Raw genomic sequence first — 230,686 nt, 5'->3', positions numbered from 1 at the left:
CCGACGACATCTGCGCGCTCGGCACTGCGCGGCTTGCCATCATCGATCCGGCGGCCGGCGCCCAGCCGATGTCGGACGCGAGCGGCCGCTACTGGCTCACCTACAATGGCGAAATCTATAACTATCGCGAGCTCCGCGACGAACTCGAAGCGCACGGCCGCGTCTTCCGCACACGCTCCGACACCGAGGTGCTGCTCGAAGCCTGGATCGCCTGGGGCCCCGAATGCCTGCCCAAGCTGAACGGCGGCTTCGCATTCGCGATCTATGACAGGGACTTGCAATCGCTCGTGCTGGCTCGGGACCGCTTCGGCAAACGCCCTCTCTATTTTACGCGGCATAAAGACGATGTTCTGTTCGCCTCGGAGATGAAGGCCTTCGTGGCTTATCCGGGATTTCATTTCGAGCAGAACGCCGGACAGATCGCGTCGATCCTGGGTCAATGGACGCCGCTTCCCCACCAAACCGGCTTCACCGGCATCGAAAGCCTCGGCCTCGCGGAATGGCTCGAAATCCGCGACGGAACGCTGACGCGCCGCTGCTATGAGCACCTGACCTTCGATCGCGGCCCGGCCATTGCCACCGAAGCCGACGCCATCGCCCGGATCCGCGCCACGCTGATCGACAGCGTACGCCTGAGGTTGCGCAGCGACGTCGAAGTTGGCGTCTACCTGAGCGGCGGCCTCGACTCGTCCGTCATCGCGCTCCTGACGAGCAGCGAGACCGAGCGCCCCGTCCGGACGTTCTCACTCGCGTTCGAAAGTGCCGACCTCGATGAATCGGACGCCCAGCGCGAGATCTCGGGGTTCCTCAAGACCGATCACACGACGCTCACCATCGGCCATTCCGACATCGTGGCGAACTTCGAGGCCGCGCTCTATCACGCTGAAGTGCCGACATTCCGCAGCGCCTTCGTGCCAATGTATCTGCTCTCGAAGCGCACGCGCGAAGCCGGCATCAAGGTCGTGCTTTCCGGCGAAGGCGCGGACGAAGCTTTCCTCGGCTACGACCTCTTCAAGGAAACGCAGCTTCGCGCGGCCTGGGACGGCATGGACGGCGCCACGCGCCTCCAACGCATCGCCTCGCTCTATCCGCACCTCGATCACTACGGCCCGCAGGATCTCGCCGCCGTGACGAGCCTCTATCACCAGTTCTCGCGCGAGCGCATGCCGGGGCTGTTCTCGCACGAGCTGCGCTTCCAGAACGGCCGTTTCTCGACGCGCCTACTGCGCGAGCCGGGGGACGCTTTCGCCGCCATCACCGGACACGCCGCTCACGATCCGGGTTTCGGCGCGATGACCGCGGTGCAAAAGGCGCAATGGCTGGAGTTCCAGACGCTGCTTCCGGGCTACTTGCTCTCGACGCAGGGGGACCGCATGGCCCTTGCCCACGGCGTGGAAAATCGCTGCCCGTTTCTCGACAAGGCGGTCGTCGATCTCGCCGGATCGGTCAACCTCCGCTTCGATGACGGCTTCGAGGAAAAGCGGCTTCTTCGCAAGGCCTTTGCAGACAGCCTTCCGCCCGCGATCAGCGCCAAGCGAAAGTTCCCCTATCGCGCGCCCGACAGCGCCGCGTTCGCGGCCATCCGCCCCGACATGCTCGATGCGGTGTGCTCGGACCAGGAGCTGGCCAAGCTGCCGTACCTCGACGTGCGGTTTGCGCGCGCGCTGGTGGCCAAGATCCTGTCACGCCCGGCCGCCGAGATCAGCACCAAGGAAAATCAGACGTTCATGTTCCTGATGTCTCTGGCGCTGCTGCATCGCCAGTTCGTCTCGGGTGAACGGCTGACACCTGCTGCCCCCGCGCGCATGACCTTTGCCGACTACCGGGCCGGCGCACGAGCCGGTCACGCCTCCCAGGGCAGCTTCATCTCTGTCACATAGCGGCTGATGTTGCGCCTCACGGCCGGATCTTCGAACATCTCACGATTGGCCGCCAACGCCATCGGCCTGGCGCGTTCGACGATCTCCGCCAGATCGCCCATGAACGACTTGTAGCGCGCAATCGCCGGCCGGGTGAGACGGCCGAGGCGCGGAAGGTGGCTCGCGAGAAGCGCCTCCGCGTCGTCGCCCACCGCATCGGCAAGCCCGCACGCCAACGCATCTGCGGCCCCGAGCGGGCGCGTCATCAGCGCCAGATAGTGCGCTTTCTGCAAGCCGATGCGCCGGACGAGGAACGGCATGACGCACGCCGGAAACAGCTCAAACAGCAACTCCGAGAGCGCAAACGTCGCCGACCGATCGCACAGCACGAGATCGCAGGAGCACGCGAGGCCCACGCCTCCCGCATTGGCGCGCCCTCGCACCAGAGCGATGGAAATAAACGGCCCCGCGGCCAGCCGCGTCCAGAGATCGTAGAGCTGTGCGGGATCGAGCCCCGCACCCGCCGCCGTCGCCTCGAAGTCGCCACCGGTGCAGAAAACATCCGCTGCCCCTTCCAGCACCACCATCGTGACGGGCCGATCGTCAGGCTCACTCTGGCAGCGCGCGAGCACCTCCGTAAGCTCGTCCACCATGCGCGCGTTGAGCGCATTGCCTGCAGAGGCGCGATCCAGCCGCACGCGGCAGAGGCCATCCTTGAAGCGCACATCGAGTGTTTCGTAGCCCATGACCGATCCTATGCCGTCTCCGGGGCGGACAACACGATGGCCGTATTCACGCCGCCGAACCCGAACGACAGACTGAGAGCATTGCGTACGGTTGCGTCCAACGGATCACGCTGCACCCAGCGCAGCCCCGCGTCGATTGGATTTTCAAGTCCATGCGTCGGATGAAGACGCCCGACGCGCATCTGAAGCAGCGCCGCCGCCACCTCGACCGCGCCCGCCGACGCAAGACCGTGCCCGATGATCGACTTGGTGGCGTTGACCGGCGCATGCGTCAGCCCCGCCGCGCAACAGGCCGCCGCTTCCGTATCGTCGCCAAGCGGCGTCCCAGTTCCGTGTGCATTGATGTAGTCGATCTCGCCCGGCTGAAGGCCCGCCGCCTGGAGCGCCGACTGGATCGCGCGCAACTCGCCCTCCAACGAGGGCTCGGGCCCGCGCCGCCCGTCCGAAATGTGCGACCATCCCGTGAGGCATCCATAGGCGTCTCCCGGAAGCACCGCATCGCCGCGCCGGATCACGAGTGCCGCCGCGCTCTCTCCGAACATGAACCCGTCGTGTGCGCGATCGAACGGACGGCAGCGATCCCCTGGACTGAGCGCGCCCATCAGCGACAACGCCTCGAACTCGAAGGCGCTGAGATCCTGTAGCGCGCCGACGGCAATGCAGGCATCGACGTGACCGGACGCAACCAGCTCCGCCGCCTGGATGACGGCCGCCGCGCCGCTGGCCGATGCCCCCCCGATGGACAGTGTGCGGCCCCGAATGCCGAACCGCTCCGCGCACAGCCCCGCGATGTCCGTATCGAAAAATGCGTACCCCATATGCGGCGAAACGATCCGTCCCCGCGTCTCTGCGTCCTTCTGCGCCAGCATCAGCTCGCGGCTCTGAAGGTTCGATCCGCCAAGCACGAGCCCGATACGTGTGGGATCGACCTCATCGAGCCCCGCCTCGGCCCAGGCGTCCGCAACCACCGCGACCGACACACGCGCCGAAAGCCCCGCCGTGCGCGCGATCCGGCGCGTCAACACCTCGGGCGGCTCGGGCACCTCGATGCCGATGAAGCGCTTCTCTCCGGGGGCGGGCTGACGACCGGACCGCAAAAGAGGCGCAAACAGATTGCGCCCGCCGAACAGCCCTTCGACGAAGCAGTCCTTGCCGTAGCCGAACCCGGTCGCAATGCCGATGCCGGTGACGGCCGGAGCCGTGCGATCAAGCGGCGAGCTTGGCATGGATCAGATCGGACAATTCACCGATATTTCGCGCGCCATGAAACGCAATCGGCGACACCTTGAGGCCCAGCGCATCGAGCGTCAGCAGCAGCACTTCACTGCGCTCGATGGAGTTCACGCCAAGATCGGCCATCGAATCCGAGCGCGCGAACGCGTGAGCGCCGAGCTCCGGAACCACATCCCGGATCTGGGCCAGCAACGTCGCGAAAACGGTATCCGGCTCCATCGCGCAAGCTCCCAAAGTGGCCATCCCCCTAGATCCAGCGATACTTGCGATGATAGCCCGCGATCGCCTCGAGAACCAACCGCGGCGTTCCGCCTACGCCGTTGCCGATGCCCGGCATCGTTTCCGGCAAGAGCTGTGTATCGCGCGTCCCGAAGCGGACCGTCTCCGTGCTGCCGAGGATCGCGTCGTACTCTCCCATCGAGAGCCGGTAGCGCCGGTCGAGCCCCGCCGCAATCCCGGCATCCTTGAGCCGCCCCGGCGCATCCACTGGCACCACGCCGGAAAAGAACTCCGAGCAGCACCCAGAGCCGTACGAGAAGAGGCCGACGCGCTGCGGCCCGCCGATGTCCGCCGTGTCGATGATGCCTGCGAGCGCAAGAAACACCGACGCGCCGGCCGTGTTTCCAACGCGCTGCCCATAGACGAGGCTTGCCGCCATTCGGCGCGTGAAATCGGCTTCGATGTCGCTTGAGGCGGCCTTGCAGAGACGCCGCATGAGATGACGGTGCGCGCCCTTCACCATGCCACCGAATGGCGTATGAAACGCGAGGTAGTGGAACGTGTCGCGAAAGTCCGCGCCCTCCACGCGGCGCGCATAGTCGCGGAAGGCATGCTCGCAGCATTCGAGATAGGCCATGAGCGAGAGATCGGCATCTCCCGCTTCCGTATCCGGGCCGGGACGGCAGGTGTCCATGACCTCGAACGCATGATTGCCATGCGCGCCCACGTCGATGCGGAACAGATGCGGCGCATCGCTGACCAGCATCGCGACCGCACCCGCGCCCGAGCTCGGCTCCGAATAGGCCCACTCCTCAATGGCGCCTTTGTCGGCAAGCGCAAAGCGCGAAATGTCCGTCGCGATCACCAGCGCCTTCGCACCGGGCGCCGTGCCCGACAGGATGAAATTGACCGCCATCTGCAGCCCCGCCGTACCCGAGTAGCAGGCCTGCTTCACCTCGAACAAGCGGCACGCTTTCTGAAGCCCCAGGTGCGCGTGCACGTAGGTACTGAGCGACTTTCCGAAATCGATGCCCGATTCCGTACACGTCACGATCATCTCGATCCGATCGCGCTCGCTCTCGGAAAGCCGGTCCACCAGCGGGCGCGCAGCATTGACCGCAAAGCTCACCGGATCTTCGCAGGGAAGCGCCACCGACTTTTCGCGCATCATCAGGTTTTCGAAGCGTTGGATATCGAGCCCGCGATGCGCGCACAGCTCCTGCACATCGACGTAAGCCGCCCCGCCGTAGACGCCCAGCGCTTCGATCCCGACGGAAGACATCACGCCGCCCCAACCTGCACCGGCAGGCTCCCGAGGCCGCGCGCGTTGATGCGGTCAAGCCGCCATTCGGCCCGCCCCGCAACAGACATATGCGAAAACCTGTCGAGGAGCGCGTCGAACGCGATCTGCGTCTCGAGCCGCGCCAGCGGTGCGCCGACGCAGAAATGGATGCCGCCGCCGAAGGTCGCATGCGCATTCGCCGTGCGTCCGATGTCGAGCACGTCCGGATTCCTGAAACGCAACGGATCGCGATTGACCGCGCCGATCAGCCCGACCACCGGCGCGCCCGCCGGGATGCGCCAGCCGCCGATCTCCATGTCCTCGCGCGCGATGCGCAGGATCATGTTGCCGCCCGGCTCGACCCGAAGAAACTCCTCGATCGCCGTGCGCATCAGCCCGCGATCGGCACGCAGCCGCGCCATCTCGCGCGGGTTCTGCAGCAGCAGAAGCAGCCCGTTTCCGATCAGCGTCACCGTCGTCTCGTGTCCGGCTACGAGCATGGACACGAGATTGGTCAGCGTCTCCTCTTCGTCGAGAACGCGCGTCTCCTCAGCCACAAGCACGCGGCCAATGAGCCCCGAATGCGGACACCCGCGCCGTTCCGCGAGATGGCGGCGCAGCACCGCCTTGAAGGTATCGAGCGCATCCAGCGCGTCGTGCTTCTGCTCCGGCGTCATCATGATGTCGCCGATCTTGATGAGCGCCGCACTCCACCGCGCGATGTCGTCGTCCATCGCTTCCGGCATGTCGAACAGATTGCGCAGCACCCGAAGCGGAAGAGGCCCGGCGAAGGCGTCGATCATCTCGATGACGCCGCTGTCCGGCATCGCCGCGATCAGCCGGTCCGCCTCGGCCCGGATCATGGGCTCCAGCGCCGCCACGGCCTGCGGATGAAACGCCGGCTCGTAGACGCCGCGCATGCGCCCGTGGTCCGGCGGATCGCTGTTGATCATCTGCGGTTGGAACTGGCTGTAGAGCCGGAAGCCGACCGGGTCTTCCGCCGCATACTCCGGCGACGACCAGCCGCCCGTCCAAAGCCGCGTATCGCGCCCCATCGCGGACGACTTCGAGACGCGCGCAAACTCGCGGTGCCCAAGAATGAAATACACGCCCGAGACGGGATCATGATGAACCGGCGCGAGCGCCCGCAGCCTGGCCAGTTCCGGATAGGGACTTTCGAGAAATACCGGATCGGCCAGCATCGTCCACCAGTCGATGGCGGGCAGGTCACGCACAGCCGGGGATTGGCCGACGTCCGCCGTGCGCTCCGCCTGGCAGACCATCGTCATGCGCTCCGCGCGGCATAAACGTGGAACACCGGTGCACCGCCCTCAGCGAGCGGGTGATTTCCAATCGACGTCTTGTATCCGCGCGCACCGAGATCGGCGGCAATCGCGTCGGTCTCGTCGCGGCCGAGATGAACCTCCACCAGCATTTGCCGGATCCGCGGCCAGAGCCCATCAGAGATGCCGGCCAGCACATCCTTCTCGGCCCCTTCCGTGTCGATCTTCACGAGGTCGATCGGGCCGAGCCCGTGCAGATCGGCCTGGTTCGAGAGCGTGTCCACGGCCGCGCGCACCCGCTCCACGCGGAAAAGCTGGGCGATGAACTCTTCGTCGCCCATCCGTTCGCTCGCCCCGCTACGGTCAAGGATTGCGCGCACGTCCGCGCTCGCGCCATTACTGAACAGCAGGTTCTTGAGGCCGCCGGACAGCACATCGCCTGCCGCGGAATTCGCGGTCGAAAGCGCGCTGATGCCTGGATAATAGTCGAACTCCAGCTCGCCCGCAGCCGCGCCCAAAGCCATCTGGAAAGCATGCGCCCGCCCGCCCATTTTCTCGATGTTGCGTTCGAGGGCGGCAAAGGAGGCCGGCATCGGCTCGTAAGCAACCAGCCGGGCATTCGGACACAGGTCATTGAGATAGAGCGCGAAGAGCCCAATATTGGCTCCGACGTCGACATAGACACCGTCCTGCGGCAGGGAGAGTCCGTGCGCCGTCAGATCATCCGCGAAGATTTCGTGCCACGAAAAGTCGACTTCATAGGCGTTGACGCAATGCACGCTGCGGCCATCCGGCAAGGTCGCTGTCGAGAGGACCATATGGCATCACCATTTCGTTGCAGACGGCCAATCGGAGCGACTTTGCAAGCGCAACCGCATAGCGCTTTGACGCCAAGCGCTTTCTTGGTTACGTCGATTCCATTGCATACGGAAGACAGCGACCCTGTCGTATCCCGGGGCCATCGGGTCTTCCGACGCAAGACGCGCTCAATTCATTGGGGTAGCCCCGCTTGAAACTGCTGGCGATCAGCGACCTGCATCTCAGCAGCTCCCCGAACATGCAGGCGCTCCTGGAAATGCCTGCATTCCCAGACGACTGGCTCATCGTTGCCGGCGACGTGGCCGAAAGCCTCGAACGGTTTTGCGAGGGGCTTGTGCTGCTCAGCGAGCGCTTCGCAAAGGTGATCTGGGCGCCCGGCAATCATGACTTGTGGACAGTCCCCGGCCCTGCCGGCAGGGGACTGCTCAAGTACGAGGCGATGGTCGCGATCGCCCGCGACGTGGGCGTTGTCACACCCGAGGACCCGTACCTGGTCTGGCCGGGCGACGGCGAGCCATTCGTCATCGTGCCGACGCTGCTGCTCTATGACTACAGCTTCCGTCCGCCGGAGATCCCGCTCGCCTCCGTCGTCGCCTGGGCGCGCGAGGAGCGCTCGGTCTGCGGCGACGAGATGCTGCTCGACCCTGCTCCGTTCGCATCCATTTCCGACTGGTGCCACCAGAGGTGCCGGGAAACGGAACGTCGCCTCATCGAGCTTGGCCCCGACGTTCCGAAGATCATCGCCAATCACTATCCGTTACGGCGCGACCTCGTGTACATCCCGCGCGTGCCGCGTTTCTCACCCTGGTGCGGCACGGTGCTGACCGAAGACTGGCACACGCGCTTCAACGTGCGCGTAGCCGTAAGCGGGCATCTTCACGTGCGCCGCACCGACTGGCGCGACGGCACGCGCTTCGAAGAGGTGTCGTTCGGATATCCCCAGCAGTGGGACCCTCAGCGCGGCATGGCCGCTTACCTCCGGCCCATCTGGCCCGCGTCGGACGCCACCTAGATCAGAGGTTCGCACCAGCCTGCGCGGCCAGGGCCAGAATGTCCTGTGGCCTGATGCCGGTCGCATCGAGTGTAACAGCCGCGGGCTCTGGATGACGCAGGGCGAGCGCCAGCGCATGGGCGGGCGTCGGCGTCGCCCGGAAAAGACGCCAGTGCGCGCCATCCTCGCCCAGCGTATCGGAGAACTGAACCGAGAGCGGGTCCCACGACACCGCGAATGCATCGAGCGGCACGGAAAGCCCACCGCCCAGCGCCTTGATACAGGCCTCCTTGAGCGTCCAGATCGCATAGAACGTCTCGGCGAACGCCTCGGGCGGAACCGCGCGCAACGCCGCGATCTCGGCCGGCGCAAACACCCGCTCGGCGAAGTCGAGACCGGCGCGTCCGGCATCGATGGATTCGACGTCGATGCCGAGATCGTGCGCGTGGGTCATCGCCACCGCGACGAGCCCATGGGTGTGGGAGAGGTTGAACCGCAGCGGCGGCATCCCCGGCTCCCGCACGATCTCGGGTTTGCCTTGCACACCCTCGACAAAGCGCCAGTCGCTGGTCGGGCGAGGCGCTTCGACCGAGAGCAACGTGCGCGCCAGAGCATGTGCCGCGACATACGCCTGGCGATCCCGCTCGAAGTGGAAACGCGCGGCCCGCGCGCGCTCCGCGTCGTCGAGAAGGGCCGCGAACGCCGCCCAATGCTCTGCTGCAACGGATTCGAGCACCAGCCACCGCACGCGGACGGCCGTTGTGGAAATGGGCGGGATGGGGTCAAGAAGGTTTGGTACGGTCACGCCCCAAGTCTACTATGCCGAACGGGGACCGCAAACGACGTGAGCGCGTTGCCCCCGCCTCGCTATAAAAAACACGGAAAGCAGATGGCCTCTCCTTGGTTTGTCGTCCAACAGCGGCCATCCGCCCGGCTCACCCTGTATTGCGTGCCGCACGCCGGCCGGGGCGCATCCCTCTATTTCCCATGGCGCGCCGTGATGCCCGATTGGATCGAGCTCCGCGCCATCCAGCTTCCCGGCCGCGAAGGACGCCGGGCCGAGCCACCGATGACGCGCATCGCCGCCATCGCCGACGGTCTCACCCAGGCCATGTTGCCGCTGGCGGACCGTCCGTACGCGTTTTTCGGCCACAGCATGGGCGCTCTCATCGCGTTCGAAACGGCCCGCAACCTCCGTCGTCTCGGCGCCCCTCCGCCGCGGGCGTTGGTGCTGTCCGGCCGGCGCGCGCCCCACATCGTCGACCACGACACGCCGATCCATGTCCTCTCCGACGACGACTTCGTGGCGGCGATTTGCGCGCGCTATAACGGCATTCCGCAGATCATCCTCGAACAGCCCGACATGATGCGCATGCTCCTGCCCGTCATGCGTGCTGACATCGAGGCAATCGAAACCTACGCGTACCGGGATGAACCGCCGCTTGCCGAGCCGTTTTTCATCTATGGCGGCCGGGACGATGCGCAGATGGCGCCTGGTCACATCGCAGGCTGGCAGTCCCTCACGCGCCAGCCCCGAGCCCCGCGGCTGTTCGACGGCGGCCACTTCTATCTGCAGGACGCGCGCGACGCACTGGTTGCAGCGCTCGCCGCCGACCTCTCGGCCATCGTCACGTCGCCTGACGGCGCACTCACAGCAAATTAGCGCGGCTGCTCGCCGGGACCCACGATCTCGGCCGAGGCGGATGCGGGTGGAGCGATCGGCTTCAGGCGATAGCCGAACGCATCAGCGAACGAGCGGAGAATATACGGCGGCGCATCGGCACCGGGCTCCTCGCTCGACGTGGCGCCGGGCGTTGTCGCGCTCGTCTTGACCGCCGCATTCGCTGCGTTTTCAGCAGCCATTGCCTCTGCCTCGATGGCAGCGTCCTCGGCCGTGCCACGCGGGTGCGCCAGGGTTTCGAAGGGCGAATTGGACTGCGGCGGAGACATGTCGATAGAGCCTGCGATCCGCCCCGCGTTCTCCGCGTCGGCCTTCTGCACCTTCGCCGGATGCGACGAGGCTGCGGCCGCAGGCGGAGGGGCCGGTATCTGCGGGGTGTCGCCGGTGTTGAGGATCAACGGCAACCCTTGCGAACCGCCGCCCACGATGACGACCTTGGAATTCGGCGAGGTCGCAAGCTGCAGCGTAGCTTCGATACCGCGCCATTTCAGATAGGCTTCCGAAATTCCGGCCTGAACCGTCTGCTGGAAGGCCTGGATGCCCTGCGCCTCGATCTGCTTGCGTTCGCTTTCGAGCCGCTCCCGCTGGATGCGGAAACCGTACTCCTGCGAAATCTGCGCCTGTTCGAGCTTCCGCTCAATGGCGCTGCGCAGCCGGAACGGCAGCGTCACATCCTTGAGCAGGATGTCAGTCATGAACACGAAGTCTTCGCCGCCGTGATCTTCGCCGTTGATGCCAATTCTGTTGACGGCCTCGCCGGGCATTTCCCGGGCGACGGCCCGCAGAATTTCACCCTGGATCTGCGTCCTGCGCGACGAGAACAGCTCCTCGATTTCATACTGAGAAATCCGCTCTCGCAAAACCGACCCGACTTCCGGCACCAGCAAAACGTCGACGTAGTTCGGTCCGATCAACTTGTGCAGCCGCGGCAGCGTGGCGGGGTTGAGCTGCCAGCGGAACGAGCTGCGCACCGTCACCTGCAGGCCTTCGCGCGCGATCACCTCGTAGGCTTGATCGTGCTCCTGAATGCGCATGTCGTAGATGAAGATGTGATCCCACGGCGGAATGACATGCAGCCCCTCGCCGAGCGCCGAGCTCTGATCCTGCGTGCCGCCGAAGAACCGCAGCCAGAGAATGCCGCCATGCCCCGACGGAATGGTGATGAATATTCTCGGCGCAAGCGCTGTGATGATGAACATCGCCACCAGCAGCGCAAGCATCAGCCCGCGCCGGTTGCGCAGAAACCATTTGCGCCCGGACGACAGCGCCGCTTCGTGAAGCGGTTGGGAAACGAGGACATCAGACATGGGAGAGCGGGCGTTTCCGCCAGGATTTCTTCACCGGCGCGCCGCGCGTATCGACCACGACCGGCGTGGCCATGATCAGGATGATCAGCGCCACGATGGGCGTCAACACGATGGACAGCATGAAATAGAGGAAGAAGCCTCCGCTGCGTCCAATCGCAAACAGGCCCACCAGGATCGCGAACAGGATGTAGAAACCGACGACCATACCACCCCCCGTGGCTGGCGCTTGCTGCGCGCTCCACAGCGCCGAAGGTTTCTGATTCGGCAGCGGGCCACCAGCGCCGCCCGGCACAAAGCCGAGGATAAGCCGCTGGCACAAAGCTGAAATCTACGGAGGGACGCGTGTGCGTGCCAGCATCGACCGTTCGAGGTTGGTCGCGCCGCGCGTGCACATCGGCATGACTACGACGGCTTGGAAACGACGGCTCAGGCAGCCGTCTGCGTCGTCTCACCAGCGGAAGCGTTGGCCGGCGCATCGGCGCTGGTTCCGTCTTTCGCCTTCTGGAACTCGGCTTCGAAGTAAGCCTTCATCTTTGCGGGATCGAAATCCAGTAGCGTCCCGCCAGCCTCGAAGTGGTGCACGAACACGCGGCCGACGGCCACGGTCGCGGCCATGGCGAGCGCCGGCAGCGCGAGCGTACCGGCGATCTGGCCCAGCACGGGAACCGTTTTCAGCGCCGAAACCGTGCTGGCCCCGACTGCGATCGGCACCGCGGCGCCCGCCAGCGCGCCGATGGCGGCGCGGACGCGATCCTCGGAGAATTCGCGGTCATAGAGACCCGAGAGCGCGTGCACCATCTTGATCTGCGTTCCGGTGATGGCGGCGAGATCGACCACCGGCACCGGGATGAGCCCGAACCCGGCGGACCAGTAGGAATAGCGGCGGATCAAGGCGTTCGCCTTTTCGATGCGCTCCGACATGCGGACCTCCAAGTAGCTTTGAGATTGCTCAAGGGAACGCCAGCGGCGACGCCATCGAGAGCCCCGCCTCTCGAATCGCTAGAAAAAACATCTCATACTGAAAATTTCCTGTCTACGCCGGGTGCGCGCGGATCGGAAACGGCCCCCTCACACGAACCGCAGCGGCAACGATTGCAGCCCCCGCTGGTTGGTCCGATCCGACCACCAGACCGGCTCACCAGCCAACTCGATGCGCTCGAACCGTCGCAGAAGAGCCCCGAACGCCGTTTGCGCTTCGAGACGGGCGAGCGCCGCCCCGATGCAGACGTGCGGACCGCCGCCGAAGATGGACTGCGCGTTGGGCTGGCGCGCGATATCGAAGGTGTCGGGGTGCTCGAAGCGCGCCGGATCGCGGTTGATGGCGCCCACCAGCCCGATGGCCAGCGACCCGGCTGGAACAGAAACGCCGCCGCAGGTGTAATCCCTGATCGCCACCCGGAGAATGAAGTTGATGCTGGGCTCGTAGCGCAGCATCTCCTCGATGGCCGGCCGCATCAGCTCCGGGTTCGACCGCAGCTTTTGGAACTCCGCCGGATTGCGCAGCAGCGACAGCATTCCGTTGCCGAGAAGCGTGACCGTCGTCTCGTTGCCGGAGACGAGGCCCAGGAGATTGTTGAGCGTCTCGTCCTCGTTCATGGTGCCGTCCGCGAGCGCGGCGGCCGCCAACCCGATGAAGCTGTCGCCCGATTGCCCCTGGCAGGCCTCGAGATGGCCCTTCAAATAGGCCTTGTAGGCACGCAGGGCCGCCAACGCGTCGCGCTTCTGGTCGGCCGGCATCAGAATGTCGCCGATCTTGATCAGGGCCGCGTTCCAGACCGCGAGTTGCGCGTCCATGTCCGCGGGTATCCCGAACAGGTTCCGCGACACGCGCAGCGGCAGGTGATTGGCGAACGCGGCCATGAAATCGACCGGGGTACCCACCGGCAGCGCGTCCACGAGCTCTTGGCACTCGGCCTCGATCATGGGGACCAGAAGCGCCATTTGTCCGGGGCGAAACGCCTTCTCGTACACGTCCCGCATGCGCCGATGATCCGGCGGATCGGCATTGACCATCTGGTGATGGAATTCGCTGTACAGGCTGTAGCTGACCGGGTCGCTCTCCTGGCTTCCCGGCCGGCTCCAGCCGTTGGTCCAGAGCCGCGTATCGCGCCCCATCTCGGGCGCCATGGCCATCTGGCGGAACTCGCTGTGACCGAGCACGAAGTAAATGCCCGTATAATCGTCGCGATGCACCGCGCCGAGCTCGCGGATGCGCTTCAGCTCAGCATGCGGGTTGGCGAGATAGGCCGGATCGGTGAGCATCCCCCACCAGTCGATCGCAGCAACCTCGGGCATGGCGTCTTGCGCCATCATGCCCGCCCAAATCGCAGCGGCAGCCGCTCGAGACCGCGTTGATCGCTCCGGTCCGTCCACCAGACGGGCTCCCCGGCCAGCTCGATCCGCGCAAACCGGTCCATCAGCGCGTTGAACGCGATCTGCGTGGTCATGCGGGCGAGCGCTTTGCCGATGCAGATGTGCGCACCTCCCCCAAATGCAGAGTGGTGGTTCGGATTGCGCGTGATGTCGAACTCGTCGGGATTGTCGAAGCGTTCGGGGTCGCGGTTGATCGCCCCGACGAGGCCGATCGCCAGCGCGCCGGCGGGAATACGGACTTCGCCGCACTGGAAGTCGTTGATCGCCGCACGCGGAATGATGCTGCTGCCTGGCTCGTAGCGCAGCATCTCCTCGATTGCCGTTCGCATCAGGCCCCGGTCGGCGCGCAGCAACTCGAACTGCGCCGGATTTCGGATCAGCGTCAAGAGCCCGTTGCCGAGCAGCGTCAGCGTCGTCCGACTTCCCGAGATGAGCATCGCCACGTTGTTGAGCGTCTCTTCCTCGCTCATCGTGCCGGTCGCCGCCGCGGCAAGCGAAATGCCGATCAGCCCATTGCCCGGGTCCGCGCTCCGGCTGGCGAGATGGCCGCGCACGTACTCCTTGAATTCGCGCTGAGCCGTCTGCGCCTCCCGCTTCTGCTCCGGCGACATGACGATGTTGCCGAGCCAGCTCAGGGCGGCGATCCACTTGGCGACCGTCTCATCCATTTCGGCCGGGATATCGAAAAGCCTGAGCGAAATGCGATGTGGCAACGGATTGGCGAACGCATCCATGAAGTCGACCGGACCGTCGTCAGGCAGCGCGTCGAGCAGCTTGCGGCATTCTTCTTCCATCATCGGCAGGTAGCGCGTCATGTCGCCGGGACGGAACGCCTTGTCGTAGACCGATCTCGTGCGCCGGTGGTCCGGCGCATTGGCGTTGATCATCTGCGGCTGGAATTCGCGGAACAGCTCGTACGTCTCGGGATCGCGCGCCCGGTTCTCGGGGCTGTTCCAGCCGTTCGCCCAGAAGCGCGTGTCGCGGCCCATGTCCAGCGTCTTGGCCATGGCGCCGAATTCGCGCGACCGCGTGACGAAGTAGAGCCCCGTCACCGGATCGAAATGGACGGCTCCCCGCTCGCGAACGCGCTTGAGGTCCGGATAGGGATTGCTCAGAAACTTGGGGTCGGTGAGCATGCCCCACCAATCGATAGCGTCGCCTTCTGTCGCGACATCGGGCGGCACGGCTGCATCGAGAACATCATCGGATGCATCGATGCGATCGAGTGTTTCGGACATGCCGGCGCTCCTGGATCCTGGGCTCCCGAACCATGGCCGAGCGAGCGCGGGATAGGGGCGTCGCCACGATTCTTGTCCATGCGATACTACCGGGCAGGACGAGGCTGTCCCGCCGCAGAACCGCCGTATCCACAGCCAACCCCCAAAGCGTCAGCCAGGGAAATCCGCGGAAAGAGATGCGCTGGCCAAGACGATTTCGCCGCCAACCTCTTTGCAGGGAATCGGATGCCGGAGGAGCGCCCGAAAAGGGCCGTGCGCGAACCAATCGCCCTTATCCCCAAGTTTCTGTCGGCACGCGCCCCCCTTACGCCTCTCTCGTTTGACACTCCGCGTGATTCCACTTGAGGGTACAATAGATTGGCTGCGCTTGATCGTTCCGCCGACGGCGGCTCCATTGCGGCGAGCGCCATCCCGGGTGCGAGGCGATGACATCTATTTTTTCCGGCCTTTCGGCATCGCTCATCGCGAGACTGTCGCAGTCCGCTTTCCGTGACGCGCAGACCTCCGACATGGAGGCGCTGACGACGTCGCAGGCCGCCGCAATCAGCGCAACGCAGCTTAACGCGCTCAGCACCACCAACATCGAGGCCATGACCGCGACGACGGTGTCCTCGCTGTCGACGGTCAGCCTCAGCAAGCTCAGCCTCGCCCTGTTCGAAGCCCTCGCGGCTGACGACCTCGATGCCTTCACTGCGCGCCAGACGGCGGCCCTGACCCTGACGCAGCTCAACTCCCTGTCCGAAGCCGACATCCAGAAACTGTCGCCGGAACAGCTTCGCGCACTGACCGCAACGCAGATCGCGGGCCTTTCCAGCCAGACGATCGAAAAGTTCACGCCAACCCAGCTTTCGCATCTCACGCCGACCCAGGTGCGGAGCTTCCCCGCCACCCGCCTCAACACAATGTCACCCGAGCGGCTTCAGGCGCTGGATTTTTCCGGGTTGTCTTCGTCTCAGATCAGCCGGTTCAGCGCGACGGCGTTCGACAATTTCTCCGCCTCGCAGATCGCGGCCTTGTCGTCGAGCCAGATTTCCGGCTTGTCCGCGACCGCGCTGAGCGTGCTCTCCGCAGACGAGATCCAGAGCCTTTCGGCGACCCAGATCAGCGGCCTGTCGGCGCGCGCGCTCTCCACGTCCACGTCAGGCCTGCTCAACACGCTGACGGCCACGCAGATCGGCGCGCTCACCGCGACGCAGGTTCGCGGCCTGACTGCCGCACAGATCAATGCGCTCCCGGCAAGCTCGCTCGGCGCACTCCAAGCCGAGAATTTCACGACGGCTCAGCTCGCTAAGCTCACCGCCACCGCCATCGACAATCTTACGGAAACGCAGTTCGCCGCCCTGCGCGGGACGCAGATCGCGTCTCTGTCGACAACCACGATCAACAACCTGCCGCCGTCCGTGCTGCGCGCCTTGACGACGACGCAGATCGCAGGCCTGACCGCGCGCCAGATCGGCGGGGCGACGGCAACGACGCTCGACAATTTCGCAACGACGCAGCTCGCCCAGCTCACAGCGGCGCAGGTCTCCGGAATTTCTGCGTCCCAGCTCGGAGCCTTGTCGGAGACTGCCCTCAACGCAATCCCGCCATCCAGCTTCTCGGCCACGCAATTGTCGGGCCTTTCGACCACCACGTTCGACAGGCTCAGCACGGCGCAGATCTTGGGCCTGAGCGCCACTCAGTTCGGCGCGCTCTCGACGGGCTCAATCAATCGCCTGTCGCCGGCCGAGTTCACGGCGCTGTCCACCGCGCAGCTCCGCGGCCTGAAGCCGTCTCAGATTGCCGCCGCATCGACGAACCTGATCCTCGCGCTCGCGCCCACCCAGCTCGAAAGCCTCACCTCGCAACAGGTGAAGTCGCTCTCGGCGACACAGATCGAAGCCCTCGCCGTGACCGGCAACATCCGCTTCGACGTGCGCGACTTGGCGCCCACACAAATGGGGCGCATGACGGCGACGACCTTCCGCAATCTCACGCCGACCCAGATTGCGGCCCTTTCGCCGAGCCAGATCACCAGCCTGAGCGCCACGCTCATCGCCGATCTCTCGCCCGCTGAAATTGCCGCCTTGAGCCCGGCCCAGATCGGTGGCTTCACCGCCGAGAAGATGGCGCTGCTGTCGACGACCCAGATCGCGGCCCTGACGACCACGCAGATCGGCGCGCTTGGCGCCAAGGCGATTTCAGGTCTGCGCGACACACAGCTCGCGGCACTCTCCGCAAGCCAGCTCAGCGCATTGTCCAACGCTCAGTTGGCCAACCTCACGAGCACGGCCATCGCGGGCCTGGATGCCGACGACATCGCCGCGTTGTCTGTCGACCAGATCAACGGTCTCAAGGCCGCCCAGCTTCGCGGCCTCAACGAAACTCAGATCGCGACGCTGTCTGCAACGCAGGTTGCGGGCCTTTCTACGACCGGGTTGGCGAGCCTCAACTCCACGCAAGTCTCGGGGCTCACGCCGTCGCAGCTCGCCAGTCTGTCGCCGAGCCAGGTCGCAGCGCTCTCTGCCGCAGGTATCGCCGGACTGTCGCCCGACGTCATCGCCTCGCTCTCGACAGACCAGGTCCGCGCCCTCACATCCACACAAATTCGCGCGCTGAACGAGGAGCAGGCGGGAGCGCTGACGGGCACGCAAGTCGGCGTCCTGACGTCGACGCAAATCGGCGCCCTGTCGAAAAACGCCATCGGCGGCCTGACGGCGCAGACCATCTCACAGCTGACCACCGAGCAGATCGCCGGGCTCAACGCCGGCCAGGCATCGGCGCTCAGCGATAACCAGGTCGCGGCGCTATCCGAAACGCAGATCGCTGCCCTGTCGACGCGCGCGATTTCGGGTCTTGGCAACGCGCAGATCTCGGCCTTGACGTCGACCCAGCTCGCCGCCTTGTCGACCACGCAGATCGCCGCCCTCACCGCGGACGGGATCACCGGACTTTCCGTCGAAGAAATGATGCAGCTCTCACAGAGCTTCTTCTCCGGCCTGACCACGACGCAGGTGCGCGCGCTCTCCGAATATCAGGTCGTATCATTGAGCGCCGGACAGCTCGCGTCCCTCTCGGCGACGCAGATTTCCGCGCTCTCGACGGTTGCGATTGCGGGACTGTCCATCACGGCACTCCAGTCGCTCAGCGCCACCCAGCTCGCCGGCCTGACCGCAACGCAGATCGGCGCGCTCGATTCCGCCCAGATCGAAAGTTTCTCGCCAGCGCAGATGTCACGCTGGACCACGTCGCAGATCGCTGGCATCGCACCGGAAGTCATCGGCTCGCTCGGAACCGAGCAGATCGCGTCTCTCAGCCCGACCCAGCTCCTGGCGTTACGCGCCGCGCAGGTGTCCGCGCTCTCGACCGAGCAGATCGGCGCCCTCTCGGCGGCTCAGTTCTCGAGCCTGACCGCCACGCAGATGCGCGGGCTCACCGCCACGCAGATCGAAAGCCTCCCCGCCGGGCATTTCTCCGCGCTGTCGTCGAACCAGATCGGCTCGCTGCTGCCCTCCACCCTGTCCGCCCTGACCGACGACCAGCTCCAGTTGCTTACGACGCTGCAGGCCGATGGACTGAGCGCGGCACAGATCGCCGCCCTCGACGGCACGCGGATCGCCGGCCTGTCGACCACGCTGCTCGCGAGCTTGAGCTCGACCCAGCTCGGCGGCATTGCGCCAGCAGCCCTTGCGGCGTTGGATGCAACGACCCTGTCCGGGCTCGACGACCGGCTGCTGCGCGGCCTCACCGCGACGCAGCTCGGAACACTGACCCCGGCGCAGCTCGGCGCATTCGGGCCGGAGCGGCTCGCAATGTTCCTGTCCGAGCAGATTGCCGGACTGACGGCGTCTCAGATTTCCGGCCTCAGCTCGGAACAGCTCGGAGCATTGACCTCGCGGCAGATCTCGGGGCTCTCGACATCGGCTTTGGCCGGACTTTCGACGACCGCGATTGCCGCGCTCACCACCACCCAGCTGCGCGGCCTCACCGCAACCCAGTTGGGCGCCCTGGGCGAGGTCCAGGTTGCTGCGATCAACATCGGCCAGTTGGAATCGCTCTCTTCAACGCAGCTCGCCGGCCTCTCTACGGCCGCGATTTCGTCGCTCACCACAGATCAGCTTTCGGCGTTGACGACCCAACAACTGCGTGGCCTGACCGGCCAGCAGGTCGCGGCGCTCACCACGGCGCAGCTCCAGAGCCAGTCGCCCGCGCGCCTTGCCGCCCTGTCGACCGCCGCGCTCGGCGGCCTGACCGACGCGCAATCCGCGGCGCTGACCACCTCACAGCTTGCGGCCCTGACACCGACCCAGCTCGCAGCCCTCGCGCCGAGCGCGATCGGCGCGCTTTCGACCGAACAGTTGGCCGGCCTGAGCACCGCTCAGTTCGGCGCCCTCACCATGACGCAAATTCGCGGCCTCACGACCGCGCAGATCGCCAGCCTCACGACAACCCAGATCGCGCGCCTGTCGGCCACGCAGCTCGCTGGGCTCACCTCGGAGCACACCGCGGCGCTGACGACGCAGCAGCTCGCCGGCCTTTCGACGACAAGCCTCAGGGCCCTCTCGGGAACGGCCATCAGCGGCTTCAGCGCCACCCAGATCGGCGCGCTCTCGACGAGCCAGCTCACGAGCCTCACGCCCACGCAGATCGCGGCCCTTTCGCCGACCGCGCTCTCCGGGCTCTCCGAGTCCGAGCTTGCCGCGCTCACCACCACCCAGTTCAGCGCGCTCTCGACGACGGGCATCGCCGCGCTCTCCGTCACCCAGCTCGGCAGCCTGACGCCGGATCAGATCCGCGTGTTGAGCACGACCGCGCTCTACGGCCTGACCTCGTCGCAGGTCGCAAGCTTGACGACCACGCAACTCGGCGCATTGGCCGCAAGCCAGTTCAAGGCGCTCTCGCCCTCGGGGCTCTCGGGCCTGACCGTCACGCAGATCGAGTCTCTCACGCCGTCGAAGTTCGCAGCCCTCGACCCGCAGCAGATCGCCGGCCTCTCTACCACCGCGATCAACAGCCTTTCGAGCACGCGCCTCGCCTCGCTCACGACCACGCAGCTCGCTGGCCTGAGCGCCACCCAGATCGGCGCGCTGAGCACAACCCAGATCGACTCTCTCTCGACGCGGCAACTCCAAGCGCTCGCGCCCGACTCGCTGGCCGGCCTGAAGGCGACCACGCTTGCGTCCCTCAGCACGTCGCAACTGCGCGCGCTGACCGTGACGCAGATCGGCGCGCTCTCGACAAGCGCAATCTCCGGCCTCACGAACACGCAGATCTCGGCGCTCACCAGCGAGCAGATGTCGTCCGTCCGCGCGACCCAGATCGCCGCACTGTCGAGCACCGCCATCGCCGGCCTGACCACCACGCAACTCAAGGCGCTGACGAGCACGCAACTGGCCGGGCTGTCCGCCACGGGCATCGGCGCGTTGACGCCAAGCCAGATCGAAAGCCTGACGACCACGCAGGTTGGATTGCTGTCGCGAACCGGCATCGGCGGCCTGACCTCGACGCAACTGGCAAGCCTCACCGAAACCCAGCTCGGCGCGCTCTCCTCGACGCAGATCGGCGCAATCTCGGCTGGTGCTCTCCCCGGCCTGAGCGAGGCGCAGATCGCCGCCCTGACCGAGACGCAGTTCTCCGGCCTCAGGGCAACGCAGATTGCTGCGATGGACTCGACCCAGATCCGCGCCATGTCAGAAACGGACATCGCGGGCCTCAGCCCCACACAGCTTTCGGGCCTCCTGCGCGTCCAGATCCGCGCCCTGACCACACCGCAGATCGCAGCCCTCACGCAAACGCAGATCGCAGCCTTCGACGCGTCTCAGATCGTCAACATGACCACGTCGATGCTGGCCGCGCTCAGCGCGTCTCAGCTGGGCGCGCTCTCACCCACTCAGATCGGCGCACTTTCGACGCAGCAGCTCAACAGCATGTCGCCCAGCGTCATCGCATCGTTCTCGACCAACCAGGTGGCTGGCCTCACCACCACCCAGATCGGCTCTCTGACTCCCACGGCCATCAGCGGGTTGACCACCACCACGATCGGCGCCCTCAACGGCGTGCAGATTTCCGCCTTCACCGAGACGCAGCTCGCCAGCATGACCAGCGAGCAGATCGCAGCGCTCGAAGCCGCAGTTTCCTGATTGAAGTCGAATTGATCGCGTGAGCTTCAAGGACCGATACGCATGACCATTGTTCCGTCGTTCCCTGCCAATCCGCCCGAAACGCCGCCTATCCGCCTCGACACCCTGAGTGTCGGCGACCTCTTCACGCTCGCCGATGCCCAGGAGCAGCAGGGCGATATCGCGGGCGCGGCAAACAGCTATCGCGATTGGATCGCGCGCAATCCCACGAACCCGCTGCTCCACGCGGTCTACTTCAACTACGGCGTCGCCCTGAACAAAGCGGGCGACCGCTACGGCGCCATGAACGCTTTGCGGGCCAGCCTCAGCATCAAGTCGGATTTTCTGCCCTCCCACATCAATCTCGGGCGGCTGCTGGAAGACGACGGACAGGCCGGCGGCGCCGTCACGCAGTGGCTTCAGCTCGTCGCCCAGACGGCTTCGATCGACGGCAACTCGGTGAAGCACAAGCTCATCGCGTTGCAGCAGCTCGGCCGCGTGCTCGAAGCATTCCAGCAGGACGAGCCCGCCGAAGACGCGCTGAGGCAGTCTCTCGACATCAATGCGCATCAGCCCGAGGTCGTGCAGCACTGGGTCGCCGCGCGCCAGCGCCAATGCAAATGGCCAGTCATGGCCGGCAGCGAGCATGTCGACGTGGCCAAGCTCTATGCAGCGATCTCGCCGCTCTCTCTCGCCGCCCTGAGCCACGATCCGATGTTCGCGCTGGCGCGCGCACACAAATACAGCCGCGAGCTGACCGGCGCGCCGCGCACGCCGCTCTGCCCCGACGGCTCGGCCCGGAAGCGGTCCGGACGTGGCGGCAAGCTGCGCATCGGTTACATTTCATCCGACCTGCGCGAGCACGCGGTGGGCTTCGCGATGGCCGACGTTCTCGAATGCCACGACAAGACCGCGTTCGAGATCACGGCCTACTACTGCGGCATCGATCGCATGGATCCGACGCGCCGCCGCGCCGAGCAGGCCGTCGACCACTGGGTCGACATCACGCGGCTCTCCGATGCCGATGCCGCCCAGCGCATTCACGCCGATGGCATCGACATCCTGATCGACCTCAACGGCTACACCAAGGACGCGCGCTCCCGCATCTTTGCCTATCGCCCTGCTCCCGTTGCCGTGAATTGGTTCGGCTATCCTGGCACGATGGGCAGCACGCATCATCACTACATCATCGCGGACCCCATCGTGCTGCCGGAAGAGGACGAGATCTACGTCTCGGAAAAGGTGCTGCGCCTTCCCTGCTATCAACCCAACGACCGCAAGCGCGTCGTCGCAGAGGCCACGCCGAGCCGGGAAGACGCCGGATTGCCGGCCCATGGATACGTTTACTGCTGCTTCAACGGCTCGCAGAAACTCACGCCGGATGTTCTCGACGCCTGGCTCACCATTCTGCGTGAGGTCCCGGACAGCGTGCTGTGGCTGCTGAGCGGCGGCACCGCAACCGACGAGCGCCTCCGCGCGGCCGCGGCTGAGGCAGGTGTCGCGCCCGAACGTCTGGTGTTTGCCGGCCGCCAGCCCAACCCCGAGCATCTGGCGCGGTACCGCCTCGCGGATCTCTTCTTGGACAACAGCCCCTATGGGGCGCACACCACCGCATCCGATGCCATGTGGATCGGCGTTCCCGTGCTGACCTACACCGGCACGACGTTCCCCGCGCGCGTATGTGCAAGCGTGGTGCAGGCAGCGGGCCTCGGCGATCTCGTCTGCAACGACATCGAGAGCTTCACCCAGCGCGCCATCGCACTGGGCCGCAACCAGGCCGAAACGGATAGCCTCAAGGCGCGTCTCGAAGCCAACCGGCCGTCATCGACCCTGTTCGATACGCCGCGCCTTGTACGCGAGCTGGAAGCCCTGTTCCATCACATGTGGACCGAGGCCGTCGAAGACCGGCTGCCAAAGCCCAACTTCACGAACATGAACGCCTACTTTGAGATCGGCCTCGACTTCGCCGTCTCCGGCACGCACCACGCCACCACGGAGCACCTCCGCGAGGCCTATCGCCAACGGCTCGCGGTGTGGGCTGAATCTGAGCACATCGCGTCCGACAACCGCCTCTGGCAGCCCTAGGCGCGAGAAAACAAGCGTGTTAGCGGGCCAGCGCTTGCGCGGCGCGGCGCTGCCCCGACGCTTTGACCGAAAGCACCTCCGCGAGCCGCGCGATGCCTTTCGAGATCTCGCGTTCCGTCAAGGACGAGAAGCCGAGCACGAGATAGCGGTCGCTGTCAGCCGAGGTTTCGAAGTTGACGGCCGCACCCGTCGCCAGCGTGTAGACGCCGACGCCCGCTTCGATGGCCAGCTTCTCGATCTCGCTTGCCGGCGGCAAGTCGTGGGGAAGCCGCCAGGCGAGATGCATTCCCGCTTCCGCGCCGATGATCTCGCCCCCGCCAAAATGCTTGTCGAGCGCTGCCAGAAGCGCATTGCGGCGCGAGTAATAGAGCTTGCGGATGCGCCGGACGTGCCGTTCGTAGCCGCCGCTCTCCATGAAGTCCGCAAGCGTTGCCTGCTCCAGCCAAGGCTGCCCATTGTTCATGAGCGTCTTCATGTGACGCGCGCGCTCGAGCAGCTCGGTCGGGAAAATGACATAGCCGAGACGCAACCCGGCGCCGAGGCTCTTGGAGAATGTGCCGAGGTAGATGACACGCCCCATCAGGTCTAATCCCTTGAGCGCTGCGAGGGGAGCACCGTGGAATCGGAAGTCGCTGTCGTAGTCATCCTCGAGAATGTAGGAATCGGTTTCCGCCGCCCAGGCCAGCAGCTCCAGGCGGCGCTCGAGAGAAAGCGTCACCCCGAGCGGATACTGGTGAGAGGGCGTGACATAAGCGATCGCGTTCCTCACGTCCGGCAGGCGCCCGCAAATGAGCCCGCGCTCGTCGACGGGAACGGGCACGATCTTGGCCCCGAAGTTTTCGAAGAGAAACGCGGCCCCCTGGTAGCAGGGCGTCTCGACAACCGCCGTCGAGCCGGCTGCGAGCATCATCCGGCTCACAAGGTTGAGGCCGTCCTGGCAGCCGCCGACAATGATGATCTCGTCGGCGCTCGTCACGATATTGCGCGTCGGCCGCACGCGCTCGGCAATCGCCTCGCGAAGCTCAAGCAGACCCGACGGATCGCGGTATTCCGTCAGCGCCGATCCCGAGCCGAGCAGTCGCCGATGGATCAACTGCGCCCAGATCTTGCGCGGAAACGAGTCCGGATCGGGCCGTCCGACCCAGAAATCCGCAACGAGCCGCTTCCGGTTCGGATTGACGAGCGCCTGCGATCGCGCAGGAGGATCAGAGCTTTTGACCGCCGAACGCTTCGTGCTGCGCGCGGGCGAAGCGGGCCGATGCGTGGCGGTATAGAGAACGCCTTCCGGGATCTGCATCGAGATGAACGTGCCCACGGACCGCCGCGTCTCGATGTATCCCTCCGCCGCCAGGCGGTCGTACGCGAGCGCCGTCGTATTGCGCGCAATCCCGAACTGCTCGCTCAGCGTCCGCGTCGACGGCAGAGCCTCGCCCGGCCTCAGCCGCCCTTCGAGGATCATGCTGCGCACCTGTTCGAAGATCTGCGTTTGCAGACTTATCGGGCTGGCCGCATGAAGTTTAAGCGGTAAGGGCACGGCATTTTCTCCAGCGAGCACCACCGGTCAGGCGCGACGTGGCACCATCATATAGCGCTCGCGTGGCCAATCTATAGGGCCACGCCGCCGCCAGATCATGGGACCACGCGTCCCCATTGACTGTGAAACGTGCGTTTCCGCGCCAGATGTCTCGCCCGCATCGGCTCGGTTGCGAAGCCAGGATGGGCCCAAAACAAAGGTCCGACAGCCCACACCGCGGCACCGCCCTGGCACCACGTGATCGTCCAGGAGCGGTCCTAGGGCCGAGCGACGACCGGCCCCTATCTTTGCCGCGCAGAGGTAATCGGCACAGGAACACTTGGCACACACCACGTCGAACCCAGCGCCGCGCACTCCGCCGAAAGCGCAAGCTTTCGAAGCCAAAAAACCATCTCAAGGAGGAACACATATGCGCAGATCAGGATGTGCGGTCGCACTACTGATGACGTCGGCATTGGCGATGCCGGCCTTCGCTAACGACGACGTCATTAAGAACACGAGCGACTCGAAGCAGTGGGCGATCCCCACCGGTGACTACGCAAATCACCGGTACTCGAAGCTCGATCAGATCAACGCATCGAACGTCGGCGATCTCAAGGTCGCATGGACGTTCTCGACCGGTGTTCTCCGCGGCCACGAAGGCTCGCCGCTGGTCATCGGCAACATCATGTATATTCACACGCCGTTCCCGAACAACATCTTCGCGCTCGATCTCGACAACGAGAACCAGATCCTCTGGAAGTACCAGCCCAAGCAGGATCCGTCGGTTATCGGCGTCATGTGCTGCGATACCGTCAACCGCGGCATCGCCTATGCAGACGGCAAGCTGTTCCTGCACCAGGCCGATACGACGGTCGTCGCGATCGACGCCAAGACCGGCAAGGAAGTCTGGAAGGCCGTCAACGGCGATCCCAAGAAGGGCGAGACGGGCACGATGGCGCCCATCGTCGTCAAGGACAAGGTGATCATCGGTATCTCGGGCGCCGAGTTCGGCATCCAGGGCCACGTCACCGCCTACGACATCGCCACCGGCAAGCGCGCATGGCGGGGCTACAACGTAGGAACGGATGACCAGATCCTCTTCGATCCCGAAAAGACGCTGTCGCTCGGCAAGCCCGTCGGCAAGAACTCCTCGATCAAGACCTGGAACGGCGACCAGTGGAAGATCGGCGGCGGCTCGGTCTGGGGTTGGTTCTCCTACGATCCTGAGCTCAACCTCGTCTACTACGGCAGCGCCAACCCTTCGACGTGGAACCCCGCGCAGCGCGCAGGACCCGACGGCAAGCAGATCGACCAGAAGTGGACGATGTCGATCATCGCCCGCAACGTCGACAGCGGCGTAGCCGCGTGGGCCTACCAGATGACCCCGTTCGACGAGTGGGACTACGACGGTGTCAACGAGAACATCCTTGCCGAGCACGAAATCAACGGCAAGACGCACAAGACCCTGGTGCACTTCGATCGCAACGGCTTCGCCTATACGCTCGACCGCACCAACGGCGAACTCCTTGTCGCCAAGCCCTACGATCCCGACCTCAACTGGTCGTCCGGCGTGGAAATGGACAAGTCGAAGCCGAACTACGGCCGCCCCACCGTTGTCGCGTCGAAGTCGACGTTCCTGAACGGACCCGACGTCAACTCGAAGAACATCTGCCCTGCGGCTCTCGGCTTCAAGGATATGCAGCCGGCCGCGTACTCGCCGCAGACGAACCTCTACTACGTGCCGATCAACAACGTCTGCATGGACTATGAGCCCTTCAAGGTTTCATACAGCCCGGGCCAGCCGTACGTCGGCGCGACGCTCTCGATGTTTCCGCCGGAAGGAAAAACCAACACGGGCCACGTCATCGCCTGGGATGCAGCCAAGGGTGAGATCGTCTTCAGCCACGACGAGCGCTTCTCGGTCTGGTCTGGCGTTCTGACGACAGCCGGCGGCATCTTCTGCCATGGCACGCTCGAGGGTTACCTCAAGTGCCGCGATCAGAAGGACGGCAAGGAACTGTTCAAGCACCGCGTTCCCTCCGGCGTCATCGGCAACGTGTTCACCTACGAGCACAAGGACAAGCAGTACATCGGCGTCTACTCGGGCGTCGGCGGCTGGGCCGGTATCGGACTGGCTGCGGGCCTCGACAAGCCAACCGACGGCCTCGGCGCCGTGGGCAACTACGCCGGCCTGAAGAAGTTCACCGACCTCGGTGGATCCCTCTCCATCTACTCGCTGCCGTAGCGCTTCCTCCGAAGAGACACGCTTGCGAGCACCTTGGGCCGGCACTCCGTGTGCCGGTCCTTCTTTCGTTGAGGAGCAGCGTCAAGAACGCGGCTGGCGCGCCTGGCCCGATCGTGGTGCTCTCTCACGCGCAGGAGAGTTGACGCATGCCTACTGCCGTTTCGCCCGTGGTCCTCAGTGGTCGCATTCAGCCGCTCGGCCCCAAAGGCCACGTGAGCGGCATCGCAAAGACGCCGACCGAAGGTCCATGGCAGATCACGCGCGTGGGCCTCGCCGGCGATGCGCAGGGCGATCTCAAACATCATGGCGGCCCGGAGAAGGCCGTGCACCACTATCCCCGAGAGCACTACGGCACGTGGCGCGACGAGATCGGCGCGCACCCGTTACTCGACGCGCCGGGCGCTTTCGGCGAGAACCTGTCCACCACCGGCTGGACGGAACAGTCGGTTCACATTGGCGATGTCGTCCGTTTTGGCACGGCCGTGCTTCAGGTCAGCCAAGGGCGCCAGCCGTGCTGGAAACTGAATGTGCGCTTCGGGCGCGACGACATCGCCTACCGCACGCAGACCAGCGGCAGGACGGGCTGGTACTACCGCGTGCTCGAGGAAGGAACCGCTGCGCGGGGCGACGACCTCGTCCTGATTGCGCGCCCGCAACCCGCCTGGCCGCTAACCCGGCTCATCACGCTTCTCTACCGTGAGAAGGACAATTATAGCGGCCTTCGCGAGATGGCCGCGATTGCGGAGCTGGCGGACGGCTGGCGAACGCTCGCCGCGCGCCGCGTGCAGGCCGCAGCCACCGAAGACTGGAGCTCCCGCCTCAACGAGCCGCAATGACGTCCCGCCATGAATGCGATGTATAGTGCAGGACGGAAGGGGTCATGCGAGACAGCGTGCCTTCCTCGGCGAAGCACTTGTAGAGAGCGGACATGGGCGCGGGACACGATCACGGCGCGGGAAGCGCGAACGCCTCGGCACTGACGAAAGCCCTCGCCCTCACCGGCATCTTTTTGATTGCAGAGGTCGTCGGCGCGCTGCTGACCGGGAGCCTGGCGCTCCTATCGGATGCCGCGCACATGATGACCGATACGGCCGGCCTCGCCATTGCGTTGGCCGCCGTGCGCATCGGCGCACGCCCAGCGGATAGCAAGCGCACGTTCGGCTACAAGCGCTTCGAAATTCTGGCGGCTGCGGTCAACGCCCTGCTGCTCTTCGTCGTCGCCGGATACATTCTCTACGAGGGCATCCAGCGCTTCGTCGAGCCCGCCGAGATCCAATCTCTGCCCATGCTGGCGATCGCGGTGCTGGGCCTTGTCGTCAATCTGATCTCGATGCGCATCCTCGATGCCGGCCGCTCGTCGAGCCTCAACGTCAAAGGCGCCTACCTCGAGGTCTGGAGCGACATGCTGGGGTCGGTCGGCGTGATCATCGCTGCACTGATCATATGGGCCACCGGCTGGACGTGGGTCGACCCGCTCGTCGCCATCGCCATCGGCGTATGGGTGCTACCGCGCACTTGGGTGCTCTTCAAGGAAACCACCAACATCCTTCTCGAGGGCGTGCCCGAGGGGATCGATCTGGACAGCGTCACGGCGCGGATTTCATCGACTCCGGGCGTCGCGTCCATTCACGACCTGCATGTCTGGGCCCTCACCAGCGGCATGCCGTCAATGTCCGCCCACATCGTCCTCGCGGAGGGGGCGGACCAGGACGCAACCCGCGTCGCCGTAACCGACGCCATGCATGATACCTTCGAGATCACCCACGTGACGCTCCAGGTCGAACGTGCCGACTGCCGGTCCGGCCGCGAGCACCACGGCCTGCACTGACGGCCGTTTCATCCGCTTACTGATCGTCAGCCGCGCGGAGTTCCCCCCACCGCGCTGAAACAGCGCGGGCCACGCGACGCCACCAGCCTCTCTCCGCGGATCATTGCGCCACAATTTGTACGCAGAGTACCATTCTTTACCATCGCGCGCAGATCCCCTTCGGAACGCAAGCCTACGCAGCTAAGCATATGGATACGCTTGGCTGTTTGCGGCCGGCCGCAACAGTTAGAGAACGAAACGCAATGACGTCTGCGAGTGCTGATGTGGACGGATGGCGCGTCAATATGGCGAACGAGGACATGTCGATTTCCTCGATCCTCGCCTCCATTGCCCGCGGCGAGGGCAGCACCTTCTTCACCTTGAATCTCGACCACCTGGTCAAGCTGCGCAGCGACAGCAAGTTCCGCGAAGCCTACCGGCAGGCGACCTTCGTGAGCGCGGACGGCGCACCGATCGTCTACATCGGCCGGCGGACCTGGAAAGACCTGCAGCTCACGGCCGGCTCGGATCTCATGCTGCCGTTAACCAAAGCGGCGGCCGATGCCGGCCATTCCATTTTCCTGTTCGGGAGTTCCACCGAAGTCCTGACTGCGACGGAGAAGGTGCTGTCCGACGCAAGCGGCGGACGTCTCGTGATCGCCGGCAGCATCGCCCCCCCGCGCAATTTCGACGTCGAGAGCGCGCTGGCCGACCAGTATATCGAGGACATTCGCAAGTCCGGCGCAAAGATCTGCTTTGTGCTCCTCGGCGCACCAAAACAGGAACTTTTTGCCGCCCGCGCCCAGCGCCAGGGGCTCAAATGCTGCTTCGTCTGCGTCGGAGCCGCCGCCGATTTCCTGTCCGGCCGGGCAACACGCGCCCCTAAGGGGTTTCGGCGCTTTGGCGTGGAATGGCTATGGCGCTTAATGAGCGAACCGCGCCGCCTCGCCCCGCGCTACGCAAAGTGCGCCAAGCTGCTCGCTGAAATCGAATGGGAAAGCTGGCGAAACAGGCGCCGCAGCGCAGCAAATGAAGAGGCGGGAACTTGAATATCGTCAACGTCGAAACCATTAACTTTGAGCATCGGCCTGACAGAAACTGAGATGTTTTTTAGTGATTTAACTGCCGGCCGATCAAGGCGGTCGCTCTTTAACCAAACCCAGAACTATGGCACCTCGGCCAATGAAAAATGGGTACGGTATTTGCAGAGAAATTCGCGGTGCTTGAGTGGTCTTGCTGTGAAAGCAAGGGCGCGCAGTAACCATTTGCCAGCCCGCGTAGAGGTTTACTAGCGACATGACCCGGACAAAATTGTTCATCTTACTTGTCCTCCTGGCCGCTGCTTTCAGCACTACTTCTCGCGTTCAGGCAGAAGAACACGCGCCCTATCACCTTGGCTCGCAAGACCGCGTGCGCGTCTATGTGCACGAATGGCCAATTCTTACGGGCGAATTCACGGTCGGCGCGAACGGATCGCTGAACCTTCCGTTTGTCGGCGCCGTTCCCGCGCAAGGCAAAGACATCACGCAGCTCGCCCTCGACATCGCCCAGCGGTTGTTGGAGAAGGCCCGGCTCGACAATCCGCCCGAGACGACCGTCGACATCGTGACGTTTCGGCCCTTCTACATCCTGGGCAGCGTCGAGCGTCCGGGCGCATATGAATACCGCCCCAACATGCTCGTTCTGAATGCCGTGGCCATCGCCGGCGGGCTCTATCGCTTGGGCTGGAACACCGAGCGCGACGCCATCGCCGCGCGCGGTCAGGTGCGGATCGGCGCCAGCCAGTTGCTCGCGCTTCAGGCCAAGGAAATGCGGCTGAAGGCCGAGCTGGAGGGGGCGGAAACGTTCGATCCCAAACCGCAGGATTCCGCGCTCGCGGCTTCCGGATTTCTCGACCAGGAGCGTACACTCTTCACTGCGCGCTTCGAGCACTTCCGCCACCAGTACAACGCGTACGGCGATACCATGGCGCTGCTGGACGGCGAGATCGCCTCTCTGGAAGACCAGATCACGGCCTCTCGCAAGCAGGAAGTGTCCATCAAGAAGGAGCTCGACGACGTGCGCGGCCTGATCGCGCGCTCACTCGCGCTTCCGCCGCGCCTGCTTCCGATTGAGCGCGCACTCGCGCAGATCGAACGCGAGCAGAAGGAAATCGCGACCGCGATCATGCGCTCTCGCCAGCAGAAGAATAACACCAAGATGCAGCGTGAAGCGCTCAAGGACGAGCGCCGCAGCACGGCCTTGTCGGAGTTGCAGACCACCGAGGGCCAGCGCAAGGAATTGGAGCAACAGATTTCGACCGCAGACGACGTTCTGGGATCGTCGAGCTCCCTGGGTTCGGAAAGCGTCGACGGCGAACCGACGTACGAGATCATTCGCCAGCAGAACGGCCAAGCCCGCGAAGTAAAAGCGGCGGAGACCACACCACTCGAACCCGGCGACATTCTCAAGGTTCTTCGCCCTCAAGAAATTAAAATTATTCAACGAAATCAAGAAAAGAAGCAGACGGACAATTCGCCTGCCGCCACCGTCAAAACCCGTTAATCTGTATGAGTGTGTCACGGAGGCACATGGCGATGCTGCAAAGGGGCAATGAACAAGTTGCCAGCGTCAACGACGACAGCGGAGCGGGAGCCGGCGAGATCGACATTCGCTGGATGATCGACGCTGTGCTTCAGCGCCGCTGGTTCATCATCGCCGTCCCAACAATTCTGATGGCGCTCGCTGCCATTTTCGTCGTCATGCGGCCCGCGACCTATCTCGCGTCGACGCAGTTGCAGCTCACAAACCTGCGCCTGACGTTCAGCCGCGAAGATGCGTTCTTCGTCGAGACGCAGCCTGATCCCGCATTCTTGGAAACACAGCTCCAGGTCATTCGGTCGGACCGGGTCGCGCTCAGCGCGCTGACCACTTTGGGGCTGCTCAACCCGCAGTCGACTGTCCAGAAACGGGTCGAAGCCCTGGAAGCGCTGCGCCGCGTATACGGCGTCGATCGCGCAGGCCAGAGCAACGTCGTCCAGATTTACTATGAGGCGAAAGACCCCGCCTTGGCAGCGCGCGTCGCCAACGGGATCGCGACCGCCTACATGGCCGAACTGCAGGCCTCACGCTCGGACTCCGCTCAATCCGGAAGCAGCTGGCTGCGCGAGAAGCTGCGCGAGGTGGGACCGAAGGCGCGCGTCATCGCGGAAGCCCTGCCGCCTCCGCACAAGAGCAACGTGCGCGGCATCCTGATCATCGCGGCCGCCGGACTGGTGGGCGCGTGTCTCGCCGCGTTCGTAGCGTTGATGTGGCGCCTCCTGGACGGCCGGGTGAGATCGCCCGAGGATGCCGCCGCCATCACCGGCGTGAGATGCCTTGGGCAGTTTCCGCAACTGCCTACCGCACCCGCGCGCCCGAAAAGTGGGCCCATCGGCAACACGTTCCGCGCTGACTGCCCCGTGCAGACGTTCGTCATCGATGCGCCGGGCTCGAACGCGTGGCACACGATCCGCACGGCGATTGGCGCCTGTCAGGCCGGCTTCGGCGGCCAGGGGGTCCGGTTCATCGGCGTCACGTCGACGTTCGCGGGCGAAGGGCGCTCGACGATCGCGACCAATCTGGCCCTCGCCCTCGCTGTCGCCAACCACCGCGTGCTTCTCGTCGATGCCGACGCCTTCGACCCGGCGCTCTCGGCCTTTTACGGCGGCGAGCGCGCCGGCCTCACCAACTACCTGGCCGAGGACAAGTCGCTCGATCGGTTCACGATGGTCGAGCGGCGAACGGGGCTTCATTTCCTCCCCCTCGGCGCAGACCGCGGCGCGCACCCCGCCAACATCTGGACGGACGGCATCCGCCGCTTCCTGGATGAGGCCGCGACGGCCTACGACTACGTCATCTTCGATCTTCCGACCCTGGGCATGAATGCCGATCTCAGGTCTGCGGCACGGTACATCGACGGCTTCTTCCTCGTGGTGGGCTGGGAGCAGGTCTCGTCCCAGGACATCCAGGTGGGCCTGAAGTCGCTTGCGCCCGTCCAGGAGCGCCTCCTCGGCACTGTCCTGAACAAGGTCGATGCGGCCGAGGCGAAGTGGACGCTGTCAGCACAGACGGCGTTCGCCTCGCGCCAGAACGGCACGAAGACGTCGTCGCCGACGCGCACCATCGCCATCGCGCCTGCTGCAAAAGCGACAAAGCAGGGAAAGAAATGGACGAATAAAGTGCTTCAGCTCGCGTTTCCTCGGCCCACGCCCGTGCCTCCGATCAGGGTTCTGCTCGAGGCGCACGGCGGCAAACGCGCCGATGAAACGCCACCACCGAAGACCGCAGAAAAGTCCGGCCGCTAACCAATTGAAGCAGTCGCGTCCATCGTGATCCTGACGCGACCGCCGACACCAACGTAACTGTCAATTTCAACCTGTATTTGTGGGATCGAGCGCGGCGATAGCATTTCAAACTGCTGCAGGCGACGATCGAAGTGGGACAAGTGTCGAACACCAGCGACATCGCGATTATCGGACTGGCACTGCGCGTGCCCGGCGCCAAGAACGCCGAAGAGTTCTGGAACAACTTGCGTGCGGGCAAGGAGTCGATCGAGGATTGCTCGCCCGAGGAGCTCGCGGCTGCCGGCGAATCTCTGGATCGTTCGCGGCGCAAGAACTACGTGCCTCGAACCGCCCGGTTGCCCGGCATGGCGGACTTCGATGCGGAGTTTTTCGGCTTCAGCCCGAAAGACGCCGCCATCATGGACCCGCAGCATCGCCAGTTCCTGGAGTGCGCATGGGAAGCGATGGAGGACGCAACCCGTCCCCCCGAGCGCAACACCGGCCCTGTCGGCGTCTTCGCCGGCTGCGGCATGGGCAGCTACTTCTATTTCAACGTCTGCAGCAACCGGCAGCTTGTCGATCAGGTCGGCATGTTCCTGCTGCGCCACACGGGCAACGACAAGGACTTCCTCGCGACGCGCGCGTCGTACATTTTTGATCTGCATGGGCCCAGCGTCAACGTCCAGACGGCGTGCTCGACGTCGCTCGTCGCGGTCCACTACGCGGCCCAGAGCCTTCTCAACGGCGAGTGCGACATGGCGCTTGCCGGTGGCGTCACGATCGAACTGCCGCATGGCCGTGGTTATCTGTTCCAGGAAGGCGAGATCCTGTCTCCGGACGGGCACTGCCGCGCGTTCGATCATCGCGCAGCCGGCACCGTGTTCGGCAGCGGCGTCGGTGTCGTCGTGCTGCGGCGCCTGGAGGATGCACTCGCCGATGGCGATCCGATCCGCGGCGTGATCAGGGCGACAGCCATAAACAACGACGGCGCCGGCAAGGTCAGCTACCTCGCCCCCAGCGTGACGGGACAGGCCGAAGCGGTCGTCGAGGCGCAGGCGCTCGCGGGCGTGACCGCAGACACGATCCAATACGTCGAATGCCACGGCACCGGCACCAGCATCGGCGATCCGATCGAGGTCGCCGCGCTGACGCAGGCCTTCCAGCTCTCGACCAAAAAGCGTGGCTACTGCCGGATCGGCTCCGTAAAATCCAATATCGGCCATCTCGACACGGCTGCCGGCGTCGTCAGCCTGATCAAAGCGGTGCTGTCGCTCGAGAACGACGAAATCCCCCCGAGCCTCGGTTACGAGGCGCCCAATCCGGCAATCGATTTCGACACAAGCCCGTTCGCCGTCGCCGACAAGCTGCTGCCCTGGCCGCGCACGGCCACGCCGCGGCGCGCCGGCATCAATTCGCTGGGCGTTGGCGGCACGAACGCGCACGCCATCGTAGAAGAGGCGCCCACGCGCGCCGAGACGCGAAAGGCCTCCTCCGGTCCTCAGATTCTCGTCACGAGCGCGCGCTCGCGCAAGGCGCTCGACGAGAGCTGCGAGCGGCTTGCCAAGCATCTCGCAGCAAAGCCGGACCTGCGCATTGAAGACGTCGCGCACACACTCGTAAACGGACGGCGCGTCTTCAAGCATCGCCGCGTCGTGGCCGTCGCCGACCGCGACGACGCCATCGCGGCGTTGGGCCAGCCCGACCTGCGCCGTGGCGCGACTCACACGCCGATCGAAGGCCTGAGCGGCGCCGTGCTGATGTTCCCCGGCGGCGGCGCCCAATACCCCGGCATGGGGCGCAGCCTTTACGCGCACGAGCCCATCTTCGCCAAGACCGTCGACGAGGGACTGTCCTATCTCCCCGAAGCGCTCGGCAAACGCATCCGCGAGCTTTGGCTCGGCTCCTCCGTCCCCAAGGACGAAGCGGCAAAGGAACTCCTCAAGCCATCGCTGCAGTTGCCGGCCATCCTCATCATCGAGGTCGCCCTCGCACGCCTGCTGCAGAGCTGGAACATCAAGCCCGTAGCGCTCATCGGCCACTCGATGGGCGAATACGCCGCCGCCTGCATCGCGCAGGTCATGACGTTCCAATCGGCAGTCCGCCTGGTTCAGCTCCGCGGCGAGCTTTTCGACGAGATCACCGGCGGCGGCATGCTGAGCGTGCAAATCGACGTCGAGAGCTTGCGCGCGCGCCTCCCCGATACCCTCGATCTGGCAGTGATCAACGCGCCCGAGTTGTGTGTCGCCTCAGGCCCGGAAAAAGAGCTCGCGGCATTCCACGAGTCGCTGGCCGCCGACGGCATCGAAGCCACCCGCGTGCCCATCAATATCGCCGCGCACTCGCGCATGCTGGAGCCGATCCTCGGCCGCTTCGAAGCGTTCCTGAGGCAGACCGCGCTCTCAGCCCCGCAGATCCCCATCATCTCCAACTTCACCGGCGACCAGATGACGGCCGCCGAGGCGTGCGACCCGCTGTATTGGGTCCGCCAGTTGCGGTCGACGGTACGCTTCTCCGAGGGCATGAGCAAACTCGCCGCGTCCCAGACGTTGCTCTACATCGAGGCTGGTCCCGGAAAAACGCTCTCCTCGCTCGCAAAGGCGCAGGGCATCGACGCCAACGCGACCCTCAGCACGCTCCCGCATGCCGAGCAGCATGAGGACGACCATCTGTATTTCCTCACCGCACTGGGGCGGGCATGGGCGACGGGGCTGCCGCTGCCGATCGAGCGCCTGTCGCAGGCCGCCGAACCGCGCCGCGTGCGCTTGCCGTCCTATCCCTTCCAGCACCAGCACTACTTTATCGAACGCGTTGCCGACACCGCGCCGGAAGAGGTCACGCCCTCCAAGCTGGAAGACATGGCGAACTGGGGCTGGGCGCCTGTCTGGAAGCCCGCCTATCCGGAAGCGCCTGCAACGGCGGAAGCCGGGCCAATGTCCTATCTCATCTTCCTCGACGACACCGGCTTCGGCGAGCGCATCGTCACCGCCCTGCGTGCGAAGGGTAGTCTCGTCACGACGGTCACGCACGGCGATGCCTACTCCGCACGGACGGACGGCAGTTACACTCTATGTGCCGAGCTCGGCCGCCAAGGATACGATGCGCTGTTCAAGGATCTCGCCGCCACCGGCAGGTTCCCCACCCGCATCATTCACGCCTGGCTGCTGACCGCCGAAGAGAGCTTCCGCCCCGGCTCCAGCTTCTTCCATCGCAATCAGGAGAGAGGCCTCTACAGCCTGGTCTGTCTCGCCCAGGCGCTTGGCGAAGTGGAAGGCAACGTTGCGATCACGGTTCTGACCAACGGCGCCCAGCGCCTCGGCGATGAAGGACTCCCCTATCCCGAGAAGGCGACCGTGCTCGGTCCGGTGCAGGTCCTGCCGCGGGAAATGCCCAACGTAAAGGTCTGCACGATCGACATTCCGTCGGCCGCGCTGCGCCGCACATCCGCGCTCGTTGCGCGCGCGGAGCAGGCGATCAAAGAGATCGCGCACGTGCAATCTCGCGACTGGTCGAAAGACTGGGTCGCGGACCTTCTGCTCGAGGATATCTTCGCCAATCCCTCGAACGACATCATCATCTATCGCAACGGACGCCGTCTGGTTCGCGCTTACCGCGAAGTCCGGCTCGACCCCGCGAGCCCGCGCGACAGCCACTTCCGCGAGCATGGCGTTTATCTCATTACCGGCGGCCTCGGTGATCTGGCTCTCCGCTGCGCTCTCGATCTCGCGCAGAACTTCTCGGCACGCATCGCCCTCATCGGCCGCCTTGAGCTTCCCGATCGGGCGACGTGGAACGACGAGCTCATTGCGCGCGAGAAGAAATCCCCGGTCGGACGCGCGATCTCCGCAATACGCGACATTGAGAACGCCGGCGGCGACGTTCTTTATGTGCGCGCGGACATCACCAATCCTGAAATGATGCGCGAAGCCGTCGCGACGATCAAATCGAAGTTCGGCACGGTGAACGGCGTGCTGCATGCTGCCGGCATCGTCAACGACGACCTCATTCAGCTCAAGACGGCGGCCGGCATTGAAGACGTGCTTGCGCCGAAAGTCCTAGGCACGATCGTACTGGACGAAGCCTTGAAGGACGAAAACCTCGACGTCTTCGTTCTGTTCTCGTCCACGAGCACCGACATCGCGCCGGCCGGCCAGGTCGACTACGTGGCCGCGAACGCCTATCTCAACGCCTTTGCCGAAAGCCGCACGGACAACAAGACGTCGGTGGTGGCCATTCATTGGGGCTTGTGGAGTGACGTCGGCATTGCCGCCCGCGCGGTGCACAGCGCCGAAAGCGGCGCCCCGCAGGCAACCGTTACGGCCGTATCCCAACCCCTCTTCGAAAACCGCACGCGCCAGGGCGCGAGCGACTGGCTGGAGCTGCACGCCGACCCGTCGCGGGACTGGCTGCTGAACGAGCACCGGCTGCGCACGGGCGAGGCCGTCTGGCCCGGCACCGGCTATCTCGAGCTGATCGTCGAAGCCGCACGCGAGTACGGCATCCAGGGCCCCGTGCACGTCAGCGACTTGACGTTCCTGCGGCCGCTGCATGTCCCGGACGGCGACGTGCGCAAAATCCGCGTGCTCGCCAATCCCGACGCCAAGCAAATTCGGTTTGCCGTCGAAAGCCTCGTCAACACGCCGAAGGGTCCCGCCTGGCTCCGTCACGCGGAGGCCAATGCGTCGAGGGAACGCGAACAACGCCCTCGACCGGTCGACATCAAGATGGTTGTCGCGAGCACCAAGAGCGAGATGAAGAGCGACGGCGGACGGGCGATGCCGGCCGCCCAGGATCGCCACCTGCGCTTCGGACCGCGCTGGCAAGTCCTGCGCGAAACGTCCGTCGGACAGGACGTGGCCGTCGCGCGCCTGGCGCTCGATGACGCTTTCCGGCGTGATATCGCGCGCGGCCTGGCCGTCCATCCGGCCCTGCTCGACATCGCGACCGGATATGCAATGGAGCTGATCCCCGGCTACGACCCTGCCGCAGGGCTCTGGGTTCCGGCCCAGTATCGATCCGTCCGCCTCTACGGCGATCTGCCGGCAACGGTCTGGAGCGTGGCGACCCTCGCCAAGGACGCAAATTTCGGCCAGGGCTTTGCGACATTCGATGTCACGCTCACCGACGAGACCGGCCACGTCGTGGCGGTCATCGAAGGCTTCACGATCAAGCACCTCAAGGCCGACGGCGAGAGCGCGATCTCGTTGACCGACACGCACGGCGCAGTCCTCGTCGAAGGCAGCGACCATACCGAGCGCGAGGTTTCGTCTGCAATGGCGCGGCTTGCGACCCTGGTCGAGCAAGGCATCGACCCCGAGAAGGGCGGCGAAGCGCTTCGCCGCGCCGTGGCCACCGGCCTGCCGCAGATCGTCGTGAGCTCCATGGATCTGCACCTTCTGCAGAAGAACGCCGCACAATCGGGCGAGCGCGCCACGAGCAACATGTCCGGGCTCGACCGTCCCAACATCACGGCGGAGTTTATCGCGCCGACGACCGAAATCGAAAAGACGCTTGCCGGCTTCTGGTCGGAGCTGCTCGGCATCGACAAGATCGGCATCAACGACTCGTTCTTCGATCTTGGCGGCCATTCGCTGGTCGCCGTGCGGCTGTTCCGCATGATCAAGAAGACGTACTCCGTCGATTTTCCGATCTCCGTGCTGTTCGACGCGCAGACCATCGCGCAATGCGCCCAGTTGCTCGAACGCAGCGGCGCCCGCCAGGCCGAGCCGGATGCCGCAACCGCATCCGAAGCGCCAAGCGTCGAAACGACGAGCCATCCCACGCACCTCGTCCAAATGCACACGGGGCGTAATCCCCACGCGACGCCGCTGTTCGTCTGCGCGGGCATGTTCGGCAACATCCTCAACTTGCGGCACCTGGCGCTGCAGGTCGGCCGCGAGCGCCCGGTCTACGGGTTGCAGGCTCAGGGCCTCTACGGAGACCAGGAACCGCACGAGACATTCGAGGAGATGGCCGCGAGCTATCTCAAGGACGTGCGCGCCGTCCAACCGCACGGCCCCTACCTCCTCAGCGGCTTTTCGGGCGGCGGATTGGTGGCCTACGAAATGGCGCAGATTCTGAAGAGCATGGGAGAGCGCGTCGACCTGCTCGTCTTGCTCGACACGCCGTATCCGGAAGACACGCCGATCACCTTCGAAGACAAAGTCACGATCAAGCTGCAGGACATGCGCCGCGACAAGGGCGCCTTCGTCGGGCGGTGGGTGCGCAGGCGTATCGAATGGGAACTGGCGAGGTTCAGAAAGTCTCGCACCCAGGCGGAGCACGCGCCGGAAGAATTTCATAACGAGAAGATTGAAGCGGCCTTCCGGCGCGCGCTCGGACGCTACCGTGCGCGCCCCTACGATGGCCCGGTGCTGTTGCTGCGGCCCAAGCTCGAAGTCACCTACAAACTGCGCGACGGCCGCCTGCTGCACGCCACGCGCAACCTTTTGAAAGCCGACAACGGGTGGTCTCCTTACGTCACGTCTCTGACGATCAAGGAGGTCTCCGGCGACCACGACGCCATGGTTCTCGAACCCAACGTCCGCCTGCTCGCGGCCCATCTGAACGAAGCACTGCGCAAGCGCCGCACCGACAAGAGCGTCAAGATTCCCGAGGACATGCTGGTTTGAGTGGACCGCACGCGGAGCCTGCATCCCGCGCAACAACGAATGGATTCGAGACGTGTGTGGCATCGCCGGCCTGATTGGCCGCATAACCGAGGGTAATCGGCAGGCCGTCAGGCTGATGTCGGCAGCGCTCGCCCATCGTGGCCCGAACGGCGAAGGGTTCTTCGAGACGTCACCGGAAGGCGACGGCAACGGAGTGCTTCTCGCGCATCGGCGGTTGTCCGTGCTTGACCTCTCGAACGCGGCAGCACAGCCGATGACCGACGGCGCCCGGCCGGAGCACACTCTCGTTTTCAATGGCGAGATCTACAATTACGTCGACCTCAGAAGCAGGTTGCAGGACCAAGGGCAGACATTCTCCAGCAGCGGCGACACCGAAGTTCTTCTCCGCGCACTGGCCGTCCACGGCACCGATGCACTTAGCTCTCTGAGGGGCATGTTTGCCGTGGCGCACTGGGACGGCTCACGCAAGACGCTGAACCTGTCGCGCGATCCTCTCGGGATCAAGCCGCTCTACATTTGCCGCAACCCGGATCCAAATCCCGACCGCGAATGGTCGATCCTGTTCGCATCCGAAGTGCGGGCCGTTCTCGCCGCGCGCCTGTTGAATGCGCCGCGCCTGAGCCGCACGGCAACCCGCAATTTCATATGGAATGGCTTCGTCCCCGGCCCCGAAACGATCGTCGAAGGCGTAGAGCTGCTGCCAGCTGGCAACCTCATCACGTTCGACCTCAAGGGGAACAGCGGGCCGTTGCACGCCTTCTCGAAGGCGCCCTCCCGCGATGCTCCGAAAACAGCCACCGTCCAGGATGTCCGACGCACTCTCCAAGAGAGCGTCTCCCTGCACCTCGCCAGCGATGTGCCGCTGGGTGTCTTCCTGTCCGGCGGCATCGACAGTTCGTCGGTCGCGAACATGGCCGCGCGCGCATCCACCACCCGGGTGGAAACCTTCACGCTGACCTTTGCCGAACGCGAGTACGACGAGGGGCCGTTCGCAAGGGAAATCGCGCGCGCCATCGGAACGCACCACAGCGAAGTCATGCTCACCGAGCAAAGCTTCATCTCCACGCTCGACGAAGCGATGGAGAGCATGGACCAGCCGACGTTCGACGGCCTGAACTCTTTCTACATTTCCCGCGCCGTGCGCTCGGCCGGCATCACCGTGGCCCTGCTCGGCGCGGGCGGCGACGAGCTGTTCGGCGGCTATACGACCTTTCGGGATCTGCCGCGCCTGCAAGCGATCGCGTCCATGTTGCGCGCCGTGCCCAAGAGCGCGCGCCTCGCCCTTGCCCGCGGAATCGCCCGCGTTGCGCAACGAAAGTCGGACGCCGTAGGCTCGCAGGCACGGTGGGCCAAGCTGCCGTCGATGATGGCCTGCTCCGACGACACGGTGCAGCTCTATCAGCTCGCGTATGCGCTCTTTCTCCCTGAATACCAAAGCGCGCTCCTCGGCGAGAGCGGCGAGCAGCCAAGCGGCGCGATCGGTTTGCCGAATGAGCTGCGCAAAGAGCTGGAAAAGGAGTCTGAAGGCCGGTCGGCGCTTGCCGCCATCGCCAATCTGGAGCAGCGGCTCTTTCTCGGGCAGCGCATCCTGCGTGACACCGATGCGGCCAGCATGGCCGTCTCGCTGGAAACGCGCCTGCCGCTGGTCGACACCGAAGTCGTCGACGTCATATCCCGCCTGCCGGACGACATTCGGTTTTTCCCGCTGCGCCGAAAGCAGGTCCTTCGCGACATCGGACTGGAGGGCCTGGACCCAGCGCTCTTCGAACGGAAGAAAAGCGGCTTCCAGATGCCGTTCGATCGATGGATCCGCAGCAACCTTGGCGCCGAGATGGACGGCACGATGCGCAACCGGCAACTCTGCCGGGACATCGGCCTCGACGGCGAGACCGTCGAGCATCTCTGGCAGTCGTTTCAATCCGGTCGCAGCAAGGTGTTCTGGTCCCGCGTGTGGGCCCTTTACGTTCTTCTGAGATGGTGCGACCGCCACGCCATCAAACTGCACTAGCCGAGAACAGAGCGCACGAGCCCAACATGCAAGCCACCGCGAAAATCAAAGAACCGTCCTCAGGATCTCAGCCAATGCAAACCGAGCATGTCGGCGATAAGGCGCCCGTTGCGATGCGCCCTGGAAGCTATTGCCTCATCACGCCCTGCCGCGACGAAGCCGACTACGCACGCCGCACGCTCGAGTCCATCAAGTCGCAGACAGTAAAGCCCGCGCTTTGGGTGATCGTAGACGACGGCTCGACGGACGCGACGCCGCAAATCCTGCAGGAATACGCCAGCCAGCTCCCATACCTGCGCATCGTCCGGCGGGACGACCGTGGCGTCCGCAGCGTCGGCCCCGGCGTCATGGAAGCGTTCTACGCGGGTGTGGACTCGATCCCGCAGGACGAATGGGAAAGCTTCGAGTTCATCTGCAAACTCGATCTCGATCTCGATATTCCGCCGGGCTACTTCGAGGAAATCATCCGGCGCATGCATGCCGATCCCCGGATCGCAACGTGCAGCGGCTCTCCGTACTTTCTTTCCCCAGGCGGCGCCAAGGTGAGCGAAGCATGCGGCGAAGAAACCTCCGTCGGCATGATCAAGTTCTATCGCCGCTCCGCCTGGGAAGAGACCGGCCGCTTCATCCGCGCACTCACGTGGGACGCAATCGATTGCCACATCTGCCGCTACCACGGATGGATCGCCCGGAGCTGGACCGACGAGGCCATTCAGTTCCATCACCTGCGGCCCATGGGCTCCAGCCACAAGAGCTGGTGGACAGGGCGCGTGCGCCACGGCGCAGGGCAGTGGTTCATGGGCACGACGCCCGTGTACATGGTCGCAAGCAGCCTCTTCCGCATGACCCGTCCGCCCTATGTTGTCGGCGGCGCCGGCATGCTGTGGGGCTACTTCGGCTCCATGTTCAAGGGCAAGCCGCGCTATCCGGATGCCGACCTGCGCCGCTTCCTGAGGCGCTATCAGATTTCGTGTCTCCTGATGGGCAAGAAGCGCGCAACCGAACGGCTGAACAGCGAGCAGCGCGAAGTCTGGCTGCGCCGCGAGCACGCCGAGCCGCAGCAGAACAGCGCGACGCAGGTGTCATGACGCAGCCGGGCCTCGCTTCAACCGCGAGTAAGGTGACATGATCGAAGATCGCCTCCTTCTCGTAACACACGTTCCGATTTTGACGATCGATGGCGAGCCGTGCATCGACGATCAGACCTGCGAAGGCCTGATCCGATGGAGCGAGAATTTCGAGCGAACGGCCTACGCCGGCATTGAGCTCAAGGATGCCAACGAACCGGCCCTGTCGACGGTGCGGTGGCGCCCGATATCCGATCTGCCATGCGCATCCCGCCTGGATCTCATCACCCTGCCCCGCGCCTACGACATTCCGGGCTTCATCTCGGAGTACAAGCGCACGCGCGCGCTTCTCGCAGCCGAAATCGCGCGCAGCCGCTACCTCTGCTTCACGCTCGGATGCCTCGTCGGCGACTGGGCATCGCTGGCAGCGGTCGAGGCCATCAAGCAGCGTCGCGCCTATGGCGTCTGGCTCGACCGCGTCGAGCACGAGGTCATTCGCTCCGAGCTCGACACCATGCCCTTCAAGCGGCGGGCGAAGGAGACGCTGTCGCTGCCGATCATGCAGCGATACCACCAGACCCTGATACGCCGCAGCCGCCTCGGCTTGTTCCAGGGCATGGACTGCTACCAGCACTACAAGCCCTATTCCGACCGCGCGTTCTGCGTTTACGACACGCACACGAGCAAGGCGGATTTCATTGACGCCGACCAACGCGACGCCAAGATCGCGCGCGTTCGTGCCGGCGATCCCTTGCGGATCTCCTACGTCGGCCGCGCGGCCGAGATGAAGGGGCCGTTCGACTGGCTCGGCGTCCTGGCGAAAATCCGCGACGCCGGCGTGAAGTTCACGGCCACCTGGCTCGGCGACGGCCCCCTGCTCGAGGGCATGAAAAAGGCCGCCGCGGACCTGAACCTGACGGACTGCGTACAGATGCCCGGCTTCATGTCGGACCGCACTCAGATCCTCAACCACATGAAGCAGTCCGATGTCTTTCTGTTCTGCCACAAGACACCGGAGTCGCCGCGCTGCCTCATCGAGGCACTGGTGTGCGGCACGCCCATCGTTGGCTATGGAAGCGGCTATCCGCGAGACCTAGTATCCCAGGACGGAGGCGGAGACTTCGTGCCCGTCGGAGAGACGGACGCGCTCGCCGAAAAGCTCATTGCACTCGACCGGGATCGCCCCGCGCTGGCGCGCCTCATCGGCTCCGCCGCGCAATCCGGACTGCGCTTCGATGAGCAAACCGTCTACAGTCACCGCGCCGGCCTGATCCGTCAAAACCTGTGAGCAAGTGAATGCTGAACATCGCGCCCCGCTCGCCTTTCTCCGGCCGGCACGCGCAGCGTAAGCCCGCTGAAGCGAAGTGCGCGCGCCCGAGCATTCGCTTCCTGGCCGCAACATTGCTCTGCGTCGCGTCGGGCGGCTCGCTCGCCGAGGCCAATACTGACGACACCGTTGCGGGAGCTCAGAAGCCGGTGCAAAAGCCCCAATCCATTTTCATTTCCGGACATAGCCTGACCAACGAGCCGCTGCCGAGCGACCTTGCGGCCATCGCCGCAGGCTTCGGGATCCCACTATCCTGGAACCGCCAGTACCTGGAAGGCTCCACGATCCAGGCACGCAGCGGGACCGGCAAGAAGGGCGTCGATCGCACCAACCAGCCCATCGATGCAACGGCCGAAATCGAACGGCCCGCGCAGCATCCCACACAGCCCTACGACGTTCTGCTGATCACCGAGCAGCACAGCATTCTCGGCACCCTCGTATGGAACGACACCGCGCAGAACCTGCGCGATTTCCACGATCGCTTCATCCGTAGCAATCCGAATGGCGTGACGTTCTTCTTCGAGCCGTGGCTGTCGCTGGATGACAAGTCCAATCCGGCGAACTGGATTGCCTATGAGCGGGCGGCCGCGCCCGTCTGGAGTTGCGTGGTCGAAGGGATCAACGAGGCAACCGCCGCGAAAGGCAGACACGACCGCATGCGGTCGCTGCCCGCATCTCTGGCGCTCGCCTACCTCATCGAACGCGCAACGCAAGGAGAAGGCATTCCCGGCATCAGTCAGAGCGACGTGCGCGCAACGCTCGACACCTTGCTTGCCGACGACGTCCATCTCACGCGGCTGGGCAGCTACTACATGGCTCTCGTCGTGTTCGCTTACACCTTCAATCAGTCGCCGCAAGGCGCCTGGCACCCCGCCGACGTCTCGCCCGAGCAGGCCAAAGCTCTGCAGCAGACGGCCGCTGACTTTGCAGCTCAGCCGCCCAGCCCGGTCCTGTCACTTGCCGATTGCCGGGCCTATGTCCGCCGCTCTTTCATGTGGACGTACCTGAACTATGCCGGCGCGGTGCAATGGCGCCCTGAACGCGGCTACTTTGGCGCGCTCTACACGAAGCTGAAAATCGCGCCCCAGTGGATGGCCCTGTTCGCGAGCGACAGCCCCAAAAATCCGTTCTCCGCGTCGGCCTACCGGCGCGAATAGGCCGCCTCCCCTGCCGCGCGAGGCTGTGCGGCGGGCCTGCCTGCCGAAACCATACCGTGCCCGCGCCGCATCACCCTTTGCTTGGCCAAGCCGAACGTCATGCCCACGACGATCGCCATCACGTACTGCACCTCTTTGATGACGACGATGTATTCAAAGAGCGAATGGAAGCACACCGTCGTCATCGCGACGCCCAGGCCAAGCAGCAGATCGCCTGATGGATTTCCACGCACACCCCACGCGTATCTGAAGGCAACCGCGATGGGGAAGATCATGAGCAACGTGAAGGAGAAGCAGCCGAAGTAACCTGTCTCGGCCGCGGCGAGCAGATAGGCGTTATGGACGATGTTGTTGAGGCTGCCTTCGATCGGCGCCACGCCCGAGCGAACCGAATAGCCGTAGTTCTTGCCCACATAGGAATAGTGGTTCGCGCCTATCCCCAAGGGATTGGCCTCGAGAATGGCAATCGCGGTACGGTTGAACGCCGCGCGCTCGTCATACTCCTCATCGAGCAGCGGCACCGCATCGAACCTGGTCGCCAGGGACGACATCGCAATCGGCACGAGCCCCGCAACCGCGAACACGCCGGCCAGCCCGAGAAGCGCTTTGCGCTTAGACCACTTGCGGACGAACGACAGCAGGTAAGTCGCCGAAAACCCAAAGCCCGTGAAGCCGAGCGCACCGCGAGACGCGATCAACGCGGCGATCACAAGACCCATCGCCACGGACGCACCGCTTTGGATCTGACGCTGCCCCGCCAGCAGCAATGCGAAATTCGGAAACACCACGAGATGCGTGATGAGCCCAAGCGTGTTCTGGTGCACGAATGTGCCCGTCGGCTGAACCATGCCCTGGCCGAATTTCTGCCAGATAACGGCAATGAACTGGATCGCCAAGCCCAGCGAAAGCCCCTTGAGCAGCTGGTACGCGACGGCGTCATCCGTACAGGCCTTCGCAACCAACACCGCGAGGAAGTACACGCGCACGAACTGCCAGACCGCAAATCCGGTGGCCAGCGGCTCGTCGGCCTGCAGCATGGACAGCGTCAATGCTGCGAGGTTGAGCCCGAAGAGCACGTGAAGCGACTTGAAGGTGGGGTTCTTCCGAACGGAAAAGAAGAGAAACACCGCGATGATGTCGATCGCGGTGACCTGAAGCCCAGGCACGTAGCCGGTCCAGAAGTCACCCCAGGAAATCAGTGCGACATCGAGAAAGGGCAGCACAATCGAGAGGAACGGCAAAACGCCGAGAGCCACCCAGACATACTTGCGCATGGAAGGGTAGGATCTGAAAACGACGTAGATCGGCCAGAGCGCAAGCACGCCGATACAGAGAGCGAGATACTTCATCGCATCCTACTCACGGGTTCTTTCTGCCGGCGGCCGCATGCAGATAAAGCCACATCGCCGCGGTCGTGCCGATGGATTGTTGTACCGTGTACTCCTGCTGGATAACCAGCAAGGGATGCTCGATCAGATAGTCAAAGAGGGGCATCGCAAACGGATCCGGCGAGACGCGCCGTTGCTCGGCGTGCTCCTTCGTACCCGACAGCGGCAAAGGCGACCAGTAAGGGCCGAAGATCCAGTCGTGCGCCGTTGTGAACTGCGACGCCCATCCGTAGACGGTTATGCCATCAGGGACGGTGACGCCCATTGCGCGGTGATCTTCATGCAACGGGTGCTTGATCGTCCGCAGGCCAAGCCCCGTGGTGAAGCTAAGCCCAACCTGATTGGCGCCCAGGATCTGAGCGGACGCGTTCTGCATCGTCCCCAACAGGTCCTTGTCGCCGGTGATCTGATGGGCGCGAATGAACATCTGCGTCTGGTTATAGTCTGGCGCCAGCCCCTGACCCCACCCAAGCGGCGCAAACGGATGCTTCATGCCCGGATAGGCCATCTCAGCCTGAGCCTGAGCAACGGTCTGCGCGGCGGCCACGATGGCGTCGCCGATGCGCTTTTTCAGCGCGCCGTCCGCGGATGGGAAATCCGCCTTGTAGTACTCCCAGGCGCCGTCCCCATTGTGCTGGTAAAGCTCGACGTCGCCCGCCCACGCCTTTTCGAAGATGATGCGATACTGGTCTTCGCCCGTGAGGCGATAGAGGGCACCCGAAGCTGCAACGCGATGCTCATCGGTCGCTTTCTGGATGCGCTTCTCGAGCTGATCCAAGCCCGCCTTGTCGAGAGCGTTATTGGCGGTGGCAAGCTTCCGCGCCTGCGCTTCGACCACCGGCGTCGTGCGCATGGCCGCGCCCGCGTTCCAGGCACGCAACGCGCTCGCGCGGTAGACATCGGCAAGATGCGTCTTTCCGAGACCTTGCAGCACGTGCGCGAATTTCGCGGCAACCGCCGCGTAGCGATAGGTCGAGATCGGATCGGGTGCGTAGGCATAAACGGTGTAGTGCTCGAGAAAGCTCGGCTCTCCCAGCAGCGGGTGCGATCCGCTTTCGATGCCGCCCCGCACGCTACCGTCGGGCAACTGAAGCCGGCGGAAGAAGTCGATCGACCACACGGCCTCGTGCAGGACATCCGGCAGATCGTCGATCTCGGCATAAAGATTTGGATCGAGCACCTCGCTCGATTTCGGGATCTTGAGCGGCACGGCCATGGCCGCGGGCGCACTTTCATACACGTCCAGCATCAGAGAGCTGACGTCGAGATGATCGATACGGCGATCCCAGTCACCCGCATCCATATAGCCGCCCCAGTAACTATCCGGAGCCGTCTCGTCCGTAATCCAGGGCGCCTGCGCGCCGACATCCGCGGCGAGGCGCCCAAGGCTGGAGTTCGTTGTCCAGGGAAGTGGCAAGGCGGAGATCTTCACGGCAAAGTCCGGCCCGGGCCGAAACCCGGCCGGCCGCGAAAACCCGAAGCGCCCGTCCAGCGCTACGCCACTGCGATGATTGTAGAGCCCGCCGATCGATGTCTGGGCCGCGGCGAGCCAGATATCGTCGCGCACATGAAAGGGGTCCGAAACGCCCAGGCCCGGAACATGCAGGCGGTAGGCGCCACTCGGCGCGTCGACCCAAGCGCTGTAATCGAGCTCAAACACGTAAGTCCCGGCACGGTTTGCGGTATGGGCCGGAAAGGCGGTTGGCCGCGGCGAGTTGCGGCTCGGACCACCACCCGCCAGATCAGTAAGCTCGAACGTATCGGCAGTCGTGGCGCCGACCGTCGCAAAGCCGTTGAATTTCTTGTTCCGCGCGACGAAGCCGTCCAGCCAGATGCGCTGGCCCTTGGAAAACTTGTGCCCAGGCGCGGTCGCCGTGTTCGCGTGTAGCGTATCGAGGCTCGTGATCTCGACGGACGGCCCCGAAGCGCTCAAATAGTCGAGCAGCGGCTTGCCAAGTCCGTTTCCGGGCTCGGGGTCGGTCGGTGCCATGCGAAGCGTGATCTTGGAAGAGAACCGGACTTTGCCCGCGTCATCCAAGACTTCGAACGTGTCGAGCCCGAACTTGCGGAAATCGACGGCGCCCTCGTCTGCCCCTCCCGGAACCCAAAGCGACAAGAACGCAACTTTGCGCGCGTCGGATGCCCTGTGCCCATGCTGGTTGGCGCGAAGGGCAATCGCGCGCGTCGTACGCTGCGAATACTGAAACGCCGTATCCGGAAGCACGCCGCCGGGCCACTTGATCGCATGCGATCCCTCGGAGAGAGGCTGCGACAGCTCGAGGTAGATGTAGTGCTTCAGGCTCGCGCCCGTCATCGTCTCGCCCTGGGCGCCACGATAGATTCCGGAATCGTACGGCGTCGACTTCCGGTAGACCGCTTTCACCGCCGCGCCGTCAATCGGCCCATAGCCGCTCGCGTCATCGACGAGCGCCCGGTCGAGGTACTGCGACGGCGGCGTATCGGAAATGCGCATGTGGTTTTTGCCGGGACCGATGACGCGCCCCCAGCGCCCGCCGACATCGATCCACGTTCCCTGCTCCTGCGAGCTGGCAACCGGCAGCGGCTCAATTCCCCCGGCAACGAACGGCGCGTCACGCACCTCGATCGCAATCATGTTGGGAGTCGCGATCGTGACTTCGTGCACGGTCTGCGCGGTCGCGGCCGAAGCCCAACCGACAGATGCCATTGCACACAGCGCGGAGCAAAGCCCAACAAATCTACCGATGGCGCTCCGCCGCACTGAACCTCTCCAACTGTGCACGCAATCTGTCGATCCTGACGCGCGCGTCCGCAACCCGGTCTAGGACCGATATGAAACGTATGATTTCACGATACCGAAGTGACGCTCGGGCCAGATCACCGCATCAGGGAAAAGGCGCTCGAGTTCATCGCGTTTCACCAGGGTGGTGCCTTCGATCATTTCCGTCCAGGGCGGCAACTGCGTGCGCCAGCTCTTGATGAAGCCCTGCCGCCAGCTCTCCGGATAGTACCACCAGAACGGCATGCCCGTGTGCGCTTCGATCGGGAAGTACTTCGCGGGTGTCTGCACCCAGTGCTTCCTGGCGAGGCGACGCACGTTCGCTGCAAACGCCGCGCGCTTCGTTTCATCTCCAACGTGCTCGATAACGCTGTTGCTGAAGACCACATCGAAGCTATTCGACGGCAAATCGAGGTTGCACGCATCGCCGCTCACGAACGTAAACTTGTGCCGCGGGATGCTATCGGCCTCGGCCTGAGAGGTCGGGGAATGCACGAGGTTTAGAAGCGTAATGTCCAGCGGAATGTCGATGAAACCCCACATCTGGGGAGTTCCGCCTAGGTCCATGATCTTCATGTGCGGCTTGAGACCGATCGCAGTCTTGAACCACTCCGAGCGGAGCTTTCGAGCGCGGACCTGATACGGCCCCAGATAGTGCTGGTAGAGCTTCAGTCGTGCGTGCCGGAACATCCTTAATCCTCGTCGTACATTCTACTGGTGGCAAACGATCGCCCGCGCTTTCGCGCGAGCGCCAACAGAACTCACTTACGTCACGCGTCTGACGGCGCGATCCCACGGCGACCAGCAAGCGCGTTCCGCCGGCTGGATGCGCGGGACGCAATCTTGGCAAGGTGATTGCTCGCGCCATCGGCGTCGCTGAGATGGTTGACCAACCCGGCGACAGTCGGGAAGCGATAGAGATCGACGATCGTCAGCTTGTCCGTGATCTCGGTCTTGATCTCGCGGTGGGCCTGAACTGCGAGCAGAGAATGCCCGCCAAGGCTGAAGAAATTGTCATTGAGGCCAACCCGGGGAACGCCGAGAACGCGCAAGAACACCTCTGCGATGCGCTTCTCGAAATCGCTCGTAGGGGCCTCGTAGACGGCCGCGCTGATCGCCGCCCCGCTCTGCCCGGGTTTGGGCAGGGCCTTGCGATCGATCTTCAGGTTCGGCGTCAACGGGAACGTCTCGACCGCGATGAACTGCGCCGGCATCATGAAGTCCGGCAGAGAGCTGCGAACCCATGCGCGCATATCTTCGTTCGAAACCGGCTCTGCCTTGAAGCGCACGTAGGCGTAGATGCGAACGTCGCCCGCGACATCCTCCCGCACAACGACCACGGCCTGATGGACGCCCGGATGGCTGCCGACGCGATCCTCGATCTCGCCAAGCTCGATGCGGTGGCCGCGAACCTTCACCTGCTCGTCGCCACGGCCGATGAACTGCAAGGCCCCGTCCGCATCGATGCGAACGACGTCGCCCGTGCGATAGAGGCGGCCACCCTCAACGAAGGGATTGCCGATAAAGCGCTCCGCCGTGAGCTCCGGACGATCATGATAGCCGCGCACGACGCCGTCGCCCCCGATGAAGAGTTCCGCCTCGAACCCGGCGGGTACAGGCTGCAAATTCCGGTCGAGAACGTAGAGCTGCGTGTTGGCGATCGCTGTCCCGAGCGGAACTTTCCCGGCCGAAACCGCGGCAGGGCCGGTAGCGGACCAGATCGTCGTTTCCGTCGGCCCGTACATGTTTTCGATACTGGCGCCGGTCGCCGATTGAAGACTTTTGACAAGCGCACCCGGCAAGGCTTCGCCGCCGATATAGAGGTGGGCCAGATTGCGCAGAGCCGCGCGATCGTCGTCGTTCTCGGTCAGCATCAACGCCATCGACGGCGTGCACTGCATGTGGCTGACACCGTGAATGCGGATCAGGTCACCAACGCTGTCGGGCGCTGGAGCCGACGCGGCATCGTTGGCGAGCACTGCGGGGGCGCGCGCCTTGGTGGCCGCGACAACCTCCGACAATGGCAACAAGGCCTCCAGCGCCAGCTCGGCCGGCACGCCGAAATCGATAAGGCATGCAATTTCATCGACACCGATGGCGCTCAACTGCACAACGCGGGCCTGAACATCCTCGACCGTTCCGAAAAGTCCGCTGTCGTCGAAGTAGCGCATGAATGCGAATTCGAGGATCGCATCCATCTCGTCATCCTGCAGGCTGCGCAGGTCGATATCGGCCGCGCGTTCCAGATTGGCCGGACGCTTGAACGCCGGGAAGCTCCACGCATACTGCTTGATCAGCGCAGCTGCGCTCCGCAGGTAGCGGATCATCGGCCCGCGCGCCTGCTCCCGCACCGCCTCGCGGTCGCGGCCGACGAGGCTATGCAGCATCATCGTGACTTTGAAGCGCGAGGGATCGAACCCGTTCACGCGAAGCTCGTCGCGATAAGCGGCGATCTTCTCGGCCACCTCCTCGATCGATTGACCGAGCAGATGCGTGAGGACATTCGCGCCGAGCCGCGCCGCTTCCCGGAACGTTTCCGGGTTTCCGGCCGTCGTAATCCAGACCGGCAGTTCGGATTGGACCGGCCGCGGCAGCGTCGTGACGTTCACGGTCTTGCCGCCCGGCGCATCGAAACCAACCGCTTCGCCCCGCCAGAGCTTGCGCACGACTTCCACATCGCGGAACAGCGCCGCCTTGTTCGCCGGCGGCGCATTCTCCGGCCGCAGGATGAAATCTTCCGGCATCCAGCCCGAGGCAAACGCGAGCGCCACGCGTCCATCGCTGAGGTTGTCGATAATCGACCAGTCTTCCGCAACGCGCGCGGGATGATGGAGCGGCAGCACGCAGCTGCCCGCGCGGATCGAGACGTTCTTCGTGACGGCAGCCACCGCCGCGCCGGTCACCGCCGGGTTCGGATAGGGACCGCCGAAGGCGTGGAAATGCCGCTCCGGCGTCCAGACGGAGGTAAACCCGTGATCGTCGGCGAACCGCGCGCCATCGAGGAGAAGCTGGTACTTCTTCGAACCGGGGCGATCGTCGTCGCCCCAATAGAAGAGCCCGAACTCCATGTTCGTCGCGAGCCCGGAAAGGCCCGCGCCGTTGCCTTGCGTCTGATGCCGGTCCTTCGACTGCACGACGACCTTGAAACCGCGCGCAAGCGTCCAGAACAGCTCAAGAACCGAAATGTCGAAGGACAGGCTGGTGACCGCCAGCCACACGCCCTGCTGGCCCGGCTGGCGCTGGATCCGCTCATCCATGCCCGAGAAGAAGTTCACGACGTTGCGGTGCTCGACCATCACGCCCTTCGGCTTTCCGGTCGAGCCCGAGGTGTAGATGACGTAGGCCAGATTGTGCGGCTCAGCGCGCGGCACCGAAGCACGTGCAGCCGGCGCAGCGGAAAGGGCCTGTTCGATCGTGACCTGACGCACCCCGGGAAGCGCCTCACGAGCCACGGACCCATCAACGATCAGCGTCGCCAGGCGGCTGTCCTGGATCATGTAGGCGATGCGCTCGGCGGGATAGGCGGGATCGAGAGGGACGTAAGCTCCGCCCGCCTTGAGAATGGCGAGAGCGCCCACGACGAGATCGCAAGACCGCTGCAGGTGGAGCCCGACCAGAACGTCCGGTCCGACACCAAGCGTCACGAGATAGTCGGCGACCCGATTGGCCCGGGCGTCGAGCTCCCGATAGGTGAGGCTCTCGGTGCCGCAAACCAGCGCCACGGCATCCGGCGTGGCCGCAGCCTGCGCCTCGATCAAGGTATGGATGAGCGCGATGCGGTCATACTCCCGCGCCGTCGTATTGCGCGCGTGGATCAGCTCGTCGAACTCTTCACGCGTGAGCAATGGAAGCTGCATAACCGGCGTCGCATCGTCGAGGAAACCATGCGCCACGAGAGCAAGCCGCCGGACCATCTCCTGGGCCGCCGCGCCACTCATTCGAGATGCGTCAAAGAACACACGAACGCCAGGGCCAGACGTTGCAACGGCAAACGTCACGCCGGACGATGCAAGCGGCTGGGCCGACGCGAGATCGGACGCCAGCCGGATCGCAACCGAGGACCGGAGAACGCCGAGTCCTGGGGACCGGTTCGCGAGGTCCGCCGCGTATCCCACACGACGCCGCAACGCTTCGATTTCGGTGGCGACCGCAGCAGCACTGTCCGCGACTGTCTCGTCGGACCCAATGGACACACTGAGAGGCGCGCTCTCCGCCACATAGCCCGCCGGAACGCGCCGCTCCGCATCGTTTGCAAAGAAGACATCGACACGGTTGCGCTGGCTGATGCGCGACAGCCCGGCCACGAGCGCCGCCACGGCGCGCGTTCCCGTGACGGAACCAGGCAACGCGAGATCCAGCTCCTGCCAGGCAGGCGCGGAGTTCGGCTCGGCGTCCGCCAGCCCCGGCAAACTGACGTCGGCGAAATTCTGAAGGCTCTTGAGAAAATACGGCTCATGCCCGGCGACATCTCGGAGCACCGCGTTGAGCTGCTCGGCATCGAGGCTCGCCAGCGACGGTAAAACGTCTCCGGAACGCAGCACGTCCCGGATGTCGACCGGCGCTCCCGATGCGCCGCTGAGCGCGCTAATGCGCACGACTCCGTCGGCCGCTGCGATCGACGCAGTGGATCCATCCAGCGAAATCACAGTTCCAGGCGCAACCGAGCTCACGCGCTCCGGCTCGGCCGTGACGTCGAGCGACACGACGTTGAAGGCGCCAGCGGCCGTGAGGAGCTTCGGCAGGCTCAGCGGATTGGCGTAGCCGTCGCCAAAGGTCAGCGCGCGCGCCAGCCGTCCGATCTCCTCAACGGGCGCGGAAAAATCGATCGTGCCTCCGGCGGAAGGGCGGTCGCGCCGGGCGTGATACGTGCGCCCCGTCAAATCCTGCCGCGCGCCGGAAAGCGTTCCGGCCGAGATGCCCGCGATCAGCGTTGCGAAGGACGCAAGCCCCGCTTCAAAGCACTTGAGATTGATCGTGAGCGACGTCTCGTCGGCATCGATCGAGAAGAACTCCTGGGCATAGATGTCGCCCTCGTCGATGCGCTCCGACAGAGCATGCCACGTCACGCCGAAGTCGGTGTCGCCCGCCATGATCGCCCACGCGGGCGCATTGAGACCGGCATGCTTCGGCAGCGGGCCGTCATGAAAGTTGGCAGCCCCAGCCTTCGCCGCCTGCCAAACACGGTTCGGCACGACCTGCAGATTGGCGATGCTGAAAAACCAGTCGAACGAGAGGCCGGCCAGACCGTCGCGGATCGCCACCGCACTCGCGATCACCGGAAGGCCACGCTGCGCGGCCCATTCGGAGACGTCTCTGTTCTCCGTCACGACGGCCCCGATGGCGAAGGAACCGCTGTTGAGCAGCAGGTTGCCACACTGCGTCAGCAGCGAGCCGTCCCCCATCAGCACGCAAGAAATTTGGCCACTCTGCATCTTCAAGCCCCTCGCTTGTGGCTAGACAGCGGGTCTTCCGCCATGTGAAATTACTAAAGCAATATCTGCACCATGGCCGATTTGGTCCAGGCACCCTGGGATCACGCCGTGAATTTTGCCTAGGTATGGCTAAGATGACTGGAAAGGCCTAGTACAGAATTGTCCGAAGAGAGCAGTCGCCGACATTAACGTTATTGCGCGGTGATGCGTCCAGGGGCTTCGCCGCCAGACCCGCCACACAGAAGCATGGCCCGTGACATGCATGGGCGACCTGATCCTAAAGGCGCAAATCGCGCCGAAGGGCGACGCGATCGCCCGATCCAGCACGCCTGATCCAGCACGGATAAAACATGCGACTTGTTCAACTCGGAAACGGCGCCCTCACAACGTCTCGCCTGGGGTTCGGTACCTCTCGCCTGCACTATATTGGGCGCAACGAGCGCCAAGCCCTCCTGGCCACCGCGCGCGACCTTGGCATTGTTCATTTCGATACAGCGCCCTCCTACGGCGACGGCCTGGCCGAGTCCGAGCTTGGCCTGATGCTAAAAGGCCGTCGCGACGGCATCGTGATCGCGACGAAGTACGGGTTGCCGATAGACCCGCTGTTCGCTGCTCTGCCAGCCCTTGCGACGCCACTGCGCGCCGCGCGATCCATCGCCCGCCGGGCCGGAGTTTGGTCGCAGCAGATGCCGCCGCTCACCGCGAACGGACTGCGGTCGTCCGTCGAGGCTTCGTTGCGGCGTCTGGGCACGGACCGGATCGACTTGCTGCTCCTACATGAGCCCTCTGCCCAACGGATGAGCACAGCCGACGCGTTGCTGGCGGAACTGATCGACCTGCGCGCGCGCGGTCTCATCCGAAGCTTCGGCCTCGCCGGCAAATGGGCGGGCGTCCGTTCTGCCCTCGATGCCAGCCCCGGGATCGGCGAGATCGTGCAGGCCGGTGAATCGGAATGGGACGCAACCCGCACACCCGACATCACCTACGGCGCCCTCAGCGGCGGCGACCAGACGTACTGGTCGGCCGGGCAAGCCGGTTCGAATGCAGGCCAGCGCCTGAGCCAGGCGCTAAGCCGGCGGCCGAACGGAACTGTCCTCGTTTCGACAACGAAACCTGACAACCTGCGCGCACTTGTGTCCTCGGAAGGCGTCTAGCAGCAGCAAGCCGGGCCGCCCAGCGCAAGCGACGGCGCAATTAACCGCAAACCCCGAACGCATAGTTACGCAGTCACATCGCTGCGGTAGGTTATAAGCAGTACTGAGCAAATGAGCGCGAGAATGAGCATCGGAATACTCGGGGCTGGCAAGATTGGCCGAGCCTTCGCACATGCTCTCTTCAGCGCCGGCATCAGGGCAAAAATCGCAAACAGCCGCGATCCCCTGTCGCTCACGTCCGCGCTCGGCGAGCTACAGCCGCTCATCACCCCGGTCGACCGCGACGAAGCGGCGTCCGCCGATATCGTGCTGGTGGCCGTGCCCTGGTCAAAGCTGCCCACCGCGTTCGCCGGCCTGCCCGCTTGGAAGAACCGGATTGTCATCGACGCCAACAATCCGGTCGAAACCCCGCTCATCCATTCGGTTCATCCACTGTTCTCGAGTGAGGTCGTCGCCCAGCTCGCGCCGGATGCGCGCATTGTGAAGGCCTTCAACTATCTTCAGCCCCACCAGATGGTGGCCCATACGCAGCTCGACGGACACAAGCGCGTTCAGTTTTATGCGGGCGACGACAAGCACGCAAAAGCAGACGTGGCCGCGCTGATCGACGAACTCGGATTCCTCGGCGTCGATCTCGGATCTCTGCGTGAGGGAAGCCGGCTGATCCAGTATCCGGGCGGCGTCCTCGCGGGGCTGGACCTGATCAAAGCGGATCATATTCGCAGGCCGAAGCTTCATAACGTGCTTCGCTGAAGATCATCGACCGCACGTCTTCGCAATCTCGCATCTCGTGAAGTGTCGCACACGCGTCATACGCGTCTTGAATGCGTCGCGCACTCACCGGCAGGCCCGCGCCGCGACTGACTGCGATCGCATACACCGCTTCCGCTATGACGAATGCATCAGGATCCGCGCGTGTCAGCGTCGCGCGCGACGAGTCGCGAAAGCGGCTTCATGAGTCCGTACACGGCGAAATTGTGACGATCGCCGATTAAGCATCAGGGCACGATGTCTCACTCTTGATCACAATTAACGCTTTCCTAACGCATGGCGTTTGCCGTATAGTAAGCAACTGTTAATTTACTCGTAATTTTGAGTGCACTATGTGGCGAAGTGCGGTTTCCGACTCACCTGAAATTTTTGGGTTAGAAGTCGGCAGGGGGCGTTTGCTCTCTTCAGCTATAGAGCGACGTTGCCTACAGCTCCTCGCGATATCGAACTCGGCGGCAATCATCCTTGCCGCTGGAGCAGCAAAGATTCTGTACATCGATTTCGGCCTGGGCGTATCCCAGGCCCACGTCATGTATTTGGTCCCATCGTGCATTCTCGCACTGATTGTCCATTACGCGTTCAAGCAGTTCGGCCTGCACAGCATCAGCTCGCTCACCGGGCCGACTCTCTCTCTTGACCGCGTTGCGACCGCACTCTCGCTGTCGTTTCTGACCCTCCTCGGTGGCATGTACCTATCGAAGGTCGCGGAAGACTATTCTCGCGGCTGGTTTCTGATCTGGTTCGTGTTCAGCGCCACCGCGCTCGTTCTGATCCGCTGGTGCTGCAAGCGAAGCCTCCGGGCTCTCACGATGGCCGGGCGCCTAAGGCGTAACGTAGCGCTCATCGGCACCGCCGAGTTCACCGATACGATCAAGGCCGAGCTGGAAAAAGAGTCCCCCAGCCTCGCCATTACGGTCGCGTGCCTGCCGACGCGAGAAGCAGGCGACCCCGAAACCGACATGGCCGCCATTCTTGCTCTGAAAAACCAGATGCGGACGCGCGGGATCGAGCAGGTCGTCATCGCGATGCCGGCCACCGATCAATTGCGAATCCGGGCAGCGCTCCGGCAGCTCGCGCCGTATTCGCAGGAAATCCTTCTCTGCACCGAGCCGCGCTCCTATCCCGTGCCCGTGCATGGCTCGAAGGCGATTGGCCGCTTCCGTGCGGAAGTCGCGAGCCCCGTGCCAGCGGCCGAAACGGACCGACTCGAAAAGCGCATTTTCGACGTCGTCCTGGCCACCTTCGGCCTCGTGACGATCCTGCCGCTCATGCTCATTGTCGCGCTTCTGATCAAGCTCGACAGCCCCGGCCCCGTGTTCTTCCTGCAGCGTCGATATGGCCGCAACAATCAGGTGTTCCGGATCTTCAAGTTCCGGACCATGCACGTGGCGGAAGACGGCGACCGTGTCGACCAGGCCGTTCGCCACGACGCCCGCGTCACGCGCGTTGGACGCTTCCTGCGCGCCAGCAGCATCGACGAGTTGCCGCAGCTCATTAACGTGCTGATCGGCGACATGTCGCTGGTCGGCCCGCGGCCGCATGCGCTCGTTCACGAGGAAAGCTTCGAGGCCCGCCTCGACCTCTTCTCTCTGCGCCGCCGCGTGCTTCCGGGCATAACCGGATGGGCACAGGTTAACGGTTGCCGCGGCGAGACGACGACGCTTCAGAGCGTCGAGAAGCGAATGGAGTACGACCTCTACTACATCGACAACTGGTCGATCTGGCTCGACATCGAGATCCTGGCGCGAACCGTCACGACCACTCTGCGCGGCGCGTATTAGCCAACTCCGGCGACGGCGGCACAGACTTGATGTGCTCCGTCGCCAGATCCAGTAGCATGTCCTGGCGGCGATGTGCCGACCCCAGAACAGCGAGTATCGACACGTGCTCCTCGACATGGCCGGACTTGAGGATGGGCAGCGTCTCGAAGCGGACCTGTGCATCATCGGCGCGGGCGCCGCAGGCATTTCGCTCGCGCTTCAGTTCATCGATCAAGGTCTGGACGTTCTGCTCGTCGAGTCCGGCGGCCAGCGCTACGAAGAAGACGTGCAGCGCATGTACGCCGGCAGCGTTGCAAACCCGAAGCTGCATGCTCCCGTCGACCGCTTTCGCCGGCGCCAGTTCGGCGGCAGCACGGTGTTGTGGGGCGGCCGCTGTATGCCCTTCGACCCGATCGATTTCGAGCAGAGAAGCTATGTGCCCCACAGCGGCTGGCCGCTGACCTACGACGATCTTCTCCCGTTCTACCGCGAGGCAAACCGGATCTGCGAAGCGGGCGCCTTCGCCTACACGATCGGCGAAGCGTTCGATCGCCCCATGAAGCCGATGATCGAAGGCTTCGAGAGCACGACGTTCTCGACCGATCATCTCGAACGCTTCAGCAAGCCGACCAACTTTGCCGCGTGCTACGGCGACGCGCTGGCTGCCGCCAACGTGCGCGTGCTGCTGCACGCCACGGCCACCCAGTTTTGCTTTGATGATACGGGCAACACCATCACCGAGGTCCGCCTGCGCAACCTCGAAGGCAAAACCGCAACCGTAAAGGCCCGCGCTTTCGCGCTCTCAACTGGCGGCCTCGAAGTGCCGAGGCTGCTTCTGGCGAACCGCGATGTGCACGCCAACGGAATCGGCAACCAAAACGGCCTCGTTGGAAAATACTACATGTGCCACATCGGAGGCACGCTCGGCCGCATCAAGATCAATCGCAACTCGGCCGTCTGGCACGACTACGATGTCGCCGACGACGCCACCTATTGCCGGCGGCGGTTCGCCCTTGAGCCCAAACCGCAGCGACAGCATGAGATCGGCAACTTCGTCGCGCGCCTGCATCATCCGGACATTGCCGACCCGGAGCATCAGGCGGCCATCCTGTCGCTCGTCTATCTCGGTAGCCTGCTGCTTCCCTGGGAGTACCGCACGCGCGCGGCCGGGTCCGTGACGCTTCGCCAGTACGGACACCACGTCCTAAATGTCGTCTCGGAGCCCATTGCCGCGACGCGATTTGCGTTCAAGATGCTCACTGGCCGCTTCCTTGCCAGCCGCAAGATCCCGTCGCTCGTGGTGCCGTTGAAATCGAACCTGTTCAGCCTCGATTTCCTCGCCGAGCAGATGCCGAATCCGGACAGCCGCATAACGCTCGGCAACGACACTGACGCTCTCGGCCTGCCGCAGATCTCACTCGATTGGCGCTACACGCGCCAAGACGTCGAAACCGTCAAAACCGCCGTCCGCCTTCTTGCCGACGACATCCAGCGTTGCGGGCTCGGCACCTTTGCCTACGATCCTGACGCCGTCGAAGACGACATGACCCGCTACGGCGCATACGGAGGCCACCACATCGGCACCGCGCGCATGGGGCACGACCCGCGAACGAGCGTCGTCGACCCGAACTGCCGCGTTCATGGCCTGAGCAATCTCTACATCGCAGGAGCCGCGGTGTTCCCCACCTCGAGCCAGGCGAACCCGACCCTGACGATCGTCGCCCTGGCGCTGCGACTCGCCGGGCATCTCAAGGAACAGCTCCGCCCGGCGGCAGCCGTCGTCCACGCCTCGCCGTCGGCCGGTTGAGCCAAGGTCAATTGAGTTGATCCGCTGACACGTGCAGCGGGCTTTCTATTGCCCGCCGCACGCCTCCGCGAGCCGTTCGCGAAGAACGCCCGCGTTCTTAAAGGCATCGTAGCTCGCCTCGACCCGGCCGCGTCCCACCTTGCCCATCTCCGTAAGCTGAGACGGCGTGGCATCGAGCGCTGCGGTCATCGCCTGGACGATGTCGGGAACCGATCCGGCCGGAATGATCCAACCGCACTCGCGGTCGACGAGTTCGGGAATCCCCGCGATGTACGTCGTGATGACGGGCCGTCCGAGCGCCAGCGCTTCCATGAGCACGATCGGCAATCCCTCGGCGAAACTCGGCAGCAGAACGGCGCGCGCCTGGCTCATCGCCTCCCGAACCGAAACGTTGTCCTGCCAACCGGCAAGCATGACGTGGTTCTGCATCCCCCGTTTCGCGATTTCCGCTTCGACGTCGCCGCGGCTTTCCCCGTCGCCGATCAAGACGACCTTGACCCGCGGATGCGTGCGCGCAACCTCGCTCACAGCCTCGACGATCAAGGTCTGCGCCTTGTGGAGACAGAGCCGGCCGACGCACACGAACACGTCGTTGCCCTCGAATGGCGCGCTGGCCACGTCGTAGTCTTTCAGACGAACGCCGCAGCGCACCACATGCAGCTTGTTCCAAGCCGACATGCCGGACGCGCGAGCCAGCTGGACGCGGCAGAAATCGGAGATCGCGGCCACAAACCGCGCTCCGCCGATCTTCTCGGCCAAGGACGACGCGCGCCAGTCTTCGAACTCATCGGGCCCATGCGCCGTAAAGCTGTAGGTGGCACCGCCAAGCCGCTTCGCCAGAAGCGCGACGGCTGCCGCATTCGTCGAAAAATGCGTGTGTAGATGCACGATACCGTCGTCCGCGCACCAGCGCTTCAACGATACGGCCTCGAGAAGATAGGCCGAGTGCCGCACGACCTGCCCGCCGGCGTTGCGCATCAGACGCAGCCAGGTTCCGGCCGCCCGCGCCATGCCGAGCGGGTTCGCGACGCACTCTTTGAGAAAGTCACCGATCAAAGCCGACGTCCGCCCCTTGAGAAGGTAGCGCACACGCGCGCGCTCGCTGCGATCGGCCTCGTCGACCAGATCTCCATCCCACGGGCGGATGCCATAGCGCACGACTTCGACATCCTGCGCCTCGAGAGCTTGCATCTCCCGACGGATGAACGTCGTAGTGATCATCGGATAGGTGTTGAGGAGGTAGCCGACTTTCATGATCGAATTCGCTTCATAGCCTTATGGACGGGTGTGCGGCTGGAAGCGGTTTTGCCTCCGCCGGCCGAGGCCCGTGTGCAAGAGTTAAATTACGGATTGATGGCGCGAGCGCGAGCCCGCCTCGATAACCCCTCCGGACATGACCGGCAGCTAACGGCTTGGGGTGCCCGGCGCGACGAAACGAACCCAATTGCGTCCTATGAAGTCGCAGGTTCATTTGCTATCGAGAAGGTCCCAAGACCGGTTGCGGTGCCGGCCAATTGCCCCAGCTTTCATTTCAGACCACGACGCCGGACAAACGCATTTTCCGTCGAAATCTCCACGCCAGTCTCGAACGTTCGCATCATTAGTCATACTTCGGATAATCGCTCGAAGTACGACCCTGATAGCGCCATACCCGAGCCGGCATGGATCAAACATGACTATTGGTAAATAACAGCGAGGGCGTGACGTTGAACTCCACCCGGCAGGCCCTCCACGGTGTCGTGTGGACGACGGGAACATACGCCCTTTCGGTCATCGTACGCTTCGGCTCGAACGTCATTCTCTCGCGACTGCTTAACCCGCAACTGCTTGGAATGCTGCTCATCGTCAATACCATTCGGCAAGGTATTGAGCTCAGCTCCGACGTCGGTTTTGCGCAAAACGTTATCAACAACAAGAAGGGCGGCGAGCCTCTTTTCTACAACACTGTTTGGGTCATGCAGATGTTGCGCGGCGTGGCGCTCGGCGTGATCCTCTTCCTCTGCGCAGCGCCTCTAGGGCGGCTCTATGATCTCCCCGCCTCGGCAATCGAGATCAGCGCCGCCACGCTGCTGGTCACAGGGTTTGCCTCGACATCCATTTTTCTGCTCCACCGCAATCTCGCCCTCGCGCGCCTGAACCTCTTCGATCTTGCCAACGACGTCATCGGCGCCATCATCGTCGTCGCGGCCGCTTTCATCAGCCCCACAATCGAATCCCTGCTGATTTCGCTGCTCATCGCGCAGGTTATTCGCGCAGCCCTGAGCTACATCATCACCGACTACAAGAACCAGTTCATGTTCTCGAAGGCGATCGCCATCGAGGTCGTGACGTTCGGGCGATGGATTTTCCTGTCGTCGATGCTCGCGTTCCTGTGCGCAAGCTTCGACCGTCTCTATCTCGGCAAGGTAGCTCCTTTGGCGATCGTGGGTGTCTATGGCCTCGCGCGCGCCCTCGCGGACCTGCCCACGTTCCTGGCTGCCCGCATCGGCTATTCGGTCATCTTCCCCATCGTCTCGTCGGCGCGACACCGCGAAGGCGAGGAGATCACCGAACGCCTCTCGCCGATGCGCTACAAGCTCCTGATCGCCATTGCCGCAGCCATGGCGTTCGGCATCACGATTTCCGACATCGCTTTCACATTCATCTATGACGCGCGCTACCACGAGGCGTCGTGGATGCTGACGTTGCTGTTGCTCGGCGGCTGGGTCAGCATCCTCTGCTCCACGAACGAGTACACGCTGCTCGGATTTGGCAAGCCGTTCTACAATGTCATCGGCAACGGACTTAAGCTCGCGTTCTACCTCGCAGTGCTTCCGCTTGCGTTCAACACCGCGGGCCTCATCGGCGCGATTCTCGTCATCGCCTTCAGCGACCTCACCCGCTACACTACGCTTGCCGTCGGGCAACGGCGCGAGCACGTGTCGTTCCTGAGGCAGGACGCAGCCGCCACAGTGATCTTCATTGCGTTGATCGTCGTCATGTCTGCAATCCGCTACGAAATGGGCGGCGGCACCGCATTTGATGCCATCCCCATCGAGAAGCTCTGGACGATCCTCGGGAGCGCCGGGTGAGCACGGGTTCGCAAGCAGGCAGCACATCGCAAGCCTTCATTGTCGTCATTGGCCGCAATGAGGGCGCGCGCCTCGTCAGCGCTCTGAACTCGGTGCACCCGGACGCCAATACAGTCGTCTATGTCGACTCGGGCTCGACCGACAACAGCGTGCAGGCTGCCGAACGGGCCGGCGCGATTGTCGCCGCGCTGGATATGGACAAACCGTTCTCGGCCGCCCGCGCACGCAATCTCGGCGTCTCGGTTGCCTTGCAGCGCGGCACGACCGCCGACTTCGTCCAGTTCATGGACGGCGACTGCGATCTCGATGAGCGCTGGCTTGCAACCGCCACCGCGTTTCTCGTTGCCCATCCCGAGGTCGCGATCGTTTGCGGGCGCCGTCGCGAGAAGTTCCCGGAGCGCTCCATCTACAATGCGCTCTGCGACATGGAGTGGGACACGCCCATTGGCGAAGCGCGCGAATGCGGTGGGGACTTTCTGGCCCGCATCTCAGCTTTCCAGCAAGTGGGCGGCTTCGCGGAGCACATGATCGCCGGAGAGGAACCGGAGCTGTGCGCGCGCCTGCGCGGCGCAGGTTGGAAAATCTGGCGGCTCGACGCCCCAATGACGCGCCACGACGCAAACATCCTGCACTGGACGCAATGGTGGCGCCGGTCCAAGCGCTGCGGCTACGCGTATGCCGCCCTCGCTGAGCTGCACGGCAACGGCCCGGACAAACTGAAACGACGCGAGCTGTCGAGCGCGATCCTTTGGGGCGGCATGCTGCCGGCGCTCATCGTCCTCGGCGCTATGATCTATCCGCCGATCGCCGCCGTTGCGCTGGTTTATCCCGCGCAGATCGCCCGAATTGCCTATCGGCGCGCAAAAATGGGCAAAGGCGCTATTCCGTTTGCCGTCTCGGTCGTGGCCGGCAAATTCGCGGAATTTGCGGGCATCACCAAGTTTGCGCTCACTCGGCTCATGGGTCGCAAAGGCCGGCTTATCGAATACAAGTGAGACCGGGTAGCGCCATTGGCATAGAACGACGCTTATTCTCACGACATGAGCGGAGGTTGCATTTACCGCGCGGCGCCGCGAGAAAAACAGCGATTTCACCGCTGCGACAGAAATTCAGACAATGCGAAATGGGCGAGACCGAAGCCCGCCTGCACCGCCCGATTGCTAAACGCGAAACCGCTCGATGTCACCGCCGGCTTCGCTCAGCCAATTCGGCTTCCGTCCACGCCCCGTCCACGTCTGCGTAGGATCTTTCGGATTGCGGAACTTAACCGGCGACGCACCGCGTTTCCCACCGCGAGCGGTGCCAAAAAGCTCTCCCACGCTGAAACCGGCCTTCGAAGCCAGGTCTGCGAGTTTCGCCTTAACTTCGGCCCTGTCCTGCTGCTCACGCGCGGCAATTGCGTCGTCCAGCCTCTCTCTCAGAGAGCGCAAGTCCTTGAGGCTCATTTGGGCTAGTTCGCTGGCTTTCATTTCGCATTCTTTCCTGCAAGGTCCGCTTTGCCGTGCGAGATTTACAGACATTCTTGCGCGTTGAATACCAGTGAATTTCGTTAGCGATAAAAGAAAGTGACCTCCACTAGAAGTAGAATCCGCAAGAGCGCGCTTGCAGCCCGAAATGTTGCTCTAAAAGCCATGGCCAGTCCCCGCCGGGCGTCCGGCGGGGGAGGCGTGGCGCAAGCGCCGAAGGGCAAATCGAGAAACAGAAAGGCGCCGGCATGCCGTTTTTGACAGAGCCGCCGCTGTAGTCTTTCCGTTCAAACCGCGTCCGCCTCGAAGCGCTCCTCCGGCAGCCCCTTGAGACAGGGCGACACGAAGAGCGTCGTTCGCCATGCTCCGAGAAGCGTCCGCGTCACGACAACCATCCAGAAGATGGCCAGACAGACCGTCAGTACCGCCCCCACCACCGCGAAGAGCTCAAGCCGCGTGACACGAGCGAGTGCGAGCGTCGCCAGCGTGTAGACGGCAAGCGGGAACGTAAACCCCCACCAGCCGAGATTGAACGGAAGCCCCTGGCGCATGTACCGGAGCGTCTTCAGAACCGCGAGCGCGAGCCACCAGGCGCCATAACCCCAGAACACGATGCCGCCGATCACGCCGAGGCCGAGAGCCACATCGCCAACGCTCGCAAGATTGTTCGCGGCGAAAATGCCGGGCGCATCGTTCCCGAGCAGAAGCAGCGCGAGCGCACCGGTCCCGATCGGCCCCAACGCGAGCCAGGCGGAAGCGCCCATGTCTCGATCCGGCAGCTTGTGAACCGTGAGGCGGAGAAACAGAAGCACGAGAATGCTCATCGCAAGCGGAACGGAGCACGCCCAAAGCACGTAGCCGAGGACGAGAACCAGAAATCCTTCCGAGGCCGACAGATGCGGCGCCAGCAGACCCGCGCTCGCGGCCGCAACCTCGCAGGCAACGATTGGCAGCAGCCACACTGCCGTGAGCTTGTCGATCGAGTGCTCCTGGCGCGTGAACATGAAGTACGGGATGGCAACCCCGCAGACCACCGCCATCGCAGCGTCCACCCACCAAAGGCCGTGCGCGATCGCAATCGCCGTGTCGCCGATCATGTCCGGACCGAAGACGAGAAAACCATTGACGATCGTGGCGAGGCCCATCGGGATCGCACCGAAGAACATCGACATGACGGGATGCTGAAAAATTCTCTTCGCCTCGTGGAAGAAAAAGATCCAGCGCGCGATGTAGAGCAGGCTGAACAGCGCGAAGAACGCGATATTCAGCAGCCAAAGGCCGGCCGCGACGTCACGAAGATGCGGAACCGAAACCGGGTACTGGTTCAGCACGAGCGCCAGCGCGCCGGTGCCCATGGTCACGGTGAACCAGTTCGGCGTAAAGTTTCGCACGATCCTCCGAAGAACACTGGTCTGAATTTCAAACATCGGCGCCGTCTGCATCGGAACGTCGCTCATTGCACAATCTCCTTCAGGCATCGCATCACGTCGTGACGGCGATGAACGCAATCGCGGTCGCTCCCAGCGCGAGCACAACGGGCATCAATGAAATTTGCAGGAGAGCCTGCTTGCCGCTCAAACACCCCGTCGCGATCTCGGCATCCCTTTCGAGAAAGGCGCGAAAACCTTGGCCTCGAATGCGCGCCCAGGTGATATTGCGCCCGTAGGCAGCGCCTCCGGTCAGAAGCCCGGCAAACACCGTCAGGATCAAGGTGACGACGGCAAGCGCCAGCGACGTTTCTCCGCCGCCGAAGGCCGCCCAGCTCACGACAATAAATCACGCCACGCACCCGAGTGGGACCGCGACGGCAAGAGGATGAATGCTGGTATCGGGCTGCGCAGCCGGAGCAGCGCGGCTCTCGATCAGCTTGAGCGTTGCCCGCCGGGGCACGACTTTATGCGTTTGAATCCGGCGATCGAAACGACGCAAGAGAGCGGTCATGTCTGCCTCCGTTGATGCAAGAAATTGTCTCTGCACAGCTTAGGTAGTTGCCGCCGGTTCATTGTTCCAATAGATTGGATTCATAGATACGATCTAATTTACAGATTTATGGGGCAAACCAGAGAACGGGCCGGACATGACGCTGGAGCAACTCCGGATTTTTGTGGCCGTCGCCGAGCGGCAGCATGTCACGCAGGCGGCCAACGCCCTGAACCTCGCGCAATCGGCGGCCAGCCACGCCATCGCGGCGCTCGAAGCCCGCTACGATACGAAGCTGTTCGACCGCATCGGACGGCGGATCGAGCTGACGGAAGCGGGCAGGACGTTCCTGATCGAAGCGCGAAACATCCTGGCGCAAGTCGAGCACGCCGAGCTGACTTTGAACGAGTTCGGCCAGCTCGAACGCGGAACGCTTGCCGTGCACGCCAGCCAGACCATCGCCGGCTACTGGCTCCCAAGGCATCTGGTCAGCTTCCGGCGCGCCCATCCCCGCATCGAGATACGCCTGACGATCGGCAATACGGCCCAGGTCGCCGAGGCCATGGAAACGGGGCTCGCGGAGCTCGGCTTCGTGGAAGGCAAGGTCGAGAACGAGACGCTCGAAAACATTTTCGTCGCCCGCGATCAGTTGGTCCTGGTCGCCTCGACCAACCACGCTTGGGCGGCGCGCGGAAAGCCCTCCGTTCGCACCCTGACCGATGCAGACTGGGTACTGCGTGAGCGTGGATCGGGCACGCGGTCGGCGTTCGAGGGCGCGATGCGGGAACTCGGAATTGCCGCAAAAGACCTGCGCGTGGTGATGGAGCTGCCTTCCAATGAGGCAGTCCGCGCGGCTGTCGAGGCCGGCCTCGGCGTGACCGCGATTTCAGCATCCGTCGCCGCCGCCGCGATCGAAGCGGGGCTCCTGCATCACGTCCCGTTTAAGTTACCCGAGCGCGAGTTCCATGCCTTGCGCCACAGGAATCGCACCGGCAGTCGCATCGGCAATGCATTCCTGGATCATCTCTCCGCGCGTCAGAGACCATTGGCAACGCGCTCCTCCACTCCCAAGTAAGCTCCGCTCGCGTGGAGGCGTCACCCAAACGCGATGCGCTCCGCCGGCACAATTGAGTGGAGGGAAGGCTGGCAGCGCTGACTCGACTGACCACCCCAAAACTACCCGGCATCCTGCCTTCGACACCGCTAAACCGCGATGCCGAGGACACAGATGCAGGGCATCACGAACAGCCGCCCGCGCGCACCGCCGGAGGCATCGACTGCCCCCGGCGAGACGAGCGAAGCGCGCGCCTCGCCGGAGAGCTTGATCAGAACTTGGACGTTGCCGTCAGCAGGAACGACCGGCCCGGCTCGAACAGCGGCACGGTCGGATCGAGCGGATCGTTGAGCCACTCCTGCCCGTAGCTTGCCCGGTCGGCGTACATCTCGTCGAGAATGTTGCGAACGTCGAGACGCAGCGTCAGATCGAACGGAACCTGAGGCTTGTACTCCACGAACGCGTTGAACACCTCGTAAGCCGGAAGGGGCCCGCTGCCCGCCGCAACGCGATCGTAGGACGGAGCGATGACCGCATCCGCGCCGACGGTGAACCCCGTGCCCACGAACGTATGAACGCCCGTGATCGTGATCCGTTCGCCCACCGGCGTGGTCAGGTAGTAGCCGTTGTAGGCATCGGCCGGCTTGCCGTCGATCGAAGCATCGATGTTCGCGTAGGCAACCCGAAGGAAGCCGGCGCTCCAATCGTAGCGCGCCCCGAGTTCAAAGCCCTCGGTTTCAACGTCGTGCAGAAGCGCCTTGACGCGTGCGTCCGCGATTTCCGTTCGGAAAACCGTGCCGTCGAAGGTCCAGCCGCCGTAACGCGCCACCAGCCCCGCCGTGTAGTTGTCGGCAATCGCGGCTGCAAGGTTGCCGTTATAGGTCATCACGTCGACCGTATAGGCTTCTTCCAGTGCGACGCCCGCCCAGATATGCGAGTAGCCTGCTTTCGCGGTCAGGAAGCGCCCGAACAGATCCTGCTCGGCCGAGACGTTGCCGCTCAGGCCACTGTCGTTCCATTTCGTCTGGTCGATGCCGGTGAACTCCTGGTGGTCGGAGCGCCCGCCGAACGAGACGCGGGTTCCCTTCACAGGCTCCAGCCTGGCCTGCGCATACCCGCCCACCACGGTGCTCTTCTCCCGGTAAGATTCGAGATCGAAGGCGATGGCGGTTTCGCTGTCTACGAAATCGACACCCGCAATGACGTTGCCGTTGGCGAATGAGAACTTGTTCTCGAACTTGCCGTTGAACGATTCAGCATCGCCGTAAATAGGCGTGATGAAGTTCGGGCGGCGCGGATGGACAAATGGCTTGTCGACGCTCGTCTTGCTGTGAGCGAGAACGATCTTCGGATCCCACCACCCCTGCGGAGTTGCATCGCTGTAGTTGAAGACCGTCGTCTGCCGGTTGATGTCGTAGGGCACGACCACCGGCTCGAGCCCGACGTTGTAGACGAAATTGGCGCGGTAGGGCCGCAAGGCGTCGTCGCTGAGGAAATCATGGCTCACCTCAAACCTGTCGCCGCTCGGCGCCTGATAGGCGAGTTTGCCGAGACCGCTCTCGAAGTGCGTTTCCGTTCCCGGAACCATGCTTCCGTCGCCGGCTTCGAACTCGTTGCCGCGACCGATGTTGAAGGAGCCGAGAATCTCGAACCCCTTCGACATGCCGTAGGCCGCAATGTTGTTGGTGAACACATCGCCGTTGGTGTTGAACTGGTTTTTCGAGAAGCCGCCGAAGCCGTCGCGGTCGAGAAGATCGCCGACATCCTTTGTCTCGTAGGCGATGGAGCCCGCGAGAGCGCCGAACCCGGCATCGGCCGGCGCAACGCCTGCATCGACGCGCACCGCCTTCAACAGCGACGGATCCACGAAGTTCGTCGCGCTGTGGTGAAACACTTTGTTGTTCTGGGTCGCCCCGTCCACCGTGACCGCGAGGTTCGTCTCCTCGATGCCGTTGACGTAGACCTTCTGCGACATGGGGATCGAGCTGCCGACGATGATGCCGGGCTGGCCCGAGAACACGTCCTGGACGTCGGTCGCATTGATGCGTGCGAGATCCTGGGACGTGATGTTGGTCGTGTTCGTGCCGATCCGCGGCTCACCCGACACCTTTGTGCCCTCGACAGGCTGCACCGGCGCGGGCGCAGCTTCCGCAGGCGCGCTGACCGCCGCCGGTTTGGCAACGGCGGCCTTCTTCTTTTTGCCTTGCTTTGCCGTCACCTGCAGCGGCGGCAGCTCGGCGGCCGGTTCCGCCGCGCTCTCTTGCGCGAACGCTGCACCACAGCTCAGTCCGCACGAAACCACCGCGCTCGCAACCAACCTTGTCGATCGAGCAGCGGCCTTACTGACGTCACGCATAAAATCATCCCCCAAAGTCGAGCGGGCACCGAAGCGCCCACAGATGCAGCTGCGGGCGCTCCAGCCCAAAAGCCCGGGCTGGCTCGCGCCGACCTGCTGGTCGGTCACTGGCTGGCTAGTGCGGGAGCAGATTTTGATTGCTGACTGTAGTAGTAAATAAATTCGTGAGCGGCTTCGTTGAAAAGTCCCGCCCGATGCAAAATAGACACGTCCGCTACTTGTAGACGGACCGGCGAAGCGCCCCCAGCCGCTCGAGGGTGGACATCGTCTTGGGCTGGCTGTCCGTCACCATGCCGAGAATGATGGCTTCGAGACAGACCAGCGTCGCGCCGTGGATGATGGCGCGGCCCGACAGGCTGCACGTGACCGGCACGACGACCGTCGCGTGGCGCGTCAGGGCCTGCTCCTTGGAGTTGGTGATCAGCACGATCGGCACCCGGAAGCGCCGCGCCTCGGCGATCGTCGACAGCGCTTCTTTATAGGGCCCTCCGAACGCGAGCATGATGACGGCGTCGACATCGCCCATGTCCAGAAGCTGCTCCGGAAGCGGCGCCATGTAGCCGTCGAACACGGCCGTCGGCCGGCCGATCTGGTTGAGGCAAAGCGCAAGATATCGCCCAAGAAACGCCGTTGCGCCGCCGCCGAACACACCCACGCGGTTTGCCGGCGAGAGACACTGGATCGCCTCCAGTATGCGCGCGCGCGCCTCTTCGGTCTGAAGTGCCGCGAACGTTTCGCGATGGTCGTCGAACACCTGGTCGACAGCGCTCGCCGAACGCTCCTTGATGGAGGCGAACGTGCGCGTCAGCGTATCGATCGGCGTCTGGCCGGACCCGAGAGCCGTGGCCAGCGCTTGCCGCAGCTCCCGCAGCCCATGGAAGCCTGCCGCCTGAACCGCCCGCACCACGGTCGCGTCCGACGTCCCGATCGCGGCCGCGAGTTCCATGGCCGACTGCGTCATGACCTCATGGCGGTGCGTATCGATGTACGCGAGCACGCGCGCGAGCGACGGCGACATCTCGCGCCCGCGGACGCGAATGCGGTCGCTCAGCTTATCGTGGGGCTTGCCTACGGCCGACATGTCAGCGCCGCCTTCATCACTGCTACATTGTTGACGATTACAGTACATATTACAACAGAAAGCCACTTGGATCAAACACTTGTGGCGCTCCGGCCCGGCAGCCGGGCGACAGTTTGCCCACGGGCCATCGTACACTCAAGCCGTCACCGGTCCGAAAACTGGCTTCCGTGCAGGCGTGCATAGGCTCCGCGGGCCTCGAGAAGGCTCCGGGGGCTGCCCTGCTCGACAATTCCCGTTTCATCGACGACCACGATCCGGTCCGCATGCTGGATGGTCGCCAGCCGGTGCGCGATGATCAAGGAGGTGCGGCCCGTCGCCAGTTCCGCAAGCGACTGCTGGATCGCGGATTCCGTGACCGTATCGAGCGCCGACGTCGCCTCGTCGAGAATGAGAATGGGCGGATTCTTGAGAAATATGCGGGCGATGGCAACGCGTTGCTTCTGCTCGCCGGACAGCTTGATGCCGCGCTCGCCGACGATGGTATCGAGCCCGAGCGGCAGGTCCGCCACCAGCGCGTCGAGCTTGGCGCGCCGAACCGCTTCGGTCACTTCGGCGTCCGTCGCTTCCAGATTTCCATAGAGGATGTTGTCGCGGATCGACCCGCCGAACAGGAACACATCCTGCTGCACGATGCCGATCTGGGCCCTGAGTGAGGCTTGCGTCACGTCGCGGATATCGACACCGTCGATTGTGATCGCCCCGGCATCGATTTCATAGAACCGCGGCAGCAGAGAGCAGATCGTCGTCTTGCCCGCGCCAGACGGCCCGACGAGCGCCACGGTCGCGCCCGCTTCGATCGTAAGGTTGAGACCCGATATGATCGTGCGATCGCCGGAGTAGCTGAAGCTCACGTCCTTGAAGACGATCTCGCCCTTGAAGCGGCCCGCGATGGCGGCGCCCGGCTTGTCCGCGATGTCCGGCACCGTGTCCAGCAGCCGCGTATAGCGGCGGAACCCCGCAATCCCCTTCGGGTAGCTTTCGAGAACCGAGGTGATCTTGTCGATGGGGCGCACGAACACGTCGATCAGCAGGATGAACCCGATCAGGCCGCCGTAGCTCAATTCACCCGAGAGGACGAACCAGGCGCCCGCCACCATCACGATCAGCTGCACGAGCCGCGTGCCGAGATAGCTCAGCGTCACACTCGCGGCCATGTAGGCATAAGCGTCGAGCTTGGTTTTCTTGTAGCCCTCATTGTCGCGTGCAAACAGCCGGCGCTCGTGATCCTCGTTGCCGAACGCCTTGACGACGCGGATCCCGCCAACGCTCTCGCCGATGCGCGTGTTGAAGTTTCCGACTTGCCGGAACAGCTTCTCCCAATTCTGCGTCATGCGCGAACCGTAGCGCGCCGTCAGCCACGCCATGAACGGCACGATGGCGGCGCTGATCAGCGCCAGTTTCCAATGCACCGTGAACATCATCAGAAAGGCGCCGATAAATGTCATCACGGCGATGAACAGGTCTTCCGGGCCGTGGTGGGCGATCTCGCCGACCTCCTCCAGATCCTTCGTCACGTGTGTGATCAGTTGCCCCGTCTGCGCATTGTCGTAGAAGCGGAACGACAACTTCTGGAGGTGATCGAAAGCCTCGGCGCGCATGTCGGTTTCGATGCCGACACCCAGCGCATGCCCCCAGTACGTCACGATGGCCATCAGCCCGGCATTCGCCACGTAGACGGCGAGAAGAGCCGCCGCGCACGCCAGCAGCAGCCCCCAGTTCTGGCCCGGAAGCAGCTCGTCGACAAAGTATTTGACCGCCAGCGGAAAGCTAAGCTGAAGCAATCCGGCCGCAACCGCGCAGCCAAAATCCAGAATGAACAAGGCCTTGTAGGGCCGGTAATAGGAGAAGAAGCGAGCGAGAAGCGGTCGGGTTTCCGTCATGGCAGAAGGCTTGTCCGAACGCTGCTTGGGCGCGCCGCGGGCGCGATGGGACTGTCAGGATCGTCGCCAGACCTGTAATGCCTCTACACGGTAACGCGCAAGCGCGTCATTCACCTCGCTACTTGGCGCCATCGCTCCAGATCACCGCAAGCTCCTCTTGCGCCGCGAAGCGAACGAGGTGACCGGCCACGATGTCCTTGACCCGGTGAAGATCGAGCTCGCTCGACGCTTCGCAGCGGAGCGTCAACTGGTCGCCTGCGGCGTGCATCACGCACAAGCCTGGCTGGAAATCGACCTGACCGCGCACCTGATCGTAGTCCGCAGGCGTCTTATGCGAGAAATGCTTGCAAAGCTGTACGAGGTAGCGGCTGGCGCGCTCCGACCTAACCTGAGCTTCAGCGACGTGCATCTGGCCTCTCCCGGTGCCACAATTTTCTTGAGCCCTGATAGACAACAACACCGCCGCGCGTCCCCATGAACCGGCGAAACGGGCACTACTACATTCCCGATCGACTATTCCGCCACAACCTTGACTCTCATTGTCCAGTTTATAAGTTGCCACGCACCAGCCGCGCGCCGCCGCCAGCGCAATCAACCGGAGCAAAGGACAACGCGTGCGCCCTCGCAATCCCGCCGCCACACGCACCACGCCCGGCCAAGGGATCGCCGCTTGCCTCGCGCTCGCCGTCTGCCTGATCGTTCAGCCCGCCCTCTCCCGCGCCGAGCCGATCGTCGTCACCCACGCGCAGGGCGAGACTGTCCTGCCTGAGAGGCCCCGGAAGGTTTTCACGCTCGACCTCGCTAGCCTCGAAACCCTCGACGCCATCGGCGTCGAGGTGGCAGGCGTCATCGGCACGCACATTCCAGAGCACCTGTCCAAGTACCGGGACGCGAAGTACCTCAAGATCGGATCGCTCTTCGAACCAGACTACGAGACGATCAATGCCGCGCAACCGGACCTCATCATCGTCGCCGCGCGCTCGTCGCCGAAGTACCGCGAGCTGTCGCGCATCGCGCCGACCATCGACCTGACGACGGACGACGGTGCGTTTCTAGAGAGCTCCTTCCGCAACGCCAGAACGCTCGGCAAGATATTCGGCAAAGAGGCCGAGATCGAAACCGCCATCGGTGGGGTCGAAGCCGCCGCCCAGTCGGCGCGCGACAAGGCGCGCGACGCCGGCCGCGGCCTCATTCTCCTCAGCACCGGCGGCCGCCTGAGTGCCTACGGCCCCCAATCGCGGTTCGGCGCGCTGCACAGCGAATTCGGCGTGATCCCGGCCGTCGCGACGCTGGACACGGCGATCCACGGCCAGGGCGTGTCGTTCGAGCTGATCCTCAAGGCCAATCCGGATTGGCTGTTCGTCGTCGACCGGGACGCGGCCATCGGACAGAGCGGGCAGCACGCCGCACAACTGCTCGACAACGCGCTCGTCGCGCGGACGACCGCGTGGAAGAAAAAGCAGATCGTCTATCTCGATTCAACGCGCTGGTACCTCATCGGCGGCGGCCTCGTCTCTCTCCGGGACAACGCCATGCAGATCGCCGGCGCGCTCGGCGCCAAGCCCTAGATGGCGAAATCCTGCCCCGTGCTGCCCCATTTCGCCCTCGGCGTCCTCGTTGTGGCGGCCCTGGCCATCTGGAGCGTCTTCGTCGGCGTGACCGACATGTCGATCGGTGAGCTGTGGCGATCGGGCTGGAACGACGAGCAGGTCCAGGTCCTCATCGAAAGCCGCCTGCCGCGCACCATCGCGCTCGTCCTGGCTGGCGCCGCCATGGCGACATCCGGATCCATCCTTCAGATGCTCGTCCGCAATCGCTTTGCCGAGCCGTCGACGGTCGGCACGGCCGAAGCCGCCAAACTGGGCTTTCTGATCGTCCTGCTCCTCTTTCCGGAGGCATCCATCCCCGCCCGCCTCGCCGCCGCCGCCGCGTTCGCATTTCTCACCACGGCGTTCTTCATGCGGATGCTGCGCGATGTCCCCCTGCAGTCCACTCTCGTCGTGCCACTGGTCGGCATCCTGCTCGGCGGCGTCATCAATGCGGCCGCAAGCTTCCTGGCCTACCGCTACGACCTCATGCAATCGCTCGCGTCCTGGAGCAACGGCGACTTTTCGATGATCCTGCGGGGTCGCTACGAGTTGCTGTGGCTCTCGCTCGGCATGACGCTGCTGGCATACGTCTACGCGGATCGCTTCACCGTCGCCGGACTGGGCGAGAATATTTCGACCAACCTCGGCCTCAGGTACCGCAGCGTCCTGACACTCGGCCTGATCATCGTCTCCGTCTCGACGGCCGTCGTGATCGTCACCGCCGGCATGATCCCGTTTCTCGGCCTGGTCGTTCCAAACCTCGTCAGTCTCACGATGGGCGACAACGTCCGCCGCACTCTGCCTTGGGTGGCCCTCTTGGGGGCGGGTCTGGTCCTGGCCTGCGACATCGCCGGCCGCATCCTGAACGCGCCCTACGAAATCCCGGTCGGCACGATGCTCGGCGTCATCGCGAGCGGGCTGTTCCTCTATTTGCTGTTGCGCAAACATGACCGCCTCACCTGATCCGACGCGGCGCCGCGCGCCCTTGCTCCTTCTCGCAATGTCCGCGCTGGTGGTGCTCGCGGCTATCGGCTTCATGACGCTCGGCGCCAAGGGATCGTGGAGCTTCGTGCTGCCGTTTCGCGGCACCAAGCTCGCCGCAATGGCGCTCGTCGCCTACGCAGTCTCCGTCTCCACCATCCTGTTTCAGACCATCACGACGAACCGCATTCTCACGCCGTCCATCATGGGGCTGGACGCTCTCTATGTCCTGATCCAGACGACGATCATGTTCGCGCTCGGCAGCAGTGCTACGGCCGCTTTGCCGCACTCCGCGCTGTTCCTGGCGCAGGTGACGGTGATGATCGGGTTTTCCGCCGCCGTCTACGCGTGGCTGTTTTCAGGCCGCTCGCAAAGCCTGCATCTCGTCGCCCTCGTCGGGCTGGTGCTCGGCGTGCTGTTCAACAGCCTGTCGAGCCTTCTGCATCGCGTCATGGCCCCGAACGAGTTCGTCATCCTGCAGGATCGGCTGTTCGCCAACTTCAATACCGTCGACACCAGCGTCCTCGCGATTGCCGCCCTGGCCGTGCTCGCGGTGTCGGCCTACGGTGCATCCAAGCTGCGCACGTTCGACGTGTTGCATCTCGGCCGCGAGAGCGCCATCGCCCTCGGCGTCGACTACAGGAAAACCGTGTTTCAGGTCCTGATCATCGTCGCCACACTCGTGTCGGTGTCCACGGCGCTGGTCGGCCCGACGATGTTCTTCGGATTGCTGGTCGCGAGCATCACGTACCGGATCAGCGCCAGCGAGAAGCACGCGGTCCTGCTGCCCCTGGCGACGCTCACGGGCATGCTGCTGCTTATTGGCGGCCAACTGGTCCTGGAACGCCTGTTCGCCTTCGACACCGCCCTCAGCATCGTCATCGAGTTCGCAGGCGGCATCGCCTTCATTCTCATGGTCCTTCGGAGTGCATCCCGATGATCGCCGCGCGCAATCTCACCAAGGCATACGGAGCCAAGCGCGTCGTGGACGACGTCTCGCTCGACATTCCGCGTGGCGGCATCACGTCCGTGATCGGCCCCAACGGCGCGGGAAAATCGACGTTGCTTGCCCTTCTGAGCCGGCTGCTTCCTCCAACGTCCGGATCCGTGCACGTCGACGAACTCGATGTGGCGACGGCCCCAGGCGACGTTCTCGCCAGACGCCTGTCGATCCTGCGGCAGGACAACCACATGACGGCGCGCCTCACGGTGCGCGAGCTGGTCGAGTTCGGGCGCTTCCCGCATTCCAAAGGCCGCCTCTCGACCGAGGACGCGCAGCGCGTCGACGAGGCGATCCGCTATCTCGGCCTTGAAGATCTGAGCGATCGCTTCATCGACGAAATGTCGGGCGGGCAGCGCCAGCGTGCGTTCGTCGCCATGGTCCTATCTCAGGACACCGACTACTTGCTGATGGACGAACCGCTGAACAGCCTCGACATGCGGCATGCAGCCGAGACGATGAAGCTCATTCGCAAGATCGCGGACGAACTCGACAAGAGCTTCGTCCTCGTCCTCCACGACATCAACTTCGCCTCGCACTACTCCGATCGCATCGTGGCGATGCGAGAGGGCGCGGTGATCACGCACGGCACGCCAGACGAGATCATGCAAACCGGCGTGCTTCGCGAAATCTTCGAAATCGACATTCCGATCCATGAGCTCGACGGGCGCAGGATCGGCCTGTTCTACCGCTAGCGACCGCGCGCGGTTGCGGCCCCCTCGCAAGCCTCGTGCGAGTGCTGCAGCGTCTAGGCGTACACGCCCTGGAACACGGCATTGCGTCCAGCGCGCTTGGCGGAATAGAGCGCCTGGTCTGCGTGGCTGACGAGCAGCTCGGAATTCATGGCCGAACCGACGTGGCACGCAACGCCGCTGCTGATGGTCACCATCTGACGCGTCGGATGCGGGATCTTCTCGTTTAGCAGCTTCTTGCGGATGCCTTCCCCCACGCGATGGGCGCCATCGAGCGTGGTGTCGGGCAACAGGATCGCGAACTCGTCTCCGCCGTAGCGAGCAACCACATCGTCAGGGCGCGAAACGGCACTGGCCAGCAGCGCGCCAAGACGGCGAAGGGCCTCATCTCCGGCCCTGTGGCCCGCGAGATCGTTCAAACCTTTGAAATGATCGAGATCGATCAGCAGCAGAGAGACCGGATGGCCGGTGCGATGCGCGCGCCGCGTCGCCCGCTCGAGCGCATCATCGAAATGGCGGCGATTGGAAACACCCGTCAGCGCATCGATCTCCGACTTCCGCTTGAGTTCCTGAATGGTCTGCCAGAATGACACCTCATCCATGGCGATGGCCGCAAGCTCCTGCAGCGGCTCCAGGTCGAAGCTCGCCGGATCGCGCTCCTCATCGCCAAGGACGCAGAGCGAGCCGATCACAAGATCGGAGCCTGCGATCAGCGGCACACCGGCATAAAAGCGATGCGTGATGAGGTCGAGAATGGGGTTTCCTTCGAGACGCGGATCGGTATGTACGTTGCCGATCACCACGGGTTCACCGCTCGCGACCACATAGTTGCAGATCGCGCACTCGCGCGGCATGACCTTGGGAATGGCGTCGCGGGTCGTGGACTTCAGCCACTGAAAGCCTGCGTCGATGAACGCGATATACGCGAGCTCGGCTCCGTAAATCCGCTTTGCGAGCTTCGCAATCCGATCGAAGCGTTCGTCCTGTTCGGTATCCATGAGCCGGCAGGCAACGAGCGCATCCAAGCGCTCGACTTCATTCTGAGGAAAAAAAGCAGAGTCCAGCAATGTGTATCCAATCGGGAAGATCTGTAAAATTCGCATCGAAAGACGGTCGAACAGTAGCGATCAAGAGTAAAAAATACCCAACCGCGAGGAGCCTTCGCCGGACTTTTTGAGACCTCGCCCCGCCCAAAATAATAGGTCAACGGACATAATCTGCCGTCGCCCTGCCGGAAAGCAGGACGTGGTGCGACATCAGACATTCTCGGTGCTGATTATAAAAAGCTACGGAAGGGCGAACCCTGCGTGACGTTCCGGCGCGATGGGTTCGCTCCTAGCCGCGCGCACTACGAGCCGGCGGCCGCGGCATCAGGTCGGTGATCGTTCCCTCGAACATCTCGGCCGCGAGCCCGATCGTCTCGGAGAGCGTCGGATGAGGATGGATCGTCGCGCCGATGTCGGCAGCGTCGGCTCCCATCTCGATGGCGAGTGCAGCTTCGGCGATGAGATCTCCGGCGTTCGGACCGACGATCCCGCACCCCAGAATGCGCTTCGTCTCCTTGTCGAAGATGATTTTTGTCACGCCTTCGTCGCGCCCGAGCGAGAGCGAGCGGCCCGAGGCCGCCCACGGGAACACGCCCTTGCCGAACGCCACGCCCTTTGCGACGGCTTCGGCCTCCGTCAGGCCGACCCACGCAACTTCCGGATCCGTGTAGGCAACCGAGGGGATGACGTGCGCGTCGAACGCCGAATGAAGTCCCGCGGCCACCTCGGCGGCGACCTTGCCTTCGTGAACGGCCTTGTGCGCCAGCATGGGCTGCCCGACGATGTCGCCGATCGCGAAAATCTGCCGGACGTTCGTGCGCATCTGACGGTCCACCGGCACGAAGCCGCGTTCATCGACGCGCACGCCGGCAGCCTCCAGATTCAACTGTCGCCCATTCGGGGCGCGTCCGACCGCGACGAGAACCTTGTCGAACAGTTGCGTCTCGGCTCCCGCGGCACCCTCCATGCCGACCATGAGACCGTCCGGGCGCTCCTCGATGCTCGTCACCTTTGTCGCGAGCTTGATGGCTTCATAGCGCGCTTTGATGCGCTTGAGCAGCGGCGCCACGATATCGACGTCGGCGCCGGGAATGATCTGGTTCTGGATTTCGACCACAGTCACCTTGCTCCCGAGCGCATGGTAGACGGTCGCCATTTCGAGGCCGATGATGCCGCCGCCAAGAACCAGAAGCCGCTCGGGAACGCTCTCGATCTCGAGTGCACCCGTGGAATCGATCACACGTGCGCTTCCCCGCGGAACGAACGGCAGCGTCGCCGGCTCCGAGCCCGCAGCGATGATGGCCTGCCCGAAGGCCAGCCGCGTCACGCCTCCCCGCTCGTCGGAGACCTCCATCTCGGACGGCGAGACGAAGCGCCCCGTGCCCTGCACGACCGTAACGCCACGCATCTGCGCAAGCTTCGTGAGCCCGCCAGTGAGACGGCCAACGACACCCTCCTTCCACTGGCGCAGCTTGTCGAGATCGATCGGCGGCCGCGAGAAGCCGAGCCCGGCCGGAACCATCTCATGCGCTTCCTCGAGCACCTTCGCGGCGTGCAGCAGCGCTTTCGACGGAATGCACCCGACGTTGAGACACACGCCGCCGAGAACGGGCGCTCGCTCCACGAGAACGACCTTCTTACCGAGGTCAGCCGCCCGGAATGCGGCCGTGTAACCGCCCGGCCCAGCACCAAGAACAACGAGTTCCGCTTCCATTCGGAGGATGGCTCCTGAGCCTTCTAGAGAACGAGCTGGCGGACGTCGCCGAGGATCTCGGCGAGACGGCGCGTGAAACGGGCGGCCAATGCGCCATCTATGACGCGATGGTCATAGGACAGGCACAACGGCAGCATGAGCCTCGGGACGAACGCCTGCCCATCCCACATCGGGCGCATCGCAGCACGCACGACGCCGAGAATGGCCACCTCGGGGCTGTTGACGATCGGAGTGAAGCTTGTGCCACCGATGCCGCCCAGGCTCGAAATCGTGAAGCTTGCGCCCTGGATGTCGGCTGGCGCGATCTTGCCTTCGCGCATCCGTCCCGAAAGCGTGGCGAGTTCCTGGCTGAGTTCGAGAATCCGCTTGCGATCGACATCCTTCACGACCGGAACAACAAGCCCATCGGGCGTGTCCACCGCCACGCCGATCGAGTAGTAGTGCTTCAACACCAGCGCATCGCCCTCTGGCGACAGGGACGCGTTGAATTCCGGATACTGCTTGAGCGCCACCGCGCTCGCCATGAGCAGGAATGACAGCATCGTCACGCGGTATCCCTTTTCGCGCGCGTCGCTGTCGAGCTGCTTGCGATAGGCTTCGAGCTCTGTGATGTCAGCTTCATCCGTATGGGTGACGTGCGGGATGTTGAGCCACGCGCGGTGCAGATGAGGGCCCGAGAGCCGCTTCAGCCGCGAAAGCGGTTTCACGGTCGTGGGGCCGAACTTCGAGAAATCCTGGAGCGGTATCTCCGGGATGGCGCGCGCCGTACTCACGCCTCCCGAAGCCTTGCCCAGGGTAGCCTTCACGTCCTCTTTGGTAATGCGGCCTTTGTGGCCGGTGCCCTTGATCGCGCTGAGATCGATGTCGAGCTCGCGCGCGAGGCGGCGCACCGAGGGACTTGCATAGACGTCCCCGAAATCGGCCGGCACCGGCAGCGTGTTGCCACCAGCGCTCTCCGAGGCTTCCGCAGGCGGAGGAGCAGACGCAGGTGCCACCGGCTCGGTCGCAGACGGCCCAGGTCGCGGCGTCTTGTCCGCGGGCGCCGCACCGGCTCCATCCGCGTGGAGCTTGAGGATGATGCTGCCCTCGCTCACCTTGTCGCCCACGCCGACCACGATTTCCGCGACCGTGCCCGCGACGGGCGCCGGCACTTCCATCGTCGCCTTGTCGGATTCGAGCGTGATGAGCGGATCCTCCGCGCGCACGCTGTCACCGGCTTTCACCAATATTTCGACGATCGGCACATCGGCATAATCGCCGATGGCCGGAACCTTCACTTCGATCAGGGACATGCTTGTCTTCCGTGCCTGTGCTGCTTGCTCACGATTTCACGGGATTGGGTTTCTTAGGATCGATCCGGTACCGCGCGAGCGCCTCGGCAACCGTCGTCGACGGAATCTTGTTTTCGTCCGCCAGAGCCTTCAGCGCCGAAACGGCGATGAAGTGACGATCGACTTCGAAGTGGAAGCGCAGCTTGCGCCGGTAATCGGATCGCCCGAAGCCGTCGGTGCCCAGCACGCGGTAGGAATAGGGAACGGCGGGCCTGATCTGCTCGGCGTAGGCCTTCATGTAGTCGGTCGACGCGATGACGGGCCCGCTTCCCCGCTCCGCAAGAAGACGCGAAACATAGGCAACGCGCGTCTGCTCCAGAGGATTGAGCAGGTTCCAGCGGTCCGTCTCCTGCGCGTCGCGCGCCAGCTCCGTGAAGCTCGGCACGCTCCAGATGTCGGCGGAAACGCCGAAGTCGGTCGCCAGCAGCTCGGCCGCGGCAATCACCTCGCGCAGGATCGCGCCGGACCCGAGGAGATGCACCCGATGACCGCTACGGTTGCCGTTCGTCTCTCCGGCTTCCATGCTCTTGAGCAGGTACATGCCGCGGATGATGCCGTCTTCCGCACCCTCCGGCATGGCGGGATGCTCGTAGTTCTCGTTGAGCGCCGTGATGTAGTAGAAGACGTCCTCCTGCCGCTCCATCATGCGCGCCAATCCCTCGCGGATGATGACCGCCATCTCGAACGCGTACGTTGGATCGTAGGAGATGCAGTTCGGGATCGTCGCCGACATCAGGTGGCTGTGACCATCTTCGTGCTGCAGGCCCTCACCGTTGAGCGTGGTGCGCCCCGAGGTACCGCCGATCAGGAAGCCGCGCGCACGGCTGTCGCCTGCCGCCCACGCGAGATCGCCGACGCGCTGGAACCCGAACATCGAATAGAAAATGTAGAACGGCACCATCGGCACGTTCGACGTCGAATAGCTCGTCGCCGCCGCGATCCATGATGACATGGCACCCGCCTCGTTGATGCCCTCCTGCAGCATCTGCCCCTTGCGGTCTTCCCTGTAGTACATCAGCTCGCCCGCGTCCGACGGGCGGTAAAGCTGTCCGACCTGGCTGAAGATGCCGAACTGCCGGAACATGCCTTCCATGCCGAACGTGCGGCTTTCGTCGGGCACGATCGGCACCACACGCGGACCAATCTTGGGATCCTTGAGCAGGCTTGCGAGAATGCGCACGAAGGCCATCGTGGTCGAGATCTCGCGCTCGCCCGATCCATCCAGTTGCGACTTGAAGAGCGACAGCGGCGGCGCCGTGATGCTCGCACTCTCGCGCCTGCGCGCCGGAAGATGCCCACCCAAAGCCTCGCGCCGCGCTTTGAGATACGTCATCTCCTGCGAGCCGTCCTCGAAGCGGATCAACGGAAGGTCGGCAAGATCCGCGTCGGCCACCGGCACCTGGAAACGATCGCGGAAGTGACGAAGCGATTCCGGCCCCATCTTCTTCTGCTGGTGGGTGATCATCTGCGCTTCGCCGGCCGGACCCATGCCGTAGCCTTTGACGGTCTTGGCCAGGATGACGGTCGGCTGCCCGCGATGCTCGACGGCGGCCTTGTAGGCGGCAAAGACCTTGGACGGGTCGTGCCCGCCGCGCGTCAGCTTCCAGATCTTCTCGTCGGACCAATCGGCCACCATGGCCGCGGTCTCAGGATAGCGGCCGAAGAAGTTGGCGCGGATGTAGGCTCCGTCCTTGGACTTGAAATCCTGGTACTCGCCGTCGACGCATTCTTCCATCAACTGGCGCAGCTTGCCGGTGACGTCGCGTTTCAGAAGCTCGTCCCAGCTCGATCCCCAGATCACCTTGACGACGTTCCAGCCGGCGCCGCGAAACACGCCTTCCAGCTCCTGGATGATCTTGCCGTTGCCGCGCACCGGCCCGTCGAGCCGCTGCAGATTGCAGTTCACGACGAAGATCAGGTTGTCGAGCTTCTCGCGACCCGCGAGCGAAATGGCACCGAGGCTTTCCGGCTCGTCCATTTCACCATCGCCACAGAACACCCAGACGTGGCGGTTGTCGGTGTCGGCGACCTCGCGCCCGTGCAGGTACTTGAGGAAACGCGCCTGATAGATCGCCATGATGGGACCAAGCCCCATGGACACGGTCGGGAACTGCCAAAAGTCCGGCATCAGCCACGGATGCGGATAGGACGACAGCCCGTTGCCGTCGACCTCCTGGCGGAAGTTGATGAGCTGCTCTTCGGTGAGGCGTCCCTCGAGAAAGGCGCGCGCGTAGATTCCGGGCGAGGAGTGCCCCTGAATGAAGACGAGATCGCCGCCGTGCGTCGCCGAAGGCGCCTGCCAGAAGTGCTCAAATCCCGTGTCGTAGAGCGTTGCCGCCGACTGATAGCTGGCGATGTGACCGCCGAGCTCGCTCGACTCCTTGTTGGCCTTGAGCACGATTGCAGCGGCGTTCCAGCGGATGGCCGCATGAATGTGCCGCTCGATCTCGCGGTCGCCGGGGTACGTAGGCTCTTCATCGGCCGCGACCGTATTGACGTAGGCCGTCTTTGCGGCGAACGGAAGCTGCGCACCGGAGCGCCGCGCCGCCTCCACTGCGCCGCTCAAAATCTCGTCGGCATGCCGTGTGCCTTCGAAGGCGATAACGGACGAGATGGCATCCGCCCACTCCCGGCGTTCGCGTGATTTGTCGTCGGCCTGGTCATCCATGATCGCGGATCTCCATTGTTGGCGCCGCCCCCGAGCCGGGCCGCAAAAGTCGCGACGGCCCGTAAAAATGCCGCCCTCCACCACCTAGGCGGAGGGCGGCAAAACAATCACTTTTGGAGGCGTCACTCTCTTTGAGAGCGAGAGAGACGCCTCGTCGTGTTTCAGCAGAGATTAGTCGCCGAGTGCGAAGACCCAGACCGAACCGCCCTCGGGAACAGACTTCTCCCAACCGGCCTGCTCGTGCATCTTGCTCTGGATCCACTGCGCGTCGACGCCGTAACCCGAGACCACGGCGATGTACTGCTTGCCGTCGATCGAGAAGGCGCTCGGCGGCGAGATGATGCCCGACGGCGTCGGGAACTCCCACAGCAGCTTGCCGTTCTCTTCATCGTAAGCGCGGAACATGCGATCGTTGGTGCCGCCGACGAACATCACGCCGCCGCCCGTCGCCAGGATCGAACCGAAGTTCCACGAATGCGCGTAGATCTGGCGCCAGACTTCGTTGCGCTCGTCCACGCTCCAGGCCTGGAGACCGCCGACGTACTTGAAGTTGTCGTCAACCTTGAGGTCGAGACGCTTGATGTCCACGCCAGCGGACCACTGACCCGGAAGGATCGGCTGAACCATGCCGGTCAGCGTCATGCAGTGGTTGTCGTTGAAGGGAACGTACAGCCGTCCCGTCTTCGGGCTGTAAGCCTCATAAGGCCAGTCCTTGCCGCCCCAAAGGCTCGGGCAGTAGGTCGCCGTCTTGCCGGTGCCGGGCTTGTGAGCCTCGTTGTAGGTCGGGCGGCCCGTCTTTTCGTCAATGCTCGTGAAGACGTTGTTCTTGACGTACTTCACGCCCTTGTCGAACTTGATGCCACCCTTCGCATCGCGCTCGAGCCAGTACAGCACACCGTTGCGCTGCGCGCTGATCAGGCCCGGAACCTGCTTGCCGTTCTTGTTGAAGTCGACAAGCGTCGGCGCGTTCATGCCGGCCCAATCCCACGAGTCGTTCCAGTGGTACTGGAAGTGACCGACGAGTTCGCCGTTGTCAGGGTTGAGCGAGACGACGGACGCGAGATAGAGGTTGTCGCCCGGACGCTGATCGCCGAGCCACGGTGCGCCGTTGCCCACGCCCCAGTAGATGACGTCATTCTTGACGTCGTAGTTGCCGGGCATCCACATGGTGCCGCCGCCGTTCTTCCAGGCGTCCTTCCACTGCCCGTCCTGCGGCCAGGTTTCAGAGCCGGCTTCGCCGGGAGCGGGGACGGAATAGCGGGTCCATGCCAGCTTGCCGGTCTCGGCGTCGAACGCCTTGATGAAACCGCGCACGCCGAACTCACCGCCGGACGGACCGATGATGATCTTGCCCTTCACTGCGAGCGGAGCGGACGTGATGTAGGCGCTTTCCTTCTCCCAGTCGCAAACGGTCGCTTCCCAGATCATCTTGCCAGTCTTGGCATCGAGCGCCGTCAGCATGCAGTCGATGCTGCCGACGTAGACCTTGTCGCCCCAAAGAGCCACGCCGCGATTGGTCCGGTGCAATGCACCCAGGCCTTCGGGCGTCTCGCGAACATAGCGCCAGAGGAACCGTCCGGTCTTGGAGTCATAGGCGATCACGTTGTTGTGCGCCGTTGCCACGAACATGTAGTCGCCGTTGACGATCGCCGGAGCCTCATGGCCCGAGGTCACGCCAGTGGCAGCAGACCAGACAGGCTTCAGCTTTGCAGCATTGGCAGGCGTGATCTGATCGAGTGGGCTGTAGCTCCAGCCTGCGTAGTTGCCCTTCGTCAGCAACCAGTTCTCAGGCTCGGGATTTTGAAGGCGCGACTCGGTGACGGGCTTGTAGTCGCCCGCCTGCACCGAAGTCGCGGCGATCAAAGCGAGCGCTGCGACGGATAGTCTGAGTTTCATCGTAGGAATCCTCCCAACCATTTTTGTGAGCTTCTATTGAGCGAGGCGCTGTTGATGCGCTCGCTAGACTGGCGGCCCGATCGGGCCGTTCAGTTTTCCTGACACCACCAGTGAGCCATCGGTGATGGTAACCGGCAGCATGGCAAGCCTGCGCGTCGCGGGCCCCAGCACCACCTTCCCGTTGTTCGAGAGATCGAAGGTCGAGCCGTGGCAGTTGCACGTGGCAAAGCGCGGATTCTCGTGTTCGCCGGAGATGGGGCAGCCCTCGTGCGTGCAAACCGCCGAGTAGGCGACAATTCCGTCGGCCGCATGCGGGGCCGTCGATGGATCGAGATCCTTGACGTCGACCCGCTTCAGCATGAGCAGGTTGGCCCGCGAGGCCAAAACTTTCTCCGAGGCCGGATCTCTCGGATAGACGAGCAGCGGGGCCTCACCGACCTTCACATCCTCAGGACGGACGAGCTGTCCTTCCTTGTCGCCGCTCATGAAGGCGAATGTGTCTCCAGGCTGAAGCTTCGATGTGCGCGCGCCTTCCGCGCTCGCCGCCGACGGGCACAGCAGAGCGGTCGATGCAGCAACGCAGCCGCAGACGGCGAAGCCTTGCATGAACTCGCGCCGGCCGACTTGGCTGGCATCCATGCTCTCTGGGTTGGCCAGCGGGCCAATCTCCGTATTGTTCGACATGTTCCTCCCCAGTTTCATTGTCGTCGCACGCAGCGTGCCGGCTACTCGATGGCAACACCGCAACGACGTTGGGGGGCAAACAGCATGATTCATGCCAGCCTCGCGTACGCGCCCAACGGACGTACGAAACACGCGCGCAAACACGCGATAACACGTGCAAATTCGGGGTGTTTTCGGAGGCAGTGTTTTCGTGACCCAATGCACTGTGGGGGTCTGCGCATCACGATGCGCGTTATGTCGCTGTGCCTGCGTTACATCAGGTGTCGCACGCGGTGTCACAGCCGTTACGGGGCGCGCGTATCGTCAGACGTAGTCCTGCCGCTCGCAACCCGATCGCTTGTTGCGTGATGGCCACGCTTTGCTCGCAAAGACACGCCGGGAGAACTTCCCCGAGCATCGCGAGGGGCTCCGTAAATTCTTCAGCAGCCGTCATTTTTTATTCGCGGTCGCTTTCGAGCGCGCCGCCGACGTTGCGCCGCGCCGCATCGCGCGAAGTAACTGGCACACGCCTTGCTCTCACCCCGATTTCACAAGGTGAGCGTCTTCTAAAAACGAGCGTCGATGGGCGCGCAAGAAGCAAGGAGCACACGAACAATGGTTGGGGGAAACAAGTATAGTCTCGCTCGCGCAGCACTGCTCGGCATGGCCGGTGCAGCACTGGTGAGCGCGGACGCGATGGCGGCAGACCTCGGCGGCGATTGCTGCGCCGATCTCGAGGAGCGCATTGCAGAACTCGAAGCCACGACTGCGCGGAAGGGGAACCGCAAGGTCTCGCTGTCGATGACGGGTTGGGTCAGCCAGCAAATCTTCTCGTGGGATGACGGCCACGAATCCAACACCTACGTGAACGGCCAGGCGCCGGATCTCGCCTCGCGCATCACGTTCGGCGGCCAAGCGCAAATCGTGCCCGGCTGGTCGGCCGGCTACCAGTTGTCGCTCTCGTTCGACCAGTCGGATGCCCTTCTCGTCGACCAGAACAATGCCAACGTCGGCACGGGCGTGACGGTGTTCCATTCGAACTGGTTCTTGAAGAGTGACAAGCTCGGCAAGGTCACCGTCGGCCTGCAGTCGCAAGCCTCCGACAACGCGGCGCTCGATTCCGATCTCTCCGGCACCGTCATCGCCGCCAACACCGTGACCTTCGACGGCGCGTCCTTCCGGCTTCGTCCCAAGGGCGGCAACGCCGGTGCGGCAGGCCTTTCCGGCGCCACGTGGTTCGACATGGCGTTCTTCTGCCAGCAGACGCAGCTTGGCATCGGCGGCGACTGCGCCGGTGATCGCCGCAACTCCATCCGCTACGACGCACCTGCTATCGGCGGTCTCAAGCTGTCGGCGTCGTGGGGTGAGGACGACTTCTGGGATATCGCTGGCCGCTGGACCGGCGAGTTCAGCAACTTCAAGCTGGCTCTGAGCGGCGCCTACACGTCGGCCACCGATGATGCCTTTGGCGACTCCGACTACACTCAGGTCGGCGCCTTCATCAAGCACGTGCCGACGGGCCTGTGGGCCTACGGCGTCTACGGCCAGGAAGGTGCCGGCTTCGTGGGCACGAAGGACGACTCCCACTACTATCTCAAGGCCGGTCTGACCCAGAAATGGATCGCGCTCGGCGAGACGCACGTGTGGGGCGAGTACGGCCAGAACCGCGACATGTTCGGCGGCATCCAGACCGGATCTGGCGAGCTCTGCAGCGACTTCTTCGGCGCAGGCGGCAACATCGGCTCGGCATGCGCGAACGCAGCCGATACCACCGTCAACCTGACCGGAACCGAGGCTACGCGCATCGGCGTCGGCATTCAGCAAGACATCGACGCGGCTGCCATGCAGCTCTGGGCGAAATGGCGTCGCCACGAGCTGGAAGCCGACTTCAGCGATGCCGGCGTCGCCGGAAAGCAGGACTTCGAGGCCTTCGATATGTTCATCGCAGGCGCCGTGGTGTTTTTCTAGACTTCCAAATCTCGCTTTGTCACGGCCCTTCTCCCGGGGGGATAAAACTTGGGGGGCGATGCAAATCGCCCCCCTCTTTTTTTGCCGTGAATGTAGCCGTCGCATCAGAGTTCGGCCTACGCCGAACTGGCGACGGATCGCTTCAATCGTCGACAAGAACGATGTGAACGGCCTTCGGCCCGTGTGCGGGCCTAACGACGATGCCCCCGACGTCGGCGGTTCGCGACGGTCCGGAGATAATGTTGACCGTGCGTGGCCAATCGACATTTTCGCTGCGCAATCGCGCCCACACATCCTCGGCGAAGCCAACGATGTCTGACGCTCTGAGAACGACGACGTGCACGTCGGGCAGGAAATTCAAACTGGTCGGAGAGGCTGAACTGGAAAGCAGGATCACGCTGCCAGTTTCTGCGATTCCAGCAAGTGCGGGCGTGACGCTGATCGGCTCGATCCGGCGCCCCGGCCCGACGTTGATGTCCCAGTCCGTCGGCCAGCCCAAGTGAGACAAGGCAGGCGCGACGCTGATGTCGGGTATGCCATCCACCCCCTCCAGAAGTCGTTTCACGGCCGGCACAAGCAGTTGGAGAGAGACGACGCGCTCGACCGTAAAGAGATTGCCCTTGGCCTTCGCGATAAACTGCTCGATCGCCTCGCCTGAGATCCCGGGACGCGGACCGACGGGCGGCGACTTCATGCGTTTCTCGATGGATGCCGCTTCCGCCTCCGTGAGGAGACGGTTGCCGAGCGCGGCCTTGATGCGCGCCAGAACAGCTTCACGTCCGCTTGCACTCATTTCTGCCGCGCGCGCCTCGCCCATTGGGCATGAAAAGTCTCGCCTTGCGGCGCCGGCATGTCCCGCCCCGCCGTCCATCCACTCGCAAGCGGAAGGGAGCGGAAACGTCCACTCGACCTGCCGAGCCACGCGAGCACCGGGATCGCAAGGCCGGTCGCCGCGCGATAGAGCTTTGGCCGCTGCGCGAGCCAGGCCCACGCACTGATCCCCCAGCGGGTCGTCGCGTCGATGAAGCCCTGTTCCCATTGCTGGTGGCGCAGCCGCCGCAAGAGATCTGGCAGCGGGATCTTGACCGGACACACCTGCTGGCATCGGCCATTCAGAGTGCAGGCGTGCGGAAGCTCCTTGGCCTTCTCGTGGCCCGCGATCATCGGCGTCAGCACGGCGCCCATCGGCCCCGGATAGACCCAGCCGTAGCTGTGCCCGCCCACGGACAGGTAGACCGGGCAATGGTTCATGCAGGCGCCGCAACGAATGCATCTCAGCATCGACTGAAACGCGCCGCCGAGCATCTCGGTGCGGCCATTGTCGATGAGCACGACGTGGTACTCCTCGGGGCCGTCGAGGTCGTCCGCGCGGCGCGGGCCGGTGGAGAGGGTCATGTAGCTCGTGACTTCCATGCCGAGTGCGCTTCTGGCCAGGAGCCTGAGCAGCACCGACGCATCGTTGAGCGTAGGCACCACCTTTTCGATGCCGGCCGTCACGATGTGCACGCGCGCAAGCGTCGAGGTCAGATCGCCGTTCCCCTCGTTGGTCACGATGATGTTGGATCCGGTTTCGGCCACGAGGAAGTTCGCACCCGTGATACCGACATCTGCCGCGAAGTATTTCTCCCGCAGAATGGTGCGCACCTGGCCGATGAGTTCGGCGGCACTCTTCGCGCGGTCCATGAAGCCGTAGGCGCGATGCCGGTCTTCGAAAAGATCGGCGACGTCATCCGTCGTCTTGTGGATGGTCGGCATCACGATGTGGCTCGGCGCTTCCCCGGCGAGCTGCACGATGTATTCGCCGGCATCGCTTTCGACGACCTCGAGCCCGTCAGCCTCGAGCGCCGCATTGAGATCGATCTCCTCCGACACCATCGACTTGCCTTTGACGACGGTCCGGGCTCCCGCCGCAGCGCAGATCTCGCGAATGATGCGCCGCGCCTCTTCGGCGTCGCGAGCCCAATGCACCTTTCCGCCCTGGCGAACGACCTCGCGCTCGTAGCGCTCCAGGTAGACATCGAGATGCGCGAGCGTGTGATCCTTGATCGCGGCGCCCGCGTCCCGCATCGCCTCGAACTCAGGAAGCGCGGCGACTGCCCTGGCGCGAGCGGCGACAAACCCGCTTTTCAAGCCGGCAATCGACGTCTGCAAGCTCGCGTCCGAAAGCGCGCTGGATGCTCGGCTCTTGAAGCTCTCGCCTGCGATGGCCATCAGTCGCGGTCCCCGTCGCCGATCCCCGGCCGGTCTGCCATTCCTGCGAGCACCTCGGCGGTGTGGAGGACACGCACGTCCTTGCCGAGCCGCTTCAGCCGCCCCGCAATGTTGAGCAGGCATCCAAGATCGCCGCCGAGCAGCGTATCGGCCCCACTCGCATCGATGTTGCCGATCTTGTCGGACACCATCTTCACCGAGATCTCGGGATACTTGACGCAGAAGGTACCCCCGAACCCGCAGCAGACCTCGGCGTCCTGCATCTCGGTCAGCGTCAGCCCCTTGACGCCGGACAGCAGCGTCCGTGGTTGCTGTTTGATGCCGAGGCTGCGAAGCCCCGAGCAACTGTCGTGATAGGTCGCCCGGCCCTCGAAGCTGGTCTCCGGAGGAGAAACCTCGAGGACGTCGGTGAGAAACGCCATCAGTTCGTAGCTGCGGCCGGCGAGCGCGCGCGCTCGCTCGCTCCACTCGGAATCGTCCTTCAAGATCTCCGGATAGTCCTTGCTGATCGTTGCCATGCACGATCCCGAGGGCCCGACGACATAGTCATAGCCCGCGAACGCTTCGATCGTCTGGCGCGCGATGCGCCGCGTCGCATCCGTGTCCCCACTGTTGAACGCGGGCTGCCCGCAGCAGACCTGCGCCGCCGGCACCTCGACGGCGCACCCCGCATCCTCGAGCAGCTTCACGCATGCGAACCCGATGCCAGGCCGGAACAGATCGACGAGGCACGTGACGAAAAGACCGACACGCGGTTGCGTGCTGTTGGTCTGCGAAGCGCGGTCGCCCGTCATTTGGGTCTCAACACCTGATGACACGACTAAGGTACGAGAAGAGTGAAGGGCCAATAGTAGGCCTGCGCGAATACGAGGAGCCCGACCAGCACGGCCAACGCGACGCTATGGAAAAACACGAAGCGAAGGATGGCTCCTTCATGTCCATACCATTTGGTTGCCGTGGCGGCGACGACGATGCTCTGGGCATCGATCATTTTCCCCATGACACCGCCGGAACTGTTTGCCGCGGCCATGAGCGTTGAGCTCAGACCGAGCTGCTCGGCGCTGACTTTTTGCAGGCCGCCGAAGAGAACGTTCGACGCCGTGTCGGATCCCGTCAAGGCGACGCCGATCCAACCAATGAGCGGACCGAAGAATGGATAGAGCCATCCGGTGTTTGCGAGAGCCAGGCCAAGCGTGGCGTCCGTTCCCGAATAGCGGGTCACGAACCCCAACGCCAACATGCATGCGATCGTGATCAGCGAATAGCGGATCACATACAGCGTCTCGAAATAGCAGGCGATCAGCCGGCGCGGGCCGTAGCCGAGAGTCACACCGGCGATAACTGCGGAGAACAGAATTCCGGTCCCGGTCGCGGACAGGAGGCTGAGGCTGTAGACCGCCGCTTCCACGTGAGGAGCGGCCACGACAGGCGGCATCTTCTGGACGAGCTGGTCCAGCCCCACGACGGGAATTTTCAGCGACCAGATGCTGTCGAGGTAAGCTCTGACCTGTGGGATTCCCCAAAGAAACACGAACACGCTGAGCAGCAGCCAGGGCGTCCAAGCCCTCAGCATCTCCTGCGAGCTCAAGGGAGGTAACGCATCGCCCCCAGTGCTTGCGGACGACGCGCTGTCGGCGGACATGCTTTCGGTGGACATGCCCTCCGCGGCTGCGTCCACCTCGCCGTTTGTCGTGGCGTGGCGTGGCGACCAGACCCTAAGAAAAAGCGCGAGCGAGGCCATCGACACCACCGACGCAACGATGTCGACCAGCCAAGGTCCGTGAAAGTTCGAGACGAGATATTGCGGCACGGCAAAGGAGAGCCCGGCGACCAAGATCGGCGGCCACACCTCAATCATGCGTCGAAAGCCGACATAGGCCCAAACCAACCAGAACGGAACGATCAATGAAAAGAACGGAAGCTGCCGTCCAATCATTCCGCTGAGTTCATGAATGTCGAGGCCGGTGACCGCCGCAAGCGCGATGACCGGAGACCCGAGCGCGCCGAACGCCACCGGAGCTGTGTTGGCGATGAGCGACAATCCCGATGCCGCAAGCGGAGAAAATCCAAGGCCGATCAGCATTGCAGCGGTGACCGCGACGGGCGTGCCGAACCCCGCGGCGCCTTCGAAAAAGGCTCCGAGCGAAAAGGCGATGAAGAGCAGTTGCAGACGGCGATCCGTGCTGATGCTGCCGATACTGCGCTGCAGAACGGCGAATTCGCCACATTCGGCAGTCAGTCGGTAGAGAAAGATGACATTCAGAACGATCCAGCCGATCGGCAGCAGGCCGAAACCAGCGCCGTAAACGGCCGCCATGCCAGCCATCTGCGCCGGCATGTCGAACACGAAAATCGATACGACCAAGGCGGTGATCAGCCCCAGGGCCGCCGCCACATGCGCCTTGACCTCGAAGATCGCTATGGCGCCTAGAAGGACAACGACCGGCAGGGCCGCCGCCCCTGAAGCAAGTAGAAAATTCCCAAATGGATCATAGCTTTGCGACCACACGTTTCCGCCCCCAAAATGTGACGAGCTGCCCCCTTGGTAAATGCATTTGAGCGCCCGTTCTGTTGGTAAAATAAATAGACCACAGCGCAACGGAGGGCAACAGGATTGATCGATTGCCGCGCTTTTGGTAGAAAATTTACCACCGCTTAGTCTGGCAAGCTTTCCAACAGGGAGATCGAATGCCGATGACCGAACGCATCAAGCCGCAGCGCATTGCGGACGCGATCGCGGATCATTTCGAAAAGCTCATCCTGCAAGGCGTGCTGAGGCCGGGAGAAAAGCTTACGCCTGAGCGCGAGTTGGCCGAAAAGCTGGATGTATCGCGGCCGTCTCTCCGCGAGGCCATCGAGATGCTCGCAGGGCGCGGGCTGCTGACGACGACGCGGGGCGGGACTTATGTGGCGCAGTTTCTCTCGCCGCTGCTGAAACCGCTTGCCTCGCTGCTCGAAGACAACCCTCAAGTCACCGCCGACTACTTTGAGTTTCGAGAGGTCATCGATGCGCAGGCCGCGCGCTATGCAGCAGTGCGGGCATCCGATCTGGACCGGGAAGCGATCCGCGAATGCATCGAGCGCATGAAGAAGGCCCACGAACTCGAGGATCCCACGCAGGAGGCACAGGCAGACGTCGACCTGCACCTTTCGATCTATGAAGCCGCGCACAATGCCGTCCTGCTTCACATCATGATGGGGCTGGTCGAACTGCTGCGCACCAACATCTTCTTCAGCCGCCAGCAGCTCTATCAGCGCTCAGCTGTGCGGGCCAAGCTGCTGTCGCAGCACTTAGCCATCGCGGACGCCATTCTGTCCGGCAACGCCAAAGCCGCCGAGGCTGCCGCGTCCGAGCATGTCCGCAGCACCTGCAAGAGCGTTGAAGAGACCCGCCTCGATGGGCAGCGCCTCAAGGCGTCTTTGCTGCGGGTTGATCGCCAAGACTATGTCGCGAGGTGAGGGACATCACCCGATGGCTAAAAACAAGCCGATGTGGGAGGGATTAGATGAATGTGCATGGGAGCGGAACGCCGCGCGCGTCCCGGTCAACTGACTACGCGCACGAAAATCCGGGTTGCGATGTCGTCGCTCGCGACGACACGGAGCTTGTTGACAGCATCGTGGCTTCGTCCTGGCATCGATGCGTCAACCAGTACAACTTCGACCGGGCGAACCACGGCGGCCCTGAGATCCTGACGACCAACGAGTTCAAGCGAGCCGCCGACCCGCTCGACCTCCTCATGCATGTTGCCAAGCCCGAAATCGAGCGGCTGATGAGCCAGGTTGGCGACATGAGCTATGTGATCATGCTCTCGGATTCGAACGGCGTTGCACTGGATGTGCGCAGCTCGATGCCGCTCGACAAGGGCATGCGCCGCGCCGGCGTGTGCGCGGGAGCCGCCTGGGCGGAGGAGCACGCGGGCACGAACGGCATCGGAACCTCGATCGCTCACGGCACAGCCGTCACGATCCATCGCTCTCAGCACTTTTTTCTCAACTACTCGAACCTGTCGTGCATCGCCACGCCGATCTTCGATTCCGCGGGCAATGTCGTCGCCGCGCTCGACGCTTCGAGCCTCATCGACCTGCCCCGCGAGATGCAGAGGTTCGTGCTCGAGCTCTTGACGACCACCGCGCGCCGCGTCGAGCGGAGGTACTTTCTGGAGCGAAACCGCGACCGCACCATTCTGCGGATCGAGAGCGGTCTCGTGCGCGGTGGTGACGGCGACGGCATTATGCTGGCGCTCGACGACAACGGCTGCATGATCGAGTGCAATGGCGGCAACGGCCGTGACACGCGAATGCTGGACCGCACCCGTCTGCTGGGGCGGCCGCTATCCGCCATCATGGAGATCGATTGGCAGGACGTCGGGATCGACCACAAGGATACGCACGTCGAGCGCATCGGGATCGCCCGACTCAACGATGACGAGCGTCCCTGCTTCGCCAGCCTGACCGCGCCGAAGCGCCTCGCAGGAGCGCGGCCCGCGAAAGCGGCCTCTGCGCCGCGAAGCAAGATCCAATCCTTGCCCAAAAGCAGCGCCCTCGATCTCGAAACGCTGGCGGGACGGGATTTGACGATGCAAGAGCACGCACAGACGATCAGGCGGCTCGTCGATACGCGGCTGCCTGTTCTGCTCCAAGGCGAGACGGGAACAGGCAAGGAAGAATTCGCGCACGCCATTCATAACGTCAGCGCACGGGCCGCAAAGCCGTTCGTCGTCATCGATTGCTCATCGATTCCCGAAAGCCTGATCGAGAGCGAGCTGTTCGGCTACGAGACCGGCACCTTCACCGGCGCACGCCGCGAAGGGAGACGCGGACGCATCGCGGAGGCGAACGGCGGCACACTGTTCCTCGACGAAATCGGCGATATGCCACTGGCGCTGCAGACCCGGCTCCTCCGCGTTCTCGCGCAGGGAGAGATTATGCCGCTCGGCGGAGCAAAGCCGGTCAAAGTCGATTTCAGCCTCATCTGCGCGACTCACCAGGACCTGCACCTCATGGTGTCGGAAGGAAAGTTCCGCCGCGATCTGTATTTCCGCATCGCAGGCATTCGCTTGGAACTCCCTCCGCTGAGGAAGCGCACCGACAAGGCCGACGTCATCGAAGGCGCTCTGGCGATCGAGGCTGCGCTGATGAGCCTCGATGCTCCTCCGCGTCTCTCGCCCTCGACGCTGGCGCTGCTTGCGTCCCAGCCATGGCCCGGAAACATGCGCGAACTGCGCCTCGCCATGCGCTATGCACTCGCGGTCTCGGGCGGTGGCGAGATCACGGAAGAGCGGCTGCCGAATTGGCTCGACTTTGACGCCTCCGATGAAACGGACGAAGCGGCCTGCGAAGAGCCGCCACTCCGACGCTCATCGAGGTTCTCGAGCGCAACCGCTGGGTCATCTCGGATGCGGCAAACGAATTGAGCGTCAGCCGCCAGACGCTCTATCGTTGGATCAAGAAGCAGAACCTCAACCGGCCCAAATGACGGCGTGACGGCAAAATGGTGTGACGGCGCGGTCCCCGCGCCCGGCGACCGCCGGCCCCGCGAACGGGACCGGCACGCGCTGGCGCGTCACGCAATTAGTCGAGTTGGAAGCCGATGAGGTTTCCGGTCTTCAGATTCGGAATCAACACCAGGCGCTGAGCCGGCACAAAGCCGATATCGGCACTTCCCGACGGAAGGGCCGCGATCTTCGTGACCTTGCCATCGACGTCGATCGTCATCAGAGTGCCGGCCATGAAATCCGTGACGACGAACGTCTTGTCGTCGAGAATTTCAAGGCCGTCGAGATTTCCGATCGGCGCATCGGCGCCGAGGCTCTTGATCGACTTGTCAGCAAGCGACACCTCCAGGAGGTGGCCCGGAACGGACGTCGCAAATCCCTCGCCGTCAATCTTGCCCCAAGCGGCGACGATGAGCTTGTCGCCCTTCACGGTGAGACCATTCGGATCGAGCAGCTTCTCGTCCTTGATCCAAAGCTCGAACTTCCCGCCGGAGAGCCGCCAGATCGAGCTTTCAACGGTGTCCGAGACGTACACGCTACCGTCAGCAGCAACCGTGACGTCGTTCAGGAACACGGCGCCTTTGGCCGGATACTTGTTGACGATCTTGGCGTCCTTCACGTCGATCTCGACGAGCTGATCGACGTCGGCTGCGTAAATCTTGCCGCCGTGCAGCGCGAGACCCTTCGGGGCGTCGAGACCTGTGACCCACTCTGCCACGAGGAGCTTGCCATCGAGGCTGACTTTGGAAATCGACCCCTTGCCGTCCTTCGTGTTGACCTCGCCATCGATGTTGGACACGTAGGCCACGCCTGCGGCCACGTCGACCACGACCGATTCAGGGGCCTTGAGCCCTTGGAGTTCCCAAAGCTGCTTGGCTCCGGCCGTCGCCGCTCCAAACGCAAGCAGCGCCACAGCGAGCGCCGCGGTCTTCAATTTTGCCGCCATCGTCGTCCCTTCCCTAGCGTTTCTATGAACCTTGTCCGGCGCCTTTGGTGCGCCGCGTTAGCGTGGAGCAAAGAGCAAAGGCTGTGCCAGGGTCCTGCACGGACGGATGATCCAAGTGTCGGGCAGGAGATGGCAGCAGTTTCATAACGTTAGCGGACGCGATCGCGAGCCGCAGCAGCGGCGTCACGCCCGAGTGTACGATTTGCGTGTAACACGTCGTGTCACATGCCTCTCACGCGCGACACGCTCTGTCACGCGCCTCTCTTCGCCGGCTACAATTCCTAGCTCGTCGAGCGTTGCGTAAGCCCGGCACTCACTGCCTTCCGCAGACATTGAGCGCGACATGACTCCAACGCATGCGGGAAAACTCGGCAAGCGACAGCAGTGCCCCTCCGCCGACCGACGTAGTGGATTCCGCGACAGGTCTCGGGCCGAATTCTTCCTTCGGAAACTTACCAGCCGTCGTTTTTGACCCGGAGCAGACGTTCGCTCCCAGAGCGGCTGCGAACTCGAAGGTCAGTTTCGCCGAGAAAGCGGCCATTCATTGTTTGTAACATCTCAGCACCGCCATGCGTGTCCGCAACAACTCGGTTAGCGGACATCAGCTCATCGACGTTAGAGGCTCTATCCGCCCGAGGCGAACCGGAAGACATCGAAAACTATCTGGCCTCGCGAAGAATGAAAGCGGCAGACCGACCCTGACTATTGTTCGACAGCCGGATCCAAATCGGGAAGTAGGCCCGCTTTGACGAGCTGTCGGGTGTCATAGAAGAAGCGCTCGTGAATGATGCGGTCTCCCTTCCACGTCTGCAGCGCCACCTCTTCGACGCGGATACGCTGACCGCTCTTCATTGACCACTCGGCGTGCCACTCGATCACTGCACGATCTCCGTCGATCAGCACGCTCTTTGCCGTCACCTCGAAAACCTGATCGGTCCGGTCGCGGCCCTGCATCGCGTGCGCGATAGCAGCCTCCATTCCCACACGGGGTGGAAAGTCCGCTTCCTGCATAACGACGTCATCGTGATAGAATCTCTTGAGAGCCTCGACTGACTTGTGTTCGAGAACAAGCTGGATCAGCTCGTCGATCTGGGCGCGTCGCGACATGATAGGGTCTCCCGATTTTCAGTCAGTGAATGAAATTTATTGCTGGCGAGTGCCGAGCGGATATGGACCGCGCCTCGCGAGCAGAACGCTGATGAGCACGAGAGCCAAACAACCAATCCCCGCGGCAACTCCGAAGAACGCGGCGAACCCCATCGATCCCACGAGCTGTCCGGCCAGCACGCCGGCGGCGATCCCGAAGCATGTTTCGGAACATTGCAGGACGGTAAAATCGGTCCCTGCCTGATCGGGCGAGGCCCACTGCATCAGAAGAGTGAAGAACGACGTGTAGGATGCGAAGCCGAAGACACCGACGAATGTCATGATCGCGAACGCCGTCGGAAACTCGATTGTCATGCTCGCGGCGGGCACGAGCCAAAGCGCGAGTGAGACGGCCGCGATACCGCCGGTCGCCAGGGCCGTGCGCGGCGCGCCGAACCGGCCTCCCAGAACGGCTCCGAGCAGCGCACCGATGCCGGCAGACACAGAAAGGAACAGGCCGTTCAAAAGGCCAATATCCGTCAGACTGAGGCCGGCATCCACGAAGAATGGGCCAATCATGGCGCCGACCATCGCGTGCGCGAAGTAAAAGAGCCCGGCGACGGTAATCATTGCCAGCGCTCCCGGACGGTTCAGCGTGTTGCGCAAGCTCGCGCGGAACGGCGAGGCCGTGGCCGCCTGCGCAGGCTCACGCACGATCTTGGCTACCGCCAGACTGACCAGCATCAGAGCGCTGAGAACCGAGAAGGCCGCCGCCCAACCGCCGTGATCGTAGAGAATGACGGTCACGCTGCCGCCAATCATCATGCCGAACGAAAACGCGCCGATCTGAAAGCCATTTGCGTGGGCTATCCCGGCGCCGCGCAATTGATCGACCGCCAAGCCATCGGTCGCGATGTCCTGTGTTGCGCTGATGATGTTGACGGCGAACAGGATGGCGATGACGACGAACACATCGGTGTTCGCGCCTTGCGGCAGCAGAGCCATGCCTCCGTAGAGGAGCGCGCACAGAGCCTGCGCGGGAATGATCCAGCTCAGACGCTTGCCGAGCCGGCCACCTTGCGCCCTGTCGACGATCGGCGCCAAGGCGAACTTCACCACCCAAGGCAGGGCGACCAAGCCAAGCATGCCGATGGCCTCCGTGCTGTATCCCAGCGAGCGCAAGATGGCCGGATAGGCGACCATGGCGAGCCCCATCGGGATGCCTTGCGAGACGTAGAGAAGCCCGATGAGGATCAGCAGCCCGCGAGGCGCGGCGCGTGTCGAGGGAAGCGTCGGCGTGATCTCCTGCATGACGGGCTCAGTACTTCAGCCCGACGGTCACGCCGATGAGGCGCGACTCACCCGCCACGGCAGCATCCGTCTGGAAGGGGCTTCCCGCAAAGTCGTGGTAACCGAACGTGCGGTAGTCTTCGTCGAACAGATTTTTCGCGAACAGCATGGCCGAGAATTTCTCCGTCTCGACGCCAAGACGAGCGTTCACGATGCTGTAGCCAGACTGCTTGAGGAGGTTCTCAGGATCGAAATACTGGTCCCCGGTGTAGAGATAGTCCGCGCGCACAACGCCGAACAGCGACGTTCCGGAGATCGGCCACTTGTACTGAGCTGAGAGGCCAGCCGTCATCTCGGGCGTATTGACGAGTTTGTTGCCCGCGAGGTTCGCCCCCGTGACGAAGTAGGTGAACTCGTCATACTCGCCGTGCGTCACGCCGAGAAAGCCCGACAGATCGAGCCCGGTCACGGGACGCCAACTCGCCTCCAGCTCGAACCCCTTGCTGTGCGATTCACCGGCATTCACGGTCCGTGTGACGCCGGGCAGAAACATCTCCTTGATCTGCTGGTCGGTCCAGTCGATGTAAAATGCCGCGGCATTGAACGTGAGTGTCCGGTTCAGCCACTCGCTCTTGAAGCCGATCTCGTAGTTCCAGAGATACTCGGTGTCGTAGGGGCCGGGAACGGAGGCGATGCGATCGAAGCCGCCCGAGCGCGCGCCCCGCGTCGCCGACGCGTAGACGAGCCGGTCTTGATCGAAGCGATAAGCGGCGGCGAATTTCGGTGTGACGATGGTGAAGCTTTCATCATCCTGGAAGCCGGAGCTCGCGACAAGCTCGTGCCGCTCTTCGGAAACACGCACACCGGCGGTCAGTTCGAGCCCGCGCCAGACCCGCAGCGTTCCTTCGCCGTAACCGGCGATCTCGCGACGGGCGTAGTCCGTTAGCGAGGGATAGAAACCGCCGAACGCCGCGCCGCCGAAGAGATAATCGAACGTGTGGTCTTCGTTCAGGTAGAGCGCGCCCGCAACCCAGCTGAAGAGGTGGCCCGCATTGCCGGTCAGCCGCAATTCCTGGCTCACCTGATCGCCGCTCTCTTCGGTGATCGCTCTGCCGCCCCCGAACATCGCGACGACGGCATTGTAAGCGAGATCCTGGTTGGAGCTCACGTCGTAGTCCCGCCAGGCGGTAATGGACCGCAGCTGCACGCTGCCGAAATCATAGGCCACGTTTGCAGACACAGCCCGGCTGTCGCGGATGTCGCCGTTCGGCGGTGTAAGGTCGGCGACGCGACGCTTGAAATCATCGTAGGGCATGTACGCGTAGCCGCCCTGGTCGACGTGCTCGATGGAGCCGCTGATGGTTGCGGTAAACTGGCGCGTTGGCGCGAAGCGCAGGCTTCCGGAGCCGATCACGCTCTCAAGATCGTCGATCGTGCTGTCGAAACGCGCATAATCGGTGAAGCCGTCGCGCGTCACGTACTCGAAGAAGGCACGTCCCGTTACAGCCTCGCCGATCACCGGCCCGGAAAGGGCCACCGAGCCTGCGCGCTGTCCGTTGTTGCCGACCGTGCCGAATACCTCGGCATGAGGTTCCGACGTGGGAACCCGCGAGGTGATGTTGATGACGCCGCCCAACGAGTTGTGCCCGAAGAGCGTACCCTGTGGCCCGCGCAAAATCTCGACGCTCTGCGCATCCCCCAGGCTGCGATTGAATTCCGCGTTACTGACCTGGACGCCGTCGACATAGACACCGATCGGGCTGTTGAAGTAGTTGTCGGCGATCGTATTGCCGATGCCGCGCACGGTGTTGAAACTGAACCGCGGCGCGCCGATGGTGGAGAACTGCACGTTGGGAGCCTGCCTCGCGGCGTCCATGATCGAGACCATGCCGGCATCCTCGATCCGGGTGCGCGACACGACCGTGGCTGACGCGGCCGTCGCCTGCGCACGCGCGACCGCAGCTTCGCCGGAATTGACGTCGGACGGTGCGGCGGCGGCATCGTCGGGTTGCGGAGGGCCTTCTGCGGCGGCTGCCGGCGCGGATGCAGGCTGTTGCGTCGGTTTCCGTGCCGCCTTCTTCTTGGCCTTCGGTTGCGCCGCGTCGACTGTGATGGCCGGAAGCTCGGAGTCGACGGCCTCCTGACCTTGCGCCGCCGTTATCGTCAGAGCGACCGCGCCCGCTGCCGCGGCGACACCGAGAACGCCGCCGTGCAGTCTGAAACTCGCACCCATAGATTCCCCCAAAAGCCGTTCAGGATTTGGCGAAACCTACGTTTTTTCTTACGCCGCATGCCACGGCCGAGATGTTCCTGATTGGCCAAATGTTGTTCGATATTCGGTGCACGCCTATCGGCGGGTCGCGACGTCGCCAGGTGTCTGGCCGAACCGGCGGCGGAACAGGGTCGAGAAGTAGGCTCGGCTGTAACCGGCGCTGTAAGCGGCCTGCGATACGGTGAGCTGGCCTTCGCGAAGTGCGGTGAAGGCGTGATTGAGACGGCGCTCCTGCACGAACGCGACGACGCTTTGCCCGAACATGCGACGGAATCCGGCCGTCATTCCGCTCGTGCACATTCCGATGCGGACTGCGAGCGCATCCAGCGAAGGCGGGCTCTGAAACTCAGCAACCAAAATCCGTCGCGCCTCCATGAGCCGCTCGACACTGGAGCCGCGCGGACAGATGACAGGCGATGGCACGTCGCTGAAGCCCTGCATCTCCTGCAGCAGCGCAATGAGAAGCTCGATGGATTTGGCTTCGAGATAGAACCCTCGCAGCGGACCCACATGCGTGCAATCCGCGATCTGGCGCGCGACGGCAAGACTGTAAGCGCTCAGCGGCGATTTGTGAAAATTGGCTATGCCGCCTTTGCGCTGCGGCGCGCCCGTGGCGAGACCGCAGGCCGCGTCGAGCAGATCGTAGGCTGCTCGCATCGTCTCCGGCACGGTGAGAAAAATCGTCGTCAGCGCCTGCGCCTCGGGCACCACGTGGCGCATCTCCACAGCCTCTGGCTGAACCCAGATGAAGCTCTCGAGGCTGGAGAGATAGTCGCTCTCACGCGCGCCGACATCCATCGACACGCGTCCACCAAGCACGAGGCCGAGCGAGATTCCTTGGCCTTCCCGATTGGTCCATTCTCCGGGCGACGAGAATTGTGCGGTGCCGCTCATCAGCGTTACTCCGCGTCCGCCTGTCACGACCTCGTAGCTGCAGGTTGAGCCCTCGGGCAGATAGGGAATGTCGGAGCCTTGGATGTGAGCAACTTCGGTCATGGTGGCCACTGTTCAGCATAGAACCACGCAGAGCGTAATAATCCATACTTCTGCAGTCAAGTTTAATGACAGATGGCCACGGCCTGGTCGATGAGCAGGTCGGAGTGTTTGTGTTGGGCTGAGCGCCCTCCCCCTTGCTCTAACGGTGCCGCGAATTGGAGATGTCGTATTGGCCCGCATGTCCAAGGAAAGACGTCTGAGGGCTTCGCTCAGTTTGCCACGCAGTGCGGCGTCCGCTGTATGGCCAAACCAGTTTTTTATGACGCGAGAGCAACAGGGTCGACCTTCAGATCGAAGCAGCCAAGTCGAGGCTGATTGTAGTGATTGCCAGCACGATGCGCTCCTCCGGATCCTGGTCGCCTCATTGGCCGCTGCATGCTAATCGCGGGAGCCAGAGGGAAGCGCCCGCTGCGATACCACCCTCAGGCAGTACCTCGAGCTTCATTTGAAGAGAACGGAGAAACCCGACGGTAAACCGGGTTGAGGCGACGATTGGCTAAGACGCGTTCAATGCCATTCTGCGCAGGGAGTCAGCGAGTTTCATCGCCAAGTCGTTCACGACGGTCGATGGAAGTCAGAAATTCCTTCCGAATTGGCACGTCGATCTGATTGCAGACCACCTCACTCGGGCCTATAGGCGCGAGATCACGCGTCTGATCATCACGAAGTGGCTGGGGGACTAGGATTCGAACCTAGACAGGCAGAGTCAGAGTCTGCAGTCCTACCATTAGACGATCCCCCAATGCCGGGATCCGGCGGGCCGGAGGCGCGCCGAGGTGGGCCGTATAACAGCTCGTCCCTGGCCGCGCAAGGTGAACGCCACATCCCGGCCCGGCCCCGCCACCGAACGCCCGCCGCCGCTCACTTACCCGGCGCGCCGTCTTCCAAGGGCGCCAACTGCGGCAGCAGCTCCGGCCGGTACTCGAAATGCATGGTGTCGTAGTGCGACCAGCGCCCGCCCCAGATGAACCCCTGCCGTTCGAAGATGTGCACGATTTCGAGCGGAATGCGGTTCTTGTAAGCGATGCGGCCGCCCTCACGCCCCGCTCCGCCCCAGCGCCAGTAATCGGTCTGCGCCACCGCGATGTCGATGGCCGTCCCGGATCCATGCGCCGAGACACGATGCGTCCCTGCGATCACGCGGCAATTGTAGGTGCCGGCCGAGGGAATGAGATACTTGTCGAACGAGGCCGGAAGCGCATCGAGCGCCCGCGATACCGCGGCGAGCCGCCCCGCCACGCCGTTGATTCGCGTCACCTGCAGCTTCTGCGGCGCCTTCCTGGGGAGCCAGACGATCGTGTCGAGCGAGCGCGCCACGTCGCCTTTGCGGCAATCGCCGTACATCTTGTCGAAGAACGCCGCATTGCGCGCACGCCCCGGATCGCTTTGAAGCTCCGGTACGAGCGCGCCCGCGCCGGCCGGATAGGCCAAGCGAAACATGTCCTCGATGTCCGGACGCTCAAGCCACTCCGCAAACGGCTTGCGGCCGCCGCCGTCATCGAGCGCCATCCGCGTGCCGTCGCGCCAGATTAGCCAGTTGCCGTCGATTTTCTCGAGGTGATCGGGATAGGCGGCAATCAGGCGGTCCACGCCGGGCGGCGCGCCGGTTGCAGCGCCCTGCGCGGCCGGCTCCGCATAAGCGGGCGAAACCGCGATGGCCACCGCCAGCACCAGCCCCGCCGCCCCGCATGATGCACACATTCTGAGCATGCGACTCCAATTCTCCGTGTGAGTTCAGGCTACAAAGCAGGCAGCCGCAAATGTCGCGCCCGCCCAGGCCGTATACCACGCGAGCGCTTTTCCTTTACGCCCGGCCGTCTCCTGGTACACTGAATCCAGATGCAGCCAGTCAATAGCCTGACGCAGAGGGTGAGCGGCCGAAACAGGCACTCCCCGGAACCAGGCTCTGGGGAAGAAACGTGTCGGATCGACCTGACGATGAGCGGGCATCAGCCCCTCGCGAGATGACAACGCCTCGCGATGCACTGGACACTCGCGATGTAAGAGATACTCGCGATGTAAAAGGCCCTCGCGAGGTGAATGGCTCCCGCGACGCGGCAGCCCATCGCGATCCAACAGTTCAGCGCGACCCAACAGCCCATCGCGAAAAGAAAGCCGCACACCCCTCCCGGCACGCGTCCGCACAGAACGGCCGCTCCGCTCCCCCCGATCGCGGCCCCGTCTACGGCGCGCTCGATCTCGGCACCAACAACTGCCGCCTGCTGCTGGCGCGCCCGTCGCGGCGCGGCTTCCGGGTTGTCGATGCCTTTTCGCGCATCATCCGCCTCGGCGAGGGCGTCTCCCAGTCCGGGCGCCTGTCGGATGCCGCCATGCGGCGCACCATCGACGCCCTGCGCGTCTGCGCCTCGAAAATCCAGCGCAACGAAGTCGCGCGCGCCCGCTGCGTCGCCACCGAGGCATGCCGCATCGCCATCAACGGCCGCGACTTCCTGGCCCGCGTCGAAGACGAGGTGGGCCTCAAGCTCGAAGTGCTCGACCGCGAGACCGAAGCCTCCCTCGCCGTCTCGGGCTGCGCGTCGCTGATCGACTATCGCACCGACTACGTGCTGGTGTTCGACATCGGTGGCGGCTCGTCCGAGCTGATCTGGCTCGATCTCACCAAGCGCACCAGTGCCGAGCGCAACGGCGACCAATCCCGCCGCCCCGCGGCGAAGCCCGAGATCCGCGGATGGACGTCGCTCCCCGTCGGCGTCGTCACGCTGGCCGAACGTTTCGGCGGCCATCACGTCACGCCGGACAGCTTCGAGGAGATGGTGCAGTACGTCATCGGCCTCGTCAGCCCGTTCGAGCAGCTGCACGGGTTTCGCGCCCTTTCGAGCGGCGCCACCGTCCACCTGCTCGGCACGTCCGGCACCGTCACGACGGTCGCCGGCATTCATCTCGGCCTCACGCGCTACGACCGCACGCGCGTCGACGGCTGCTGGCTCACGTTCGACGAGATCCAGGCCGTCACCTACCAGCTTCTCGCCCGGACCTATGAGGAGCGCGTCGCTGAGCCCTGCATCGGTCAGGAGCGCGCCGATCTCGTTCTCGCGGGCTGCGCGATTCTGGAGGCGATCCTCCGCACCTGGCCCGCCGAGCGATTGCGCGTGGCCGATCGCGGCTTGCGCGAAGGCATCCTGGCCACGCTCATGAGCGAGGACGGCGTCTATCGTACCGGGCGGCGGCGCAGACGACAAAGATCGGGACAACTCTGATGCGTATGAAGGGAAAATCGGGCCGCGGGTCCGGCGGCAAGAGCACGACGAGCAAGCTCGGCGTGTCCGGCGGCCAGCGCGACCTCAACGTTCGCCTGAAAACCGCGCGTAGCCGCACGCCGTCGTCGCAACGCTGGCTGGAGCGCCAGCTCAACGATCCGTATGTCGCCGCGGCGAAACGCGAGGGCTACCGGTCGCGCGCCGCCTACAAGCTGATCGAGATCGACGACAAGTACCGCGTCCTCAAGCCCGGCCATCGCGTCGTGGATCTGGGCGCCGCGCCGGGCGGCTGGAGCCAGATCGCCGCCAACCGCACGCAATCGGTCGGCGGGCGCGGCCAGGTGATCGCTATCGACATCCTGGAGATGGAGCCGGTGGCCGGCGTACAGGCCGCGCAGATGGACTTCATGGACGAAAGCGCCGAGCCTTGGCTGAAGGAGCAGCTCAACGGCGAATCCGCCGACATCGTTCTGTCGGACATGGCGGCGCCGACCGTCGGCCACACCAGCACGGATCACTTACGCATCATGATGCTGGCGGAAGCGGCGGCGCACTTTGCTTGCGACGTGCTGGCGCCGGGCGGCGCATTTCTCTGCAAGGTGTTCCAGGGCGGTACGGAACGCGATCTGCTCGATCTGCTCAAGCGGAGCTTTGCGACGGTGCGGCACGTGAAGCCGCCGGCAAGCCGGTCTGACAGCGCGGAACTCTATGTGCTGGCGACGGGGTTCAAGGGCGCGGCAAAGTAAGCCAGCGCAATCGTAAATCGACGTAGCGAACGCAATCGACGTAGACAGCACAAGCGGCGCTTCGCGGGGCGGTGGCGCGCGTCCAAGCTGCAGTTCGCTCAATATGACAATCGCAAGACAAGTTTGGCGCTAAACGTCCGGAACGACATATCCGGCACTCAATGAGCGGCGCTACAAATGGCAACGGCGGCCGCTTGCTCGACCGCCGTGCCGTAAATCGGCTCGCCAGTGCGCGAGCCAATCTTCATCATCAGTTAGATGATGTCGATCTCTGCCGGGAGGTAGCTCGTAACCTCGAGGCCGACTTCCTGCTCGCGCACGGCGGGCTTGGACCAAATCTTCATTTTTGTTTCCTCCTCAAAACGCTCTAGAGCACTTGAACGCGTCTTCCTAACGCGATCAGAGACGAAGGTCTATTTGATTTTTCAATGCCATCCCATCACTGAAACTAATGTGCAGTTGCGAGAAAATTTGACGGCAGACGATGGGGCCGGCGCCCGGACGGCAATCCGGCACGAGGACATGCGCCGGACGGCCTCCAAAACATGCACCCAAGCCGCAGGTCCCCTCTCTTCCCCTCGCGGCCGCCCGGTGCTATAGCGCATTCGACATTCGAGCCCCGCCCCGTTCGCGGCCGCGCGCCCCGTGTCAACCCCACCGAGGAGAGAACCATGGCTAAACGCCCAATCGATAGCGATTTGGGTCTAGCACTGACTTTCGACGACGTGCTTCTGCTGCCGGCCGCTTCCGAGGTTTTACCCAGCCAAGTCAAAGTGACGAGCCGGGTCACCCGCACCATCTCTCTCAACATCCCGATCTTGTCGTCCGCCATGGACACCGTCACCGAGGGCCGGCTTGCGATCGCCATGGCCCAGGAAGGCGGCATCGGCGTGTTGCACCGCAATCTCGTTCCCGAGGAGCAGGCCCGCCATGCCTCGGTGGTCAAGAAGTACGAGTCGGGCATCGTTCTGAACCCGGTCACCATCCAGCCCGACGCCACCCTCGACCAGGCTTTGAAGCTGATGGCCGCCCACGACATTTCGGGCATTCCGGTTGTCGAAGCTCCGAACAAGGGCGAGAGCAAGGGCCGCCTCGTCGGCATCCTGACGAACCGCGACGTGCGTTTCGCGACCAACCTCAACCAGCCCGTCGCCGAGCTGATGACGAAGGATCGCCTCATCACGGTCACCCGCGATGTCAGCCGCGACGAAGCCAAGCGCCTGCTGCATCAAAACCGCATCGAAAAGCTGGTCGTCGTCGACGACGCCTATCACTGCATCGGCCTGATCACCGTCAAGGACATCGAGAAGGCCCAGAAGCATCCGCACGCCTGTAAGGATCCCGAGGGCCGCCTGCGTGTCGCCGCCGCGACCACCGTCGGCAACGACGGCTGGGAACGCACCGAAAGGCTCCTCGCCGCCGGTTGCGACCTGATTGTCGTGGACACGGCCCATGGCCACTCGAAGAGCGTTCTCGATGCCGTGACGCGCATCAAGAAGATCTCGAACTCCGTGCAGGTCGTCGCGGGCAACGTCGCAACCGCCGACGCCACGCGCGCCCTGATCGATGCCGGCGCCGACAGCATCAAGGTCGGCATCGGCCCGGGCTCGATCTGCACGACGCGCATCGTCGCCGGCGTCGGCGTCCCGCAGCTCACCGCCGTCATGAATTGCGCCGAAGAAGCCCACAAGCACGACGTGCCGATCATCGCCGACGGCGGCATCCGCTACTCGGGCGACATCGTGAAGGCCCTCGCGGCCGGCGCTGATTGCGTCATGATCGGCTCGCTGCTGGCCGGCACCGATGAAGCACCCGGTGAGACCTATCTCTATCAGGGCCGCACGTACAAAGCCTACCGCGGCATGGGATCGGTCGGCGCCATGGCGCGCGGCTCTGCAGACCGCTACTTCCAGCAGGAGGTCAAGGACACCCTGAAGCTCGTGCCGGAAGGTATCGAAGGCCAGGTGCCCTACAAGGGACCCGTCGACGCCGTGCTCAACCAACTCGTCGGCGGTCTCCGTGCCGGCATGGGCTACACCGGCGCCAAGACCCTTGAGGATCTCCGCAACAAGGCGCAGTTCATTCGTATCTCGCCGGCCAGCATGCGCGAAAGCCATGCCCACGGCGTTCTGATCACGCGCGAGAGTCCTAACTACCCTGGCGCGGCATAGACACGGATCAAACGGGATCGGGCGCGATGACACAGACAGCGATTCTCTATCCCGTATTCGTCCAAGTCGCCCTGACGTTCTGTTTGCAGGCTTGGATGCGTCGCGAGCGCCTCGGCGCGCTCCGGCGCGGCGAGTTGCAGTACAAGGACATCGCGTTGCGGCAGCAGAACTGGCCGCCGCGCGTCATGCAGATCTCGAACGCGTTCCATCATCAGCTTGAGGTGCCGGTTCTCTTCTACGCGCTCGTCGCGTTTCTGATGATCACCAGCCAGGTCGACGTGCTGTTCGTGGCGCTGGCCTGGCTGTTCGTGGCCGCCCGCCTCTTTCATGCCTACATCCACACGACATCGAACAAGCAGCCCCACCGCTTTCTTGCCTTCGCGGCGGGCTCGATCGTCCTCGCCGTGATGTGGGTCGCCTTCGCGCTCCGCATCCTCTTTTTCTCCACGGGCGCGGCCTGAGCCGCACCCCTCCACACCAGGATTGCCATCGTGAGACCGGGTCCCCGGATTCAAGCCGCGGCCGAAGTGCTCGAGGCCATTTTCTCGCACCATCAGCCGGCGGCAACCGCACTGCAGGACTGGGGCAAGAAACACCGCTTCGCAGGCTCCGGCGACCGCGCGGCCATCGGCACGCTCGTTTTCGACGCGCTGCGGCAGCGCTTGTCGCTTGCGGCCCGCATGGGCTGCGCCGAACCGCGCGCGCTCGCTATCGCCGCCGCCGCGAAGGCGCTTGGCCTCACGCCCGATGAGATCGCGCGTGCGTGCGACGGACCGCATGCGCCGCCCCCCTTGAGCGACGACGAGCGCCGCCGCCTCGATGTCCCCATCGACGCCACCGCCGCGCCTCACGTCGCCGCCGATATTCCCGAGTGGCTGATGCCCTCCTTCACGCGCGCCTTCGGAGATCGCGTCATCGAGGAAGGCCGCGCCATGGCGGAGCGCGCGCCCGTGGATCTGCGCGCCAATACCCTCAAGGCGGGACGCGACAAGGTGCTTGCCGCCCTGGAGAAGATGAACCCCGCGCCGACGCAGTTTGCTCCCAACGGCGTTCGCATCGCAGCTCCCGAAGGCCCGGCGAAGAGCCCGCATGCCGAAGCCGAAGCCTCGCACGGCAAAGGCTGGTTCGAGATCCAGGACGAGGGCAGCCAGATCGCGGCGGCCATGAGCGGCGCGAAACCCCGCCATCAGGTGCTCGACCTCTGCGCCGGTGCCGGCGGCAAGACGCTGGCACTCGCCGCCATCATGGAGGGCAGCGGCCAGATCTATGCCTACGACAGCGACAAATTCCAGCTACGGCCGATTTTCGAGCGGCTGCAAAGGGCCGGCGCGCGCAACGTCCAGGTCATCGACGGCGGCGACACCGCAGCCCTCGACGCCCTGGGCGCGCGCTTCGACATCGTCTTCGCCGACGCGCCCTGCTCCGGCTCCGGCACATGGCGGCGCAAGCCGGATTCGAAGTGGCGCCTTCGCCCCGAGGCCTTCGCCACCCGTCAGAAGGAGCAACGCGAGGTGCTCACGCGCGCGGCCAGCCTGGTCAAACCCGGCGGTCGCCTGACCTACGTCACCTGCTCCGTGCTACCGGAGGAGAATGTCGACCAGGCCGCCTGGTTCGCCGGAGCGCATCCCGAGTTTACGCTCACGCCCTTCCGCGATGTCTGGCAAGAGACGCTCGGCGGCACGCCGCCCGCATCGGCGGACGGATCGTCGGAAACGCTCCAGCTCACGCCCGCGATGCACGGAACGGACGGCTTCTTCATCGCCACGTTTACGAGGAGTGCTTGATCATGACCTTGAAGTCGGCCGGCCGCCTTGTCGTCTTCGCAGCCATCGTCGCGCTCGTGTCGCTCACCGGTTCCAAGTTTCTGCCCGGCCCCTGGTACGAGACGCTCGCCAAGCCGGACTGGACACCACCGAACTGGGTGTTCCCGCCCGCCTGGGCCATCCTCTATGTCATGATCGCGGTTGCGGGATGGCGGGTTTATGAGCGGCAGGGCTTCGGCCGCGCACTCGCCGTATGGGCGATCGGCCTGGTGCTGAACGGAGCGTGGTCGGTGCTGATGTTCGGCCAGCATCAAATCGGACTGGCCGCCATCGATATCGTGCTGCTGTGGACGACGATCCTCGCCTTCGTCGCGCTCAACTGGCGCCCGGACCGCGTGGCGAGCTTGCTGTTCGTGCCCTATCTTGCGTGGATCGCCTACGCGACGGCGTTGAACATCGCCATCTACGTCCTCAACCCGCAAGCCTGACGAGCTACGCCGCTTTCTTCACCTTGGGTGCTTTGGGAGCCTTGGCGGCTTTGACCGGTTGAGCGGGCTTCTCCACGCCGCTCGGCTCCCACTCGGCGATGTCTGCAAGCGTTGCCGTAACGGTCCACGCGCCCGCGTGATCGCCCACGCGGCCATGGTCGCGCAGGATCTGTTCGAAATCGGCGCGCGGGATGAGCCGGAACCCTGCCTCGTCCAGCGTCGGCGTCGAATCCTTGCCGTCGTTGGCCACATAGCCCCACTGCGCCAGATGATACATCAGGCACGCAAAGCCCATCTTCGACGAGTTGGACTCGTGGCTGAACTGGGATTCGGTGAAGAACACCCGGCCGACCGACAAGCCGTAGCCGCCGCCGACGAGCACGCCGTCCGCGCTCCACACCTCGAACGAATGCGCGTGACCCTGCGCATGCAGCGCCGAGTAGAGGCGCATGATCGTCGGCGTGATCCAGGTCAGGCCGTATATGCGATTTTTCCGCCGCCCTGCGCACGAGCGGATGACGTCGTCGAAAGCGGTATCGAACGTCACGCGCAGCTGCGTCTTGCGCATGATGCGGCGCAGGTTCTTCGTCATGTGGAAATCGGCCGTGCGCAGCACCATGCGCTCGCGGCGCGTCCACCAGCGCATGGGGCCGAAGTGGCACCAGGGATAGAAGCCGAGTTGCGCAGCCGCCCGCACCGTCTCCGGGCTGATGTCGCGGCACACGCCGCCGAACGTATCCGGCCGGCTCGCCACGCGAGAGGAATCCGGCACGCGCGTGCCGCCACGCAGAATGTCGCGCGCGGAATGCCAGAGGAGATAGGGAAGGTCGCCGATCCGCACCGGGCGCAGCGCGTAGATCGTGCCGAGCACCCAGCGCTGCACCGTGAACATCGGCGCTTCCGCAAACGCCCCGTCGCGGCGCGCGCGCACGACGAACATCACGCCCAGAGCCCCTGCCAGCGCCAGCGCGCCAGCCGCCAAGAATGCCGCGACAACCACTTGAACCTCGAATTTTTTGCGCGCGTGAGCGCACGATCGCCAACTTCGGAGTCCTAACCGCCGCCGCTTAACGCTCGGTGGAAACGGGCAGCCACGATGCGATTGAGGCTAACGCGGAGTTAACGGGGCGCCGTAAACGTCAGTCGTGACGCGCCCGTCGGCGATCCAGGCGCCGGGCGGCGCAGGCGCCTCACCATGCGCAGCGAGAATGCCCTCGTATTGCGCGCGCGGGATTTCCCGGAACCCCATCTTGTCGAGCACCGGTGTGAAGTCGCGCGCGTCCACCAGCTCGAAGCCCCACTTTTGCAGATGAGCGTACAGCACCGCGCACCCGACCTTGGACGTATCCGGCTCCAGGCTGAACATCGACTCGCCGACGAAGATGCGCCCGATCGCGACGCCGAAGCCGCCGCCCACCAGCTCGCCCTGCCCGTTCCAGACCTCGAACGAGTGCGCGTGCCCCTGCCGGTTGAGCACCGAGAACAGACGCATGTAGCTCGGCGTGAGCCACGTCAACGTATGCCAGTTGTAGGCGCGCGGCGCCCCGCACTGCGCAACCACCCGGTCGAAGGCGGTGTCGAACGTGACCGTGTACTTGCCGGATTTCAAATGCCGCATCAGGCGCCGGCTGATGTGCAGATTGTCGAACTGCAGCACCATGCGCTTGGCGCGCGTCCACCACTTGAGCGGCCCGCAATGCGCCCAGGGAAAGAACCCCCGGCGCAGCCCTTCGAGATAGGTCTCGGGCGTGAGGTCGCGGACCACGCCCCCGAATGTATCAGGACGGTCCCATGTCCGATTTTGGTCCGGAATCTGTGTCCCACCCCGCATCAGATCCCGAGCGGTCAACACCAGCAGGTGCGGCACGCTCGCGACGCGTTGCGGATGCAAAGCATACGCAGTGCCGAGAACCCAGCGGCTCGCCACGCGAAAAGGCGTCTCGCGCAGCGGGAACGCCGCGAAAGAGGCTTTGTCGTCGCTCTCGAGTGCCTGGGGAGTGGCCTGAGGCCATTCACCGGCGGGCGTGCGGGAAAACGTCAGCATGGGCTCTATATGCCTCGCAGAAAACCCTTAACGTCCCATTCACCGCAAAACACGGGCCATTCTGCCGGCCGGCGGCGCGGCCGCCGGAAGGGGCGCGTTTTGCGCGCCCCGCCTGCGGCTTTGCTCCACGCCCCGTGCGCTTGACGCTTGGGCGGCGGGGTGGTCTACCGCAGCAGTGTGGGAGTCCCGGGGAGAGACCAGCAACCGATGTCCGCGCCCGTCCTGATCATCGATTTCGGCAGCCAAGTGACCCAGCTTATCGCCCGGCGCGTGCGCGAGGCGGGGGTCTATTGCGAAATCCATCCCTTTCAGTCCGCAGCCGAGGCCTTTGCCAAGCTCAAGCCCGGCGCGGTCATCTTGTCGGGCGGCCCCTCGTCCGTGCCCGAAGCCGATAGCCCACGCGCGCCCGACGCCGTCTTCCAGGCTGGCATTCCCGTTTTCGGCATCTGCTATGGCCAGCAGACCATGGCCGAGCAGCTCGGCGGCAAGGTCGAAAGCGGCCATCATCGCGAGTTCGGCCGCGCCATGCTCGCGGTTGAAGAACAAAGCCCTCTCTTCGAAGGCGTCTGGACCAAGGGCGACCGCCACCAGGTCTGGATGAGCCACGGCGACCGCGTCACGCGCCTGCCGGAAGGGTTCCGCGTCATCGCCACCAGCGAGAACGCGCCGTACGCCGCCGTCGCCGACGAGGCGCGCCGCTTCTACGCCGTGCAGTTCCATCCGGAAGTCGTGCACACGCCGGACGGCGAGAAGCTGATCTCGAACTTCGTCCATCGCATCGCCGGCCTCAAGTCCGACTGGACGATGGCCGCCTACCGGCGCGAGATGATTTCCAAGATCCAAAAGCAGGTCGGCAAAGGCCGCGTGATCTGCGGCCTGTCCGGCGGCGTCGACAGCGCCGTCGCGGCCGTTCTCATTCATGAGGCGATCGGCGACCAGCTCACCTGCGTGTTCGTCGATCACGGCCTGATGCGGCTCGGCGAGGCGGAGCAGGTCGTCGGCCTCTTCCGCGACCATTACAACATCCCCCTCGTCCACGTTGACGCCTCGAAGCTGTTTCTCGATGCACTCGCGGGCGTCACCGATCCGGAGGCCAAGCGCAAGGCCATCGGCAAGCACTTCATCGACGTGTTCGAGGCCGAAGCCGCAAAGATTGGCGGCGCTGAATTTCTGGCCCAGGGCACGCTCTATCCCGACGTCATCGAAAGCGTCTCCTTCAGCGGCGGCCCGTCCGTCACGATCAAGTCGCACCACAACGTCGGCGGCTTGCCGGAACGCATGAACATGAAGCTCGTCGAGCCCCTGCGCGAGCTCTTCAAGGACGAGGTGCGCGCGCTCGGACGCGAGCTCGGCCTACCGGACGCCTTCGTCGGCCGCCACCCGTTCCCCGGCCCGGGCCTCGCGATCCGCATCCCCGGCGAGACCACACCCGAGAAGCTCGACATCCTGCGCAAGGCGGATGCGATCTACCTCGACGAGATCCGCAAGGCCGGTCTCTATGATGCGATCTGGCAGGCCTTCGCCGTGCTGCTTCCGGTCCGCACCGTCGGCGTCATGGGTGACGGGCGCACCTACGACCACGTCCTCGCATTGCGCGCCGTGACCTCCGTCGACGGCATGACGGCCGACTTCTTCCCCTTCGACATGGGATTCCTCGGCCGCGCCGCGACCCGCATCATCAACGAGGTCCGCGGCATCAATCGCGTCGTCTACGACGTGACCTCCAAGCCGCCCGGCACCATCGAGTGGGAGTAGGGCACTCGAACACCCGCCGGATCCTCTCTCATCGAATTTGTGAGGAACGGCGTAGCTCGTATCTGTGACCTTACCCTTCTCGATGAGCTGCTTCAGCCGATGCAAATTGGCTTCGACTTCGTGGCGCGGAGATTTGCCAATCAATCCCAGCGCATCATGACCGGCCTAGGCTCGCGACCGTCGCCGCAATGCGCTCGAACTGCTCCGGCGATTGAAGTCCGGAAACGAGGTGCCCGTCGATCAACCAGGCGGGCGTGCCGTTGACACCGGCGAGGCGCCCAGATCGCTCAGCTTCAGCAACCTCGTCGAAGATTCCGTCCGTCTCGAGAGCCGCCTTCAACGCCGCATCGATCCCAAAAGGGGCTGCGTGCCGAAGGAGAACTTCGTCGTCGCCCAGGTCTTCATGAGCGGCGAAATGAGCGTGGAACAAGGCCTTCTGGTAGGCGGGAAAGTGCTCGGCTGCGGAACGGCGCACCCATTCTGCCGCCGCGAGTGCGCGTCGAGAATTGGGGAGCCGGTCGGGCCAGCTCAACGGCAACCCCGCGCGTTCAGCTTCTTGCGCAATCATTTCATACCGCGGTCCTGAGCGCGGACCGATGTACATGCCGTCGGGCGGGATTTCCGGATGCTGACCGGCGCGGCCTCCCTCAGCCCGGCGATGTCGCTGTCCGCATCTGCGCGTCGGCGCGTCCCGATTGCCGCGTCCCGCGCGCGCCTGCCTCGCCAACCTTGGGGTCTTGCAGAATTCAGCAATTAGTCATATATGACATGATATGACTTTCTATTCGTCGTATTTGGATCATTGTGATGGGATCGCCCAAATCAAAATCCGCGCTCGAAAGGCTGGGAAGCGACATCCGCGGCGCCCGTTTGCGACGCGGGATCGCCGTTGCCGATCTGGCGGTGCGCGCCGGTACGTCGCCGAGCTCCGTCGTCCGGCTGGAAAAGGGAGATCCCGGCGTCGGGATCGGCACGCTCGCCGATGTCCTGGTCTCGCTCGGTTTGATCGACCGGCTGGCCGACCTCATCGACATCCGCAAGGACGATCTGGGTCTGGCGCTGACCGCCGAACGCCAACCGCGCCGGGGGCGAAACTTTGCCGCCACCGTGCGCAGATGGAAGGCCAAGAGCGGCGAGGCGGCAAAGGCCGATCCGGGTGACGTCGATCCAGACGGCGCGTCGTTCTGATGACCGACTTCAACGCCCAGATCGTTCTCGGCGAGAGCTTGACGCCTGTCGGCCAGTTGCGCTTCACGCGCACCGGCCCGCGCCAATACGCGACCTTCGCTTATGATGCCGCCTGGATCGACAATCCCCGCGCCTTTGCCATTCAGCCGACGTTTGCCCTCGAAGCAGGGCCCTTTCACACGTCCGGACAGCCCGGACACATGCGCGATGCATTGGCGGGCGTGTTCTCCGACGCCGCACCGGACAGTTGGGGCCGTAGGCTCATCGAGCGTGCATACGGCAATGGCCTGTCCGAGTTCGAATACCTGACGCTGTCCGACGACACCTGCCGGCAAGGCGCTCTGCGGTTCCTCGACGATGCCGGACAGGTCATCCGGGGTGGCGCCGCCGATGCCGTGCCGCGCCTCGTCGATCTGCAGGTGATCACCGCCATCGCCCGAGCCTATGAGCAGGGCAACGATGTTTCCGCCGCCGAGATGCGGGCGCTCGCCGGAGCGGGCGGTTCGGGCGGCGCGCGCCCAAAGGCGAACGTCCGCGATGGCGAGACGCTCTGGCTTGCAAAGTTCACATCCGCACACGACCAGCAGCCGGTCGAACGCGTCGAGGTCGCAACGCTCCGCCTGGCCAAGGCGTGCGGCATCCGCACGCCGGACGTCAGGCTGGAACTCGCCGACACGCCGTTCCCGGTGGCGCTGATCCAACGCTTCGATCGGCGCCGAACCGCGCGCATTCCCTACATCTCCGCACGCACCGCTCTGGGGAAAACGGGCGACGAACTCGGCTCCTACACCGAGATCATCGATTTCATGCGGGCCTATGCCGCCGATCCAAGCGCCGATTTCAGAGAACTCTTCCTGCGCCTCGTCTTCACGATCCTCGTGTCGAACAAGGACGACCACCTGAAGAACCACGGCTTCCTCTATGTGGGATCCGGCCGCTGGCGCCTGTCGCCGGTTTTCGACGTGAACCCGGCCCCGGATCGCAATCCACATCTGGAAACAGCGATCCGCGAGGGCGGCACGCACGATCGGTCCATCCGTCTGGCCCTCGAAGCGTGCGAGTTCTTCGAGATCACGCAAGCGGACGCGCGCGGCATGATCCGCGAGACGGCGCGGCGCATTGCCGGCGAATGGCGGGACGCGCTTCGCCACGTGGGCGTTTCAGGTGCCCTGGCGCGCGACTACGAAGCCGCCTTCATCAATGAGCAGACCGAGCTCGCTCAAACGCTATAGTGCTCAGATATGATGCATAAATAGGTTTAAATAGTCATATTTGACATATTAAAAGAAGCTGCAATAGCCAAAGACCGGCTTGGCGCGGGCCTTGTGAACCAGCAGGAGCGACATGACGAAAGCAAAGTCCATCACCCTCTACGGCATTCCGAACTGCGACACGATCAAGAAGGCGCGAACCTGGCTCGCGGACCACGGCGTCGCCTACGCGTTTCACGATTACAAGAAAGACGGCATCGACCGCGCGAAGCTCGCGCAGTGGTGCAAGACGGCAGGCTGGGAAACGCTGCTGAACCGCGCGGGCACGACCTTCCGCAAGCTTCCCGATGCAGACAGGCAAAACGTCGACGAAGCAAAAGCCATCGCGCTGATGCTGGCGCAGCCTTCGATGATCAAGCGGCCGGTGATGGATATCGGGGGAGGAAAGCTCATCGTCGGCTTCAAGCCGGAGATCTACGCTGCCGCATTGAAAGCCTGAGACAGCTCGGCGAAGCATGACCCCAAAACAACAAAGACGGGACAGGTGTGCGGGTCCTGTCCCGTCCGTTGACGTGCCCATCGTGGCGGACGCCGAGATGAGACGTTTATGTGCGGCGCGATTGCCAACGCGGGGACATGAGCATTCGAACCGCACTCATGAGAGAACGAGTTTTCTTCGAAATTATTCGGCAGAAAGTTCCAGCGTCCGAAAAATTTTCTTCAGATCGTGAGGGCGCCAGCTAAAGACGCTGAAAAATCATAGCGCTGCGGAAACTGGCCCGGCCTCTTTTTCCCGCTCCATGCGCCCCAGCCGGGCGCCAACAGCAGCCCAGATGAGCGCGAGAACCGCGCCGATCGCCATCGCGACCGCCGGTACTTCAGCCAGCACATCGAGCGCGCGCTTCACCCAGCCGCCGATCGCATCGCCACCGCGGTACACGACGGTGTCGATGAAGTTCTTGGCCTTATATTGATCTTCCGGCGTTACAACGGTGTAGAGCATTTCTCGCCCCGGCCTCACGAGCGCGTATTCGCCGACGCGCCGGACGACCATGACGACAGCCAGCACGCCGAACACGGGCGCAAGCGCGATCCACAGAAAACCGGCCGCCATTACCAGAGGCACACCGACGAGCAAAACGCCGATGCCGAGGCGGCTCGCAATCCGGCCGGTGAGGAACACCTGGACGCAGAGCGTCAGCGTTTGCACCACGAGGTCGATGAGCCCGAACACCTGCGTCTGGCGCACGCGATCCGGAAATGTCTCGGCCACCAGCTTCGCCTGTTCGAAATAGAGAAACGTGCTCACCACCGCCAGCAGCACCACGAACAACGCGATCCCCGCCAGATACCCCGAACGCAATACAGATGTGGCGCCCGCAAAAGGATGTCCGCCGATCGGCGCGCCGCGCGTTGCACTTTCGGCGTCAGCGTCGGGATGACGATCCCGCCACCGATGCAGCACGATGGCGGCCACGGCGCTGAGCATCAGCAGAAGCGCGGCCAGCAGCAGCAATCCCGCATGTCCGATCGACGGCACGAGCAGCGTGCCCACGATCGGCCCCGTGAGACCGCCGACGCTTGCGCCGCCTGCGATCAACGCGAACAGACGCTTCGCCTGCCCCGTCGATAGAAGGTCGGCAAGCACGCTCCAGGCGAGTGAAATCACGAGCAGATTGAAAACGGAGAGCCAGACGTAGAACCCGCGCGCGGCCCAGATGTTGTCCGGGTCACGCACGAAACCGATCGCGAAAGCGACGAGGTTCAGCGCAAAGAACGCGTAGGTCCACGGCAGGATGTGACGCCGTGTCGTCCGCGACGCGATCCAGCCGAACAGCGGCAGCGCCACCAGCGTGGCAACGAATGTCGCCGTGAAAAGCCACTGCAGGTTTTCGACGCCGCCCGCGATGCCCATCGTCTCGCGCACGGGGCGGAGCATGAAGTAGCCGGTGAACAGCAGGAAGAACATCGACGCGCCGGCCACCACGACAGGCACCTCGCCGCGCTCGACAGAGAACACGTCCTGAAGCTGACGGCCACGGGAGGCGCGAGTGGGATTGGAACGAGCCGGATCTGCCATGCCGCGCTACGCCAGCATCGCGACGAGGGACGCCCGTTGCGGATCCGTGAGATCCGGCCCGAAACCTGCCTTGAGATTATCAGCCTGCCGATGCGGCTTACCGGTGGCGGGGATCACGGCAGTCACAGCCGGATGGCTGAGCGCGTACTTCAGGAACGCCTGCGCCCACGAGCTGATCCCTGCTTCGGCGGCCCAGTCCGGCAGCGGCTTGTCGCCGACGCGTTGAAACAGCCTGCCGTCCTCGAAGGCGCGATTGATCAGCACGGCGATGCCGAGATCTCGCGCCAACGGAAGAACGCGCTTTTCCGCGCCACGGCTCACCACCGAGTAGTTGATCTGCAGGAAATCCGGCTTCTCCGCCTGCACGATGTCCGCCAGCTCGTCTTGTGCACCTTCGACGTAGTGGGTCACGCCCACGTAGCGCGTTTTGCCGTCCGCCTTGAGCTCGCGCGCCAGCGCAAGCTGTGTTTTGAGATCGCCGAGATTGTGCACCTGGAGCAGCTCGACACGGTCCGTCTTGAGCCGGCCGAGCGTATGATTGAACTGCTCAAGCCCCGCCTCGCGCCCGCGCACCCCGGAGAGTTTGGTGGCAAGCCAGACCTTGGGCCGAAGGCTCTGTTCGGCGAGCAGCGCGCCCAGCACATCCTCGGCCACGCTATAGGTCGGCGCGGTATCGATCACCGTGCCGCCGCCGTCGACGAAGACCTTCAGCACCTCTTTGAGTGCGTCGTATTCGGGCGTGCCCGCGCTTACCTCGAAACTGCCGGACGTGCCCATGCCGATCACGGGCAGCATCTCGCCGGTCGAAGGGATTGCGCGGCGGACCAACGGACCGGATGAGCCTCCACCCGCAAAGGCAGAAGCCGCGAGCGACGACGACGTGACAGCCACGGCCGCTGTCGAAGAAACCGCTTCAAGAAACGTCCTGCGTGAAATCATCCCACATCCTCCCCGCTTGACCGATCGGCATATCGTCCGGGATCGGCGTTGCGTCTTAAGTGAAACTTAATTGGCCAAAAGAGAAGGCCCCCCAGGGGGGAACTGGGGGGCCGACCGTATTGCGAACGCCGCCGAGCGTGGGTTGGGGGGAAGCCCGCGGCGGCGTTCTGTCTCGCCGGAAGGTTGGGGGGAAACGTTCCGGCGGATCGTGAAACCAACAGCGGGGAGGCGCTTTGGTTCCAACACCTCCATCAATAAACATCTGGCGCCCGCGCGCTGTTTCCTACGGAACACCCGACTATTGAACGCGCGACCTCTCCGCCGCCGGGCCCAACGCGCGCCGGACTGCGCTCCTAAACATCTGATGTTCCTTCCGGAATGCAACTTCGGGAACATCTGGCAGGAACTCGCCGCCCAACCCGGCGTTGATCACTGACAATCAGCAACAAGAAACGAGGAGGCCCGAGATGTCGCGCACAAGGAGTTGTACCTTCCTCACCGCCTTGGTGATGAGCGCCGCCCTGACGAGCCCTCTTTATGCGGCGGGCGAGACCACGGCCCCACCGGCAAGCACACCGGACGCGGCGGGTGCCGGCGGCGACGAGGACGCCGGACAGGTCGCCTTCAACACGCACTGCCGAACCTGCCATTCCTTGAAGCCGGACGACAATCGCCTGGGCCCAACGCTGCATGGCATCCACGGCGCGAAAGGCGGACAGGTCAAAGGCTTCGGAAACTACTCCGGCCAGTTGACGGAGCAGATCACCTGGGACGACGCCACGCTCGACAAGTTCCTGGCGAACCCCTCGTCGATTGCATCCAACACGACGATGAAGCCGTTCGGCGGCATCGCGGAAGCCGATCAGCGCAAACTGATCATCGACTACCTGAAGGCCCAGAAGTAGGGCCACCGCGCGCGAGTAACGATCGCGCCGAGCGGATCACAACCTCAAACACACTTTCCGGAACAGAATGGCGAAGCTGCGCGTTTTACGTCACGATGCCTAGTCTCTCACGCGTAGCTTTTACATTCCTGGACCGAGGGCTCTCATGTCGACGTGGGCTGCAGCGCTGAAGGGCGTGCTGCCCGGCTTGACGGGCCGGGCAGGCCGACGCAACTCCCAGGCCGGCAACGCTCAAACGAATACCGGCCAGAAAAACGGCGAAGCGCAAGCCGGCTCCGCCGAATGGACGGAAGCCACCGCGCAGACGTACGCGCCGGTCGTGTGGCTGATCGGCAAAGTCCAGAGCGGCAAAACCTCGGTCATCCGCGCCATCACGCAGAGCACCGATGCCGAGATTGGCAACGGCTTCCGCGCCTGCACGCAGACATCCAGCATCTACGCGTTTCCGAGCGAAGCCCCCGTCATCCGCTTCCTCGACACGCGCGGGCTCGGCGAAGCCAACTACGACCCATCGGATGACCTCGCAGTCAGCGAAGGCGCCGCCCATCTCATTCTCGCAACCATGCGAGCCATGGATTCAAACCAGGACGGGCTGTTCGCAGCCCTGTCGAAAGTCCGCGCCCGCCATCCGGACTGGCCGATCGTCATCGCGCAAACAAGCCTCCACGACGGCTATGCCACCGGCGACGGCCACATTGAACCCTACCCGTTCGAGCCGAACGCGCCGCCCGAGGCCATCGCCCGCATTCCCCCCGATCTGATGCGCAGCCTCGCCTACCAGCGCACGATGTTCGACAAGCTTCCCGGACGCGGCGCGCTGCTGTTCGCGCCTGTCGACCTCACGCATCCGGGTGATGGCCTTCCGCCCGCCGACTACGGGCTCGACGCGCTGACCGAGGCCCTGGCGATGGTGGCGCCGTTCGCGTTGCTCACCGCGCTGTCTGCCATGCCGGGCATTCGCACGGACCCACGTGAGCACACCGCGGATCCGATCGTGATGGGCCACGCCATGGCAGCAGCCGGCGGCGATCTTGTCCCGATCCCGGTTGCCGGCGCGATTGCAGCGACGACAATCCAGGCGCGCATGCTGAGCCAGCTCGGCCAGCACTACGGCATCACCTGGGACAAGCGCGCGTACGCGGAGCTGACGGCCGCCATCGGCGCGGGCACGCTGGCGCGCGTTGCAACCGGTTTGGGCGTGCGCCAGCTCGCGAAGTTCCTGCCCGTTTACGGGCAGACGGCAGGCGCCGCCGCCTCGGCCGCCGCAAGTTTCGCGATCACGTACGCGCTCGGAAAAGCCGCTGTTCGTTATCTTCACGGCCGCCGCCTCGGCACGATGGATCGGGGCGGAATCGCGGAAGCCTACCAGCGCGCCTTGCGCGACGCCTTCAGCATGGCCAAGCGGCAGCGGATGAGCGAACGCGAGAGCAAAGTGGGCGAGCGCCAGGACGGGTCGCGGTCATGACGAAAGCCGCCGACGGCCAGCGACGTGGCAAGCGGCCCGCCCAGCGCACCGCATCCTTGATCCTCATCACCATCGGCCTGCTCATCCCCGCGCTGTCGCTCATTCCGCTGGGCAGCCTCTGGCTTTGGCAGCACGGCTATCTCATTCACTGGACCGTCTTTGCGCTATCGGCGGTGGCGATCGTCTACCTCGTCCAGCGCCGCCTACTGCCATCACGGCCCGACATGCAGTCCGCCGCCTCCGAGCGCGACGACCCGGACGCCTCCGCCACGCCGTCGACGGCAGGCTCCCTCGCCCGTGACCTGAGCTGGTCTCCGGCCGAGGAGCTGGCCTGGAGTGATGTCGAGGCGCTCGCCGCCAAAAGCGATCCCGACCGCATCGCGTCTCCGGAAAGTCTCCTGAAGCTTGGCCAGGAAGCCATCGAGACAGTGGCGCACCGGCTCCACCCGGGGCGAACAGACCCGCTCTGGCAGTTCACCACGCCCGAAGCGCTCGCCATCATCGAGCGCGTCAGCCGCCGCCTGAGAACGTTTGTGCTCGATACCGTTCCGTTCGGCGAACGCATGACGGTGGCTCAGGCCCTGGCGCTCTATCGCTGGCGCGGCGCAATCGACACCGCGGAGCGCGCTTATGAAGTCTGGCGCGTCGTGCGCCTCATCAATCCGGCGACCGCCGCGGCCCAGGAAGCGCGCGAGCAGCTTTCGAAAGCGATGGTGCAGTGGGGCCGTGACGCCATCTCGCGCCGCTTGATGGAGGTCTACATTCTCGAGATCGGCCGCGCGGCCATCGACCTCTACGGCCGACGTCTCAGGGTGTCGTCCGGCGCGCTGGCCGGATACGTGTCCGCCGATAGCGCCGCCGACAACGAAGCCATCGGGCAGGTTCAAGCCGAGCCGCTGCGCATCCTTGTGGCGGGCCAGGTGAGCGCCGGCAAATCGAGCCTGATCAACGCGCTCGCCCGCGAGGCACGCGCCGCAACCGACGCCTTGCCCGCGACCGCCAACTTCACGCCCTACGTTTTGCAGGGCGATGGCCTCCCCGCCGCATTCATTATCGACAGCCCGGGCATCGGCTCGGACCCCGGCATGCTGGATCAGCTCGTCGAGAAAGCAGCCGACTGTGACCTCGTGCTGTGGGTGGTTGCGGTCAATCGGGCCGACCGCGAAGCGGACCGCCGCGTGCTGGAAGGCGTGCGGTTGCATTTTGCCTCGCGTCTCAACCGCCGCCGCCCGCCGATCATTCTCGTCGCAACCCACATCGACCGGCTGCGTCCGTTCAACGAATGGCACCCGCCCTATGATCTCGCAACGGGCGAGTCCGAGAAGGTGCGCACCATTCGGTCCGCGGTCGCCGCCGCTGCCGAGGACCTCGGTTTCGATGCCGACGAAGCGGTTGCCCTCAGCCTGAGCGATCCGGCCAAGCCGTACAACGTCGACCAACTCTGGCAAAGGATCGCCGAAGCGCTGCCGGAAGCCACCCGCGCCCAGCTTCTGCGCTGCCTGAATGACCTCAAGGAAAGCTGGAGCTGGAAGCAGCTCTGGACCCAGGCCAGCAATGCCGGGCGCACGATCGCCGGCACGTTCAAGCCGGGCGCCCGCCCCCCGACGCAAGCGGGCCGCAAGAGCTGACAGACTCGAACTGCAACGCAGCAGCGGCACAAAACAGCAGCGTTTCCGACTGACAACGACGCCGTGCAACCAATCCGCATTGTGGACGTTTACTGCCCAGGCCGGTTCGGCCGCCCACCCCTACGCAGGCCGCCCACATACACGCCCATACACAGGAGCTCCCATGGTACAGTCATCTTCGACGTCCACGACCCGCGGTGGCGATTTCGGCCGCGCAGCGGACGAACTGGCCGACAAGGCCACCAATCTTGCCGACAAGGCGAGCGACCAGATCGAGCGCTCGGTCCGCAACGTGGCCGATCAGAGCCGCGTGGCCACCGAGAACATCCAGGTCGTCGCCGAGAATTTCAAAACCGCCGTCGACAAGTCGGTGAAGGACCAGCCGTTGACCACGCTCGCCGTTGCAGCCGTCGTCGGCTTCGTCGTCGGCGCGCTTTGGAAGGCCTGATTGCGAAGCACGACGGCAGGCGCGATCCGATAAATCGCGACGAGACGGCAGATCGCAACGAGACAGAGTTTGAGGAGAGTGGCGCTTGATGTTCCAAGGGCTCCTAAGGCGCGCCGAGCAATCGCTCGATCAGGTCGTCGCCAAGTATGTCGGGCGCGCCATCGTCGCCGTGCCGCTCCTCGTGGCGGCCGGCTTCGCGACGGCCGCCATCACGACCATGCTCGTTGAGATATACGGCACCGTCATTGGCTGCGCGATCATGGCTGCGGGTTTCGCCACGCTCGGCCTGATCCTGATGGCCGTCGTCGGCAGCGGGTCGCACCAGACCGCCGCGGAGGACGCATCGGAGACGGCGCAGATGGCCAGCGGAACGGATGAGGCAGCGACCGATCAGCTCGAAGCCAACTTCGATGCGTCGGCGCTGCTCACGCCGGAAGTCAGATCGTTCCTGGCCTCGTCCGCGCCTATGGCGCTCCCGGCCATCGCGCGCGGCGTCGGGAAAAATTTGCCTCTAATTCTGATCCTCGCGCTGATCGGCTTCGTCATCTCCCGCTTCGCCAACGTGTCCCAGAATTTGGCTCCCCAGAACATGGCAACGGCGGGCGCCGACCCGGACTCCCCGGCCGCCTAGCCGGACCCTCGCTCATCCTTCTCCCGCACTGACACGTCCCCACCCCGCACTGGCAGAGCCCGCCACGTTCGTCGATACTGGCGCCGGAACGCCGGATTGATTCGGCTTCCGCAGCGATCAGCGGCCAGCATCGGGACAGATGACGGACAACGACCCGGCCCGGCTCTTCCAGCTTTTGCAGGCAGGCCACAGCGCAGCAGCCGAAGCGCTCGCGCACGACATGATGCGCGCCGGCAGGCATGCGCATCTCGCCGACTTCGCGCTCGGCATCCTCGCCTATCAGAAGCGCGACTACGACGGCGCCGTCGCGCATTTGAAAAGGTCAATCGCGGTCGAGCCCACGCTTGCCGCCTGGAACAACCTCGGCGCCGCCTACCGCGCCACCGGGCGCTTAGCGGAAGCATCTGCCGCCTACCAGAGCGCACTCGCCATCGACGCCAAGTTTGCCGACGCCGCCGCGAACTACGCCAACGTTCTGATGGACCTCGGCAGCTATGCGGCCGCGGAGAGCATGGCGCTTCGCGCCATTTCGAACGGAGCCAATACCGTCGAGGTGCACGTCACGCTCGGCAACGCCCAGTTCCGCCAGGGCCGCCTCGTCGAGGCCGCGGTCTCCTACCGCACATCGCTCGCCCGCGGCGAGAACCACACCGCCATCCGCAACCTCGGCAGCACGCTCGCCAACCTCGGCCGTTTCGCCGAAGCCAAGCAGGTCTACAGCACGGCCCTCGCAAAGCAGCCGAACGCGGACCTGCATTCGAGCTTTCTGATTTGCCAGACCTACGATCCGCACATGACGGCCGCCGACCTGCGCCAGGCGTCCGCCGCCTATGAGCGCGCCTACGCGCTCCATGTGCCACCCGCCGCCGCTCATGCCAATTCGCCCGATCCCGGACGACAGCTCCGCATCGGCTACGTCTCGCCCGACCTTTGCAATCACGTCGTCGCGGTCTTCATGCTGCCGTTGATGACGCGCCACGACACCAGCGCGTTCGACATCTATTGCTATGCCGATGTCCGCAATGCCGACGACACGAGCCGCAAGTTCCAGGCGATCTCGACATGGCGCCAGACTATCGGCATGACCGACGAACGCCTCGCCGCCCTGATCGCGGACGACGGCATCGACATCCTGATCGACCTCGCCGGTCATTCACCCGGCAACCGGCAGCTCGTGTTCGCGCGCAAGCCGGCGCCCGTCCAGATGTCCTATGTCATCGGCACCGGCACGACGACGGGACTGACCGCCATCGACGGACTGATCGCCGACCGCCATTTGCTTCCCGAAGGTTCGGAACTCGTCATCAGCGAAGCACCGTTCGATCTCGGCCGCCCGTTCGTCGCCTATGAACCGCCGCCCACCATGCCCGCCGTCGGCCCGCTCCCAGCGCTGCGCAACGGATACATGACGTTCGGCTACTTCGGCCGGCCGATCCGGCTCAACGACCGCGTCATCGAGGTCTGGTCGGCGTTGCTGGCCGCCTGTCCGGGAAGCAGGCTACGGCTCGACAACAAACCGTTCGGCGCGGCCGCCACCCAGGATGATGTCCGCAGACGCTTTGCCACCTTCGGCATCTCACCCGACCGGCTGGACCTGGGCGATACGCCGACGCATCCCGCCGTGCTTGCCGCCTACAACGAGATCGACATCGCCCTCGATCCGTTCCCACACAACGCCGGCACGACATCGCTCGAAGCGCTCTGGATGGGCGCTCCGGTTCTGACGCTTGCAGACCGCCCTCCGGTCGGACGGCTCGGCGAAAGCCTTCTCAACGCCGTGGGTCTCGGCGATTGGGTCGCGCGCGACGATGCCGGATACGTGGCCAAAGGCGTCGCGGCGAATGCGAACCTCGCCGCGCTCGCCGAGCTGCGAGCCAGCCTGCGCACGCGCTGCGAACAGTCTCAACTGAGCGACGTCGCGGACCTGACGCGCGCCATGGAACGGCTGTACCGGACAGCGTGGAAGCGCTGGTGCGCCAAGCAGCAGGCGGCCTGATGCGGGACATTGCCCAAGTTCTGAATCTCCTGTCGCAATCCACGTTTCGCCAGCGGTTCAAACTCGGCGCCAAAGATCGAATCTACGTGCGCACCAAAGGCCGCGAGACCGTCCGCGAACACGCCCGCGGCTTCATCGCCAGCCGCCTCGGGCCGGCGCACCCCAGCAACGACGGCAAGCAGACGCCCATGCGCGGCCATCCGGTCTTCATCGCCCAGCACGCCACGGCCACCTGCTGCCGCGGCTGCCTGGAGAAATGGCACGGGATCGGCATGGGCAGGGCGCTCTCGGTGACCGAGCAGGCTCATGTGCTTTCCGTCATCGAAACATGGCTCGACGCCGCGATGCCGGCCGGCGCAGACGCACATCCACCGTCGCCTGATGCAGTTTTGCCACAATCGCCGCTGCAATTGGTCCTGACGGGAGTGCTTGGCGAAGATGAGACCCGGCCATAGCGAAGCCGTGCAGTCCAGGCTAGTCGCCAAGAAGCACGGAAAATCAACGGCTAGAGCCCCTTCGCAGCCGAAGAAAACCGGAAAGACTCTAGGGAATAACACGCGCTTGAAGGTTTAAGGTCTCGACGCCACTCTGAGCGCTACGCGCAGAAAGCGCTTCGCGGCATCCACCTACGGGGGAGAGGACACGATGAAAATCGAGCGTTCGACGGGCGAAATCGCGAAGCGCTGGCTGGGCGCCCTGGCCGCCACGATCGCCATGGCGGCAGCCATGATCCCGACCACCGCGTCCGCGCAGGATCTCTTCTCCTTCCTCTGGGATGGAGGATCGCGCTCCGTCATCGGCTTCAGCCAGAAGTACGAGCCGCGCCAGATCATCGTCTCGTTCGGCGACAAGAAGCTCTATTGGATTCACCGCCGTGGCGAAGCGATCAGCTATCCGATCGCCGTCCCGCGCGAGCAAAGCCGCTGGCAGGGCGTGACCAGCGTCTCGAGCAAGCAGGTCAACCCATCCTGGACGCCGACGCCGACCATGCTGGCGGAAAACCCGCGCCTCCCGCGTTGGGTCCCCGGCGGCCACCCCATGAACCCGATGGGCGTGCGCGCGCTCTATCTCGGATCGTCGGCCTACCGCATCCACGGCACCGATGCCCCCTGGACCATCGGCACGGCCGTCTCTAAGGGTTGCATCCGCATGTACAACGAGGACGTGCTGGACCTTTATCCGCGCGTGCCCGTCGGCACCAAGGTCACCGTTACCTGGCAGCGCTTCAGCTAAAGCCGCCCCGCGCGAAAACCGGCCACAGATAGGAAAAGAAGCGCGCTCGCAAGTTGCAGGAGCCGCCATTCCACAAGCTTCGCTCAAGCCAAATCGCAGAACAATCACGTGGGTTTCCGCCCGTGCGCGTGGCCGCCGATACGACGCCGCGCGAGCAGGACCCGACGATGAAACGTCCGACGCGATTCTGCGCGCTGCGCCTTCAGCAATGGCCCTCTAGCGACCGAGACCCAGGTGCAAGCCGAACGCCGTATAAGTCGAGAAGAGGAGCCGCAGGAGCAGATCCTGACCGGCCCGAAGAAGGTTGCCGCGCTGCTTCTGGCGATGGATAAGAAGGTGGCCTCGCGCCTCCTCAAGCACTTCGACGAAGATGACATCAAGCTGATCGCCCAGACGGCGACAGACCTCGGCGCCGTCTCCAAGTCGGTGCTCGACGCCCTCATCGAAGAATTCGCGATGAGCCTGCGCAACGGCGGCGATCTGATCGCGACCGCCAACGAGGTCGAGCAGCTTCTCAGCGGCGTCGTGCCGGCTGAGCAGATCGCCGAGATCATGTCCCAGGTGCGCTCGAAGTCCCTGCAATCGATCTGGATCAAGCTCGGCGAAGTGCCCGAGCTGTCGACGGCGCAGTACCTCTCCAAGGAGCACCCGCAGGTCTCCGCACTGGTTCTTTCGCGTACGCCGCCGGCCTACGCCGCAGCAGCTCTCAAGATGTTGCCGACACCGCTGCGCAACGAGATCATGCGCCGCATGCTTGCAATCAAGATCGTGCTGGAACGCCCGATCCAGTTGCTCGAAGGCGCCGTCAAGGAAGAGCTGCTCTACAAGAGCGCCAAGAACACCGGGCCGACCATTCACGCTCGCCTTGCCGACATCATCAACAAGATGGACCGCAAGCAGATGGACGAGATCCTGAACGATCTCGACCAGCACCGGCCGAAGGAAGCCGAGGTCGTGCGCGGCCTGCTGTTCACCTTCGACGACCTGGCGCGCCTGTCGCAGCCTGCACTCGTCACGCTCTTCGACGGCATCCCGGCCGACCGCACGATCACCGCACTCTCGGGTGCCGAGCCGCGCATGATCGACCTGATCCTCGAGGCAACCCCCGCCCGTGCGCGCCGCATGATCGAGCAGGAAATGGCCACCGGCAAGAAGGCCACCGCCAAGGAAGTTCAGAAGGCACGCCGCGCCATCGCCGATGCTGCCATGGAGATGCTTGAGAAGGGCATCATCGAAATCGCGTCTACGGAGGAAGAATAATGCGGGAGGAGTACGCGGAAATCCGCCAGTCCGGCGGTCAGCCCGGCACCGACAAGTTGCTGGAGCCTCCCAAGCTGGAAGTGGAGCGGCTGCACGTCCTCAAGGGCGTCCTGGAGCGGCTCGTCACAACGCTGTCCGAGCGCTTCCGCGAGTATTGCAACGTCCCCTCGTCGTTCTTCGTCAACCAGATGGAGAGCGGCAACTCGTGGGACGTGCTCGAATCCTACGAAGATAGCATTGCGGGAATTTACTATTGCCGCCAATGGGATAGCCGCATTGTCATCGGCTTGGACCGGCGCTTCATCTTCTCCCTCATCGACGCGGCGTTCGGCGGCGACGGCTCGATGCCGCCCTTCGAATCCGACCGCCCCTTCACGTCTCTGGAAGCCCGCCTCGCCCGCAGCGTCTTCAGCATCATCGTCCCCGAGCTTGAGCAGCTCCTGACCCCGATCACACCTGTCGATCTGGAAATCGAAAAGCTCGAAACCAAGCTCGACTTCCAGATTCTCGGCCAGACCGACGTCCCCGTCATCGCCGTCCAGATCCTGTTCCAGATCCTGGATAACGGCGGACGCATGTTCATGATCATCCCGCAGTCCGCGCTCTACCCGATCCGCAAGCTCCTGGAGCGCCAGCGCGCCCTCGACGGCACGAGCGTCGATCCCGAGTGGCAGAAGAAGATGCAGGACGGCCTCGCATCCTCCAGCATGCTGCTCAAGGGCGTGCTCGAAGGACCGGAGCTGACCCTGGGCCAGATTTCGGCGCTCGAACCGGGCCAGATCCTGCGCTTGAACGCCGACCCGAAGAGCCTGATTGCGCTCGAATGCCAGGACGAACGCATCTTCTGGTGCCGCCTCGCGCAGTCGAAGAGCAAATTCGCCCTCGTGGTCGAACAGCCCATCGACAAGCAGAAAGAGCTGGTCGCCGACCTGATCTCGAACTCTCCGGCCCGCGGCACCTGACGCGCGGCCGGCTCCGGTAAGGCCCATCCCGCCCTACCTGGCACAGCCCGTCCCGCCCCAACGGTTCCGATAAATTCTTCCGCAGCCGCACTTCTTGCTGCGCTCGTAACCGATTTTTAGGCAACGCCGTGGAAGTATCGTCACACATGCGGACGAAACTTTAACGCGGGCGGCAATCAATGGATATCAACGAAGCAGCAGTGGAAACCGGCGCCGCGAAGGACTTGGAAGAGCGCGCAGCCTGCCTGGTCAACCCTGCGTCCGGCATCGCTAACGACTATCTGAATCATTTCAACGAAGTTCTCCTGCTGATCGAGAACCTGCCCACGCTCCTTCCTGAAATGCTCGACGAGCTTCTGGAGTGGAAGCCAGTGACCTACCGCGAGTACTTCGCGAAGTCGCTCCTGCCTGGCAGCGCCCGTGCACTTGAGATCTATGAAGGCCTCGACGAATCGTTCCGTCGCGACTTCGAAAGCATCATCGACGGCGTCAACGCGATGGCCACCGCCAGCATCGACGTCATCAGCGCCCATCGCAGCCCCGACGGCGAGCTGGATCCTTCGCGCGTCTCGGACTTCTGCGAAAACGCCTCGTGCGCGATCCGCAGCGCCCTCAACCGCGCCTCCGATCTCGTCAACAACGGCAGAGAAAATCCGGCCGAAAGCCCCCAGGGCATGGCCGATCGCTTGATCCCTTGCGTCGCGTAACGACCTGCAAAACCGGACGCTGAGGTACACTTCCTATGGACGAGCTGCTCCGAGACTTTCTCACGGAAACGACCGAGCATATCGAGGGCGCCGAAACGCAACTTGTGCATTTCGAGCGCAACCCTTCGGATGCTTCGCTGATCGCCAGCATTTTCCGTCTCGTACACACGATCAAGGGAACGTCGAGTTTCCTTGGTCTTGAACGCCTTGAGCGCGTCGGCCACGCGGCCGAGTCCGTCATGGGCATGCTGCGCGACGGCGTTCCTCCGACGCAGCACTCCGTCACGCTCATCCTCGCGGCCATCGATCGCATCAAGACGATCATCGAGGACATCGGCAAGCACGGCTCGGAACCCCCGGCCGATGACAGCGAGATCATCAACGCGCTCGAGGCCTACTATGCCGCGGGCTCGGAAGCAGCAGCAGCCGCTGCCGCCGCCGAAGCCAGCGTGAAGGCCGAAGCACCCGCCCCCGTCAGCACCGCACCCGAAGCTCCCGAGCAGGTGATGCCGGAGCCCGTCGCCGCACCGGCCGCTCCCGCAGCCCCAGCACCGGTCGCAAGCGCACAGCCGGAAGCCCCGAAGTCCCAGCCGAAGGCCGAAGCCGCATCCGCTCAGCCGAAAGAGCAGCGCGGCCAGGGTGGCGGCAACGGCGAATCGATCCGCGTTTCCGTCGACACCATCGAGCGCATGATGCAGCTCGTGTCGGAACTCGTGCTGTCCCGCAACCAGCTCCTCGAGCTGGCGCGTCACCGCGAAGACGACTCGATCAAAACGCCCCTTCAGCATCTTTCGACGCTGACCTCCGACCTGCAGGACGCCGTCATGCGCGCCCGCATGCAGCCCGTCGGCCGTCTCTACGCAAACCTGCCGCGCCTCGTTCGCGAACTGTCGACCAGCCTTGGCAAGAGCATCGATCTCATCACCGAAGGCGCCGACACCGAGCTCGATCGCCAGCTTATCGAAGTCATCCGCGATCCGCTGACGCATCTCATCCGCAACTGCGCCGACCATGGCATCGAGCGCCCCGACGAGCGCATCGCCAAGGGCAAGCCCGAGCGCGGCGAGATCCGCGTCTCGGCCGCTCATGAAGCCGGCCAGATCACGATCGACATCGCCGACGACGGCAAGGGCCTCGACACCGAGCGCATCAAGCAGAAGATTCTGGCCCAGGGCCTCGCGACGGAGCAAGAGCTTCGCGCGATGAGCAACGAGGAAATCTACCGCTACATCTTCGAGGCCGGCTTCTCCACGGCCCAGGTCGTGTCCAACGTTTCCGGACGCGGCGTCGGCATGGACGTCGTCCGCTCCAACATCGAAGCCATCGGCGGCTCCGTTTCGCTGTCGTCCGTCGAAGGACGCGGCAGCCGCTTCTCGATGCGCATCCCGCTGACGCTCGCGATCGCGCCCGCGCTGATCATCGAGGTCGCCGGCCAGCGCTTCGCCCTTCCGCAGACGTCCGTCGTGGAAGCCGTCAGCCTTGGCAAGAACTACAAGGATCTCATCCAGAACGTGCAGCACGCACTCGTGCTGAAGCTGCGCGAAGAGGTGATCCCGGCCGTTGAGCTGCGCAACGTCGTCGGCCTCAACTCGGGCGCGGATGACGACACGAACGACAAGCTGGCTGTTGTCATGCGCGTCGGCACGGAATCGTTCTGCATCATCGTCGACGGCGTCGCCGACATTCAGGAAATCGTCGTCAAGCCGTTGAGCGCGTCGCTGTCGCATCTCAAGGTCTTCAGCGGCCACACGATCCTCGGCGACGGCTCCGTCGTCCTGATCCTCGACCCGGCCGGCATCGGCGCCAATCTCGGCATCGAGAAATCGACCGACAAGAAGCGCGAGCAGGCCCGCGACCAGGGCGCGCTCGAACGCCGCCGCCTCGTCATGTTCCGCGCCGGCAGCGGCGCGCCGAAAGTCCTGCCGCTCTCGCTCGTCTCGCGCATCGAAATGGTCGAAACGAGCCGTATCGAAAGTTCCGACGGCCGCATGATGGTCCTGCTGCAGGGCCGCCTGATGCCGATCGTTCCGATCTCCCACGAGATCGACATGTCGCGCTCGGCTTATCCGGTGCTCGTCGTAGCGACGGAAACCCGCTCCATCGGCCTCATGGCCGACGAGATCGTGGACATCCTCGAAGAAAAGCTCGAAATCCAGCTCACCAGCGCCAACTCCGAGCTGATCGGCTCGGCCGAGATCCGCGGCGAAGCTGTCGAGCTGATCGACGTCTCGCACTTCATCCGCATGGCCGACCCGCCGGCACGCGGCAACTCCACGCCCCAGCGCGTGCTGTTCGCTGCCGACGAGCAGGTGCTGCGCGATCTGCTCTGCCCGGCCATCTCGGCGTGCGGCTATAGCCTGGTCGCCTCGTCCATCCCGGCCGATCCGAACGAGTTCCTGCAACAGGTCTCGTCCTTCGATGCCGTGATCGTCGATGCAGACGCCCCGGTCTTCGCCCTTCCGTCGTTCCAGCGCGCCCTCAAGGACCGCGCGAATGCCAGCCTCGTGCCTCTCATCGGCGTCAGCAAGAACCCGACCAATCGCACCACGCGGATCGCGACCGAAGGCGGCTTGGCAGCCCTGTTGAGCCGGCATGATCGTCAGCAACTGATCGAAACGCTGGCCTACACGCTGGACGCGGCCGCCGACGCCAAGACCTCAAACATGGAAATCGCCGCATGAGCAGCGCAGCCCTCGCCATCCCGGCCGCGTCCGACGTCCCGACCGCGGGCGAAGAAAGCTACTTCACGGTCTTCGCCGGTGGAGAAGCCTTCGGTCTCTCGGTCCTGCACACCCAGACCATCTTCCGCATCACCAGCGTGACGCCGATCCCGCTCGGCCCTGCCGATATCGTCGGCCTCGTCAACCTGCGTGGTCGCATCGTGACGGCCGTGAGCCTGCGTCGCCGTCTCGGCATTCCGGTCGACGAGCTGCAGAACTCGCTCGCCATCGGCATCGAGCACAAAGGCGAGAACTTCGCCCTGATCGTGGACGAGGTGGGCGACGTGCTCACCCTCGACGCCTCGATGAAGGTGCAGATCCCCGCCCATTTCGATCCTGCCCGTTCCCGCTTCATGGCGGGTCTCTACAAAGTCGGAAATCTCCTCATCCCCGCTCTCAACATCGGAGCCCTCTTCGACTTTGCCAACTGACGTGTAGCCGTGAGTAAAAAGGGTTAGTACAAATGAAGACCGCGCTCGTGGTGGATGATTCCGCCTTCATTCGCAAAATTGCCAAGCAGATCCTGGACAACATGGGTTTCCAGGTCTCTGAAGCAAAAGACGGTGCACACGCTCTCGAGCAGTGCCAGGTCGCGCTTCCGGAACTCATTCTGCTGGACTGGAACATGCCGGTCATGAGCGGCCTGGAGTTCCTGACCAAGCTCCGCAAGATGCCGCACGGCGACGAGCCCCAGGTGGTCTTCTGCACCACGGAAAACACCCGCGAAAAGATCATGGCTGCACTCGAGGCTGGCGCCACCGAGTACATCATGAAGCCATTTGACCAAGAAATTATCCGCACGAAGCTCGAGCAGATCGGAATGGTCTAGGGTCCTTCGCCCGGCTGTGCGCTGAAATGCGCTCCGCACCGATCTCTCGACGACTGCCCAACTCTTTTTGGTGATGCGTAGCATGTCACAAGCATTTGACGCCCTTTGCGAATACTTGCGCCGTTCCTCCGGCCTCGTGATGGAACAGAGCAAGAAGTACCTGGTGGAAAGCCGCGTCATGCCGATCGTGCGGCGCGAGAAACTATCGGGCCTCGATGAGCTGGTGCTCATCCTCCAGAAGAACCAGTCGCCGAAGTTGGCCAAGGACGTCATCGAAGCGATGACGATCAACGAAACCTACTTCTTCCGCGACAAGTCCCCCTTCGATCAGTTCCGCAACGTCATGTTGCCGGCGATGATCGCCAAGCGGCAGAACGAAAAGCGCCTCCGCATCTGGTCGGCCGCGGCCTCGACCGGACAGGAAGCCTACTCGCTCGCCATGATCCTCGACGAGAACGCCGCGCGCATGCCCGGCTGGAAGATCGAGATTCTTGGCACCGACCTCTCCGAGCAGGTGCTCGACAAGGCGCGCAAGGGCATCTACTCGCAGTTCGAAGTCCAGCGCGGCCTGCCGACCCCGATGCTGCTTCGCAACTTCAACCAGATCGGCGACAGCTGGCAGATCTCGGAAGCGATGCGCTCCAAGGTGCAGTTCCGCCAGATGAACCTGCTGGCCGACTACACGTCGCTCGGCCGCTTCGACATCATCTTTTGCCGCAACGTGCTGATCTACTTCGACGCCGCGCGCAAGATGGACATCCTCGGCCGCATGACGCGCATCCTCGCGCCGGACGGCTTCCTGACGCTCGGCGCATCGGAAAGCTTGATCGGCCTCAAGACGGATCTCGTCGGCCATTCCGAGCATCGCGGAATCTTCATGCGCAACGGCGCTCCGGCACCGGCTGCGGCCTCACCCCGCGCGACCTCGCCCGCTCCCTCGCCGGCTCCGGCAACGCTGCCGACCAGCTTCGCCGCGTCCGCGATGCAGGCCTCACGGATGCGCACCGCGGGCTAGTCGACGTCAGATTGAGAAGACAAATGCAAACGCGGCGGTCAGACCCGCCGCGTTTCGCTGTTTTGGCGGTCCTTGTCGGGCTTCGCCAGTTCGCTGCCCCGCCCGAGTTGTGCCAGGCGCGCAAAATCGGAGATGCCGCCGGGGCCGGCTTGATCCACTCCGATGAGAGCAATAAGAGATTCGTTCGCCACGCTGCCGAGCGTGCCCGACGCCATGATGCGCTCGATCGTTTCGCCGCGCGTTTGCGGTGCCGATGACGATGCCGTCTCGACCGGCGCTTCGGCACGTTGCGCCGCCTGGGCTGCGCGCCGCTGGATGACCTCGGCAAGTTTAAAGGCGCCCTGGTCCCGCTCGACCACGACAGGCGGCAGCGCCGCGCTCGCGGTCTCAGTTACCGCAGCGGCAGGCTCGCCGGTTACAGCGCCCGGATTGCCGATCCAGAGAGCCTCTTGCGATCGCCGCATCTGAAGGCCGGGCAGAACCTCGCCGCCTGCCTTGTTGTACTTCTGAAAGATCTCGCGCGCTGAATCGAGATCGCCACGGCGCACGGCGTCACCCAGACCGCTGTCGATCCAGGATGTGCCCGCGTTGTATGTGAGCGACGTCAGCGCGGCCTTCGTGCCCTCGTCAACGTGAGGTGCGGCCTTGTCGACAATGGAGCGCGCAGACGCGACCTCGGCGTGGAACCGGCGCTCCGCCTCCGCACGATCGATCTTTTCGCCCGCGTAGAGCGCCTTGGTGCCGTATCCGTTCGAGAACTGGGCGTAGTCCCACTGGGCCTGCGGAGTGTAGCCCTCGAAGTTGCGGATCGCATTCAGGTAAAAGCTGTGCATGGCAGGGTTCTTCAGCCTCTGACCAGCCTTGTTAACGCGAGGCCCTTGCGTAAAGCTGACCCGGATTTCGAGGCTCGGCCCCGCCGGTCATGTCCACCGGACCGCCGGTCCTTTTTTTCCAAACAGGGCTCCGTCTGAGCCTTGGCACGGCAGTTGCGTAGAACGGATATGTCTTCGTTTGGTGCAACCATGCAAGTATCAGCTAACCTTCGCGCTCGTATCCAGGCTCTCGGCGAGCTGTCCCGTCCGCTCGGTGAAAACCGCGCCGCAACGCTCGCACGCGCCCTCGCCAACGCCGTCGCAAGCGACGTAGCGGCCGGCCGCAATCCCGATCCCACCATCGACGGCTGGCTTCGCCGCTTGGCGACCGAGATCGTTGAAAAGAGCGCGCCCCCCGCTGCCGCACCCAAGCGGTCCCCCGGCGCACGCCGCCTCAGCGACATCCTGCCGGAAGTCCACTGATCGCCGCTTTGAGCGGGTTTGCCAGGCTTGGGAAGGCTGCACGGCCGCGCGCGCGACACCGCTGATCAAGCCCGCCAGCATGATCCTCTCAGGCTCGGGTGTCATCCACGGCAAGGTCCACGATGACACGCGCGGTTCTTAATGAAACCCGGCTAAGCGTTTCATTCTCGGACAAAAGACCCGCTAAAATTTGAAGCAACTTTTCCGGCCCCGCCTAAGTCGACCTCAACAGCGGCCCTGTACAAAGGTGAGACTCCCGCATGAAAGCGGAGAGCAAAAAGAAATTGCAGGGTCAGGGTCGTCAATATGTTGCAGAAATCGAATGTGAACATGCTCCGTCAGCGCCGCGACAACATCCGCGAGTGGCTGGACGAGGAAGCCCCCTACACGGACGTGGACCAGCGCCATCTCGATGCGCACACGCCGGAGCGCGCCTACTGGCATCACGGCTATCAGGCCGCGCTGAGCGACATGATGGCTATGCTCGCCCTTGAAGCCGGAAAAAACGACACCTCGGACATTCCCAATTAGTCCCTGAAGGGCGGTCGGGATGCATCCGGTTTCCCGGCGGCTGGAAATCATGGAATAGCTCGCATTCAGCATGGAATGCGGCTTCCATGGTGGTCGAGCACCTGTACTTGAACAGGTTGCCCGATCCGATCATCTGCAACAGCTTGTCGCGCACGTCGTGATCGGCGCGCCCGACATAGTCGACGTAGAAGCGCCCGTCCGGACCTTTGTGTCCCAACACGAAGGCACCCGGCGCCACGCGCGGAATGGTGCTGTTGATGTCGTCGTAAGCGAGCCGGTAAGGCCCGAGTAGTCCTGTAGTTGTGGTTGCCATCGCTCTCGCCGCTCTTGGACCAGACGAAAAAAGAACAACGCTCATACTGAACTCTTGCGACAGTCACTCACCTGAAGTGACTAGACGTATAACCCATCCGCCCCGCCGGCGGATACCCGGCTGCGCTCGCTAGCGCGATCCGAATGGCGTTCATCATGATTTTCGCCCATCCGCTGGCCTGACCCACCCTGGCCGAACGAGCTCGCCGACCCATCGCCGGAGCTCTGGGCGAACGATCCTTGAGGATTGCCCTGCGGCGCGGTCGGATTGGCGTCGGCCGCGGCCGCCACGAGGCCGTTGAGGCGTCCGCCATCGGTCTGCACCGATGACGTGATGGAATCGACCGCATAGCCGGCCGACTTCAGCGCGCCGGCCAATGCATCGCGATCGCGCTCGATCGCCGCAAGCGTATCGCTGCGCTGCGCTTCGAGATGCAGCGTCACGACATTGTCCTTGAGCGCAATGCGAACCGTCACGCTGCCGAGGCTCGCAGGCTTGAGCTCGAGGTGAAGAACCTTCTTGGCGCCGTCGGTGGAGGTCTGCATGACCTGCTCGGCATCGAGCTCGGTGCGCAGTTCGGAGAAAATCTGCTCGGCCGGAGTTTCATAAACGATGTCGCCCGACGCATCGCGAACGGCCTGCGTCCGCGTTCCATCGAGCCCGATGGAAACCGGGCTCGTCGTCTGCGAGCTCGGATCCCGCTCACCTCTCGCGCCTCGCCCGTCGCCACTCGCCTGCTGGTCGGCGCTCTGGCGCGAGGCCTCCTCGAACGTGAAGCTGCTCGCAACACCCGTCTGCTCAGACGCGTCGGCAGCCCGCGCATCCGCTTGAGCGGTCGCCGCATCACGCCGCATCTGCGCGGTCTCGCCCGGCGAACGCGCCATCGCGGCGCCGAGCGGAGAGCCTTCCGCAGTGCCCGGCGCCAAGGAAGCATCCCGCTGTCCTGCCGCGGCGGCCGCTTGCAGGGACGCTGCGTCCGAACCAGCAACGGTCGCTTCGCTTAAGCTGCCCAGCGTCTCCGCAACATTGACGGGCGCCCGCACAACGGCCAGATGCGTCTCGCGGCGCAGCACCCTGAGCGTCGTATTCTCCGTAAACTCGGCGCCCGCATTCGCGCCCCGAGCGCCGCGCGTGGCATCCGTGCTCAGCGCATCGAGCAACTGCCCCGCATCGAATTCGCTTTCGCCGTCAGTAACCTGACCCGGCATCGAAAGGCCCGCCTCCTGCGCACCGGCAGTCGCGGCATCCGCGCTGCCCGATGACGATTGAAGCGCCGCCAGCACGACGTTGACCGGGCTCGCGCGATCCGTCGTCAGCCCCGTGTCGCGCAGACTGTCACTGTCCCGCTCGCCGTCTTCGCCGGACCCGCTGCCCAGGAACTTGCCGCCGTTCGCCCCGCCCTTCAACGCGTCGAGCGCGGAAAGAAAAACCTGTTCGAGCGCATGGCCGAACGACGCGTCACCTTCGTCCGCTGCTGTGTCGGAAGGCCCGGACTGGGGCGAGGCAACGGGCATTCCCGATGTCAAAGCTTGCGTCGCCGTCACTGCGAAGCTCCTTCTAGAAGTGAATCGACTTGAGACAGCAGCGTTTCCGCGCGCCCGACAGCTTCCGTCGCCGGCTCGTTGGGCGCCGCGCTGGTTTCAGGCCACCGCCCGACAGCCCTGGCCACGCTGCGAGCGGACTCGAGCACCTGCCGGTCCGACATGCCGAGCTTGGGCACGTCGATGGACGCGAGCAGCGCCTGACCCTTTTCAAAATCTGCCGTCGCCACCATCGCCGCGCCCTCGTAAAGCGTGGCACGCTGCAGCGTGCGGCTGCCCGCGGTGGAAAGCTCCCGCGCCTTGCCCGCCGCGAATTGCGCCATGCCGATGTTGCCGACCTTCAGCGCCTCCTCGGCGATTGCGAGATAAAGCCCCGCGCGCTCCGAAACCGGCACCTTCTTCAGCTCCGTTTCGGTCCGCGAAATCCATTCGGACGCGCGCTTGAAACCTTGCCGCGCCACACCGGCGAAAAACTGCTGCCGGAAATTGCGCGCAAACAGCGAGCGCGGAAACCGCCGCGAATACTGCGAGGCGAGCAGATCGAACTTCTCGACCTCGCCATCCCGCGCCAAAATCATGATCTGCTGGCGCAGCGCCGATTCCTCGACCAGCGTTCCAGGCGCCAGCAGCCGCGCCTCGTTGAAGTACACGAGCGCCTTCTGCGTATCCTTCTTCGCCGTCAGCGTTCCCTGGATCAACGCCACCATGCCGCCGAGCGAGGGATCGAGCTGGCGGCCTTCCATTTTTTGCATCAAAGCCAGCGCATCGACGAGCCGGCCTTCACCGTAAGCAAGTGCACCCTTGACCAGCCGCCGCTCGATATGCGGCGTCTTCTCGCGCCCGATCACGAGCTTCAGCACGGATGGATCGCCACCGCTCAACACGAAGAAGATGGCAGCTCTGACGTTCCGCACGTCGTCCCAGACGACGGTCGGCAGCGCGCGCATCTGCTGGCTCATGTCGCGCATCACGCGGCGTTGGCGCTCATGCGCTTCGAGGCTGCCTCCAGCAATCTCGTCTTGGATCGCGCGCAAAGCACGGACCAGAACGTACGGCTGCTTTTCAAGCTCGACCGCCGGCACCTCGGACCACAGCGGAACCTCCGGCTCGGCCGCGGCTTCCCCTTCGGCCTCTCCGTCCTTCTCAGCTTTCTCGCCGTGACCCTTGTCGGCTTTCTCTCCGTGCGCCTTGTCCGCTTCGGCGTCCTTCGGCGCATCCGCCGCCGGCGCATGGTGATCGCCGGCCGAAAACGCGCCATCGGCCGCGGCGAACATCGCCACGGCCGCAAGCATCAGAGAGAGGAGCGCGCCCCGCGTCACGACTTCGGCACCTTGAGCATGATTTCGATGCGGCGGTTCTCCGCTGCGTTCGGATCGGACGGGATCTTGAGCTTGCGATCGGCGAAGCCCTCGATGCTCTCGAAGCGCTTTTCATCGATGCCGCCGCGCGCGAGCATGTAGTAGGCCATCTGCGCTCGATCCATCGAGAGGCGCCAGTTGTTGTTGCGCTCGGTGCGGAACTTGCGCGCGTCGGTGTGGCCACGCACGACGATCTGGCCGTCACGGGCTGCCAGCACCTTGGCAACCTTCTCCATCACGACGACGAGTTCCGGCCTCGGTTCCGCCGAGGCGCTGGCGAACATACCGAAACGGAAATCGTCGGTGAGACTGATCATGATCCCGCCGTCGACCTTTTCGACGTCGATGGACGGCTTCTTGTCGGCGGCCACACCCTGAAGCTGCTTCATCAGCTCCGCTTCGAGCGCTTCGGCGTCGCGTTTGCCCTTTTCCGCCTCCGGATCCGTCGCGGTGCCGGGCTGTTCAGGCTTGGCGGCGAGATTGGCATCGGCCGGCACGTCCTCGACACCTTCCGGATCGACAACGAGCGGTTTTTCAAGTCCCGGCGCCGTCGGCTGCGAGCCGGAATGCTCGAGCGCAATCGGCGGCTCTTCTTTCGACGGCTGCGGGATCGACCGGTCGGCAAACGGCTCGAACGGATTGGTGTAGGCGTCGCCGCCCGGCAGCACATTGTCGCTTTCGGCGCCCTTGGCGTCATCGTCTTCGGTCGAAGCCTTCAGCGCCAGCCGCGAAAGCACGCCGTAGGGATCGTTGAACAGCTCTTCCTCGGCCTTGTGAGCAACTCCGTCCGGCAGGTCTCCATCACCACCCGGCTTCGAGGCGCCCTGATGTTTGTCCTTGTCGTCGACCGTGCTGACGTCCGCACCTTTGTCGGCCGGCCCGATCGTGGCCGGCGCAGACTTTTCCGTATCCTGCTCGTCTTCCACACCCTTGATCGTCGGGCGCTTGGCGTTGAGCTTCAACGGATTGAAGTAGGTCGCGATCTGCTGAATTTTCTCCTTGTCGGACACATTCAGCAGCCACATCACGAGGAAGAACGCCATCATCGCGGTCATCAGATCCGCGAACGCGATCTTCCACGCGCCGCCGTGATGGCCGTCGTCGCCGTCGCCACCGCGGCGACGGACAATGACGACTTCATGCGGGACTTGCGCGTCGCTCATGCGGCCTCTCCGTGGATCGCCGCAGACCAGGCTGCAATCCGGGTCTCGAGAATGGTTTCATCGGCGCTGACGACGAGATCGGTGCCCTCGGCCGGGATGAAGGTCAGACGCGGATAGTCGCCATCCAGGCGTGCCCGCATGACGTCGAGAAGGTCATCGGGACCGGTGATCGAGATCGCCGTGTACTCGCCCTTGCGCAGCAACTCATCGAGCGTCGCCGAAAGCTGCGCAATGGCCCGCAGGCGAACGCCCTCGTCCATCACCTGCTTGAGGCACCGCGCGACCTGATCCGCGATGCGCCGCTCAAGATCGCCCATGGCGTCCGTCATGAGTGCGGAAAGACGTGCGCCCTCGGTCTCGGACCAGCGCTGGCGCTCTTTCTTGAGGGATTGTGCAGCGTCCGCGATTTGGCGAGAAAGTGCAGCTTCGCTTGCGACCTGCGCGGCCGCCTGGCCTTCGAGAACGCCACGCGCGTGTGCATCCGCGATGCGCGCCTCGATTTCGGACGCACTGCCGAACGGCGACAGTCCATTCGGCCCGCGCCGCGGAGAGTCGCCGTCGACATCGCTGAGATAGTAGGCGACGGGCAGCGTATTCGTCATGCCGCCCGCTCTCTCATCCACTGCTTGAGGATCATGGCGGCCTGCTCTTCATCGAGCGCCACCATCTGCTCAAGCCTGCGCTGCGAGAGGCGCATCACATCGCTTGTGATATCGGCGATGAGGTTCGGCTCGCGCTGTTCCTTGATGCCGAGCAGCTCTGCGGTCGCAGCCGAATCCGCTGCGATCCGCGCGGCTTCGTCGTCGCTGGCCGTCAGCAGCGATCCATCGTCCACGGTCGTGCCGGTCACGCCGCCTTCCGTTGCCAGCGCTCCGCCCGCTACCTGCGCCTCGCGCTGGTCGACCAGCACGCGCGTCAGCGGCCGCAGACCGAAGGTCACGACAATGAACACCAGGCCGAGCACCGTGATGGCCTTGATCAGGCCCGTTGCCAGACCGATGAGCGGAGCCGTGAGATTGGCCGTGTCGAAGCCGTCGCCGGCGCGTGCGCTCTCGACGAACTCCTCGACAGTCACGCTGATCTGGTCGCCTCGCGTGGTATTGATACCGGCCGAAGCAATCACCGTCTTTTCGATCTCTTTGACCTTCGCCTGGATCAGCTCGGGCGTTGCGGAATCTCCGAGCGTCTCCAGGATCCGCTTCCGGTTGAGCACCACGGCGACCGTGATGTTCTCGATCCTGTAGCCTTCGCTCGTCGTCGCGACAGTCTTGGAGTTGAGCTCGTAGTTGGTGAGATCCTCGCGGCGCTCGTTCGACTTCTTCGATAGATCGCCACCTGATCCGCCCGCGGCCTGGTCGGGAACGTTCTGCTCCACACCGACCGGCGACTTGCTCGACGTATCCTGCTGGTTCGCCGACTCCTTGACGACGCGCAGCGACCGCTCGACCTTGGAGTCGGGATCGAAGTTCGTCTCGTTCGTCATGCGCTTGTCGATGTCGACGCGCGCCGCGATGCTGACCTCGAAGTTCTCGACGCCCATCGAAGGAGTAAGCGTCTTTCTGACCTTGTCGGTCAGGTCCTTGCCCACTTCACGCTCGAGATCCAGCTTGCGGCTGGAGGCCATCGAGCTTGCGTCGCCCGCCGCGGCCAGCACCGTACCATCGGTGTTGAGCACGCTGATCTCGTCGATCGTAAGTCCGGGCACGGCGGCTGCCACGAGATGGCGAATGGCGCGTGCCGTCGAGCTGTCCGAGGGCGACTCGGTCTTGATTGTCACGGAGGCCTGCGCCTGCTGGCGGCCGCGACGGAACGAGCCGGTCTCCGGCAGCGTGATCAGTACGCGAGCCGACTTGACGCCCTTCATGGCCAGCACGGTGCGTTCGAGCTCACCCTCGAGGGCGCGCTTGATCGTCACTTCCTGCATGAACGACGTGAGGCCGATCGGGCCGAGCTTGTCGAACAGCTCGTAGCCGCCGTTGGAGGCAGCCGGCAAGCCCTTCTCGGCCAGCAGCGCCCGCGCGTGCGCCGTCTCCTCGCGGCGGACCATGACCTTGGTCCCTTCCGAGTTCACGTCGAAACGAATGCCGGCTTCGTTGAGGGCAGCGCCGATGCGGCTGACATCCTGCGCGGTGAGGCCCGAGTAGAGCGTCTCGAAATCCGTACGGCTGAGGTAATAGCTTCCGAAGCCCACGGCCGCGAAGACAGCCACGCCCACGATGCCGAGTGCGGCCAGACGCCGGCCGCCGAGGGCAAGAAGATTGCCCCAGATTTTCTCCAGTTGTTCGAGTCCGATCATTGCCGGCTCAACCCCTTGCGCGCCTTATTGGAAATACTGCCGAACGGAGTCTGGCGGTGTAAGCTTGCGCGGGAATTGCGAAGAGCCCGTAGGCGGCGCCGGCACGCCCGAAAAAGAAAAGGCCACGCCGGGGCAGGGGGGCGTGGCCTTGATGGGCGCGGGGTGATGGGCTCCGGCCCGAAAGCGGGGGGCGTCTTCTTATTATTAGCTCTGGAACAGTCTGAGGATCTGCTGCGCCGACTGGTTGGCGATGCCGAGCGCCTGCACGCCGAGCTGCTGGCGAACCTGGAGGGCCTGCAACCGCGTCGATTCTTCGTTCATTTCCGCATCGACCAGCTGGCCGATACCGGTATCGATGGACTGGATGAGCTTGCTGACGAAGTCCTTCTGCAAGCTGATGCGCGACTTGGCAGCGCCAAGCACCGTCGCCGCATCGGTCATTTGGCCGAGCGCGTCGTCGACGCCCCGGATCATGTCCTCGAGGTCGAGCAGCTCCGTCGCATCGTCCGTGATGGCCGAGATATCGAGTGTCGCCACGCTGTAGGTGATGGCCGTACCGGTCGTCGTGCGTTCGAGATCGAGCACACCGAGGTTGTTGCCCGATGTGTCGAACAACATCGTGCCCGTCGGACCGACGTCCACCTCGATGGTGCCGATCGTGATGGCGCCCGTGCTGTCGCGCGAGAACGATGCGACAATCGTCTTGCTCAGGGGCCCGTCGGAATCGACGTTCAACCAGTTCTCGCCGGAGAACACCGCTGATTCGGCCGTGCTGCGCAGCTCCGTTTGAAGCGCGGAAATTTCACTCTGGATCTTGGCGCGGTCCAGGCCGGGCGCGCGTGCAGCCACCAGCTTCGCCTTGATCTTGCTGACCGCCTCGATGGCGTTGTTCATGGACGTGACCGCGACGTCGGCCGTTGCAGCACCAAGTCCGAGAGCATCCTGCACCGTCGAAACCGACATGTTGTCGCTTCGCATCGTCGTCGCGATCGACCAGTAGGCTGCGTTGTCGGAGGCGTCCTTAACTCGCAAGCCCGTGGAAATGCGGTTTTGTGTAACCAACATTTCCTTGTTGGTTTGGTTCAGGGTCTGCAGCGCGGTCATGGCCGCGATATTTGTGTTTAAGCTGCTCATGCCGGAGCCCCATTACCGATTCGTGATTCATTCTTAGATCTGAACCTTGTGTGGGGGTTGCGGGACGTAAACGGCGAAAGCCGCGACCCTGGCGAAGGGCGCGGCTGACGCTTCAGAAATTGGAGAGCGAAGTCTGAGGCTTACTGGAAGAGCCTCAGGATCTGCTGGGCAGACTGGTTGGCCATTCCGAGGGCCTGGATGCCGAGCTGCGAACGGACCTGCAGAGCCTGCAAGCGCGTGCTTTCCTCGTTCATGTCGGCGTCGACGAGCTGGCCGACGCCCGTGTCGATGGCGTCCATCAGGCTCTTGGCGAAGTCCTTCTGGAGGTCGACGCGGCTCTTGACGGCGCCGAGGCCGGTCGCAGAGTTCGTCATCGCCGTGATGGCTGCGTCGACACCCGAGATCATGTCCTCGAGGTCTTCGAGATCGGTCGCGTCGTTCGTCAGCGTGCTGATGTCGAGCGTCAGAACCGTGTAGTCCGCGCCGTTCGTGACCGAGCGATCCGAGTCCAGGATGCCCTGGCCGCCGCCGCTGGTATCGACAAGCATCGAGCCGGTAGCGCCGATGTCGACTTCAATGGTGCCGATCGAAATAGCGCCCGTGCCATCACGAGAGAACGAGGACACCAGGGTCCGCTGCAGCGTGGAGGTGCTATCGACTGCCAGCCAGTTCTGTCCCGAGAAGGTCGCGGTTTCCACGACGCTCGAGAGCGATTCCTGAAGCTGGGAAATTTCAGACTGGATCTTTGCGCGGTCGACACCCGGCTGACGGGCGGCGACAAGCTTCGCCTTTACGTCGCTTGCGATCTTGATCGCGCCTTCCATGCCCTGGTTGGCGACGTCCACCGTCGCGGCACCGAGGCCAAGGGCGTCCGTAACCGTCGAGAGTGCCTGGCGGTCAGACCGCATCGTGGTCGCGATCGACCAGTACGCAGCGTTGTCAGAAGCATCAGCAACGCGAAGACCCGTAGCAACACGGTTCTGAACCGTGAGGGTCTCCTTGTTCGTCTGGTTCAACGCCTGCAGCGCGGTCATCGCTGCAATATTCGTAAGAAGGCTCGCCATCGTGTGTTCCTTTTCCGATCCCGCTCCCCAAGTCGGGCTGTCCGGATCGAAAATAGTGAAGCGTGCTTACTGAACCGTTAAACCGTGCTTCAAAACTGTCCGAAGGGCCCGTATTGGCCACTCCGCGCCCCGGACCGGACCGGCAAAACGCCTCAAAGAACACATCAGATTGACGCGACAACACATTGATAAAAATACATTTTAATCGGGAATAATTCGCCACAGGTGGCGAACAGACGGCCAATCAAAAAAATTAAAAGGCCGCACCCGGGGGACGGGCGCGGCCTTTCGATAATGGCGAGAAGGGGCTTGAAGGGGAGGACTATCTGAAGAGCGAGAGGATCTGCTGGGCAGACTGGTTGGCCAGGCCGAGAGCCTGAACGCCGAGCTGCGAGCGAACCTGCAGAGCCTGCAGACGCGTCGATTCTTCGTTCATGTCCGCATCGACCAGGGCGCCAATGCCCGTGTCGATAGCGCTCATCAGCGTCTCTGCGAAATCCTTCTGCAGGTTGACGCGCGTCTTGACGGCGCCGAGGCGCGAGCCTGCATCCGTCATGGCCGAGATCGCAGAGTCGACGCCCGAGATCATGTCCTCGAGGTCTTCGAGGTCGTTGGCGGAGTCGGTCATCGTGCTGATGTCGAGGTTGAGCACCGTGTAGTCGGCGCCGTTGCTGACCGAGCGGTCGGTATCGAGAATGCCGGCGCCGCCGCCCGACGTATCGATGAGCATCGAGCCCGTAGCGCCCGTGTCGACAGTAATCGTGCCGATGTTTACGGCGCCGGTGCTGTCGCGCGAGAACGACGAGACGAGCGTGCGGCTCGTGGTGCCGGTGCTGTCACCCTGCAGCCAGTTCTGGCCGGAGAACGTAGCGCCTGCCACGACGTCCGTGAGGGACGACTGCAGCTCGGAGATTTCTGCCTGGATCTTGGAACGATCAACGCCGGGCTGGCGGGCAGCCACGAGCTTGTCTTTGATCTTGCTTGCGACGGAGATGGCGCTATCGACGCCCTTCGAAGCGATGTCGACGGTCGCCGAGCCGAGGCCGAGCGCGTCGGAAACGGTAGACAGCGCCTGGCGATCCGAGCGCATGGTGGTGGCGATCGACCAATAGGCGGCATTGTCGGAGGCATTGGAAACGCGCAAGCCGGTCGAGATCCGGTTCTGCGTCTGAAGCATGTCGGCGTTCGTAGAACGAAGCGCCTGCAACGCGGTCATGGCCGCGATGTTCGTATTGAGACTACTCATTTTACACCTTTACGCTACGCAACCGGAACCGAGACACGGCCCCTTTTTACACTGCGGCATCGCGCTTAGGGTCCTCCCCCGAACTCTACCTGCCACCTCGCTACGTATAGTCCTGAAGTATTGAGCCTCGGTTAATGCGCGCTTGCTGCAAAAGATCAAATACGCGACGCGTTCAGGGAAACGACCGGACAAGTCCGCCGATCAGCAGATTCCACCCGTCGATCAGAACGAAGAAGAGCACCTTGAACGGCAAGCTCATGACCGTTGGCGGCAGCATCATCATGCCCATCGACATGGTGAGTGTCGCGACGATGAGGTCGATAACGAGGAATGGCAAGACGACGAGGAAGCCCATTTCGAAACCTCGTCGCAGCTCCGAAATCATGAAGGCCGGGATCAGAACGCGCAGCTCCACCTCCTGATCCGCAGGCCGCGGTCCGAAGCGCTCCTGCGCCAGGTCCTCGAACAGCTCCAGATCCTTTGGCCGCACGTTCGCGCGCATGAACTCGCGCAACGGCTGCGTGATCTGGACGTAGGCCTCCTCCTCCGTGATCTTGTTCTCGGCGAAGGGCTTGAGGCCGTTCTGATAGGCGCGGTCAAACGTCGGGGCCATGACGTAGAACGTCATGAACAGCGCCAGGCTGACAAGGATCATGTTGGCGGGCGTGGTCTGAAGTCCCATGCCGGAGCGCAGCAGGCTCAGCACGATCACGAAGCGGGTGAAGCACGTCACCATCATCAATATGCCCGGCGCCACCGACAGCATGGTGACGACCAGGATGATCTGAACCATCCGGCCGCTTACCGTCTGCTCGCCCGCTGGCAGCAACCCCTCCAGGTTCAACCCCTGCGCCAGCGCGGCGGCCGGATGGAGAAGAAGGATCGCCAGCGTCAACAGGGCCAGACGCTTCATTCGATCACCACGCCGTGGATGATCACGTCCTTGATGCGTGCCTTGTCGCGAATTGTAGCGCGGTCCATGAGATCGTCGCGCAGGTTCTGAAAGCCGCTCGGCCCCTCGAACTGCCCGAGGGTCGCCGTGCGCAGATAGGCCACGAAATCCTCGCCGAGCTGCGCCGCCAGCACATCCGCCCCCTCGGCCGCGCCATCGATCAGCATGGAGGCCTCGATACGGATCCAGGCGTCTTTGGGCTCGGCCAGATTGACGACCAGCGGCGCCATCTGGATCAGCTTGGCCGTCGCGGACACGAGCGGTTTCGGCTTCTCCCCCTTGTCCGGCTCGACCGCCTCCTTGACGTCCTTGCCGTGATCGGCACCCCTCAGATGACCGTCGAGAAAGAACCCGAAGCCGCCGCCTACGCACAGCGCCATGACGGTCGCAAGCAGGAAGCCGACGAGGCCGCCGCCCCCTCCCCCTTTGCCGCCTTCGGCTTGAACGGTCTTCTTGGCCACGATGAGCGCTCCTAGAAGGGCGTCAGGAGGTCGAAGAGTTGCTGGCCGATCGCCGGCTGCTGCACTTCCGTGATGCGGCCGCGACCGCCATAGGAAATGCGCGCTTCGGCGATCTTGTCGTAGCCGACCGCATTGTCGGTCGAGATATCACGCGGCCGCACGATGCCGGCGACGCTGAGCTCGCGCACCTCGAAGTTCACCCGAACTTCCTGGCTGCCGCTGATGATCAGGTTGCCGTTGGGCAGCACACCCGTGACGACAGCGGCCACGAGCAGCTCGATCTTCTCCGAGCGATTGATACCGCCCTTGCTGTCGGTCGAGGTTTCCGCCTCCGCCTCGACGTCGACAGACATGTCGCCCGTGTGCGCCAGACCGCCCGATGTCGCCAGATCGTATCCGATCTTCGGCTTGAGCTTGGTCGTTGAATCGCGCGAGCGCTTGGAGTTGTTGTCCAGCGTCGCCTTGTCCTTGATCGAGATCTTGACCGTCACCACGTCGCCGATCTTGCGCGCGCGCGGATCGCGGAAAAGATCCGCGCTGGTGTCTTGCCAGATCGAGTTCCCGGGCCGGTACGTCGGCTGCGTGATCGGCTCGGCCGGCAGCGACACGCGGTCAGCCAACAGGCCCGAGCCGACGGCGCTCAGTGTCGGCGGGCGGCCGATGTCGGCCGGATGCGTCGCGCATCCCCCCGCGGTGGCGGCAAGCAAAAACGCTGCGGCCAGCGCACGACGTGTCGCTGGCGTCGAGGCGGTGTTCGGGATGGCGTTGGCCGGCGTCATGATCGGGGTTGCTCCGGCTGCGCCGGCGCGGGCGAAGCGCCAGGGGGTGACGCCGCCGGCCCGCCGGAATCGGCAGCAGCAGTCGCGGGCGCCGGAGACCTCTTGCCCGCAGTCGGAATTTTAGCCGCGCCAGAAATGATCATCGCGATCTTGGCCGCCCGTTCCGGATCCATCTCACCCATGATCTGGCTTGCCACCTTCGTTTCGAGCTTGGTCACGACGGCCGCAGCGACATTCTCGTCAAGAGTTGCGAGTTGCACAGCCGCCGCGTCGGGACGCATGCGCGCATAGAACCCCACCAGCTTTTCGTGAGCCTTGCGTGAGAACGCATCGCGGCGTTCCAGCCACGATTTATATTCTTCCGTCTTGGCCTGGAGCCTTTGCACGCGCTTCTCGAGCTCGGCTTCCATGTCCTTGATCTTCTGCGCCTGCCAGGCAAACCGGGCATCAGACGCGGAGTCGACGGTGTTGAAACAGTACTGCTGCGCCGCGCTCGCATCCGGCGGGAGCGCATCGAGCGGACCGGGAGCCTTGAAGAACGTGCCGTTCGCGCCCGGAGCGGCAGCCTGAGTTGCAGCCGCAGCCGCGGTGCCCGCCTCCGCTGCCTCAGTCGCAGGAGCAGGTGCGGCGCCCGGAGTAGCAACCGGCGCAGCAGTTGGCGTGCGAGAAGGAGCGGGCGCGGCAGGCTTGGCTTCGCTCGCGGCGACCTTTGGAGTTGGAAGCGGACGGACCGGAGACAGCGGATGCATTTGCACCGGCCCCGGTGGCGGCGCGACGAGCTGCTGGTCGCCACCGAGCGGCGACACCTCCCCCGTGGGAGACGGCGCCCGGTCCTGCGGAATTCCGCCCGTGATAAGCGGAGACCACGCCCCTTGCGGAAGCTGGCCCTGAGGCGGACGCACCGCACCGTTTGCGCCCGGCATTTTGAGTTCCAGCGTCGGGAAGCGCGCGGTTCGCTCGGTGCTTTGCGGATTGAGCGTGCCGCCCGGCGCCGTGACCACCATCGGCGACCAGGCGTCCTGCGCGCGGGCGGAGCTTGCGCCCCACACGAGCATGGCCGCCGTCACGACAGACACGAGCCCGCGTGAAATGCGCCGCTCGTTCGCGCGTCCCAGAACCCAGTCAATGGCATCGATGCGCGCGATCATTGCACGACCAGCTCCGCCTGAAGGGCTCCGGACGTTTTAATCGCCTGCAGGATGGCAATGATCCCCGTCGGCTTGAGGCCCATCATGTTGAGCCCGCGCACCAGCGTTTCGAGATTGGTGCCGCCCATGATGGCGAGGTTGGCGCCTTCCTGGTTGACCGAGATGACGCTCTCGGGAACGACGACCGTTTCCCCATCCGAGAACGGCTCGGGCTGCGAAACCTGCGCGCCTTCCGTAATTCTGACCGTCAAGCTGCCGTGCGACACGGCGACCGTCGCAATCTGCACGTCACGTCCGATGACGACCGTGCCCGTGCGCTCGTCGATGACGACGCGGGCCGGGCCGTCCGGCTCCGTATAGAGTTCGCCGACCTCGGCCAGAAAGCGCGCAGCCGTGACGTTGTGCGGCCGCTCCAGAGAAATAGTGCGCAGATCGTGCTCGCGCGCGGTGCGCCGCCCGTACTTCTCCGACGTGAACGCATTGATGGTGTCGGCGACCCGCACGGCCGTCGAGAAGTCCGGATTGCGGAGCTCCAGCACCAGCACGGCCTCGTCATCCAGCGTTCCGGCGACCTCGCGCTCGACCAGCGCGCCGTTCGGAATGCGCCCCGTCGTGGGCACGTTTTGGCTGACCGATTCCGCGTTGCCCTGAACGCCAAAGCCGCTCACAGCCACCGGCCCTTGCGCGACGGCATAGATTGCAGCGTCAGCGCCCGACAGCGGCGTCATGACGAGCGATCCACCCGCGAGCGACGTCGCATCGCCCAGCGAAGACACCGTCACGTCAATACGCGCGCCGGCGCCAGCATAAGGCGGCAGATCAGCCGTGATCAGCACGGCGGCAATGTTGCGCGTGCGCGAGTTCGCGCTGCGAATGTTGACGCCCATCTGATCGAGCATCGATTGCAGCGACTGTTCGGTAAACGGCGAGTTCCGCAGACTGTCGCCCGTGCCGTTGAGGCCGACGACCAGGCCGTAGCCGATCAACTGGTTGGCGCGCACACCCTGGACGGCTGTGATGTCCTTGATGCGGGTCATGCCGCCCTTGGCATGCGCCAGACCGGAACCCGCAAGCAGCGCCAGAAGAATGGGGGCGGCGTATTTGAGAAAGCGGATCATGGACCACCCACCCGCACGGTGCCGTCGGCGTGCACCACGCCGCGGATCGTCGTCCCGCTCTCGATGTTGCGGAGGCTGATGACTTCTCCAACGGCTCCAGCCTGAAGCGGCATCGCGGTCGCCGAAATAACGAGCCCGCCTGATTGGAAGATCACCACGGCCGGCTGGCCCTGCTTCACCGCATGCGGCTCGCGCACGCCGTTGGCCGAGACGGGCTGGTTCGGGAGCAGAGTCTGGCGCGCAACCTTGCCGACGAGCTGTTCACGCTCGGAGGCGAAACCCGGGCCATCGAAATCCTGATTCCGGAATGGCCGGTCGATCAGCATTCCGTCCGCAATCACGTCGCCCGGATAGATGGTCACGCGCGGCACGGGCAGCACGAATTCGCGCGCCTCACACGGCGCAACGCCAAGCACGGGCATGAACACGGCCACGCCGACAAGCGCGCACACCAGCGGCGCGAGCCAGCCCCGCATTGTGAACCTTGCGGGTCCCTGCTCCATGCCCGTCACCACCCTTCCTCACCGCTAGCGCATGTTATTGGCGACCGTGCCGTACATCGCGTCGACGGTCTGAATCACTTTCGAGTTCATTTCATAGGCGCGCTGCGCAGCAATGAGCTGCGTGATTTCCTTCACGGCATCCACGTTCGAGTTCTCGAGGTAGCCCTGATGGATCTTGCCGAAGCCCGCATCACCCGGCACGCCCGTCACCGGATCGCCGGAAGATTCGGTCTGCTTGTAGAGATTGCCGCCCTGAGGCTCGAGACCGGAATCGTTGACGAATGACGCCATCGAAAGCTGGCCGATCAACTGCGGAGCCACCTGTCCGGCGACCGTCGCGTAGACCTCGCCCGACTCGTTGATCGTAATGTCGGTCGCATCCTGCGGAACGGTCATGGCCGGCTGCACTTCGTAACCGTCGAGAGTGACGATCTGGCCCTGGTCGTTCTTGTTGAAAGCGCCGTCGCGGGTATAGAGCGTCTGCCCGTCGGGTCCCGTGATCTGGAACCAGCCGCGGCCGTTGATGGCGACGTCGAGCTTGTTCGTCGTCTGCGCGAGCGAGCCCTGCTGATGCAGATGGCGCACGGCAGCCGTGCGGACACCGAGGCCCACGTAGGCACCCTCAGGCACGTTATTCTGGCCACCGCGCGCCGGCGCACCCAGAGAGCGCTCGGCCTGATACAAAAGATCGGTGAACTCCGCCCGGGCCCGCTTGTAGCCGGTCGTGTTGATGTTCGCGATGTTGTTCGCGATCACCTCGAGATTGGTCTGCTGCGCGTTCATACCAGTCGCAGCAATCGATAGCGCTCTCATGCACGGGCCCTGACTTGTTCCGCTAGATGGTCATGCGGCTGATTTCGAGATACGAAGCGACCACCTTGTCGCGGATCGCAATACTGGCTTGCAACGTCTGCTCCGAGGCCATCACGGCTTCGACAACCTGCTGCGTCGTGGCTTGCCCGCGCACGCCGGCAATCGCCGTCTGCTCGCCGGCCTTGAGGGTGCTGATCGCTTCGAGCGTCATCTGCCCGAGCACGACGCCGAAGTCAGTCGGCAGCGCTTCCGTCTTGACCGGATTGACGCCACCGGTAACGGGCGTCGGCTGCGCGATTGCACCTGCGCCACCAACGCCACCGAATGGAGATAGCTTGCCGACGCCGTCCAGCATCATGAGCTCCTGAGAAGATCGATCGTCATCGAGATGAGCGACCGGGCCTGTTTGACGACCTGCAAGTTGGCCTCATACGAGCGATTTGTTTCGCGCATGTCCGCGAGCTCGACGAGCATGTCCACGTTGGGCAGCTTGACGTTTCCGTTCGCGTCGGCGGCCGGATGGCCGGGGTCGTATTCGACGCGGAATGGCTTCTTGTCGAGTTCGACACTGCCCGCTTGGACGAGGTTGGCGCCGCTTGCGTCGTCAAGCGCGGATTCGAAACTGACCATCTTCCGCGCATAGGGAGAAGAACCAGGCGTCTGGCCCGTCGACGAAGCGTTGGCGAGGTTTTCCGAAACGATGAGCATGCGCCGTGACTGCGCCTCGAGACCTGAGGCGGCAACCTTGAGCGCGACTTGCATGGGATCGGCCATGGCTTACCCCCGCGACGCTGCAAGCAACATACGATGGAAGGTCTTCATGACGCTGGTGTTGCGCGCGTAGTTTCCGGCCACTTCACCGGCCTTCAGCATCTGCTCTTCGAGGCTGACGCTGTTGCCGGAGTGCACGACCTGCCACTTGGCGGCTTCTTCCGTTTCCGCGTCGCTTCCCGTCCCGCTCGTCGGAGAGAGATGCTGCTCCTGCGTCTTGCGCATCTCGATGCCGGTGGAATTCAGCACCGCCTCGAAAGGCTGCACGTCGAGCGCCTTGAAGCCGGGCGTGTTCACGTTCGCGATGTTCTGGGCAAGCACCGACTGCCGAACAGAAAGCCAGCGGTTCTGTTGCGAGGCGATCGAGAAGAAGTTGATTGCGTCCATGGAAGCGCGCGCCTCACCTGAGCCTGCCTCAGTTGTAGGTCTTCAATCTTGTCCGAAGCTTGTGATTGCGGCCTGCAACACGTCGCGCCAGGCGCGGAAAAATGCCGAAACCTGAAAGTGTTAACGCCGGTGCATATGCGCTACACTGGCGCCCGCAACAGGGCGCTTCCGGCGAGCCCGTTGAACACGGCCTGCACCGCGATCGCGGCCAGCAGAATGCCGAACACACGCATCAGCACGCGCTGCGCTGTGATGCCGAGAAAATGCGCCAATTGATGTGCCACCAGCAGAAGAACGAGAGACAGCGCCATCACGGCCGCCAGCGCCCCCATTGTGATGGCGAGCGACAGCGCATCTCCGTGTGCGCCCGCCGCAAGCAGGATGCCCGCACTCATGGCGCCCGGACCCGCCAGCAGCGGCGTTGCGAGCGGAAAGACCGCGAGGTCTTCCTTGCGCTGCGCCTCCGCCCCTTCCGAGGGCGTGAGCTTGAACGCGCTCGACGGCCGCGCAAACACCATGTCGAGCGAGATCATGAGCAGAATGATTCCCCCCGCCGTCTGCAGCGCCGAGATCGTGACGCCGAGTTGCCGGAGCATCGGCCCACCGGCCAGCGTCGCCGCCGCGAGAATCAACGTCGCAATCGCGACGGCGCGCACGGCGATCTTGCGCCGCTCCGCAACAGGCACGCTCGGCGTCAACGTCGCGAACACCACCGCCGCCTCGATGGGACCGACGGTCGCGAAGAAGGTCGTGAAGCTCGTGAGCGCAGCGGCCAGCATGGCGTCCGTTCCGATCGAGAAAGATGAGATCAACGAAGAGGCAGTCTATCCGCGCCGTGCAAAATCGCGAGGCAACCTGTTAGCACCGCGCAACACCTGCTGCTAACACGCTGAAATGAAACATGAATATTGAATTTCTTACAGAACGGCGTAAATTTGTCGACGCACCTGGTCTTTTTGGGGGGACCGACATGAGCACCGCCGACAACGACTTTGTCCGCATGCTTGCGGGCTACAGCTTGACCACCGCCGAGATCATCTATCGCCTGCCCGATCATCCCGCTCTCATGCAGAGCTACATCTGGCAGGACTACGATCTCCACCCGCGGTTTCCGAAACTCAAGAGCTTCCTCGACTTCTGGACGCACAACCTGGAGGGCAAGCTCCACCAGGTTCTCGTTGCGCATTCCGGGTTGATCAAGCCCTGCGAGCTGAAGCTCGTCGGAGCGGAACTCCGGCTGCACTGAGCCGCGTCGCACGCGGCGGCAGGCAGACTCAGGCGGAAAGCGAAGGCCCGTCTTGCGACGCGTCGCCTTCGTGCCGCTTGCGGCCGCGACTGCGGGGCGCGATCCGCGCGTCTTCGATGGCCTCGATCAGGCGGTTCGTATTCCGGTCGGGATCGTCCGCACCGCCTTCGAACGAGACGTAGCTGATCTCGATTCCCGCCTGCAGCGATTGCAGCACCAGCCGGAAGTACGCCGACACGTTCATGTGGTGGAATTCCATGTCGAGCGAGATGCAAGGCGCGCATCCCCACGGCAGCTCCACCTCTCCCGAAAGGCCGAAGCAGATCGTGCCCGGCTTGAAAAACATTTCCGTCGATGAATTGACGAGGTTTCGGATATTGCCGAACTGTTCGGTGCGGATAAAGGCGATGAAATCGGCCGGATCGACCAGCCGCAGCTCGGAGGCGACATCGCGCAAGCCGTCGGCGAGTGCCTTTTCCCGTTCCCGCGAATAATCTCTGCCTTGCTTCAACATATGTCAGACCCTCACACCGGCCGCCGCGCCTGCTGTCCCTTTTGAGCAAGGAACAGAATGATGCCGGCGACAGCCTTGTAGAACTCCGGCGGAATCATCTTATCCACCTCGACGCTTGCGTAGAGCGAACGTGCCAGAGAACGATCCTCGTAAATTGGTATGCCGTTCTGCTCCGCGATGAAGCGGATCTTGAGCGCAATAAGGTCCTTGCCCTTGGCGACCACGACCGGCGCGCCGCCTTCCTCGCGCACGTAGCGCAATGCCACGGAATAGTGCGTTGGATTTGCGACGATCAGCGTCGCTTTCGGCACTGCCTGCATCATTCTGCGCCGCGAGCGGTCGCGCTGCAGAGACCTCAAGCGCATGCGGACCAGCGGATCGCCTTCGGCCTGCTTGTGCTCGTCCTTGACCTCCTGCTTGGTCATCATGAGCTCTTTGCGCCACGAGAACCGCGACCAGGCGATGTCGGCCGCGACGAGCACCAGCGTCGCCGTCACGATTGCAGAAAGGAAGCGCACGCTGAGATCCAGCATGAGGCTCGGAACCGCCGTCGGCTCCATGAACAGGACATTGAAGAAATCGCGGTAGGACGCGCCGAGCGCGATGTAGCCGCTGAAGGCCACGATGGAGAGCTTGAACAAGCTCTTGAGAAATTCCACCTGGCCCTGCACGCCGAAAATGCGCGTAAAGCCCTTGAAAATCGAGATGCGTTCGAGCTTCGGCTGAATCCGGTCGCCGACGAAACTCGGCTGGTTTTGAAGCAGCGATGCCAGGACGCCCGCAATCGCGAGCACGAGAACGATCGGCAGCACGAACTTCGCCGCTTCGATCGACACCACCATCAGGATGGCGGAAGCATCCGCGCCGTTCGAAATCAGGAAGGAGCCGGGCTGGTCGATGAAGCCTTCGAGCGAGAACCGAAGCTTGACCGCGTTCTCCGAGAGCAGAAAGACGGCCGCGATCAGAATGGCCAGCATCGTCGAGAGAGTGGCCGCTTCTCTCGAATAAGGGATGCGACCCTTCTCGAGCGAATCGCGAACCTTCTTCTCTGTTGCCTCTTCTGTTTTACTCTCTTTATCCGGCGCGTCTGACATCGCGGCGAGACCTGCTCAGAAAAGACCGAAAACAGAATAGCTAAGCGCAAAAAATCGAAGGTGCCGCGTAGATCACGAGGTGCGGGGCCCGGCCGAGCCGATCACCTCGGTCAGCGACACGCCGAAGCGCGAATTGTCCTCGTCGAGCACCACGACCTCGCCGCGCGCGATGATGCGGCCGTTCACGACCACGTCGACCGGCTCGCCGACCTTCCGGTCGAGCGGCACGACAGCGCCCCGGCCGAGCTTCAGAACGTTGGCCACCGGCATGGTGGCCGATCCGAGCACGATTTTCACCGACACGGGGATCTGCAGCACGGTATCGAGATGGCGCGGGCGCGGCTGGCCCGCCGCGTTGGCCGCGGCAGCCGCGATTTCCGCGAATGCTTCGGCCTGCGACGGTTCTCCGATCGACTGGAGCTCGGCGGCGGCAGGGCGGATATCTTCTTGGGCCATCGGATCTACCTGAATTCAACGTGTCTAACTCAGAAGACCTGAGCGGCGCCGTCCGGGCGCCGGCAGCAAGTCTACGCGGCTTTCTTTGATTCGCCGCCACCGCCGCCCACAGTTTCCGCTTCCACCTCGTCGATCGTGGGGCGTTCGTAGGCGGAAATCGTCTTGCGGCCGTACTCCACCGCCACCTGCGGCATGGCGCCGTTCATGAAGGCGAGCAGCGTCTGCTTGGAAACGATGTAGAGGCGCATCTGCTTTTCACGCCCGCCCTTCACCTTCGTCGCCAGCGGCGCAAACACGCCGTAGGAGAAGAAGATGCCCGCAAACGTTCCGACCAGCGCCGCGCCGATCAGGTGGCCCAGCACCTCCGGCGGCTCTGAAATCGCGCCCATGGCTTTGACGACGCCCAGAACGGCCGCGATGATGCCGATGGCCGGCAGGCCGTCCGCCACGTTGCTGATCGCCTGATAGGCCTTGAGCTTGTCGTAGCGCAGCGTCTGGATTTCTTCGTCCATCAGCGCCTCGACCTCGTGGGTGCGGGCGTTGCCGATGATGATGAGACGGCAGTAGTCGCAGATGAACACCGTGAGATCCTTGTTCTTCAGGACCGTGGTGAACTTCTGGAAAAGGGGTGATTCTTCAGGAGCGTCGATGTGCTTTTCGACCTCGTTGCGCGGCTTGCTGCGCAGCTCCCGCATCAGTGAGTAGAGCAGGCCCATCACGTCGAGATAGTGCCGCGAGGTGGGAGCGGCATTGCCGAACGCCTCGCCGATGCCCTTACCCGCGTCCTTGATGACCTTCATGGGGTTGGCGACGATGAAGGTGCCGAGCGACGTGCCGAGGATGATGACGAATTCCCACGGTTGCCACAGCACATCGACATGCCCGCCCATGGCCATGAAGCCGCCGAGCATGCACACGAGCATAATCACAAGGCCGAGGATGATCGTCACGAGCTAACCTCGCATTAAGCGTTGTTAACGCATTACTAGTGTTCCGATTCCGAAGTTCGCCAGTATTCGCGGCGAGGCCCGCAAGTGAGCTTCGGAGCCCTGAGGAACACTAGAAGCATTGACCCGCTAGCGTTATCCAGACCGGGAAAATCGCTCAAAGCCTCCGCTTGTGAGGCGAATTTCCCGATCATCACCCTAGCTGGCACCTCCTTGTGCGAGCCTGATCAGCGGCGCCACGAGCCGCCTTCGTCCACTGCCCACGGCGTATCCGCCACCGCGTTTTCTGCGGATCTGGTTGCATCACGAAGTGACGTCAGCCTGAGACAAGCCGCTTTGACCAAACTGGCAACCCGACACGAGGCCCGAAAACCGTGCTCACAACATCGGATAACTACCGGCTGATCGCGAAAGACCTGACGAGATCGCTCACCACGCTCTCGAAGGATCCACAGGTCGCGCGCGAAACCGAGTTCTACATGGACAACATCGGCAAGATTAAATCTGTCGATGACTTCATGAAGAACGACCGCATCTACCGTTTCGCCATGAAGGCGTTCGGTCTCGACGACATGGCCTACGCCAAGGCGTTCGTCAAAAAGGTGCTGACGGAGGGCCTCTCCGACCCGAAATCCTTCGCCAACTCCCTCACCGACCCGCGCTTCAAGGACCTCGCCGCCACCTTCAATTTCGAAGCAAAGGGCGAAGCGGCGACGGAGAGCACCGATGCCCGCCAGGGCACCGTCGACCGCTACCTCCGCCTCGCGCTCGAGCAGAAGTCCGGCGAGCAGAACGAAGGCGTCCGCCTCGCGCTCTACTTCTCCCGCAAGGCGCCCACGATCTCCTCGACGCTCGGCATCATGGCCGACAAGGCACTGCTGAAGGTTGTCCAGACGGCGTTGAACATGCCCGCCGAGACGGCGCTGATGTCGCTCGACAAGCAGGTCGAGATGTATTCGAAGCGCATCGACGTGGCCGACTTCAAGGACCCGAAGAAACTCGAAAAGTTCGTCACGCGCTTTACGTCGATGTGGGAGCTCTCCAACGGAGGCGCGTCTCAGGCCACGTCCCAGACCGCTCCGCTCATGTCGTCCACGTATCCCGTCGGCATCTCGACCGACGTTCTCGCCAGTCTTCAACTCCTCAAGCTCGGAGGCCGCTGATGCAGCCCAGCCTATATGTCTCGTTGTCCGGTCAGATGGCCACCATGCGCCGTCTCGAGACATTGGCTCACAACGTCGCCAACGTGACGACGGCGGGTTTCCGCGCCGAAGAAATCAAGTTCGACCAGCTTCTGTCGCAGAAAACTGACCAGCCGACGGCATTCGTTTCGGCCGCCAAAACCTACATTTCGCGCGAGCAGGGCGAGCTTGTGCAGACCGACAACAAGCTCGACGTGGCCGTCACCGGCGATGCGTGGCTCGCCATCAGCGCTCCGGGCGGACGAACGGCCTACACCCGCGACGGCCGCATGACCATGACGCCGGAAGGCGAGCTTCGCACCCTCACCGGCTATCAGGTCCTTGATGTGGGCGGCGCGCCGATCCAGCTCAATCCGAACGGCGGCACGCCCAACATCGCGCGCGACGGCACGCTGACCCAGGGCGGCCAGCAGCTCGGTGCATTGGGCCTCTTCACCATTCCGAACGAAGCCCATCTCGCGCGCTTTGAGAACTCCGGCGTGATCCCGGACATGGCCGCCCAGCCCGCGCTTGATTTCTCCGTTGTGGGCGTCCAGCAAGGCTTCATCGAGCAGGCCAACGTCAATCCCGTCTCCGAAATCTCACGCCTGATCCAGATCCAGCGCTCGTTCGACTCGATCAGCAATTCCATCTCCGAAGCCGAAAAGACGCTCAGCTCCGCCATCAAGACCCTCGGCGAAACCGGCTAACGCACTTCCTCCTCAACGCGTTGACGAACGGGCACTCGACACACGATGACTGAAGCCGCCGCACGCCCAGATCGCCGGACGCCAGATCGCCGAACGGGAGAAGCACGCCCGAACGCGCTCGATCTTCTGGAGCAGCGCATCGCCCACGTCGCCGCGGCCGTGCCGCTGATGCGCGTCGGCGGGGTCGTGACGCATGTCACGCCGGCTTACGTCCAGGTCTCCGGCCTTTCGCGGCACCTGAAGCTCGGCGACTGCATCAGCTTCGCCTCGGGAACGACGCCTCAGCTCGGCGAGGTCGTCCGCATCGACAAGGGCGACGCGACCATCAAGCCGTTCGACGCCAATCTCAAGATCGGCCCCGGCGAAATCGGCTGGCTGCACGGCAACCAGAGCCTGCGCCCGCATGCGTCCTGGAAGGGCCGGGTGCTCAACGCGCTCGGCGCGCCCATCGACGGCCTGGGCTTGCTGCAGGAAGGCGAAAAGCCCTACGCGTTCGATGCCGAACCGCCCTCCGCCATGAGCCGGCAGCGCGTGCGCAAGCCGCTCAAGTCCGGCGTTCGCGTCATGGACCTGTTCACGCCGCTTTGCGCCGGACAGCGCATCGGCATTTTTGCAGGCTCCGGCGTCGGCAAATCGACCCTGCTCTCGATGCTCGCCAAATCGCAGGGCTTTGACACCGTCGTGCTCGCGCTCGTCGGCGAACGCGGCCGCGAAGTGCGCGAGTTCCTGGAAGACGCCCTGGCGCAGAACCGCAGCCGCGCCGTCACCGTCGTCTCCACCGGCGACGAAAGCCCGATGATGCGCCGCCTCGCGCCCAAGACGGCTCTCGCCATCGCCGAGTTCTATCGCGATGCCGGCGACAGCGTGCTTCTCATCGTCGATTCGGTGACGCGTTTCGCGCATGCCACGCGCGAAGTCGCGCTTGCCGCCGGCGAGGCGCCCGTCGCCCGCGGCTACACGCCGTCCGTGTTCAGCGAGCTGCCGAAGCTCCTTGAGCGCGCCGGGCCCGGCCAGGAAGGCACAGGTTCCATCACGGGCGTCTTCTCGGTCCTCGTCGACGGTGACGACCACAACGACCCCGTTGCCGACAGCATCCGCGGCACGCTCGATGGCCACATCGTGCTGGAGCGGAAAATCGCCGATCAGGGCCGCTACCCGGCCGTCAACGTGCTGACATCCGTTTCGCGCCTCGCCAATTCCGTGTGGTCCGCCGAGGAACGCAAGCTCGTCATGATGCTGCGCGCCATGATCGCCCACTTCGAAGACACGCGCGATCTCCGCCTCATGGGCGGCTACCAGCGCGGCGCCGACGCCGAGCTCGACAAGGCCATCGATGTCGTGCCGAAGCTCTACGAGGCGCTGAAGCAGTCGCTGATGGATCCGATCAGCACCGAGCCGTTCCAGGAAATCGCCCGCGCACTCGCACCGCCCAAAGAAGACCCCGCCAAGAAATAGCGGGTCGGACCACGCGCTGAATAGGAAAGAAAGAAGACGCGCCCTAGAGCTTCGGCGGGCCGCGAACATCCTTCTTCGGAATGTACGACAGCTGGTCGATCAGCACGTCCTGCACCACCGTCATGCCGAGGCGCTTGTTGACGTTTTCGCCGAGCTTCTTGGCAAGCTCCGGCAGATCCTGCTTCTTCATATTCTGGAAGTTGACCTGCTCGCCCGCGTAGATGGTCTTGAACGCCTCGTCGAGCACGTAGACTTCGGGATTGACCGGGATCTTCTGGAGCGCGATCGCGTCCACAGTGAACACGAACTGGGCCACCATATAGCCCTGGATCGTGCCGCCGCCGATGATGGGCACGTTAATGGCCTTGGTGCGGAACTCCTCGAGCTTCATGCCCGCAGCGGCCGCCGCGCCCGCAGACGATTGTTTCTGCCATTCGAGCACGCCGAACACCGCGCCCACCGCAATGAGCGAAGCCCAGATGCCGGTAAGGACGAGCTTGATCATGCGCGCCTGGCACTGGCGGAAATGGCCGGCGTATAGGTGCCATCCGAATCCGAGTTACGGATCGCATCCGCGAGCGAATTCGAAACCTCGCGCACCGCTTCGAGGTGGAGCTGGAGCACGGCCTGATTGACGGCGAGCTTGGACTTCAACACAGCAACGCGCGCGGCGAGAGACGGGCTGGGCGGGCCGCCCTGCAACGTCCGCATCAGCCGCATCAGCTCCAGCAGCGCCTGGCTCTTGCGATCGTTGAAGTCTTTGAGGTTGACGACCTTGCGCTCGCGAAGCGCGTTCGTCTCCTGCTCGACGATGTCTTCCAGACGCTCGATCGACAGCTCGACGGTGGACGTGATGACCGACGGGATCTGCGACATGCTACACTCCGGTATCCGGCTCGGCGCCCGGCAACGGAGCGCTCATGGTGTTGAGAGTGGAAAGGTGGCTCATGACCCCAAGCGAGAGGCCGCCGTTCGGCCGCACAGGCACCTGATGGCCAGCACGCACCGTATCGGCGATGCCGAGCCCGCCGCGCGCAGCAACCTGCTCGGCGATCTTCTCCGACATCATCGATTTCCAGAAGTCGCCCGAAATGCCGGATCCGAAAACGCCCTCGGCCTGATCGGGCATCATCTCCTGGATGAAGCTCTGCAGCACGAAGGATTCGAATTTCTCAGCAGCGTCCGCCGTCTTGCGCACATGAGGAGCCCGCGCGGCCAGCGGATGCTCGCTCACGGCCTTGACGTCTGAAAGCGGACGGACGGTCATTTCGGCCATAGGCGCGGGGCCCTTTCAGGCAGACGGAACTTCGCCACCATGACTCACTGGTCTTGCTCGGAGCTTGCGAAGTTCTGCGCAAAACGGGCCTCCAGAAGGAGTTCCAGCTCCTCTCGCTCCTCGATGCGTCCGAGCTCGACCGTTAGCTCGTCCTTGAGCCGCTCCGAGTTGCGCAGCCTCCCGCCGTGTTCGAGCACCACCCGCGCCTGCGCTTCGATTTCAGGCGCGAGTTTGGCCTCCTCCTGACGCAAGGACTTCAAGCGCCGCACCGTCACGTCGACGAACAGCCCATGCAGCGCATCGTCGCTCGAAAGCGCCTTGGCGAGCTCGTCCTGCGCGGCCCGGCACTCCGCCATGCGCTGCTGCAGACGGGCGTACTTCACCTCTTCGAGGTTGTGCAATTGCTTCTGCACGTCCGCGATGCGCGTAAGGCTTCGGACCCGGTCACGCATGCCCGATCACCCCTTGCTGAGAAATTGTTGGAAGCCGGCGAAGAACAGGATCAGCGCCTCGCTGAACGTGAAGTACAAAAGCAAAAGGCCACCCGCGAGGACGAACGGTGTCGAAATGAAGTAGACTGGAATGAGCGGCGTCATCTTGTTCATGATGCCGACGAGAAAGTTGAAGATCAGCGCGTAGACGAGAAACGGGCTCGTAAGCTGCGCAATCAGAATGAACGACTGCGACGCCGCGTCCGTGATCTTCGAGAGCGCGAACTGAGGGTTGAACATGTCCGTGACCGTCAGCACGGAATAGGAGGCAACCAGCGCCTTCAACACCTCGAAATGCGTCCCCGTGACGAACAGCATGACGGTCGCGGTGAGCGTGAACAGCGTCGCCATCGCCGGAGCCGGCTCCGACTCCTCGACTGCCGTGTCGGGCGTGCCGCTGAACCCCATCAGCATTGACGCCGCCGTTCCCATGAACTGAAGCGCGAGAAAGAAAATGCGCGCCATCACGCCGATCATGATTCCGATCAGGCTCTCGGACAGAATGAGCTGAACGACGGTCGGCACTGTGGCCTTGGCCAGGTCGCCCTCGACGATGGGAACAACCAGCGGTGCCAGCACGAGCGTGACGGATACGGCGAGAAACACGCGGATCTGCATTGGCACGCGCGAGCTTCCGAACCCCGGCATCATCATGAGACATCCGCCAACCCGGCAAAACACCAGGAATGTCAGCAGCACCATGCCTGCCGTGATTGGGATCACGAGATCGAGCCCAGCGTCTTGACCTGAATACCGCGCGCGATCTCGAGATGCGACAGCACCGGCAAGGTCGGGAACAACCGCTCGGTCACCATGCGCACGTAGGGGCGCGCATCCGGTGCCGAAACGAGAACGAACTGATGGCCCTGGTCCAGAAGCCCACGGATCACCTTCGTGGCCTCCGCCCCGAACTGCTCGATCAAGCGCGGATCGATATCGAATTCGACCACCTCGCCCTTGTTGTCGCGCTTGAGGCTCTGGTGGAAGGCGAGATCCCAGCGATTGCCGAGCCGCAGAACCTTGAGCTGGCCCGCATCCGAGAGGTCGCCGCAGATCTGCTGCGCCATGCGCATGCGAACATGCTCGGCAAGCTGCTCCGCGCGCCGGACGTGCGGCGCAATTTCCGCGATGCTTTCGAGCACGAGATGCAGGTTGCGGATCGAAATGCGCTCGGCAAGCAGCAGCTTGAGCACCGCCTGCAGCCCCGAGTAGGAAAGCTGCGAAGGAATGATCTCGTCGACGAGGCGCTTGTACTCGGGCTCCATGCGGTCGATGAGCGCGCGCATATCCTTGTACGAGAGCAGTTGCGACAGGTTCCCGCGGATCACTTCGCGCAGATGCGTCAGCATCACCGACATCGGATCGACGGGATTGAAGCCCTCCCGCTTGACCGTGCTTGCGAACGTTTCCGAGACCCAGATCGCCTTCATGCCGAACGCCGGTTCCCGCGCCTCGTCGCCCGGCACGTCGGGCATCGGCCCTTCGCCGGTGATCACGAGCAGGTCGCCGATGCGAAGCTCTTCCTGGGCCACCACAGTGCCGTGGATCTTGATCTGATAGCACTTGCTCGGGATCGCGAGATCGTCCGTGATGCGGATGTCCGGCACCACGAAGCCATACTGCTTCGCGAACGCGCGCCGCATGCGGCCGACGCGATGCGCAAGCTCGCCCTGCGAAGCCAGCAGCGAGCTTGAGAGCTGCTTGCCGAGCGCGATTTCGACCTCGGCCGTCTTGAGCTGCTCCTTGACCGACTGGCGCGCTTCTTCCTTGCTGAGCCGGTCGGCTTCCTGCTTGACGGCATCCTCGGCCGCCTTCGCCGCGGCGAGTTTCTTCGGAATGGACGTCGCGATAAACAGAAGCCCGCCCGCGAGGATCGCGAACGGGAAGAACGGCAGGCCAGGAGCCAACGCGAGCGCGAGCAGCACGACGCCCGCAACGGCGAGAGCGCGCGGATAGTTTCCGAGCTGCCCGAACACCGCCATTTCGGCCGAGCCGCGCGTGCCGCCCTTCGAAACGAGCAAGCCCGCCGCGAGCGAGATGATGAGCGCCGGGATCTGCGTGACGAGACCGTCACCGACGGACAGGCGAACGAACACGTCCGCCGCATGCGCGAGATCCATCTCATGGCGGGTCACGCCGATGATGATGCCGCCAAAAATGTTGACGGCGGTAATGATGAGGCCGGCGATCGCGTCGCCGCGCACGAACTTCGACGCACCGTCCATGGAGCCGAAGAAGGCGCTTTCCTCTTCCAGCTCCCGCCGGCGCGTCATCGCCTCGGCTTCGTTGATGTTTCCCGCCGACAGATCGGCGTCGATCGCCATCTGCTTGCCGGGGATGGCATCAAGGGTGAAGCGGGCGCCGACTTCTGCAATTCGCGTCGCGCCCTTCGTGATGACGAGGAAGTTGACGGTGATCAGGATCACGAACACGACGACGCCGATGACGAAGTCGCCGCCCATGACGAAGTTCGCGAAGCCCGCGATCACGTGGCCGGCCGCCGTGTGGCCCTCGTTACCCTCGGAGAGAATGAGACGCGTCGTCGCCACGTTGAGCGACAGGCGCAGCATCGTGGCGATCAGCAGCACGGTCGGGAATGCGGAGAACTCGAGCGGGCGATGGATCCACAGCGAGACCATCAGGATCAGCACCGCGAACGCGATCGAAAACGCCAGACCGACGTCGATCATGATCGCCGGCAGCGGCAGGAACAGCACCGTCAGAATTGTGACGATGCCGACTGCAAATCCGATGTCGCGCGAGTTGCTGATCCGGTTCTGCGTACCGGGAACAGCGACAGTCGTGGCCATGCTACCCTCGAGCCCTGCTACATAAGGCGCGAGTTTCGCTCAGCAAGCTTGTGCGAAGGTCTCCCGGGCGACGCCGCCGTTGCTCCAACCGCTGGCGCCGCCTCGGAAATTCGGGTCAGAAGGCGGAAAAACCTAGAACCCGCTCGGGATGCGCGCGTACGTCTGCTCGGCAAACGAAAAGATCACGGCACCGACGAACGGAGCGGTGAACGAGGTCACGAGCAGGATAGCGATGATCTTCGGCACGAACGTCAGCGTGATCTCCTGCACCTGCGTCAGCGCCTGCAGCAGAGCAATCACGATGCCGACGAACATGGCCGCGACAACAGCCGGCGATGAGGCGATCACAACCGTCCAGATTGCCGCCTGGCCGAGATCGAGTGCGTCAGCGGGATTCATGCGTTGGTCACCTTCACACCCGCTTCCATCAGCATTTTCTTGCCGTCTTCGAGAATGGCCACGGCACCGTCCGAGAAGATCTGGATCGCCGTCACCTTGCCCGACACCTTGCCATCCGGCGAGGTCACGACCTTGCCGATCAGCCCGTCAGCCTGGTTCAGCGCCATCGACGTGATCAGAGCGTCGAGCTTCGAGTTCATCTTGATGCCCTGCTCGACGTTCGAGAACGAGGCGAGCTGGGCCACGAACTGCGTCGAATCCATCGGCTTCGTTGGATCCTGGAATTTCATCTGCGCAGTGAGCAGCTTCAGAAAAGAGTCGTAGTTGAGGTTGCCGGCTGCATTTCCGGTTGAGCTTGCACTCGGCTGCTGTTGCTGCTGCGCCGCGGTGGATGAGCTTGTGGGAGGTACGGCCATGTTCAGCTTGCCTTTACGACGCGAAGTTCAGCCATCCGGTTTCCACCCAGAATGGCATCCTCGATGGGGATCAGCGTCCGCAGCGTCTTGAGCGCCTCGAAAGGTGCGCCTTCTGCCACTTTGCCGGAGATCGTCTCAAGTCCCGCAATGACGATCGGATTGGCGAAGGTTTGCTTCAGCCAGTACATGGTGTCGTCGTAGACGCCGCGCGCGGTTTCGATCCCCGCCGGCTCCATCACCATCGTCTGCAGAATGTAATAGAGCTGCCGCAGCGGCGTGACCGTCTGCTGCGCATGCATGATCTCGCTTTCGGCCAGGAACGGCACGTCGTTGAGGATCTCGAACGTCGCGCGCCCCTCGGAGCGAAGAACCGCGCCGTTGATGAAAATGCGTTCGCCTGCCCGCAGCGTGACACGTGTCGGCGTGGTCATCTCAGTCCCTCCGAAATCGTCCTGGAAACGTCGATCAGCCCAGCAAAATTGGAAGACCGCCCTTGGCGGATTTCCTCTGTCTCACGCATCATCCACAAACCAACCGACACCAGATCCGCGCGCAATTTGTCCGGCAGTCCGTTCTCCGGCTTTGCCAGATCCTCGATGAAAATGCCCCAGAGCCTGCGAACGAAATAGATCGCCTCGACCGCCTCGCGCGATTGCGCGCCGCGCTGCTGGGCCGACTGCAGAAGTTCGATCGACTTTTCGAGCGCGGTCCGTTCGTTCTCCCGAGCCACCTTGGGAGAGTCGTCGAGAACCTCGTCGTAGTAGAACTTATACATTCGAGTATCCAAATCCCGGCGTGAGCGCCTTAGATGAAGTTGACCAGGCTCAGGTTTTGCAGGCGGGCGGTGAGCGCATACGCGGTTTCGATCTGCGTCAGCAGAGCATTGACGTTGGCAGTTGCCTCATAGGGGTCGACGCCTTCCAGCGCCGTAATGTGCTGCGTCATGAGCGTGACCTGAATATCGATCTTGTCGTTCGCCGACTTGATCCGCTCCTCGGACGTGCCGAGACCCGCGCGAAGCTGTGTGAGATCTCCGATCGCCTGCCCGAGCACGCCGATCGCCTTGTCCACGACGGCGTAATAGGCGTCGTCCGAAAGCTCCTCGAGCCCGATATCGCCGATCATCGTGTAGACCGATGCGATCTGCCGGAACGGATCGGCGTTCGCGTTCGTCGAGGTCTCGATGCGTTCGTTGTTCGAGATGCGGCTTGTGATGTTCTGGTCAGAAGCCGACGACCAGGTCGACGTCCAGTTCGCGTCGTTGAAAAGGTCCGAGAACCCATTGTCCAGGAACGTCTGCATATCCGCGCCGGTGATCGTCTCGACACCGGCTTGCGACTGCGCGAGCCCGAACTCGTTGAAGAACGCATCGTTCATCGCGGTGCGCCCGAGCGATGTCGGCTGCTCGAAGTAATCGGTGATCGGCTTGACGTCCGTGTTGACGCCCGAAAAGATGTGCGCGCCGTTGACGGCCGTGTTCATCGCCGCCGTGAACGACGTCAGCTTGGCCTTGGCGTCGGCAACGGCCACGCCGTCGCTCGTACGCGCCGCGCGCGCCGCCACCAGCGTCTGCATGAACCCCTGCGCGGCATCACCCAGGCCTTCGAGCGTGGTCTGCGTCAGCTCGAGGCGCGATGAGGAAACCGTGTTGGTATCCTTGAAGGTGTTCAGCCGGTCCAGATCCTGGCGCAGCGAAACCGTGCGCTGCGTGAGGTAGCCGAGGCTGAGGCCCACGTCCGCGTGCCGGCCGGTCGCCGACTCCTTCTGGGCATCAGCCAGCTTGATCTGCAGATTGACGCGCGTTTCGCGCGTTGCGTTGACGAGAGCCAGCGTGGAGATCGAGGTTGTTTTCATTACCCGACGGCTCCAAGCAAGGCGCTGTACATGCTGTCGATCACGCTGATCAGCTTCGACGATGTCTGGAACGAGCGCTCGATCTCCAGCATGAGAGAGAGCTCCTCGTCGAGATTGACGCCCGTGGTGCGCGTGAAGCTCTCGAACGACCGGTTGTAGAGCGTCGATTGATACTGGTAGCTGTCGTCAGCGACCTTGCGCCCTTCCTGAAGCCAGCCGGCCGACGTCGACGAGAAGTTCGCGAGCTTCCCCGTCGCCGCGAGCTTTGCGGCCGGATCGTAAGTGTAGTCCGCGTTCATCTTGGAAATCAGGTCGTCGATGCGGTCGGTGAAGCTCGCCGCACCCGTCGTGTTGTAGACGTAGTCGGTGTTGAGCGGGTCCGAGATGCCGCCGTCCCTGAGACGCGTCGCAAGACCGCCCGCGTCAGGATCGGCGTTCGCATTGACGCGCAGCCTGCTCGCCAGGCCGCTGACCAGTACGCCGTCGGCCGGAATGGACGTCGCGCCCGAATAGGTGAACAGGCCCGGCACGTCCGGACCGCCGCCCACCTGATCCGACTCCGCGAATGCCGTGACCAGCACGCGCGCCATCTCGTCGAGCTGCGCCTCGTAGGACATCGAGATGTCGTCGCGCGCCTGAACGAGGCCGACGATCCGTCCCGACTGCAACGGCATCGTGGCGTTCGCACCCGTCACCGGAACGCCGTCGATATATACGGCGCTGCCCGGCATGCCGGGTGTCAGGTTCGACGTTCTCTGGAAAGTCACCGCACGCGGCGCGCGATCGAACAGCGTCACACCGCTATCGGTGTAGATCGACATGTCGTTGTCGGCGCGTGACACCGTGCGAATGCCGACCTCGTTCGAGAGGTTGGCGAGAATTTCGTCACGCTGGTCCATGAAATCCGTGACGTCAGCGCCCGTGATCGTCCCCTTGACGATCTGAGCATTGAGGCCCTGGAATTGTTCCAGCAGAGAATTGATCCGGTTGACGGACGACTGGACGCCGAGATCGGCATCGTTGCGGACCTGTTGGACGGTCGCCGCTGCGCTGTTGAGACTGCTCGCGAGATCGCGCGCCGACCGCACGGCGGCTTCGGCGGCAAGCTGGTTGTGCGGCTGCGAGGAGTAGGCTTGCAGCGCGTTGCTCAGCGAGTTGATGAGGGCTGCGGGCGACGAGTCGAGCTCGACGTCGTTGATCGTCGCGTTGAGAAGATCGAGGGAGTCGAGCACAGCCGAATGCATGGCCGACGACGAGCCGGAGGCCAGCACCTTGCGGAAGAGCACGAGATCTTCCGCGCGCGTAACGCCGGACGTCCTGACGCCGGAACCCGGCATCGTGAGCACTTCAACCGACTTGCGCGTATAGAAGGCGCGGTCCGCGTTCGCGATGTTGCGCGAGACCACGGACGTGCGTTCGCCGGCCACGTAGAGGGACGAGTTTGCGGTGGACAAACTTGCGGAAAGGCTCATCGCGCGTCCACTCCCCTACCTCACCTCACGCGGATTACCGCTTGAGGTTGACGAGGACCTCCATCAGCTCACCACCGGTCTGGAAGACCTTGGAGTTGGCCGTGAAGGCAAACTGAGATTCGATCATCGTGGTCAGTTCGCTCGCGGTATCGACCGTCGACTTCTCGAGCGCAGACGACCGCACCGTGCCGAACAGGGAAGAACCCGGGAACCCGAGCTGGAGCTGGCCGGAGGTAGCGCTGACCGAGTAGGCGTTGCCGGCTTCGGGCTTCAGATTGTCGGGGCTTGCAACAGTCGCCAGCGGAATTCGATAGATGCCGACGCGCGCGCCGTTCCCATAAACGGCATAGAGCGTACCGTCGGCCGCAAATTCCACGCTCTCGACCGAGCTCGGCTTGTTGCCGTTGACTTCGGACGCGAGGATCTGGAATTCGTCGGCGAGCTCACTCGACTCGGAAAGGTCGAGAACGAGCGGCGAGGCGCCGTTCGGCACCGTAATTTCAAGCGTCTGCGGGCTCGAAGGATCGAGCTGACCCGTCAGCGGATCGAAGACCAGAACTTCGTTGTTGGCGTTGATGGGGCCGCTTGCGTAAGGGAACGGACCACCCGGGCTCGTCGCCTCCGACGCATCGAACACCGCAACCTCCCACTGGTTGGCGGCGGTCTTGGTGTAGTAGATGTCGAGCGTCTTCTCGCGGCCGACGTTGTCCACGACGGTCATCGAGGTCTTCGACGTGTAGACGGCCGTGGCAGCATTGCCAGCCGGCGTGTCCGTCTGGATGTCCGCGTCTTCCTGAAGGTTCACGAAGAACTTGCCGGTGGTGGACGGCGTCGCTTCAAGAGACATCGCTCCGATGTTCACGTTCTGCAGACCGGTGGTGCCGTTGGCGGAAACCGCCGCGGTGCCGCCGTTGAGCGGATAGCCCTGCAGCGTATAGCCGGCGGCGTTGACCAGATCGCCGTTGGCGATCTTCACGAACGAGCCCGCGCGCGTCAGGAAGGTCGAGCCGCTGGGATCGCCGACGAGGAAAAAGCCATCGCCGTTGACGGCGAGATCCGTTGCAGACGTCGTGTAGTCGAAGCCGCCCTGCTGCGTGATGCCGTAGCGGATCTGCGTATCGACGCTACCCGGCACGTAAGAGCCGGTGCCCGACTCGAGCACGACGGTCGAAAACTCGGTGAACGCGCGCTTGTACCCGTGGGTGCTGGCATTGGCGATGTTGTCGGAAACGGTGCCGAGACGGCTCGACTGAGCCGCCATACCGGACGCACTCGTCCGCATCATGCCGGAAATGCTCATACCACAGAGTCCTTTGCGAATAGCCCCACCTTCTCAAATAGAGCATCCGCATCTTGCGCGAGGCTGGATGAAGCACCAGCTTCCCCACGTCTTTCCCCGCCCGCTTCCGTGACGAGCCGGTATCCGAGATAGCGCTTTGAATCGATTGGATCGTAGCCCAGCCGGTGGCGCAGCCGCTTGCGCAGCTTGCTGATGTGGCTCTCGACGACGTTCTCGTCGATGTCCTCGCTGAAGAGGCCATAGACCGAGTTGAAAATCTGCGTCTTGTTGATCCGGCAACCGCGGTTGGCGACCAGATACTCGAGGATGCGCCGCTCGCGACGCGGAAGTTGCAGCACCTCACCGGCCACTTCGGGATCGCGGCCGTCGAAGAACACGCGCATCTCGCCGACGTCGGTGTAATCCGGCGCTCCCACCGCCCGGCGGCGGATCGCCTTGACGCGCGCAATGATCTCGCGAACGTGGATCGGCTTGCGGACCACGTCGTCGACACCGACCGCGAAGAGATCGAGCGTCTCCTCGAGCGAGCGGCTCTCGTTCATGACAATGACGGCAGTGGTGGGAGACCGGCGCCGGATGGTGCGCGCCAAGGCGCAGCGATTTTCGCAGTCGCCCAGCAGAAAGGCCTCGACGGACTTCATGTCCTGCTCGGAGACGGCGCTCACCCAGCCTTCAAACTCTCCGGGGGCGAGCCCGCACGCGGATATTCCCTCACGCGTGAACCAAGAGGTATACCCCTCGGTCACAGTAGCTCTCTCGTCGACGACCACGATCATGTGGCGTTCCCCCCAGCATCGGCACCCCCGAATCACTCACGCCACCCCACATCTCGGGGATGCAGTGAACCGGCTTTGGGATCAACGATTTGTTGAGGATTTCTCTGATTCGATTCTAAATCAGTCTTGTAGTGTTGCGCAAAAAAATCACCGAGGTGAGTCCCGCGAACATCACAAGATTCGTGCGCGGAGCAAGATTGGGCCGAAACAGCCTCGCGCAAGGGGGTGCGCTTTATATGCTTCGGGCATTCGGACGCCCAGGCGCGAACGATGCGCGTGCTTCTCGAATTCGGACTCGGAAGAGCGATGCAAAAGGCATTCGGAACGACGTTGCCCAAAACCGTTCGCCGGCTCGCCGCCTCGATGACGCTTGCGGGCGCGCTGCTCCTGCCGTCGGGGCAGGCTGGAAGCGCCGAGTTCAACATCGAGCTTGTCACGCCCGGAATGAACCAGACGGAGCTGCAGTCGGTTCTAGGGCCCCCAAACTACATTCAGGTAAAGTACATGCGCACGGCCTGGCAGTATTGCCCGCGCCGCTTCTTCATTCGCTTTCTCGATCCGTACGTCCGCGAGTATGTCCGCGAGGAAGCCCCTCCCCTCTTTGTCACCGTCTGGTTCGAAAACGGCCGAGTCGTGCACATGCGCGCCTACCCCGGCGAGAGAATGGGCGAGTGCGAAGACTTCCTGGCCGCCTTCCGCTGGGAAGACGACATCGGCGGCGGGGTTGTCGAATTCGAAGGCGGCCGCCGCATTAAATAGTGCAAGCGCAGGGTCGCTCGGGTCGCGCACAATCGCACCAGTCCATCCTGGGTGAATGAAGCGGACAGGCTCTAGCGCGACCCGCTGCCGGCCGGCGGACCACCCCGACCCTGCGTATCCGTCTCCTGCCTGACCAACGCCCTGTCGATGGCCGCATTGACATCCGCCATCGCGGCAAGAGCTTCTTCACGCAAGCCTGCCTCCACGCGATCCGGATGATTGGCGGCAGCAAAGCGGCGACGCAGCTTGCGCAGCTCGGCAGGCGTGTGGCGCTTTGCGTCCAACGCCAGCTTCAAGGCCCTCGCCGCTTCGCCCGGAGCTATCGCAGGTTCGACTTCCGTCTCGGCGTCCGCCTCGAGCTGATCTTCGGCTTCGTAGGCCCGCGCGAGCGACGCCTGCGCCACATAGCCGGACGCAACGGAAATATCGCCCAGACTGCCCACCATGGGTCCGGTCAACCGTTCGGCGTCGTCCTCGAACAGGATCGGATTGCCGTCCGCATCAAGAGACGCCTCATCGAGCGCATTCTCGAAGGCGTGCTTGAACGTGCCGCGCCGGACCTTCGACGGCCAAACCAAAGATCTCACTCCTCGCCACGGCGCTGTTGCACCGGAGAAGCGAGAAGTATCGCCGCTACGCCTTGTTCGGGCCTTGCGCCAATGTTGCAGGAGAGACTGAGAGAACAGTCCTCTAGGCCGCGGGCCCCGCGGAGCGCCCGTCGCCTTGCGCGAGCAGCCGCACGGCCACCACGGTCGCGTTGTCCTGATGGGGATCCTTGAGCGCCTCGACGGCCCGGATCAGCGCGTTGGCGACCGCACCCGCCCCGTCGTCCGCATAAGCGGCGATGATACGCTCGATCTCCGCCGGCTCCAGCGTCTGCAAGCCGTCGCTGGCCAGGATGATGTAGTCGCCGAGTTCCACCTTGAGCGGCCGCCGCGACAGATCGATGAGATCGATGTCCTCGCCCGTCACCGCCGAGCGCAGCATGTGCCGCCGCGGATCGCGCCGCGCATCTTCTTCTGTCATGGCGCCGGCGGCCGCCAGCCGGTCGAGCTCAGGCGCCAGCGAATGGTCTTCGTTGAGAAGCGCGATTTCCCCGCGCCGGTAGAGCAGAAGCGGACTGTCGCCGACACTCACCCACTCGATACCCTCGGCACCGAACGTCACGCCGACGAGGGTGGACCCCATGCCCGCAAGCATCGGGTTGGCAACGACAGTCTCCGCAATCGCGTGGTTCGCCGCCGTCAGCGCCTCGAACAGCTTGTCCCGGTTGGGGCCGTCTTTCCCGGCGTAAGCCTTGACGAAACTCTCGCACGCCATTCGGCTCGCGAGCGCTCCGCCCGCATGCCCGCCCATGCCGTCCGCGAGCACCGCCACAGCCGGCGAGCCGTTGACGGACAGCTCCTGCGGACCGGGCGACCCCATCTCCCGCCCCGTCCAGAACAGCGCCGTATCCTCCTGGTAGCTTCGTGCTCCCCTGGTGGCGCGACTCGCGTGCTCAATTGCCAGCATTCGTCCTTGAACCTTGATCGCCCGGCAGACACTGACCCGGGCGTGAGCAGCTCGGCTCGTCGATAACTCTTCCTGGCTTGCGCCATATGACTTCGAACGTGCGACTATGAACGCCCGATCGGAAAACCGCGACCGGACAACGTCCGCGCCTCAGGTCTGTTCCTGCAACGCCGACCAATCGAATTCCGGGCCGCAGAACGGCACGAACACGAGTTGCGTGCGCCCCATCGTGATGACATCCATCTGCGACAGCTCGACGGCGCCCGTCGGCCGCTTGTCGTTGACGGAAACCACATTCGTCTTAGCAAGGTTCGGCACGAACAGGAACGATCGATCGGCTGAATCGTAGCGGATATACGCCTGCTCATCCGAAGAGATGGCGTCGTCGCCGAAATCGATGGCAATGCGATTGTTGGCCGAGCGGCCCATCGAGTTGTTGCCCTCGAAGATCGGCCGGAACTGCCCGATGCCCGCCCCACCGACGACCACCAGCCAGCCGACGACCGGATCCTGGTCGAACGTCCCGCGCGTCACCTGCATCTTGCCACGCACCAGCGTCGTCCGCGATGCGGGCTCAGGCTGCTTCGCGGCCCGCACCACACGCGTTGTCGGCGGCGCATCGGTTTCCACATGCCGGCTTTCGACAGGCACGCGCGCCGCGCGGGCCTCTCGTGCGGCCTCGGCCGCGCTGAGTGAAGCACTGCTTTCGCTGGAGGGCGGGGGAAGCTGCGCCGCAGCCTCCGGGCCCGCCACTGCGATCACTTCGCTAGGCGCGGCGGCAGCAGGAGCGCGCTGCGCCTCCTGCCGGCCGGTATCCTCGCGGCTGGCCGCAACCAGCGCGTCCTTGAGCGATCCAAGAAACCGTCCCGATCGTTGGCCCTGAGGCCCAGCGCTGCCTGACATCGACCTGCTCTCCTTACCTGACTGTTGTCATCGGCCCGCTGGTGGCGCAAGCGCCGCGCAGCGGCCGATGTCGTACTGCCGGATCCACTCCGGCGTTTTGGACTGCTCAGCCCTTGGCGGGGCCGGTATTGAATTTGAGCCGCGCATTGCCGAGCTGGATCGTATCGCCGCTCGAAAGCCGCGCCTCCGAAACGGATCGCCCGTTGACGACGACACCGTTGCCGCCCGCGCTCGAGAGATCGGTGATGACGAATTCCGCGTCCTCGGTCCGGTGAACGGCCGCGTGGTAGCGGTGCACCGTCACGTCCTCGAGGCAGATGTCGTTGTCGGTTTCGCGCCCTATGCGCAGCAGCGTACGCCCGAGACTGTAGCGGCTCGTGCTTGCAGAAGGCGCCACCTCGTCCGCGTTCTCGAGCTGGATCCAGCCTTCCTGCGGCCGCAGCGGAATATGCCCTGTCCGCACGCCGTCGCGGGGCAACACATCGGCGTCACGCGAAACGCGGCGCACTTCCGTTCGCGCTTCGGCGATGTTGACGGACTTCTCCTCGCGCCTCAGCGCAATCAGTCCCGCGAACGCAAGCGGCGGTATGGCCACCAGCGCGGCGACCAGCCCCAACACCAGCGCGGGGGCGCCATTGTAGCTCGATGCGATCCAGTCCGTGAAAGCCGTCCACGACATCCCGAGCGGTTCGGCCGACGCAGCGCCGTCACCCGCGCCGCCGTCGGGACTTGCGCCGGCCGCTGCCGCAAGCCCACACGCAATGAGGCCGCCCACGGCCGTCAGCGCGATGCGTTTCCAGACCGGAAGAGGGAGGGCAGACGAAATAGCAGCGCGTTGCATGGGGATATGCTCAGGCCCGAATCGGCCATAGTTTTCGTTGCGCTCTGCGGCAGCAACATGGCCGCCCGCACCGCGTCTCCAGCTTTTTGAGCCATCTTTGATCTGAAAGCGCACGCCTCCGCCACATTCCTGCTTCACAAGAGGCGCCGGAGGTGATTTGCACCCTGAAAACGATGGCACGTGATGGTCCGAGTCGATGCGAGCCAACCCTGAGCCCGAGAGCTGATGACGAACTTGATCGCGCTAAAGAACGGCACGGAACTCGTCGGTGATTACCGCATCGAGCGCGTGCTTGGCGCGGGCGGATTCGGCATCACGTACCTGGCCGAGGAACTGGCCCTCGATCGCCACGTCACGATCAAGGAATACTTTCCGTCGGACTTCGCAGCCCGCACCTCGACCTCCGACGCCGCGCCGCGCTCGCAGGACTGCGACGGCGACTATCGCTGGGGCCTCGACCGCTTCATCGAGGAAGCCCAGACCCTCGCCAAGTTTTCACACCCCAACATCGTGCGCGTCTATCGCTACTTCCGCGCCAACAACACGGCCTACATGGTGCTCCACTTCGAGGAGGGCCAAAGCCTCAAGTCGTGGCTGAAGGGCCTCGGCCGCGCGCCGCGCCAGAAAGAGCTCGACGCCATCGTCGCGCCGCTCCTCGACGCGCTCGAGCTGATCCACAAGCAGGATTTCCTGCATCGCGACATCGCCCCGGACAACATCATCATCCGCAAGGACGGCACGCCCGTCCTGATCGACTTCGGTTCTGCGCGCGGCGAGATCGCGGCGCATTCGAAAACCGTCTCCGCGCTCGTCAAGCCCGGCTACTCACCCTATGAGCAGTACGCCGAGACAAGCCGCCAGCAGGGCCCCTGGACCGACATCTACGCCCTCGGCGCCACGCTCTATCACGCCATCACCGGCAAGCGCCCGTCGGACAGTCCCTCACGCATGGTGAAGGACGAGCTGGTCGCGGCCCGCGAGACGGCGCTGTCCGCGTATCGCCAGGGTTTCCTCAAGGCCATCGACCACGCGCTCTCGCTCAAGGTGGAGCAGCGTCCGCAATCCATCGCCCAGTGGCGCGGCGAGCTGTTGGCGCCGGACCCGGCCAAGCCGAGCTGGTTTTCCAACAAGGCTCCCGCAAACGAGCCCGCGAAGGCTGCCGATGCAAAACCGGCCAAGAAGGCCCCCGCAAAAGCGGCCACCACCACACCGCCCCCGCCCGATGCTCCGGGCCCCAAAGGCGGCATGCTCGATTTCCTGGACGGCCTGAAAAAGAAGCCGTCCGCGGCCGACGCTGGTGCAGCGGCAGCACCTGCGGCTGCGGCCGCCAAAGCGCCAGCCGCCGCACCCGCGTCCGCCCCCGAAACCAAAAAGCTCACCAAAGCGCCCGACCCGATCAAGCTGCCGCGCATCCTGCGGAAATCGGCAGCCCCCGCGCCGGCGTCCCCCACGCCGGGCACGGATCTAATTGTCGTCAAGGAGCCGAAGAAGGCCGAGAGCAAGGACAAGCGCAAGGCCGCGAGCAAACCGCGCCCGATGCCGCGCCGCGCTATTGGCTGGCGCCCAATCCTCTTCAAGCTGCTCGTCGGCGTCGGCGTCGCCAGCGGCGCCGTGGCGATGCAGGAGCGCTTCCCGCAATTCGAAAGCCGCGGCAGCGGCGAAACATCGGCCGGCATTCGCACCGCGTCCTTGCAGGAAGCCCCGGTCATCCGCCCCGTCGCGGAGCTGACGGGACACGTCGGCCCGGTCAAAGCGCTCGGCTATTCGAGCGACGGCGCTTCCATCGCGACCGCGGGCGCGGACGCGCGCCTCAAGATCTGGAACGCCGCCACCGGCACGCTGACGCGCACCATCGAGCTCGACAACGGCGCCGCGACCGCCCTCGCCCTATTCGGCTCGCACGCGCTGACCGGCCATGCCGGCGGCGACATCGTGCTGTGGGATTGGCAGCGCGCCGAGAAGATCGCCACCTTCAAGCGCAACGAAGCGGAAATCTGGTCGCTCACATTCACTGGCCGCGCCGACCGCTTCGCAGCGTCCAGCCACGACTGGAAAGTGACGCTTTGGGATACCGCGACCCCATCCGGTCCGGTCCAGGTTCTCGATGCCCACACGAATGCCGCGCAGGCCGTCGCCTACGGCACGTCGGAGGATGGCCCGCGCCTGGCTTCGGGCGGCGCCGACAAAACGATCAAGCTCTGGAACCTCGACACGCTGGATCGCATTCGCACCTACACCGGCCACAAGGATTTCGTGACCGCGCTCACGTTCGCGCCCGATGGAAAGACGCTGGCCTCCGCAAGCCTCGACGGCTCGATCCGCTTGTGGTCGACGCGCTCGAACCGCTCCCAGCGCCGCCTCTACGGGCATCGTGGCCGCGTCGGCGGATTGTCGTTCTCGCCCGACGGCAAGAACCTCGCTTCGATCGCCGCCGACGGGCAGTTGCGCATCTGGGATGTCGCCCGCGGTCGCACGCTGCGCACGATCGCAGGCCATGCCGGTGCCTTGAATGCGGTGAGCTACTCGCCGGACGGCACGCGCATTGCCTCCGCCGGAGACGACGGCGTGGTGCGCGTCTGGGCGAATCCCGTCCTTCCGCCTGCCATCAACTGACCTGTCATCAACTGAAAACGGCCACGATCGCAAGGACCGTGGCCGTAAAACGCCCGTGGTTTGGCGCCGTAATCGTCAGCCCTTCTTGGAGGCTGCCTCGAAGTCCTGGATATGGCCCTTGAGGTCGGCATATGCCGCGCAGGTCGCGCCGCACCGGCGCTCGATCTCGGCCAGCTCGTCGCGGGCCTTGGTGGGCTCGCCAAGGCTCAGGAACGCTTCGCCGAGATAAGCGCGCGCCACCACGTAGTTCGGATTAAGGTCGAGCGCCTGCCGGTAGATCGGCAGTGCGTGCTCGACGTCGCCCATCTTGCGCGTCGCATAGCCGATGTAGGTCAGGACCCGCTCGTCCTTCTTGTGCGCCAGCTTCAGGTAGCTGATGGCCTGCTCGTACTGACCGCTCTTGGCGAGCCAGTAGCCGGCATAGAACAGCTCATCGTCGCTCATGGCGGTGTTGGCCCGCCCAACGCACGAGGTCCACGCCGCCGTGCCCTTCGCGAGGCTGTCGCAAGCCGCGCTGTTCGGCCCGACGTCCTTGGAGAAGGTCACGCCGTCCGCATGCAGCGGCGCCGACGCCATGGCGGTGCCAATGAGAACCGCCAGCAACGGTGCGATCCTACGCGCAAGTGTCGTCATCAATAGTCCCCCTTTGGAAACGCCGGTTCGACGTTCCCGTCGATCGTTCATGGTTCGGATTGCTACTGGCTCAGCCGTTCGCCGGGTGAGCTGCCTCAAAGGCGGATACTTCCTTTTTGAGATTGTAGAACGACACGCAGCTCGTGCCGCAGCGCCGTGCGATCTCACTCAGTTGCTCGTTGGCATGGGCCAGGTCACCCTTGGCCAAAAACGCCTCGCCCAGGTACTCGCGGACCTGAACATAATCAGGTTCGATCTCGAGTGCACGCGCGTAGTAGGGCAGCGCCCCATCGACGTTGCCGAGCTTGCGCGTCGTATAACCCATAGCATTGAGGAAACGGGGATTTTCCTGATCCACGACCGTCGCCAGCAAGGCCCGAGCCTCGGCATGCTTGCCAGTGTGCGACAGCCAGTAGGCGCCATTGATCACGGCGTCGTCCGACGACCTGTGCGGCTTGCAGGCGGCCTTCTTCTTGTTGCCGGGCTTGGTGCAGTCGATCTTGGGAGCCGGAAGATCATCGGCAAGCGCAGGGGCCGCGCCGAACAGAAATGCAGCCGCGAATATTGCCGTGAAAGGACGAGCGAAAACTGAACCGATGCATGCCATGTCAGAACTCCCTGGGGGTAGCGCGCAACGCCTGTGGACAAATCTAGTCCTGGGGGCGGTCCAAGTCCACGGGCGCCGCGCAGATGCGCATTTTGTCCCAACCGCCAAAGCACCGCCATCATTGCGGACAACGGTCGCGAGCGAGTATCCGGTTCATATGGGCGCCTCCGCCCGCCCTCGAACACGATCAGCAGATACGCGAAGGAGTTTTCTTGTTCTGGTGGAAAAAACGGAACGAAGGCTTCGAGTGGCGCGACTACGTGCGCACGACGATCCTTGTGCGCCGCGAGCATCGCCGCCAGCGCCTGAAGGACGTCCAGGGCGCCGCCGCGGCAAACGTCAAGAAGGCCGGCAAGCGCAGCGTCGAGGCCAGTGTCTCGGGAAGCCGTAAGGCGGCAAGCGCCGTCTGGCAGCATGGCCGTTCGGCAGCCGGAACGCTGGCGGCCTGGGGCGGCCGTGCCGGCCACGGCGCAGCCTCCGGCGCGGCCAGCGCCGCACGCTGGACGGCGGCCGCGACAGGCGCACTCGCCGAGCGCGCGGGAAGCCTGGGCCAGCGCGCCGGCCAACCGCTCGCACCCCTACTCGACCCACTCTTTTCGTTCCTTGGCCAGCCCCGAGCCAGGATGGCGCTCGCCGCCGTCGCTCTTCTCACCGGCCTCGGCGCGGCCTATCGCACGTGGAGCTTCGGCTTCGACGCGGACGCAACCCTTGCGGCCGTCGTTTCGGCCGTAACCGCCACGCTTCTCCTGATTGCCGTGCTCCGCGATCCCCGCCGCGCGCCGACGTTGCGCGACCGCGACAGCCTGCTGACCCGTCTCGGCGCAAAAAGCCGCGACGCGCTCGCGAGCCGGCCGGAGATTCTGAGACCGAATGCGCGCGTCGTTGTGGCTTCTGTCGCCGCTCTCTGCGCCGCAGCCGGCATTTGGTACGTCCTGCCCCTGTCGTCGGCCCGTTGGTCGCCGTCGGCAACCACCAGCGCGCTTCCCGACGTCGATCCCTCAAAACTGGAAGGCCGGGCCGTTGCCGTCACCGGCGACAGGTTGCGCATTGCCGGCAGCCTCCTCACCCTCGACGGCATCGAAGCACCCGAGCCCGCCCAGCAATGCACGCGCAAGAGCGGATCATGGCGTTGCGGCGCCGCCTCGAAGGACACGCTCGCGGCCCTGGTCCGCAACCGCCGCGTCTCGTGCGATGTGCTCGATGACTCCGCCACGGGTAAACGCGCGCGCTGCTACGTCGAAGGCAACGACGTAGCCGAAGAGCTGGTCAGGAAGGGCAGCGTTTTTTCGAGCGGGGGATTTCTGAGCCGCTATTCGGGCATCGAGAGCGAGGCCCAGGACCAGAAGATCGGCCTCTGGTCCGGCGACGCAGACCGGCCCCAGGACTATCGCGACAAGCGATGGGAGGCGGCCAAGAAATCCGCGCCCGACGGCTGCCCCATCAAGGGCCGCATTCGCTCTGGCGCACGCACGTACGTTCTGCCGTGGGCGTCGGGCTACGATGGCATCAAGCTCAAGGCCTCACGCGGCGAGCGCTGGTTCTGCAGCGAGCAGGAAGCCGAGGAAGCCGGCTGGAGCCGCGATTCAACGTCATGACGTCGTGCCGTTGAAGCCGTGTCATTGACGAGGCAGCGCGCCCATCCCGAGGCTCAGGACAGGGATTTAATCAGCATGCGCATTATGAAGTTTCGCGCCCTGAAAATGGGAAGCCCGCGACCGGGGGGAGGTCGCGGGCTGAAGAACTGTGACGCCCCTAGGGGGGATAGGTGGGACGGCGTCACGTTCGCAGGTTTGATTTCACTCCAACGCACGGCAATTTGCAAGCGAAGCCTTGGCGGCTTACGAGATGTGCTTAAGATTTAGACTAACAAATATGAAGAACTATAAGTTGGCAGCGTAAGAAGTCGTTCAGTACTTGCAGCCGCCCAGCGGCGCTCCGCAACTTCAGGGTGCTTTGATCATCTTTGCAGGGTTCAAAATACCCAGCGGATCCAAGGCCTTCTTGATGGCGGCCATCGCCGCGACGGCGCCCGGGCCGAACTCCCGCTCCAGGTAGGCCATCTTTCCCTGCCCCACGCCGTGCTCCCCGGTCGAGGTGCCGCCCATCGCCAGCGCGCGGTCGACAAGGCGGTCGAACGCCCCCCTCACCCGGCCCAGCGCCTCGGGATCTGTCGCATCCACGACGGGGATGACGTGGAAATTCCCGTCCCCCACGTGGCCCACGACCGGCGCGATCAGGCCCGCGGCCTCGAAATCTGCCACCGTTTCCGTCACGCATTCGGCCAGCCGCGAGATCGGCACGCAGACATCGCTCGCGCTCAGCGTCTTTCCCGGCCACATCGCCTGCACGGCCCAATAGGCATCGTGGCGCGCCCGCCAGAGCCTCGCGCGATCCGCCTCGTCCTTGGCCCAGTCGAACCGCAGCGCGCCATGCCGAAGCGCGATCTCGCGGAAGGCCTCGAGCTGCTCGTCGGCCGCCGCGTCGCCACCCGAGATTTCGACGAACAGATGCGGCGCTTCATCCATCGCGAGCTTCGAATAGGCGTTGATGGCGCGCATCTGCAGCGCATCGAGCAGTTCCACACGCGCCAGCATCAGGCCGGTTTCGTTGGCCTCTATGACGGCTTCGCACGCCCCGGCCAGCGAAGAGAACGGACACGCCGCCGCGATGATGCGCGCCGGGATCGGATGCAGCTTGAGCGTGAGCTCCGTGATCAGCCCGAGCGTCCCCTCCGACCCGACGATGAGGCGCGTCAGGTCGAGCCCCGCCGCAGACTTCCGCGCCCGGCCGCCCGTCGAGATGACGTCGCCGTTGGCCATGACGGCCTTCAGCGAAACAACGGTCTCGCGCATGGTGCCGTAGCGCATGGCGTTGGTGCCCGACGCGCGCGTCGCGGCCATTCCGCCGAGCGTCGCGCCGGCCGCACCGGGATCGACGGAAAAGAACAGGCCGAGATCGCGGATGTACGCGTTCAGCATCGGCCGCGTCACGCCGGGTTCGACCGTGCAATCGAGATCGCGTGGCTCGACGGCCAGGATGCGGGTCATGCGCGAAAAATCGACGGAGATGCCGCCGAGCGGAGCATTCACCTGTCCCTCGAGCGACGTGCCCGCCCCGAACGGCACGAGTGGCACGCCATGGCGCCGCGCCACGGCAACGATCCCAACGACGTCCTCGGTCGAGAGCGGCCACACCACCGCGTCCGGCAACTCCGCTGCGTGCCAGCTCACCGTATTGGCATGCTGTGCGCGGATGGCCTCCCCGGTAGCGACGCGGTCGCCCAGGAGAGCCCTCAAATCGCTGAGGGCGGACGTTAGGTCTCGGGATTGGGACATGGGCGCTCGCGGCAAACGTCTCGCGTAAAACTGGTCCGCCGACAATGTGGCGGCCAGCGCACCCCGCGCAAGATGTATCGCGCGCCGCGCAAGCCGTTTCAGTCGTCATTCACCTGGGATATGACTTCAATCCGGAATTGGGTCTCATAAGCGAGATTGGTCTCACAGGCGGGAGCGTCGAATGTCGCGCAAGTTGGGTCTGGCGGTGGCGATCCTCGGGATCGCTGGCCTTCTCGGGATGGCCGGCGCGCTATCGGCAGCACGCGCCGAAGGCGTGCTGGTTGTCATCGGCAAGGGCGAGATCGACCTCGCAGGCAGCGGCCACTCCATCGATGTCAGCCAGGCGAAGGGTGCGTTTCGCGGCATCCGCGTCCGCGCCAGGTCCGGGCCAGTCGCCATCGAGCGCATGCAGATCGTGTATGCCGGTGGCGCAATCTTCAAAGAGCGCAATCCGGTCTCGCTTAAGAAGGGCGAGCAGAGCGCGCCCATTAACGAGACGCCCGCCGACAGCTTCATCGACAGCATCGACATCGTCGCCGGCAAGGGACAGGGCCGCGTGGCCGTCGACATCCTCGGCATCCAGACGGAGGACGGCGCCCAGCGCAAACGCGGCACGCCCGTAGCGAACGCGACACCGCCGCCGCGCCCAGAGGCACCTGTCCCAGCACCAGCGCCATCACCTGCTCCTGCGCCCGCAACGGCCCCCGCACCGGAAGCCCCGCGCGAAACGAGCACGCAGGCCACCGCGCCCGATCCCAACGACGTCATGTTCGGCTATCAGAGCGTCGGCTTCGGCATCGACCGCGACGTCATCAAGATCGGCCGCGACATCGGCAAGTTCAATCGCATCCGCCTCAGGGTGCTGGGCAGCGACGTGCACGTCAACGCGCTGAAGGTGTCGTTCGAGGACGGCAGCTCGCAACAGTTCGACATCGACGCCGACATCAAGGAAAACACGCATTCCAACTGGCTGCCCATCGACGGCAACCGCTTCATCCGCGACATCGAGCTGACGTATCGCGCCCATCCCGGCAATCACACCAAGGCGCGCGTCGAAGTGACGGGCGAGTACGCGAGAGACTGGCTCGGCCTACATGGCGAAGGCCGCTCGTTCCATCAGGGCTGGGTGCTGCTCGGCGCGCAAACGGCAGGCTTCACCGGGTTCGATCGCGACATCATTTCCGTGGGCGAAAACGAAGGCGGCTTCTCGCGCCTGCGCATCGAAGCCCTCGACCGCGCCATCACGCTCAAGGAAATCCGCGTCAGGTTCGCGGGCGGCCCCGACGAGGTGTTCGAAATTTCCGAGCGCGTCGATCCCGGCAAAGCCTATGGTCCCATTGAGCTCAAAGCCGGAAACCTGTCGATCAAATCCATCGAAGCGCACTACCGCTCGCGGTTCGATCTCGGCAAGGGATTGAAAAGCGCGCTCGACGGTCGACCCGCCGTGGTCCAGATCTGGGGACAGCACTGACGTGGGCGCAGGCGGCGCGCTTCGGAGTGCCCTCTCCGCAATCGGCATCCTGCTGTGTGCCGCGGGCTCCGGCTTCGCGGCGTCAGCCGCGCTCGAAATCCTGGGCCAGGTCCGCACCAACAACCGCACCGACCTCGTGGTCTTCACGATCGCGCCAACGCAGGCCCATGCGTCCGCCCTTCGCATCCGTTCCGGAAGCCTCGCCATCACCCTCGCCGCGGTCGAGATCGAGTTCACGGACGGCACGCATCACCGGGTTATGACGCAGGAAAGCCTCGCCCCAGGCCACCAGAGTGCCGCCATTGCGATCGACCCGGGCCGGGCCATCGCGCGCGTGCTCGTGAGTAAGAAGCCCGGCCTGCGCGACGGCGAAACGATGCTCCAGCTTCAGGGCGCGGTGGAACAGCGCAATCCGCGATAAAGCGCAGCAGAATTGGGCCGTTGCGCCCCCGGGGCTCCTCTTCCGATGGCGGCGCGGGGCGGCTACTCTAGGGCCTGCAAGCGAGTCGCGGATTGCGACCGCTCCCTCACCCAAACCCAGGTTCACCTCCGCGATGGCCATTCGCCAGCTCAGCGCCGAAACCATCAACCGCATCGCCGCCGGCGAGGTGGTGGAGCGGCCGGCCAGCGTCGTCAAGGAGCTGGTCGAGAACGCGCTCGATGCCGGCGCACGCGAAATCGAGATCGTAACGGCGGCGGGCGGCCTCTCCCTCATCCGCGTCACCGACGACGGCATCGGCATGCACGCCGACGACCTTTCGCTGTGCGTCGAGCGCCACGCCACCTCGAAGCTCGACAGCGACGACCTGTTGGCAATCCGCACGCTGGGCTTTCGCGGCGAGGCGTTGCCGTCGATCGGCGCCATCGCCCACCTCTCGATTGCGTCCCGCCCACGCGGCGCGCGCGACGCCCTGGAAATCATCGTCGACCGCGGCGCTAAGCAGCCCATCAAGCCCGCGGCCCTCAATCCCGGCACCCGCATCGAGGTGCGCGAGCTGTTCTCAGCCACCCCCGCCCGCCTCAAGTTCCTGAAGTCCGAGCGCTCGGAAAACCTCGCCGTTTCCGAAACCGTCAAGCGGCTCGCCATGGCGCACCCCGCCGTCGGCTTTTCGCTCACCATGGGGGAGCGTGTCGGCCTGCGCCTGCCTCAGACTTCGGACACGGCCGACGGCATGCTGCAGCGGCTCGGGCGCATCATGGGCGCAGAGTTCCTGCGCGACGCCGTACCTGTATCCGGAGAGCGCGACGGCATTTCCGTGCGCGGTTTCGCGGGCCTCCCCACGCTGCACCGCCCGGACGCCGCCCTGCAGTTCCTGTTCGTCAACGGCCGCCCCGTCCGTGACAAGCTCGTGCTTGGCGCAGTCCGCGCCGCCTACGGTGACCTAGTGCCGCGCGGACGGCATCCCCTTCTGGCGCTGTTCGTCGAGGTCGACCCGTCCGAGGTCGACGTCAACGTCCATCCCGCCAAGGTCGAAGTCCGCTTCCAGAACAGCGCCACCGTGCGCAGCCTGCTCATCGGCGCGCTGCGGCATGCCATCGAAGCGGCAGGCTTCCGCGCCAGTGCGCAGGGCGGCGCCCGCACCCTCGAAACACTGGCCAGCAGCGCAAGCGCGCGCCAGCCCGCTCCGTATCCGACGCCCCGCCCATGGTCTCCAGCGCCGGCCGGCCTGGCCGAACCGCATCAGGCCCCGCTCGACGGCCTGGACACGCCAACGGCCAACTCCGGCGCCCACGATGACGACGAGCCGGCCTCGCCGAGCCCGACACACTTCCCGCTCGGCGCGGCCCGCGCCCAACTGCACGAAACCTACATCGTCGCCCAGACGGAAACGTCCGTCGTCATCGTCGACCAGCACGCCGCCCACGAGCGCCTCGTCTACGAACGCCTGAAGCGCATGCTGGCAAACGGCGGCATCGCGCGCCAGGGCCTGCTTATTCCGGCCGTCATCGAGGTGGGCGAGGACGAAGCCCTGGCGCTCGACGAAAAGGCCGGCGAACTGGCCGAGCTTGGAGTTGTATTGGAGCGCTTCGGGCCGGGCGCCGTCGCCGTGCGCGAGGTCCCGGCGCTGCTCGGCACCACCTCCGTCGACGGCCTCGTTAAGGATCTGGCCGCCGACCTGATGGCGGAGGGCACCGCCACGCCCCTGCGCGACCGCCTCGAAGCGGTCGCCTCGCGCATGGCCTGTCATGGCAGCGTCCGGGCCGGCCGCCGCCTGACGGCCGCGGAGATGAACGCCCTGCTTCGGGACATGGAAGCGACGCCCTTTTCCGGCCAATGCAATCACGGCCGGCCGACCTACGTCGAGCTCAAGCTTGGCGACATCGAGCGCCTGTTCGGCCGCAAGTAGACCCCGGAAAATCAAGCTCCGATTGCCCGTGATGCACAGGTTTCGCCGGCTGGCCCGAACCGCCCACTTCTCATTTCTGTGTGTTGCCGCGATGCCCCTGCTGGCCCAGGGCTCGGCTGCTATAAGCGCATCGCGTGACTCGCGAATTCGGACGAGTCGCGCGCGGCTTGTGCAGCAATATTTACGTTTAGGATTTAGGAGATCGACGCGATGGTTCTCAAGTCCCCAGGCATCCTGACCTACATGCTCTCGGTGATCCTCACGGTGCTGGCCCTGGTCAGCGTGATGTTCAGTGCGTCAATTCCGTACATTTCAGGTCAAGAATTTTGGGTTATTCTGGTTGCGCAGCTCGTGCTCATCTTCGGATGCGTCATGCGCGGCCTTTAACGGGGCCGCCCGAAGCGTATCGAAAATGGCAGGATTGCGTCGTTCAAACGCTGGGCCTTGTCTGCTGTGCGCTTCTGACGCGCGTCGTTCGGTGCGCTGGATTCGATAGGCTGACATGCGCAAGTTAACGGTCATGATGATACGCAAGATGCAGCATGGACAATTCGCCGATCGCGCTCGCAAATGCGCCCGTGAGATCGGCCTTGCCGTCGCCCTCACGCTCGCAGGCGTGACGTTTCTGATTGCCGCGTTCCATCGCAGCAGCGCTGAGACCGCGTCGATCCAGGCCCCGCAGGCCGGTATCCAGAACCAAGCCAACTAAGCGCTTTCCCGCCGACAGGGCCTGGCCATATGGCGAGGCCCTGAAGGGCAATGAGCGCGGAGCCCTTAAAAAGTAATGAGGGCGAGCCCTGAACGGTAAAGCGCCGTTCACCATGAACTCATGCCCCTGCCCGGCCCGCCACCCCTGATACGCTGGCCCTTCCCCGGCAAACGGCATTTGCCGGGCTTGGCGGCCCCCAGGCGGCGAGCCCGGGTCGGCATCGGCCACCCCCCGCCGCCCTCACGCAGCTCCTTGGCCCAGCGCCTCGGCCTTCACCAAACCTCGCACGGAATTCCCAACGAACACGGCGTCCGCGCCCGCGAGGTCGTCGAGTGTCAGCACGGCCTCGTGCGCCCGGCCCTGGGCGATCAGCTCGGCGCGAAGCACGCCCGGCAGCAATCCAGACGACAGCGGCGGGGTCAGCAGCCGCCCGTTCTTTTCGATGAACACGTTGGTCCGGCTTCCCTCCGCCACCTCGCCCCGCTCGTTGAGATAGAGAACCTCGTCGGAGCCCTGGGTGTCCGCATAGTGCTGCCACTCGCGATCGTAGAGTTCGCGGCGCGTGGTCTTGTGGAACAGGAACGCGTTCGTGCTGTCGAGGCGCGTATCGGAAATCACATAGCGCATCACGGCTTCGGGGCGTTGCGGCGCCTGTTCGGTTACGGAGATGCTGAGGGTGCCGTCCTCGGCCAGAAGCAGGCGCACCCGGAGGCGCTCGCCCTGCCGGCCAGCCACCGCCGCCGCGAGAGCGTCCCGCGCCGCCCCCTCATCGAACGCATAGCCGAAGTAGGCCGCCGACGCGGTAAGCCGCTTGAGATGGCCCTCCAGCAGCCAGTATCCGGTGCCCGCGTCATGCAGGATCGTTTCGATCAGCTCGAAACGCTTCGGCGGGTCGGTCAGGAACTTCATCTTGAGCAGGCACTCGGCGTACTCCTTGGCGCCGACCGAGTCGTACACGACGCCTGAACCGATCCCCATTTCGCCGCGCCCGTCGCGAAACACGACCGGCGTGCGGATCGCGACGTTGAACAGCGCCTCGCCCGTGGGCGTGATGTGCCCGATCGCCCCGCAATAGACGCCGCGCGGCTCCGTTTCATAGTCGCGGATCAGCTCCATGGCCCGGATCTTGGGCGCGCCGATCACCGACCCCGGCGGGAAAATGGCGCGGATCAGATCGGCGAGGCCGAGCCCATCCTTCAAGGTCGCGGTCACGCCCGAGGTCATCTGGTGCAACGTCCGGAACGTCTCGACCGTGAAGAGATCTGTGACGTTGACGCTGCCGACCTCCGCAATGCGCCCCAGGTCGTTGCGCATCAGGTCCACGATCATCAGGTTTTCGGCACGCTGCTTGATGTCGCTCGACAGCACGCGGCGCTGATCGGCGTCCGCCTCCGGCGTGCCCGCGCGCGGCGCGGTGCCCTTCATCGGCCGTGTCGAAACGACAGGCCCGTGCTTTTCGATGAACAGCTCCGGGCTGGCCGACAGCACCGTCACGTCGCCCGTGTCGACGATCCCGGCATAGGCGACGCGCTGGCGCTGGCGCATGTCGCGATAGAACGTCAGCGGCGATCCTTCGAGGCGGAAGCGCGCCTTGAACGTCAGGTTGAGCTGATAAATGTCGCCGGCGCGGATCTTGTCCTGCACGGCCGAAAACTTCTGCTCATACTCGGTCTGGTCCCAGGCCCGCGTCACGGACGTGAATTGGTAGGATCCGCTGCGGGTGTGCGTGGCCAGCCAGTGGTCGACCTCCGCCTCCTTCATGACGCGGGGGCTCTTGTAGAGACCAAACCACAGCAACGGGACGTTCCGGCCCTCCGGCATCAGCTCCATCAGCTTGGGCTCGAGCACATAGCCGAGCTCATAGGCAAAAAAGCCCGCCGCATGCAGGCCGGCGTCGGCGGCGGCTTCGAGCCGCGCCAGGGCCGCCGGCACCTCCTCGGGCGTCCAGGCCGAAACGATCTCGGTCGGATGCGTGAACAGCAGGGAGGGCGCTCCCCGGCCGGAGCTGTTGTCCAGGAGAACGAATGTCTCTTCAAGTGACGCACCGGCAGGTCTTTCACCGGTGGTATCGGCCCGAAGGCGATCGGCAGGTGCCATTGCGTGCGAAGTCTCGTTTCGAATTCTTGTGGGCCAAATCGGGCCGACGAGCGCGCCCGAAGCCGAGCTTACACCAAAGTTCAGGGCTGGTGGCACATCCCGGGTTAAAACCGCACAGGACGAGAGACAAGAGTGACGCGGGCTTAGGACTTCACAAACCGGAAAATCATGCTATAGACCACGCCAAGCCGCCTCCGGGGCGGCATCGAACGGGCCTGATCCTCGGTTGAGGATCGCGCGGCCCTCAAGATCAAGCCGTTGGCCGGATCGTTCGAGACGTGACAAGGGCTTCCCTCGCGGAAAGCCGTGTCGCGTCAGTATGTGTCGGTATCGCGGGATGGAGCAGCCCGGTAGCTCGTCAGGCTCATAACCTGAAGGTCGTAGGTTCAAATCCTACTCCCGCAACCAACACCATCGCCTTCCGCACGTGATGCGAAGGCCGCAGCCGGAAAATCTCTCCGAACCGGTCTCTCGAAGCCAATCTCTGAAAATTCCTATGCGCGGCCCACGGCATCAGGCCCGCCGCCCTGTTGTGCGTGAAGCAGTCGCCGCCCCGCGACGGCATCCCCGGCCACGCCCCGCAAAAAATGCGGACCCGGTGGAACCGAACCGCGACTTCGGTGTTGAGCAAAGCTAGTCACGCGCGAGCGCCACGGTTGCTCATCCGAACGGACATCCAGCCGGTCGACCGCCTGTGACGGGGGACGCTTGTGCCAATCGTCGCGTTCGCCGCGCCCGCCCGGGCGTGCGGCTCACGAGGCTGCATGCTCGAATTCTGTCTGCTCCATCGCCGCGTGTAGGCCTCTCAAGCTTTCCGCGCGCGCAATGTCGATCGAGGTGGAAGCGAAAGGTGGCGATGCCGGATAGCCCGATCCCGCACGATCTGCAGACTTTCATCGTTCGGCACATCGACTCGATCGCTCAAATTGAGGCCCTGCTGCTCCTGCGCCGTCATGTCTCCGAAACCCGGCCCGAAGTCCGAAACCAAACTTGGGATGTCGCGTCCATATCGCGGCGCCTTTACATCTCCGAGCAGGAGACGCTCGAAATCCTCGAGAACCTATGCGCCGACGGACTTCTCACGTGCGGCGACGGCACCTACCGCTTTTCCTGCCCACCCGAAACGGAACGCATGGTGGAACGCCTCGCCGAGACCTATGCGGAAAATCTGATCGCGGTCACGAACATCATTCACGGCAAGCCGCGCCGAATTCGCGAGTTCGCCAACGCGTTCAAGCTGAGAAAGGACCGGGGATGATCGTTGCCACGATTTACACCCTGTGTGCCCTGACGGCGCTTCTCTGCACCGTGCTGTTGCTCCAGGCCTATCGCGCGGGCGGCTATCGCCTGCTGCTCTGGAGCGGCCTGTGCTTTGCGGGATTGACGCTCAACAACGCGCTCCTCGTGCTCGACAAGGTCGTCTTTCCCGATGTCGATTTCTCCTATTGGCGCACGTCCACCGCGCTCGTCGCGATGATGATCCTCCTCTACGGCTTGGTATGGGACACGGAATGAACGATCCGGTCGATTCAGTCCTGCTCGGCGCGGTGGCGATGGCATCCTTTCTGGCCGCGCTCTTCTTCCTGCGTTTCTGGCGCCAGACACACGACGTGTTCTTCCTCTTCTTCGCCATCGCGTTCGGCGTCGACTCCATTGGCCGCTTCATCCTGGGATTGACGCAGGTCTCGAAAGAGCACGAGCCGTTCTACTACCTGATGCGCCTCCTCACCTTCTGCCTCATCATTTGCGCAATCGTTCTCAAGAACAGACCCAGCCGACGAAAATAGCGCCTGCTTAATACCCGGGACGAGCACTAGCCCGCCCCCGCGAGACCTTTGCACTGACCAACCGACCTGTATGTCGTCCGGAGCATCAAATGAACGATCTCGTAGTGGATACGCCCGTTTCCCCGGATGAGCTGCCGGACGCCTCGCTCCCGAACGGCAAGGGCGGCGACAACCACGTCGCAGAAATGCTCTTCGCGCTCCGAGCGATGCGCGAAGGTGATTTTTCGGTCCGCCTGCCGGGCGATTGGCCCGATCTCTGGGGTCGCGCCGCCGACACGTTCAACGACATCGTCGCCACCAATCAGCGCATGGCCCAGCAGTTCGATCAGGTCGGGCAGGTCGTCGGCCGCGAGGGCATGACCAAACAGCGCGTGCGCATCGGCTCGACCGCCGGCTCCTGGGGCGAGATGGAAACGTCCATCAATTCGCTCATCGACGATCTGCTCTGGCCCACCACGGAAGTCACGCGCACGATCCGTGCCGTCGCCCAGGGCGACCTTCTGCAAACCATGCGACTCGACGTGGACGGCCGCCCGCTGGCTGGCGAGTTCCTGCGTTCCGCCACCATCGTCAACACGATGATCAAGCAGCTCTCGGTGTTCACGTCCGAGGTGACGCGCGTCGCGCGCGAAGTGGGCACCGACGGCAAGCTTGGCGGCCAGGCGCAGGTGAGCGAGGTGACGGGTGTCTGGAAAGACCTGACCGAAAGCGTCAACTCGATGGCCTCGAACCTGACGGCCCAGGTGCGCAACATCGCCGACGTGACCATCGCCGTCGCCAACGGCGACCTCTCGAAGAAGATCACCGTTGACGTGCGCGGCGAGATTCTGCAGCTCAAGGAAGCCATCAACACGATGGTCGACCAGTTGCGCTCGTTCGCGGCCGAAGTGACACGTGTGGCCCGCGAGGTCGGCACCGAAGGCCGCCTCGGCGGACAGGCCGTCGTGCCGGGTGTCGCCGGCACCTGGAAGGATCTGACCGACAACGTCAACCTGCTCGCCGCCAATCTCACGACGCAGGTCCGCAACATCGCCGAAGTCACGACCGCCGTGGCCCGTGGCGACCTCTCCCGCAAGATCACCGTCGACGTGAAGGGCGAAATTCTCGAGCTCAAGAACACCATCAACACGATGGTCGATCAGCTCAACTCCTTCGCATCCGAAGTGACGCGCGTGGCGCGCGAGGTCGGCACCGAAGGCCGCCTCGGCGGACAGGCCCAGGTGCCGGGCGTCGCAGGCACCTGGAAGGACCTCACCGACAACGTCAACTCGATGGCCGGCAACCTCACCAACCAGGTCCGCAACATCGCCGAAGTTGCAACGGCCATCGCGGGCGGCGACCTCTCGAAAAAAATCACCGTCAACGTCAGCGGTGAAATCCTGCAATTGAAAGAGACCATCAACACGATGGTCGATCAGTTGAACGCCTTCGCCTTCGAGGTCACGCGCGTCGCCCGAGAAGTCGGCACCGAAGGCCGTCTTGGCGGACAGGCCGACGTGCGCGGCGTCGCCGGCACCTGGAAAGACTTGACCGACAGCGTCAACTCCATGGCCTCGAACCTCACGACGCAGGTCCGCAACATCGCTGAAGTCGCGACCGCCATTGCCGGCGGCGACTTGTCGAAGAAGATCGCAGTCGACGTGCGCGGCGAGGTGCTCGAGCTGAAAGAGACCATCAACACGATGGTCGATCAGCTCAACGCATTCGCCGGAGAAGTGACGCGCGTGGCGCGCGAGGTCGGCACCGAAGGCAAGCTCGGCGGACAGGCCGTCGTGCGCGGCGTCGCCGGCACCTGGAAAGACCTCACCGACAGCGTCAACTCGATGGCCTCGAACCTTACCGGTCAGGTCCGAAACATCGCCGAGGTCGCGACCGCCGTGGCGCTTGGTGACTTGTCGAAAAAGATCACCGTCAACGTCAGCGGCGAAATCCTGCAGCTCGCCGAAACCATCAACACGATGGTGGACCAGCTCAACGCCTTCGCCGCCGAGGTGACGCGCGTCGCGCGCGAGGTCGGCACCGAAGGCAAGCTCGGCGGACAGGCCCAGGTGCCCGGCGTCGCCGGAACGTGGAAAGACCTCACCGACAGCGTCAACTCAATGGCGAGCAACCTCACCAACCAGGTACGCAACATTGCCGACGTGGCGACCGCCATCGCCAACGGCGACCTGTCGCGCAAGATCACGGTCGACGTGCGCGGCGAGATCCTGCAGCTCAAGGAAACGCTGAACACGATGGTCGATCAGCTCAACCGCTTTGCGGGCGAGGTGACGCGCGTCGCGCGCGAGGTCGGCACCGAAGGCCGCCTCGGCGGCCAGGCCAACGTGCCGGGCGTCGCAGGCACCTGGAAGGACCTCACCGACAACGTCAATCTGCTGGCCGCTAACCTCACGACGCAGGTCCGCAACATCGCCGACGTGACCACCGCCGTCGCGAGAGGCGACCTCTCGCGCAAGATCACCGTCGACGTGCGCGGCGAAATTCTCGAGCTGAAAGCGACCATCAACACGATGGTGGATCAGCTCAACGCCTTTGCCGGCGAGGTGACGCGCGTCGCGCGCGAGGTCGGCACGGAAGGCAAGCTCGGCGGCCAAGCCCAGGTGCCCGGCGTCGCCGGCACCTGGAAGGACCTCACCGACAACGTCAACTTCATGGCTTCGAACCTCACCGCCCAGGTGCGCAACATCGCCGAGGTCGCCACCGCCATTGCCGGCGGCGACCTGTCGAAGAAGATCTCGGTGGACGTCCGCGGCGAGATCCTCTCGCTCAAGGAAACGCTGAACACGATGGTCGAGCAGCTCCGTTCGTTCGCCGCCGAGGTGACGCGCGTGGCCCGCGAAGTCGGCACCGAAGGACGCCTCGGCGGACAGGCCGTCGTCCCGGGCGTCGTCGCCGGAACCTGGAAAGACCTCACCGACAGCGTCAACTCGATGGCCGGCAACCTCACGGCTCAGGTGCGCAACATCGCCGAGGTGACGACCGCCGTGGCCCGCGGCGACCTCTCGCGCAAGATCACCGTCGACGTGAAGGGCGAGATCCTGGAGCTGAAGAACACCATCAACACGATGGTGGACCAGCTCAACGCCTTCGCCTCGGAAGTGACGCGCGTCGCGCGCGAAGTGGGCACGGAAGGCAAGCTCGGCGGACAGGCGCAGGTGCCCGGCGTCGCCGGCACGTGGAAAGACCTCACCGACACCGTGAACGTCATGGCCGCCAACCTCACCGAGCAGGTGCGCGGCATCGTCAAGGTCGTGAACGCCGTCGCCGGCGGCGACCTCAAGCAGCGGCTGACCGTGAACTCCAAGGGTGAGGTGGCGGCCCTCGCCGAGACCATCAACGACATGACCGACACGCTGGCGCTGTTCGCCGATCAGGTGACCACCGTGGCGCGCGAAGTCGGCGTCGAAGGGCGCCTCGGTGGCCAGGCCAACGTGCCCGGCGCCGCCGGCACCTGGAAGGATCTCACGGGCAACGTGAACCTGCTCGCCGACAACCTGACCAACCAGGTGCGCGCCATCGCCGAGGTCGCGACCGCCGTGACCAAGGGCGACCTGACGCGGTCCATTCAGGTCGACGCGCGCGGCGAGGTCGCCGAACTTAAAGACTACATCAACACGATGATCGGCAATCTCCGCCTGACGACCGATCGCAACACAGACCAGGACTGGCTCAAGACCAACCTCGCGCGCTTCACCGGTATGCTCCAGGGCCAGCGCGATCTCGCCACCGTCGGCAGCCGCCTGCTGTCCGAGCTGGTCCCGCTCGTGCGCGGCCATCAGGGCGTCATCTATCAGATGGGCTTCGACGACGATCCCAAGCTCCGCCTGCTCGGACGCTACGCAGACCATCCCGATCGCAGCTACCCGACGTCCATCGAGGTCGGAAAGGGCTTCATCGGCCAGTGCGCCGTCGAGAAGCGCCGCATCCTCGTGACCGACATCCCGGAAGACACCGCCCCCGTCGGATCCGTGATGATGGAAGCCCCGCCGCGCAGCATCGTCGTCCTGCCGATCATCTTCGAAGAGCAGCTCAAGGCCGTGCTTGCCATCGCCTCGCTCTACGAGTTCGACAAGGCGCATCTCACGTTCCTGGAGCAGCTCACCGACAGCATCGGCATCGTGCTCAACAGTATCGAAGCCACCATGCAGACCGAGTCGCTGCTGAAGCAGAGCCAGGAGCTCGCCAAGGAACTTCAGTTGCAGCAGAAAGAGCTTCAGACAACCAACGAGCAGCTCGGCCAGAAGGCCCAGCAGCTCGCCGAGCGCAACGTCGAGGTGGAAGCCAAGAACCAGGAAATCGAGCACGCCCGCCGCGCGCTGGAAGAAAAGGCCACAGAGCTTGCGCTCACGTCGAAGTACAAATCCGAATTCCTGGCCAACATGTCCCACGAGCTGCGCACGCCGCTCAACAGCATCCTCATCCTCGGCCAGCAGCTCAGCGACAATGTGGATCGCAACCTCACCGACAAGCAGGTGGAGTTCGCGCGCACCATCCATGCCGCCGGCACCGACCTTCTGAACCTCATCAGCGACATCCTCGATCTGTCGAAGATCGAATCCGGCACCGTGTCGGTCGATGCCGAGGAGCTGTTCCTGCTGAACCTTCTCGAAGCGGTTGCACGGCCCTTCCGCCACGAAGCCGACAACCGTCGCCTCTCTTTCGCGCTCGACCTCGATGCAAACCTCGGCCGCGGCATCTATACGGACGCCAAGCGCGTGCAGCAGGTGTTGAAAAATCTGCTGTCGAATGCGTTCAAGTTCACCGAGCAGGGTGGCATCCGCCTCACTGTCGCGCCGGCTGCGAGCGGCTGGAGCCCGGAGAACAAGACGCTCTCCACAGCGCCCTCCGTGATCGCGTTCGAAGTCTCGGACACCGGCATCGGCATCCCGCCCGACAAGCAGAAAATCATCTTCGAGGCATTCCAGCAGGCCGACGCCGGCACGAGCCGCAAGTACGGTGGCACCGGCCTCGGCCTTGCCATCAGCCGCGAGCTGGCCACGCTTCTCGGCGGCGAAATCCAGCTCAAGAGCACGCCCGGCACGGGCAGCACGTTCACGCTCTATCTTCCGCAGCGCTATGCCGCGCCGAACGTCGTCACGGAACTCGATCCGGGCCGCCTGCGCCTGCGCTACGATCCCCTCCCCGCCCCGCGCCAGGAGCGCGCCGTCGAGCACATCGCCGACGACCGCGAAGACCTGCATCCCGGCGATTTCCTCCTGCTCATCGTCGAGGACGATCCCCAATACGCCCGGATCATGCTGGACCTCGCGCGCAATGAGGGATTCAAGGCCGTCGTCGCCCAGCGGGGCTCAGAAGCGCTGGCCCTCGCCAACGAGCACAATCCGAATGCCATTTCCCTCGATGTCTTCCTGCCAGACATGCTGGGTTGGAGCGTGCTGAGCCAGCTCAAGCAGAATCCCGCAACGCGCCACATTCCCGTGCAACTGGTCACCCTCGACGAGGATCGCCAGCACGGGCTTGCTCAAGGCGCATTCGCATTCGTCACGAAACCAACGACCACCGAGGCCATCCGCGACGCGCTGACGCGCATCAAGGATTTTTCGACCGCCAGCCGCAAGCGCCTGCTCGTGGTGGAAGACAATCCGGCCGAACAGATGGGGATCAACGCGCTGCTGGGGCATTCCGATATCGAAATCCAAACCGCATCCGCCGGCGCCGAAGCGATCGCCTATATGCGCGCCAATCCCGTCGACTGCGTCGTCCTTGACCTGAAGCTGCCGGACATGTCCGGCTTCGATGTCCTGGAAACGCTGGGCGCAGACCCTGCGCTGAGCGATGTGCCGGTCGTGGTGTTCACGGGCCGCGAGCTCTCCGCAGAGGAAGACGCCCGTCTCCACACCATGGCCCGCAGTGTCATCGTCAAAGGCGTCGAATCGCCGGAGCGTCTGCTGGACGAAACCGCCCTGTTCCTGCATCGCGTCGTCGGCGATCTGCCGGTCGAAAAGCAGCGCATGCTGGAGCGCCTGCACGTCTCCGATGACGCGCTCGTCGGCAAGACGGTGCTGCTGGTCGACGACGACGCCCGGAATATCTTTGCACTTTCAAGCGTTCTTGAACGGCGTCGCATGAACGTTCTGACCGCAACCACAGGCAGAGAAGCCCTCGCCAGCCTGGAACAAACACCGAATATCTCCATCGTCCTCATGGACATCATGATGCCCGAGATGGACGGCTATGAAACCATGCAGGCGATCCGCTCCGAAGCCCACTGGCGGCGCCTGCCGATCATTGCGCTCACGGCCAAGGCCATGAAGGGGGATCGCGAAAAATGCCTCGAAGCCGGAGCATCCGACTACCTCGCCAAGCCGGTCAACACCGAGCAGTTGCTGGCCGCGTTGCGCATGTGGCTGCATCGGTAGGAGAGACGCCCGTGCGCGCGACGCCCGTCAACATTCTGCTCGTCGATGACCAGCCGGCAAAACTGCTGAGCTACGAGGTGATCCTGAGCGATCTTCAGGAAAACCTCATCACGGCAAGCTCTGCCAGCGAAGCGCTTGCGGTTCTGCTCAAGACCGACGTCGCCGTCGTGCTCGTCGATGTCTGCATGCCGGATCTCGACGGCTTCGAGCTGGTGCAGATGATCCGCGAGCATCCCCGCTTCCAGGACATCGCCGTTATTTTCATCTCCGCCGTGCTTCTCACGGATCTCGACCGCATCAAGGGGTACGAGTTCGGCGCGGTCGATTACGTGCCGGTGCCGGTCGTGCCGCAAATCCTGCGGGCCAAGGTGAAGATCTTCGTCGAGCTCTATCGCAAGGCACGCGAGCTCGAGGCCATCGCGGCCACGCTTGAGCAACGCGTTGCCGAGCGCACCGCCGAGCTTGAAGCCTCCTCGTCGCGCCTGCGCAAAAGCGACGAGCAGCTGCGTCAGGCGCTAACGGCGGCAAAAATGGGCACGTGGCGACACGACCTCACGGCCCAGGTGAGCCAGCGCGACGAAAATCTGAACGCCATCCTCGGCCTTCAGCCGCTCGAAAGCATCGGCCCGACGCGCGCCTGGCTCGACCGCATTCACGAGGACGATCTCGAACTCGTAACCGACGCCTGGCAGAAGGCGATCAAGGAGCGCGGCGCTTACGAAGCTGAAATGCGCATCCACCACAACGACGGCACCGTGCGATGGCTGCGCGAGCAGGGCCACTACGTGCCCGATCCGAACGGCCTGCCCGGCTCCCTGACCGGGCTCACAGTCGACATCACGGAGCGCAAGCAGGCCGAGGAGGCGCGCTCTCTGCTCATCGAAGAGCTCAATCATCGCGTCAAGAACATGCTGGCGACGGTTCAGTCGATTGCCCACCAGAGTCTGTCGGGCGCGCAGAGCGAGCAGAAGCAGCGCTTTCTCTCGCGCATCCAGGCGCTCGCCACCGGCCACAACCTGCTGACCCAGAGCCGATGGAAGGGCGCGCGCCTCAACGACATCCTGGATGCGTTGTTCGCGCCTTACCGCGCCGAGACGGACGCGCGCCTCACGCTCCGCGGCGACGACGTGGTCCTCTCGTCGCGTGACGCGATCTCCGTCACGCTCGCCATTCACGAACTGCTCACCAATGCGGTGAAGTATGGCGCCTACACGGTGCCGTCGGGACGCATCGACGTGGCCTGGACGATCGCCAAGGCCCCGCCGAGCAAGCGGCTGCAATTTGAATGGGACGAACGCGGCGGTCCGCCCGCCATCGAACCGGAAACCACCGGCTTCGGAACGCGTCTTCTCAAGTCCCTGGCCGCCCAGCCGAGTGGAGAATACTCATGCCATTATCGCGACATCGGTGTGCTGTGCCAGTTCACGTTGCCGATCGAGGGGCAAGTCTGATGCGCCCGCTGGCCGGAAAACGCGTGCTGGTGCTCGAAGACGAGCCTTTGATCGGCATCGTCTTGGCCGACATCCTGGAAACGGCCGGCTGCGTCGTCCTGGGCCCCGCCTACGATGTGCCCCAGGCCCTGACCCTGCTCGAGCAAGACGACGTGGATTGCGCGGTTCTCGACGTCAACCTTGGATCGGGTCAGACATCCGCCGCGGTGGCCGATGCGCTCGAAGATCGCGCCATTCCCTTCATGTTCGCCACCGGCTACGGCGAAGGCGCACTGCGCTCGAAGGACCGCGCGAAATTCCGCGTCGACAAACCCTATGACGATTTCCAGATCTGCGACACGCTGAGAAAGTGTCTGGCAGACCAGTCCACCTGATTGCGCCTGTTACACCGGGACACAAGGCGCACGTGTCTCACGCCCCGCTCGCTTCGTGGGGTTTCGCCTACTCAGCGTCCTTGCCGAAGTTCGTGTAGATCGTCTCGACTTGGCTGTCGCGCGCGATGCTCGCCGGCGTCACCAGCGTCTGGTCCAGGATGAGATCGTAGCAGGCCTGGAAATTCTCGGCCCGCTTCGCCTTGCAGAGCGGATGCGCCCGCCAGCGCTCCTTGATCAGTTTGCGCGCCGCAGGCGTGCTGATGTTCAAGTCGCGGACTTTCTGCTCGACGCCGACCGTAATGTTCGCGCCCTCCTTGAAGGCCGCATAGATCAGCTCGCTGCAATAGATCTGGTCGCGCGTCTCATAATAGAAATGATCGTAAGGCCGGCCGAGATACGACCGCGCCCGCGCCACCGCTTCCTTCGCGTCGGCGTCCGACAGCGCCTTCAACCGCTTCACGGTCACCTTCTTGCCGCTGCCGTTCTTGATCCAGCTCTCGAGCGGCATCACCCGCACCGGCCCCACGGCTTCGATGACCACGGCGCGTCCCTTCGCGTCGACATCGACCAGCCCGACGTGCGTGTACTGCGTGCCCGACGCGAGCATGATCGCCTCTTGCGCGCTTCCCGACGTATTCTGAAAAACGATGTCTCCCGACTTGAGCGGCGGGAGATCCGCGGCGCGGGCGGCCAGGGAAGAGCCCTGAGAAAGGCTGAGCGCGAGCAGCAGCAGCCCGAGGGCGCGAGGGAGGGTGTGTGTTGTCATGACGGACATGTCGTTTTGGAAAACGGCGGGATCGTGGCGGGGTGGCCCAGCCACACCCGCCACTTGAGCATGATTCGTCAGCCGTGGGAGACCGGCTGCCGACATCCGCCCAGACCCCTACCCCGCCAGCACGGAATTTCCGCAACGGATCCCGTGAACCTGCACATCGACTTCACCGAGATGCACGCCGACGAGATCCAGAACAGATGCCAGCACCGGATCGAGCGCTGCCGTCACAGGCGCCAGGATCCCTAGCAGCGCGTTCGTAAGCAGGCCGACCGACCCCAGACCGATCAGGCTCACATGCAGATCGAGCGAGCGCAGTAGCGACGACGTGAGAGACGTGAGGTAGTCCCTCACCTCAGCCGTCTTGACAGTGCGCCGCGCCACGTCGTCGCTGTCGAACGTCAGCGGAACAGCCTGCGCGTTGCTCATTTCGGCGTACGCCTTGCCGGAAATGCTCAGCAGTGGAATGGACACGATCGACGCGTACGACACCGGCGGCGCGCTCGAAAATGACGACAGCCCTGCCGGATTGATCTCGCCGATCCAGGCCCTCACCACAGCGGGCCGCGCCGCGACGACAGCCTCGCCTCGCGCGCCTGCGCCACACCGCACCGCCTCGAGCCGCGCTTCCGCACTCGCGATTTCCACGTAGACCGGCAACCGGATGCGAACACCGGCGAGAAGGCCGCTGCCCCCCACTTCAGCCAGCAGCCTGATCCGCGTCTGCGCCGTCCGCAACGTCGCGCCCGCTTGTCCGATCGCGACCCAACCCGAGTTTTGCGCACGCTCGCCGATGGCAACGTCCATCGTCAGGCCAAGGAGCCCCGGCACGCTTGCCCCGAGGTTGACCGAAACCTGACGCGTCCCGTTCGCAGCCGTCGCGGCCGCCATGACGAGCGACATCACATTCACGTCCGCCGCAAGACCGGCGTGCGGCTCTCCAATCGAGGTGTTCGTCAAGGTTCCAAGATTCAGGATCGTACGCATCGGCACCGTAACCGAAGCGGGCGTTTGCGCCGCGAGGCTTGCCAGCACCTGCGCCGCACGCGTATCCCCGCCCCGACGCGCGGCCTCGGCGGTCGCCCGCAGCACCTGCCCAGCTTTTGCATCGGCCGCGAGAAGCTGATCGTAGGTGCCGGCCGCGAGCCCAACTTCGGTCGACAGCGCCGACAGGAAATCAGCAAGCGACACATCTGCGTCGACCAGAGCGTTATAGTCCATCACTGAAAGACTGAGGTTCGCGCCGAGCAACGCCCCGAGCAGCCCGTTCACGACACCGCCCCGCAGCGCGGCGAGCCGACTGCCGATGGAAAACATCGCGTGCGCATCGACCGCACCCATTGCCGACACCGAAATTTCGGGCGCGGCAAAAAGCGCCTTCGAGAAATAGGTCTCGCCGGGGAACGCCACGTTCAGGCGAACCGCATTGTGGGGCACGCCGCCTGCCCTGAAGCGGAGACCGTGCGCGACCGAGCGATCGACCTCGTAGCGCCCTTTCACGACTGCAAGCGTGCTGAGACTGCCGAACCCGTTCGCAGTCAACGTGGCGCGCGCCGCCGCCTCGGCATGATCGATGTTTGCGGCAGCCGCAATCGCGGCAAGGTCCGCGGCGCCCTGAGCCGTTCGCCGCTCGAGATAGAGCGACCCGACATCGATTGCCAGCGCGCACACGCCCATCGCGACCATGAGGAACATGGCGAACAAGATGCCGATGGCGCCGCGCCGGTCGCGCCGAAACGCGCGCAATTTGCGTTGAAGTTCCACGGGTGCCGCCTCCTAGAATCCGCCACGCGAAATGATCGCCGCACGCTCGATGGTTTTCGGCGGCAACGGAATGAGCCCGGAAAACAACCAGATCGGCAGGTCTGCGGAATCGAACGCGACCCGAACTTGAAACTTCGCCGGATCCGCGCTGAGCGGCTGGGCCGTCACCGTAAGCCGGTCGATCTTGAGAAGAGGATAGTTGCCGCCGCTGGAGGCGATATGCGCGCGCGCGATGTTGCCGCGTTCCGCATCGTCCAATCCACCGACCGAGGCTCGCGCCGCATCGGCCGCAAGCTGCTGGACGGAGTGCGCCACCGAGAAATAAAGCCCGTAGGCCACAAGCCCGCAGAAGAAAATCAGACCGATCGGAAACACCAGAGCAAACTCGACCGCGGCCGATCCGCCGCGATCACGCAACGCGCTTCTGAGGTGTCTTTTCACTGTGGGCATGACCCGGATCCTCCAGTTCGAGGACCCGAGCCTAGCCCTGCGTTTGATAAATGCAGGGTAACAAAACCGGCGAAACGAAAATGCTTTCGCGTGCAGAATGAGTGCGCCGTTAAAGAGAAACAGAATGACTTTCGCCGGTCGCCTTACGTCATCCAAAGGATGGAAGAGTAAGCTTCACAGAACAGCCGAACACACACCCGCCAAGTCCGTCAGTTGAAGCGAACGAGATAGCGCTCGTTGCGAAGGAAGCAATGCGCGACCCGCCACTCCAGCGCGTCTTCATGATCGGAGAAGATCACGCGATCCAACCGCAGCAACGGCGTTCCCTCGTCGACGGCGAGATCCCGCGCATCGGCGCTGGTCGCAAGCACGATGTCGACCCGTTCGTCAGCGCGCCCGACCAGAATGGAGTTGTACTGCGCCAGCGCCGACAGCCGATAGCTTCCGAGGTCATCCGGGATGCGAGTGAAGTAGCGCGCAGGCAGCAGGCAGATCTCGGTCATGAAGGTGTGCCCGTAATGCTCGCGGACGCGCTCGATCCGGATCAACTCATCACCGCGCCGTTGCCCCAACCGCGCGGCTTCTTCCGCGCTTGCAGCGACGCGTGTAATCGAGCGCCCGATCTTGGTACCCGAAATCCGCTGCCCCTCGAAGTTGTGGAACATCGAGAATGGAAACGTCGTCTCGGCGGAGGCGTAGTCGTTGACGAACGTGCCGCGGCCTTGCCGGCGGGTCACGATCCGCTCCACCTCCATCAGGTCGAGCGCCTTGCGCACGGTGCCGATGCTGATCCCGAGCTGCTGGGCGAGTTGCGTTTCGTTCGGCAGCGTCGCCCCGGGCTTCCAATGCCCCACGACGATGCGCTGCACGAGCACATCGCGGACCTGCAAATAAAGCGGACGCGCGGCGAGGCGGGTTTCCAAATCCGGCATTTCAAAATCCCCCAGCTTGGCGGACTTCGCGGCCCGACCCGCGTGCACCGCCTCAAATGCCCGAAGCCGCGAAGGCCTGAGCTATAAAACCAGTAGGGGTGAGAAAACATTTATGCAACCATAAATTGCATCGGTGGTGTATCGACCTGTAGAAAATTCAATTTCGCACCGGTGCAACAAACAACATCATCCAAAGAACCACCGTCAGAGAACCGTCCTACGTTCGCTGACGAACACCGCAGAAAGACGCAATGCAGACGTGCTCCGCGCCACCGTCCGGCGGAGCGGGCTTGCTACGTCGCGAACTGCCTTAGCCGTTGCGTCTGATGGACTGAATGCTCGTAAGGAGGTCCTGGCCGAACACCGCGCCCGTGTCGCCGCCGCCGAGCAAAATCGACGGGATCGATTGCGCCGTCTGCTGGGGGTTCGCGATGTCGTAGAGAGCGGAAAAGCGCGCCAGGAACTTCTCGAGCTTCGCCGGATCCTTGAAGTCGGCGACGTTGATGCGCTTTTCGATCATCTGCGCCAGCTTATCGACATCGCTCTGCGCCACCGCATCCGGCAGCCCGAGCCCCGTCATCACGACTTCAAGCAGCGCCTTGTCGGCCAGGATGGAATAGGCGCTCTTGATCGTACCGGCCTTGCGCTGGAAGTAGAGCGCCAGCCGCACGCCGGGGTTCTGCTCGCCGGCCTGCTGTTCCATCGTCTGGCGGATGAAGAGATCCTGCGTCTGCAACACCTCGCTGCTGTCCTGCGCCGCGCCGGCCGAGACGCGCTTCGCCGACCCATCCGGCGCGAAGTTGAACGCCGCCGCAAGCTCGCGGAAGCGGTAATTCTCCGGCCGGTTTGCAAAGCTCTTCTGGTCGTAGAGATCGCTCGTGAGCACCTGCTTCAGAACGTCGTTCGAGATTGTCTCGCCTGAAAACCCAAATGCCCGCGTAATGTATGTGACCATACGCTTGTCTTTCAGCAGCGCATCCACCGAGCCGATGTTTTCCAGGGTGGCGGCGTAGTATTCGCTTTCGGTCTTGCCACGCGCCTGCTCCGTATCGAGCGTGCCGAGCGTGATCGTGTAGCGCGTGATCGTCGCGGACCGCGCCGCGTCGATCTGTGCCCGCACCGGCCCCAGCGCCTCGCCGTCGGGGCCGAAATTGAACGCGCCCGCCAGCGCCGTATAGCGGTCGTCGCCCAGCCGTCGCGCGAAGCTCGTGGGATCGCGCGCGTCGCTCAGGATCACCTGGCGGATTCTTGCCTTCGGCTCTTCCGCGGGATCGAGCCCGTAGGCCTTGACGATGTAGTTGAACAGCCGGTTGTCGTTCATGAGATCATCGACTGACAACGTCGTCGCGATCTTCATCTTGTAGTAGTTCGTCTGCACCTCGTCGGCACTGACTGCCTTGGTGCCGTAGTTCGTCATGTAGAAGTCGGTCAGCGTCGTTTCCTGCGCCGCCGTCTGGGCCGTCTCTCCCGGATCGAGAGAGCCGTCCGCGTTGAAGTTGAACGCCGCCGCAAGCGTGCGATAGGCGGGCCCAAGCGTGTTGGCCGGGCTCGCGGGATCGGTGAGATCGCTCGTTATGGCGTCACGCAAGGTCGTGGGCCCCACGAGAATGGGATCGAGCCCGACGGCCGTCAGCGCATAGGTGCGCAAAAGCTCGTTGTTCACGAACTCGTCCGCCGTGGTGACGCTTGCCATGAGCGCGCGGAACGTATCGGTGCGGAAAGCCGCAGCGGCCGGCGAGCTGCCGGTGCCCGTCGTGTCGAAATAGCGATCGATCGTCGCCGTCAGCTGCGTCGAGGTCTGCGCGCCGCCCGCCAGCGCGCTCCCGTCCGCTTCAAACGAGAAGGCGGATCTGAGCGCCACATACCGCTGATCGTTGAAGGCGTTGGCGGGGCTCGCCGGATCCGAGAGATCGCTCACGAGCACTGCGCGGATCGCCGATTCCGAAGCGATGTCGGGATCGAGCCCGTAAGCCTTGAGCGCCAGCGAGAACAATTTCGGGTCGCCGACGAGATCGTCGACGGACGTCAGCGTGCCGAGCTTGGTCTTGTAGTAGTCGACCTCGGTGGCCGCAGCGGTGCCCTTGAGAACGCGCTGCTGCGAATAGAACCCCACCGTCTCGGCTTCATCGGCCGCGTCCTGCGCGGTGATCGCGCCGAGCTCGACGTCTCCCGTAGGCGTAAAGTTGAACGCCTTGGCAAACGCCTGGTAGCGCTGATCCACCAGCTTGCTCACGAAGCTGTCCGGGTCGCTCAAGTCGCTCTCCAGCACCTTGCGCATGAAAGCTTTGGCGTACGTCATGTCTTCGAGGCCGTGCGCCTTCATGGCGTAGGCGTAGAGGCGCTGATCGTCGAGAAACTCGTCCACCGAGGTGATCTTGCCGATCGTCTCGCGATAGTAGGTGGCTTCGCGCGACACCTGCGCATTGGCGAGCGTCCGCGCCGTGCTCTTGGCGACGTCGGCCGTGTACATTTTGTAGGAGAGAAAGGTCGAAACCATCGCCGCGTTCCGCTCGCCGATCTGGATGCCGGCCGGCGCAAGCAGCAAAGCCCAGGGACGTGCGGGAGGCCCGCTCTGAGCCGCGAATCACGCCGGATAGCGTGATCTCGCAGTATCTTGAGGAGCTTATGCGGGGCGTACCGCCGATAGGGTCAGCGGGTGGAGCGACACCGGCGGCAAAGCCGGTGTCGCAAGCGTGTCAGGTGCCGGCTTCGGCGGTCGAGTACTGGCCGTTGACGGCCTGGTCGCCCGTGCGAGCCGTCGAAACGATCAATCCGAGGTGCGACAGGAATTCGTCGACGCGCTTGCCGTTGAGAGCCGACAGCAGCTTGTCCTCGATGCGCCGAACGATGGGCTGAACATCGTTGTACAGCCGCGTTCCTTCGCTCGTGATCGTCACTTCGTAGGCCCGGGCGTCGTCCTTGTCGCGCTTGCGCTGGATGATGCCCTTTTTCAGCATACGGCGGACAATATCGGCCATAGTAGAACGGTCAATTCCCGTCGCGTCGACAAGTTTACTCTGGCTAAGTCCCTCAGAACGGGCCAGAGCAACAAGTACTGCGTACTGCCGGGCAGTCAAATCGTATTCCGACATCTCAGACTGGTAGATCTCAGTCACGACCTGAACGGCCCGATGAAAGAGATGTAGGGGCGAATGCTCAAGATCAGTTTCTGAATTTAGTCGAGTCATGGCTGTTATTACCGTTCGTTGCTCGCCAAAAGTAGGGGGTAGCCCAGTTACACGGCATTCGGGTCCAAACGCGCCGCTGGGCATCGTCAGTCGACTTCTCAGTGGAGAAATTGTATTCAAGTGCAAATGTACGTGGACCGCTCGCATGACATGGCGCTATGTGTCGACTGACCGAGCAATCAATCGGGCATTTGTGATCAAATGATCTTCTCGACGCAGGATGTTCACCCCAGAGAGCGTTTGAGCTACTGGCGGGAAGTCGCAACGCGCGGATACGTCGAGCACGATTTCGAGCCCGGCCAGGGCCAGGCCTTCAACGGCTCCGTAAAGATCGCAACCCTTCCCGGCCTCGCCCTCACGCGTTTCGATGCGGATACGGCGCGCGTCAGCCGGTCAGAACGCAGCGCCGCCCGAGCCGACGCGAACGACATGCTGCTTTGCATGCACGTGCAGGGTGAGCTGGGCATTTCCCAGGATGGACGCGACACGGTTCTGACGGAACGGGCGCTGTTCCTGCTCGATCCGCTGCGCCCCTTCGACATCCAATTGAAGAGCCATGCGTCCAACGTCGTGGTCAAAGTCCCGCGCGCCGTGCTTGAAGCGCGGGTCGGCAATACCGGCAACTTGACCGCGCGCGCGATCGCCCCGCCGAACGCCGTGGCCGCCCTCACCATGGGCTTTTTGGACATGCTGCCCGATCTCGCCGAATCCCTCGACGACATCGCGGGCCTCAAGGTTGCCGAGCAGTTGCTCGACCTGTCGGCGCTCGCTCTCACCTCCGAGCACGGCAAGATCACGGCTCTGTCGTCGTCCCGCGCCACCGCCTTGCTGCGCCTCAAGGCTACCATCGAGCGCCTGTTGATCGAGCCAGGCCTCAAGCCGGAGCGCATCGCCGCGGAAACGGGCATTTCGATACGCTACGCCAACGACTTGCTCGCTGAGGACAACTCGTCGATCGAGCGCTACGTCAACGAACGCCGGCTCGAACGCTGCCGCGCGGCGCTCGAGGATGCCGCCCAGTCGCACCGGAGCATCGGCGAAATCGCCTTCAAATGGGGCTTTTCGGACCTGTCGCATTTCGGACGGCGCTTCAAAGGCCGGTTTGGCCTCACGCCGACCGAGTATCGCCGCCGGGCCGAAATCGCGGCCACCGAACGCCAACCCGAGACACGCAGGCCCGGCGTCCTCGGCTTCTCCGAGACGACTTGAGGCGAACCCGCGCCCACCCAACCTCAGCGCACGCCCCCAGCGCCTGTTCTCTCTCGCCTGCCCCACGCCGCGTAACGCCCACTCCGCTCGGCTTGATAAAAGTGCGCGCGAAGCCGATTTTCCGTTATGAAGCAAAAACCGGGATGAGCGCGTCCGCGGCGCGCCGCGCTGACGCGCCCCGGCCATCGCAAGATCCCTTTGCGGCACGAAGACCGGAAGAATGTCGAAGAAAATTGCTGGCCCTGAAATCGAGCGGCTCGTTCAGCTCTTGTCGCGCCTGCCGGGCCTTGGCCCTCGCTCGGCGCGCAAAGCCGCCCTTGCCTTGCTCAAGCGTCGCGACGACCTGCTCGCGCCGCTTTCGGAAGCCATGTCCACAGCCGTCCGCACCATTGTCGACTGCCCCGTCTGCGGCAGCCTCGACACCGTATCCCCCTGCACCGTCTGCCGCGACGAGCGCCGCGACCGATCCGTCATCGTCGTGGTCGAGGAGATGGGCGACCTCTGGGCCCTCGAGCGCGCGAGCGTCATCAACGCCAACTACCATGTTCTCGGCGGCCACCTCTCCCCGCTCGACGGCATCGGCCCCGAGCAGTTGAACATCGCCACCCTGATCGAGCGCGCATCGAACGGCATCACCACCGAAGTCATCCTCGCGCTCAATGCCACGGTTGAAGGCCAATCCACCGCCCACTACTTGATGGAAGTCTTGGCCCCGAGCGGGATTGCGGTCTCGCGCCTTGCGCAAGGTGTGCCCGTCGGCGGAGAACTCGACTACCTCGACGAAGGAACGTTGGCCGCGGCCATCAAATCCCGCAAACGCGTCTAAGGTCACTCGGCGCAACGTCGACACGCGCCGCGGGTGCGGGTCTGTCATCGCACGATTGACCGGCAAGGAGCATGATGGAGCCCGGACTAGCAGCGGAGGAGCCGCCTCGTCGCGCACCGCCCGTCTTCGTATCCGGATCGCTCCTGCGCCATATCCTGATCATGAGCGGCGCAGGCGGCATCGGCCTTGGCGCCATCTTCCTGAGCGATCTCGCCAACATCCTCTTCCTGTCGTGGCTGCACGACCAGGCCATCATCGCCGCCGTAGGCTACGCCAGCTCGATCCAGTTCCTGACGACATCGGTCGGCATCGGCCTCGGCATCGCCTCGACCACGCTCGTCTCGCGCGCCCTCGGGGCCGGGCGGCGCGGCCGCGCCAAGCGCCTGTCCATCAACGCCCATCTCGCCAACTTCATCGCCGGCACGGCCTCGGCTGTTCTCGTCTATCTGACCATTCCCTGGATGCTGACCCTGCTTGGGGCCACCGGGCGAACGCATGATCTGGCCGAGCAGTATCTCCTCATCCTCGCGCCCTCGATCCCGGCGCTCACGGTCGCGATGACATCCGCCGCCGTGTTGCGCTCGGCCGGAGACGCGCGCCGCGCGATGAACGTGACGCTCTACGGCGCCGTCGTGAACACCGCCCTCGATCCGATCTTCATCTTCGCGCTCGACGGCGGCATCGCCGGCGCCGCATGGGCAACGTTCGCCGCACGCTTCGCCTTCCTGGCCGTCGGCCTCTACGGCGTTGTGCGCGTACACGGCCTGATCGCCCGGCCGCGACTTCCCGCGTTCCTCGCCGATTCAAAATCCTTCGCCGCGATCGCCGTCCCTGCCATCCTGACCAACATAGCCACGCCGATTTCGAACGCCTACGTCACCGCCGCCATAGCGCTGCACGGCGACGGCGCGGTCGCGGGCTGGGCCATCATCGGGCGGATCATGCCGGTGGCTTTCGGCGCCATCTACGCGCTTTCCTCATCTATCGGGCCGATCATCGGCCAGAACTTCGGCGCCCGGCAGGGCGAGCGCATGCGCGAAGCCTTCAAGCTCGCCCTCCTCGTCAATCTCGGCTTCACGGCCGTCGCGTGGATCGCGCTGGCACTCCTCACGCCGGAGCTGCTGCGGCTGTTCAACGCCACGGCGGACGCGGCAGCCCTCATCGTGCTGTTCAACGTCTGGCTCGCGCCGCTGTTTGCCTTCATGGGCGCGCTGTTCGTCGTCAATGCCGTGTTCAACACCCTGGATTATCCGCACTACGCGACGATGCTGAACTGGGGACGCGCCACCATCGGCACCATTCCGCTTGTCTATCTCGGCAGCACGCTCGCGGGCGCGGAGGGCGTGCTCACCGCCCACATGGCCGGAGGAATTCTTTTCGGGATCCTGGCCGTATGGCTCTGCCTGCGCCTGTTCCGCCGCCTGCTGGCGCCGCAGCCTGTTCCCGCTTGAGAATGCGCGGGAGCAGAACCGCACCAGCCAGAGCTGTGCATGGCCACGGCCGCGCCGCCCACTGGCCCTGTTGATCGGGGAGCGCGTAGGCTAGCCTCGCTAGCCAGCGCGAATCGACGAGTGATCGGCCAGCAATCGTGACCACGCCTGTTTCCGAACGAATTGCCATCGTCGCGCCCTCCTTGGAAGCGGCCGCCAACCTGCGCGGCGACCTCATCGCGTCGCTCGCCGCACGTGGTCATCGCGTCCTGTGCATCTCGCCCCCGGGGCCCGTCCACTACATGCGCATCCTGCGCGCAGCCGGTGCCCAGCACCGCGCCTTCGAGCCGCCCCAGCCGTCAATCCGGCTGTTAGCCGAATGGCAAGCCCTCACCGCTCTCGTCGCCCAGTTCAAGGACTGGCAGCCCAACATCGTGCTCGGCTTCGGCCTTCACACCTTGAGCCTGGCCGCCCTGGCGGCGCGGCGCGCGAACGTCCGCCGCGTCGTCAGCCTCGTCAACGCCCTCCCGAGCGACGGCATCGAAAGCGTCAACCGCAGCCGCTTCGCGCAGGCCATCCGCTCAAGTGACGCGATCGTCTTTCACAACCGCGAGAACGAGCGCACGCTGAAAGAGCTCGGCCTTATACCGGCCAACCTGATGACGATGGTCGTGCCCGGCAGCGGCGTCGATCTCGACCGCTTCCCAGCCGCCCCAATGCCGCCAATCGGCGACGGGCTTGAGTTCCTGATGCTGTCGCGTCTCGAACGCCGTCGCGGCGTGACGGAATTCATCGCCGCCGCAGACCGCGTGAAGCAGAGCTGGCCCGACGCATCGTTTCGCATCGCCGGCCCCTCCAGCACCGAGCCCGACGCCGTCCCGCCCGAAAAGGTGACCGCGAGCGGCTCCGTCGCCTACCTCGGCCCGCTGGAGGACGTCCGCGCCGATCTCGCCGCGTGCCACGTCTTCGTTTACCCGTCCTACGTGGAAGGCATGCCGCGCGCGGTGCAGGAGGCGCTGGCCACCGGACGGCCCGTTATCACCACGCGCACACCCGGCTGCGCCGAGACCGTTGACGAGAAGGTCAGCGGCTGCCTCGTGCCGCCGGCCGACGTCGACGCGCTCGTGATCGCGATGGAAAGCTATCTGAAGAACCCCAGCTCGCTTGCCACAGGCGCCCGCGCGGCGCGCCTCAAGGCCGAGCGCCGGTTCGATGTCCGCGACGTCAACGCCGCGTTCGCGCGCGCCCTCGGCGTGGACTGAGCCGCGCACCGTATCCCGAAAGATCAATCGAATTGGCGTCAGGCCGGGGCGCGATAAAGCCGCGTGCTCAGCTTCGGCAGCAGGAACGAGCGGGCCGGATCGACAAGCATGCCGGGCAGGATCGCCTGCCGCCCGAGCAGCATCCGGTGCACGAGCCCGCCGCGATTCGTGAGGCCGAGCTCAATCGGCCACTCGCGCCGGCCGACGCGCAGCGTCGTCGCGATGATGCGGCGGCATTCGCGCTCACCGATCGAGCTCGTCACGTCGCGCTCGCCCAGCAGCGGCGCCTCGCACGCGACGGCGAGATTCGGCTCCTCGAGCAGCGGATAGACGATGAAGCGAACCTTGCGCGCCGTCACCGGTCCGAACGTCTCGATGCCCTCCGCATGCAGCGCCGACGTGCGCGCGCCCGTGTCGACCTTCACCTTGATGGCCATCAGGCCGAGCGCGGGCAGCGCCACCCATTCGCGGCGTCCCAGGATCAGCGGTGAAAGGTCGTGCGGCATGGCATGCTCAAGCTTCGAACACGTCATACTACCGCAGTTGTGCGCTCCCTTGCAGGCCCAATACGCAAACCCGCAATGATACGTAGTCGTTAACGCTCAAGGGATCCGGACCACCCCGACCACATTGACCGCTGCGCGGGACTTGCCTATTTCAAGGCCATGTCCACGATGCCCATCGTTAAGCTCCCCGACCCCGTCCTGCGCCAGACCTCGACCCCCGTCGAGCGTGTCGACGGCGACGTGTTGAAACTCGCCGCCGACATGCTGGACACCATGTACGACGCGCCCGGCATCGGCCTGGCCGCGGTTCAGGTCGGCGTCCTGAAACGCCTGATCGTCCTCGATGTTTCCGAGACCGACGAGCCGGACCCGCTGGTCCTGATCAATCCGGAAATCAAGAGCCTGGGCTCCGAGACGCGCATCCACGAGGAAGGTTGCCTGTCGATCCCGGACTACCACATCGAGATCGAGCGCCCGGCCAGCCTCGTCGTCGGCTACATCGACCGCGACGGCAAACCGCGCGAGCTGGCCGCAGAGGGCTTGCTGGCCACCGCCATCCAGCACGAGATCGACCACCTCAACGGCAAGCTGATCATCGATTTCCTCTCCCGCCTGAAGCGCGATATCGTCGTTCGCAAGTTCAAAAAAATGGCGCGCGACTCCGCCTGAGGCGCCGGGCCTCTAAAGGCCGCGTAGGACATCAGCATGCCGCTCAATCTCGTCTTCATGGGAACGCCGGACTTTTCGGTGCCGGCGGTGGACGCCATCGTGGCCGCCGGCCACCGCGTCCTGTGCGTCTACTCGCAACCGCCCCGCCCGGCGGGCCGCGGCATGGCCGAGCGGCCGTCTCCCGTCCACGCCCGCGCGGAGGCCTTAGGACTACCGGTGCGCACGCCGCTCTCTCTCAAGTCAGAGGAGGACCAGGCCGCGTTCGCCGCGCTCGGAGCCGACGCCGCCGTCGTCATCGCCTACGGGCTCATCCTTCCCCGCGCCGTGCTCGCAGCTCCGCGCTTCGGTTGCTTCAACGTACATGCGTCGAAGCTGCCACGCTGGCGCGGCGCAGCCCCCATCCATCGCGCCATCATGGCGGGCGACACCGAGACGGCCGTTATGGTCATGCAGATGGAGGCGGGGCTGGACACCGGCCCCGTCGCCGCCACGCGCCTCGTCCCCATCGGGCCCGACGTCACCACCGGCGCGTTGCACGACACCCTCGCGCGAGCAGGTGCGGACCTGATCGTCGAAGCCCTCGCCGCACTTGAAAAGAACGGCGCGCTGCCCTCCGTCGCCCAGCCGCTCGACGGCGTCACCTACGCCGCCAAGATCGACAAGGCCGAAGCGCGCATCGATCTGTCGAAGCCCGCTCACGAGGTCCACAACCACATCCGCGGCCTGTCGCCGTTTCCGGGCGCCTGGCTCGACGCGACCCCGTCCGGCGGAAAGCCGGAACGCCTCAAGATCCTGCGCACGGAACTCGCGAAGGGCTCCGGCACGCCAGGCGAGGTTCTCGACGACGCGCTCGCCATTGCCTGCGGCGAGGGCGCAATCCGCCTGCTCGAGGTCCAGCGCGCGGGCAAACGCGCCATGACGGCCGAAGACTTTCTGCGCGGCTTCGCTGTGTCGCGCGGCACGATCCTCGGCGCCTAGCCTCTCCCGTTAAGCGCGCGCGTTAATCATGCCGCGCGAACGGCTGAGAGCCGGCGCCGCGTCTCTCTTAAACTGGCGGAAACCGAGTTTTGGAGTACCCGCTCATGATCCGCACCCGACTTCTCGCCTCCGCTGGCGCAGCCGCCGCGCTCCTCGCGGGATCTGCTGCCTTCGCCCAGGACGCAGCCCACACGACCCGCATCGAGAATTCGAACGCCTACGGCGCCACCGTCACCATGGAAGAAGGCGTGCGAGTTTTCCGGCCGCTGCCCTCCGAGCGCCACGTCATCGTCAATCCCGAAGGGCGCACGCCGCTGAGCCTCAACTACTACGATCCCGTCACGGGCGTTCCCGTGCGCGGCCAGTCCCGCCGCTGATCCGGCCACACGCGTATCGAATGCGCCTTGAGGTGGCGACGCGGGCGGGGTAGGCAGTGCCCTTGCCCTCACCCTCCGCGCATGCACATGAGCCGATGCCCCGCTATCGTCTGCTAATCGAATACGACGGGACGCCCTTCGTCGGCTGGCAATCGCAGCCGGTCGGCGTCTCCGTGCAAGGCGCGCTGGAAACAGCCGTTTTTAAACTCACGCGCGAGGAAGCTGGAATTCGCGGCGCGGGCCGCACCGACGCCGGCGTCCACGCCACAGGCCAGGTCGCGCACGTCGACATTGAAAAAACGTGGGCCCCCTCGCGCCTCTGCGACGGCCTCAATTTCTACCTGAAGCCGCTGCCGATCGTCGTGCGCGACTGCGCCGAGACCGACCCAGCCTTCGACGCGCGCTTCAGCGCCACCGCCCGGCACTACCTCTATCGCATCCTCCCTCGCCGCGCCCCGCCGGCAATCGAGCGCAAGCGCGTCTGGTGGGTGCCGCGCACCCTCGACGTCGAAGCCATGCGCGAGGCGGCATCCGCTCTTGTCGGCCATCACGATTTCACGACCTTCCGCGCCGCGCAGTGCCAGGCCAATTCTCCAATGCGCACGCTGGATCGCCTGGACGTCACGCAGAACGGCGAGATCATCGAAATCCGCGCCTCGGCGCGCTCGTTCCTGCACAATCAGGTGCGCTCGATGGTCGGCAGCCTGAAGCATGTCGGCGAAGGAAAATGGAGAAGGGACGATCTCGCGGCCGCCCTCGCCGCGAAGGATCGCACCGCCTGCGGCACGGTCGCGCCAGCCTCGGGGCTCTATCTCGTGTCGGTCGACTACGGCGCGCGTTGATCACACCGCTGCCTGCCGCCGCCTTACCACGCGTTGAACAGCCGCCGCACGATCCGCACGTAGAGTTGGCCCGGCACCCAGCCGCGCGGCCAAACCGCGAGCTTGGCGTTCGGCTGATAGCGCAACCGCCACCAGCCGCCCGTCGCCGCGCGCCAGATGCTGCGCGCGACCACGATGGGTTCGGCGCCAGCCTCCTCCCAGGCGGTGATGTTCGGCGCGACGTTGGCAACGAACTCGTCGTAGTCCGTCAGGTCCGGCTTGGACGCGATCTCGCGCGAGCGCTCGAAAAAGTCCGTCTTGATCATCCCGGGTTCGATGATCTTGACCTTGATGTTGAACTGGCGAACTTCCAGCCACAGCGCCTCGGAGAGCCCTTCGAGCGCCCACTTCGTGGCGCTGTACGTCGAGTAGAGCGGCAGCGCCATGCGCCCCGCCGCCGAGCCGACGTTGATGATCCGCCCTGCCCGGCGCGCGCGCATATGCGGCAGCACCGCCCGCGTGACGTTGATAACGCCAAATAGGTTTGTCTCGAACTGGCGGCGAACCTGCGCGTCGGTCTGCGCCTCGAATGGCCCCATCAGGCCATAACCGGCATTGTTGACGACCACATCGATGCCCCCGCACTGGGCGATCACGTCGGCCACGGCGGCATCCACGGATGCCTGATCCGTCACATCGAGACGGAAGAGCCGGATGCGATCCGAAGTCTTGCCGAGATCGCTCTCCTCCGGGCGGCGCATCGTGGCCGCCACCGTCCAGCCACGCTCGGCGAACAACTCGGCCGCCGCACGCCCGATTCCACTCGAAGCGCCAGTGATGAGAACGGTTTTGCCGGTGGTCACACGCAAACTCCAACACACGCGCGTCCCGGTTGCTGGCCGGGACGCATGTCTAAGAAAATCAGGGATCGAATGGCTTAGTCGATCATCGACAGGAATTCCTGCCGCGTAATGGGGTTGTCGCGGAACACGCCGAGCATGCGGCTCGTCACGAGATCCGTACCGGGCTTGTGCACGCCGCGCGCCGTCATGCAGTGATGCTCGGCCTTGATCACGACCGCGACGCCCTGCGGGTTCAGCACCTTTTCGATGGTGTTGGCGATCTGCGACGTCATCTTTTCCTGGATCTGAAGACGCTTCGCATACGTTTCCACGACGCGCGCGAGCTTCGAGATGCCGACGACGCGGCCGCTCGGGATGTAGCCCACCCAGGCATGCCCGATGATCGGCGCCATGTGATGCTCGCAATGGCTCTCGAAACGGATTTTGCGCAGCACGATCATCTCGTCATAGCCTTCGATCTCCTCGAAGGTCTTCTGCAGGATGGCTTCCGGATCGTCGTGATAACCCCGGAAGTACTCCTCGAAGGCGCGCACGACGCGGCTCGGCGTTTCGATCAGGCCGTCACGGGTCGGATCGTCGCCCGCCCAGCGCAGCAGGGTCCGCACGGCGGCTTCGGCTTCGGCGCGCGACGGCGCGTCCGCGCTCGCAGGAGGGGCTGCAGTCTTGTTTTTCATGAGCGGAAGCTGCCTCGTCAGGCCAAGAGGATCACAACCGGCGCGGGCCTGGATCCGCGCGGCGAAGGACGGCAAAACCGTGGGGTGAACCGGTGCCGCCTCCCATAACATAGTGTGTGACGAGGGGAAGAAAAAGTGACCCCGGGCCGACGGTTGCAGCACCATGAGCGGCCATGATTAATGAGATGCGCGGCACCTCGCCGCAACTTGCCCACAAATCGCGGATCCCCATCTCTCTCGGGGCTGCCGACAGCGCCGAAACAGGGGCCACAGAAGGGGATTGACCATCATGCGCCATCGCAGCGCCGCAGCCGGATTGGCTCTCCTGTACGCCATCGCGCCCGTGACCGGCGCCGCGCATGCCGACGGCATGCTGTCGGATTTTTCCTACCCGCATCCCGTTCAGCGCTACGCTTTCACGTCGCAGGGCCAGCCCCTCGAAATGGCCTTCATGGACGTCGCCGCGACCGGCACGCCGAACGGCAAGACCGTTGTTCTCTTCCACGGCAAGAATTTCTGCGGCGCAACCTGGGAAGGCGTCATCGCCCCGCTCACGAAAGCCGGATACCGCGTGATCGCGCCCGATCAGATCGGCTTCTGCAAATCCACCAAGCCCGCAACCTACCAGATGAGCTTTCACCAGCTTGCCGCAAACACGCACGCATTGCTGGCGAGCCGGGGCGTCACGAAGCCGATCCTCGTCGGCCACTCGATGGGCGGCATGATCGCGACGCGCTACGCGCTGAGCTTCCCCGACGACACCGCCGCCCTTGCCCTCGTCAATCCGATCGGCTTGGAGGATTGGAGCGCCAAGGGCGTTCCCGGCCGCACGGTGGACGAGCTGATCGAAGCGGAGCGCAAGACGGACGCCACCCGCGTCAAAGCCTATCAGCAGAAAACCTACTACGATGGCCGCTGGCGGCCCGAGTTTGACCGGTGGGTCGACATGCTCGTCTCCATGTACAAAGGCGACGGCTCCGACCTCGCGATCCTCTCCCAGGCCCGCGCCTCCGACATGATCTTCACCCAGCCGGTGGTGCATGAGTTCCCGCGCCTGAAGATGCCCGTCATTCTGGTGATCGGCGACCGCGACACGACGGCCATCGGCAAGGATCGCGCGTCACCGGAGCTTGCCGCCACGCTCGGCCGCTATCCCGATCTCGCCCGCGAGGCGGCCGCCCGCATCCCCGGCGCCGAGCTGATTTCGTTTCCCGATCTCGGCCACGCCCCGCAGATCGAACGCCCCGACGACTTCAACGCCACCCTTCTCGCCGCGTTCGCCAAGCTTCCCGCCGCGCGCTGAGCGCGGCGCCCGCATCCTCAACGAACCCGAACAACTGTCCCAGGAGCCTCGCGCCCCAATGCCGGCCACGTCCATCTCGCCCCAGGAAGCCCTCATCTACGCCATGGTCACTGTGTCGGCAGCCGATCGCACCATCACCACTGAGGAGCTCGCACGCATCGGCTCGATCGTGCGCGAGCTGCCGCCCTTCGAAGCCTACACCGACGACTGGCTGGCGGACGCGGCGCAGGACTGCGGCAAGATTCTGCGCCGGTCGGACGGCATCAAAGAGGTGCTGGCCTTGATCAAATCCAGCCTCAACCCACGGCTCTACGAGACGGCCTACGTGCTCTGCGCCGAGGTCGCCGCGTCCGATCTGTCGATCCACACCGACGAGATGAACTTCTTGGGCTTGCTCGCAACCGCGCTCGGTCTCGATCGCGAAACGTGCGCTGCACTCGAGCGCGGCGCGCGCGCTCGTCATCAGCGCATTTGAGGCAACCCTTCAGCGAAGTCGCGGATGAGCCCCGCGGCGGCCTGCATGTTCGTGGCGAGCGTCGCGCCGGATCCGCGCCGCGCCTTGAAATCGTGATCGCCGTCGACGAGCCAGCGCACATCGATCGCGGGGGCCAAGCCATAGCCCTCCACTTCCGAGCGCACGCCGAACGGATCGCGCTCGCCCTGCACGATCAGCGTCGGGCAGGTGAGCGTCGCCAGATGCGCGGTCCTGAGCGACAACGGCTTATCCGGCGGATGAAACGGATAACCGAGGCACACGAGCCCCGCGATCTTGCGCGCATCGAACAGCCCTTGCGCGGCAAGGCTCGCCACGCGCCCGCCCATCGATTTTCCGCCGATCACAAGCCGTTGCCCTGTATCGAGCCGGCCCAGCACGGCCGCGACGGCCGCGTCGTACTCCCCGACCAGCTTTTCGGCCTTGGGAGGCGGGCGCCGCGAACCCTCGGCGCTGCGCGCGGTCATGTAGGAAAAATCGAATCGCAAGACGCTCAATCCGGCATCCGCAAGCAGACCCGCCATGCGCTCCATCCACGCGCTCGTCACCGGCGCACCGGCGCCCGCCGCGAGCATGACGAGCGTCCGCGCCGATTGATGTCCTGTGCTCAGAATGTCTGCCATTGCCCGCCTTTGTGCACCCCGCCCGCCGTCACGCTGTTGAACGTCATGAAATTCGACCGCGAACTGACAACTCTGTCGCAATTTGGCCCTGCCCTCGGCTAGGATACCCGAACCACCAATTTGCGAGAATGCATGTCGCTGATCCGACACGTCGCGCCCTGGCTGTTGCCGCTCGTCGTCCTCGCCGGCTCGGCCCGCGCAGAAGACGCGGCCGCGACGGATGAGAGCGGCCCGTCGTGGCATGGCCCGGCCGGCCATTTGGTCGAGGCAGCGGAGAAGCAGACGGCCGCTGACGCGCAGAACAAATCTCTCGACAACGATGCCGTCGTCCCGCCCGCGCCCAAGCCCGCCGATCGTCCAGCAGCGGCAAAGGAAAAAGCGGCGACGCCGAAGAAGCCGGATCCCGCGCCAACCGCCAAGAAGGCCGCCGAGCCCGCACCGAAGGCGGCACAGGCAGCCGCTGATGCGAAGCAGGATGCTGCAAAGCAGGACGCGGCCAAGAAGGACGGCAAGGCCGACGACAAGTCCGCCAAGGACGACAAATCTGCAAAGGACGACAAGTCCGCAAAGAAGGAAGCCAAGAAGCCTCTCCCCACCGCAAAGCAGTTGTTTGGCACCGTCAAATCCGCAGCCCCCCTTAAGGCGCGCGCGGTCGGCTGGTACGCCAAGGGATGTCTCTCGGGTGCCAAGTCGCTCGCCGTCGACGGGCCCGGCTGGCAGGTGATGCGCCTTTCCCGCAACCGCAACTGGGGCCATCCGGATCTGGTCGCGCTGCTGGAGCGCCTGGCCAAGGAATCGACGGCAGCCAAGGAATGGTCGGGCTTGCTCGTCGGCGACATGTCGCAACCGCGCGGCGGGCCGATGGCCTCAGGCCACGCGAGCCATCAGGTCGGCCTCGATGCCGACATCTGGCTGACCCCGATGCCCAACCGCACGCTTACGCGCCGCGAGCGCGAAGACATGTCGGCCGTCTCGATGCTCGCCAATGCCGGCGCGGTCGATCCCAAGGTCTGGGGCGACGGACAGGTGAAGCTGATCAAGCGCGCGGCGTCCTACTCGTCGGTCGAGCGCATCCTCGTGCATCCCGCGCTGAAGAAGGCGCTGTGCGAAGCGGCCGGCAAGGATCGGCACTGGCTGAACAAGGTGCGCCCCTACTTCGGGCACTTCTATCATTTCCACGTCCGCATCGGCTGCCCCAGCGGCTCGACGAACTGTCAGGCCCAGCCGCCCGTACCCGACGGCGACGGATGCGGCGCTGAGCTGACCGACTGGCTGAAGCGCGTTGCGCCGAAGAAGCCGCCGGTCGCCGCAAAACCGCCTGGAAAGCCGTCGAAGCCGTCCGGTCCGAAGCCAGAGATCATGCTCGCGGACCTGCCAGCAGATTGCACCACGGTGCTGATGGCGGGCGGCAACAAGCCGCCGACCGTACCGGCCGAGATGGTGGATTCGAGCAAAGACGCCGGCCCCGTGAACGACCTGACCTCCGTGACGGCCGCGCCCGCACCTCCGAAGCCAGAACCGCCGAAGCCGGAAGCACAGAAGCACGAACCGGCGAAAGCCGAGCCGCACAAGCCCGATCCGAAAGCGCCCGCGGCTGCGGCCGCAGCGACCAAACCCCAGGCGAAAACGAACTAACCGGCCGCGCGCTCTTGCTTCAGAGCATCGCGCCCGGGCGCAGCGGCGGGTGCCCGAACGGCCGGACAGGCACCGTGTAGACGCCCTCGGCCGTTACCGAAACGACCTCCCGCTCGGGCCAGCGCAACGCCGAGAGCTTGCCGCCGAAGCAGCATCCCGTATCGACGCAGATCGTGTTGTTCACCCAGCCCGGCGCGGGCACCGGCGTGTGCCCGTACACGACCGAGGTCTCGCCCCGGTATTCGGCCGCCCAATGGTAGCGGATCGGCAAACCGAACTTGTCCGTTTCGCCCGACGTCTCGCCATAAAGACAGAAGCGGCGCACCTCGCCCGTATTCTGTCCCAGCATCCCGCCCTTGATCCCCGCATGCGCGACGGCCAGTCGCCCGCCGTCGAGCCACAGGTAAATCGGCAGCTCCTTGAAGAAGGCTCTGACCGCAACACGGAACGACTTCGGCTCACCCTCGAACTGAGCCGCCGTCCGGTCGAGCCCGTGTGTCATGGCAACCGTCTTGCCCTCGAGCCAGCGCACGAACTTGACGTCGTGATTGCCCGGCACCGCGAAAGCCGTGCCGTTCGCGACCATCGCCATCACAATGCGCAGAACGTCGGGCGAGCGCGGCCCGCGATCCACGAGGTCGCCGACGAAAATCGCACGCCGCCCCGCCGGAGCCGTCACGCTCACGCGGACGGCACCCGGTTCTCCACTCCAATGCACGCCGTAACCGAGCCGGCCGAGGAGCTGTTCGAGCTCCGCCGCGCACCCGTGCACGTCACCGATGATGTCGAACGGCCCCGGGTCGTCGCGCCGGTCGGCCGGTCCCCGCGTGCTGTCTGGAAATGTGCTTTCGGTCATGCCGGCTCATGTAAAAAGGCAGCGTGACGCGTGCGTGACGATCACGTTTCGATGAACTCTTCCACCTGCCGCCGCGGGCGCGGCACGTCGGTCACGAAATCCTGCAGGTGGTCGAGACCGCGCGGAACAGGACCTCCATACGCCCAATCCAGAAGCTCGACCGTGTGCACGAACGGAATGTCCTGGCCGGAATCGAGCTGCGTGATGCAGCCGATGTTTCCCGCCGCCACCACATCCGCCCGCGTCGAACGGATGTTGTCGAGCTTCCGCTTCTTGAGCTGCCCCGCGATCTCAGGCTGGAGGATGTTGTAGGTCCCGGCCGAGCCGCAGCAAATGTGACCTTCAGGCACATCCACCACCGCAAATCCGGCCTGTTTCAACAGCGCTTTCGGCTCGTCGTGCACGCGCTGGCCATGCTGCAGCGAGCAAGCCGAATGATACGCAACGCGCAGCGATGACCACCGTTCCGGCGCGCCGAGCTGGTAGTCGTAGAGGAATTCCGAAACATCCTTGGCGAGGCTCGAAACCTTGGCCGCGTCGTGCGCGAAGATCGGATCGTCGCGCAGCATATGGCCGTAGTCCTTCACGGTCGTGCCGCACCCTGATGCGTTGACGATGATCGCGTCGATCTGGCCCCGGTTGATTTCCTTCGACCACGCCTCGACGTTGCGGCGCGCCTGATGCATCGCATCGGTCTCGCGCCCCATGTGCTTCACCAGCGCCCCGCAGCAGCCCGCTCCGTGCGCCACGATGACGTCGACGCCGCGCCGCGCCAGCAGCCGGATGGTGGCATCGTTGATGTCGGGCCGAAGCACCGGCTGCACGCAGCCCGTCAGCAGCAGCACGCGCGCGCGCCGCTCGCCGTGCGTCAGCGCCTCGCCCGGGCCCCCGAAGCGTCCCTCGCGAACTTTGGTCGGCAGCGGCGCCAGCGCGATCATCGCCGCCACCTCCTTGAGCCCCAGGCGCTCGAGCAGCGGAATGAACGGACGCCCAAGCGGGGCGAGTTTCACCGCCAGGCGGAAGCGGCGCGGATAGGGAATGATGAAGGCGAGCAGCCGCCGCAGTGTCCGGTCTTTCCAGGTGCGCGGGCTGCGCTCCTCGATCTCGGCGCGCGCCGCATCGACGAGGTGATGATAGTCGACGCCGCTCGGGCACGTCGTCATGCACGAAAGACACGTCAGGCAGCGGTCGATGTGGTGACGCACCTGCTCGCTCGGTTCGCGCTCCGCCCCGCGCTCGAACATGTCCTTGATGAGATAGATCCGCCCGCGCGGGCTGTCGCGCTCATCGCCCAGCACGACATAGGTCGAGCAGACGGCCGTGCAGAGGCCGCAATGCACGCAGCGCTTCAGAATTTTATCGGCTTCCGCAACGCGCGGATTGGCAAGATCGGCGGCGGAAAAGTTCGTCTGCATCGTCAGTCTTTCGCAGCAAGAGATCCGGAAGTCGGATCGCCAAAGCAAAGCGTATCACAGCGACGCATACATGCGTCCGGGATTGAGAATGTTCATCGGGTCGAACGCCTGCTTGAGGCCGCGCGTGATCCGGTCCACGGCCGGGCCGAGCGGCTGGAACACCTCGACCGTCCGACGCACGGTCTCATCCGCCCGGATCAGCGTCGCATGCCCGCCATGCGTCGCGACTGCACGGCGGATATCGGCGCTGCCGGCGTCGGCGGACGCTGGCGTTTCGAGCCAGATCAACCCGCCCGACCAGTCGTAATACGCTTCGACCTTCATGTGCCGGCGCACGGACGCCACGAGCGAAGCCGCCATGCTGGGCGCCGTCGAGATGCGCCAGACATGCGTGCCGTTCGGCGGAAAGAAAGACAGCGCGCGCATGTCGCCCCAGAACGCCAGCGAGCTTTCCAGGTCGAGTTCGATCGGCTCGCCGTAAGCCCGCAGCGCATTGCGCAGCCGCTGCTTGCGGTAGCTGATGGAGCGCGTGAAGTTCTCGAGCCGGATGGCGGTCACAGACCGCTTCTCCTTCGACAGCGTTTTGTGCGTGAGCCGCGACACGAGCGCAGGCGCGAGATGCACGGTGCCGGACACCTCGTAAGGCTCCGTCAGCGCCAGGCTCATCATCTCGACGGCGAGGTCGTCCGTGAGATCGGGATAGACCAGCGTCAGCACGTCGTCCGGCAGCGGCAGCACCTTGAACGTCACTTCCGACAGCACGGCCAGCGTGCCCCAGCTTCCGGCAAGCCCCCGCGCCACGTCGTAGCCGGTGACGTTCTTCATCACCCGCCCGCCCGACTTGAAAATCTCGGCATGTCCGTTGACGCCGCGCACGCCGAGCAGGTAGTCGCGCGCCGCGCCCGCTGAAATGCGCCGCGAACCCGAGAGATTGGCGGCGAACACCGCGCCGATCGTCTGTTGCCCCGCGCCCGTGCCGAGCATCGGCCCGAGATCGATCGGCTCGAACGGCAGCATCTGCCCGCGCGACGCCAGCTCCACCTCGACCTGCGACAGCGGCGTGCCCGCCCGCGCCGACATGACGAGCTCCGCCGGCTCATAGAGCGAGATGCCGCGCATCGCCCCGGTCGTCAGCACCACGGGCGCGACCACTGGCCGGCCCACGCCGCGCTTCGAGCCCGCCCCCAGGATCTCGACCGGAATGGAGCGCTCGGAAAGAGCAGTCATCATGCTCTTGAGCTCCCACTCGGTCGCGGGCCGCATGATATCGCTCATCGTTGCCCCCTAAGCCGCCGCCTCGGACGGCGGCGCCTCCGTACGCGCGCGCTGCGCCTTGTCGATGGCGGCCTGCACGTCGTCGAGCGGGAACACCTTGCCGAAATTGAGCAGCCAGTCCGGATCGAACACCGCCTTGATGCGCAACTGCACGGCGATGTCTTCCTCCGAGAACTGTACCCGCATCAGGTCGCGCTTTTCGAGGCCGACGCCGTGCTCGCCCGTTAGGCAGCCGCCGACCGACACGCACAGCTTGAGGATTTCCGCCCCCGCCTTCTCGGCCTTGTCCGCTTCGCCCGGCGCGTTGGCGTCGTACATCACCAGCGGATGCAGGTTGCCGTCGCCGGCATGGAAGATGTTGGCCACGCGGAGCCCGTACTTGGCGCAGATCGCCGAGATCTGCTCCAGCACGTGCGGCAGATGCGCGAGCGGGATCGTGCCGTCCATGCAGTAGTAATCGGAGATCCGGCCGATGGCGCCGAAAGCAGACTTGCGGCCCTTCCAGATCTTGGCGCTCTGCTCGGGCGAACCGCTCACCACCAGCGCTTGCGGATTGAGCTCGTGCGCGATGCTCGCGATGTAGGCGAGCCGGTCGGCGATCTCCTGCTCCGATCCTTCGACCTCGATGATCAGCAGCGCCTCCACGTTCATCGGATATCCGGCCTTGGCGAAGGCCTCGCACACCTCGATGGCGGGTTTGTCCATGAACTCGATGGCGACGGGAATGATGCCCGACGCGATGATCCGCGCCACGCAGATGCCGGCCTTGGCGCTCGACTCGAAGCCAATCATCATCGGCCGCGCGCCTTCCGCCGCGCGCAGGATGCGCACCGTCGCCTCGGTGACGATCCCGAACTGGCCCTCCGAGCCCACGATCAGCGCCAGCAGGTCGTAGCCCTCGGAATCGAGATGCGCGCCGCCGATGTCGACCACCTCGCCATCGATCGTCACCATGCGGACGCCGAGCACGTTGTTGGTCGTCACGCCGTACTTGAGGCAATGGGCGCCGCCCGAATTCATGGCGATGTTGCCCGCCAGCGTGCAGGCGATCTGGCTCGACGGGTCAGGTGCGTAGAAGAAATCTTCCGCGCCCACCGCCGCCGAGATCGCGAGATTCGTGATCCCCGCCTCGACTCGCGCGAACCTGTTGTGGAAGTCGATTTCGAGCACGCGGTTCATCTTGGAAATGCCGACGACGATCGAATCCTCGAGCGGCACCGCGCCCCCCGCGAGCGACGTTCCCGCTCCCCGCGGCATCACCTTGATGCCGTTCGCCTTGGCATACTTCAGAACCGCCGAGACACCCTCCGTGGTGCTCGGCAACACGATCGCGAGCGGCATCCTGCGGTAGGCGGTCAGCGCATCGGTCTCGAAGGCACGCCGTCCGTCCTCGTCCGAAATCACAGCGTCCGCCCCGCACAGCACCACGAGATCGCGCACGATCGATTCCCGTCGTCCGACGATCTCCGGATCGGGAAGCGGAAGCGCAATGGACGCCATCGTTTTCTTTCCTCGCGGATGACTGGCCGACAGGCAGAACGCAGGCCAAAAGCGACGCCGACTACATATCCGAACCACGGCTGAATCGCGACCCGCAAGAGGCGCGACGCCAGTCGCCGCGCGGGATTGCTCGCCACGGCACGAGGCGAGTCTCGCACGCGTGCGTCAGCGCCGCAAACCCCAATGCTGCGCGCAGCGACGCCCATCAAACGGTATGTGATCCGCCGCCTGTTGGCGCGCGGCACGCTTACGGCTGGGTCGCAGAAACCGGCACGCTCGTGCTGGCGTCCGGAGCGGGCAATCCCGCGTCTCTCGCGTTTCTGCCGGAAGTCGACATTGGGGACGTGGCCCGCGCTACCATCGCGGCCTCTTTCGAGGACGCCTTCGCGTTGCACGCATCCGAGCTTGGCCCAAAGAGGTGGCCGCGCGCTGTCAGTCTTGTTTCGGGAGTATCTCGCACTGGCGATATCGGCGGGCAGAGCCCGCGCAAGTGACGTCAGCGGGCGCATCGTCAAAGGCGCCTCGCAGCTCTACGTCTATGGCGATTTAAGACAGGGCTTGAAGCGTGAGGTCCGCGCCCCGAGGCGGACGTTACTGGATCGAGAGCACGCGGTCGCTCTCGCGCCGCCGCACCATGCGCGCCACGCCACCCCAGGCGTGCGAGCGGCTCGCATCGCCCATCTGGCGGTGGAGCAACGAGAAGAAGTCGGCAACCTCGGCGGCAAACGCCCCATGCCGCCCTTCGAGCACGACAGCCATGAGTTCGGCGTCATGGATGACGGAGGCTTCTTTTTTCTTTTGGGCGGTAGTGCTTGGCATCGGGCTGACCTCGTGAAGGAACGTTCGCCCCTAAAACGCAAGATCAGCGCCAAACCGCAGCCCCGCCATGAGGCATTGAAATTACAAGATTATTCAGGGATAAGGTTCGCCCGCAACGGCCAGTTGCGCCGTCACCCGTCCCAATATCGAAAAGTGTACCGGGCACGCCGCGCAAAGCGGTGTCCCAGGTTGAGATGGTGAGAGCACACCTTTTTAAGGGTAGCCGGCGGTGCCGGCGAGACTGTCGGGCGCGCGTGTTGCCGGTCCCGCCTATTGCGGCTTCACGGCAGGAGCGCCGGCCGCGACCTTGTTCTTGTCCACCACCGCCGCGGCTGCCTTCTGGGCGTCGGGCGCGTCGACAGACCGCTCCTTCTTCTTCCCGCCGTCCTTCTTGCGGATCTTCTTGCGCACCGGGGCATTGCCGCAATCGTACGACATCACCGTCTTGCGCACGCTCGTCACCGGCTTCACGGTGCTATCGATCGCCATCGCGTCCAGGCTCTGGGTCGGGTTGAAGAGCCGCTTCCAGCCGTAGCTGTGAAAGCCATGCTCGAGCAGCGTGGCCGCCCGCAACGTCCGTTTCGCGCCCGACGACTCGCCCAGCACCACCGCCATCAGCCGGTGCCCGTCCCGCGTCGCGCTCGCCACGACGTTGTACCCGGAATCGCAGGTGAAGCCGGTCTTCAGTCCGTCCGCCCCTTCGAACGACCGCAGGAGACCGTTGTGCGTGCCGATCAGGATCTTGCCGACCTTGGCATTGAACATCGACCAGTAGGGGGCGTGCTCGGGATACTCGGTGACGACCGCGCGCGCGAGCTTGGCGAGATCGCGCGCCGTCGTGACCTGCATAGGCGCCGGCAGCCCACTGGCGTTCACGAACGTCGTGCGCGTCATGCCGAGGCGCTGCGCCGTGCGGTTCATGAGAGCGGAGAACTCGGACTGCGATCCGCTGATCGCCTCGGCCAGCACCACGGCCACGTCATTGGCCGATTTGATGATCACCGATTTGAGCGCCTGATCGACGGTCAACGTCGCGCCGACATGAAGCCCGAGCTTCATCGGAGGCTGAAGTTGCGCCTGTTCGCTGTAGGGAATGCGCTGTTCGAGGGTCAGCTTGCCGGACTTGATCGCCTCGAACGTGAGGTAGGCCGTCATGATCTTCGTGAGCGACGCGGGATGCCACAGATCGTCGGCATCCTCGGCGTAGAGCACTTGCCCGTCCGTGGGATCGAACACGAGCGCGGGCCCTCCGGCGCGGGCTTGCCCGCCGAAAACCAAGCTCAGGGCCGCAAACGCTGCGGCCGGGATCCATTTGGCTCGCATGGCCTTCCCTCGAGAATGCTCCGCACCTAGCATATTCGTTCGTACAGCCGCAATGCGCCGGAGCGCGATTCCGCGCGCGCGTGTCGCGCAAACCAAAGTGTGTGTCGCGCAAGCCAGAGTGCGTCACGCACCAATCAAAGCGCGCGGCACCCAACCCGGAACATGACCTGCCTCACGCGCGCCGGAAAGATCTTCGCCGCAGTCGCGTTACGCCCACGGCCGCGCCGACGCGTCGCGCGCTTCGAAGTCTTTGATCGCTTTTTCTTTTTCGAGCGTCAGCCCGATGTTGTCCAAGCCGTTCAGGAGGCAGTGCTTGCGGAACGGATCGATCTCGAAGCGGATGACGCCGCCGTCGGGACCGCGGATCTCCTGCGTTTCAAGATCCACCGTCACCGTTGCATTCGCGCCCCGGCTCGCATCGTCCATCAGCTTGTCCACCTGCTCCTGCGGCAGCTTGATCGCCAGGATGCCGTTCTGGAAGCAGTTGTTGTAGAAAATGTCGGCGAAATCGGGAGCGATCACGCAACGGAACCCGAAGTCCAGCAACGCCCAGGGCGCGTGCTCGCGCGACGATCCGCAGCCGAAGTTCTCGCCCGCGATCAGGATTTCGGCGTTGCGGTAGGCCGGCTTATTGAGCACGAAATCGGCAAGCTCGTTGCCCGCCTGATCGTACCGCATCTCAAAGAACAGCGCCTTGCCGAGGCCCGTCCGCTTGATCGTCTTCAGGAACTGCTTCGGGATGATCATGTCGGTGTCCACGTTCCTGAGCGGGAACGGGGCGGCGACGCCGGTGAGCTGATTGAATTTCTGCATGAAACTATCCCGCGTCCTGACTGCGTGTCGTGATCCTGGAGTGCGTGGTGTGGGCTACCTCGGCGCCAAATTCAAGCGAGACGCTCACGCCCTGAGACTGTCGGCCAGCGCCCGGAAATAGCCCTCCGCGGCAAGCAAACGGTCCATCCGCAGCTCATGCGCCGCCCGAAGGCGACCCCGGCCGGGGCCGAGCTGTTCGAGCCGTCTTTTAACGCCAGCCAGCTTTCGTCCGTCAAGATGGTGTTGCAGCACGCCGACCAGGGTCTCGAGATACCCCGAAATGCGCCCCAGCTCCCGGATCAGCCCCCGCTGGGCGGCCTTGTCGCGGGGAAACTGCGCCAGGCGCGCCGCATAGGCCTGGGCCCGGTCGAGCGTATCGGCGATGGCGTCGGCATAGCG

The 230,686-nt window shown here is 64.2% G+C and carries 198 protein-coding genes, 2 tRNA genes and 1 pseudogene (2 of these 201 running past the window's edge); 89 read left to right on the top strand and 112 right to left on the bottom strand.

Features of this window, described 5'->3' with window-relative positions; translation table 11 throughout:
• Positions 1-1,880 carry the 3' portion of an asparagine synthase (glutamine-hydrolyzing) gene (asnB, locus tag K2Y42_RS16935; RefSeq protein ID WP_291154612.1) on the top strand. It extends 118 nt beyond the left edge of the window, so the window shows 1,880 of its 1,998 coding nt (coding positions 119-1,998); its start codon lies off the left edge, out of view; it ends in the stop codon at positions 1,878-1,880.
• On the opposite strand, the gene K2Y42_RS16930 is transcribed toward asnB (K2Y42_RS16935), so the two are convergent.
• Genes K2Y42_RS16930 through K2Y42_RS16905 form a run of 6 tightly spaced genes read right to left on the bottom strand, consistent with a single transcriptional unit; the run spans position 1,844 to position 7,440 of the window.
• Positions 1,844-2,605, bottom strand: coding sequence for an enoyl-CoA hydratase/isomerase (locus K2Y42_RS16930; protein WP_291154610.1), 762 nt, complete (start codon positions 2,603-2,605; stop codon positions 1,844-1,846). The two genes, asnB (K2Y42_RS16935) and K2Y42_RS16930, sit on opposite strands and share 37 nt — an antisense overlap.
• Positions 2,606-2,613: 8 nt before the next feature.
• Positions 2,614-3,831: a beta-ketoacyl synthase N-terminal-like domain-containing protein gene (locus tag K2Y42_RS16925; protein ID WP_291154609.1), complete on the bottom strand. Its 1,218-nt coding sequence runs from the start codon at positions 3,829-3,831 to the stop codon at positions 2,614-2,616.
• On the bottom strand, positions 3,812-4,057 hold the full coding sequence (locus tag K2Y42_RS16920; RefSeq protein WP_291154607.1) for an acyl carrier protein: 246 nt from the start codon (positions 4,055-4,057) through the stop codon (positions 3,812-3,814). The genes K2Y42_RS16925 and K2Y42_RS16920 overlap by 20 nt, the downstream gene beginning before the upstream one ends.
• 28 nt (positions 4,058-4,085) lie before the next feature.
• Complete coding sequence (locus K2Y42_RS16915) at positions 4,086-5,339, bottom strand: hydroxymethylglutaryl-CoA synthase (RefSeq protein ID WP_291154605.1); 1,254 nt, start codon at positions 5,337-5,339, stop codon at positions 4,086-4,088.
• Positions 5,339-6,628: a cytochrome P450 gene (locus tag K2Y42_RS16910; protein ID WP_291154603.1), complete on the bottom strand. Its 1,290-nt coding sequence runs from the start codon at positions 6,626-6,628 to the stop codon at positions 5,339-5,341. Before K2Y42_RS16910 ends, K2Y42_RS16915 begins: the two co-directional genes overlap by 1 nt.
• Positions 6,625-7,440, bottom strand: coding sequence for an FkbM family methyltransferase (locus K2Y42_RS16905; protein ID WP_291154601.1), 816 nt, complete (start codon positions 7,438-7,440; stop codon positions 6,625-6,627). The genes K2Y42_RS16910 and K2Y42_RS16905 overlap by 4 nt, the downstream gene beginning before the upstream one ends.
• Positions 7,441-7,631: 191 nt before the next feature.
• Here K2Y42_RS16905 and K2Y42_RS16900 point away from each other — a divergent pair, with 191 nt between their 5' ends.
• The gene (locus K2Y42_RS16900; RefSeq protein ID WP_291154599.1) at positions 7,632-8,453 is read left to right on the top strand and encodes a metallophosphoesterase; all 822 of its coding nucleotides are present in this window, start codon (positions 7,632-7,634) and stop codon (positions 8,451-8,453) included.
• Between the two features lies 1 nt (position 8,454).
• Here K2Y42_RS16900 and K2Y42_RS16895 read toward each other — a convergent pair whose 3' ends face one another.
• Entirely contained in the window at positions 8,455-9,237 is a 783-nt protein-coding gene (locus tag K2Y42_RS16895) for a 4'-phosphopantetheinyl transferase superfamily protein (RefSeq protein ID WP_291154597.1), read from the bottom strand.
• On the opposite strand from K2Y42_RS16895, the gene K2Y42_RS16890 reads away from it, so the two are divergent.
• Positions 9,142-10,095: an alpha/beta fold hydrolase gene (locus tag K2Y42_RS16890; RefSeq protein WP_366512416.1), complete on the top strand. Its 954-nt coding sequence runs from the start codon at positions 9,142-9,144 to the stop codon at positions 10,093-10,095. The genes K2Y42_RS16895 and K2Y42_RS16890 overlap by 96 nt on opposite strands.
• Here K2Y42_RS16890 and K2Y42_RS16885 read toward each other — a convergent pair.
• From K2Y42_RS16885 to K2Y42_RS16865, 5 genes are all read right to left on the bottom strand, one after another.
• Positions 10,092-11,420 (bottom strand): prohibitin family protein, encoded by a 1,329-nt coding sequence (locus tag K2Y42_RS16885; RefSeq protein ID WP_291154594.1) that lies wholly within the window; start codon positions 11,418-11,420, stop codon positions 10,092-10,094. The genes K2Y42_RS16890 and K2Y42_RS16885 overlap by 4 nt on opposite strands.
• Positions 11,413-11,625 carry a hypothetical protein gene (locus K2Y42_RS16880; protein WP_291154592.1) on the bottom strand — a complete coding sequence of 71 codons (213 nt, stop codon included), beginning with the start codon at positions 11,623-11,625 and terminating at the stop codon, positions 11,413-11,415. The genes K2Y42_RS16885 and K2Y42_RS16880 overlap by 8 nt, the downstream gene beginning before the upstream one ends.
• 221 nt (positions 11,626-11,846) lie before the next feature.
• Positions 11,847-12,353, bottom strand: coding sequence for a DUF697 domain-containing protein (locus tag K2Y42_RS16875; protein ID WP_291154590.1), 507 nt, complete (start codon positions 12,351-12,353; stop codon positions 11,847-11,849).
• Positions 12,354-12,488: 135 nt separating this feature from the next.
• Positions 12,489-13,733, bottom strand: coding sequence for a cytochrome P450 (locus K2Y42_RS16870; protein ID WP_291154589.1), 1,245 nt, complete (start codon positions 13,731-13,733; stop codon positions 12,489-12,491).
• Positions 13,730-15,031 (bottom strand): cytochrome P450, encoded by a 1,302-nt coding sequence (locus K2Y42_RS16865; RefSeq protein ID WP_291154588.1) that lies wholly within the window; start codon positions 15,029-15,031, stop codon positions 13,730-13,732. The genes K2Y42_RS16870 and K2Y42_RS16865 overlap by 4 nt, the downstream gene beginning before the upstream one ends.
• A 425-nt stretch (positions 15,032-15,456) precedes the next feature.
• Here K2Y42_RS16865 and K2Y42_RS16860 point away from each other — a divergent pair, with 425 nt between their 5' ends.
• Together K2Y42_RS16860 and K2Y42_RS16855 are read left to right on the top strand one after the other, a co-directional pair.
• Positions 15,457-21,150, top strand: coding sequence for a hypothetical protein (locus K2Y42_RS16860; RefSeq protein ID WP_291154587.1), 5,694 nt, complete (start codon positions 15,457-15,459; stop codon positions 21,148-21,150).
• 42 nt (positions 21,151-21,192) lie between these two features.
• Positions 21,193-23,214 (top strand): glycosyl transferase, encoded by a 2,022-nt coding sequence (locus tag K2Y42_RS16855; RefSeq protein WP_291154585.1) that lies wholly within the window; start codon positions 21,193-21,195, stop codon positions 23,212-23,214.
• Between the two features lie 19 nt (positions 23,215-23,233).
• Here the strand turns inward: K2Y42_RS16855 and K2Y42_RS16850 are convergent, their stop codons facing one another.
• Positions 23,234-24,748 (bottom strand): PLP-dependent aminotransferase family protein, encoded by a 1,515-nt coding sequence (locus K2Y42_RS16850; RefSeq protein WP_291154583.1) that lies wholly within the window; start codon positions 24,746-24,748, stop codon positions 23,234-23,236.
• Between the two features lie 409 nt (positions 24,749-25,157).
• Between K2Y42_RS16850 and K2Y42_RS16845 the strand changes: the two genes are divergently transcribed.
• The 11 genes from K2Y42_RS16845 (at position 25,158) to K2Y42_RS16795 (ending at position 45,274) form a co-directional block, all read left to right on the top strand.
• Entirely contained in the window at positions 25,158-26,975 is a 1,818-nt protein-coding gene (locus tag K2Y42_RS16845) for a methanol/ethanol family PQQ-dependent dehydrogenase (protein WP_291154582.1), read from the top strand.
• Between the two features lie 146 nt (positions 26,976-27,121).
• Positions 27,122-27,811 carry an MOSC domain-containing protein gene (locus K2Y42_RS16840; RefSeq protein ID WP_291154581.1) on the top strand — a complete coding sequence of 230 codons (690 nt, stop codon included), beginning with the start codon at positions 27,122-27,124 and terminating at the stop codon, positions 27,809-27,811.
• A 92-nt stretch (positions 27,812-27,903) separates the two neighbouring features.
• Complete coding sequence (locus K2Y42_RS16835) at positions 27,904-28,803, top strand: cation diffusion facilitator family transporter (RefSeq protein ID WP_291154580.1); 900 nt, start codon at positions 27,904-27,906, stop codon at positions 28,801-28,803.
• Positions 28,804-29,087: 284 nt separating this feature from the next.
• Positions 29,088-29,831: a WecB/TagA/CpsF family glycosyltransferase gene (locus K2Y42_RS16830; protein WP_291154578.1), complete on the top strand. Its 744-nt coding sequence runs from the start codon at positions 29,088-29,090 to the stop codon at positions 29,829-29,831.
• Between the two features lie 247 nt (positions 29,832-30,078).
• The gene (locus K2Y42_RS16825) at positions 30,079-31,326 is read left to right on the top strand and encodes a polysaccharide biosynthesis/export family protein (RefSeq protein WP_291154576.1); all 1,248 of its coding nucleotides are present in this window, start codon (positions 30,079-30,081) and stop codon (positions 31,324-31,326) included.
• A gap of 26 nt (positions 31,327-31,352) precedes the next feature.
• Positions 31,353-33,107, top strand: coding sequence for a Wzz/FepE/Etk N-terminal domain-containing protein (locus K2Y42_RS16820; RefSeq protein WP_291154575.1), 1,755 nt, complete (start codon positions 31,353-31,355; stop codon positions 33,105-33,107).
• A gap of 140 nt (positions 33,108-33,247) precedes the next feature.
• Positions 33,248-39,715 carry a type I polyketide synthase gene (locus K2Y42_RS16815; RefSeq protein ID WP_291154573.1) on the top strand — a complete coding sequence of 2,156 codons (6,468 nt, stop codon included), beginning with the start codon at positions 33,248-33,250 and terminating at the stop codon, positions 39,713-39,715.
• A gap of 52 nt (positions 39,716-39,767) precedes the next feature.
• Positions 39,768-41,723: an asparagine synthase (glutamine-hydrolyzing) gene (asnB, locus tag K2Y42_RS16810; protein WP_291154571.1), complete on the top strand. Its 1,956-nt coding sequence runs from the start codon at positions 39,768-39,770 to the stop codon at positions 41,721-41,723.
• A gap of 74 nt (positions 41,724-41,797) precedes the next feature.
• Positions 41,798-42,811, top strand: coding sequence for a glycosyltransferase family A protein (locus tag K2Y42_RS16805; protein ID WP_291154570.1), 1,014 nt, complete (start codon positions 41,798-41,800; stop codon positions 42,809-42,811).
• A 37-nt stretch (positions 42,812-42,848) separates the two neighbouring features.
• Positions 42,849-44,078 (top strand): glycosyltransferase, encoded by a 1,230-nt coding sequence (locus K2Y42_RS16800; protein WP_291154568.1) that lies wholly within the window; start codon positions 42,849-42,851, stop codon positions 44,076-44,078.
• Between the two features lie 8 nt (positions 44,079-44,086).
• Positions 44,087-45,274, top strand: a complete 1,188-nt coding sequence (locus K2Y42_RS16795) for a hypothetical protein (RefSeq protein WP_291154567.1) — start codon at positions 44,087-44,089, stop codon at positions 45,272-45,274.
• Here the strand turns inward: K2Y42_RS16795 and K2Y42_RS16790 are convergent.
• From K2Y42_RS16790 to K2Y42_RS16775, 4 genes are all read right to left on the bottom strand, one after another.
• Positions 45,259-46,623, bottom strand: coding sequence for an O-antigen ligase family protein (locus K2Y42_RS16790; protein WP_291154566.1), 1,365 nt, complete (start codon positions 46,621-46,623; stop codon positions 45,259-45,261). The genes K2Y42_RS16795 and K2Y42_RS16790 overlap by 16 nt on opposite strands.
• 10 nt (positions 46,624-46,633) lie before the next feature.
• Entirely contained in the window at positions 46,634-49,348 is a 2,715-nt protein-coding gene (locus K2Y42_RS16785; protein ID WP_291154564.1) for a glycoside hydrolase family 9 protein, read from the bottom strand.
• 114 nt (positions 49,349-49,462) lie between these two features.
• Entirely contained in the window at positions 49,463-50,110 is a 648-nt protein-coding gene (locus K2Y42_RS16780) for a class I SAM-dependent methyltransferase (RefSeq protein WP_291154562.1), read from the bottom strand.
• An 80-nt stretch (positions 50,111-50,190) separates the two neighbouring features.
• The gene (locus K2Y42_RS16775; RefSeq protein ID WP_291154560.1) at positions 50,191-54,852 is read right to left on the bottom strand and encodes a MupA/Atu3671 family FMN-dependent luciferase-like monooxygenase; all 4,662 of its coding nucleotides are present in this window, start codon (positions 54,850-54,852) and stop codon (positions 50,191-50,193) included.
• Positions 54,853-55,202: 350 nt separating this feature from the next.
• Here K2Y42_RS16775 and K2Y42_RS16770 point away from each other — a divergent pair, with 350 nt between their 5' ends.
• From K2Y42_RS16770 to K2Y42_RS16755, 4 genes are all read left to right on the top strand, one after another.
• Positions 55,203-56,006, top strand: coding sequence for an aldo/keto reductase (locus tag K2Y42_RS16770; RefSeq protein WP_291154559.1), 804 nt, complete (start codon positions 55,203-55,205; stop codon positions 56,004-56,006).
• Between the two features lie 111 nt (positions 56,007-56,117).
• Positions 56,118-56,759: an NAD(P)-binding domain-containing protein gene (locus K2Y42_RS16765; RefSeq protein WP_291154558.1), complete on the top strand. Its 642-nt coding sequence runs from the start codon at positions 56,118-56,120 to the stop codon at positions 56,757-56,759.
• 413 nt (positions 56,760-57,172) lie between these two features.
• Positions 57,173-58,558 carry an undecaprenyl-phosphate glucose phosphotransferase gene (locus K2Y42_RS16760; RefSeq protein WP_291154557.1) on the top strand — a complete coding sequence of 462 codons (1,386 nt, stop codon included), beginning with the start codon at positions 57,173-57,175 and terminating at the stop codon, positions 58,556-58,558.
• 103 nt (positions 58,559-58,661) lie between these two features.
• On the top strand, positions 58,662-60,344 hold the full coding sequence (locus tag K2Y42_RS16755; protein WP_291154555.1) for a GMC family oxidoreductase: 1,683 nt from the start codon (positions 58,662-58,664) through the stop codon (positions 60,342-60,344).
• Positions 60,345-60,389: 45 nt separating this feature from the next.
• Here K2Y42_RS16755 and K2Y42_RS16750 read toward each other — a convergent pair whose 3' ends face one another.
• Positions 60,390-61,598 carry a glycosyltransferase family 4 protein gene (locus tag K2Y42_RS16750; protein ID WP_291154554.1) on the bottom strand — a complete coding sequence of 403 codons (1,209 nt, stop codon included), beginning with the start codon at positions 61,596-61,598 and terminating at the stop codon, positions 60,390-60,392.
• Positions 61,599-62,050: 452 nt separating this feature from the next.
• On the opposite strand from K2Y42_RS16750, the gene K2Y42_RS16745 reads away from it, so the two are divergent.
• Both K2Y42_RS16745 and K2Y42_RS16740 read left to right on the top strand, forming a co-directional pair.
• On the top strand, positions 62,051-63,415 hold the full coding sequence (locus tag K2Y42_RS16745; RefSeq protein ID WP_291154552.1) for an oligosaccharide flippase family protein: 1,365 nt from the start codon (positions 62,051-62,053) through the stop codon (positions 63,413-63,415).
• Positions 63,412-64,410: a glycosyltransferase gene (locus K2Y42_RS16740; protein WP_291154550.1), complete on the top strand. Its 999-nt coding sequence runs from the start codon at positions 63,412-63,414 to the stop codon at positions 64,408-64,410. Before K2Y42_RS16745 ends, K2Y42_RS16740 begins: the two co-directional genes overlap by 4 nt.
• Positions 64,411-64,575: 165 nt before the next feature.
• Here the strand turns inward: K2Y42_RS16740 and K2Y42_RS16735 are convergent, their stop codons facing one another.
• The 3 genes from K2Y42_RS16735 to K2Y42_RS16725 all read right to left on the bottom strand — a co-directional run bounded on the left by K2Y42_RS16735 (position 64,576) and on the right by K2Y42_RS16725 (position 66,648).
• Entirely contained in the window at positions 64,576-64,860 is a 285-nt protein-coding gene (locus K2Y42_RS16735) for an H-NS histone family protein (RefSeq protein ID WP_291154842.1), read from the bottom strand.
• Between the two features lie 308 nt (positions 64,861-65,168).
• Complete coding sequence (locus tag K2Y42_RS16730) at positions 65,169-66,338, bottom strand: TDT family transporter (RefSeq protein WP_291154548.1); 1,170 nt, start codon at positions 66,336-66,338, stop codon at positions 65,169-65,171.
• A gap of 25 nt (positions 66,339-66,363) precedes the next feature.
• Entirely contained in the window at positions 66,364-66,648 is a 285-nt protein-coding gene (locus K2Y42_RS16725) for a hypothetical protein (protein ID WP_291154546.1), read from the bottom strand.
• 310 nt (positions 66,649-66,958) lie between these two features.
• Here K2Y42_RS16725 and K2Y42_RS16720 point away from each other — a divergent pair, with 310 nt between their 5' ends.
• Complete coding sequence (locus K2Y42_RS16720; RefSeq protein WP_291154544.1) at positions 66,959-67,876, top strand: LysR family transcriptional regulator; 918 nt, start codon at positions 66,959-66,961, stop codon at positions 67,874-67,876.
• 250 nt (positions 67,877-68,126) lie between these two features.
• Here K2Y42_RS16720 and K2Y42_RS16715 read toward each other — a convergent pair whose 3' ends face one another.
• The 4 genes from K2Y42_RS16715 to K2Y42_RS16700 all read right to left on the bottom strand — a co-directional run bounded on the left by K2Y42_RS16715 (position 68,127) and on the right by K2Y42_RS16700 (position 73,581).
• Positions 68,127-70,211, bottom strand: coding sequence for a TonB-dependent receptor (locus K2Y42_RS16715; RefSeq protein WP_291154539.1), 2,085 nt, complete (start codon positions 70,209-70,211; stop codon positions 68,127-68,129).
• A gap of 214 nt (positions 70,212-70,425) precedes the next feature.
• The gene (locus tag K2Y42_RS16710) at positions 70,426-71,292 is read right to left on the bottom strand and encodes a MurR/RpiR family transcriptional regulator (protein WP_291154538.1); all 867 of its coding nucleotides are present in this window, start codon (positions 71,290-71,292) and stop codon (positions 70,426-70,428) included.
• A gap of 143 nt (positions 71,293-71,435) precedes the next feature.
• Positions 71,436-73,172: an ABC transporter ATP-binding protein gene (locus tag K2Y42_RS16705; RefSeq protein ID WP_291154537.1), complete on the bottom strand. Its 1,737-nt coding sequence runs from the start codon at positions 73,170-73,172 to the stop codon at positions 71,436-71,438.
• Between the two features lie 118 nt (positions 73,173-73,290).
• Positions 73,291-73,581, bottom strand: a complete 291-nt coding sequence (locus tag K2Y42_RS16700; RefSeq protein ID WP_291154535.1) for a DUF2218 domain-containing protein — start codon at positions 73,579-73,581, stop codon at positions 73,291-73,293.
• Between the two features lie 205 nt (positions 73,582-73,786).
• On the opposite strand from K2Y42_RS16700, the gene K2Y42_RS16695 reads away from it, so the two are divergent.
• From K2Y42_RS16695 to K2Y42_RS16680, 4 genes are read left to right on the top strand one after another with little or no spacing between them, the layout of a single operon-like run.
• On the top strand, positions 73,787-74,740 hold the full coding sequence (locus tag K2Y42_RS16695; protein ID WP_291154534.1) for a siderophore ABC transporter substrate-binding protein: 954 nt from the start codon (positions 73,787-73,789) through the stop codon (positions 74,738-74,740).
• Positions 74,741-75,724, top strand: coding sequence for an iron chelate uptake ABC transporter family permease subunit (locus K2Y42_RS16690; RefSeq protein ID WP_291154533.1), 984 nt, complete (start codon positions 74,741-74,743; stop codon positions 75,722-75,724).
• The gene (locus K2Y42_RS16685) at positions 75,708-76,682 is read left to right on the top strand and encodes an iron chelate uptake ABC transporter family permease subunit (protein WP_291154532.1); all 975 of its coding nucleotides are present in this window, start codon (positions 75,708-75,710) and stop codon (positions 76,680-76,682) included. Before K2Y42_RS16690 ends, K2Y42_RS16685 begins: the two co-directional genes overlap by 17 nt.
• Positions 76,679-77,437, top strand: coding sequence for an ATP-binding cassette domain-containing protein (locus K2Y42_RS16680; protein WP_291154530.1), 759 nt, complete (start codon positions 76,679-76,681; stop codon positions 77,435-77,437). The genes K2Y42_RS16685 and K2Y42_RS16680 overlap by 4 nt, the downstream gene beginning before the upstream one ends.
• A gap of 53 nt (positions 77,438-77,490) precedes the next feature.
• Here the strand turns inward: K2Y42_RS16680 and K2Y42_RS16675 are convergent, their stop codons facing one another.
• From K2Y42_RS16675 to K2Y42_RS16650, 6 genes are all read right to left on the bottom strand, one after another.
• Positions 77,491-78,501 carry a sensor domain-containing diguanylate cyclase gene (locus K2Y42_RS16675; RefSeq protein WP_291154529.1) on the bottom strand — a complete coding sequence of 337 codons (1,011 nt, stop codon included), beginning with the start codon at positions 78,499-78,501 and terminating at the stop codon, positions 77,491-77,493.
• A gap of 268 nt (positions 78,502-78,769) precedes the next feature.
• Positions 78,770-80,194 carry a dihydrolipoyl dehydrogenase gene (lpdA, locus tag K2Y42_RS16670; RefSeq protein ID WP_291154528.1) on the bottom strand — a complete coding sequence of 475 codons (1,425 nt, stop codon included), beginning with the start codon at positions 80,192-80,194 and terminating at the stop codon, positions 78,770-78,772.
• A gap of 23 nt (positions 80,195-80,217) precedes the next feature.
• Entirely contained in the window at positions 80,218-81,486 is a 1,269-nt protein-coding gene (gene aceF / locus K2Y42_RS16665) for a dihydrolipoyllysine-residue acetyltransferase (RefSeq protein ID WP_291154526.1), read from the bottom strand.
• A 28-nt stretch (positions 81,487-81,514) separates the two neighbouring features.
• Positions 81,515-84,193, bottom strand: a complete 2,679-nt coding sequence (gene aceE, locus K2Y42_RS16660; RefSeq protein WP_291154525.1) for a pyruvate dehydrogenase (acetyl-transferring), homodimeric type — start codon at positions 84,191-84,193, stop codon at positions 81,515-81,517.
• A 171-nt stretch (positions 84,194-84,364) separates the two neighbouring features.
• Entirely contained in the window at positions 84,365-86,089 is a 1,725-nt protein-coding gene (locus tag K2Y42_RS16655; protein WP_291154523.1) for a PQQ-dependent dehydrogenase, methanol/ethanol family, read from the bottom strand.
• A 63-nt stretch (positions 86,090-86,152) separates the two neighbouring features.
• Entirely contained in the window at positions 86,153-86,773 is a 621-nt protein-coding gene (locus K2Y42_RS16650) for a Rieske 2Fe-2S domain-containing protein (protein ID WP_291154521.1), read from the bottom strand.
• A gap of 594 nt (positions 86,774-87,367) precedes the next feature.
• On the opposite strand from K2Y42_RS16650, the gene K2Y42_RS16645 reads away from it, so the two are divergent.
• Positions 87,368-88,720 (top strand): porin, encoded by a 1,353-nt coding sequence (locus tag K2Y42_RS16645; RefSeq protein ID WP_291154519.1) that lies wholly within the window; start codon positions 87,368-87,370, stop codon positions 88,718-88,720.
• A 142-nt stretch (positions 88,721-88,862) separates the two neighbouring features.
• On the opposite strand, the gene K2Y42_RS16640 is transcribed toward K2Y42_RS16645, so the two are convergent.
• Genes K2Y42_RS16640 through K2Y42_RS16625 form a run of 4 tightly spaced genes read right to left on the bottom strand, consistent with a single transcriptional unit; the run spans position 88,863 to position 93,440 of the window.
• Complete coding sequence (locus K2Y42_RS16640) at positions 88,863-89,513, bottom strand: LUD domain-containing protein (protein WP_291154518.1); 651 nt, start codon at positions 89,511-89,513, stop codon at positions 88,863-88,865.
• Positions 89,510-90,931: a LutB/LldF family L-lactate oxidation iron-sulfur protein gene (locus tag K2Y42_RS16635; protein ID WP_291154517.1), complete on the bottom strand. Its 1,422-nt coding sequence runs from the start codon at positions 90,929-90,931 to the stop codon at positions 89,510-89,512. The genes K2Y42_RS16640 and K2Y42_RS16635 overlap by 4 nt, the downstream gene beginning before the upstream one ends.
• Positions 90,931-91,725, bottom strand: a complete 795-nt coding sequence (locus K2Y42_RS16630; protein WP_291154516.1) for a (Fe-S)-binding protein — start codon at positions 91,723-91,725, stop codon at positions 90,931-90,933. The genes K2Y42_RS16635 and K2Y42_RS16630 overlap by 1 nt, the downstream gene beginning before the upstream one ends.
• A 26-nt stretch (positions 91,726-91,751) precedes the next feature.
• Positions 91,752-93,440 carry an L-lactate permease gene (locus K2Y42_RS16625; RefSeq protein ID WP_291154840.1) on the bottom strand — a complete coding sequence of 563 codons (1,689 nt, stop codon included), beginning with the start codon at positions 93,438-93,440 and terminating at the stop codon, positions 91,752-91,754.
• A gap of 185 nt (positions 93,441-93,625) precedes the next feature.
• Here K2Y42_RS16625 and K2Y42_RS16620 point away from each other — a divergent pair, with 185 nt between their 5' ends.
• Genes K2Y42_RS16620 through K2Y42_RS21305 form a run of 3 tightly spaced genes read left to right on the top strand, consistent with a single transcriptional unit; the run spans position 93,626 to position 96,410 of the window.
• Complete coding sequence (locus tag K2Y42_RS16620; RefSeq protein ID WP_291154515.1) at positions 93,626-94,390, top strand: FCD domain-containing protein; 765 nt, start codon at positions 93,626-93,628, stop codon at positions 94,388-94,390.
• A gap of 47 nt (positions 94,391-94,437) precedes the next feature.
• A complete protein-coding gene (locus K2Y42_RS16615) occupies positions 94,438-96,348 on the top strand; it encodes a sigma-54-dependent Fis family transcriptional regulator (RefSeq protein WP_291154514.1) in 1,911 nt (636 codons plus the stop codon).
• Complete coding sequence (locus tag K2Y42_RS21305; RefSeq protein WP_366512420.1) at positions 96,294-96,410, top strand: helix-turn-helix domain-containing protein; 117 nt, start codon at positions 96,294-96,296, stop codon at positions 96,408-96,410. Before K2Y42_RS16615 ends, K2Y42_RS21305 begins: the two co-directional genes overlap by 55 nt.
• Positions 96,411-96,505: 95 nt before the next feature.
• On the opposite strand, the gene K2Y42_RS16610 is transcribed toward K2Y42_RS21305, so the two are convergent.
• From K2Y42_RS16610 to K2Y42_RS16580, 7 genes are all read right to left on the bottom strand, one after another.
• Positions 96,506-97,375, bottom strand: coding sequence for a hypothetical protein (locus tag K2Y42_RS16610; RefSeq protein ID WP_291154513.1), 870 nt, complete (start codon positions 97,373-97,375; stop codon positions 96,506-96,508).
• 702 nt (positions 97,376-98,077) lie between these two features.
• Entirely contained in the window at positions 98,078-98,482 is a 405-nt protein-coding gene (locus K2Y42_RS16605; protein ID WP_291154512.1) for a nuclear transport factor 2 family protein, read from the bottom strand.
• A gap of 36 nt (positions 98,483-98,518) precedes the next feature.
• On the bottom strand, positions 98,519-99,772 hold the full coding sequence (locus tag K2Y42_RS16600; RefSeq protein WP_291154510.1) for an MFS transporter: 1,254 nt from the start codon (positions 99,770-99,772) through the stop codon (positions 98,519-98,521).
• A gap of 7 nt (positions 99,773-99,779) precedes the next feature.
• Positions 99,780-101,984 carry a TonB-dependent receptor gene (locus K2Y42_RS16595; RefSeq protein ID WP_291154508.1) on the bottom strand — a complete coding sequence of 735 codons (2,205 nt, stop codon included), beginning with the start codon at positions 101,982-101,984 and terminating at the stop codon, positions 99,780-99,782.
• Between the two features lie 114 nt (positions 101,985-102,098).
• Entirely contained in the window at positions 102,099-103,019 is a 921-nt protein-coding gene (locus tag K2Y42_RS16590; RefSeq protein WP_291154506.1) for an AraC family transcriptional regulator, read from the bottom strand.
• Between the two features lie 668 nt (positions 103,020-103,687).
• Positions 103,688-103,761 (bottom strand) — tRNA-Gln (locus tag K2Y42_RS16585).
• Positions 103,762-103,880: 119 nt separating this feature from the next.
• Positions 103,881-104,729: a M15 family metallopeptidase gene (locus K2Y42_RS16580; protein ID WP_291154504.1), complete on the bottom strand. Its 849-nt coding sequence runs from the start codon at positions 104,727-104,729 to the stop codon at positions 103,881-103,883.
• Between the two features lie 326 nt (positions 104,730-105,055).
• Between K2Y42_RS16580 and K2Y42_RS16575 the strand changes: the two genes are divergently transcribed.
• Both K2Y42_RS16575 and K2Y42_RS16570 read left to right on the top strand, forming a co-directional pair.
• On the top strand, positions 105,056-106,237 hold the full coding sequence (locus K2Y42_RS16575; protein ID WP_291154502.1) for a Ppx/GppA phosphatase family protein: 1,182 nt from the start codon (positions 105,056-105,058) through the stop codon (positions 106,235-106,237).
• A 5-nt stretch (positions 106,238-106,242) separates the two neighbouring features.
• A complete protein-coding gene (locus K2Y42_RS16570) occupies positions 106,243-106,983 on the top strand; it encodes an RlmE family RNA methyltransferase (protein WP_291154836.1) in 741 nt (246 codons plus the stop codon).
• Between the two features lie 254 nt (positions 106,984-107,237).
• Here the strand turns inward: K2Y42_RS16570 and pqqA are convergent, their stop codons facing one another.
• Positions 107,238-107,327, bottom strand: coding sequence for a pyrroloquinoline quinone precursor peptide PqqA (pqqA, locus tag K2Y42_RS16565; protein WP_020084408.1), 90 nt, complete (start codon positions 107,325-107,327; stop codon positions 107,238-107,240).
• 327 nt (positions 107,328-107,654) lie between these two features.
• Between pqqA and guaB the strand changes: the two genes are divergently transcribed.
• The 4 genes from guaB to K2Y42_RS16545 are packed head-to-tail and all read left to right on the top strand — an operon-like array spanning position 107,655 to position 111,405.
• The gene (gene guaB, locus K2Y42_RS16560) at positions 107,655-109,154 is read left to right on the top strand and encodes an IMP dehydrogenase (RefSeq protein WP_291154501.1); all 1,500 of its coding nucleotides are present in this window, start codon (positions 107,655-107,657) and stop codon (positions 109,152-109,154) included.
• Positions 109,155-109,180: 26 nt separating this feature from the next.
• Positions 109,181-109,615 (top strand): MAPEG family protein, encoded by a 435-nt coding sequence (locus K2Y42_RS16555; RefSeq protein ID WP_291154499.1) that lies wholly within the window; start codon positions 109,181-109,183, stop codon positions 109,613-109,615.
• A 30-nt stretch (positions 109,616-109,645) separates the two neighbouring features.
• Positions 109,646-110,938 (top strand): RsmB/NOP family class I SAM-dependent RNA methyltransferase, encoded by a 1,293-nt coding sequence (locus K2Y42_RS16550; protein WP_291154498.1) that lies wholly within the window; start codon positions 109,646-109,648, stop codon positions 110,936-110,938.
• A gap of 2 nt (positions 110,939-110,940) precedes the next feature.
• Complete coding sequence (locus K2Y42_RS16545; protein WP_291154497.1) at positions 110,941-111,405, top strand: TspO/MBR family protein; 465 nt, start codon at positions 110,941-110,943, stop codon at positions 111,403-111,405.
• Between the two features lie 4 nt (positions 111,406-111,409).
• On the opposite strand, the gene K2Y42_RS16540 is transcribed toward K2Y42_RS16545, so the two are convergent.
• Together K2Y42_RS16540 and K2Y42_RS16535 are read right to left on the bottom strand one after the other, a co-directional pair.
• On the bottom strand, positions 111,410-112,405 hold the full coding sequence (locus tag K2Y42_RS16540; protein ID WP_291154495.1) for a leucyl/phenylalanyl-tRNA--protein transferase: 996 nt from the start codon (positions 112,403-112,405) through the stop codon (positions 111,410-111,412).
• Between the two features lie 108 nt (positions 112,406-112,513).
• Positions 112,514-113,449 (bottom strand): leucyl/phenylalanyl-tRNA--protein transferase, encoded by a 936-nt coding sequence (locus K2Y42_RS16535; RefSeq protein WP_291154494.1) that lies wholly within the window; start codon positions 113,447-113,449, stop codon positions 112,514-112,516.
• A 207-nt stretch (positions 113,450-113,656) separates the two neighbouring features.
• Between K2Y42_RS16535 and guaA the strand changes: the two genes are divergently transcribed.
• Positions 113,657-115,204 (top strand): glutamine-hydrolyzing GMP synthase, encoded by a 1,548-nt coding sequence (gene guaA, locus K2Y42_RS16530; protein ID WP_291154492.1) that lies wholly within the window; start codon positions 113,657-113,659, stop codon positions 115,202-115,204.
• Positions 115,205-115,358: 154 nt separating this feature from the next.
• On the opposite strand, the gene K2Y42_RS16525 is transcribed toward guaA, so the two are convergent.
• Positions 115,359-115,772 (bottom strand): DsbA family protein, encoded by a 414-nt coding sequence (locus K2Y42_RS16525; RefSeq protein WP_291154490.1) that lies wholly within the window; start codon positions 115,770-115,772, stop codon positions 115,359-115,361.
• A 239-nt stretch (positions 115,773-116,011) separates the two neighbouring features.
• Here K2Y42_RS16525 and K2Y42_RS16520 point away from each other — a divergent pair, with 239 nt between their 5' ends.
• From K2Y42_RS16520 to K2Y42_RS16510, 3 genes are all read left to right on the top strand, one after another.
• The gene (locus tag K2Y42_RS16520) at positions 116,012-116,392 is read left to right on the top strand and encodes an XRE family transcriptional regulator (RefSeq protein ID WP_291154489.1); all 381 of its coding nucleotides are present in this window, start codon (positions 116,012-116,014) and stop codon (positions 116,390-116,392) included.
• On the top strand, positions 116,392-117,624 hold the full coding sequence (locus K2Y42_RS16515) for a type II toxin-antitoxin system HipA family toxin (protein ID WP_291154487.1): 1,233 nt from the start codon (positions 116,392-116,394) through the stop codon (positions 117,622-117,624). The genes K2Y42_RS16520 and K2Y42_RS16515 overlap by 1 nt, the downstream gene beginning before the upstream one ends.
• 112 nt (positions 117,625-117,736) lie before the next feature.
• Complete coding sequence (locus K2Y42_RS16510) at positions 117,737-118,102, top strand: ArsC family reductase (RefSeq protein WP_291154486.1); 366 nt, start codon at positions 117,737-117,739, stop codon at positions 118,100-118,102.
• Positions 118,103-118,360: 258 nt separating this feature from the next.
• Here K2Y42_RS16510 and K2Y42_RS16505 read toward each other — a convergent pair whose 3' ends face one another.
• The gene (locus K2Y42_RS16505) at positions 118,361-119,683 is read right to left on the bottom strand and encodes an MFS transporter (protein ID WP_291154485.1); all 1,323 of its coding nucleotides are present in this window, start codon (positions 119,681-119,683) and stop codon (positions 118,361-118,363) included.
• Positions 119,684-119,689: 6 nt separating this feature from the next.
• The gene (locus K2Y42_RS16500) at positions 119,690-120,622 is read right to left on the bottom strand and encodes an aldo/keto reductase (protein WP_291154483.1); all 933 of its coding nucleotides are present in this window, start codon (positions 120,620-120,622) and stop codon (positions 119,690-119,692) included.
• A 467-nt stretch (positions 120,623-121,089) separates the two neighbouring features.
• Here K2Y42_RS16500 and K2Y42_RS16495 point away from each other — a divergent pair, with 467 nt between their 5' ends.
• The 15 genes from K2Y42_RS16495 (at position 121,090) to K2Y42_RS16425 (ending at position 136,421) form a co-directional block, all read left to right on the top strand.
• Entirely contained in the window at positions 121,090-121,527 is a 438-nt protein-coding gene (locus K2Y42_RS16495; RefSeq protein ID WP_291154482.1) for a c-type cytochrome, read from the top strand.
• A 145-nt stretch (positions 121,528-121,672) separates the two neighbouring features.
• The gene (locus tag K2Y42_RS16490; RefSeq protein ID WP_291154481.1) at positions 121,673-122,992 is read left to right on the top strand and encodes a DUF697 domain-containing protein; all 1,320 of its coding nucleotides are present in this window, start codon (positions 121,673-121,675) and stop codon (positions 122,990-122,992) included.
• A complete protein-coding gene (locus tag K2Y42_RS16485) occupies positions 122,989-124,620 on the top strand; it encodes a GTPase (RefSeq protein ID WP_291154465.1) in 1,632 nt (543 codons plus the stop codon). The genes K2Y42_RS16490 and K2Y42_RS16485 overlap by 4 nt, the downstream gene beginning before the upstream one ends.
• Positions 124,621-124,783: 163 nt before the next feature.
• A complete protein-coding gene (locus tag K2Y42_RS16480; RefSeq protein WP_291154460.1) occupies positions 124,784-125,068 on the top strand; it encodes a hypothetical protein in 285 nt (94 codons plus the stop codon).
• Between the two features lie 88 nt (positions 125,069-125,156).
• Positions 125,157-125,699, top strand: a complete 543-nt coding sequence (locus K2Y42_RS16475; RefSeq protein WP_291154457.1) for a hypothetical protein — start codon at positions 125,157-125,159, stop codon at positions 125,697-125,699.
• Positions 125,700-125,838: 139 nt separating this feature from the next.
• On the top strand, positions 125,839-127,695 hold the full coding sequence (locus K2Y42_RS16470; protein ID WP_291154455.1) for a tetratricopeptide repeat protein: 1,857 nt from the start codon (positions 125,839-125,841) through the stop codon (positions 127,693-127,695).
• Positions 127,695-128,150, top strand: coding sequence for a DUF4186 domain-containing protein (locus K2Y42_RS16465; protein WP_291154453.1), 456 nt, complete (start codon positions 127,695-127,697; stop codon positions 128,148-128,150). The genes K2Y42_RS16470 and K2Y42_RS16465 overlap by 1 nt, the downstream gene beginning before the upstream one ends.
• A gap of 190 nt (positions 128,151-128,340) precedes the next feature.
• Positions 128,341-128,928, top strand: coding sequence for a L,D-transpeptidase (locus K2Y42_RS16460; protein ID WP_291154451.1), 588 nt, complete (start codon positions 128,341-128,343; stop codon positions 128,926-128,928).
• Between the two features lie 234 nt (positions 128,929-129,162).
• Positions 129,163-130,188 (top strand): FliG C-terminal domain-containing protein, encoded by a 1,026-nt coding sequence (locus K2Y42_RS16455; RefSeq protein ID WP_291154449.1) that lies wholly within the window; start codon positions 129,163-129,165, stop codon positions 130,186-130,188.
• Positions 130,188-131,150, top strand: coding sequence for a flagellar motor switch protein FliM (locus K2Y42_RS16450; protein ID WP_291154447.1), 963 nt, complete (start codon positions 130,188-130,190; stop codon positions 131,148-131,150). Before K2Y42_RS16455 ends, K2Y42_RS16450 begins: the two co-directional genes overlap by 1 nt.
• A 179-nt stretch (positions 131,151-131,329) precedes the next feature.
• A complete protein-coding gene (locus K2Y42_RS16445; protein WP_291154445.1) occupies positions 131,330-131,857 on the top strand; it encodes a hypothetical protein in 528 nt (175 codons plus the stop codon).
• Between the two features lie 35 nt (positions 131,858-131,892).
• Positions 131,893-134,538, top strand: coding sequence for a chemotaxis protein CheA (locus K2Y42_RS16440; RefSeq protein ID WP_291154443.1), 2,646 nt, complete (start codon positions 131,893-131,895; stop codon positions 134,536-134,538).
• Positions 134,535-135,008, top strand: coding sequence for a chemotaxis protein CheW (locus K2Y42_RS16435; RefSeq protein WP_291154441.1), 474 nt, complete (start codon positions 134,535-134,537; stop codon positions 135,006-135,008). Before K2Y42_RS16440 ends, K2Y42_RS16435 begins: the two co-directional genes overlap by 4 nt.
• 32 nt (positions 135,009-135,040) lie before the next feature.
• Positions 135,041-135,406: a response regulator gene (locus K2Y42_RS16430; protein WP_291154439.1), complete on the top strand. Its 366-nt coding sequence runs from the start codon at positions 135,041-135,043 to the stop codon at positions 135,404-135,406.
• 82 nt (positions 135,407-135,488) lie between these two features.
• The gene (locus K2Y42_RS16425) at positions 135,489-136,421 is read left to right on the top strand and encodes a protein-glutamate O-methyltransferase CheR (RefSeq protein WP_291154437.1); all 933 of its coding nucleotides are present in this window, start codon (positions 135,489-135,491) and stop codon (positions 136,419-136,421) included.
• A gap of 38 nt (positions 136,422-136,459) precedes the next feature.
• On the opposite strand, the gene K2Y42_RS16420 is transcribed toward K2Y42_RS16425, so the two are convergent.
• Positions 136,460-137,254 (bottom strand): glycoside hydrolase family protein, encoded by a 795-nt coding sequence (locus K2Y42_RS16420; protein WP_291154435.1) that lies wholly within the window; start codon positions 137,252-137,254, stop codon positions 136,460-136,462.
• Positions 137,255-137,443: 189 nt separating this feature from the next.
• Between K2Y42_RS16420 and K2Y42_RS16415 the strand changes: the two genes are divergently transcribed.
• Together K2Y42_RS16415 and K2Y42_RS16410 are read left to right on the top strand one after the other, a co-directional pair.
• On the top strand, positions 137,444-137,716 hold the full coding sequence (locus K2Y42_RS16415) for a hypothetical protein (RefSeq protein ID WP_291154433.1): 273 nt from the start codon (positions 137,444-137,446) through the stop codon (positions 137,714-137,716).
• A gap of 330 nt (positions 137,717-138,046) precedes the next feature.
• Positions 138,047-138,247: a hypothetical protein gene (locus K2Y42_RS16410; RefSeq protein ID WP_291154430.1), complete on the top strand. Its 201-nt coding sequence runs from the start codon at positions 138,047-138,049 to the stop codon at positions 138,245-138,247.
• Between the two features lie 393 nt (positions 138,248-138,640).
• Here the strand turns inward: K2Y42_RS16410 and K2Y42_RS16405 are convergent, their stop codons facing one another.
• From K2Y42_RS16405 to K2Y42_RS16315, 19 genes are all read right to left on the bottom strand, one after another.
• On the bottom strand, positions 138,641-140,104 hold the full coding sequence (locus tag K2Y42_RS16405; protein ID WP_291154428.1) for a flagellar hook-length control protein FliK: 1,464 nt from the start codon (positions 140,102-140,104) through the stop codon (positions 138,641-138,643).
• Positions 140,101-141,420 (bottom strand): hypothetical protein, encoded by a 1,320-nt coding sequence (locus tag K2Y42_RS16400; protein WP_291154426.1) that lies wholly within the window; start codon positions 141,418-141,420, stop codon positions 140,101-140,103. Before K2Y42_RS16400 ends, K2Y42_RS16405 begins: the two co-directional genes overlap by 4 nt.
• Positions 141,417-142,622, bottom strand: coding sequence for a MotB family protein (locus K2Y42_RS16395; RefSeq protein ID WP_291154424.1), 1,206 nt, complete (start codon positions 142,620-142,622; stop codon positions 141,417-141,419). Before K2Y42_RS16395 ends, K2Y42_RS16400 begins: the two co-directional genes overlap by 4 nt.
• Complete coding sequence (locus tag K2Y42_RS16390; RefSeq protein ID WP_291154423.1) at positions 142,619-143,224, bottom strand: hypothetical protein; 606 nt, start codon at positions 143,222-143,224, stop codon at positions 142,619-142,621. The genes K2Y42_RS16395 and K2Y42_RS16390 overlap by 4 nt, the downstream gene beginning before the upstream one ends.
• The gene (fliF, locus tag K2Y42_RS16385; protein WP_291154421.1) at positions 143,221-144,918 is read right to left on the bottom strand and encodes a flagellar basal-body MS-ring/collar protein FliF; all 1,698 of its coding nucleotides are present in this window, start codon (positions 144,916-144,918) and stop codon (positions 143,221-143,223) included. Before fliF ends, K2Y42_RS16390 begins: the two co-directional genes overlap by 4 nt.
• Before the next feature lie 204 nt (positions 144,919-145,122).
• Positions 145,123-146,052, bottom strand: a complete 930-nt coding sequence (locus K2Y42_RS16380) for a flagellin (RefSeq protein ID WP_291154419.1) — start codon at positions 146,050-146,052, stop codon at positions 145,123-145,125.
• A gap of 140 nt (positions 146,053-146,192) precedes the next feature.
• Entirely contained in the window at positions 146,193-147,116 is a 924-nt protein-coding gene (locus K2Y42_RS16375) for a flagellin (protein WP_291154417.1), read from the bottom strand.
• A gap of 322 nt (positions 147,117-147,438) precedes the next feature.
• The gene (locus K2Y42_RS16370) at positions 147,439-148,362 is read right to left on the bottom strand and encodes a flagellin (RefSeq protein ID WP_291154415.1); all 924 of its coding nucleotides are present in this window, start codon (positions 148,360-148,362) and stop codon (positions 147,439-147,441) included.
• Between the two features lie 172 nt (positions 148,363-148,534).
• On the bottom strand, positions 148,535-149,275 hold the full coding sequence (gene fliP, locus K2Y42_RS16365; protein ID WP_291154413.1) for a flagellar type III secretion system pore protein FliP: 741 nt from the start codon (positions 149,273-149,275) through the stop codon (positions 148,535-148,537).
• Positions 149,272-149,775, bottom strand: coding sequence for a flagellar basal body-associated FliL family protein (locus K2Y42_RS16360; RefSeq protein ID WP_291154411.1), 504 nt, complete (start codon positions 149,773-149,775; stop codon positions 149,272-149,274). Before K2Y42_RS16360 ends, fliP begins: the two co-directional genes overlap by 4 nt.
• 11 nt (positions 149,776-149,786) lie before the next feature.
• Positions 149,787-150,554 carry a flagellar basal body L-ring protein FlgH gene (flgH, locus tag K2Y42_RS16355; RefSeq protein ID WP_291154409.1) on the bottom strand — a complete coding sequence of 256 codons (768 nt, stop codon included), beginning with the start codon at positions 150,552-150,554 and terminating at the stop codon, positions 149,787-149,789.
• Complete coding sequence (locus tag K2Y42_RS16350) at positions 150,551-151,702, bottom strand: MotE family protein (RefSeq protein WP_291154407.1); 1,152 nt, start codon at positions 151,700-151,702, stop codon at positions 150,551-150,553. The genes flgH and K2Y42_RS16350 overlap by 4 nt, the downstream gene beginning before the upstream one ends.
• Positions 151,699-152,820, bottom strand: coding sequence for a flagellar basal body P-ring protein FlgI (gene flgI / locus K2Y42_RS16345; protein WP_291154406.1), 1,122 nt, complete (start codon positions 152,818-152,820; stop codon positions 151,699-151,701). Before flgI ends, K2Y42_RS16350 begins: the two co-directional genes overlap by 4 nt.
• Positions 152,817-153,296, bottom strand: coding sequence for a flagellar basal body P-ring formation chaperone FlgA (gene flgA, locus K2Y42_RS16340; RefSeq protein WP_291154404.1), 480 nt, complete (start codon positions 153,294-153,296; stop codon positions 152,817-152,819). The genes flgI and flgA overlap by 4 nt, the downstream gene beginning before the upstream one ends.
• Positions 153,297-153,347: 51 nt before the next feature.
• Positions 153,348-154,136, bottom strand: coding sequence for a flagellar basal-body rod protein FlgG (gene flgG, locus K2Y42_RS16335; protein ID WP_291154402.1), 789 nt, complete (start codon positions 154,134-154,136; stop codon positions 153,348-153,350).
• Between the two features lie 22 nt (positions 154,137-154,158).
• Positions 154,159-154,491, bottom strand: a complete 333-nt coding sequence (locus tag K2Y42_RS16330; RefSeq protein ID WP_291154400.1) for a flagellar hook-basal body complex protein FliE — start codon at positions 154,489-154,491, stop codon at positions 154,159-154,161.
• A complete protein-coding gene (flgC, locus tag K2Y42_RS16325) occupies positions 154,491-154,910 on the bottom strand; it encodes a flagellar basal body rod protein FlgC (RefSeq protein ID WP_291154398.1) in 420 nt (139 codons plus the stop codon). The genes K2Y42_RS16330 and flgC overlap by 1 nt, the downstream gene beginning before the upstream one ends.
• A gap of 3 nt (positions 154,911-154,913) precedes the next feature.
• A complete protein-coding gene (gene flgB, locus K2Y42_RS16320; protein WP_291154396.1) occupies positions 154,914-155,294 on the bottom strand; it encodes a flagellar basal body rod protein FlgB in 381 nt (126 codons plus the stop codon).
• Between the two features lie 140 nt (positions 155,295-155,434).
• Positions 155,435-156,073: a MarC family protein gene (locus tag K2Y42_RS16315; RefSeq protein WP_291154393.1), complete on the bottom strand. Its 639-nt coding sequence runs from the start codon at positions 156,071-156,073 to the stop codon at positions 155,435-155,437.
• A 191-nt stretch (positions 156,074-156,264) separates the two neighbouring features.
• Here K2Y42_RS16315 and K2Y42_RS16310 point away from each other — a divergent pair, with 191 nt between their 5' ends.
• Complete coding sequence (locus tag K2Y42_RS16310; protein ID WP_291154391.1) at positions 156,265-156,540, top strand: usg protein; 276 nt, start codon at positions 156,265-156,267, stop codon at positions 156,538-156,540.
• A gap of 28 nt (positions 156,541-156,568) precedes the next feature.
• On the opposite strand, the gene K2Y42_RS16305 is transcribed toward K2Y42_RS16310, so the two are convergent.
• From K2Y42_RS16305 to motA, 4 genes are all read right to left on the bottom strand, one after another.
• On the bottom strand, positions 156,569-157,054 hold the full coding sequence (locus tag K2Y42_RS16305; protein WP_291154389.1) for a hypothetical protein: 486 nt from the start codon (positions 157,052-157,054) through the stop codon (positions 156,569-156,571).
• Between the two features lie 11 nt (positions 157,055-157,065).
• Positions 157,066-158,148 (bottom strand): flagellar biosynthesis protein FlhB, encoded by a 1,083-nt coding sequence (gene flhB, locus K2Y42_RS16300; RefSeq protein ID WP_291154387.1) that lies wholly within the window; start codon positions 158,146-158,148, stop codon positions 157,066-157,068.
• 72 nt (positions 158,149-158,220) lie between these two features.
• Positions 158,221-158,604 carry a flagellar motor switch protein FliN gene (fliN, locus tag K2Y42_RS16295; RefSeq protein ID WP_291154386.1) on the bottom strand — a complete coding sequence of 128 codons (384 nt, stop codon included), beginning with the start codon at positions 158,602-158,604 and terminating at the stop codon, positions 158,221-158,223.
• A 71-nt stretch (positions 158,605-158,675) separates the two neighbouring features.
• Positions 158,676-159,554: a flagellar motor stator protein MotA gene (gene motA, locus K2Y42_RS16290; RefSeq protein ID WP_291154384.1), complete on the bottom strand. Its 879-nt coding sequence runs from the start codon at positions 159,552-159,554 to the stop codon at positions 158,676-158,678.
• Positions 159,555-159,925: 371 nt separating this feature from the next.
• Between motA and K2Y42_RS16285 the strand changes: the two genes are divergently transcribed.
• The 3 genes from K2Y42_RS16285 to fliI are packed head-to-tail and all read left to right on the top strand — an operon-like array spanning position 159,926 to position 162,897.
• Complete coding sequence (locus K2Y42_RS16285; RefSeq protein ID WP_291154382.1) at positions 159,926-160,714, top strand: DUF1217 domain-containing protein; 789 nt, start codon at positions 159,926-159,928, stop codon at positions 160,712-160,714.
• On the top strand, positions 160,714-161,442 hold the full coding sequence (flgF, locus tag K2Y42_RS16280) for a flagellar basal-body rod protein FlgF (protein ID WP_291154381.1): 729 nt from the start codon (positions 160,714-160,716) through the stop codon (positions 161,440-161,442). Before K2Y42_RS16285 ends, flgF begins: the two co-directional genes overlap by 1 nt.
• Positions 161,443-161,487: 45 nt before the next feature.
• The gene (gene fliI / locus K2Y42_RS16275) at positions 161,488-162,897 is read left to right on the top strand and encodes a flagellar protein export ATPase FliI (protein ID WP_291154379.1); all 1,410 of its coding nucleotides are present in this window, start codon (positions 161,488-161,490) and stop codon (positions 162,895-162,897) included.
• A gap of 43 nt (positions 162,898-162,940) precedes the next feature.
• Here fliI and K2Y42_RS16270 read toward each other — a convergent pair whose 3' ends face one another.
• The 14 genes and pseudogenes from K2Y42_RS16270 to K2Y42_RS16205 all read right to left on the bottom strand — a co-directional run.
• Positions 162,941-163,402 carry a hypothetical protein gene (locus tag K2Y42_RS16270; protein ID WP_291154377.1) on the bottom strand — a complete coding sequence of 154 codons (462 nt, stop codon included), beginning with the start codon at positions 163,400-163,402 and terminating at the stop codon, positions 162,941-162,943.
• Positions 163,399-163,773, bottom strand: coding sequence for a flagellar protein FlgN (locus tag K2Y42_RS16265; protein ID WP_291154375.1), 375 nt, complete (start codon positions 163,771-163,773; stop codon positions 163,399-163,401). The genes K2Y42_RS16270 and K2Y42_RS16265 overlap by 4 nt, the downstream gene beginning before the upstream one ends.
• 1 nt (position 163,774) lies before the next feature.
• Positions 163,775-164,173, bottom strand: coding sequence for a rod-binding protein (locus tag K2Y42_RS16260; RefSeq protein WP_291154373.1), 399 nt, complete (start codon positions 164,171-164,173; stop codon positions 163,775-163,777).
• Positions 164,174-164,217: 44 nt separating this feature from the next.
• Entirely contained in the window at positions 164,218-164,625 is a 408-nt protein-coding gene (locus K2Y42_RS16255; RefSeq protein WP_291154371.1) for a hypothetical protein, read from the bottom strand.
• Positions 164,626-164,631: 6 nt separating this feature from the next.
• On the bottom strand, positions 164,632-165,387 hold the full coding sequence (fliR, locus tag K2Y42_RS16250) for a flagellar biosynthetic protein FliR (RefSeq protein WP_291154370.1): 756 nt from the start codon (positions 165,385-165,387) through the stop codon (positions 164,632-164,634).
• Positions 165,384-167,474 (bottom strand): flagellar biosynthesis protein FlhA, encoded by a 2,091-nt coding sequence (flhA, locus tag K2Y42_RS16245; RefSeq protein WP_291154369.1) that lies wholly within the window; start codon positions 167,472-167,474, stop codon positions 165,384-165,386. The genes fliR and flhA overlap by 4 nt, the downstream gene beginning before the upstream one ends.
• A gap of 132 nt (positions 167,475-167,606) precedes the next feature.
• Positions 167,607-167,873, bottom strand: a complete 267-nt coding sequence (gene fliQ, locus K2Y42_RS16240) for a flagellar biosynthesis protein FliQ (RefSeq protein ID WP_291154367.1) — start codon at positions 167,871-167,873, stop codon at positions 167,607-167,609.
• Positions 167,870-168,289: a flagellar hook assembly protein FlgD gene (gene flgD / locus K2Y42_RS16235; RefSeq protein ID WP_291154365.1), complete on the bottom strand. Its 420-nt coding sequence runs from the start codon at positions 168,287-168,289 to the stop codon at positions 167,870-167,872. The genes fliQ and flgD overlap by 4 nt, the downstream gene beginning before the upstream one ends.
• Positions 168,290-168,291: 2 nt before the next feature.
• On the bottom strand, positions 168,292-168,720 hold the full coding sequence (locus tag K2Y42_RS16230) for a flagellar biosynthesis repressor FlbT (RefSeq protein ID WP_291154364.1): 429 nt from the start codon (positions 168,718-168,720) through the stop codon (positions 168,292-168,294).
• Positions 168,717-169,064 carry a flagellar biosynthesis regulator FlaF gene (gene flaF, locus K2Y42_RS16225; protein WP_291154362.1) on the bottom strand — a complete coding sequence of 116 codons (348 nt, stop codon included), beginning with the start codon at positions 169,062-169,064 and terminating at the stop codon, positions 168,717-168,719. The genes K2Y42_RS16230 and flaF overlap by 4 nt, the downstream gene beginning before the upstream one ends.
• Before the next feature lie 29 nt (positions 169,065-169,093).
• Positions 169,094-170,143, bottom strand: coding sequence for a flagellar hook-associated family protein (locus K2Y42_RS16220; RefSeq protein WP_291154361.1), 1,050 nt, complete (start codon positions 170,141-170,143; stop codon positions 169,094-169,096).
• Entirely contained in the window at positions 170,143-171,615 is a 1,473-nt protein-coding gene (flgK, locus tag K2Y42_RS16215; protein WP_291154360.1) for a flagellar hook-associated protein FlgK, read from the bottom strand. The genes K2Y42_RS16220 and flgK overlap by 1 nt, the downstream gene beginning before the upstream one ends.
• Positions 171,616-171,649: 34 nt before the next feature.
• Entirely contained in the window at positions 171,650-172,915 is a 1,266-nt protein-coding gene (locus K2Y42_RS16210; RefSeq protein WP_291154358.1) for a flagellar hook protein FlgE, read from the bottom strand.
• Positions 172,916-173,025: 110 nt separating this feature from the next.
• Positions 173,026-173,691: pseudogene (locus tag K2Y42_RS16205) on the bottom strand (response regulator transcription factor); the annotation flags it as partial.
• Between the two features lie 306 nt (positions 173,692-173,997).
• On the opposite strand from K2Y42_RS16205, the gene K2Y42_RS16200 reads away from it, so the two are divergent.
• Positions 173,998-174,450 (top strand): hypothetical protein, encoded by a 453-nt coding sequence (locus K2Y42_RS16200; protein ID WP_291154356.1) that lies wholly within the window; start codon positions 173,998-174,000, stop codon positions 174,448-174,450.
• Between the two features lie 71 nt (positions 174,451-174,521).
• On the opposite strand, the gene K2Y42_RS16195 is transcribed toward K2Y42_RS16200, so the two are convergent.
• From K2Y42_RS16195 to K2Y42_RS16180, 4 genes are all read right to left on the bottom strand, one after another.
• Positions 174,522-175,028 carry a hypothetical protein gene (locus tag K2Y42_RS16195; RefSeq protein ID WP_291154355.1) on the bottom strand — a complete coding sequence of 169 codons (507 nt, stop codon included), beginning with the start codon at positions 175,026-175,028 and terminating at the stop codon, positions 174,522-174,524.
• A 112-nt stretch (positions 175,029-175,140) separates the two neighbouring features.
• A complete protein-coding gene (locus K2Y42_RS16190) occupies positions 175,141-175,962 on the bottom strand; it encodes a protein phosphatase 2C domain-containing protein (RefSeq protein ID WP_291154353.1) in 822 nt (273 codons plus the stop codon).
• A 150-nt stretch (positions 175,963-176,112) separates the two neighbouring features.
• On the bottom strand, positions 176,113-176,865 hold the full coding sequence (locus K2Y42_RS16185; RefSeq protein ID WP_291154351.1) for an FHA domain-containing protein: 753 nt from the start codon (positions 176,863-176,865) through the stop codon (positions 176,113-176,115).
• A 106-nt stretch (positions 176,866-176,971) separates the two neighbouring features.
• Positions 176,972-177,706, bottom strand: coding sequence for an FHA domain-containing protein (locus K2Y42_RS16180; protein WP_291154349.1), 735 nt, complete (start codon positions 177,704-177,706; stop codon positions 176,972-176,974).
• A 225-nt stretch (positions 177,707-177,931) separates the two neighbouring features.
• Here K2Y42_RS16180 and K2Y42_RS16175 point away from each other — a divergent pair, with 225 nt between their 5' ends.
• Complete coding sequence (locus K2Y42_RS16175; RefSeq protein ID WP_291154347.1) at positions 177,932-180,319, top strand: serine/threonine-protein kinase; 2,388 nt, start codon at positions 177,932-177,934, stop codon at positions 180,317-180,319.
• 75 nt (positions 180,320-180,394) lie between these two features.
• Here the strand turns inward: K2Y42_RS16175 and K2Y42_RS16170 are convergent, their stop codons facing one another.
• Both K2Y42_RS16170 and K2Y42_RS16165 read right to left on the bottom strand, forming a co-directional pair.
• Complete coding sequence (locus tag K2Y42_RS16170) at positions 180,395-180,952, bottom strand: tetratricopeptide repeat protein (RefSeq protein ID WP_291154345.1); 558 nt, start codon at positions 180,950-180,952, stop codon at positions 180,395-180,397.
• A gap of 70 nt (positions 180,953-181,022) precedes the next feature.
• Positions 181,023-181,559 carry a tetratricopeptide repeat protein gene (locus K2Y42_RS16165; protein WP_291154341.1) on the bottom strand — a complete coding sequence of 179 codons (537 nt, stop codon included), beginning with the start codon at positions 181,557-181,559 and terminating at the stop codon, positions 181,023-181,025.
• 212 nt (positions 181,560-181,771) lie between these two features.
• On the opposite strand from K2Y42_RS16165, the gene K2Y42_RS16160 reads away from it, so the two are divergent.
• Positions 181,772-183,154, top strand: coding sequence for a thermonuclease family protein (locus K2Y42_RS16160; protein ID WP_291154340.1), 1,383 nt, complete (start codon positions 181,772-181,774; stop codon positions 183,152-183,154).
• A gap of 348 nt (positions 183,155-183,502) precedes the next feature.
• Here the strand turns inward: K2Y42_RS16160 and K2Y42_RS16155 are convergent, their stop codons facing one another.
• Entirely contained in the window at positions 183,503-184,894 is a 1,392-nt protein-coding gene (locus K2Y42_RS16155; protein ID WP_291154338.1) for an FAD-linked oxidase C-terminal domain-containing protein, read from the bottom strand.
• A 181-nt stretch (positions 184,895-185,075) separates the two neighbouring features.
• On the opposite strand from K2Y42_RS16155, the gene K2Y42_RS16150 reads away from it, so the two are divergent.
• From K2Y42_RS16150 to K2Y42_RS16130, 5 genes are all read left to right on the top strand, one after another.
• Positions 185,076-186,365 (top strand): DUF2541 domain-containing protein, encoded by a 1,290-nt coding sequence (locus K2Y42_RS16150; RefSeq protein ID WP_291154337.1) that lies wholly within the window; start codon positions 185,076-185,078, stop codon positions 186,363-186,365.
• A 1-nt stretch (position 186,366) separates the two neighbouring features.
• The gene (locus K2Y42_RS16145) at positions 186,367-186,786 is read left to right on the top strand and encodes a hypothetical protein (RefSeq protein ID WP_291154336.1); all 420 of its coding nucleotides are present in this window, start codon (positions 186,367-186,369) and stop codon (positions 186,784-186,786) included.
• A gap of 133 nt (positions 186,787-186,919) precedes the next feature.
• On the top strand, positions 186,920-188,713 hold the full coding sequence (gene mutL / locus K2Y42_RS16140) for a DNA mismatch repair endonuclease MutL (RefSeq protein ID WP_291154335.1): 1,794 nt from the start codon (positions 186,920-186,922) through the stop codon (positions 188,711-188,713).
• Between the two features lie 210 nt (positions 188,714-188,923).
• Positions 188,924-189,100 carry a hypothetical protein gene (locus K2Y42_RS16135; RefSeq protein ID WP_291154334.1) on the top strand — a complete coding sequence of 59 codons (177 nt, stop codon included), beginning with the start codon at positions 188,924-188,926 and terminating at the stop codon, positions 189,098-189,100.
• Positions 189,101-189,215: 115 nt separating this feature from the next.
• The gene (locus K2Y42_RS16130; RefSeq protein ID WP_291154332.1) at positions 189,216-189,422 is read left to right on the top strand and encodes a hypothetical protein; all 207 of its coding nucleotides are present in this window, start codon (positions 189,216-189,218) and stop codon (positions 189,420-189,422) included.
• A gap of 240 nt (positions 189,423-189,662) precedes the next feature.
• Here K2Y42_RS16130 and pabB read toward each other — a convergent pair whose 3' ends face one another.
• Positions 189,663-191,519, bottom strand: a complete 1,857-nt coding sequence (gene pabB / locus K2Y42_RS16125; protein WP_291154331.1) for an aminodeoxychorismate synthase component I — start codon at positions 191,517-191,519, stop codon at positions 189,663-189,665.
• 331 nt (positions 191,520-191,850) lie between these two features.
• Between pabB and K2Y42_RS16120 the strand changes: the two genes are divergently transcribed.
• The 7 genes from K2Y42_RS16120 to K2Y42_RS16090 all read left to right on the top strand — a co-directional run bounded on the left by K2Y42_RS16120 (position 191,851) and on the right by K2Y42_RS16090 (position 201,511).
• A tRNA-Met gene (locus K2Y42_RS16120) sits at positions 191,851-191,927 on the top strand.
• A gap of 442 nt (positions 191,928-192,369) precedes the next feature.
• Positions 192,370-192,777: a hypothetical protein gene (locus K2Y42_RS16115; protein ID WP_291154328.1), complete on the top strand. Its 408-nt coding sequence runs from the start codon at positions 192,370-192,372 to the stop codon at positions 192,775-192,777.
• On the top strand, positions 192,774-193,034 hold the full coding sequence (locus K2Y42_RS16110) for a DUF5985 family protein (RefSeq protein WP_291154324.1): 261 nt from the start codon (positions 192,774-192,776) through the stop codon (positions 193,032-193,034). Before K2Y42_RS16115 ends, K2Y42_RS16110 begins: the two co-directional genes overlap by 4 nt.
• A complete protein-coding gene (locus K2Y42_RS16105) occupies positions 193,031-193,306 on the top strand; it encodes a DUF5985 family protein (RefSeq protein ID WP_291154322.1) in 276 nt (91 codons plus the stop codon). The genes K2Y42_RS16110 and K2Y42_RS16105 overlap by 4 nt, the downstream gene beginning before the upstream one ends.
• A gap of 185 nt (positions 193,307-193,491) precedes the next feature.
• Positions 193,492-199,686 carry a HAMP domain-containing protein gene (locus tag K2Y42_RS16100; RefSeq protein ID WP_366512419.1) on the top strand — a complete coding sequence of 2,065 codons (6,195 nt, stop codon included), beginning with the start codon at positions 193,492-193,494 and terminating at the stop codon, positions 199,684-199,686.
• A gap of 11 nt (positions 199,687-199,697) precedes the next feature.
• On the top strand, positions 199,698-201,137 hold the full coding sequence (locus K2Y42_RS16095; protein ID WP_291154321.1) for an HWE histidine kinase domain-containing protein: 1,440 nt from the start codon (positions 199,698-199,700) through the stop codon (positions 201,135-201,137).
• On the top strand, positions 201,137-201,511 hold the full coding sequence (locus K2Y42_RS16090; protein WP_291154320.1) for a response regulator: 375 nt from the start codon (positions 201,137-201,139) through the stop codon (positions 201,509-201,511). Before K2Y42_RS16095 ends, K2Y42_RS16090 begins: the two co-directional genes overlap by 1 nt.
• A 67-nt stretch (positions 201,512-201,578) precedes the next feature.
• Here K2Y42_RS16090 and K2Y42_RS16085 read toward each other — a convergent pair whose 3' ends face one another.
• The 6 genes from K2Y42_RS16085 to K2Y42_RS16060 all read right to left on the bottom strand — a co-directional run bounded on the left by K2Y42_RS16085 (position 201,579) and on the right by K2Y42_RS16060 (position 208,521).
• Complete coding sequence (locus tag K2Y42_RS16085; RefSeq protein ID WP_291154319.1) at positions 201,579-202,277, bottom strand: YiiX/YebB-like N1pC/P60 family cysteine hydrolase; 699 nt, start codon at positions 202,275-202,277, stop codon at positions 201,579-201,581.
• A 117-nt stretch (positions 202,278-202,394) separates the two neighbouring features.
• Positions 202,395-204,047, bottom strand: coding sequence for a pilus assembly protein TadG-related protein (locus tag K2Y42_RS16080; protein WP_291154318.1), 1,653 nt, complete (start codon positions 204,045-204,047; stop codon positions 202,395-202,397).
• Between the two features lie 12 nt (positions 204,048-204,059).
• Positions 204,060-204,497 carry a TadE/TadG family type IV pilus assembly protein gene (locus K2Y42_RS16075; protein WP_291154317.1) on the bottom strand — a complete coding sequence of 146 codons (438 nt, stop codon included), beginning with the start codon at positions 204,495-204,497 and terminating at the stop codon, positions 204,060-204,062.
• Between the two features lie 209 nt (positions 204,498-204,706).
• The gene (locus tag K2Y42_RS16070) at positions 204,707-205,429 is read right to left on the bottom strand and encodes a GntR family transcriptional regulator (protein ID WP_291154316.1); all 723 of its coding nucleotides are present in this window, start codon (positions 205,427-205,429) and stop codon (positions 204,707-204,709) included.
• Positions 205,430-205,739: 310 nt separating this feature from the next.
• On the bottom strand, positions 205,740-207,926 hold the full coding sequence (locus K2Y42_RS16065; protein WP_291154315.1) for a DUF1217 domain-containing protein: 2,187 nt from the start codon (positions 207,924-207,926) through the stop codon (positions 205,740-205,742).
• A 199-nt stretch (positions 207,927-208,125) separates the two neighbouring features.
• Positions 208,126-208,521: a MarR family transcriptional regulator gene (locus tag K2Y42_RS16060; RefSeq protein WP_291154827.1), complete on the bottom strand. Its 396-nt coding sequence runs from the start codon at positions 208,519-208,521 to the stop codon at positions 208,126-208,128.
• Positions 208,522-208,857: 336 nt separating this feature from the next.
• Here K2Y42_RS16060 and K2Y42_RS16055 point away from each other — a divergent pair, with 336 nt between their 5' ends.
• The 4 genes from K2Y42_RS16055 to K2Y42_RS16040 all read left to right on the top strand — a co-directional run bounded on the left by K2Y42_RS16055 (position 208,858) and on the right by K2Y42_RS16040 (position 213,344).
• On the top strand, positions 208,858-209,826 hold the full coding sequence (locus tag K2Y42_RS16055) for a helix-turn-helix domain-containing protein (protein ID WP_291154314.1): 969 nt from the start codon (positions 208,858-208,860) through the stop codon (positions 209,824-209,826).
• 220 nt (positions 209,827-210,046) lie between these two features.
• A complete protein-coding gene (recR, locus tag K2Y42_RS16050) occupies positions 210,047-210,652 on the top strand; it encodes a recombination mediator RecR (protein WP_291154313.1) in 606 nt (201 codons plus the stop codon).
• Positions 210,653-210,723: 71 nt separating this feature from the next.
• On the top strand, positions 210,724-212,103 hold the full coding sequence (locus tag K2Y42_RS16045) for an MATE family efflux transporter (RefSeq protein ID WP_291154312.1): 1,380 nt from the start codon (positions 210,724-210,726) through the stop codon (positions 212,101-212,103).
• 137 nt (positions 212,104-212,240) lie between these two features.
• Positions 212,241-213,344 carry a glycosyltransferase gene (locus K2Y42_RS16040; protein WP_291154311.1) on the top strand — a complete coding sequence of 368 codons (1,104 nt, stop codon included), beginning with the start codon at positions 212,241-212,243 and terminating at the stop codon, positions 213,342-213,344.
• A 38-nt stretch (positions 213,345-213,382) separates the two neighbouring features.
• Here K2Y42_RS16040 and K2Y42_RS16035 read toward each other — a convergent pair whose 3' ends face one another.
• On the bottom strand, positions 213,383-213,850 hold the full coding sequence (locus K2Y42_RS16035; protein ID WP_291154310.1) for a RimK/LysX family protein: 468 nt from the start codon (positions 213,848-213,850) through the stop codon (positions 213,383-213,385).
• Between the two features lie 159 nt (positions 213,851-214,009).
• On the opposite strand from K2Y42_RS16035, the gene def reads away from it, so the two are divergent.
• The 4 genes from def to truA all read left to right on the top strand — a co-directional run bounded on the left by def (position 214,010) and on the right by truA (position 216,716).
• Positions 214,010-214,519 carry a peptide deformylase gene (gene def, locus K2Y42_RS16030; RefSeq protein WP_291154309.1) on the top strand — a complete coding sequence of 170 codons (510 nt, stop codon included), beginning with the start codon at positions 214,010-214,012 and terminating at the stop codon, positions 214,517-214,519.
• 36 nt (positions 214,520-214,555) lie between these two features.
• Entirely contained in the window at positions 214,556-215,497 is a 942-nt protein-coding gene (gene fmt / locus K2Y42_RS16025; protein WP_291154308.1) for a methionyl-tRNA formyltransferase, read from the top strand.
• A gap of 104 nt (positions 215,498-215,601) precedes the next feature.
• Positions 215,602-215,874 carry a hypothetical protein gene (locus K2Y42_RS16020; RefSeq protein WP_291154307.1) on the top strand — a complete coding sequence of 91 codons (273 nt, stop codon included), beginning with the start codon at positions 215,602-215,604 and terminating at the stop codon, positions 215,872-215,874.
• Between the two features lie 95 nt (positions 215,875-215,969).
• Positions 215,970-216,716, top strand: a complete 747-nt coding sequence (truA, locus tag K2Y42_RS16015) for a tRNA pseudouridine(38-40) synthase TruA (protein ID WP_291154306.1) — start codon at positions 215,970-215,972, stop codon at positions 216,714-216,716.
• A 23-nt stretch (positions 216,717-216,739) separates the two neighbouring features.
• Here the strand turns inward: truA and K2Y42_RS16010 are convergent, their stop codons facing one another.
• Together K2Y42_RS16010 and folE are read right to left on the bottom strand one after the other, a co-directional pair.
• A complete protein-coding gene (locus K2Y42_RS16010; RefSeq protein ID WP_291154305.1) occupies positions 216,740-217,558 on the bottom strand; it encodes an SDR family oxidoreductase in 819 nt (272 codons plus the stop codon).
• 74 nt (positions 217,559-217,632) lie between these two features.
• Positions 217,633-218,232, bottom strand: coding sequence for a GTP cyclohydrolase I FolE (gene folE, locus K2Y42_RS16005; protein ID WP_291154304.1), 600 nt, complete (start codon positions 218,230-218,232; stop codon positions 217,633-217,635).
• 289 nt (positions 218,233-218,521) lie between these two features.
• Here folE and K2Y42_RS16000 point away from each other — a divergent pair, with 289 nt between their 5' ends.
• Together K2Y42_RS16000 and K2Y42_RS15995 are read left to right on the top strand one after the other, a co-directional pair.
• Positions 218,522-219,535, top strand: coding sequence for an alpha/beta hydrolase (locus K2Y42_RS16000; RefSeq protein ID WP_291154303.1), 1,014 nt, complete (start codon positions 218,522-218,524; stop codon positions 219,533-219,535).
• Between the two features lie 58 nt (positions 219,536-219,593).
• On the top strand, positions 219,594-220,010 hold the full coding sequence (locus K2Y42_RS15995; protein WP_291154302.1) for a tellurite resistance TerB family protein: 417 nt from the start codon (positions 219,594-219,596) through the stop codon (positions 220,008-220,010).
• Here K2Y42_RS15995 and K2Y42_RS15990 read toward each other — a convergent pair.
• The gene (locus K2Y42_RS15990) at positions 219,998-220,651 is read right to left on the bottom strand and encodes an alpha/beta family hydrolase (RefSeq protein WP_291154301.1); all 654 of its coding nucleotides are present in this window, start codon (positions 220,649-220,651) and stop codon (positions 219,998-220,000) included. The two genes, K2Y42_RS15995 and K2Y42_RS15990, sit on opposite strands and share 13 nt — an antisense overlap.
• Positions 220,652-220,783: 132 nt before the next feature.
• On the opposite strand from K2Y42_RS15990, the gene mepA reads away from it, so the two are divergent.
• Positions 220,784-222,286, top strand: a complete 1,503-nt coding sequence (gene mepA / locus K2Y42_RS15985; protein ID WP_291154300.1) for a penicillin-insensitive murein endopeptidase — start codon at positions 220,784-220,786, stop codon at positions 222,284-222,286.
• A 19-nt stretch (positions 222,287-222,305) separates the two neighbouring features.
• Here the strand turns inward: mepA and K2Y42_RS15980 are convergent, their stop codons facing one another.
• Genes K2Y42_RS15980 through K2Y42_RS15965 form a run of 4 tightly spaced genes read right to left on the bottom strand, consistent with a single transcriptional unit; the run spans position 222,306 to position 227,332 of the window.
• Positions 222,306-223,142 carry a metallophosphoesterase gene (locus K2Y42_RS15980; protein WP_291154299.1) on the bottom strand — a complete coding sequence of 279 codons (837 nt, stop codon included), beginning with the start codon at positions 223,140-223,142 and terminating at the stop codon, positions 222,306-222,308.
• A gap of 41 nt (positions 223,143-223,183) precedes the next feature.
• Positions 223,184-224,557 carry a glycolate oxidase subunit GlcF gene (glcF, locus tag K2Y42_RS15975; RefSeq protein ID WP_291154298.1) on the bottom strand — a complete coding sequence of 458 codons (1,374 nt, stop codon included), beginning with the start codon at positions 224,555-224,557 and terminating at the stop codon, positions 223,184-223,186.
• A gap of 54 nt (positions 224,558-224,611) precedes the next feature.
• Complete coding sequence (locus K2Y42_RS15970; protein WP_291154297.1) at positions 224,612-225,832, bottom strand: FAD-binding protein; 1,221 nt, start codon at positions 225,830-225,832, stop codon at positions 224,612-224,614.
• Positions 225,833-225,841: 9 nt separating this feature from the next.
• On the bottom strand, positions 225,842-227,332 hold the full coding sequence (locus K2Y42_RS15965) for an FAD-linked oxidase C-terminal domain-containing protein (RefSeq protein ID WP_291154296.1): 1,491 nt from the start codon (positions 227,330-227,332) through the stop codon (positions 225,842-225,844).
• On the opposite strand from K2Y42_RS15965, the gene K2Y42_RS21300 reads away from it, so the two are divergent.
• On the top strand, positions 227,278-227,826 hold the full coding sequence (locus K2Y42_RS21300; protein WP_366512418.1) for an LUD domain-containing protein: 549 nt from the start codon (positions 227,278-227,280) through the stop codon (positions 227,824-227,826). The genes K2Y42_RS15965 and K2Y42_RS21300 overlap by 55 nt on opposite strands.
• Before the next feature lie 97 nt (positions 227,827-227,923).
• Here the strand turns inward: K2Y42_RS21300 and K2Y42_RS15960 are convergent, their stop codons facing one another.
• The 4 genes from K2Y42_RS15960 to K2Y42_RS15945 all read right to left on the bottom strand — a co-directional run.
• Entirely contained in the window at positions 227,924-228,151 is a 228-nt protein-coding gene (locus K2Y42_RS15960) for a hypothetical protein (protein ID WP_291154295.1), read from the bottom strand.
• A gap of 270 nt (positions 228,152-228,421) precedes the next feature.
• Complete coding sequence (locus tag K2Y42_RS15955; RefSeq protein WP_291154294.1) at positions 228,422-229,474, bottom strand: D-alanyl-D-alanine carboxypeptidase family protein; 1,053 nt, start codon at positions 229,472-229,474, stop codon at positions 228,422-228,424.
• A gap of 207 nt (positions 229,475-229,681) precedes the next feature.
• Positions 229,682-230,287 carry a 3-isopropylmalate dehydratase small subunit gene (gene leuD / locus K2Y42_RS15950; RefSeq protein ID WP_291154293.1) on the bottom strand — a complete coding sequence of 202 codons (606 nt, stop codon included), beginning with the start codon at positions 230,285-230,287 and terminating at the stop codon, positions 229,682-229,684.
• Positions 230,288-230,371: 84 nt separating this feature from the next.
• Positions 230,372-230,686, bottom strand: partial view of a hypothetical protein gene (locus K2Y42_RS15945; protein WP_291154292.1) — the 3' portion only. 108 nt of this gene lie beyond the right edge of the window; only the last 315 of its 423 coding nucleotides appear in the window; its start codon lies beyond the right edge, outside the window — the gene reads right to left on this strand; the stop codon is at positions 230,372-230,374.

The organism is Hyphomicrobium sp. (genome assembly GCF_019744875.1).
Classification (GTDB): Bacteria; Pseudomonadota; Alphaproteobacteria; order Rhizobiales; family Hyphomicrobiaceae; genus Hyphomicrobium_C.
Note: the sequence above shows the minus strand (reverse complement) of the source record. Positions and strands in the feature narration are given on the sequence as shown.

Bases quoted from the DNA above. Each gene is read 5' to 3' on its own strand.
- K2Y42_RS16930 (WP_291154610.1), bottom strand. From the start codon at position 2,605: ATGGGCTACGAAACACTCGATGTGCGCTTCAAGGATGGCCTCTGCCGC.
- K2Y42_RS16925 (WP_291154609.1), bottom strand. From the start codon at position 3,831: ATGCCAAGCTCGCCGCTTGATCGCACGGCTCCGGCCGTCACCGGCATC.
- K2Y42_RS16920 (WP_291154607.1), bottom strand. From the start codon at position 4,057: ATGGAGCCGGATACCGTTTTCGCGACGTTGCTGGCCCAGATCCGGGAT.
- K2Y42_RS16915 (WP_291154605.1), bottom strand. From the start codon at position 5,339: ATGTCTTCCGTCGGGATCGAAGCGCTGGGCGTCTACGGCGGGGCGGCT.
- K2Y42_RS16910 (WP_291154603.1), bottom strand. From the start codon at position 6,628: ATGACGATGGTCTGCCAGGCGGAGCGCACGGCGGACGTCGGCCAATCC.
- K2Y42_RS16905 (WP_291154601.1), bottom strand. From the start codon at position 7,440: ATGGTCCTCTCGACAGCGACCTTGCCGGATGGCCGCAGCGTGCATTGC.
- K2Y42_RS16890 (WP_366512416.1), top strand. From the start codon at position 9,142: ATGCTCTGCTGCAACGGATTCGAGCACCAGCCACCGCACGCGGACGGC.
- K2Y42_RS16885 (WP_291154594.1), bottom strand. From the start codon at position 11,420: ATGTCTGATGTCCTCGTTTCCCAACCGCTTCACGAAGCGGCGCTGTCG.
- K2Y42_RS16880 (WP_291154592.1), bottom strand. From the start codon at position 11,625: ATGGTCGTCGGTTTCTACATCCTGTTCGCGATCCTGGTGGGCCTGTTT.
- K2Y42_RS16870 (WP_291154589.1), bottom strand. From the start codon at position 13,733: ATGATGGCGCAAGACGCCATGCCCGAGGTTGCTGCGATCGACTGGTGG.
- K2Y42_RS16865 (WP_291154588.1), bottom strand. From the start codon at position 15,031: ATGTCCGAAACACTCGATCGCATCGATGCATCCGATGATGTTCTCGAT.
- K2Y42_RS16860 (WP_291154587.1), top strand. From the start codon at position 15,457: ATGACATCTATTTTTTCCGGCCTTTCGGCATCGCTCATCGCGAGACTG.
- K2Y42_RS16855 (WP_291154585.1), top strand. From the start codon at position 21,193: ATGACCATTGTTCCGTCGTTCCCTGCCAATCCGCCCGAAACGCCGCCT.
- K2Y42_RS16845 (WP_291154582.1), top strand. From the start codon at position 25,158: ATGCGCAGATCAGGATGTGCGGTCGCACTACTGATGACGTCGGCATTG.
- K2Y42_RS16840 (WP_291154581.1), top strand. From the start codon at position 27,122: ATGCCTACTGCCGTTTCGCCCGTGGTCCTCAGTGGTCGCATTCAGCCG.
- K2Y42_RS16835 (WP_291154580.1), top strand. From the start codon at position 27,904: ATGGGCGCGGGACACGATCACGGCGCGGGAAGCGCGAACGCCTCGGCA.
- K2Y42_RS16830 (WP_291154578.1), top strand. From the start codon at position 29,088: ATGGCGAACGAGGACATGTCGATTTCCTCGATCCTCGCCTCCATTGCC.
- K2Y42_RS16825 (WP_291154576.1), top strand. From the start codon at position 30,079: ATGACCCGGACAAAATTGTTCATCTTACTTGTCCTCCTGGCCGCTGCT.
- K2Y42_RS16820 (WP_291154575.1), top strand. From the start codon at position 31,353: ATGGCGATGCTGCAAAGGGGCAATGAACAAGTTGCCAGCGTCAACGAC.
- K2Y42_RS16805 (WP_291154570.1), top strand. From the start codon at position 41,798: ATGCAAACCGAGCATGTCGGCGATAAGGCGCCCGTTGCGATGCGCCCT.
- K2Y42_RS16800 (WP_291154568.1), top strand. From the start codon at position 42,849: ATGATCGAAGATCGCCTCCTTCTCGTAACACACGTTCCGATTTTGACG.
- K2Y42_RS16795 (WP_291154567.1), top strand. From the start codon at position 44,087: ATGCTGAACATCGCGCCCCGCTCGCCTTTCTCCGGCCGGCACGCGCAG.
- K2Y42_RS16790 (WP_291154566.1), bottom strand. From the start codon at position 46,623: ATGAAGTATCTCGCTCTCTGTATCGGCGTGCTTGCGCTCTGGCCGATC.
- K2Y42_RS16785 (WP_291154564.1), bottom strand. From the start codon at position 49,348: ATGGCATCTGTCGGTTGGGCTTCGGCCGCGACCGCGCAGACCGTGCAC.
- K2Y42_RS16780 (WP_291154562.1), bottom strand. From the start codon at position 50,110: ATGTTCCGGCACGCACGACTGAAGCTCTACCAGCACTATCTGGGGCCG.
- K2Y42_RS16775 (WP_291154560.1), bottom strand. From the start codon at position 54,852: ATGCAGAGTGGCCAAATTTCTTGCGTGCTGATGGGGGACGGCTCGCTG.
- K2Y42_RS16770 (WP_291154559.1), top strand. From the start codon at position 55,203: ATGCGACTTGTTCAACTCGGAAACGGCGCCCTCACAACGTCTCGCCTG.
- K2Y42_RS16765 (WP_291154558.1), top strand. From the start codon at position 56,118: ATGAGCGCGAGAATGAGCATCGGAATACTCGGGGCTGGCAAGATTGGC.
- K2Y42_RS16750 (WP_291154554.1), bottom strand. From the start codon at position 61,598: ATGAAAGTCGGCTACCTCCTCAACACCTATCCGATGATCACTACGACG.
- K2Y42_RS16735 (WP_291154842.1), bottom strand. From the start codon at position 64,860: ATGAGCCTCAAGGACTTGCGCTCTCTGAGAGAGAGGCTGGACGACGCA.
- K2Y42_RS16730 (WP_291154548.1), bottom strand. From the start codon at position 66,338: ATGAGCGACGTTCCGATGCAGACGGCGCCGATGTTTGAAATTCAGACC.
- K2Y42_RS16720 (WP_291154544.1), top strand. From the start codon at position 66,959: ATGACGCTGGAGCAACTCCGGATTTTTGTGGCCGTCGCCGAGCGGCAG.
- K2Y42_RS16715 (WP_291154539.1), bottom strand. From the start codon at position 70,211: ATGCGTGACGTCAGTAAGGCCGCTGCTCGATCGACAAGGTTGGTTGCG.
- K2Y42_RS16710 (WP_291154538.1), bottom strand. From the start codon at position 71,292: ATGTCGGCCGTAGGCAAGCCCCACGATAAGCTGAGCGACCGCATTCGC.
- K2Y42_RS16705 (WP_291154537.1), bottom strand. From the start codon at position 73,172: ATGACGGAAACCCGACCGCTTCTCGCTCGCTTCTTCTCCTATTACCGG.
- K2Y42_RS16700 (WP_291154535.1), bottom strand. From the start codon at position 73,581: ATGCACGTCGCTGAAGCTCAGGTTAGGTCGGAGCGCGCCAGCCGCTAC.
- K2Y42_RS16690 (WP_291154533.1), top strand. From the start codon at position 74,741: ATGGCGAAATCCTGCCCCGTGCTGCCCCATTTCGCCCTCGGCGTCCTC.
- K2Y42_RS16685 (WP_291154532.1), top strand. From the start codon at position 75,708: ATGACCGCCTCACCTGATCCGACGCGGCGCCGCGCGCCCTTGCTCCTT.
- K2Y42_RS16680 (WP_291154530.1), top strand. From the start codon at position 76,679: ATGATCGCCGCGCGCAATCTCACCAAGGCATACGGAGCCAAGCGCGTC.
- lpdA (WP_291154528.1), bottom strand. From the start codon at position 80,194: ATGGAAGCGGAACTCGTTGTTCTTGGTGCTGGGCCGGGCGGTTACACG.
- aceF (WP_291154526.1), bottom strand. From the start codon at position 81,486: ATGTCCCTGATCGAAGTGAAGGTTCCGGCCATCGGCGATTATGCCGAT.
- aceE (WP_291154525.1), bottom strand. From the start codon at position 84,193: ATGGATGACCAGGCCGACGACAAATCACGCGAACGCCGGGAGTGGGCG.
- K2Y42_RS16655 (WP_291154523.1), bottom strand. From the start codon at position 86,089: ATGAAACTCAGACTATCCGTCGCAGCGCTCGCTTTGATCGCCGCGACT.
- K2Y42_RS16650 (WP_291154521.1), bottom strand. From the start codon at position 86,773: ATGTCGAACAATACGGAGATTGGCCCGCTGGCCAACCCAGAGAGCATG.
- K2Y42_RS16645 (WP_291154519.1), top strand. From the start codon at position 87,368: ATGGTTGGGGGAAACAAGTATAGTCTCGCTCGCGCAGCACTGCTCGGC.
- K2Y42_RS16640 (WP_291154518.1), bottom strand. From the start codon at position 89,513: ATGAGTGCAAGCGGACGTGAAGCTGTTCTGGCGCGCATCAAGGCCGCG.
- K2Y42_RS16635 (WP_291154517.1), bottom strand. From the start codon at position 90,931: ATGGCCATCGCAGGCGAGAGCTTCAAGAGCCGAGCATCCAGCGCGCTT.
- K2Y42_RS16630 (WP_291154516.1), bottom strand. From the start codon at position 91,725: ATGACGGGCGACCGCGCTTCGCAGACCAACAGCACGCAACCGCGTGTC.
- K2Y42_RS16620 (WP_291154515.1), top strand. From the start codon at position 93,626: ATGACCGAACGCATCAAGCCGCAGCGCATTGCGGACGCGATCGCGGAT.
- K2Y42_RS16615 (WP_291154514.1), top strand. From the start codon at position 94,438: ATGAATGTGCATGGGAGCGGAACGCCGCGCGCGTCCCGGTCAACTGAC.
- K2Y42_RS16610 (WP_291154513.1), bottom strand. From the start codon at position 97,375: ATGGCGGCAAAATTGAAGACCGCGGCGCTCGCTGTGGCGCTGCTTGCG.
- K2Y42_RS16605 (WP_291154512.1), bottom strand. From the start codon at position 98,482: ATGTCGCGACGCGCCCAGATCGACGAGCTGATCCAGCTTGTTCTCGAA.
- K2Y42_RS16600 (WP_291154510.1), bottom strand. From the start codon at position 99,772: ATGCAGGAGATCACGCCGACGCTTCCCTCGACACGCGCCGCGCCTCGC.
- K2Y42_RS16595 (WP_291154508.1), bottom strand. From the start codon at position 101,984: ATGGGTGCGAGTTTCAGACTGCACGGCGGCGTTCTCGGTGTCGCCGCG.
- K2Y42_RS16590 (WP_291154506.1), bottom strand. From the start codon at position 103,019: ATGACCGAAGTTGCTCACATCCAAGGCTCCGACATTCCCTATCTGCCC.
- K2Y42_RS16580 (WP_291154504.1), bottom strand. From the start codon at position 104,729: ATGCTCAGAATGTGTGCATCATGCGGGGCGGCGGGGCTGGTGCTGGCG.
- K2Y42_RS16570 (WP_291154836.1), top strand. From the start codon at position 106,243: ATGAAGGGAAAATCGGGCCGCGGGTCCGGCGGCAAGAGCACGACGAGC.
- pqqA (WP_020084408.1), bottom strand. From the start codon at position 107,327: ATGAAGATTTGGTCCAAGCCCGCCGTGCGCGAGCAGGAAGTCGGCCTC.
- guaB (WP_291154501.1), top strand. From the start codon at position 107,655: ATGGCTAAACGCCCAATCGATAGCGATTTGGGTCTAGCACTGACTTTC.
- K2Y42_RS16555 (WP_291154499.1), top strand. From the start codon at position 109,181: ATGACACAGACAGCGATTCTCTATCCCGTATTCGTCCAAGTCGCCCTG.
- K2Y42_RS16545 (WP_291154497.1), top strand. From the start codon at position 110,941: ATGACCTTGAAGTCGGCCGGCCGCCTTGTCGTCTTCGCAGCCATCGTC.
- K2Y42_RS16535 (WP_291154494.1), bottom strand. From the start codon at position 113,449: ATGCTGACGTTTTCCCGCACGCCCGCCGGTGAATGGCCTCAGGCCACT.
- guaA (WP_291154492.1), top strand. From the start codon at position 113,657: ATGTCCGCGCCCGTCCTGATCATCGATTTCGGCAGCCAAGTGACCCAG.
- K2Y42_RS16525 (WP_291154490.1), bottom strand. From the start codon at position 115,772: ATGATTGCGCAAGAAGCTGAACGCGCGGGGTTGCCGTTGAGCTGGCCC.
- K2Y42_RS16520 (WP_291154489.1), top strand. From the start codon at position 116,012: ATGGGATCGCCCAAATCAAAATCCGCGCTCGAAAGGCTGGGAAGCGAC.
- K2Y42_RS16515 (WP_291154487.1), top strand. From the start codon at position 116,392: ATGACCGACTTCAACGCCCAGATCGTTCTCGGCGAGAGCTTGACGCCT.
- K2Y42_RS16510 (WP_291154486.1), top strand. From the start codon at position 117,737: ATGACGAAAGCAAAGTCCATCACCCTCTACGGCATTCCGAACTGCGAC.
- K2Y42_RS16505 (WP_291154485.1), bottom strand. From the start codon at position 119,683: ATGGCAGATCCGGCTCGTTCCAATCCCACTCGCGCCTCCCGTGGCCGT.
- K2Y42_RS16500 (WP_291154483.1), bottom strand. From the start codon at position 120,622: ATGATTTCACGCAGGACGTTTCTTGAAGCGGTTTCTTCGACAGCGGCC.
- K2Y42_RS16495 (WP_291154482.1), top strand. From the start codon at position 121,090: ATGTCGCGCACAAGGAGTTGTACCTTCCTCACCGCCTTGGTGATGAGC.
- K2Y42_RS16490 (WP_291154481.1), top strand. From the start codon at position 121,673: ATGTCGACGTGGGCTGCAGCGCTGAAGGGCGTGCTGCCCGGCTTGACG.
- K2Y42_RS16485 (WP_291154465.1), top strand. From the start codon at position 122,989: ATGACGAAAGCCGCCGACGGCCAGCGACGTGGCAAGCGGCCCGCCCAG.
- K2Y42_RS16480 (WP_291154460.1), top strand. From the start codon at position 124,784: ATGGTACAGTCATCTTCGACGTCCACGACCCGCGGTGGCGATTTCGGC.
- K2Y42_RS16475 (WP_291154457.1), top strand. From the start codon at position 125,157: ATGTTCCAAGGGCTCCTAAGGCGCGCCGAGCAATCGCTCGATCAGGTC.
- K2Y42_RS16470 (WP_291154455.1), top strand. From the start codon at position 125,839: ATGACGGACAACGACCCGGCCCGGCTCTTCCAGCTTTTGCAGGCAGGC.
- K2Y42_RS16465 (WP_291154453.1), top strand. From the start codon at position 127,695: ATGCGGGACATTGCCCAAGTTCTGAATCTCCTGTCGCAATCCACGTTT.
- K2Y42_RS16460 (WP_291154451.1), top strand. From the start codon at position 128,341: ATGAAAATCGAGCGTTCGACGGGCGAAATCGCGAAGCGCTGGCTGGGC.
- K2Y42_RS16450 (WP_291154447.1), top strand. From the start codon at position 130,188: ATGCGGGAGGAGTACGCGGAAATCCGCCAGTCCGGCGGTCAGCCCGGC.
- K2Y42_RS16445 (WP_291154445.1), top strand. From the start codon at position 131,330: ATGGATATCAACGAAGCAGCAGTGGAAACCGGCGCCGCGAAGGACTTG.
- K2Y42_RS16440 (WP_291154443.1), top strand. From the start codon at position 131,893: ATGGACGAGCTGCTCCGAGACTTTCTCACGGAAACGACCGAGCATATC.
- K2Y42_RS16435 (WP_291154441.1), top strand. From the start codon at position 134,535: ATGAGCAGCGCAGCCCTCGCCATCCCGGCCGCGTCCGACGTCCCGACC.
- K2Y42_RS16430 (WP_291154439.1), top strand. From the start codon at position 135,041: ATGAAGACCGCGCTCGTGGTGGATGATTCCGCCTTCATTCGCAAAATT.
- K2Y42_RS16425 (WP_291154437.1), top strand. From the start codon at position 135,489: ATGTCACAAGCATTTGACGCCCTTTGCGAATACTTGCGCCGTTCCTCC.
- K2Y42_RS16420 (WP_291154435.1), bottom strand. From the start codon at position 137,254: ATGCACAGCTTTTACCTGAATGCGATCCGCAACTTCGAGGGCTACACT.
- K2Y42_RS16415 (WP_291154433.1), top strand. From the start codon at position 137,444: ATGCAAGTATCAGCTAACCTTCGCGCTCGTATCCAGGCTCTCGGCGAG.
- K2Y42_RS16410 (WP_291154430.1), top strand. From the start codon at position 138,047: ATGCTCCGTCAGCGCCGCGACAACATCCGCGAGTGGCTGGACGAGGAA.
- K2Y42_RS16395 (WP_291154424.1), bottom strand. From the start codon at position 142,622: ATGAGCGACGCGCAAGTCCCGCATGAAGTCGTCATTGTCCGTCGCCGC.
- K2Y42_RS16390 (WP_291154423.1), bottom strand. From the start codon at position 143,224: ATGACGAATACGCTGCCCGTCGCCTACTATCTCAGCGATGTCGACGGC.
- fliF (WP_291154421.1), bottom strand. From the start codon at position 144,918: ATGATCGGACTCGAACAACTGGAGAAAATCTGGGGCAATCTTCTTGCC.
- K2Y42_RS16380 (WP_291154419.1), bottom strand. From the start codon at position 146,052: ATGAGCAGCTTAAACACAAATATCGCGGCCATGACCGCGCTGCAGACC.
- K2Y42_RS16375 (WP_291154417.1), bottom strand. From the start codon at position 147,116: ATGGCGAGCCTTCTTACGAATATTGCAGCGATGACCGCGCTGCAGGCG.
- K2Y42_RS16370 (WP_291154415.1), bottom strand. From the start codon at position 148,362: ATGAGTAGTCTCAATACGAACATCGCGGCCATGACCGCGTTGCAGGCG.
- fliP (WP_291154413.1), bottom strand. From the start codon at position 149,275: ATGAAGCGTCTGGCCCTGTTGACGCTGGCGATCCTTCTTCTCCATCCG.
- flgH (WP_291154409.1), bottom strand. From the start codon at position 150,554: ATGACGCCGGCCAACGCCATCCCGAACACCGCCTCGACGCCAGCGACA.
- K2Y42_RS16350 (WP_291154407.1), bottom strand. From the start codon at position 151,702: ATGATCGCGCGCATCGATGCCATTGACTGGGTTCTGGGACGCGCGAAC.
- flgI (WP_291154406.1), bottom strand. From the start codon at position 152,820: ATGATCCGCTTTCTCAAATACGCCGCCCCCATTCTTCTGGCGCTGCTT.
- flgA (WP_291154404.1), bottom strand. From the start codon at position 153,296: ATGCGGGGCTGGCTCGCGCCGCTGGTGTGCGCGCTTGTCGGCGTGGCC.
- flgG (WP_291154402.1), bottom strand. From the start codon at position 154,136: ATGAGAGCGCTATCGATTGCTGCGACTGGTATGAACGCGCAGCAGACC.
- K2Y42_RS16330 (WP_291154400.1), bottom strand. From the start codon at position 154,491: ATGCTGGACGGCGTCGGCAAGCTATCTCCATTCGGTGGCGTTGGTGGC.
- flgC (WP_291154398.1), bottom strand. From the start codon at position 154,910: ATGGCCGATCCCATGCAAGTCGCGCTCAAGGTTGCCGCCTCAGGTCTC.
- flgB (WP_291154396.1), bottom strand. From the start codon at position 155,294: ATGGACGCAATCAACTTCTTCTCGATCGCCTCGCAACAGAACCGCTGG.
- K2Y42_RS16315 (WP_291154393.1), bottom strand. From the start codon at position 156,073: ATGCTGGCCGCTGCGCTCACGAGCTTCACGACCTTCTTCGCGACCGTC.
- K2Y42_RS16310 (WP_291154391.1), top strand. From the start codon at position 156,265: ATGAGCACCGCCGACAACGACTTTGTCCGCATGCTTGCGGGCTACAGC.
- K2Y42_RS16305 (WP_291154389.1), bottom strand. From the start codon at position 157,054: ATGTTGAAGCAAGGCAGAGATTATTCGCGGGAACGGGAAAAGGCACTC.
- flhB (WP_291154387.1), bottom strand. From the start codon at position 158,148: ATGTCAGACGCGCCGGATAAAGAGAGTAAAACAGAAGAGGCAACAGAG.
- fliN (WP_291154386.1), bottom strand. From the start codon at position 158,604: ATGGCCCAAGAAGATATCCGCCCTGCCGCCGCCGAGCTCCAGTCGATC.
- flgF (WP_291154381.1), top strand. From the start codon at position 160,714: ATGCAGCCCAGCCTATATGTCTCGTTGTCCGGTCAGATGGCCACCATG.
- fliI (WP_291154379.1), top strand. From the start codon at position 161,488: ATGACTGAAGCCGCCGCACGCCCAGATCGCCGGACGCCAGATCGCCGA.
- K2Y42_RS16270 (WP_291154377.1), bottom strand. From the start codon at position 163,402: ATGATCAAGCTCGTCCTTACCGGCATCTGGGCTTCGCTCATTGCGGTG.
- K2Y42_RS16265 (WP_291154375.1), bottom strand. From the start codon at position 163,773: ATGTCGCAGATCCCGTCGGTCATCACGTCCACCGTCGAGCTGTCGATC.
- K2Y42_RS16260 (WP_291154373.1), bottom strand. From the start codon at position 164,173: ATGGCCGAAATGACCGTCCGTCCGCTTTCAGACGTCAAGGCCGTGAGC.
- K2Y42_RS16255 (WP_291154371.1), bottom strand. From the start codon at position 164,625: ATGCGTGACCGGGTCCGAAGCCTTACGCGCATCGCGGACGTGCAGAAG.
- flhA (WP_291154369.1), bottom strand. From the start codon at position 167,474: ATGGCCACGACTGTCGCTGTTCCCGGTACGCAGAACCGGATCAGCAAC.
- fliQ (WP_291154367.1), bottom strand. From the start codon at position 167,873: ATGAATCCCGCTGACGCACTCGATCTCGGCCAGGCGGCAATCTGGACG.
- flgD (WP_291154365.1), bottom strand. From the start codon at position 168,289: ATGGCCGTACCTCCCACAAGCTCATCCACCGCGGCGCAGCAGCAACAG.
- K2Y42_RS16230 (WP_291154364.1), bottom strand. From the start codon at position 168,720: ATGACCACGCCGACACGTGTCACGCTGCGGGCAGGCGAACGCATTTTC.
- flaF (WP_291154362.1), bottom strand. From the start codon at position 169,064: ATGTATAAGTTCTACTACGACGAGGTTCTCGACGACTCTCCCAAGGTG.
- K2Y42_RS16220 (WP_291154361.1), bottom strand. From the start codon at position 170,143: ATGAAAACAACCTCGATCTCCACGCTGGCTCTCGTCAACGCAACGCGC.
- flgK (WP_291154360.1), bottom strand. From the start codon at position 171,615: ATGAGCCTTTCCGCAAGTTTGTCCACCGCAAACTCGTCCCTCTACGTG.
- K2Y42_RS16210 (WP_291154358.1), bottom strand. From the start codon at position 172,915: ATGAGCATTTCCGGCATGATGCGGACGAGTGCGTCCGGTATGGCGGCT.
- K2Y42_RS16200 (WP_291154356.1), top strand. From the start codon at position 173,998: ATGCAAAAGGCATTCGGAACGACGTTGCCCAAAACCGTTCGCCGGCTC.
- K2Y42_RS16190 (WP_291154353.1), bottom strand. From the start codon at position 175,962: ATGCTGGCAATTGAGCACGCGAGTCGCGCCACCAGGGGAGCACGAAGC.
- K2Y42_RS16185 (WP_291154351.1), bottom strand. From the start codon at position 176,865: ATGTCAGGCAGCGCTGGGCCTCAGGGCCAACGATCGGGACGGTTTCTT.
- K2Y42_RS16180 (WP_291154349.1), bottom strand. From the start codon at position 177,706: ATGCAACGCGCTGCTATTTCGTCTGCCCTCCCTCTTCCGGTCTGGAAA.
- K2Y42_RS16175 (WP_291154347.1), top strand. From the start codon at position 177,932: ATGACGAACTTGATCGCGCTAAAGAACGGCACGGAACTCGTCGGTGAT.
- K2Y42_RS16170 (WP_291154345.1), bottom strand. From the start codon at position 180,952: ATGACGACACTTGCGCGTAGGATCGCACCGTTGCTGGCGGTTCTCATT.
- K2Y42_RS16165 (WP_291154341.1), bottom strand. From the start codon at position 181,559: ATGGCATGCATCGGTTCAGTTTTCGCTCGTCCTTTCACGGCAATATTC.
- K2Y42_RS16155 (WP_291154338.1), bottom strand. From the start codon at position 184,894: ATGTCCCAATCCCGAGACCTAACGTCCGCCCTCAGCGATTTGAGGGCT.
- K2Y42_RS16150 (WP_291154337.1), top strand. From the start codon at position 185,076: ATGTCGCGCAAGTTGGGTCTGGCGGTGGCGATCCTCGGGATCGCTGGC.
- mutL (WP_291154335.1), top strand. From the start codon at position 186,920: ATGGCCATTCGCCAGCTCAGCGCCGAAACCATCAACCGCATCGCCGCC.
- K2Y42_RS16135 (WP_291154334.1), top strand. From the start codon at position 188,924: ATGGTTCTCAAGTCCCCAGGCATCCTGACCTACATGCTCTCGGTGATC.
- K2Y42_RS16130 (WP_291154332.1), top strand. From the start codon at position 189,216: ATGCGCAAGTTAACGGTCATGATGATACGCAAGATGCAGCATGGACAA.
- pabB (WP_291154331.1), bottom strand. From the start codon at position 191,519: ATGGCACCTGCCGATCGCCTTCGGGCCGATACCACCGGTGAAAGACCT.
- K2Y42_RS16110 (WP_291154324.1), top strand. From the start codon at position 192,774: ATGATCGTTGCCACGATTTACACCCTGTGTGCCCTGACGGCGCTTCTC.
- K2Y42_RS16105 (WP_291154322.1), top strand. From the start codon at position 193,031: ATGAACGATCCGGTCGATTCAGTCCTGCTCGGCGCGGTGGCGATGGCA.
- K2Y42_RS16100 (WP_366512419.1), top strand. From the start codon at position 193,492: ATGCTCTTCGCGCTCCGAGCGATGCGCGAAGGTGATTTTTCGGTCCGC.
- K2Y42_RS16090 (WP_291154320.1), top strand. From the start codon at position 201,137: ATGCGCCCGCTGGCCGGAAAACGCGTGCTGGTGCTCGAAGACGAGCCT.
- K2Y42_RS16085 (WP_291154319.1), bottom strand. From the start codon at position 202,277: ATGACAACACACACCCTCCCTCGCGCCCTCGGGCTGCTGCTGCTCGCG.
- K2Y42_RS16075 (WP_291154317.1), bottom strand. From the start codon at position 204,497: ATGCCCACAGTGAAAAGACACCTCAGAAGCGCGTTGCGTGATCGCGGC.
- K2Y42_RS16070 (WP_291154316.1), bottom strand. From the start codon at position 205,429: ATGCCGGATTTGGAAACCCGCCTCGCCGCGCGTCCGCTTTATTTGCAG.
- K2Y42_RS16065 (WP_291154315.1), bottom strand. From the start codon at position 207,926: ATGGTTTCGACCTTTCTCTCCTACAAAATGTACACGGCCGACGTCGCC.
- K2Y42_RS16060 (WP_291154827.1), bottom strand. From the start codon at position 208,521: ATGTCGGAATACGATTTGACTGCCCGGCAGTACGCAGTACTTGTTGCT.
- recR (WP_291154313.1), top strand. From the start codon at position 210,047: ATGTCGAAGAAAATTGCTGGCCCTGAAATCGAGCGGCTCGTTCAGCTC.
- K2Y42_RS16045 (WP_291154312.1), top strand. From the start codon at position 210,724: ATGATGGAGCCCGGACTAGCAGCGGAGGAGCCGCCTCGTCGCGCACCG.
- K2Y42_RS16035 (WP_291154310.1), bottom strand. From the start codon at position 213,850: ATGCCGCACGACCTTTCACCGCTGATCCTGGGACGCCGCGAATGGGTG.
- def (WP_291154309.1), top strand. From the start codon at position 214,010: ATGTCCACGATGCCCATCGTTAAGCTCCCCGACCCCGTCCTGCGCCAG.
- fmt (WP_291154308.1), top strand. From the start codon at position 214,556: ATGCCGCTCAATCTCGTCTTCATGGGAACGCCGGACTTTTCGGTGCCG.
- K2Y42_RS16020 (WP_291154307.1), top strand. From the start codon at position 215,602: ATGATCCGCACCCGACTTCTCGCCTCCGCTGGCGCAGCCGCCGCGCTC.
- truA (WP_291154306.1), top strand. From the start codon at position 215,970: ATGCCCCGCTATCGTCTGCTAATCGAATACGACGGGACGCCCTTCGTC.
- folE (WP_291154304.1), bottom strand. From the start codon at position 218,232: ATGAAAAACAAGACTGCAGCCCCTCCTGCGAGCGCGGACGCGCCGTCG.
- K2Y42_RS16000 (WP_291154303.1), top strand. From the start codon at position 218,522: ATGCGCCATCGCAGCGCCGCAGCCGGATTGGCTCTCCTGTACGCCATC.
- K2Y42_RS15995 (WP_291154302.1), top strand. From the start codon at position 219,594: ATGCCGGCCACGTCCATCTCGCCCCAGGAAGCCCTCATCTACGCCATG.
- K2Y42_RS15990 (WP_291154301.1), bottom strand. From the start codon at position 220,651: ATGGCAGACATTCTGAGCACAGGACATCAATCGGCGCGGACGCTCGTC.
- mepA (WP_291154300.1), top strand. From the start codon at position 220,784: ATGTCGCTGATCCGACACGTCGCGCCCTGGCTGTTGCCGCTCGTCGTC.
- K2Y42_RS15980 (WP_291154299.1), bottom strand. From the start codon at position 223,142: ATGACCGAAAGCACATTTCCAGACAGCACGCGGGGACCGGCCGACCGG.
- glcF (WP_291154298.1), bottom strand. From the start codon at position 224,557: ATGCAGACGAACTTTTCCGCCGCCGATCTTGCCAATCCGCGCGTTGCG.
- K2Y42_RS15970 (WP_291154297.1), bottom strand. From the start codon at position 225,832: ATGAGCGATATCATGCGGCCCGCGACCGAGTGGGAGCTCAAGAGCATG.
- K2Y42_RS15965 (WP_291154296.1), bottom strand. From the start codon at position 227,332: ATGGCGTCCATTGCGCTTCCGCTTCCCGATCCGGAGATCGTCGGACGA.
- K2Y42_RS15960 (WP_291154295.1), bottom strand. From the start codon at position 228,151: ATGCCAAGCACTACCGCCCAAAAGAAAAAAGAAGCCTCCGTCATCCAT.
- K2Y42_RS15955 (WP_291154294.1), bottom strand. From the start codon at position 229,474: ATGCGAGCCAAATGGATCCCGGCCGCAGCGTTTGCGGCCCTGAGCTTG.
- leuD (WP_291154293.1), bottom strand. From the start codon at position 230,287: ATGCAGAAATTCAATCAGCTCACCGGCGTCGCCGCCCCGTTCCCGCTC.